At 72.6% G+C, this 230,686-nt stretch carries 189 protein-coding genes, 2 tRNA genes, 2 rRNA genes, 5 pseudogenes and 1 riboswitch (2 of these 199 cut by a window edge); of the genes and pseudogenes, 124 read left to right on the forward strand and 74 right to left on the reverse strand.

What is annotated here, in order from left to right:
• Positions 1-2,468: ribosomal RNA gene (locus tag GA0070610_RS04425) — 23S ribosomal RNA — on the forward strand; it begins 643 nt to the left of the window's first position.
• A gap of 83 nt (positions 2,469-2,551) precedes the next feature.
• A 5S ribosomal RNA gene (rrf, locus tag GA0070610_RS04430) occupies positions 2,552-2,668 on the forward strand.
• A 615-nt stretch (positions 2,669-3,283) separates the two neighbouring features.
• Here the strand turns inward: rrf and GA0070610_RS04435 are convergent.
• Entirely contained in the window at positions 3,284-3,967 is a 684-nt protein-coding gene (locus GA0070610_RS04435; RefSeq protein WP_088998846.1) for a hypothetical protein, read from the reverse strand.
• A 69-nt stretch (positions 3,968-4,036) separates the two neighbouring features.
• Here GA0070610_RS04435 and GA0070610_RS04440 point away from each other — a divergent pair, with 69 nt between their 5' ends.
• Genes GA0070610_RS04440 through GA0070610_RS04450 form a run of 3 tightly spaced genes read left to right on the forward strand, consistent with a single transcriptional unit; the run spans position 4,037 to position 8,438 of the window.
• Positions 4,037-6,655, forward strand: coding sequence for a valine--tRNA ligase (locus tag GA0070610_RS04440; protein WP_088998847.1), 2,619 nt, complete (start codon positions 4,037-4,039; stop codon positions 6,653-6,655).
• Positions 6,652-7,986 (forward strand): bifunctional folylpolyglutamate synthase/dihydrofolate synthase, encoded by a 1,335-nt coding sequence (locus GA0070610_RS04445; protein ID WP_088998848.1) that lies wholly within the window; start codon positions 6,652-6,654, stop codon positions 7,984-7,986. Before GA0070610_RS04440 ends, GA0070610_RS04445 begins: the two co-directional genes overlap by 4 nt.
• Complete coding sequence (locus tag GA0070610_RS04450) at positions 7,983-8,438, forward strand: DUF4233 domain-containing protein (RefSeq protein ID WP_088998849.1); 456 nt, start codon at positions 7,983-7,985, stop codon at positions 8,436-8,438. Before GA0070610_RS04445 ends, GA0070610_RS04450 begins: the two co-directional genes overlap by 4 nt.
• 3 nt (positions 8,439-8,441) lie before the next feature.
• Here GA0070610_RS04450 and GA0070610_RS04455 read toward each other — a convergent pair whose 3' ends face one another.
• Positions 8,442-9,824 carry a VOC family protein gene (locus GA0070610_RS04455; RefSeq protein ID WP_088998850.1) on the reverse strand — a complete coding sequence of 461 codons (1,383 nt, stop codon included), beginning with the start codon at positions 9,822-9,824 and terminating at the stop codon, positions 8,442-8,444.
• Between the two features lie 143 nt (positions 9,825-9,967).
• Between GA0070610_RS04455 and ndk the strand changes: the two genes are divergently transcribed.
• Positions 9,968-10,393 (forward strand): nucleoside-diphosphate kinase, encoded by a 426-nt coding sequence (gene ndk, locus GA0070610_RS04460; RefSeq protein WP_088998851.1) that lies wholly within the window; start codon positions 9,968-9,970, stop codon positions 10,391-10,393.
• Positions 10,394-10,463: 70 nt separating this feature from the next.
• On the opposite strand, the gene GA0070610_RS04465 is transcribed toward ndk, so the two are convergent.
• Both GA0070610_RS04465 and GA0070610_RS31305 read right to left on the reverse strand, forming a co-directional pair.
• On the reverse strand, positions 10,464-10,904 hold the full coding sequence (locus tag GA0070610_RS04465) for a carboxymuconolactone decarboxylase family protein (RefSeq protein ID WP_088998852.1): 441 nt from the start codon (positions 10,902-10,904) through the stop codon (positions 10,464-10,466).
• Positions 10,905-11,400: 496 nt separating this feature from the next.
• Complete coding sequence (locus GA0070610_RS31305) at positions 11,401-12,423, reverse strand: ArsR family transcriptional regulator (protein ID WP_088998853.1); 1,023 nt, start codon at positions 12,421-12,423, stop codon at positions 11,401-11,403.
• Between the two features lie 315 nt (positions 12,424-12,738).
• On the opposite strand from GA0070610_RS31305, the gene ileS reads away from it, so the two are divergent.
• Both ileS and GA0070610_RS04480 read left to right on the forward strand, forming a co-directional pair.
• Positions 12,739-15,885, forward strand: coding sequence for an isoleucine--tRNA ligase (gene ileS / locus GA0070610_RS04475; RefSeq protein WP_088998854.1), 3,147 nt, complete (start codon positions 12,739-12,741; stop codon positions 15,883-15,885).
• A 161-nt stretch (positions 15,886-16,046) separates the two neighbouring features.
• Positions 16,047-16,742, forward strand: a complete 696-nt coding sequence (locus tag GA0070610_RS04480; protein ID WP_088998855.1) for a lysophospholipid acyltransferase family protein — start codon at positions 16,047-16,049, stop codon at positions 16,740-16,742.
• A gap of 73 nt (positions 16,743-16,815) precedes the next feature.
• On the opposite strand, the gene GA0070610_RS31310 is transcribed toward GA0070610_RS04480, so the two are convergent.
• Positions 16,816-17,937 (reverse strand): hypothetical protein, encoded by a 1,122-nt coding sequence (locus GA0070610_RS31310; protein ID WP_231926156.1) that lies wholly within the window; start codon positions 17,935-17,937, stop codon positions 16,816-16,818.
• A gap of 589 nt (positions 17,938-18,526) precedes the next feature.
• On the opposite strand from GA0070610_RS31310, the gene GA0070610_RS04495 reads away from it, so the two are divergent.
• From GA0070610_RS04495 to GA0070610_RS04530, 8 genes are all read left to right on the forward strand, one after another.
• Positions 18,527-20,512 carry a TIGR03960 family B12-binding radical SAM protein gene (locus GA0070610_RS04495; protein ID WP_088998856.1) on the forward strand — a complete coding sequence of 662 codons (1,986 nt, stop codon included), beginning with the start codon at positions 18,527-18,529 and terminating at the stop codon, positions 20,510-20,512.
• A 170-nt stretch (positions 20,513-20,682) separates the two neighbouring features.
• Positions 20,683-21,417, forward strand: coding sequence for a TIGR03936 family radical SAM-associated protein (locus GA0070610_RS04500; RefSeq protein WP_172896394.1), 735 nt, complete (start codon positions 20,683-20,685; stop codon positions 21,415-21,417).
• Between the two features lie 131 nt (positions 21,418-21,548).
• Entirely contained in the window at positions 21,549-24,722 is a 3,174-nt protein-coding gene (locus GA0070610_RS04505; protein WP_088998857.1) for an Rne/Rng family ribonuclease, read from the forward strand.
• Between the two features lie 118 nt (positions 24,723-24,840).
• A complete protein-coding gene (locus GA0070610_RS04510) occupies positions 24,841-25,341 on the forward strand; it encodes a hypothetical protein (protein WP_088998858.1) in 501 nt (166 codons plus the stop codon).
• A 165-nt stretch (positions 25,342-25,506) separates the two neighbouring features.
• Entirely contained in the window at positions 25,507-25,821 is a 315-nt protein-coding gene (gene rplU, locus GA0070610_RS04515; RefSeq protein ID WP_088975625.1) for a 50S ribosomal protein L21, read from the forward strand.
• Between the two features lie 11 nt (positions 25,822-25,832).
• A complete protein-coding gene (gene rpmA, locus GA0070610_RS04520) occupies positions 25,833-26,087 on the forward strand; it encodes a 50S ribosomal protein L27 (protein WP_013288010.1) in 255 nt (84 codons plus the stop codon).
• Between the two features lie 91 nt (positions 26,088-26,178).
• Positions 26,179-27,747 (forward strand): GTPase ObgE, encoded by a 1,569-nt coding sequence (obgE, locus tag GA0070610_RS04525; RefSeq protein WP_231925905.1) that lies wholly within the window; start codon positions 26,179-26,181, stop codon positions 27,745-27,747.
• 97 nt (positions 27,748-27,844) lie between these two features.
• Positions 27,845-28,294 (forward strand): GNAT family N-acetyltransferase, encoded by a 450-nt coding sequence (locus tag GA0070610_RS04530; RefSeq protein ID WP_088998859.1) that lies wholly within the window; start codon positions 27,845-27,847, stop codon positions 28,292-28,294.
• Between the two features lie 12 nt (positions 28,295-28,306).
• Here the strand turns inward: GA0070610_RS04530 and GA0070610_RS04535 are convergent, their stop codons facing one another.
• Both GA0070610_RS04535 and GA0070610_RS04540 read right to left on the reverse strand, forming a co-directional pair.
• On the reverse strand, positions 28,307-28,966 hold the full coding sequence (locus tag GA0070610_RS04535) for a DUF6766 family protein (protein WP_088998860.1): 660 nt from the start codon (positions 28,964-28,966) through the stop codon (positions 28,307-28,309).
• Positions 28,967-29,043: 77 nt separating this feature from the next.
• Positions 29,044-29,523, reverse strand: coding sequence for a DUF4383 domain-containing protein (locus GA0070610_RS04540; RefSeq protein ID WP_088998861.1), 480 nt, complete (start codon positions 29,521-29,523; stop codon positions 29,044-29,046).
• A gap of 259 nt (positions 29,524-29,782) precedes the next feature.
• Between GA0070610_RS04540 and GA0070610_RS04545 the strand changes: the two genes are divergently transcribed.
• The 3 genes from GA0070610_RS04545 to GA0070610_RS04555 are packed head-to-tail and all read left to right on the forward strand — an operon-like array spanning position 29,783 to position 31,723.
• Positions 29,783-30,559 (forward strand): hypothetical protein, encoded by a 777-nt coding sequence (locus GA0070610_RS04545; protein WP_088998862.1) that lies wholly within the window; start codon positions 29,783-29,785, stop codon positions 30,557-30,559.
• A gap of 31 nt (positions 30,560-30,590) precedes the next feature.
• Positions 30,591-31,043 (forward strand): phage holin family protein, encoded by a 453-nt coding sequence (locus tag GA0070610_RS04550; protein WP_088998863.1) that lies wholly within the window; start codon positions 30,591-30,593, stop codon positions 31,041-31,043.
• Positions 31,040-31,723, forward strand: a complete 684-nt coding sequence (locus tag GA0070610_RS04555; RefSeq protein ID WP_088998864.1) for a DUF3618 domain-containing protein — start codon at positions 31,040-31,042, stop codon at positions 31,721-31,723. Before GA0070610_RS04550 ends, GA0070610_RS04555 begins: the two co-directional genes overlap by 4 nt.
• Positions 31,724-31,829: 106 nt before the next feature.
• Here the strand turns inward: GA0070610_RS04555 and GA0070610_RS04560 are convergent, their stop codons facing one another.
• From GA0070610_RS04560 to GA0070610_RS04570, 3 genes are all read right to left on the reverse strand, one after another.
• A complete protein-coding gene (locus GA0070610_RS04560; protein WP_231925906.1) occupies positions 31,830-32,930 on the reverse strand; it encodes a glycosyltransferase in 1,101 nt (366 codons plus the stop codon).
• Entirely contained in the window at positions 32,927-33,664 is a 738-nt protein-coding gene (locus tag GA0070610_RS04565) for a class I SAM-dependent DNA methyltransferase (protein WP_088998865.1), read from the reverse strand. Before GA0070610_RS04565 ends, GA0070610_RS04560 begins: the two co-directional genes overlap by 4 nt.
• A gap of 93 nt (positions 33,665-33,757) precedes the next feature.
• Positions 33,758-35,005 carry a cytochrome P450 gene (locus GA0070610_RS04570; protein WP_088998866.1) on the reverse strand — a complete coding sequence of 416 codons (1,248 nt, stop codon included), beginning with the start codon at positions 35,003-35,005 and terminating at the stop codon, positions 33,758-33,760.
• Positions 35,006-35,300: 295 nt separating this feature from the next.
• On the opposite strand from GA0070610_RS04570, the gene GA0070610_RS04575 reads away from it, so the two are divergent.
• Entirely contained in the window at positions 35,301-35,693 is a 393-nt protein-coding gene (locus tag GA0070610_RS04575; RefSeq protein WP_088998867.1) for a hypothetical protein, read from the forward strand.
• A gap of 513 nt (positions 35,694-36,206) precedes the next feature.
• Positions 36,207-37,958 (forward strand): hypothetical protein, encoded by a 1,752-nt coding sequence (locus GA0070610_RS04580; protein ID WP_231925907.1) that lies wholly within the window; start codon positions 36,207-36,209, stop codon positions 37,956-37,958.
• Positions 37,959-38,028: 70 nt separating this feature from the next.
• Here GA0070610_RS04580 and GA0070610_RS04585 read toward each other — a convergent pair whose 3' ends face one another.
• Entirely contained in the window at positions 38,029-38,247 is a 219-nt protein-coding gene (locus GA0070610_RS04585; RefSeq protein WP_088992395.1) for a DUF397 domain-containing protein, read from the reverse strand.
• Between the two features lie 69 nt (positions 38,248-38,316).
• Here GA0070610_RS04585 and pepN point away from each other — a divergent pair, with 69 nt between their 5' ends.
• The 11 genes and pseudogenes from pepN (at position 38,317) to GA0070610_RS04635 (ending at position 49,415) form a co-directional block, all read left to right on the forward strand.
• Positions 38,317-40,833: an aminopeptidase N gene (gene pepN, locus GA0070610_RS04590; RefSeq protein ID WP_088998868.1), complete on the forward strand. Its 2,517-nt coding sequence runs from the start codon at positions 38,317-38,319 to the stop codon at positions 40,831-40,833.
• 71 nt (positions 40,834-40,904) lie between these two features.
• On the forward strand, positions 40,905-41,501 hold the full coding sequence (nadD, locus tag GA0070610_RS04595) for a nicotinate-nucleotide adenylyltransferase (protein ID WP_088998869.1): 597 nt from the start codon (positions 40,905-40,907) through the stop codon (positions 41,499-41,501).
• A 110-nt stretch (positions 41,502-41,611) separates the two neighbouring features.
• A complete protein-coding gene (gene rsfS / locus GA0070610_RS04600; RefSeq protein WP_088998870.1) occupies positions 41,612-42,022 on the forward strand; it encodes a ribosome silencing factor in 411 nt (136 codons plus the stop codon).
• Positions 42,019-42,648, forward strand: coding sequence for a histidine phosphatase family protein (locus GA0070610_RS04605; protein WP_088998871.1), 630 nt, complete (start codon positions 42,019-42,021; stop codon positions 42,646-42,648). Before rsfS ends, GA0070610_RS04605 begins: the two co-directional genes overlap by 4 nt.
• Before the next feature lie 39 nt (positions 42,649-42,687).
• Positions 42,688-43,548 carry a DegV family protein gene (locus GA0070610_RS04610; RefSeq protein ID WP_088998872.1) on the forward strand — a complete coding sequence of 287 codons (861 nt, stop codon included), beginning with the start codon at positions 42,688-42,690 and terminating at the stop codon, positions 43,546-43,548.
• Positions 43,549-43,623: 75 nt separating this feature from the next.
• A pseudogene (locus GA0070610_RS31755) lies at positions 43,624-43,752 on the forward strand (mycothiol transferase); the annotation flags it as partial.
• 107 nt (positions 43,753-43,859) lie between these two features.
• On the forward strand, positions 43,860-44,201 hold the full coding sequence (locus GA0070610_RS31760) for a mycothiol transferase (protein ID WP_331716498.1): 342 nt from the start codon (positions 43,860-43,862) through the stop codon (positions 44,199-44,201).
• A gap of 444 nt (positions 44,202-44,645) precedes the next feature.
• Positions 44,646-45,452 carry a ComEA family DNA-binding protein gene (locus GA0070610_RS04620; protein WP_449288796.1) on the forward strand — a complete coding sequence of 269 codons (807 nt, stop codon included), beginning with the start codon at positions 44,646-44,648 and terminating at the stop codon, positions 45,450-45,452.
• Positions 45,453-45,463: 11 nt separating this feature from the next.
• Positions 45,464-47,793: pseudogene (locus GA0070610_RS04625) on the forward strand (ComEC/Rec2 family competence protein).
• Positions 47,794-47,916: 123 nt separating this feature from the next.
• On the forward strand, positions 47,917-48,897 hold the full coding sequence (gene holA, locus GA0070610_RS04630; RefSeq protein WP_088998873.1) for a DNA polymerase III subunit delta: 981 nt from the start codon (positions 47,917-47,919) through the stop codon (positions 48,895-48,897).
• A complete protein-coding gene (locus tag GA0070610_RS04635; RefSeq protein ID WP_231925909.1) occupies positions 48,894-49,415 on the forward strand; it encodes a hypothetical protein in 522 nt (173 codons plus the stop codon). The genes holA and GA0070610_RS04635 overlap by 4 nt, the downstream gene beginning before the upstream one ends.
• Positions 49,416-49,731: 316 nt before the next feature.
• On the opposite strand, the gene rpsT is transcribed toward GA0070610_RS04635, so the two are convergent.
• Complete coding sequence (gene rpsT, locus GA0070610_RS04640) at positions 49,732-49,998, reverse strand: 30S ribosomal protein S20 (RefSeq protein WP_088998874.1); 267 nt, start codon at positions 49,996-49,998, stop codon at positions 49,732-49,734.
• A 144-nt stretch (positions 49,999-50,142) separates the two neighbouring features.
• The gene (locus GA0070610_RS04645; protein ID WP_088998875.1) at positions 50,143-51,129 is read right to left on the reverse strand and encodes a phosphotransferase; all 987 of its coding nucleotides are present in this window, start codon (positions 51,127-51,129) and stop codon (positions 50,143-50,145) included.
• 196 nt (positions 51,130-51,325) lie between these two features.
• Here GA0070610_RS04645 and GA0070610_RS04650 point away from each other — a divergent pair, with 196 nt between their 5' ends.
• From GA0070610_RS04650 to GA0070610_RS04690, 8 genes are all read left to right on the forward strand, one after another.
• Positions 51,326-51,862 (forward strand): DUF4240 domain-containing protein, encoded by a 537-nt coding sequence (locus GA0070610_RS04650; RefSeq protein ID WP_088998876.1) that lies wholly within the window; start codon positions 51,326-51,328, stop codon positions 51,860-51,862.
• A gap of 167 nt (positions 51,863-52,029) precedes the next feature.
• Complete coding sequence (gene lepA, locus GA0070610_RS04655) at positions 52,030-53,907, forward strand: translation elongation factor 4 (protein WP_088998877.1); 1,878 nt, start codon at positions 52,030-52,032, stop codon at positions 53,905-53,907.
• Between the two features lie 335 nt (positions 53,908-54,242).
• Positions 54,243-54,530 carry a GlsB/YeaQ/YmgE family stress response membrane protein gene (locus GA0070610_RS04660; RefSeq protein WP_088998878.1) on the forward strand — a complete coding sequence of 96 codons (288 nt, stop codon included), beginning with the start codon at positions 54,243-54,245 and terminating at the stop codon, positions 54,528-54,530.
• A 270-nt stretch (positions 54,531-54,800) separates the two neighbouring features.
• Complete coding sequence (locus GA0070610_RS04665) at positions 54,801-55,088, forward strand: GlsB/YeaQ/YmgE family stress response membrane protein (protein ID WP_088998878.1); 288 nt, start codon at positions 54,801-54,803, stop codon at positions 55,086-55,088.
• Positions 55,089-55,316: 228 nt separating this feature from the next.
• Positions 55,317-56,606 carry a sugar ABC transporter substrate-binding protein gene (locus GA0070610_RS04670; RefSeq protein WP_088998879.1) on the forward strand — a complete coding sequence of 430 codons (1,290 nt, stop codon included), beginning with the start codon at positions 55,317-55,319 and terminating at the stop codon, positions 56,604-56,606.
• Entirely contained in the window at positions 56,603-57,589 is a 987-nt protein-coding gene (locus tag GA0070610_RS04675) for a carbohydrate ABC transporter permease (protein ID WP_088998880.1), read from the forward strand. Before GA0070610_RS04670 ends, GA0070610_RS04675 begins: the two co-directional genes overlap by 4 nt.
• Positions 57,586-58,443 carry a carbohydrate ABC transporter permease gene (locus GA0070610_RS04680; RefSeq protein ID WP_088998881.1) on the forward strand — a complete coding sequence of 286 codons (858 nt, stop codon included), beginning with the start codon at positions 57,586-57,588 and terminating at the stop codon, positions 58,441-58,443. Before GA0070610_RS04675 ends, GA0070610_RS04680 begins: the two co-directional genes overlap by 4 nt.
• 152 nt (positions 58,444-58,595) lie before the next feature.
• A complete protein-coding gene (locus GA0070610_RS04690; protein WP_088998883.1) occupies positions 58,596-59,237 on the forward strand; it encodes an MOSC domain-containing protein in 642 nt (213 codons plus the stop codon).
• Positions 59,238-59,322: 85 nt separating this feature from the next.
• Here the strand turns inward: GA0070610_RS04690 and GA0070610_RS04695 are convergent, their stop codons facing one another.
• From GA0070610_RS04695 to GA0070610_RS04705, 3 genes are all read right to left on the reverse strand, one after another.
• Positions 59,323-60,258, reverse strand: coding sequence for a phytanoyl-CoA dioxygenase family protein (locus tag GA0070610_RS04695; RefSeq protein WP_088998884.1), 936 nt, complete (start codon positions 60,256-60,258; stop codon positions 59,323-59,325).
• Positions 60,259-60,447: 189 nt separating this feature from the next.
• Positions 60,448-61,308, reverse strand: coding sequence for a hypothetical protein (locus tag GA0070610_RS04700; RefSeq protein ID WP_088998885.1), 861 nt, complete (start codon positions 61,306-61,308; stop codon positions 60,448-60,450).
• Between the two features lie 198 nt (positions 61,309-61,506).
• The gene (locus tag GA0070610_RS04705) at positions 61,507-62,316 is read right to left on the reverse strand and encodes an enoyl-CoA hydratase-related protein (protein ID WP_088998886.1); all 810 of its coding nucleotides are present in this window, start codon (positions 62,314-62,316) and stop codon (positions 61,507-61,509) included.
• Positions 62,317-62,336: 20 nt separating this feature from the next.
• On the opposite strand from GA0070610_RS04705, the gene hemW reads away from it, so the two are divergent.
• Positions 62,337-63,560, forward strand: a complete 1,224-nt coding sequence (hemW, locus tag GA0070610_RS04710) for a radical SAM family heme chaperone HemW (RefSeq protein WP_089003269.1) — start codon at positions 62,337-62,339, stop codon at positions 63,558-63,560.
• A 40-nt stretch (positions 63,561-63,600) separates the two neighbouring features.
• On the opposite strand, the gene GA0070610_RS31645 is transcribed toward hemW, so the two are convergent.
• Positions 63,601-64,302 (reverse strand): DUF4870 domain-containing protein, encoded by a 702-nt coding sequence (locus tag GA0070610_RS31645; RefSeq protein ID WP_088998887.1) that lies wholly within the window; start codon positions 64,300-64,302, stop codon positions 63,601-63,603.
• A 246-nt stretch (positions 64,303-64,548) separates the two neighbouring features.
• Between GA0070610_RS31645 and hrcA the strand changes: the two genes are divergently transcribed.
• The 3 genes from hrcA (at position 64,549) to GA0070610_RS04730 (ending at position 67,572) form a co-directional block, all read left to right on the forward strand.
• Complete coding sequence (hrcA, locus tag GA0070610_RS04720) at positions 64,549-65,571, forward strand: heat-inducible transcriptional repressor HrcA (protein WP_088998888.1); 1,023 nt, start codon at positions 64,549-64,551, stop codon at positions 65,569-65,571.
• 73 nt (positions 65,572-65,644) lie between these two features.
• A complete protein-coding gene (gene dnaJ, locus GA0070610_RS04725) occupies positions 65,645-66,790 on the forward strand; it encodes a molecular chaperone DnaJ (protein WP_172896642.1) in 1,146 nt (381 codons plus the stop codon).
• Between the two features lie 47 nt (positions 66,791-66,837).
• Positions 66,838-67,572 (forward strand): 16S rRNA (uracil(1498)-N(3))-methyltransferase, encoded by a 735-nt coding sequence (locus GA0070610_RS04730; RefSeq protein WP_088998890.1) that lies wholly within the window; start codon positions 66,838-66,840, stop codon positions 67,570-67,572.
• A gap of 27 nt (positions 67,573-67,599) precedes the next feature.
• Here the strand turns inward: GA0070610_RS04730 and ppk2 are convergent, their stop codons facing one another.
• Together ppk2 and GA0070610_RS04740 are read right to left on the reverse strand one after the other, a co-directional pair.
• Positions 67,600-68,508, reverse strand: coding sequence for a polyphosphate kinase 2 (gene ppk2 / locus GA0070610_RS04735; RefSeq protein WP_088998891.1), 909 nt, complete (start codon positions 68,506-68,508; stop codon positions 67,600-67,602).
• A gap of 74 nt (positions 68,509-68,582) precedes the next feature.
• Positions 68,583-69,344 carry an SDR family NAD(P)-dependent oxidoreductase gene (locus tag GA0070610_RS04740; protein WP_089003270.1) on the reverse strand — a complete coding sequence of 254 codons (762 nt, stop codon included), beginning with the start codon at positions 69,342-69,344 and terminating at the stop codon, positions 68,583-68,585.
• A 142-nt stretch (positions 69,345-69,486) separates the two neighbouring features.
• Here GA0070610_RS04740 and GA0070610_RS04745 point away from each other — a divergent pair, with 142 nt between their 5' ends.
• The 8 genes from GA0070610_RS04745 (at position 69,487) to GA0070610_RS04780 (ending at position 77,052) form a co-directional block, all read left to right on the forward strand.
• Positions 69,487-69,846 (forward strand): histidine triad nucleotide-binding protein, encoded by a 360-nt coding sequence (locus GA0070610_RS04745; RefSeq protein ID WP_088998892.1) that lies wholly within the window; start codon positions 69,487-69,489, stop codon positions 69,844-69,846.
• The gene (locus GA0070610_RS04750; RefSeq protein WP_088998893.1) at positions 69,843-71,219 is read left to right on the forward strand and encodes a serine hydrolase domain-containing protein; all 1,377 of its coding nucleotides are present in this window, start codon (positions 69,843-69,845) and stop codon (positions 71,217-71,219) included. The genes GA0070610_RS04745 and GA0070610_RS04750 overlap by 4 nt, the downstream gene beginning before the upstream one ends.
• 208 nt (positions 71,220-71,427) lie before the next feature.
• Entirely contained in the window at positions 71,428-72,486 is a 1,059-nt protein-coding gene (locus tag GA0070610_RS04755) for a PhoH family protein (protein WP_088998894.1), read from the forward strand.
• Positions 72,487-72,501: 15 nt separating this feature from the next.
• Positions 72,502-72,975: an rRNA maturation RNase YbeY gene (gene ybeY / locus GA0070610_RS04760; RefSeq protein WP_089003271.1), complete on the forward strand. Its 474-nt coding sequence runs from the start codon at positions 72,502-72,504 to the stop codon at positions 72,973-72,975.
• Positions 72,951-74,363 carry a hemolysin family protein gene (locus tag GA0070610_RS04765; protein ID WP_089003272.1) on the forward strand — a complete coding sequence of 471 codons (1,413 nt, stop codon included), beginning with the start codon at positions 72,951-72,953 and terminating at the stop codon, positions 74,361-74,363. Before ybeY ends, GA0070610_RS04765 begins: the two co-directional genes overlap by 25 nt.
• On the forward strand, positions 74,356-74,742 hold the full coding sequence (locus tag GA0070610_RS04770) for a cytidine deaminase (protein ID WP_088998895.1): 387 nt from the start codon (positions 74,356-74,358) through the stop codon (positions 74,740-74,742). Before GA0070610_RS04765 ends, GA0070610_RS04770 begins: the two co-directional genes overlap by 8 nt.
• Before the next feature lie 49 nt (positions 74,743-74,791).
• Complete coding sequence (era, locus tag GA0070610_RS04775) at positions 74,792-75,688, forward strand: GTPase Era (protein WP_088998896.1); 897 nt, start codon at positions 74,792-74,794, stop codon at positions 75,686-75,688.
• Positions 75,689-75,864: 176 nt separating this feature from the next.
• Positions 75,865-77,052: an acyltransferase family protein gene (locus GA0070610_RS04780; RefSeq protein WP_231925910.1), complete on the forward strand. Its 1,188-nt coding sequence runs from the start codon at positions 75,865-75,867 to the stop codon at positions 77,050-77,052.
• Here the strand turns inward: GA0070610_RS04780 and GA0070610_RS04785 are convergent.
• Positions 77,039-77,869 (reverse strand): DUF4097 family beta strand repeat-containing protein, encoded by an 831-nt coding sequence (locus tag GA0070610_RS04785; RefSeq protein WP_088998897.1) that lies wholly within the window; start codon positions 77,867-77,869, stop codon positions 77,039-77,041. The two genes, GA0070610_RS04780 and GA0070610_RS04785, sit on opposite strands and share 14 nt — an antisense overlap.
• Positions 77,870-77,969: 100 nt before the next feature.
• Here GA0070610_RS04785 and recO point away from each other — a divergent pair, with 100 nt between their 5' ends.
• From recO to GA0070610_RS04800, 3 genes are all read left to right on the forward strand, one after another.
• Entirely contained in the window at positions 77,970-78,812 is an 843-nt protein-coding gene (recO, locus tag GA0070610_RS04790) for a DNA repair protein RecO (protein ID WP_088998898.1), read from the forward strand.
• A 32-nt stretch (positions 78,813-78,844) separates the two neighbouring features.
• Positions 78,845-79,621, forward strand: coding sequence for an isoprenyl transferase (locus tag GA0070610_RS04795; protein ID WP_172896643.1), 777 nt, complete (start codon positions 78,845-78,847; stop codon positions 79,619-79,621).
• Between the two features lie 64 nt (positions 79,622-79,685).
• Positions 79,686-79,871 (forward strand): hypothetical protein, encoded by a 186-nt coding sequence (locus GA0070610_RS04800; RefSeq protein ID WP_088998900.1) that lies wholly within the window; start codon positions 79,686-79,688, stop codon positions 79,869-79,871.
• A gap of 116 nt (positions 79,872-79,987) precedes the next feature.
• On the opposite strand, the gene gndA is transcribed toward GA0070610_RS04800, so the two are convergent.
• Positions 79,988-81,430, reverse strand: coding sequence for an NADP-dependent phosphogluconate dehydrogenase (gene gndA, locus GA0070610_RS04805; protein ID WP_088998901.1), 1,443 nt, complete (start codon positions 81,428-81,430; stop codon positions 79,988-79,990).
• 303 nt (positions 81,431-81,733) lie between these two features.
• Here gndA and GA0070610_RS04810 point away from each other — a divergent pair, with 303 nt between their 5' ends.
• The gene (locus GA0070610_RS04810; RefSeq protein ID WP_088998902.1) at positions 81,734-81,970 is read left to right on the forward strand and encodes a hypothetical protein; all 237 of its coding nucleotides are present in this window, start codon (positions 81,734-81,736) and stop codon (positions 81,968-81,970) included.
• A gap of 246 nt (positions 81,971-82,216) precedes the next feature.
• Here GA0070610_RS04810 and GA0070610_RS04815 read toward each other — a convergent pair whose 3' ends face one another.
• From GA0070610_RS04815 to GA0070610_RS04825, 3 genes are all read right to left on the reverse strand, one after another.
• A complete protein-coding gene (locus GA0070610_RS04815; protein ID WP_088998903.1) occupies positions 82,217-83,017 on the reverse strand; it encodes an energy-coupling factor transporter transmembrane component T family protein in 801 nt (266 codons plus the stop codon).
• Positions 83,014-84,429, reverse strand: coding sequence for an ABC transporter ATP-binding protein (locus GA0070610_RS04820; RefSeq protein WP_088998904.1), 1,416 nt, complete (start codon positions 84,427-84,429; stop codon positions 83,014-83,016). The genes GA0070610_RS04815 and GA0070610_RS04820 overlap by 4 nt, the downstream gene beginning before the upstream one ends.
• A gap of 108 nt (positions 84,430-84,537) precedes the next feature.
• A complete protein-coding gene (locus GA0070610_RS04825; RefSeq protein ID WP_088998905.1) occupies positions 84,538-85,131 on the reverse strand; it encodes an ECF transporter S component in 594 nt (197 codons plus the stop codon).
• Between the two features lie 73 nt (positions 85,132-85,204).
• Positions 85,205-85,310: riboswitch (TPP riboswitch) on the reverse strand.
• Between the two features lie 202 nt (positions 85,311-85,512).
• Here GA0070610_RS04825 and GA0070610_RS04830 point away from each other — a divergent pair.
• The 6 genes from GA0070610_RS04830 (at position 85,513) to GA0070610_RS04855 (ending at position 91,788) form a co-directional block, all read left to right on the forward strand.
• The gene (locus GA0070610_RS04830) at positions 85,513-86,511 is read left to right on the forward strand and encodes a permease (RefSeq protein ID WP_197697862.1); all 999 of its coding nucleotides are present in this window, start codon (positions 85,513-85,515) and stop codon (positions 86,509-86,511) included.
• Positions 86,508-87,320 carry a TIGR03943 family putative permease subunit gene (locus GA0070610_RS04835; RefSeq protein WP_088998907.1) on the forward strand — a complete coding sequence of 271 codons (813 nt, stop codon included), beginning with the start codon at positions 86,508-86,510 and terminating at the stop codon, positions 87,318-87,320. Before GA0070610_RS04830 ends, GA0070610_RS04835 begins: the two co-directional genes overlap by 4 nt.
• Positions 87,321-87,375: 55 nt before the next feature.
• Positions 87,376-88,206, forward strand: coding sequence for an alpha/beta fold hydrolase (locus GA0070610_RS04840; protein WP_088998908.1), 831 nt, complete (start codon positions 87,376-87,378; stop codon positions 88,204-88,206).
• A gap of 70 nt (positions 88,207-88,276) precedes the next feature.
• Positions 88,277-89,026 carry a sugar isomerase domain-containing protein gene (locus GA0070610_RS04845; protein WP_088998909.1) on the forward strand — a complete coding sequence of 250 codons (750 nt, stop codon included), beginning with the start codon at positions 88,277-88,279 and terminating at the stop codon, positions 89,024-89,026.
• Between the two features lie 118 nt (positions 89,027-89,144).
• Positions 89,145-89,645 carry a DUF6328 family protein gene (locus tag GA0070610_RS04850; protein ID WP_088998910.1) on the forward strand — a complete coding sequence of 167 codons (501 nt, stop codon included), beginning with the start codon at positions 89,145-89,147 and terminating at the stop codon, positions 89,643-89,645.
• Positions 89,646-89,760: 115 nt separating this feature from the next.
• Complete coding sequence (locus GA0070610_RS04855) at positions 89,761-91,788, forward strand: acyl-CoA dehydrogenase family protein (protein WP_088998911.1); 2,028 nt, start codon at positions 89,761-89,763, stop codon at positions 91,786-91,788.
• A 101-nt stretch (positions 91,789-91,889) separates the two neighbouring features.
• Here the strand turns inward: GA0070610_RS04855 and GA0070610_RS04860 are convergent, their stop codons facing one another.
• The 7 genes from GA0070610_RS04860 to GA0070610_RS04890 form a co-directional block, all read right to left on the reverse strand.
• Positions 91,890-92,495, reverse strand: coding sequence for a hypothetical protein (locus GA0070610_RS04860; RefSeq protein WP_089003273.1), 606 nt, complete (start codon positions 92,493-92,495; stop codon positions 91,890-91,892).
• Between the two features lie 69 nt (positions 92,496-92,564).
• The gene (locus tag GA0070610_RS04865; RefSeq protein WP_172896644.1) at positions 92,565-92,957 is read right to left on the reverse strand and encodes a Fur family transcriptional regulator; all 393 of its coding nucleotides are present in this window, start codon (positions 92,955-92,957) and stop codon (positions 92,565-92,567) included.
• A gap of 2 nt (positions 92,958-92,959) precedes the next feature.
• Entirely contained in the window at positions 92,960-93,259 is a 300-nt protein-coding gene (locus GA0070610_RS04870) for an ArsR/SmtB family transcription factor (RefSeq protein WP_088998913.1), read from the reverse strand.
• A gap of 43 nt (positions 93,260-93,302) precedes the next feature.
• Positions 93,303-94,169: a metal ABC transporter permease gene (locus GA0070610_RS04875; RefSeq protein WP_088998914.1), complete on the reverse strand. Its 867-nt coding sequence runs from the start codon at positions 94,167-94,169 to the stop codon at positions 93,303-93,305.
• Between the two features lies 1 nt (position 94,170).
• On the reverse strand, positions 94,171-94,932 hold the full coding sequence (locus GA0070610_RS04880; RefSeq protein WP_088998915.1) for a metal ABC transporter ATP-binding protein: 762 nt from the start codon (positions 94,930-94,932) through the stop codon (positions 94,171-94,173).
• On the reverse strand, positions 94,929-95,915 hold the full coding sequence (locus GA0070610_RS04885; protein WP_088998916.1) for a metal ABC transporter substrate-binding protein: 987 nt from the start codon (positions 95,913-95,915) through the stop codon (positions 94,929-94,931). The genes GA0070610_RS04880 and GA0070610_RS04885 overlap by 4 nt, the downstream gene beginning before the upstream one ends.
• Before the next feature lie 54 nt (positions 95,916-95,969).
• On the reverse strand, positions 95,970-96,227 hold the full coding sequence (locus GA0070610_RS04890; RefSeq protein ID WP_088998917.1) for a hypothetical protein: 258 nt from the start codon (positions 96,225-96,227) through the stop codon (positions 95,970-95,972).
• 27 nt (positions 96,228-96,254) lie between these two features.
• Here GA0070610_RS04890 and GA0070610_RS04895 point away from each other — a divergent pair, with 27 nt between their 5' ends.
• The 4 genes from GA0070610_RS04895 to dusB all read left to right on the forward strand — a co-directional run bounded on the left by GA0070610_RS04895 (position 96,255) and on the right by dusB (position 99,926).
• Complete coding sequence (locus GA0070610_RS04895; RefSeq protein ID WP_088998918.1) at positions 96,255-96,596, forward strand: antibiotic biosynthesis monooxygenase family protein; 342 nt, start codon at positions 96,255-96,257, stop codon at positions 96,594-96,596.
• A gap of 24 nt (positions 96,597-96,620) precedes the next feature.
• Entirely contained in the window at positions 96,621-97,196 is a 576-nt protein-coding gene (locus tag GA0070610_RS04900; protein WP_231925911.1) for an Rv0361 family membrane protein, read from the forward strand.
• Positions 97,197-97,310: 114 nt separating this feature from the next.
• Positions 97,311-98,690, forward strand: a complete 1,380-nt coding sequence (locus GA0070610_RS04905; protein ID WP_088998919.1) for a glycine--tRNA ligase — start codon at positions 97,311-97,313, stop codon at positions 98,688-98,690.
• A 63-nt stretch (positions 98,691-98,753) separates the two neighbouring features.
• The gene (dusB, locus tag GA0070610_RS04910; protein WP_088998920.1) at positions 98,754-99,926 is read left to right on the forward strand and encodes a tRNA dihydrouridine synthase DusB; all 1,173 of its coding nucleotides are present in this window, start codon (positions 98,754-98,756) and stop codon (positions 99,924-99,926) included.
• Positions 99,927-100,027: 101 nt separating this feature from the next.
• Here dusB and GA0070610_RS04915 read toward each other — a convergent pair whose 3' ends face one another.
• A complete protein-coding gene (locus GA0070610_RS04915) occupies positions 100,028-100,681 on the reverse strand; it encodes a C39 family peptidase (protein WP_088998921.1) in 654 nt (217 codons plus the stop codon).
• A gap of 685 nt (positions 100,682-101,366) precedes the next feature.
• Positions 101,367-103,169: pseudogene (locus tag GA0070610_RS04920) on the reverse strand (beta-N-acetylhexosaminidase); the annotation flags it as partial.
• A gap of 317 nt (positions 103,170-103,486) precedes the next feature.
• Here GA0070610_RS04920 and ppdK point away from each other — a divergent pair.
• Positions 103,487-106,222: a pyruvate, phosphate dikinase gene (ppdK, locus tag GA0070610_RS04925; RefSeq protein WP_088998923.1), complete on the forward strand. Its 2,736-nt coding sequence runs from the start codon at positions 103,487-103,489 to the stop codon at positions 106,220-106,222.
• 131 nt (positions 106,223-106,353) lie between these two features.
• On the opposite strand, the gene GA0070610_RS04930 is transcribed toward ppdK, so the two are convergent.
• Entirely contained in the window at positions 106,354-106,839 is a 486-nt protein-coding gene (locus GA0070610_RS04930) for a roadblock/LC7 domain-containing protein (RefSeq protein WP_088998924.1), read from the reverse strand.
• Positions 106,840-107,033: 194 nt separating this feature from the next.
• Between GA0070610_RS04930 and GA0070610_RS04935 the strand changes: the two genes are divergently transcribed.
• The 8 genes from GA0070610_RS04935 to GA0070610_RS04970 all read left to right on the forward strand — a co-directional run bounded on the left by GA0070610_RS04935 (position 107,034) and on the right by GA0070610_RS04970 (position 115,095).
• A complete protein-coding gene (locus GA0070610_RS04935; RefSeq protein WP_089003275.1) occupies positions 107,034-107,387 on the forward strand; it encodes a VOC family protein in 354 nt (117 codons plus the stop codon).
• Positions 107,377-108,651 (forward strand): deoxyguanosinetriphosphate triphosphohydrolase, encoded by a 1,275-nt coding sequence (locus GA0070610_RS04940; RefSeq protein WP_088998925.1) that lies wholly within the window; start codon positions 107,377-107,379, stop codon positions 108,649-108,651. Before GA0070610_RS04935 ends, GA0070610_RS04940 begins: the two co-directional genes overlap by 11 nt.
• A gap of 42 nt (positions 108,652-108,693) precedes the next feature.
• The gene (locus tag GA0070610_RS04945) at positions 108,694-109,530 is read left to right on the forward strand and encodes a siderophore-interacting protein (RefSeq protein WP_088998926.1); all 837 of its coding nucleotides are present in this window, start codon (positions 108,694-108,696) and stop codon (positions 109,528-109,530) included.
• 172 nt (positions 109,531-109,702) lie between these two features.
• Positions 109,703-110,458 (forward strand): MerR family transcriptional regulator, encoded by a 756-nt coding sequence (locus GA0070610_RS31885; protein ID WP_088998927.1) that lies wholly within the window; start codon positions 109,703-109,705, stop codon positions 110,456-110,458.
• On the forward strand, positions 110,455-110,805 hold the full coding sequence (locus tag GA0070610_RS04955; protein WP_088998928.1) for a hypothetical protein: 351 nt from the start codon (positions 110,455-110,457) through the stop codon (positions 110,803-110,805). Before GA0070610_RS31885 ends, GA0070610_RS04955 begins: the two co-directional genes overlap by 4 nt.
• Before the next feature lie 112 nt (positions 110,806-110,917).
• Positions 110,918-112,552 (forward strand): BCCT family transporter, encoded by a 1,635-nt coding sequence (locus GA0070610_RS04960; RefSeq protein ID WP_088998929.1) that lies wholly within the window; start codon positions 110,918-110,920, stop codon positions 112,550-112,552.
• A gap of 113 nt (positions 112,553-112,665) precedes the next feature.
• Entirely contained in the window at positions 112,666-114,558 is a 1,893-nt protein-coding gene (dnaG, locus tag GA0070610_RS04965; RefSeq protein WP_088998930.1) for a DNA primase, read from the forward strand.
• Entirely contained in the window at positions 114,559-115,095 is a 537-nt protein-coding gene (locus GA0070610_RS04970) for a hypothetical protein (RefSeq protein WP_088998931.1), read from the forward strand.
• A 9-nt stretch (positions 115,096-115,104) separates the two neighbouring features.
• On the opposite strand, the gene GA0070610_RS04975 is transcribed toward GA0070610_RS04970, so the two are convergent.
• From GA0070610_RS04975 to GA0070610_RS04995, 5 genes are all read right to left on the reverse strand, one after another.
• On the reverse strand, positions 115,105-116,073 hold the full coding sequence (locus GA0070610_RS04975; RefSeq protein WP_088998932.1) for a TAXI family TRAP transporter solute-binding subunit: 969 nt from the start codon (positions 116,071-116,073) through the stop codon (positions 115,105-115,107).
• Positions 116,070-116,462, reverse strand: a complete 393-nt coding sequence (locus GA0070610_RS04980; protein WP_088998933.1) for a roadblock/LC7 domain-containing protein — start codon at positions 116,460-116,462, stop codon at positions 116,070-116,072. Before GA0070610_RS04980 ends, GA0070610_RS04975 begins: the two co-directional genes overlap by 4 nt.
• The gene (locus tag GA0070610_RS04985; RefSeq protein WP_088998934.1) at positions 116,459-118,876 is read right to left on the reverse strand and encodes a sensor histidine kinase; all 2,418 of its coding nucleotides are present in this window, start codon (positions 118,874-118,876) and stop codon (positions 116,459-116,461) included. The genes GA0070610_RS04980 and GA0070610_RS04985 overlap by 4 nt, the downstream gene beginning before the upstream one ends.
• 68 nt (positions 118,877-118,944) lie before the next feature.
• Positions 118,945-119,964, reverse strand: coding sequence for a TAXI family TRAP transporter solute-binding subunit (locus GA0070610_RS04990; protein ID WP_088998935.1), 1,020 nt, complete (start codon positions 119,962-119,964; stop codon positions 118,945-118,947).
• Positions 119,961-122,168 (reverse strand): TRAP transporter permease, encoded by a 2,208-nt coding sequence (locus GA0070610_RS04995; protein ID WP_392567313.1) that lies wholly within the window; start codon positions 122,166-122,168, stop codon positions 119,961-119,963. The genes GA0070610_RS04990 and GA0070610_RS04995 overlap by 4 nt, the downstream gene beginning before the upstream one ends.
• Positions 122,169-122,618: 450 nt before the next feature.
• On the opposite strand from GA0070610_RS04995, the gene GA0070610_RS05000 reads away from it, so the two are divergent.
• The 16 genes from GA0070610_RS05000 to GA0070610_RS05075 all read left to right on the forward strand — a co-directional run bounded on the left by GA0070610_RS05000 (position 122,619) and on the right by GA0070610_RS05075 (position 143,752).
• Positions 122,619-123,551 (forward strand): ABC transporter ATP-binding protein, encoded by a 933-nt coding sequence (locus tag GA0070610_RS05000; RefSeq protein ID WP_088998936.1) that lies wholly within the window; start codon positions 122,619-122,621, stop codon positions 123,549-123,551.
• Between the two features lie 80 nt (positions 123,552-123,631).
• Complete coding sequence (locus GA0070610_RS05005; protein WP_157747031.1) at positions 123,632-124,177, forward strand: hypothetical protein; 546 nt, start codon at positions 123,632-123,634, stop codon at positions 124,175-124,177.
• An 87-nt stretch (positions 124,178-124,264) separates the two neighbouring features.
• Positions 124,265-125,065: an ABC transporter permease gene (locus GA0070610_RS05010; protein WP_089003277.1), complete on the forward strand. Its 801-nt coding sequence runs from the start codon at positions 124,265-124,267 to the stop codon at positions 125,063-125,065.
• A gap of 10 nt (positions 125,066-125,075) precedes the next feature.
• Positions 125,076-125,885 carry an ABC transporter permease gene (locus tag GA0070610_RS05015; protein WP_088998938.1) on the forward strand — a complete coding sequence of 270 codons (810 nt, stop codon included), beginning with the start codon at positions 125,076-125,078 and terminating at the stop codon, positions 125,883-125,885.
• A gap of 135 nt (positions 125,886-126,020) precedes the next feature.
• A complete protein-coding gene (locus tag GA0070610_RS05020) occupies positions 126,021-127,064 on the forward strand; it encodes a YihY/virulence factor BrkB family protein (protein ID WP_089003278.1) in 1,044 nt (347 codons plus the stop codon).
• A gap of 531 nt (positions 127,065-127,595) precedes the next feature.
• Positions 127,596-128,774, forward strand: coding sequence for an ROK family protein (locus GA0070610_RS05025; protein ID WP_088998939.1), 1,179 nt, complete (start codon positions 127,596-127,598; stop codon positions 128,772-128,774).
• Between the two features lie 296 nt (positions 128,775-129,070).
• A complete protein-coding gene (locus GA0070610_RS05030; RefSeq protein ID WP_172896645.1) occupies positions 129,071-130,582 on the forward strand; it encodes a sugar ABC transporter ATP-binding protein in 1,512 nt (503 codons plus the stop codon).
• Complete coding sequence (locus GA0070610_RS05035) at positions 130,579-131,703, forward strand: ABC transporter permease (protein ID WP_088998940.1); 1,125 nt, start codon at positions 130,579-130,581, stop codon at positions 131,701-131,703. Before GA0070610_RS05030 ends, GA0070610_RS05035 begins: the two co-directional genes overlap by 4 nt.
• Positions 131,704-131,868: 165 nt before the next feature.
• The gene (locus GA0070610_RS05040; RefSeq protein WP_088998941.1) at positions 131,869-132,924 is read left to right on the forward strand and encodes a substrate-binding domain-containing protein; all 1,056 of its coding nucleotides are present in this window, start codon (positions 131,869-131,871) and stop codon (positions 132,922-132,924) included.
• A gap of 53 nt (positions 132,925-132,977) precedes the next feature.
• Positions 132,978-134,201, forward strand: coding sequence for a Gfo/Idh/MocA family protein (locus GA0070610_RS05045; RefSeq protein ID WP_172896646.1), 1,224 nt, complete (start codon positions 132,978-132,980; stop codon positions 134,199-134,201).
• 485 nt (positions 134,202-134,686) lie between these two features.
• A complete protein-coding gene (locus GA0070610_RS05050; protein WP_088998943.1) occupies positions 134,687-135,847 on the forward strand; it encodes an inositol-3-phosphate synthase in 1,161 nt (386 codons plus the stop codon).
• A complete protein-coding gene (locus tag GA0070610_RS05055; RefSeq protein ID WP_231925912.1) occupies positions 135,831-136,019 on the forward strand; it encodes a hypothetical protein in 189 nt (62 codons plus the stop codon). Before GA0070610_RS05050 ends, GA0070610_RS05055 begins: the two co-directional genes overlap by 17 nt.
• On the forward strand, positions 136,016-137,080 hold the full coding sequence (locus tag GA0070610_RS05060; RefSeq protein ID WP_172896401.1) for a polyprenyl synthetase family protein: 1,065 nt from the start codon (positions 136,016-136,018) through the stop codon (positions 137,078-137,080). Before GA0070610_RS05055 ends, GA0070610_RS05060 begins: the two co-directional genes overlap by 4 nt.
• A 307-nt stretch (positions 137,081-137,387) precedes the next feature.
• Entirely contained in the window at positions 137,388-140,255 is a 2,868-nt protein-coding gene (locus GA0070610_RS05065) for a PQQ-dependent sugar dehydrogenase (protein ID WP_088998945.1), read from the forward strand.
• Positions 140,256-140,330: 75 nt separating this feature from the next.
• A complete protein-coding gene (locus GA0070610_RS05070; RefSeq protein WP_088998946.1) occupies positions 140,331-142,439 on the forward strand; it encodes a ThuA domain-containing protein in 2,109 nt (702 codons plus the stop codon).
• A 305-nt stretch (positions 142,440-142,744) separates the two neighbouring features.
• Positions 142,745-143,752 (forward strand): sugar phosphate isomerase/epimerase family protein, encoded by a 1,008-nt coding sequence (locus GA0070610_RS05075; RefSeq protein ID WP_088998947.1) that lies wholly within the window; start codon positions 142,745-142,747, stop codon positions 143,750-143,752.
• Positions 143,753-143,933: 181 nt separating this feature from the next.
• Here the strand turns inward: GA0070610_RS05075 and GA0070610_RS05080 are convergent, their stop codons facing one another.
• On the reverse strand, positions 143,934-144,338 hold the full coding sequence (locus GA0070610_RS05080) for a hypothetical protein (protein WP_088998948.1): 405 nt from the start codon (positions 144,336-144,338) through the stop codon (positions 143,934-143,936).
• A gap of 272 nt (positions 144,339-144,610) precedes the next feature.
• Between GA0070610_RS05080 and GA0070610_RS05085 the strand changes: the two genes are divergently transcribed.
• The 6 genes and pseudogenes from GA0070610_RS05085 (at position 144,611) to GA0070610_RS05110 (ending at position 151,036) form a co-directional block, all read left to right on the forward strand.
• Positions 144,611-144,683, forward strand: a tRNA-Asn gene (locus tag GA0070610_RS05085).
• A 180-nt stretch (positions 144,684-144,863) separates the two neighbouring features.
• Positions 144,864-146,986, forward strand: a pseudogene (locus GA0070610_RS05090) (MMPL family transporter).
• Entirely contained in the window at positions 146,976-148,214 is a 1,239-nt protein-coding gene (locus GA0070610_RS05095; protein WP_088998949.1) for an NAD(P)/FAD-dependent oxidoreductase, read from the forward strand. The pseudogene GA0070610_RS05090 and the gene GA0070610_RS05095 overlap by 11 nt, the downstream one beginning before the upstream one ends.
• 43 nt (positions 148,215-148,257) lie before the next feature.
• Entirely contained in the window at positions 148,258-149,208 is a 951-nt protein-coding gene (locus GA0070610_RS05100; RefSeq protein WP_089003280.1) for a hypothetical protein, read from the forward strand.
• Entirely contained in the window at positions 149,205-150,896 is a 1,692-nt protein-coding gene (locus GA0070610_RS05105; protein ID WP_088998950.1) for a M16 family metallopeptidase, read from the forward strand. Before GA0070610_RS05100 ends, GA0070610_RS05105 begins: the two co-directional genes overlap by 4 nt.
• Positions 150,897-150,959: 63 nt before the next feature.
• Positions 150,960-151,036 (forward strand) — tRNA-Ile (locus GA0070610_RS05110).
• Positions 151,037-151,173: 137 nt separating this feature from the next.
• Here the strand turns inward: GA0070610_RS05110 and GA0070610_RS05115 are convergent.
• The gene (locus GA0070610_RS05115; protein WP_088998951.1) at positions 151,174-151,728 is read right to left on the reverse strand and encodes a hypothetical protein; all 555 of its coding nucleotides are present in this window, start codon (positions 151,726-151,728) and stop codon (positions 151,174-151,176) included.
• Between the two features lie 292 nt (positions 151,729-152,020).
• Here GA0070610_RS05115 and GA0070610_RS05120 point away from each other — a divergent pair, with 292 nt between their 5' ends.
• The 5 genes and pseudogenes from GA0070610_RS05120 (at position 152,021) to GA0070610_RS05135 (ending at position 155,854) form a co-directional block, all read left to right on the forward strand.
• Complete coding sequence (locus GA0070610_RS05120; RefSeq protein WP_157747032.1) at positions 152,021-153,310, forward strand: FAD-dependent oxidoreductase; 1,290 nt, start codon at positions 152,021-152,023, stop codon at positions 153,308-153,310.
• An 87-nt stretch (positions 153,311-153,397) separates the two neighbouring features.
• Positions 153,398-153,778 (forward strand): DUF7768 domain-containing protein, encoded by a 381-nt coding sequence (locus tag GA0070610_RS05125; RefSeq protein ID WP_088998953.1) that lies wholly within the window; start codon positions 153,398-153,400, stop codon positions 153,776-153,778.
• Complete coding sequence (locus GA0070610_RS05130; RefSeq protein ID WP_088998954.1) at positions 153,762-154,754, forward strand: hypothetical protein; 993 nt, start codon at positions 153,762-153,764, stop codon at positions 154,752-154,754. The genes GA0070610_RS05125 and GA0070610_RS05130 overlap by 17 nt, the downstream gene beginning before the upstream one ends.
• Before the next feature lie 42 nt (positions 154,755-154,796).
• Positions 154,797-155,275: pseudogene (locus tag GA0070610_RS31890) on the forward strand (IS5/IS1182 family transposase); the annotation flags it as partial.
• Positions 155,267-155,854 carry a 5'-methylthioadenosine/S-adenosylhomocysteine nucleosidase family protein gene (locus tag GA0070610_RS05135; protein WP_392567314.1) on the forward strand — a complete coding sequence of 196 codons (588 nt, stop codon included), beginning with the start codon at positions 155,267-155,269 and terminating at the stop codon, positions 155,852-155,854. The pseudogene GA0070610_RS31890 and the gene GA0070610_RS05135, both read left to right, overlap by 9 nt.
• A 1-nt stretch (position 155,855) precedes the next feature.
• On the opposite strand, the gene GA0070610_RS05140 is transcribed toward GA0070610_RS05135, so the two are convergent.
• The 8 genes from GA0070610_RS05140 to GA0070610_RS30320 all read right to left on the reverse strand — a co-directional run bounded on the left by GA0070610_RS05140 (position 155,856) and on the right by GA0070610_RS30320 (position 166,202).
• Positions 155,856-156,311 carry a nucleotide triphosphate diphosphatase NUDT15 gene (locus GA0070610_RS05140; protein ID WP_197697794.1) on the reverse strand — a complete coding sequence of 152 codons (456 nt, stop codon included), beginning with the start codon at positions 156,309-156,311 and terminating at the stop codon, positions 155,856-155,858.
• 211 nt (positions 156,312-156,522) lie between these two features.
• On the reverse strand, positions 156,523-158,112 hold the full coding sequence (locus tag GA0070610_RS05145) for a serine/threonine-protein kinase (protein ID WP_231925913.1): 1,590 nt from the start codon (positions 158,110-158,112) through the stop codon (positions 156,523-156,525).
• 37 nt (positions 158,113-158,149) lie between these two features.
• Positions 158,150-161,323, reverse strand: coding sequence for a type I restriction endonuclease subunit R (locus GA0070610_RS05150; RefSeq protein WP_088998956.1), 3,174 nt, complete (start codon positions 161,321-161,323; stop codon positions 158,150-158,152).
• Positions 161,320-163,488: an AIPR family protein gene (locus GA0070610_RS05155; RefSeq protein ID WP_088998957.1), complete on the reverse strand. Its 2,169-nt coding sequence runs from the start codon at positions 163,486-163,488 to the stop codon at positions 161,320-161,322. The genes GA0070610_RS05150 and GA0070610_RS05155 overlap by 4 nt, the downstream gene beginning before the upstream one ends.
• 459 nt (positions 163,489-163,947) lie before the next feature.
• A complete protein-coding gene (locus GA0070610_RS05160) occupies positions 163,948-164,301 on the reverse strand; it encodes a hypothetical protein (RefSeq protein WP_088998958.1) in 354 nt (117 codons plus the stop codon).
• The gene (locus tag GA0070610_RS05165) at positions 164,298-164,765 is read right to left on the reverse strand and encodes a hypothetical protein (protein WP_231925914.1); all 468 of its coding nucleotides are present in this window, start codon (positions 164,763-164,765) and stop codon (positions 164,298-164,300) included. Before GA0070610_RS05165 ends, GA0070610_RS05160 begins: the two co-directional genes overlap by 4 nt.
• A 64-nt stretch (positions 164,766-164,829) precedes the next feature.
• On the reverse strand, positions 164,830-166,059 hold the full coding sequence (locus tag GA0070610_RS05170; RefSeq protein WP_231925915.1) for a helix-turn-helix domain-containing protein: 1,230 nt from the start codon (positions 166,057-166,059) through the stop codon (positions 164,830-164,832).
• Positions 166,056-166,202: a hypothetical protein gene (locus GA0070610_RS30320; RefSeq protein ID WP_157747034.1), complete on the reverse strand. Its 147-nt coding sequence runs from the start codon at positions 166,200-166,202 to the stop codon at positions 166,056-166,058. The genes GA0070610_RS05170 and GA0070610_RS30320 overlap by 4 nt, the downstream gene beginning before the upstream one ends.
• Positions 166,203-166,394: 192 nt before the next feature.
• Here GA0070610_RS30320 and GA0070610_RS05175 point away from each other — a divergent pair, with 192 nt between their 5' ends.
• On the forward strand, positions 166,395-167,174 hold the full coding sequence (locus GA0070610_RS05175) for a GntR family transcriptional regulator (protein ID WP_088998959.1): 780 nt from the start codon (positions 166,395-166,397) through the stop codon (positions 167,172-167,174).
• Between the two features lie 136 nt (positions 167,175-167,310).
• Here GA0070610_RS05175 and GA0070610_RS05180 read toward each other — a convergent pair whose 3' ends face one another.
• From GA0070610_RS05180 to GA0070610_RS05195, 4 genes are all read right to left on the reverse strand, one after another.
• Positions 167,311-168,573 carry an IS701 family transposase gene (locus GA0070610_RS05180; protein ID WP_157747288.1) on the reverse strand — a complete coding sequence of 421 codons (1,263 nt, stop codon included), beginning with the start codon at positions 168,571-168,573 and terminating at the stop codon, positions 167,311-167,313.
• A 259-nt stretch (positions 168,574-168,832) separates the two neighbouring features.
• Entirely contained in the window at positions 168,833-170,170 is a 1,338-nt protein-coding gene (locus GA0070610_RS05185) for a restriction endonuclease subunit S (RefSeq protein ID WP_088998961.1), read from the reverse strand.
• Entirely contained in the window at positions 170,167-172,215 is a 2,049-nt protein-coding gene (locus tag GA0070610_RS05190) for a type I restriction-modification system subunit M (protein ID WP_088998962.1), read from the reverse strand. The genes GA0070610_RS05185 and GA0070610_RS05190 overlap by 4 nt, the downstream gene beginning before the upstream one ends.
• On the reverse strand, positions 172,212-174,329 hold the full coding sequence (locus GA0070610_RS05195; protein WP_172896403.1) for an N-6 DNA methylase: 2,118 nt from the start codon (positions 174,327-174,329) through the stop codon (positions 172,212-172,214). The genes GA0070610_RS05190 and GA0070610_RS05195 overlap by 4 nt, the downstream gene beginning before the upstream one ends.
• Positions 174,330-174,527: 198 nt before the next feature.
• Here GA0070610_RS05195 and GA0070610_RS05200 point away from each other — a divergent pair, with 198 nt between their 5' ends.
• The 5 genes from GA0070610_RS05200 (at position 174,528) to GA0070610_RS05220 (ending at position 185,021) form a co-directional block, all read left to right on the forward strand.
• Positions 174,528-175,754, forward strand: a complete 1,227-nt coding sequence (locus GA0070610_RS05200; protein WP_172896405.1) for a DNA sulfur modification protein DndB — start codon at positions 174,528-174,530, stop codon at positions 175,752-175,754.
• Positions 175,755-176,088: 334 nt separating this feature from the next.
• Positions 176,089-180,150: an AAA domain-containing protein gene (locus tag GA0070610_RS05205; protein WP_088998963.1), complete on the forward strand. Its 4,062-nt coding sequence runs from the start codon at positions 176,089-176,091 to the stop codon at positions 180,148-180,150.
• Positions 180,150-180,986: a hypothetical protein gene (locus tag GA0070610_RS05210; RefSeq protein ID WP_088998964.1), complete on the forward strand. Its 837-nt coding sequence runs from the start codon at positions 180,150-180,152 to the stop codon at positions 180,984-180,986. The genes GA0070610_RS05205 and GA0070610_RS05210 overlap by 1 nt, the downstream gene beginning before the upstream one ends.
• 218 nt (positions 180,987-181,204) lie before the next feature.
• A complete protein-coding gene (locus GA0070610_RS05215; RefSeq protein ID WP_231925916.1) occupies positions 181,205-183,031 on the forward strand; it encodes a hypothetical protein in 1,827 nt (608 codons plus the stop codon).
• A gap of 499 nt (positions 183,032-183,530) precedes the next feature.
• Positions 183,531-185,021 (forward strand): S1 family peptidase, encoded by a 1,491-nt coding sequence (locus GA0070610_RS05220; protein ID WP_331716500.1) that lies wholly within the window; start codon positions 183,531-183,533, stop codon positions 185,019-185,021.
• 102 nt (positions 185,022-185,123) lie between these two features.
• Here the strand turns inward: GA0070610_RS05220 and GA0070610_RS05225 are convergent, their stop codons facing one another.
• The 8 genes from GA0070610_RS05225 to GA0070610_RS05255 all read right to left on the reverse strand — a co-directional run bounded on the left by GA0070610_RS05225 (position 185,124) and on the right by GA0070610_RS05255 (position 193,208).
• Entirely contained in the window at positions 185,124-186,482 is a 1,359-nt protein-coding gene (locus GA0070610_RS05225) for a hypothetical protein (protein WP_157747035.1), read from the reverse strand.
• A gap of 66 nt (positions 186,483-186,548) precedes the next feature.
• Positions 186,549-187,736, reverse strand: a complete 1,188-nt coding sequence (locus tag GA0070610_RS05230; RefSeq protein WP_157747289.1) for an IS110 family RNA-guided transposase — start codon at positions 187,734-187,736, stop codon at positions 186,549-186,551.
• An 83-nt stretch (positions 187,737-187,819) separates the two neighbouring features.
• Positions 187,820-188,557 (reverse strand): hypothetical protein, encoded by a 738-nt coding sequence (locus GA0070610_RS30825; protein WP_172896323.1) that lies wholly within the window; start codon positions 188,555-188,557, stop codon positions 187,820-187,822.
• Complete coding sequence (locus GA0070610_RS05235) at positions 188,554-189,702, reverse strand: 5'-methylthioadenosine/S-adenosylhomocysteine nucleosidase family protein (RefSeq protein WP_088998967.1); 1,149 nt, start codon at positions 189,700-189,702, stop codon at positions 188,554-188,556. The genes GA0070610_RS30825 and GA0070610_RS05235 overlap by 4 nt, the downstream gene beginning before the upstream one ends.
• On the reverse strand, positions 189,699-190,433 hold the full coding sequence (locus tag GA0070610_RS05240) for an NUDIX hydrolase (RefSeq protein WP_088998968.1): 735 nt from the start codon (positions 190,431-190,433) through the stop codon (positions 189,699-189,701). The genes GA0070610_RS05235 and GA0070610_RS05240 overlap by 4 nt, the downstream gene beginning before the upstream one ends.
• Before the next feature lie 122 nt (positions 190,434-190,555).
• Positions 190,556-191,539, reverse strand: a complete 984-nt coding sequence (locus GA0070610_RS05245; protein WP_231925917.1) for a hypothetical protein — start codon at positions 191,537-191,539, stop codon at positions 190,556-190,558.
• Positions 191,536-192,921, reverse strand: a complete 1,386-nt coding sequence (locus GA0070610_RS05250; RefSeq protein WP_231925918.1) for a hypothetical protein — start codon at positions 192,919-192,921, stop codon at positions 191,536-191,538. The genes GA0070610_RS05245 and GA0070610_RS05250 overlap by 4 nt, the downstream gene beginning before the upstream one ends.
• The gene (locus tag GA0070610_RS05255; RefSeq protein WP_088998970.1) at positions 192,903-193,208 is read right to left on the reverse strand and encodes a DUF6403 family protein; all 306 of its coding nucleotides are present in this window, start codon (positions 193,206-193,208) and stop codon (positions 192,903-192,905) included. Before GA0070610_RS05255 ends, GA0070610_RS05250 begins: the two co-directional genes overlap by 19 nt.
• Positions 193,209-193,575: 367 nt before the next feature.
• Between GA0070610_RS05255 and GA0070610_RS05260 the strand changes: the two genes are divergently transcribed.
• On the forward strand, positions 193,576-194,352 hold the full coding sequence (locus GA0070610_RS05260; RefSeq protein ID WP_157747036.1) for a hypothetical protein: 777 nt from the start codon (positions 193,576-193,578) through the stop codon (positions 194,350-194,352).
• Positions 194,353-194,502: 150 nt separating this feature from the next.
• Here GA0070610_RS05260 and GA0070610_RS05265 read toward each other — a convergent pair whose 3' ends face one another.
• The gene (locus GA0070610_RS05265) at positions 194,503-196,650 is read right to left on the reverse strand and encodes a DUF4153 domain-containing protein (protein WP_231925919.1); all 2,148 of its coding nucleotides are present in this window, start codon (positions 196,648-196,650) and stop codon (positions 194,503-194,505) included.
• 368 nt (positions 196,651-197,018) lie between these two features.
• On the opposite strand from GA0070610_RS05265, the gene GA0070610_RS05270 reads away from it, so the two are divergent.
• The 6 genes from GA0070610_RS05270 to GA0070610_RS05295 all read left to right on the forward strand — a co-directional run bounded on the left by GA0070610_RS05270 (position 197,019) and on the right by GA0070610_RS05295 (position 204,628).
• Positions 197,019-198,104: an endonuclease domain-containing protein gene (locus tag GA0070610_RS05270; RefSeq protein ID WP_088998972.1), complete on the forward strand. Its 1,086-nt coding sequence runs from the start codon at positions 197,019-197,021 to the stop codon at positions 198,102-198,104.
• Positions 198,101-198,796 (forward strand): hypothetical protein, encoded by a 696-nt coding sequence (locus GA0070610_RS05275; RefSeq protein WP_088998973.1) that lies wholly within the window; start codon positions 198,101-198,103, stop codon positions 198,794-198,796. The genes GA0070610_RS05270 and GA0070610_RS05275 overlap by 4 nt, the downstream gene beginning before the upstream one ends.
• Entirely contained in the window at positions 198,793-202,026 is a 3,234-nt protein-coding gene (locus GA0070610_RS05280; RefSeq protein WP_088998974.1) for an ATP-binding protein, read from the forward strand. Before GA0070610_RS05275 ends, GA0070610_RS05280 begins: the two co-directional genes overlap by 4 nt.
• A 453-nt stretch (positions 202,027-202,479) precedes the next feature.
• Positions 202,480-202,749 carry a hypothetical protein gene (locus GA0070610_RS05285; protein WP_088998975.1) on the forward strand — a complete coding sequence of 90 codons (270 nt, stop codon included), beginning with the start codon at positions 202,480-202,482 and terminating at the stop codon, positions 202,747-202,749.
• On the forward strand, positions 202,749-203,786 hold the full coding sequence (locus GA0070610_RS05290; RefSeq protein WP_088998976.1) for a hypothetical protein: 1,038 nt from the start codon (positions 202,749-202,751) through the stop codon (positions 203,784-203,786). The genes GA0070610_RS05285 and GA0070610_RS05290 overlap by 1 nt, the downstream gene beginning before the upstream one ends.
• Before the next feature lie 164 nt (positions 203,787-203,950).
• Positions 203,951-204,628 (forward strand): hypothetical protein, encoded by a 678-nt coding sequence (locus tag GA0070610_RS05295; protein WP_088998977.1) that lies wholly within the window; start codon positions 203,951-203,953, stop codon positions 204,626-204,628.
• 200 nt (positions 204,629-204,828) lie between these two features.
• Here GA0070610_RS05295 and GA0070610_RS05300 read toward each other — a convergent pair whose 3' ends face one another.
• Positions 204,829-205,998 carry an acyl-CoA dehydrogenase family protein gene (locus GA0070610_RS05300; RefSeq protein ID WP_088998978.1) on the reverse strand — a complete coding sequence of 390 codons (1,170 nt, stop codon included), beginning with the start codon at positions 205,996-205,998 and terminating at the stop codon, positions 204,829-204,831.
• Positions 205,999-206,155: 157 nt separating this feature from the next.
• On the opposite strand from GA0070610_RS05300, the gene GA0070610_RS05305 reads away from it, so the two are divergent.
• Entirely contained in the window at positions 206,156-207,085 is a 930-nt protein-coding gene (locus GA0070610_RS05305) for an LLM class F420-dependent oxidoreductase (protein ID WP_088998979.1), read from the forward strand.
• 81 nt (positions 207,086-207,166) lie between these two features.
• On the opposite strand, the gene GA0070610_RS30325 is transcribed toward GA0070610_RS05305, so the two are convergent.
• Positions 207,167-207,397, reverse strand: a complete 231-nt coding sequence (locus GA0070610_RS30325) for a hypothetical protein (RefSeq protein WP_157747037.1) — start codon at positions 207,395-207,397, stop codon at positions 207,167-207,169.
• A 78-nt stretch (positions 207,398-207,475) separates the two neighbouring features.
• On the opposite strand from GA0070610_RS30325, the gene GA0070610_RS05310 reads away from it, so the two are divergent.
• Positions 207,476-208,039 carry a hypothetical protein gene (locus GA0070610_RS05310; RefSeq protein WP_157747038.1) on the forward strand — a complete coding sequence of 188 codons (564 nt, stop codon included), beginning with the start codon at positions 207,476-207,478 and terminating at the stop codon, positions 208,037-208,039.
• Positions 208,040-208,053: 14 nt separating this feature from the next.
• Positions 208,054-209,295: an FAD-binding protein gene (locus GA0070610_RS05315; protein WP_089003290.1), complete on the forward strand. Its 1,242-nt coding sequence runs from the start codon at positions 208,054-208,056 to the stop codon at positions 209,293-209,295.
• Here the strand turns inward: GA0070610_RS05315 and GA0070610_RS05320 are convergent.
• Together GA0070610_RS05320 and GA0070610_RS05325 are read right to left on the reverse strand one after the other, a co-directional pair.
• Positions 209,292-210,440 (reverse strand): site-2 protease family protein, encoded by a 1,149-nt coding sequence (locus GA0070610_RS05320; protein ID WP_088998981.1) that lies wholly within the window; start codon positions 210,438-210,440, stop codon positions 209,292-209,294. The genes GA0070610_RS05315 and GA0070610_RS05320 overlap by 4 nt on opposite strands.
• Positions 210,441-210,534: 94 nt before the next feature.
• Positions 210,535-211,551: a hypothetical protein gene (locus tag GA0070610_RS05325; RefSeq protein WP_088998982.1), complete on the reverse strand. Its 1,017-nt coding sequence runs from the start codon at positions 211,549-211,551 to the stop codon at positions 210,535-210,537.
• A 131-nt stretch (positions 211,552-211,682) separates the two neighbouring features.
• Here GA0070610_RS05325 and GA0070610_RS05330 point away from each other — a divergent pair, with 131 nt between their 5' ends.
• The 3 genes from GA0070610_RS05330 to GA0070610_RS05340 all read left to right on the forward strand — a co-directional run bounded on the left by GA0070610_RS05330 (position 211,683) and on the right by GA0070610_RS05340 (position 215,843).
• Positions 211,683-212,336 carry a TetR/AcrR family transcriptional regulator gene (locus GA0070610_RS05330; protein WP_088998983.1) on the forward strand — a complete coding sequence of 218 codons (654 nt, stop codon included), beginning with the start codon at positions 211,683-211,685 and terminating at the stop codon, positions 212,334-212,336.
• 114 nt (positions 212,337-212,450) lie between these two features.
• Positions 212,451-214,541, forward strand: a complete 2,091-nt coding sequence (locus GA0070610_RS05335; protein ID WP_197697796.1) for a prolyl oligopeptidase family serine peptidase — start codon at positions 212,451-212,453, stop codon at positions 214,539-214,541.
• Positions 214,542-214,715: 174 nt separating this feature from the next.
• A complete protein-coding gene (locus tag GA0070610_RS05340) occupies positions 214,716-215,843 on the forward strand; it encodes a DUF3103 family protein (protein WP_231925920.1) in 1,128 nt (375 codons plus the stop codon).
• An 80-nt stretch (positions 215,844-215,923) separates the two neighbouring features.
• Here the strand turns inward: GA0070610_RS05340 and GA0070610_RS05345 are convergent, their stop codons facing one another.
• From GA0070610_RS05345 to GA0070610_RS05355, 3 genes are all read right to left on the reverse strand, one after another.
• Positions 215,924-216,673 carry a hypothetical protein gene (locus GA0070610_RS05345; protein WP_157747039.1) on the reverse strand — a complete coding sequence of 250 codons (750 nt, stop codon included), beginning with the start codon at positions 216,671-216,673 and terminating at the stop codon, positions 215,924-215,926.
• Between the two features lie 154 nt (positions 216,674-216,827).
• Positions 216,828-217,739 carry a L,D-transpeptidase gene (locus GA0070610_RS05350; protein WP_231925921.1) on the reverse strand — a complete coding sequence of 304 codons (912 nt, stop codon included), beginning with the start codon at positions 217,737-217,739 and terminating at the stop codon, positions 216,828-216,830.
• Between the two features lie 84 nt (positions 217,740-217,823).
• Positions 217,824-219,272 carry an alpha-amylase gene (locus GA0070610_RS05355; RefSeq protein ID WP_088998987.1) on the reverse strand — a complete coding sequence of 483 codons (1,449 nt, stop codon included), beginning with the start codon at positions 219,270-219,272 and terminating at the stop codon, positions 217,824-217,826.
• Positions 219,273-219,552: 280 nt separating this feature from the next.
• Here GA0070610_RS05355 and GA0070610_RS05360 point away from each other — a divergent pair, with 280 nt between their 5' ends.
• A complete protein-coding gene (locus GA0070610_RS05360) occupies positions 219,553-221,010 on the forward strand; it encodes a ferric reductase-like transmembrane domain-containing protein (protein ID WP_231925922.1) in 1,458 nt (485 codons plus the stop codon).
• Entirely contained in the window at positions 221,007-222,473 is a 1,467-nt protein-coding gene (locus GA0070610_RS05365; protein ID WP_088998988.1) for an NADH-quinone oxidoreductase subunit NuoF family protein, read from the forward strand. Before GA0070610_RS05360 ends, GA0070610_RS05365 begins: the two co-directional genes overlap by 4 nt.
• A 25-nt stretch (positions 222,474-222,498) precedes the next feature.
• Here the strand turns inward: GA0070610_RS05365 and serS are convergent, their stop codons facing one another.
• The 5 genes from serS to GA0070610_RS05390 form a co-directional block, all read right to left on the reverse strand.
• Positions 222,499-223,782 (reverse strand): serine--tRNA ligase, encoded by a 1,284-nt coding sequence (gene serS / locus GA0070610_RS05370; RefSeq protein WP_088998989.1) that lies wholly within the window; start codon positions 223,780-223,782, stop codon positions 222,499-222,501.
• 106 nt (positions 223,783-223,888) lie between these two features.
• Complete coding sequence (locus GA0070610_RS05375) at positions 223,889-224,962, reverse strand: DNA polymerase III subunit beta family protein (RefSeq protein ID WP_089003293.1); 1,074 nt, start codon at positions 224,960-224,962, stop codon at positions 223,889-223,891.
• A gap of 139 nt (positions 224,963-225,101) precedes the next feature.
• Complete coding sequence (locus GA0070610_RS05380; RefSeq protein ID WP_088998990.1) at positions 225,102-226,283, reverse strand: saccharopine dehydrogenase family protein; 1,182 nt, start codon at positions 226,281-226,283, stop codon at positions 225,102-225,104.
• Between the two features lie 43 nt (positions 226,284-226,326).
• A complete protein-coding gene (locus tag GA0070610_RS05385; protein WP_088998991.1) occupies positions 226,327-227,505 on the reverse strand; it encodes an alcohol dehydrogenase catalytic domain-containing protein in 1,179 nt (392 codons plus the stop codon).
• Positions 227,502-227,939 (reverse strand): hypothetical protein, encoded by a 438-nt coding sequence (locus tag GA0070610_RS05390; protein ID WP_231925923.1) that lies wholly within the window; start codon positions 227,937-227,939, stop codon positions 227,502-227,504. The genes GA0070610_RS05385 and GA0070610_RS05390 overlap by 4 nt, the downstream gene beginning before the upstream one ends.
• Positions 227,940-228,071: 132 nt before the next feature.
• On the opposite strand from GA0070610_RS05390, the gene GA0070610_RS05395 reads away from it, so the two are divergent.
• On the forward strand, positions 228,072-230,686 hold the 5' portion of the coding sequence (locus GA0070610_RS05395; protein WP_392567290.1) for a LuxR C-terminal-related transcriptional regulator. The gene runs 463 nt beyond the window's last position; the window shows 2,615 of its 3,078 coding nt (coding positions 1-2,615); its start codon is at positions 228,072-228,074; its stop codon lies beyond the right edge, outside the window.

A 230,686-nucleotide genomic window follows, 5' to 3' on the forward strand; every position in this document is an offset into this window, starting at 1 on the left:
GTGCCTTTTGAAGAATGAGCCTGCGAGTTAGTGGCATGTGGCGAGGTTAACCCGTGTGGGGGAGCCGTAGCGAAAGCGAGTCTGAATAGGGCGATTCAGTCGCGTGTCCTAGACCCGAAGCGGAGTGATCTAGCCATGGGCAGGCTGAAGCGCGGGTAAGACCGCGTGGAGGGCCGAACCCACCAACGTTGAAAAGTTGGGGGATGACCTGTGGTTAGGGGTGAAAGGCCAATCAAACTCCGTGATAGCTGGTTCTCCCCGAAATGCATTTAGGTGCAGCGTCGCGTGTTTCTTGCCGGAGGTAGAGCACTGGATGGTCTAGGGGGCCCACAAGCTTACCGAAATCAGCCAAACTCCGAATGCCGGTAAGTGAGAGCGCGGCAGTGAGACTGCGGGGGATAAGCTTCGTAGTCGAGAGGGAAACAGCCCAGATCACCAGCTAAGGCCCCTAAGCGTGTGCTAAGTGGAAAAGGATGTGGGGTCGCATAGACAACCAGGAGGTTGGCTTAGAAGCAGCCACCCTTTAAAGAGTGCGTAATAGCTCACTGGTCAAGTGGTTCCGCGCCGACAATGTAGCGGGGCTCAAGCACACCGCCGAAGCTGTGGCATTCACATTTTAACCACGCAACGCCTTGATGTGTTGTGCAGGTGTGTGGATGGGTAGGGGAGCGTCGTGCCGGGGGTGAAGCAGCGGGGTGACCCAGTTGTGGACGCGGCACGAGTGAGAATGCAGGCATGAGTAGCGAAAGAAGGGTGAGAAACCCTTCCGCCGGATGACCAAGGGTTCCAGGGCCAGGCTAATCCGCCCTGGGTGAGTCGGGACCTAAGGCGAGGCCGAGAGGCGTAGTCGATGGACAACGGGTTGATATTCCCGTACCCGCGAAAGAGCGTCCCTGATGAACCTCGTTGTGCTAACCATCCAAACCAGCCAAGGCCTTCGGGTTGAGGTTGGGGAGCGTGGGAACCTGGCGGGTAGTAGTCAAGCGATGGGGTGACGCAGGAAGGTAGCTGAGCCCGGCCGGTGGTTGTGCCGGGGTAAGCGTGTAGGCCGTGTTGTAGGCAAATCCGCAACACATGAAGGCTGAGACGTGATGCCGAGCCGATTCAGGTGAAGTCAGTGATCCTATGCTGCCGAGAAAAGCCTCTAGCGAGTTCTTAGCGGCCCGTACCCCAAACCGACACAGGTGGTCAGGTAGAGAATACCGAGGCGATCGGGCGAACTGTGGTTAAGGAACTCGGCAAATTGCCCCCGTAACTTAGGGAGAAGGGGGGCCGGAGACGTGAAGCCCCGCGCGGGTGGAGCGTTGTATGGCCGCAGAGAGCAGGGGGAAGCGACTGTTTACTAAAAACACAGGTCCATGCGAAGAAGTAATTCGATGTATATGGACTGACGCCTGCCCGGTGCTGGAACGTTAAGGGGACCTGTTAGCTCTTCGGGGCGAAGCGGAGAACTTAAGCGCCAGTAAACGGCGGTGGTAACTATAACCATCCTAAGGTAGCGAAATTCCTTGTCGGGTAAGTTCCGACCTGCACGAATGGCGTAACGACTTCCCCACTGTCTCAACCACAGGCCCGGCGAAATTGCATTACGAGTAAAGATGCTCGTTACGCGCGGCAGGACGGAAAGACCCCGGGACCTTTACTATAGCTTGACATTGGTATCTGAGTTAGCTTGTGTAGGATAGGTGGGAGCCGGTGAAGTCCATACGCCAGTATGGGTGGAGGCAATCTTGAAATACCACTCTGGTTGATTTGGGTATCTAACTTCGGACCGTTATCCGGTTCAGGGACAGTGTCTGGTGGGTAGTTTAACTGGGGCGGTTGCCTCCTAAAGGGTAACGGAGGCGCCCAAAGGTTCCCTCAGCCTGGTTGGCAATCAGGTGTTGAGTGCAAGTACACAAGGGAGCTTGACTGTGAGACTGACAGGTCGAGCAGGGACGAAAGTCGGGACTAGTGATCCGGCACTTGCGAGTGGAAGCGGTGTCGCTCAACGGATAAAAGGTACCCCGGGGATAACAGGCTGATCTTCCCCAAGAGTCCATATCGACGGGATGGTTTGGCACCTCGATGTCGGCTCGTCGCATCCTGGGGCTGTAGCAGGTCCCAAGGGTTGGGCTGTTCGCCCATTAAAGCGGTACGCGAGCTGGGTTTAGAACGTCGTGAGACAGTTCGGTCCCTATCCGCCGTGCGCGTAGGATACTTGAGAAGGGCTGTCCCTAGTACGAGAGGACCGGGACGGACGAACCTCTGGTGTGCCAGTTGTCCCGCCAGGGGCACGGCTGGTTAGCTACGTTCGGAAGGGATAACCGCTGAAAGCATCTAAGCGGGAAGCTCGCTTCAAGATGAGGTATCCCACCCCACTTTGTGGGGGTAAGGCCCCCAGCTAGACGACTGGGTTGATAGGCCGGAAATGTAAGCCCGGTAACGGGTTCAGTTGACCGGTACTAATAGGCCGAGGACTTGACTACTAAGCTGCTACGCGTCCACTGTGCAACTCTCGATAAACGAACAACAGACCACGTGGTGGTGTTGTTTGATATGTCGATAGAGTTACGGCGGTCATGGCGGAGGGGAAACGCCCGGTTACATTCCGAACCCGGAAGCTAAGCCCTCCAGCGCCGATGGTACTGCACTCGGGAGGGTGTGGGAGAGTAGGACACCGCCGGACAATCTTTCAGTTCAGGGTCACCCTTTCGGGGTGGCCCTGAACTGCGTTACGCACCCTTTTCCGGGCGGGTAACCCGACCGGGCGGACGCAGCGCCGCGTGGTGCGGTGCCGCCTCTGCCCAGGGGACGCTCAACACCCGGAGGGCGGCCCGCTCAGATCAGGCCGTGGGACAGCCCACCGCCCGAGGAACCACGGGTCTGTTCCCATGAACCGCGACTGGGCTGCGCCGGACCTCGACGACGGCGGTGTAGTCCGCTCGCCCGATACCACAAAGGTATTTTTATGCCGCGTAGGTATCGGCGTTCGGAGTATTGGTTCACCATCGGCGGTAGCGGTTCACCAACGGTCATCCATAGCCGCCGTGTCGGTCAGGCTCGGGCCGGGTCGCGTGGCCTCGGTGGCCGACGCGGTGCGCGTACGACAGGAGAAGCCCCGCCGGCGACTGGCCGGCGGAGCTTCCCCGAGCGTGAGTCAGGCGGGCGTCAGGACGGTTCGGGACCGCAGATGAAGCGCGGCTCGGCGGAGTAGCGCCAGCTGAACTTCTCCCGCCCAGTGCTTTCGGCGATGGCGGCGACCGCTCGACTCCGAGCGGCGTGCAGCAGGCGCCGGGAGGCGTCAGCCGCGGGTCTGGATCTCCTCGCGGATCGAGCGGAACAGCCGGCCGGCGTCCTCGACGGCGCGCCCCGGCAGGATCGCCATCACCACGCTGCCATGGTCGGCCCACCCGCAGACCGCGAAGTCGCCGCCGTCGCCGCTGGTGGTGCCGCACTTCATCACGCCGCCGAAGCGGCCGGCCGGCACCTCGCGCAGCCCCGTCACCTTGCCGGTCTCGTCGGTGAGCAGCTTGAAGAGGCTGTCCAGGTCGCGTTCCGGCTGCCAGAGCAGGGTCGTACCGCCGAAGACGAGCACCGAGCGCTTCTCGTCGGCCGGATCGCGGTAGACGGTGCCGAAGCTGCTGTCCAGGTCGATGTCGGCGGCGAATCCGCTGCGCAGGTAGTCGGACGTGCTGCGGGCCCGGTCGCTGTCGTCCCGTACGAGGCCCGCCACCCGGTCGGGGGTGGCCAGATCGGCGTCCTTCTGCTGGGCGATCCGCATGCCGGCCGTGCCGAGCACGGCGGCTCCCGCGAGGCCGACCACCGCCGCCACGGCCCACGCCACCCGCCGGCGCCTCGACCACGTCCCCCGCCGCTCCGGGGCGCTCTCCGGGTCCCGGTTGCTGAGCTGGATGGGCTCGTCGGTCAGGTCGATCGGCTCGGGCCCGTCGGCGGCCGGGCGCTCGGTGAGATGTGCGTCGGACATAGCCGACACCGTACGCGAACAGCAGGTGGCGCACGTCGGGTCCCGCGAAGCGCTCCGTAGACTTTCAGGGTGACCGAGAGACTGGATGCCCGACGCCCCGACGCCCCCGCCCTTGCCGGCCAGTACCAGCCCGGCGAGGTAGAGCAGCGACGGTACGAGCAGTGGGTAGCCGCCGGACACTTCCGGGCGTCGGCGGACAGCGACAAGCCCCCCTTCACCATCGTCATCCCGCCCCCCAACGTCACCGGCTCCCTGCACATGGGCCACGCGTTCGAGCACACGCTGATGGACGCGCTGACCCGCCGCAAGCGGATGCAGGGCCACGAGGCGCTCTGGCTGCCCGGCATGGACCACGCCGGCATCGCCACCCAGAACCTGGTCGAGCGGCAGCTCGCCGGCGAGGGCCTGTCCCGCCACGACCTGGGCCGCGAGAAGTTCGTCGAGCGGGTGTGGCAGTGGAAGGCCGAGTCCGGCGGCGCGATCCTCGGCCAGATGCGCCGCCTCGGCGACTCCGTCGACTGGGACCGTGAGCGCTTCACCATGGACGAGGGCCTGTCCCGGGCCGTCCAGACCATGTTCAAGAAGCTCTTCGACGACGGGCTGATCTACCGGGCCAACCGGATCATCAACTGGTGCCCGCGCTGCCTGACCGCGCTCTCCGACATCGAGGTGGAGCACACCGACGACGACGGCGAGCTGATCTCGATCCGCTACAGCGACGACGTCGTGGTCGCCACCACCCGTGCCGAGACGATGCTCGGCGACACCGCGGTCGCCGTCCACCCCGACGACGAGCGCTACCGGCACCTGATCGGCACCGAGGTGGCCGTGCCGCTGACCGACCGGCGGATCCCGATCGTGGCCGACGAGCACGTCGACCCGAGCTTCGGCACCGGCATGGTCAAGGTGACCCCCGCGCACGACCCGAACGACTTCGAGATCGGCCAGCGGCACGACCTGCCGTCGCTGACGATCATGGACGAGCGCGGCGTCATCACCGCGCACGGCCCGTTCGAGGGCCTGGACCGCTACGAGGCCCGTCCCGCGATCGTCGCCGCGCTGCGCGAGCAGGGCCGGATCGTCGCCGAGAAGCGGCCGTACGTGCACGCGGTGGGGCACTGCTCCCGGTGCAAGACGACCGTCGAGCCGCGGTTGTCGCTCCAGTGGTTCGTCGACACCGCCCCGCTGGCCAAGGCGGCCGGCGACGCGGTGCGCGACGGTCGGGTGAAGATCGAGCCGGCGGAGCTGGCCAAGCGGTACTTCGCCTGGGTCGACAACATGCACGACTGGTGCATCTCCCGGCAGCTCTGGTGGGGCCACCGCATCCCCGTCTGGTACGGCCCGGACGGCGAGATCGTCTGCGTCGGCCCGGACGAGCAGCCGCCGACCGGCGCGGGCTGGCACCAGGACGAGGACGTGCTGGACACCTGGTTCTCCAGCGGCCTGTGGCCGTTCTCCACGCTCGGTTGGCCGGAGCAGACCCCCGACCTGGCGAAGTTCTACCCCACCAGCGTCCTGGTGACCGGCTACGACATCCTCTTCTTCTGGGTCGCCCGGATGATGATGTTCGGCCTGTACGCGATGGACGGCCGGCAGCCGTTCGACACGGTGGCCCTGCACGGCATGGTCCGCGACCAGTTCGGCAAGAAGATGTCGAAGTCGTTCGGCAACGTGGTCGACCCGCTGGACTGGATCGACCGCTACGGCGCCGACGCCACCCGGTTCACCCTCGCCCGGGGCGCCAACCCCGGCGGGGACGTGCCGGTCAGCGAGGAGTGGTGCCAGGGCTCGCGCAACTTCTGCAACAAGCTGTGGAACGCCACCCGGTTCGCGCTGCTCAACGGCGCGCACACCGAAGGGCCACTGCCGGCGGCCGACACGCTCTCGACGGTCGACCGGTGGATCCTGTCCCGGCTGGCGCACGTCACCGCCGAGGTCGACGAGCAGTTCGAGGCGTACGAGTTCGCGAAGGTCTGCGACCTGCTCTACCACTTCGCCTGGGACGACGTCTGCGACTGGTACGTGGAGCTGACCAAGCCGGTGCTCGCCGAGGGCGGCCCGGCCGCCGAGGCGACCCGCCGGGTGCTCGGGCACGTGCTGGACCAGCTGCTGCGGCTGCTGCACCCGGTCATCCCGTTCGTCACCGAGGAGCTGTGGACCGCGCTCACCGGCGGCGAGACGGTCATGACTGCCGCCTGGCCGGTGGCCGACCGTACCGGAGTCGACGACGCCGCGGAGGTCGAGGTCGGCACCCTCCAGCGGGTCGTGACCGAGATCCGGCGGTTCCGCTCGGACCAGGGGCTGCGCCCGACGCAGCGGGTCGCCGCGCGGCTCGACGGCCTGGCCGCCGCCGGCATCGCCGCGCACGAGCCGCTGATCCGGTCGCTGGTGCGCCTCGACGCGGCCGGCGACGACTTCCAGGCCAGCGCGACGCTCGCCATGCCCGGCGAGGTGAGCGTGGCCCTGGACACCCGGGGGACGATCGACGTGGCCGCCGAGCGGGCCCGGCTGACCAAGGACCGGGCGGCCGCCGAGAAGGAGGCCGCGCAGGCGCGGGCGAAGCTCGGCAACCCGGCGTTCGTCGACAAGGCGCCGGAGCCGGTGGTCGCCAAGATCCGTGACCGGCTCGCCGTCGCCGAGGCCGACCTCGTCCGCATCGACGCCGCTCTGGAGGCGCTGCCCTCGTGACCGACCGCACCGATTTCGCCGCCGTCGAGGCCGAGCTGGCCGGCCGCGGCTTCACCCGCATGGCCTTCGAGCTGGACAAGATCGAGTCGCTGCTGGACCTGCTCGGCAGCCCACAGCGGGCGTACCCGTCGATCCACCTGACCGGGACCAACGGCAAGACGTCGACGGCCCGGATGATCGACTCGCTGCTGCGGGCGTTCGGGCTGCACACCGGCCGCTACACCAGCCCGCACCTGGAGAGCGTCCGGGAGCGGATCAGCCTGGACGGCGAGCCGGTGGACGAGGGGCGGTTCGTCGCCACGTACCGGGAGATCGAGCCGCTGGCCCGACTGGTCGACGAGCGCTCGGCGGAGCCGCTGACGTACTTCGACATGACCACCGCGTTGGCCTTCGCCACCTTCGCCGACGCCCCGGTGGACGTGGCGGTGGTCGAGGTGGGCCTGGGCGGGGCCGAGGACGCGACCAACGTGATCCAGGCCGGGGTGTGCGTGCTCACCCCGGTCGGGCTGGACCACACCGAGTGGCTGGGCGACACCATCCAGGACATCGCGCTGGCCAAGGCGGGGATCATCCACAAGGGCGCGACGGTGATCTCGGCGGCGCAGGAGGAGGAGGCCGCCGGGCCGATCCTGGAGCGCTGCGCCGAGGTCGGCGCGACCATCGCCCGGGAGGGCGCCGAGTTCGGGGTGCTGCGGCGGGCGGTGGCCGTCGGCGGGCAGGTGCTCACCCTCCAGGGCCTCGGCGGCGTCTACGAGGAGGTCTTCATCCCGCTGCACGGCGCCCACCAGGCGCAGAACGCGGCGGTGGCGTTGGCGGCGGTCGAGGCGTTCCTCGGCGCCGGGGCGAAGCGGCAGCTCGACGTCGAGGCGGTCCGGGAGGGCTTCGCCACCGCCAGCTCGCCGGGGCGGCTGGAGCGCGTGCGCAGCGCGCCCACCATCCTGCTCGACGGGGCGCACAACCCGCACGGGATGGCCGCCACGGTGACGGCCCTCCAGGAGGAGTTCGCGTTCAGCAAGCTCGTCGCCGTGGTCGGCGTCCTCGCGGACAAGGACGCGGCCAGCCTGCTGGAACTGCTGGAGCCGGTGGTCGACCAGGTCGTGGTGACCCGCAACAGCTCGCCCCGGGCGCTCCCGGCCGATGAGCTGGCCGCGCTGGCGGCCGAGGTCTTCGGGCCCGACCGGGTGGAGGTGGCCGAGGAGATGCCGGACGCGATCGAGGCGGCGGTGGCGCTGGCCGAGGAGGACGTACCGGGGGAGCTGAGCGGGGTCGGGGTGCTGGTCACCGGATCGGTGGTGACCGTGGCCGACGCCCGCCGGCTGCTGAAGCGATGAGCGGGCCGCAGCGGGTCCCCGCGGGCGACGACCGCCCGGCCGGTACGACCGACGGCGCCCCGGGGCACCTGCCGGCCGGTACGACCGACGACACCCCCGGCGGGCGGCCGCCACGACGCTCCGGGCTGCGGAACCCGGAGCGGGCGGTCCGTGGCCTCGGCGCCGGCACGCTGAGCCTGGAAGCGCTGGTGCTGGTGCTGGCCATCCAGCCCATCCGGGTCGTCGGCGGCGACCTGGGCGGCGCGGCGATCGGGGTGGTCGTGGCGCTGGCCGTGGCGGCGGTGCTGCTGGCCGGCACGATGCGCCGGCCGTGGACCTGGCACGCCGGCACCGCCCTTCAGGGGCTGCTGATGCTGGCCGGCCTGCTGCACTGGTCGCTGTTCGTGCTGGGCGTCGTCTTCGCCCTGGTGTGGGCGTACGCCCTGCACGTGCGCCGGGTCATCCTGGGCTGACGGTCAGGCCTCGGCGCGTTCCCGCCACTGGGTCAGGGCGATGCCGTGGCCGTCCGGGTCGCGGAACGCCGCCGCCCACACCTCCAGCTTCGTGCCCCGGTTGACCACCCGGGGGGCGTACGTGAACCGCACGCCCGTCCCGCGCAGCCGCTCGTAGGCGGAGCCGATGTCGTCGACCTCGAGGTTGACGTGCACCAGGCGGCGGCTGATCGGCGCCGCCTCGGTCACCTCCCGCAGCACCAGGCGGGTCGTGCCCGAGGAGAGGACCGCGTTGCCCGAACCCCGGTCGACCTCGGCGAAGCCCAGGTCGCGGTAGAAGTCGAGCGAGCGGGGCAGGTCGGTGACCAGCAGGGTCAGGCCCACCCCGGCGATCGGCGACCCGAACTCGTCGCCGGCGGCGGTCTCCCCGTCGTCGTCCGTCGCCGGCCCGGGGCCGAAGATCGCCTCGTCCAGCTCCTCCGGGCTGATCCGCTGGTCGCGGACCCGGTCGCGTGGCGGGGCGGGATCGTCCAGGGGCAGGTCGATCGGGTCCGCCGGCGGGGGCGGGTCGAGGCGCTCCCCGGGGGCGTCGAACCGCTCCTCGGCGGGCGGGCGGGGCGTCGGGGTGGCCCGGCGCGGCAGGGTGCCGGCGGCGGGCTGCTCGACGAGCGTGCCCTCCAACACGACCGGCCCACCCGGGCGCTGGTGCACCACGACGGGCTCGCGCTCCTCGGACTGCCTGCCCCGGTCGTCGCCGAGCGGGTCGCCCAGCGGGTCCCCGGCGGGGTCGCCCAGCGGATCGCCGGCCGGGGGCCTGAAGTCGTCGCGGAAGTCGTCCCGCAAGTCGCCGCGGAAGTCGTCGTCCGGCGCCCGGTCCGCCCACGGCGGGGCCTCCTGCTGGATCAGCACGTCGTCCAGCGGCTCGGTGCCCGCGTACTCGGGCGGCAGGTCGGCCGCGACGGCGGCGGCGGCGGTCTCCGCGTGGGTGGGCACGTCGTCCCAGAGCACCCGGACATGCCGCTGGTCGTCCAGGGCCACCCGGATCGGCAGCGTCTGGCCCAGCGACGGCCACTTCGCCACCGGCACCCGCGGCTCGATGATCTTCTTGGACCGGGGCGGCAGCCCCGGGGCGTCGATCACCAGCTGGAGCTCGCAGCGGCCGAAGGCGTACTGGGTGGGCGGCTCGGAGGCGCTGTGCACGTGGCCCTCGCCGACCACCCAGGTGCGCCCGCCCCCGCGCACCGTGGCCAGCGCGATGGCCAGCACCAGCAGGGCGACCCCCAGCGCCACGATCGCCCAGCTGGTCATGCCGAGGCCGAAGAGGACGACGAAGGTGGCCACGGTGCCCAGCACCGCGGCGATCAGCTTGCGTACCGGCGCGATGGGTCGGTTCCCGCCATTCGCCACAGTGGACCTCCCGAGGGTCAAGGGCCAGGCTAGGCCGGATCGGCCGCCGGAGGAAGGACCGACCGCCGCGCCGGCGCCGGGACCGGGTCGCTAGGCTGACCGTACCCAGCCCGACCGTCTTGTGCGCACAGGAGGAACCCAGCGTGTCCAGCAGCAGCCCCGATGAGCGCACCCTCGTACTGATCAAGCCCGACGCGGTCCGCCGTGGGCTGGTCGGCGAGGTGATCTCCCGCTTCGAGCGCAAGGGGCTGCGGATCGACGCCATGCAGGCGCGCACGCTGGACGGCGACTTCGCCGACCAGCACTACGCCGAGCACGTGGACAAGCCGTTCTACCCGCCGCTGAAGGACTTCATGACCGGCGGCCCGCTGGTGGCGCTGGTGCTCTCCGGCGACCAGGTGATCGAGGTCGTACGCGGCATGATCGGCGCGACCGACGGCCGCAAGGCCGCCGCCGGCACGATCCGCGGCGACCTCTCCCTGTCCAACCGGGAGAACCTGGTGCACGCCTCCGACTCGCCCGACAGCGCCAAGCGCGAGATCGCGCTCTGGTTCCCCGAGCTGGGCTGACCCACCCGGGAGTGCGGCACCGGCCGGTGCGCGTCGCGCGCACCGGCCGCCGGCGTCGCGTCGGTGACCGTCACGCCTCCGCGGGCAGGTCGGTGCGGCAGGTCACGGCGATGCGGTTCCACACGTTGATGGTGGCGATCGCCATCAGCAGGTCCGCGAGTTCCTTCTCCGACCACACCTTCGCCGCCGCGTCCCAGACGTCGTCGGGCACGCCGTGCTCGCCGAGCCGGGTCACCGCGTCGGTGAGGGCCAGCGCGGTCCGCTCCCGCTCGTCGAAGAAGGGCGCCTCCCGCCACGCGGCGACGGCGAAGAGCCGCCGGTCCGACTCGCCCGCCGCCAGCGCGTCCCGGCTGTGCATGTCGACGCAGAACGCGCAGCCGTTCAGCATCGACGCCCGCAGCTTCACCAACTCCAGCGCGGTGTGCCCGACATTCGCCCGGACGTACTTCTCCAGCCCCAGCACGGCCTGGTACGCCTGCGGTGCCACCTCGGCCACGTTCATCCGTTGCATGACGGCCCTCCTCGGTCCGGTCTGTCTCGACACCCACACGACGGCGCGCCCAGGCACGGCGTGACACCGGCGGACGTGAGCCCGGTCACGCCGTTCGACGGCGGGTCGGCCCCCGCCGGACGGCCAGGAGAGCGCAGCGGCGGAACCGGTCGCGGCGGACCTGCCCCGAGCCGCCGGCGGACCTCGTGGGCCTGCCGGACGACGTCGGGGCAGGTCCCGACCCCGCCGGCGGTCGGGATGAGCGCCGCGCAGGTCCAGCGGTGTCAAGGTGATCTCGTCGGTGCCGGTCGGTCCGAGCGGGCCGAACAGCTCCCCGTTGCCGACCGTCGGGTCGGCGTCGCGGACCGCGTCCACCTACCGGCACCGTGGCCGCGACCACCCCGTGCGACAGCGGTACGTCCGTCGTCGCCCACCGCCTTCACCGCGTCGGTGCTCACGCCCGGCACGTTAGGGGGACACGACGCCGGTGGGAACGAATTCGGCTCCGGCCGAATGCTCAGGCCGAGGCGATGACAGGCTCGTCGCCCACCAGTTGGACGAGCGCCAGGCCGGCCGGTTCGAGGCCGTACAGCACCCGACGGCCCACCCGGCGGCGGTGCACCACACCGGCGGAGAGCAACGCGGAGAGGTGCTCCGAGACGGTGCTCGGTGCCAGCCCGAGGGTGGCGGCGAGCCCGGCCGTGGTGGACGGCCGGGTCAGCACCCTGAGCACCTGGGCCCGGGCGCGTCCGACCAGGACGGCCAGCCGGTCGGTGGCCGCTGCGGGGGACGCGGTCCGGCCCGGACCCTCCTCGGCGAGCAGTGCCGCGCCGCGCGCCTGGTAGGAGACGGCGACGATCTCCGGATGGTCGGTGGAGCAGGAGAGCGCGCCGCGGGAGAAGATCAGCGGGATCAGCAGCAGCCGCTGGTCGACCGCCTCGATCTGCCGTTCCAGCGACTTCATGAGGGTGAGGACCGGATTCTCCCAGCGCACCTGCTCGTGCAGGTCACCCAGGAGCGCGTCCGGACCGTCCGCGGCCAGTGCGCGGGCCCGGTGCAGCACCTCCTCGTCCAACGCCGCCCGCATCGCCGGCCACCAGGGGCCGATCGCGGCGTCCCAGTAGGCCTCGATGCCGCCCGCCAGCCGGTCCAGCGCGGCCGACCGGTCGGTGACGAACGGGCTCAGCCAGCCGGGCAGGTCGTCGGGGCGGTGGTAGCGGGGGATCTGCTCGGCGATCACCTCGGCGGGCGTCGCGCGCAGCGCGGCCAGTTCGTCGGCCAGGGTCGGGGTCGACGACGGCGGGATCGGGGTCAGGAAGTCGGGCGCGCTGCGGCCGGAGGCGAGCAGCAGCCGGACCGGCGCGGTCGCCGGCACCTCGGCGAGTACCCGCCGGGCGTGCCGAGCCCAGCCGGTGTACGGCCATGGCGCCTCTCGCGGGTTGCGGTGCAGCAGGTAGAGGCTGGTCCACACCTCCCAGAGCGGGCTGATCGCGATCCGGGTGCGCGCGAGCGTCGGCTCGTCCAACCTGATCCGGATCACCCCGTCACCCTAGGCACCGGTAGCCGGGCGGGTTTACTCGGCGGCGATCTTTCCGGGTGGTCGGGTAGCCTTGGCGGTCGTAAGGCGACGACCCGGCCATCACCGGTGAGCCTCCGGAAGAACAGCCGGCTGACGCCGGCCCAGTAGAACCGGACGGGTCCGGCCCGTCACAGCCGGCCAACGAGCGGGCGGTCGATCCTGACCGTCAAGCGGGGTGGTACCGCGGGCCTGCCCGGGGGCGCCGTCGAGGCGCGTCCGAGAAGGCTCGTCCTCGCAGACCACATGACCAGTGAGCTGCGAGGAGAACGACCCGCGATGGCCTATCCGTTGCACGACCCGACCGTCGCCGGCGTCCCGGCGAGCCCGGACCTGCCCGCGGTCGAGCGCCGGGTCCTGGAGCACTGGACGGCCGACAAGACCTTCGAGGCCTCGGTCGAGGCCAGGCCGGCCGGCGACCAAGGCAAGAACGAGTACGTCTTCTACGACGGCCCGCCGTTCGCCAACGGCCTGCCGCACTACGGGCACCTCTTCACCGGCTACGTCAAGGACGTGGTGCCCCGCTACCAGACGATGCGCGGTCGCCGGGTCGAGCGGCGCTTCGGCTGGGACTGCCACGGCCTGCCGGCCGAGGTGGTCGCCGAGAAGCAGCTCGGCATCACCAGCAAGGCCGAGATCCTCGACCTCGGCGTGGCCCGGTTCAACGAGGCGTGCCGCAGCTCCGTGCTGGAGTTCACCCACGACTGGGAGCGCTACGTCACGCGCCAGGCCCGCTGGGTCGACTTCGCCAACGACTACAAGACCCTCGACCTGGACTACATGGAAAGCGTCATGTGGGCCTTCAAGACCCTGCACGACAAGGGCCTGGTCTACGAGGGCTTCCGGGTGTTGGCGTACTGCTGGCGATGCGAGACGCCGCTGTCGAACACCGAGACCCGGATGGACGACGTCTACCGGGACCGGCACGACCCGACGCTGTCGGTGTGGTTCGCGCTCACCCCCGACGAGGACGCGCCGGAGCTGGTACGCGGGCCGGTACGCCTCGGCGTCTGGACCACCACGCCGTGGACCCTGCCGTCCAACCTCGCGCTCGCCGTCGGCCCCGACATCGAGTACGCGGTGCTGGAGCGCGACGGGCAGCGCCACGTCGTCGGGGCGGCGCGGCTGGCCGCGTACGCCAAGGAGCTGGAGGGCTACGAGCAGGTCGGCACCGTCTCCGGCCGGGACCTGGTCGGGCGCCGCTACACCCCGCTGTTCGACTTCCTCGTCGAGCAGGCGGGCCCGAACGCCTACCAGGTGCTCGGCGCGGAGTTCGTCACCACCGAGGACGGCACCGGGATCGTCCACCTGGCTCCGGCCTTCGGCGAGGACGACCAGAACGTCTGCAACGCGGCCGGCATCCCCACCATCGTCACGGTGGACGACCACACCCGGTTCACCGCGCTGGTGCCGCCGTACGAGGGTGAGCAGGTCTTCGACGTCAACAAGCCGGTGATCCGGGAGCTGAAGGAGCGGGGGGTGGTGCTCAAGCAGGACACCTACACCCACTCCTACCCGCACTGCTGGCGCTGCGACACCCCGCTGGTCTACAAGGCGGTGTCGTCGTGGTTCGTTGCGGTGACGCAGTTCAAGGACCGGATGGTCGAGCTCAACCAGCAGATCAACTGGACCCCGGGGCACATCAAGGACGGCTCGTTCGGCAAGTGGCTGGCCAACGCCCGCGACTGGTCGATCAGCCGGAACCGGTTCTGGGGCTCGCCGATCCCGGTGTGGAAGTCCGACGACCCGAACCACCCGCGGGTCGACGTCTACGGCTCTCTGGCGGAGATCGAGCGGGACTTCGGCGTACGCCTGAGCGACCTGCACCGGCCGGCGGTGGACGAGCTGGTCCGTCCCAACCCGGACGACCCGACGGGGAAGTCGACGATGCGCCGGGTGCCGGAGGTGCTGGACTGCTGGTTCGAGTCCGGCTCGATGCCGTTCGCCCAGGTGCACTACCCGTTCGAGAACCGCGAGTGGTTCGAGCACCACTACCCGGGCGACTTCATCGTGGAGTACATCGGCCAGACCCGCGGCTGGTTCTACACCATGCACGTGCTGGCCACCGCGCTGTTCGACCGGCCGGCGTTCCGCAACTGCCTCAGCCACGGCATCCTGCTCGGCTCCGACGGGCGCAAGATGTCCAAGAGCCTGCGCAACTACCCGGACGTCTACCACGTGTTCGACTCGTACGGCTCGGACGCGATGCGCTGGATGCTGATGTCCTCGCCGGTGCTGCGCGGCGGCGACATGGCGGTGACCGAGGGGAACATCCGCGACTCGGTGCGCCAGGTGCTGCTGCCGCTGTGGAACGTCTGGTACTTCTTCTCGCTCTACGCCAACGCCGACGGGCACCGGGCCAAGCGGAGGACGGACAGCACGCACCTGCTCGACCGGTACGTGCTGGCGAAGACCAACGAGCTGGTGTCGACGGTCCAGGAGCAGATGGACGCGTACGACATCTCGGGCGCCTGCGCCACCGTCCGGTCCTACCTGGACGCGCTGACCAACTGGTACGTCCGGCGGTCCCGGGACCGGTTCTGGTCCGGTGACGCGGAGGCGTTCGACACCCTGTGGACGGTGCTGGAGACGCTGTGCCGGGTGGTGGCGCCGCTGGCGCCGCTGACGGCGGAGGAGATCTGGCGCGGCCTGACCGGCGAGCGGTCGGTGCACCTGACCGACTGGCCGTCGGCGGAGGACTTCCCGGCCGACCACGACCTGGTCGCCGCGATGGACGCCACCCGCGAGGTCTGCTCGGCGGCGCTGTCGCTGCGCAAGGCCAAGGGGCTGCGGGTCCGGCTGCCGCTGTCGAGGCTCACCGTCGCCTCGCCGGCGGCGGCGCAGCTACGGCCCTTCGCCGACCTGGTCGCCGACGAGGTCAACGTGAAGGTGGTGGAGTTCACCGACGAGGTGTCCGCGTACTGCCAGCAGGTGCTGACCGTGGTGCCGCGCGCGCTCGGCCCCCGGGTCGGCAAGCAGGTGCAGCAGGTCATCAAGGCGGTCAAGGCGGGGCAGTGGGAGCTGGTCGACGGCGCCCCGGTCGCCGCCGGCGTCACCCTCGCCGAGGGCGAGTACGAGCTGCGCCTGGTCGCCGCCGACGCCGAGCACTCCGCGCCGCTGCCCGGCGGCGAGGGCGTGGTCGTGCTGGACACGGAGGTCACCCCCGAGCTGGCCGCCGAGGGCCTGGCCCGCGACGTCGTCCGGGTGGTGCAGCAGGCCCGCCGCGACGCCGACCTGGACGTCTCGGACCGGGTCGTGGTGGCGCTGTCGGCCGGCGAGGAGGTGCGCGCGGCGGTGGCGGCGTACACCGACTTCGTGGCCCGGGAGGTGCTGGCCGACTCCGTCGACTTCGCCGACGGGGTGGACGGCTTCACCGGTGAGGTCGGCGAGGGCGAACGGGTGACGGTGGCCGTCCGCAGGGTATGAGTCCGTGCGGTGGGGGCGGTCCCGCGGTGCGCCACCGGACCGCTCCCACCAGCCCCGACACGCCCGCTCACCTGGCGGTCGACCCGCCACCCCGACGACGCCGCGTGGACCCGTCGGTTACCGTGACACCGCCTGTTCGCACACACTCCGCCGGAGGACCAGTGCCCCTGCTCTACACCATCGGCAAGCTCACCGTGGCGCCCGCGCTCCGGCTGGCCTTCCGTCCGACCGTGGAGGGGTTGGAGCACATTCCGGACACGGGGGGTGCGATCTTCGCGGGCAACCACCTCTCGGTCGCCGACGAGCTGTTCCTCGGCACCGTGGTCCCCCGGCACCTGGCGTTCTGGGCGAAGTCGGAGTACTTCAAGGGCACCGGCCCGAAGGGCGCCCTCTCCAAGCACGTGCTCACCGGCCTGGGCGCCATCCCGGTCGAGCGGGCCGGCGGGCGCGCGGCGCTGTCCGCGTTCGACGCCGCCATCCCGGTGCTCAAGGCCGGCGACCTGGTCGCGGTCTATCCGGAGGGGACCCGGTCGCCGGACGGCCGGCTCTACCGGGGGCGCACCGGGGCGGCCCGGCTGGCGGTGGCGGCCGGCGTGCCGATCATCCCGGTCGGCATGACCGGCACCGACAAGGCCCAGCCCATCGGGACCCGGGTGCCCCGCCCCGGCCGCGCCAAGATCACCATCCGGTTCGGCAAGCCGCTCGACTTCACCGGCCGGCCGGACGACCGCACGTCGCTGCGCGAGATGACCGACGAGGTCATGGCCGAGATCCAGAAGCTCACCGGCCAGGAGTACGTGCCCCGCTACGCCCCGCCGCGCGCGCACTCCGCCACCCCCGGCGACACCCCGGCCTGAGCCGGTCACGGGGCGGCCGAGCCGCGCCGCTGCTCCGGTGTCGACGGCGTGGAGCCGGTCGAGCCGCGAAGACCTACTTCTGCTTGGTCGTGACCACCTGCTCGCGCAGGGTGCCGAGCAGGGTGGCGCTGTCGTCGAGCGAGAGCCGGGTGAAGACCGCGGTGGCGATGCTGCCGTGGTCGACCGAGGTGCACACCACCACGTCCTGGCCGTCGGCCCGGCCCACCGCGCAGCGCTGGTGGCGGCCGCGTACGCCGGTGTCGACGACCTGCGCCTCGCCGAGGGAGTACTGCCCGGTGAGGCGGGTCATCTCGTCCTCCGCGTCGGACTCGGGGGTGAACCGGAAGCCGGTGCCGCCGAAGACCGTCACCCGCTTGCCGGCGGCCGTGCTGTAGACGCCGGCGAAGGTGTCCTCGGCCAGCAAGTGCGCCTTGCGCACCTCCGCCTCCAACTGCTTGGCGGTCGCCTTGCTGGTGTTGTCGTCGCGCAGCCGCAGGTCGGCCACCTCGGCGGGCAGGGCGGCGTCGGCCGGGTACTGCGACGCCATCGGCACGCCGTAGTAGGCCGGGCAGCCGCAGCAGCAGGCCAGCATGAGCAGCAGGATCCACGGCCACCGGCGTCGCCTGCGGGTGGGCTTCGGGGCGTACCCCTGGGGGGCCTGCGGTCCGGCCGGCGGCGCGGACGCCCGACGCTGCCGGGGCGGCGCGGGCGGCGTCGGTGGGGGCGGCGCCGGACGGGTGGGCGCCGGACGGGCGGGCGCTGGCGGCCGGGAGGCCGGCGGCGGCGAGACGGGGTAGGCCACGGGCGGTGGCGAGACGGGGTACGCCGGCGGTGGGGCGGCCGGGTAGGCGACCCGGGGCGGCGCGGGCCGCGGTGGCTCCGGTGGGGCGGGGGAGTGCACGGGTGCGGCCGGCGGCCCGGAGTGGGGCCGGGGCGGCGGCGCCACGGGGTAGGGCAGCGTCGGTGTCGGCGGCGGGGGTGGCGGCAGGTCCCACCCACCGGTGTCCGCGCCCGCCCACGGGTCGACCGGGGTGAGGTGCTCGGGCTGCTCGGGCGGGGGCGCCGGCGCCGGCACCGGGGGCATCTCGGCCGACTCGCCCCAGGCCCGCTTGCGTGGCTTCGGCGGAGGGACCGCCGCCGAACCGCTCCACCGGGGCGCGGGCGGCTCGGCCGGCTGCTCGTCGGCGGGGAACATCCGGGTGCCCTGCGGGCCGACGGCCGGCGGACCGTCGCCGGGCAGGAGCCGGGTGCCCTCCGGGCCGACACCGGCCGGGCGCTCGGGCGCGGCGGCGCGCGTGTCGTCCGACCCGGCACCGTCGGCGTCCCTCGGCCCGCTGCCGTCCGTGTCCCGCCCGGCGACGGCGTCGCCGGAGCCCCGCGACCCGGCGCCCGCGTCGTGCGGGACGTCGGCGCGCGCGGTCGACCCGGGGTCGTCGGTGGGCAGCTCACGGGTGCCCTCCGGGCCCGTGCCGCCAGCGGGGGCGGGTGCTGCGGGGGAGGTCGGGGGCTCCTCGGTGACCGCCGGATCCTGAACCTGGTCCTGACCCGGGGGGCTCCCGTCGGCCGGCCGGTCCGGGCCCGGCTGCGGCTGCGGCATCGCGGCAATCTCCTCTCGCGCCGGTCCGAGGTTAGTACCGACGCGCCAGCGGGGCGATCCCGGCCACCGCCGTCGCCGGCGCCGCACGAGGCCGGGCGGACGCGTCGCGGGGCCGCCGCGCCGTCGCGGCGCGCGACGCCCGGCGTGCGCGCGGTCGCCGCCGCCGGGCCGCGTACCCTTGGGCATCATGAGCGTCCCGTCCACCACGCCGCGCCCCGCCGCGGCCAATTCGATCTGGCCCCGGCTGGAGCCGCTGCTGCCCCAGGTGACCAAGCCCATCCAGTACGTCGGTGGCGAGTTGGGCGCGGTGGTCAAGGACTGGGACGCGGCGGCCGTGCGCTGGGCGTTGATGTACCCCGACGCCTACGAGGTCGGCCTGCCAAACCAGGGCGTGCAGATCCTCTACGAGGTGCTCAACGAGCTGCCTGACGTGCTCGCCGAGCGGACGTACGCGGTCTGGCCGGACCTGGAGAAGCTGATGCGCGCGCACGGCGTGCCGCAGTTCACCGTCGACGCGCACCGCTCGGTACGCGACTTCGACGTCTTCGGCGTCTCCTTCTCCACCGAGCTGGGCTACACGAACCTGCTCACCGCGATCGACCTGGCCGGCATCCCGCTGCTCGCCGCCGGCCGCACCGACGCCGACCCGGTGATCGTGGCCGGCGGCCACGCCGCGTTCAACCCGGAGCCGATCGCCGACTTCGTCGACGCCGCCGTGCTCGGCGACGGCGAGGAGGCGGTCCTGGAGATCACCGGGATCGTGCGGGAGTGGAAGGCCGAGGGCTCCCCGGGCGGGCGCGACGAGCTGCTGCTGCGCCTGGCCCGCACCGAGAGCGTCTACGTGCCGCGCTTCTACGACGTGGACTACCTCCCCGACGGCCGCATCCAGCGGGTCGTGCCGAACCGGGCGGACGTGCCGTTCCGGGTGCACAAGCGCACGACGATGGACCTGGACGCCTGGCCGTACCCGAAGAAGCCCCTGGTACCGCTCGCCGAGACCGTGCACGAGCGGTACGCGGTGGAGATCTTCCGGGGCTGCACCCGGGGCTGCCGGTTCTGCCAGGCCGGCATGATCACCCGGCCGGTACGGGAGCGCTCGATCACCACCGTCGGGCAGATGGTGCGCGAAGGGCTGGAGTTCTCCGGCTTCCACGAGGTGGGCCTGCTGTCGCTGTCGTCGGCCGACCACTCCGAGATCGGCGACATGTGCTCCGGCCTGGCCCAGCAGTACGAGGGCACCAACGTCTCGCTCTCGCTGCCGTCGACCCGGGTGGACGCGTTCAACATCGACCTCGCGCAGGAGCTGTCCCGCAACGGTCGGCGTACCGGCCTGACCTTCGCCCCCGAGGGCGGGTCGGAGCGGATCCGCAAGGTCATCAACAAGATGGTGTCGAAGGAAGACCTGATCCGCACCGTCGTCACCGCGTACACGAACGGCTGGCGGCAGGTGAAGCTGTACTTCATGTGCGGCCTGCCCACCGAGACCGACGACGACGTCCTCGAGATCGCGGACATGGCCCACGAGGTCATCCGGGCCGGCCGGGCCGCCACCGGCTCGAAGGACATCCGCTGCACGGTCTCCATCGGCGGATTCGTTCCGAAGCCGCACACCCCGTTCCAGTGGGCGCCGATGGAGCGGCCGGAGGTCATCGACGGCCGGCTCCGGATGCTCAAGCAGGCGATCAACGCGGACCGCTCGCTCGGCCGGGCGATCGGCTTCCGCTACCACGACGGCGAGCCGTCGCTGATCGAGGGCCTGCTCAGCCGGGGTGACCGCCGCGTCGGCGCGGTGATCCGCCGGGTCTGGGAGAACGGCGGCCGGTTCGACGGCTGGAGCGAGCACTTCTCCTACCAGCGTTGGGTGCAGGCGGCGACCGAGGTACTGCCCGCCTTCGGGGTCGACCTCGACTGGTACACCACCCGCCGGCGCGACGAGCTGGAGGTCCTGCCCTGGGACCACCTGGACTCGGGCCTGGACAAGGACTGGCTCTGGCAGGACTGGCAGGACGCGCTCAGCGAGTACGAGCAGGACGACTGCCGATGGACCCCGTGCTTCGACTGCGGCGTCTGCCCGTCGATGGACACCGAGATCCAGATCGGCCCGACGGGGAAGAAGCTGCTCCCGCTGACCCCGGTCAACGGCCTGAAGCTGCCCACCCCCGCCCAGCCCTGACCCCACCCGGACCCCCACCCACCCCCGGGCCCCCATTGCGTCGATCATGAGGTTGTCGCCACCGCGACCGCGTGTCGCCGGCGACAACTTCATGATCAACGAGCACTGACCGGACGAGGAGCACGACGATCAGCAGGAAACCACAGCCAGAGGGCGGTCAGGCACCCGTCGTGCAGCGGGTCCGGATCCGGTACGCCAAGCGCGGCCCGCTGCGCTTCACCTCGCACCGGGACTTCGCCCGCGCGTTCGAGCGGGCGCTGCGCCGGGCGGGCGTGCCGATCGCCTTCTCCCAGGGCTTCACCCCGCACCCCAAGATCTCGTACGCCAGCGCCGCCCCGACGGGCGTGGCGAGCGAGGCCGAGTACCTGGAGATCGGCCTGCGTGAGCAGGTCGACCCGGCGGAGCTGCGCGCCGCGCTGGACGCCGCCCTCTCGCCGGGGCTCGACGTGCTCGACGCGGTAGTGGCCTCGGGGGGAAGTCTTGCCGACCGGATCGAGGCGTCGCACTGGCGCATCGAGTTGCCCGAGGTCGACCCGGCCGTCCTGCAACGGGCGGTTTCCGCCTTCACGGCCGCCGAAGAGGTGCTGGTCGAGCGGATGACCAAGCAGGGCCGGCGCACCTTCGACGCCCGCGCGGCGGTGATCCGCATCGATGTCGTGGGGTCGCCGGAGACGCCTTCCGGGGCCCCGGCCGTACCGTGTGCGATACTCGAACTGGTCGTGCGGCAGGTCACCCCCTCCGTGCGGCCCGATGACGTCCTTTCCGGCCTCCGCGTGGTGGCCGACCTGGAGCCGCCGGTCTCGCCGAGGGTGATCCGGCTGGCACAGGGCACGCTGACCGCGCAGGATGCGATCGCGGATCCGTTGGACGCGGACCGCGACGGGGCAACCATCGGTGAACACTGACCGTCGGTCAGCGTTCAGGTAGGCAGACTTCGGCGGTCGCGCACCGTGCGCGCCCGGCGGAAACACTTTTGCGGCGACCCTGCGTGGCAGCGCTCACCCGCGCCCGGGGCAGCCAGAACTGGAGAACGTCCATGCTCGAGAACGAGCCCGAGGGCGGCGAACGGACCGGTTCACAGCCGGCCGGCGAGACCGCTGACGCCAGCACCGTCGAGACCGCCGCCGGGGCGGGGAACGCCCCCGCGGTGGAGCACGCCGCCGGAGCGGCGAGCGCCGCTGACGGCGGGAACGCCCCCGCGGCGCAGAACGCCGGCGCCGACCAGGTTGGCACCGGCGAGGGCGAGCAGGCCCCGGCCGCCCCGGTACGACGGCGTACCACCCGGCGGCGGGCCGCGCCGCTGAACCAGCCGGAGCAGACCGAGGCGCCCGTCGAGGCGTCCACGGCGTCCGTGTCGGGCAGCGGCGAGGCGCCGCAGGCCGAGGTGTTCGCCCCCGTCTCCGGCGACCTCGACGCCGCCCCGAAGGCGACCCGCCGCCGCCGCAAGGCCACCACCGCGAAGGTCGCCGAGGACACCGCCGCGCCGGCCCCGGAGGCCGCCGCGCCGGCACCCGAGGCCGCCACCCGGCCCGCCGAGGCCACCGGGGAGGCGCCGGTCGCAGCCGACCAGGCGCCCACCGAGCCGGTCGCGCCGCCGGTCAAGGCGACGCGTACCCGTCGGAAGAAGGCCGCCCCCGCCGCGGCCGAGCCGGCCGCCGAGACCCCGCCCGACGTCGCCGGCGCCGCCCCCGCCGGGGCCGTGGAGCCGCCGCCTGCCGGGGTCGAGCCGGAGGCCGGCACCGGATTCGGCGCCGCCGCCCCGCCCGTCGCGGTCAGCGGCGCCGAGAGCCGTTCCGGTGAGGTGCCGCCGGGCGTCGCGGTCACCGCGCCCGCCGAGGAGGAGGAGCCGACCGAGGAGGTCGAGCCGGTCGTCGAGCCGGAGCCGGAGCCGGAGCCGCGCACCCGCCGCCGGCGGGCCGCGCTCTCCGCGCCCACCGTGCTCTTCATGGCCCCGCAGCCGGAGGACGTCCCGGTCGCCCGGGTCGTCGCGCCGGCACCGGAGCCGGAGCCGGAGGAGCAGCCCGCCGCCGAGGAGCCGGTCGAGCCGGCGCGCCGCCGCCGACGTGGCCGCCGCGACGCCGAGGTGGTCGAGGCCGTCGAGCTCGAGGAGCCGGTGGAGGAGGCCGAGGAGGCCGCCGAGGACGAGGACGAGGACGACGAGAGCGCCGCGGCCCGGCGCCGGCGTCGGCGTGGCCGTCGCGGCCGTGGCCGGGGCAAGGGCGGCGCGGACGACGTCGAGGACGAGGAGTCCGAGGAGGCCGCGCAGGCCGAGGCGGAGGAGACCGAGGGCGACGAGGACGAGGACGCCGAGGGCGGCGACGCGCTGACCCGCCGCCGTCGCCGTCGCCGCCGCCGGGGTGCCGGCGACGTCGAGGCGGGCGCCGACGACGGCGTGCCGACCGTCGTCAAGATCCGCGAGCCGCGCAAGACCGTCGACGAGGTGCAGGGCGTCTCCGGCTCCACCCGCCTGGAGGCCAAGCGCCAGCGCCGCCGCGACGGCCGCGAGCAGCGCCGTACCCGGCCGCCGATCCTCAGCGAGTCGGAGTTCCTGGCCCGGCGGGAGGCCGTCGACCGGGTGATGGCGGTACGCCAGCGCGGTGACCGTACCCAGATCGCCGTCCTGGAGGACGGGGTGCTCGTCGAGCACTACGTCACCCGCAACTCCTCCGGCACCATGGCCGGCAACGTCTACCTCGGCAAGGTGCAGAACGTCCTGCCCAGCATGGAGGCGGCCTTCGTCGACATCGGGCGCGGCCGCAACGCCGTCCTGTACGCCGGCGAGGTCAACTGGGACACCACCGGCCTGGAGGGGCGGGCCCGTTCGATCGAGCAGGCGCTGCGCTCCGGCGACTCGGTGCTGGTGCAGGTCACCAAGGATCCGATCGGTCACAAGGGCGCGCGGCTGACCAGCCACATCGCGCTCTCCGGCCGGCACCTGGTCTACGTGCCCCACGGCAACGCCTCCGGCATCAGCCGCAAGCTGCCCGACACCGAGCGCAAGCGCCTGCGCGACGTGCTGAAGAAGCTGGTGCCGGACGGCGCGGGCGTGATCGTCCGGACGGCCGCCGAGGGCGCCAGCGAGGACGAGCTGGCGCGCGACGTCAAGCGGCTCCAGGCGCAGTGGGAGGACATCCAGGCCAAGGCGACCGAGGGCGGCGCCCCGGTGCTGCTCTACGAGGAGCCGGACCTGGTCATCCGGGTCGTCCGGGACCTGTTCAACGAGGACTTCCGCGAGCTGGTGATCGAGGGCGAGCAGTCGTACGACATCGTCGAGTCGTACCTGTCGCACGTCTCGCCCGACCTGGTCGCCCGGCTGCGCCGGCACGTCGGCACCGCCGACGTCTTCGCCGAGTACCGCATCGACGAGCAGATCATCAAGGGACTGGACCGCAAGGTCTTCCTCCCCTCGGGCGGCTCGCTGGTGATCGACCGGACCGAGGCGATGACGGTCATCGACGTCAACACCGGCAAGTACACCGGCTCCGGGGGCAACCTGGAGGAGACCGTCACCCGCAACAACCTGGAGGCGGCCGAGGAGATCGTCCGCCAGCTCCGGCTGCGCGACCTCGGCGGCATCGTGGTGATCGACTTCATCGACATGGTGCTGGAGTCCAACCGTGAGCTGGTGCTGCGCCGGCTGACCGAGTGCCTGGGCCGGGACCGCACCAAGCACCAGGTCACCGAGATCACCTCGCTCGGGCTGGTGCAGATGACCCGCAAGCGGATCGGCGCGGGCCTGCTGGAGGCGTTCAGCGAGACCTGCGAGTGCTGCAAGGGCCGGGGCCTGATCATCCACACCGAGCCGGTGCCCGAGAAGCCGCGCTCCGGCGGTGGCGGCGCGGGGGAGAAGGTCAAGGCGGTCGCCTCCGCCGTGACCGCCCCGGCGGCGGAGCCGGCCGCCGGAACCTCCCGGCGCCGGGCGCGCAAGGGCGCGCCGGCCGAGCGCACCGTGGCGGAGGTCACCGAGACCGTCGCCGACGCGGCCCCGGACGCCGAGTACCACGACACCATGGGCTACGACCTGTCCCGCTACGAGGCGGACACCACCGCCGCCGGCGAGGCCGCCGACAGCCAGACGGGCGAGTCGGCCCGGCTCGCCGCCCCGGACGACCCGGACGCGCTCTCCGACGCCGACGGCGACGAGTCGGAGGGCGGTGCCGGCCGGCGCCGGTCCCGCCGCAGCGGCGCGCGGCGGCGTACCCGGCCGTGACCGGCTGATCGGTCCGACGTGTGACAGGGCCCCGTCCCCGGCGATGTCCGGCGGGCGGGGCCCTGTCGTATGGTCGATCCCCGGCCACGAACGGCCGCCTGCGGTCAGGAGAAGAACGATGCGCCGTCTGCTCGCCGTCACCGCGCTCACCGCTGTCCTGCTCGCCGGCTCCGGGTGCGCGGCCGAGCGGCCGGAGCGGGCAGCCCCGCCCGGCAGTGCCCCGACGGGCCCGGCGACGGGCGGACCCGCCAGCGGCGCGACGACGGGCGCCGGCAGCGGGGCGGCGGGCGGCAACGCGCCCGAGGTGTGTGCCGCGGCACAGCGGGCCGGCGAGACGGCCGTGCGGACGTACGTCGAGGAGCTCGGCAAGATGGTCGCGGCGGTCGGGGCGGACGACGCGGCGGCGGCCCGGACCGCCCGTGACCACATCTCCACCGCGCTGACCGACTGGCGCAGCACGCTGCGGCGCGAGTCGACCCGGGCCGAGGATGCGCAGCTCAAGACCCTTCTCGCGGACATGGCGGCGGAGGTCGGCACGCTGGGCACCGACGTCGACTCGATCGACGAGACCGAGCTCGACCGGCTCCGGCAGCGCCTCGACCAGCTCTGCGCCCGCTGACCGGCGGGCCCGGTTTGGGCGTCGGCCCTCCGATGGCGTACGCTGGCCTGCGGTGCACTTTGGTGTACCGAGTTCTCGCGTGCCCGCGCCGCCGTGCCTCTGCTACCCGGCGAGCCGCCGCGGGAACACCCGCCAGCAGCCTCAACGACAGGGAGTCCGCCTCCGATGTACGCGATCGTCAAGACCGGCGGCAAGCAGTACAAGGTCGCCGAGGGCGACGTGATCGAGGTCGAGAAGCTCGTCGGTGCCCCCGGCGACGCGGTGAAGCTCACCGCGGTGCTCCTCGTCGACGGTGACGACCTGGTGACCGACGCGGCGAAGCTTGCCAAGGTCGCGGTGTCCGGCGAGATCGCCGCGCACACCAAGGGCCCGAAGATCCGGATCCACAAGTTCAAGAACAAGACCGGCTACCACAAGCGCCAGGGTCACCGCCAGCCGTTGACCCAGGTCAAGGTGACCGGCATCTCCAGCGGGAAGTAGGTCGTCCTCACATGGCTCACAAAAAGGGTGCGTCCAGCTCGCGCAACGGCCGTGACTCCGCGGCCCAGCGGCTCGGCGTGAAGCGCTTCGGTGGTCAGGTCGTCAGCGCGGGTGAGATCCTCATCCGTCAGCGTGGCACCAAGTTCCACCCCGGTGACCTGGTCGGCCGCGGCGGAGACGACACGCTCTTCGCGCTGGCCGCCGGTTCGGTCCAGTTCGGCACCAAGCGCGGTCGCAAGACCGTCAGCATCGTGCCGCAGCAGTAGTTCGAAGGCGTTGCGGGCCGCGGACCTCGTGTCCCGGCCCGCTTTGCTTTTTTCGTGCGGGGCGTGACCCTCGCTGGAAGGATTGACGTCCGTGGCGACGTTCGTTGACCGGGTCGTCCTGCACCTGCAGGCCGGCGATGGCGGGCACGGTTGTGCCTCGATCCACCGGGAGAAGTTCAAGCCGTTCGGCGGCCCCGACGGCGGCAACGGCGGGCACGGCGGCAGCGTGTCCCTGGTGGTCGACCCGCAGGTGACGACGCTGCTGGACTTCCACTTCCGCCCGCACGTCAAGGCCGAGAACGGCAAGGGTGGCGCCGGGTCGAACCGGGACGGCGCGAACGGCCGCAACCTCGTGCTCAAGGTGCCGAACGGCACCGTGGTGCAGGCCCCCGACGGCACGGTCCTGGCCGACATGGTCGGCGCCGGCACGACGTTCGAGGTGGCCCGGGGCGGGCGCGGCGGTCGGGGCAACGCGTCGCTGGCCAACGCCCGGCGCAAGGCCCCCGGCTTCGCCGAGCTGGGCGAGCCCGGCGAGCAGCTCGACGTGGTGCTGGAGCTCAAGAGCGTCGCCGACGTCGGGTTGGTGGGCTTCCCCTCGGCCGGCAAGTCGTCGCTGATCTCGGTGATCTCCGCCGCCAAGCCGAAGATCGCCGACTACCCCTTCACCACCCTGGTGCCCAACCTGGGCGTGGTCCGGCTGGACAACCACACCTTCACCGTCGCCGACGTGCCCGGCCTGATCCCCGGCGCGGCCACCGGCAAGGGCCTCGGCCTGGAGTTCCTGCGGCACATCGAGCGCTGCGCGGTGCTGGTGCACGTCATCGACACCGCCACGCTGGAGCCCGGCCGGGACCCCGTCGCCGACATCGACACCATCGAGGCCGAGCTGACCGAGTACGGGGGCCTGGCCGACCGCCCCCGCCTCGTGGCGCTCAACAAGATCGACGTGCCGGACGGCCGGGACCTGGCCGAGATCGTCCGCCCCGACCTGGAGGCGCGCGGCTTCCAGGTGTTCGAGGTCTCCGCGGCGACGCGCGAGGGGCTCAAGGAACTCATGTACGCCATGGCGGAGCTGGTGGAGCAGGGCCGCCGGGCCGCGCCGCCGGCCGAGGCGACCCGGATCGTGATCCGGCCCCGGGCCGTCGACGACGCCGGCTTCACCATCGAGGCCGCGCCGGACGGCGCCTGGGTCGTGCGCGGTGTCCGTCCCGAGCGGTGGGTGCGGCAGACGAACTTCGACAACGACGAGGCCGTCGGCTACCTGGCCGACCGGCTGGCCCGGCTGGGCGTCGAGGAGAAGCTCGGCAAGGCCGGCGCGGAGCCGGGCGACCTGGTCCGCATCGGCGAGCGCGAGTTCGACTGGCAGCCCACCCTCTACGCGGGCGCCGACTTCATCCCCGGCAACCGGGGCACCGACGTCCGGCTGGAGGAGAAGTCCACCCGGGCCTCGGCCGCCGAGCGGCTGGCGGCCCGCAAGGCCCGCCGGCAGCGCCCGGAGGACGAGGTCGAGGGCACCGACGCCGACCTCTCGGACGACGTCGACCCGTCGGACGGCTTCGACGAGGCCGGGCCGGCCCGGGAGGCCCGCCCGTCCGACGGGCCCGGTCCTTCCCCCGAGCTCGACCCGTCCCGCAGCGCGGCGGCGGGCGACGCCAACTAGCCCGCCCCGGCGGGCGATGCCGAATGGCCCGTCGCGTTCCGTGAGCGGGTCGACTGCCGGAAACCTGCCGGAAATCCCCGCCACCTAGCGTGGCCTGATGCTGATCGAGTCACGTCCCGCCACCGACCCGGAGATCGACGCCCTGGTCACCGCCCAGCAGCGCGAGCTGCGGGTGGCCGACGGCGGGCTGGACGGCCAGGCGACCGTCACCCACGACGACATCCGCTACCTGGCGGTGGTCGCCGACGGGCGGGCGGTCGCCTGCGGCGGGATCCAGGGGATCGACGCCGGCACCGGCGAGGTCAAACGGATGTACGTCCGCCCGGCGTACCGGGGGCGGGGCATCGCCCGGCAGTTGCTGACCGCGCTGGAGGAACTGGCCTTCCAACAGGGGTACGGGGTGGTGCGCCTGGAGACTGGCACGTACCTGCCGGCCGCCATCGCGCTCTACACCTCCAGCGGGTACGAGCCGATCCCGGTCTACGGCGAGTACGTCGGCAACCCGTACAGCGTCTGCTTCGCCAAGCGGCTGCGCGTGCCGGCCTGACGGTGCCGGCCGTCAGTCGCCGGTGTGCGCGTGTTCGGCGGTGACCGGCTTCGACTCCGGCGACGCGTGCTGACGCAGGAAGATGCTCAGCACGATCAGCGTGCCGACCGCGAGGAACTCGCTCTGCCAGTTCTGCATCGACTGGAACCAGAACTCGCTCGTGCCGAGGAAGTCCCACACGCCGATGGGTGGCGCCCCGCTCTGCAACGCCTGCTGCTCGTTGTACTCGGCGGTGCCGCCGAACAGGTGGCCGCCGAACGAGCCGGCGAAGATCAGCAGCAGCGCGAGGGAGAGGCTGTTGCGGTAGACGACCAGCGGCAGCCCGCCGGCGCGTACGGGCCAGGGGGAGTCCGCGGTGGCCCGCCGCTCGTCGTCCTCGGGGCGGTCGGTCTGCCCCACCGGCTTCGACTCCGCCGAGCCGCGCTGCACCAGGTAGGCGGTGAGCAGGACGTAGCCGCCCATCTGGAGGAACTCCGACTCCCAGTTCTCGAAGACCGACTCCATGAAGTGCCCGCTGCCCAGGTACGCCGCCCAACTGGTCGGGGCGGCCCCGAACTCGGCCAGCTCCTCGTTGTGCGTCTGCCACCCGAACACGCTCTGCAGCACCAGGAAGACGAGGAACGCGCCGAACATCGCCACCGTCAGGGCGTTGTCACGCAGCCACTTCGGCATGAGGACCTCCTCGTCGACCTACCTCCGACGTCCGTGCCCGCAGGTCACGGCAGGTAAACACCGCGCCCGGCGGGTCGTCAGGGGCGGTCGAAGGGGGCGTCCGGCCGGGTGCCCGTGCCGACCTGGTTGGAGAGCAGCAACCCGAGGGCGAGCATGCCGAAGCCGAGGACCAGGTGCAGCCAGTTGTCGGCGTCGTTGACCGGGATGAAGTTCGCCGCGCTCTCCCGGTCGATCGCGAAGCCGTACAGCCACAGGCCGAGGTAGAGGGCGCCGCCGCCCGCGAGGAAGACCCGGGCCCCGGCGACGCTGCGCGCCATCAGGAGGCCGGCCAGCCCGAAGCCGAGGTGCAGGGCGTTGTGCAGGATCGACACCTGGAACAGGTCGAGCAGCCGGGCCTCGGAGTGGTGGCCGGCGAACGTCATGTCGCCGTAGCCGGTGGTGATGCCGGGGATGAACCCGAGCACCCCGATCAGGGCGAAGATCCCGGCCGCGGCCACGGCGGCGAACTGCACCCGCTGCTTCGGGGCCCGCGCTGCGCCGCGTGCGTGCCGTGCCATCGATTCACCTCCGTGGACCCGCGGAACGCCCTGCCCGCGGCGCCGGCTGGCGAGGGGTGGGCGTCACTGTGTGCGACGGATCCGCCACCCGATCCGGCGATCCTCCATTTTGTAGCGGCCCGGCGCGGGCGCGCAGGGAAAGTCACGAACGAGGTATGGAACCGGCGACGCAGGGTAGGTCAAGAGATGCGACGGCAGGAACGGCCGGCGCATCCCCCCAGCACAGACCCGCGAAGACTTTCCGAGCGGAAGGGAAATCATGACCTACGATCTGTCACCCACGACTTCCACGTACGGGCAGGAGTCGACCAACGGCAGCGGCGCCCGCGAGCAGGCCCGTCAGGTCGGCTCGGAGGCCAAGCAGGCCGGTGGCGCCGTCGCCGAGACCGCCAAGGAGCAGGGCCGGGAGGTCGTCGGCGAGGCGAAGCGCCAGGCGCGCAACCTCTACGGCGAGGCCCGCAGCCAGCTCGCCAGCCAGACCGGTGAGCAGCAGCGACGGGCCGCTGGCGGGCTCCGCTCGCTGGCCGACGAGATGCGCTCGATGGCCGACCAGGGCGGCCAGGCCGGCCCGGTGAGCGAGATCGCCCGCCAGGCCGCCGACCGGGTGCACGGCGTGGCCGGCTGGCTGGAGCAGCGTGAGCCCGGCGACATCATCGCCGAGGTGCGCTCCTACGCGCGCCGCAACCCGGGCACCTTCCTGGTCGGCGCCGCCGTGCTGGGTGTGCTCGCCGGCCGGCTGACCAAGAACATCTCCGCCGCCGGTGACGACCAGGGCAACGGCTACTCCGCGTACAACCCGGGTGCCGGCTACGACCCGGAGCGGACCGCGGTCATCCCGACCCCGCCGGCCCCGCGCGCGGTGCCGGACGCCGTGCCGCCGGGCGGCTACCTCGACCCGACCCCGGGCGCGTACGCCGACCCGCAGACCACCACCAGCTACGCCGACCCCGCCGGTGGCGTGGGCCAGCCGCTGCCGCCGGTGACCCAGACCGACCCGCTGCCGGGCGTGCCCTCGACCGGGACCCCGCGTCCGTGAGCCTACGAATCACCCGAAGGGAGGCGGCGGCATGAGCATGCCGACGCAGGGGGCGGGGCTGGACTCCGGCTACCACCCCCACGACGCGGACGAGGTCAGGGGCAGCTCGATCGGTGAGCTGATGCGCCAGGTCACCAGCGACCTGTCCACCCTGATGCGGCAGGAGGTCGAGCTGGCCAAGGCCGAGATCCGCCAGGAGGGCAAGAAGGCGGGCAAGACCGCCGGCTTCTTCGGCGGCGCCGGCTTCGGCGGCTACATGGTGGCCCTCTTCCTCTCGCTGGCCCTCTGGGCCGGGCTGTCCAACGTGATGGACGCCGGCTGGGCGGCGCTGATCGTGGCCGTCATCTGGGGTGCGATCGCCGCGGTCCTCTACTCCAAGGCCAAGAAGAGCGCGGAGCACATCCGCGGCCTCAAGCAGACCAACGACAGCGTGCAGCGCATCCCCGACGCGCTCAAGCCCCACCCGCAGGAGGTCACCCGATGAGCACCGACCCGGACCAGATCCGCCGGGAGATCGAAGCCACCCGGAACAACCTGAGCTCCGACGTGGACGCGCTGGCGTACAAGGTCAGCCCCGCCCGCATCGTGGACGACCGCAAGCAGCGGGCCCGCAACGCACTGCAGAATGTGAGGGACAAGGTGATGGGAAGCGCTTCCGACCTGGGTCACAGCACCAAGCACGGCGCCCACGCGGTGGGCGGCCACGCCTCCTCGGCCGCCTCGACGGTGAGCGACAAGGCCCACTCGGCCGCCTCGACGGTCGGCGACAAGGCCCACTCGGCGGCCTCGACGGTGAGCGACGCCGCGCAGCGCGCCCCGCACGTCATCCGGCAGAAGTCCGAGGGCAACCCGCTGGCCGCCGGCCTGATCGCCTTCGGCGTCGGCTGGCTCGCCTCCTCGCTGATCCCGGCCACCAGCCGCGAGCAGCAGATGGCGTCGCAGGTCAAGGAGAAGGCCGGCGAGCACGCCGGGGTCGTGAAGGAGAAGCTGGGCGAGGTCGCCACCGAACTGAAGGAGGAACTGCGCGAGCCGGCGCAGCACGCCACCGAGTCGGTCCGGTCCACCGCCCAGGACGCGGTGCACGCCGTCAAGGACGACACCCGTTCCGCCGCGCACGACGTGAAGGACCATGCGCAGCAGTCCCGCGAACAGGTGCGGTACTGACCAGCCCGGTCACCGTACGCCGCAGCTCGCGGCCACTCCCGGAGCACCGTCCGGAGAGTGGCCGCGAGCTGTCGTGTGCGTCCCGGGCGCGTACCGGCGCGGGGACTCAGCGCAGGTGGCGGCGGAGGGTGCGTTCGAAGTGGGCGGCGCGGCGCATCCGGCCGCCGGCGTAGCGGACCCCGCCGAAGAGCAGGCGCCGGCCGACGGCGAGCCAGGCGCACACGCCGCGCTCCAGCACCCAGAGCGGGGCCGCCAGGGCGGTCGCCGGCGGGAAGACGGTGGTGCCCCCGCCCCGGCGCCGGCCCGCCTCGGCGAGCGCCACCGTGGTCGCGGCCGCCCCGAGCAGCAGCCCCGGCCGCCGGTTCGCGACCGCCGCCGCCAGCGCCGGCAGGACCGCGAGCGAGGTGACCAGGCGGGCCGGCTGGGCCAGGTCGTCGTACGCCTGGCGGACCCGCTGGCCCAGGAAGTGGGCGGTGCCGGGCGGCAGCCGGCGTACGTGCAGCCAGGCGGGCGCCGCCTCGGTGCCCCCGTACGCGCGCACCGTACGGATCAGCTCCAGGTTCTCGAAGAGCACGTCCGGGTCGTACCCGCCCATGGCGAGGAAGGTGCTCCGGCGTACCGCCAGAGTGCCGGGGTAGTCGGCGCCGAGCGCCCGGTTGAGCAGGGTGCGCCCGGTGTCCCACCACGCGTGCCAGGGCAGCGGGTCGAAGTAGTTCTGCGGCCGGACCAGGTCCACCCGGTCGAGCAGCCCGTGCACGACGCGCAGCCCCGCCTCGTCGTACCGGACGTCGTCGTCGGCGATCACCACGTGCTCGTGGCGGGCCGCGCCGACGCCGGTGAGCACACCGGTCACCTTGCCGTTGACGCCGCGCAGGGCGGGATCCGGCCGCAGGTGCCGGACCAGCCCCCGCCAGGCCCGCGCGTGCCGGTCGAACACCTCCGGCGGCGACCCGTCGACCACGGTCACGTCGACCAGGGCGCTCAGCCGCCGCAGGTAGCCGGTCAGTTCGGCCAGCCCGGCGTCGCCGGTCCAGCGCAGCGGCAGCACGTACGCCAGGGGAAGCCGGCACCGCTCGGCGCCCGGCGGCGGGGCCGTGCCGCCGCCGAAGACGGTCGTGCCGCCGTGGTCGGGTGCGACGCCGCCGTCCTCGGCAGTGTCGCCACCGTCTCCCGGCGCGGCGCCGGGCGGTCGGGCCGGCGCGCTCACGCCGGTTCCGGCCGGCGGTACACGGAGACGTGCTCGCGGCTGTGGTCGGTGAACGGGCGGCCAGACCAGTCCTCCCAGCGGTGCTCGCGGCGCAGCCCGGCCAGTTCGGCCATCAGGTCCAGCTCCGCCGGCCAGGCGTAGCGGTGGTTGGCCGGCAGCAGGTGCACCCCGCCGTTGGTGAGCCGGACCTTCGTGGTGGTCATCCGCTGCTCGGCCGGGTGCAGCAGGGCCGCCTCCAGCAGCACCACGTCCTCCGCCACGCGCACCGGGCGCAGCGCCCCGCCGGCGCGGAAGGCACCCGGGTCGGGCACCCACGCCTCGACGACGAACCGGCCGCCGGGACGCAGGTGGGCGGCGGCGTTGCGGAAGCAGGCCACCTGGGCGGCCTGGTCCGGCAGCGCGAAGATCGTGTTGAACGCGAGCACCACCAGGGCGAACTCGCCGGGCACCCGGGTCCCGGTGAAGTCGCCGACGGCCACCTCGACCGCGTCCCCGCCTGGTTTGGCGCGCAGCCCGGCGGCCATCTCCGGGGAACCCTCGACACCGGCGACGCTCAGCCCCCGGGCGGCCAGCGGCAGGGCCAGTCGGCCGGTGCCGATGCCGAACTCGCACACCGGACCGCCGTCGGCCAGTTCGGCGAGCCGCTCCACCGCCGCGTCCGGCGTCAGGTGCGCGTACGTCTCGTCGTAGACCTCTGCGGCGTGCCGGCCGTACTCGCTGGCGTCGAAGGACACGGTGCCTCCCGGTGACGGTGGGTGCCCGCAGCACGTGCCCGGTTATCGGGCGGCCAAACCGGTGTGTCGTTTCGGCGGTTGCTCCCGTGTCGTTCAGGCCGTGCGACGGACGTTGGTGATCAGGAACCCGCTCGGCGGGAGCGCCGGCATCGCGCGCAGGCTCAGCGCCAGGTTCTGCGGTGGCACGTCGTACCGCATCGTCGTGGTCAGGTTGGTCACCGCCCGCTTCATCAGCTCGATCGTGATCCACTCTCCGGCGCAGCGGTGCCCGGTCAGGTGCCCGCCGCCGCCCTGCGGGACGAGGGCGAACGGGTCGCCCCGCCAACCGGTGAACCGCTCCGGACGGAACCGCTCCGGCTCCGGCCAGAGCGCCGGGTGGTGGTTGGTGCCGTACAGGTCGAGCAGCACCCGCCGGCCGCGCGGGAAGTGGTGGCCCTGCCAGTCGAACGGGCGGCGCACCCGGGCGGCGGCCACCGGGAAGAAGGGGTAGTAGCGGCGTACCTCCTGCACGAAGCTCTCGGTGGCCTCGTCGCTCTCGCGGACCCGCTGCCGCCAGGCCGGGTGGTCGTGCAGGGCCAGCGCGGCGAAGACGACGAAACGGTCGACGGCGACCGTGGGGCGCAGCACGTTGAGCAGTTCGACGGCCGCGATCCGGCGGGGCAGCAGCCGTCCCCGGTCGTCCCGGTGCTCGGCGATCACCCGTAGCGCGCTGCCCTCGGGGGCGGGGAGCGTGCCGGCGCGCTCGCGTTCGACGACCTGCCCGATCCAGCGCTCGCCCCGGCGGCGGCCCCACCGGCCGCGCCAGTGCTGGAGGCCGAGGGCCGCCGGCCCTTCGATCATCGCGTGCAGTTCGGCGGTACGCCGGTGCACCTCGGAGTCCGCGAGCGGTACGCCGGCCCAGGCGCAGACCGCGCGGGTCAGCATCCGGGCGATCTCGTCGTAGAGCACCACCGGCCCGCCCGCCTCCCAGGCCGGGACGCGGGCCCGCCACTCGTCGTCGAAGAGCTGCCCGAGCTGCCGGATTGCGGCCGGCGTCATGATCGACATGAACATGGCCTTGCGGTCGGCGTGTTCCGCACCGTCGAGGCCCTGCACACCACCGCGGCCGGTCAGGGTGCGCTGCGCCCGCTTCGGCATCGCGCCCGCCCGGACGAAGCGTTCGGGGTCGTAGAACAGCTCCGCCGCCGACCGGCCGCGCAGGCAGATGGTGGGTTCCAGCAGCAGTCGGGCCTGGAAGATGTCGGTTCCGTGGCGGTCGCAGCGCCGGCCGACGAAGCGGTAGCCGTCGCGCAGGAACGCCACCGAACTGTCCGGGCTGCGCTCCGTCGGGATGGTCGCCATCGGGCCTCCTGACCGGGGTGGCGGCCGTTTGCCGGCCGGGTCCTGTCCGTACCTCTGCGTCTACCCAGGCCGGCGTTCCTGAACCCCGTCGCCACCACGACGTGGCTCGCGGCCACCCGCGTGGGGAGGGGCCAGCGGATGCCACGTCTGCTGGCCCCTCCCAGGGACGCGGAGAGCTGGTTTCCTCGGGGGAGTGGTCCGGCCGGGCCGCCGGCGGCAGGTCGCCGGCGACCCGGACGGACCACCGGCGGCCCACCGGAGGCGGGGCCGCCCACGATCGTCACGGGGAGGACGCATGCGCGACAACAGGCCCGCGTACTGGGGTCAGCGGCAGGCGCGGGAGGCGCTCGGCACGGCCCGGGATGTCGCCGGCACGTCATTGATCACGGCCGCGCGCCGGCCGGCCCGGCCCGGGCGGTTCTTCACGGTGCACCTCGGCTTCACCGCCCCCGATCTGGCGTCGGCCCGGGAGTTGGCCGTCGGCTACGCGGAGGCGCTGAGCGTGCTCCGGCCGGAGGTGGCCCTGGGCGCGTCGGCGCTGTCCCCGGCCGAGGCGTGGCAGCAGGCCGAGCGGCTGTTCTGCGGCGCTTCCGGCCCGGACGGCGAGCGCTGCGCCGACGTCGCCAACCACCCCGGTTTCCACCACGCCCCGGGGCCGGGCGGGCTCGGCTGGGGCGACGGCGACTAACGCGTCGATCGAGCCCCGGCTCGGCCCGGCCGCGCCCCTGCGGTGCGATCCACGGGACGCGCGGTGCGATTCACGGGACGCACGGAATTAGCTTTCGTGGGAATCGCGCGGATGGCTCATCCGGACGTCGGAATCCGCTTCTTGAGGAACTGATCTCAAATCTCGTTTCGGAGCAACCTCTTTGGCTGCGCCGGTTTTGTGGCTTTTTATCGACCCAATCCGCACCGCTGTCGGTGCCGAAAGGTCGTCCCCAATCACCAATGCCGGAAGTACCTCGTTTGTTCACCGAGGCATCCGCGCCAGGTAACGGGGAGGTTAACTCCCCTCTGGACGGACACATCCGATCCGGCGAGTTCGGGGGAATCGCACATGCACGTGATGCTGGCCTGGTTCGCTGACGACAATCTGTCGGACAGCGCCCGGAGCACCGCCAGGCAACGCTTTGAAACGGCCGTCGCGGACCTGGTGCCCCACACTTTCGTACGACACGAATTCGGCGCCGACGACTGGGGCGTGACCGTCCTGCACCGCAGCGACCAGGGCCCCTACCGGTGGCCGACCGTCGACACCGTCGGGCCGGTCACCGCCGTCTCCGTCGGGCTGCCCGTGGGGGTGGACGTCACGGGCGGCCCGGCGGCGCTGGCCGGGCGCCTGCTGGCGGGCGAAGAGGTGCACCGCGAGGTGGTGCCGCCGTTCGGCCTGCTGGCCCTCGACGCGGCCGGGCGCTTCGCCCTGCAACAGGACTGGATCGGCATGTGCCGGGTCTTCACGGGCGGAGCGGGCGGCCTGACGGCCTTCTGCACCCGTCCCGGCCTGCTGGCCGCGTTCCTGCACGGCGACCCGCGGCCCGACCTGGACGGCTGGGCGTCGTACACCCTCTGCGGGCACTTCGGCGGCGACAGCTCCCCGGTGGCGGGGGCCCGGCTGCTGCGCCCCGGTGAGCGGGTGACCGGCCGCCGGCGCGACGGCGGCGGGTGGGAACTCGTCACCACCACGCGATACGCCACCGACGACGTCGTACGCGACGGGCTGGCGGCGCAGGACCGGCCGGTGGGCGAGCTGCTGGACCGGGCCGCCGAGGCCATCACGACCACCGCCGCCGGCATCCACGGCCTCTACGACGACGACATCACCCTGGGGCTGTCCGGCGGGAAGGACTCCCGGCTCATCGCCGCTGCGCTGATCGCGGCCGGCCGGACCCCCCGGTTCCTCACCAACGAGGACACCCGGGCCGAGGGCGAGGTCGCCCGCGAGCTGGTGCGGATCCTGCGCGACAAGCGGGGGCTGCACCCCGAGCACACGCTCCGGCTCGCCGGGGCGCGCGCCAACGTGCTCGGCACCGGCCTGCACGAGCGGGCCCGGCGCCTGCAACGGCTGACCGACCACCAGTTCCCCTCCAGCTACCTGGTGCGCCCCGCCGGCCCCGGACGCCTGGTCGACCAGGCCAGCCCCGCCACGTTCACCGGCGCCGCCGGCGAACTCGCCACCGAATACTGGTATCCCCCGACCGACGACGGCGAGCCGTCCCTGCGGGAGACCACATTGGCCCGGCTGCTGAACGCCGTGCCGGCGGGCGTCGCCGACCCGGCCGTGGTCACCGCCGAGCGGGAGCGCATCGGCGTCCTGCTCGACCACGGCAGCGGGCTCGGCCTGCACGACCTGCGCCTGGTCGACTACATCTACCTGGTGGAACGGGTCCGCCGCTGGTACACCTCGGCGTACGCGATCGGCATGGTCACCCCGTTCCTCTCGCCCGGCTTCGTCGCTGCCACGTTCGCGTTGACGCCCGGGCAGAAGCGCGAGCGGCTCATGCACACCGGGCTGATCGCGCGGCTGGTGCCCGAGTGGGCGCAGGTCCCGTTCGTCAGCGTCTCCACCGGCCCGTCCACCGCCACCCGGGTGTGGGAGGGCGACGGCCTCCAGGCCATGGCCGAGCTGCTGGACACCGCACACGGCCCGCTGACCCACCTCGTGCGCCGGCCCGCCGTGGAGAAGGCGCTCCGCACCGCCGCCCGGGGCGGCCGGCCCGATCAGCGGACGCTGCAACAGTTCACCTGGCTGGCGCTCGCCTCCGAGCGGCTCGAACCGGGCACCACCCGGCCCGCCACCGGTGCCGCGTACGTCCGGATCACCGCGCCTCCGCAGCAGCGTCAGCCGGCCGGCGGCGCGGTCGCCCGGCTGCGCTGGATCAAACGCACCCGGCTCGGTGGCCGGCTCTGGTCGGCCGTGGCCAGGCGGGTGCGGCCCCGGCCACCGGCCGAGTGAGCGGCCGCGCCCCGCCCGACCGGGCCCCGCGCCCCGCCCGGCCGGGCCGACCGGGCGGGGCGGTCGGCAGTCAGTCCAGGTCGAACTCGCCGTCCTGGGCGCCGGCGACGAAGGCGTCCCACTCCGCCTGGGTGAATACCAGGACCGGCCCGTCCGGCTCGGCGGAGTTGCGCATGCCGATCAGGTCGTCGACGAAGGCGACCTCCACCGCGCTCTCGGAGGTGTCGCCCTCGGCCCGCTGCCAGACCGCCCGCGAAAGGTCGAAGTCGCCCTTGGGGTGCGAAGCCATCGTTCAGTCCTCCAGTGCCACGGGTGATGGGGGAGACACGTACGGTTCCCCATCGGGCAGGATAAGCGGATGCCGAGCCTGACCCGTGTAGAGGCGACCGCGCGTGGCGCGGCGATCACCGTCGACTCCTATCAGGTGGACCTCGACCTGACCGGCGGTAACGAGCGCTTCCGTTCCGACGTCACCATCCGCTTCCGGGCGGTCCCCGGCGCGCAGACCTTCGTCGAGGTCCAGCCCGCGAAACTGCTGGCCGTACGCCTCGACGACCGCGACGTCGACCCGGCCACGCTGGACGACAACCGGCTGCCGCTGACCGGGCTCGCCGCGACCAACACGCTCACCGTCTCCGCCGAGATGGCGTACTCGAACACCGGCGAGGGGATGCACCGCTTCGTCGACCCGGCCGACGGCGAGACCTACCTCTACGCGATGTCCTTCCTGGACAACGCGCAGCGCATCTTCGCCGCCTTCGACCAGCCCGACCTCAAGGCCCCGGTCACCCTGTCGGTCACCGCCCCGCCGCACTGGGTCGTCGCGGCCAACGGCCAGCTCGCCGCCACCCCGCGCCCCGGGCGCTGGGAGTTCGCTCCGACGGCGCCGCTGGCCACGTACTTCGTCTCGCTGATCGCCGGCCCCTGGCACGTCCGGCGCGGCGAGCACGACGGCATCCCGCTCGGCGTCTACTGCCGGCGCTCGCTGGCGGAGCACCTGGACGCCGACGCCGAGGAGATCCTGACCATCACCGGGCAGTGCCTCGACCGGTTCCACCAGCTCTTCGCCGAGCGCTACCCGTTCGGCAAGTACGACCAGGCGTTCGTGCCGGAGTTCAACGCCGGTGCCATGGAGAACCCGGGGCTGGTCACCTTCCGCGACGACTACGTCTTCCGCTCGGCCGTCACCGACACCGAGCGGGAGCAGCGCGCCACGACCATCGCCCACGAGATGGCGCACATGTGGTTCGGCGACCTGGTCACCATGCGCTGGTGGGACGACCTGTGGCTGAACGAGTCCTTCGCGGAGTACCTCGGCACCCGGGTGACCGCCGAGGCGACCCGCTTCGGGCAGGCCTGGACGACCTTCGCCCTGCGGCGCAAGGCCTGGGGCTACGCGGCCGACCAGCGCCCCTCGACCCACCCGGTGGCCCCCGAGGAGGTCGCCGACGCCGCCGAGGGCCTGCTCAACTTCGACGGCATCTCGTACGCCAAGGGCGCCAGCGTCCTGCGCCAGCTCGTCGCCTGGCTCGGCGACGACGCATTCCTCGCCGGCCTCAACGCCCACTTCGCGAAGCACCGCTTCGGCAACGCCACCCTGACCGACCTGCTCGGCAGCCTCGCCGCAGCCGCCGGGCGCGACCTGTCCGGCTGGGCCGACCGCTGGCTGCGCTCGGCGCAGGTCAACACGCTGCGCGCCGAGGTCACCGTCGACGCCGAGGGCCGCTACACCGAGGTGGCGATCGGGCAGAGCGCCCCCGACTCGCACCCGGTGCTGCGCCCGCACCGCATCGGGGTCGGCCGGTATGCCGCCGACGGGTCCGTCGCCCGGGCCGAGGTCGACCTCGACCCGGACGCCGACGGCGGTCGGACGGTGCTGACCGGGCTGACCGGCGAGCCGGCGGCCCGGCTGCTGCTGCCCAACGACGGCGACCTGACGTTCGCCAAGATCCGGCTGGACCCCGCCTCGGCGGACGCCGTACCGCTGGTGCTGCCCGGCCTGGCCGACCCGCTGGCCCGGGCGCTGCTCTGGGGCGAGGCACTGGACGCCGCCATCGACGGGGAACGCCCGGTCGCCGGCCTGGCCGCCCTGGTCGCCGCCGCCCTCCCCGCCGAGACCGAGGTGATCATCGCCGAGGACGTGCTCGCGCTCAGCCGCTCGCTGGTCGACCGCTACCTCGACGCGCCCGCCCGCGAGGCCGCGCTGGCGCAGGTCGCCGCCGCCTGCCGGAGACTGCTCGACGGGGCCCCGGCCGGCGGCTCGCTCCAGCTCGCGGCGGCCCGGGGCTGGATCGCCGCCAGCACCGACGCGGCAGGCCTGGCCGGCTGGCTCGCCGGCCGGGACGTCCCGCCGGGGCTGGCGGTCGACGCCGAACTGCGCTGGGCGCTGCTGCTCCGGCTGGTGGTGCTCGGCGCGGCCGGCGCGGCGGAGATCGCCGCCGAGGCCACGGCCGACCCGAGCGCCGCCGGCGCCGAGCGGGCGGCCCGCTGCCGCGCGGCACTGCCCGACCCGGCAGCCAAGCGGGCCGCGTGGGAGATCGTCGTGTCGAACACCGAGCTGTCCAACCGGCTCGTCGAGGCGACCGCGGAGGGGTTCTGGCAGCCTGAGCAGGCCGAGCTGACCGCCGGTTACGTGGCGCGCTACTTCGCCGAGATGCCGGCCGCCGCGCGGTCGCGTACGCCCTGGGTGGCCGACCAGGTCGCGAAGCTGGCCTTTCCCCGCTACGCCGTGGCGCAGCCCACCCGGGAGGTGGCCGCGGCGCTGCTGGCCCGAGACGACGTCACCCCCGGCCTGCGCCGGGTCGTGACCGACGCCGACGACGACCTGCGCCGCGCCCTCGTCGCCCGGACGGCGGTCGCCGCGGCGGCGGCCTGACGCCGTCCGCCGGACGGGACGGTCCGGCGACCCCGGGCGGTCGCCGGTTCCGTCCGGCCTAGGATCGCGGGGTGGAGGAAGACATCCGGCGGGTCGGGATCATGGGCGGCACCTTCGACCCGATCCACCACGGGCACCTCGTCGCGGCCAGCGAGGTGGCGGACCGGTTCGGGCTGGACGAGGTGGTCTTCGTCCCCACCGGCCAGCCGTGGCAGAAGGCGGACGAGCCGGTCAGCCCGGCGGAGGACCGCTACCTGATGACGGTCATCGCCACCGCCTCCAACCCACGTTTCCAGGTCAGCCGTGTCGACATCGACCGGGGCGGGCCCACCTACACCGTCGACACCCTGCGCGACCTGCACGCCGAGTACGGCCCGAAGGTGCAGCTGTACTTCATCACCGGAGCGGACGCGCTGGAGCGGATCCTCTCCTGGAAGGACCTGGACGAGATCTTCGAGCTGGCCCACTTCATCGGGGTGACCCGGCCGGGCTTCGAGCTGACCGACGCGCACCTGCCGGCCGACACGGTGAGCCTGGTGCAGGTCCCGGCCATGGCCATCTCGTCCACGGACTGCCGGGCCCGGGTCGCCCGGGGCGAGCCGGTCTGGTATCTGGTGCCGGACGGTGTGGTGCAGTACATCGCCAAGCGGCGCCTCTATCAGTCGTGATTCGCCCCGGTTAGGGGCGTTCCGGGCGGGTAACGCGCCAGAACTGACGAGTCGGGATTCCACCGGGTATGAGACGCTTGGAGGATCGCACGGTTGATCGAAGGAGAACGGTGACAATTTCCGAACGCGCCCACGAGTTGGCTCTCGCCGCCGCCCAGGCCGCGGCCGACAAGAAGGCGCAGGACATCGTCATCATCGACGTGGGCGACCAGCTCGCCATCACCGACGCGTTCCTGCTCGCCGCGGCTCCCAACGAGCGTCAGGTGCTCGCCATCGTCGATGCCATCGAGGAGCGGCTGCTCGAGCTGCCGGAGAAGGCCAAGCCGGTCCGGCGCGAGGGCGAGCGGGGCGGCCGGTGGGTGCTGCTCGACTACGTCGACATCGTGGTGCACGTCCAGCACACCGAGGAGCGCGAGTTCTACGCCCTCGACCGGCTCTGGAAGGACTGCCCGACGATCCCGTTCGTCGACCGCGACCTCGTCGACGCGGAGTCCGGCACCGGCTCCACCAGCGCGGAATGACCCGCCTGATCATCTGGCGGCACGGCAACACCGACTGGAACGCCGCCAATCGCGTGCAGGGGCAGACCGACGTCCCGCTGAACGACCTGGGCCGCGAGCAGGCCCGCAACGCCGCGTCCCTGCTGGCCGGGCTGCGGCCGGACGCCATCGTGTCCAGCGACCTGAGCCGCGCGGCGGACACCGCCGCCGCACTGGCCGCGCTGACCGGGCTGCCGGTGCGCAACGACCCGCGACTGCGGGAACGGCACTTCGGGTTGTGGCAGGGGCTCGCCCGCGCCGAGGCCGCCGAGCGCCACCCCGCCGAGTTCGCCCGCTGGCGGGCCGGCGACCCGGACCCGGGCGCCGGCATCGAGACCCTCGACGACCTCGGCAAGCGGGTCGGCGCGGCCCTGTCCGACGCCGCCGACGCCGTGCCCGGCGGCACCGTGGTGGTGGCCACCCACGGCGGCGCGGCCCGCCAGGGCTGCGGTCACCTGCTCGGCTGGGAACACGCCGTCCTGCGCACCGTCGGTCCGCTGCAGAACTGCCACTGGACGGAACTGCGCCACGACGACACCCAGGGCTGGCACCTGCGCGCCCACAACGTCGGCCTGATCGGTGTGCCGGCCACCACCGAGCCGGTCTGACCCCGGCGTTCCCCGGCCACATCGGCTAGCGTGCCGGGCATGCCCGTCGCGGTCGTCACCGACTCCACCGCCTACCTTCCGCCCGAGTTGCCACGCGCCCACCGGCTGACGGTGGTGCCGCTGACCGTCGTGCTCAACGGCGCCGAAGGGCTGGAGGGGGTGGAGACCACCCCGGCCGACGCCACCCGGGCGCTCGGCGGCCGGCGCGTCTCCGTGAGCACCTCCCGCCCCGCGCCGGAGCAGTTCGCCCGGACGTACCGGGAGCTGTTCGACGCGGGCGCCGACGGGATCGTCTCGGTGCACCTGTCGGCTGAGCTCTCCGGCACCGTCGAGGCCGCCCGGCTGGCCGCCGCCGGCTTCGACGACCGGGTCGCCGTAGTCGACAGCCGCTCGACCGGCATGGGCCTCGGCTTCCCCGCCGTCGCCGCCGCCACGGCCGCCGAGCGGGGCGGGGACCTGTCGGGCGTACGCGACGCCGCGGTCGACGCCATCGCCCGTACCAGCATCTGGTTCTACGTCGACACGCTGGAGTTCCTCCGCCGGGGCGGCCGGATCGGCGCCGCCGAGGCGCTGCTCGGCACCGCCCTGTCGGTCAAGCCGATCATGCACATGCCGGACGGGGCGATCGTGCTCAAGGACAAGGTGCGTACCGCCAGCCGGGGCGTGGCGCGGCTGGTCGACCTGGCCGTGGAGGCCGCCGGCGACGCCGACGTCGACCTGGCCGTGCACCACCTCGCCGCGCCGCAGCGGGCCGAGGCGCTGTTGGAGGCGCTGCGGGCCCGGCTGGGCGACCGGCTGCACGACTCGTACGTCTCGGAGGCCGGCGCGGTCGTCGCCGCGCACGCCGGGCCCGGGCTGGCCTGCGTCGTCGTGCACCGCCGGCCGCCGGCCAGCGGCTAGGGCGTCCTGTCGTTCACGATCTCCGTGGATCACGCGGGGCAGCGCCGACACCCGAGCGGATGCCATCGTGACCCGATGAAGGACGACCTGCACAGTTACCTCAGGGGCGGCCGGGACGCGCTGCTGTGGAAGCTCGACGGGCTCAGCGAATACGATGCCCGCCGCCCGCTGACCCGGACCGCAACCAACCTGCTCGGTCTGGTGAAGCACGCGGCGGCGATGGAGATCCTCTACCTCGGCGTCGTGTTCGGCCGGCCGTTCGAGCGGGAGCTGCCGTACGTCGCGGCGACGCCGCCGAGGCCAACACCGACATGTGGGCGACCGCGGACGAGACCCGCGAAGAGATCGTCGCCCTGTACCGTCGCGCCAGCTCCCACGCCGACACCACCATCGAAGCCCTCGCGCTCGACGACGTCGGCCGGGTGCCGTGGTGGGGCGATGCGACGGTCACACTGCACCGCGTCCTGGTCCACGTCGTCGCCGAGACACAACGGCACGCCGGCCACGCCGACATCGTGCGCGAGCTGATCGACGGCGCGGCCGGGCTGCTGCCCAGGAACGACAATCTGCCACCCGCCGACGAGCCGTGGTGGCGGGACCACCGCCAGCGGGTGGAGCAGGCCGCCCTCGACGCCGGCAACCGCGGCACCTAGGTTCCTGTCGCTCCGGGCAGTCGCACGGCGGCGATGAGGACCGGGCCGGCGCGCAGCAGAAGGCGCGTCGACGGGGGCAGGCGAGCCGTCCCGGTCCCGATGCGCATCCTCTTCGCCGCGCCAGCGGTGGGCTTCGGGCGCTACACCCTGGCTGAGCTGTGGTTCTTCGCCGCCCTAGCACATCGCGTGCATGATCAGGCGGTTGTCCACAAGCGGCGCCGTCATCCACAGCCGGCCCCCGGCCGGCCGCGCGCCCCGGGCTCGCGGACCTAGCTTCGCGTCGTGCCAGAAGACGAGGAGACGGTGGTCCGGGAACGGCTGCGCCGGCTGGTGGCGGGCCGGCCGTCGAGCGCCGTACGGGCGCATCCCGGCGGGCCCGCCGATCCCCTGGAATGGCCCGGCGAACCCGCCGTACCGTCCGACGACCGTCAGGGGCCGGCCGGGCTGACCGGCGATCATCGGAGGCCCGTGGGGTTGTCCGTCGACCGGCCGGGCCCGGCCGCGGAGCCGGTCGTGGCGCTGCCGCCCCGCACACCGGCGTCGCCAGCCGGCGCGGCGGCGCTGCCGGCGCCCGACCCGCCGGCCCGCGCCCCGGGGACGGCGTCCCGGTTGCCGGGGCCGGGGGCGTTCGACCCGGGCCGGCGGGGGGTGCGGGCGCTGGCCGTCGTCGCGGTGCTGGTGGTGCTCGGGGCCGGCTTCTGGGCCTGGCGGTCCCGGCCGCAGACCGAGCCGGTCAGTCCGGTGGCCACGGCGGAGGCGTCCGGGGCTGCGGTGACCGGCCTCGCGGAGCCGGCCGCCACCGCCGCCGGAGAGCTGGTCGTCGCGGTCGCCGGGAAGGTACGCCGCCCCGGGCTGGTCCGGGTGCCGGCCGGCGCCCGGGTCGCCGACGCCCTGGCGGCGGCCGGCGGGGCGCTGCCCGGGGTGGACGTCGCCCTGCTCAATCCGGCCCGCAAGGTCACCGACGGGGAACTGATCCTGGTCGGCGTCACCGCGCCGCCGGGCGCGGCCTCCCCGCCCGGGGCGGCGCCCGGCGGTGCCCCCGGAGCCCTTGGCGCCGGGGGCCGGCTCAACCTCAACACCGCGACGCTGGCGCAGCTCGACGCGCTGCCGGGCGTCGGGCCGGTGCTCGCCCAGCGCATCCTCACCCACCGCGACCAGCAGGGCGGCTTCCGCTCGGTCGGCGACCTGCGCCAGGTCGACGGCATCGGCGACGCCCGCTACGAGCAGCTCAAGGACCTGGTGACGGTGTGACGGCGCGCGGCGTGCCCGGCCCGTCCGGCCCCGAGGCCGCCGGGGGTGAGCGGTCCGCGGCGGCCATCGACCTGCGGTTGGCCGGCCTGGCGGTGGCCACCTGGCTCGCGGCGTTGGCCGGGCTGCACCTGACCGTCGGCCGGACCCTGCTGCTGGCGGCGGTGGCTGCCGGCGCGGCAGGGCTGGGCGGGCTGCACCTGTCGGGCGTCCTCGGGCGGCCGGCCGGCCCCGTCCGGCGGTACGGCTGGATCGCCGTCGCCGTGCTGCTCGGCGTGGTCTGCGGCGCGGCGGCGACCGCCGCCCGGCTGTCCGTCCGCGACGCCGGACCGGTCCGCGCCCTGGTCGAGGAGCGCGCCACCGTCACCGCCGAGCTGGTCGTCCGCGACGACCCCCGTCCCGTACGCGGCGTCGCCGGGCGTCCGGCCACCCTGCTCGTGCCGGCCGAGCTGACCGGGTTCACCGGCCCGGACGGGCGGCGGGTCGCCACCCCCGCCCGCGTGCTGGTCCTCGCCACCGATCCCGGCTGGCGGCGGTGCTGAGCGCTGCCGGCCCGCCATCGCCGCACGGGGCCGCCCCGTCGCCGCAGCGGGCCGCCGGGTCGTTGCGCGCCGGTCTGCAACGCGCCTGCGTGCCGCTCCCCGACGAGCAGGGCGGGCTGCTGCCCGGCCTGGTGGTCGGCGACACGAGCCGGCTGCCGCCCACGGTGGAGGAGGACTTCCTCGCCACCGGCATGACCCACCTGAACGCGGTCTCCGGCTCCAACGTGGCCATCGTCGTCGGGGCGGTGCTGCTGCTGGCCCGCTGGGCACGGGCCGGGCCGTGGCTGGCCGCCGGGCTCTGCGGGCTGGCCCTGGTGGGCTTCGTCATCCTGGTCCGGCCCTCGCCGAGCGTGGTGCGGGCCGCCACCATGGGCGCCATCGGGCTGGCCGCGTTGGCGGCCGGGCGCCCCCGGGCGGCGCTGCCCGCCCTCTCCGCCGGGGTGGCCGTGCTGGTGCTGGTCGACCCGGAGCTGGCCGGCGACGCCGGTTTCGCGCTCTCCGTGCTCGCCACCGGCGGCCTGCTGCTGCTCGCCCCGAGGTGGCGCGACGGGCTGCGGCGTCGGGGGGTGCCGGCCGGGCTCGCCGAGGCGTTGGCCGTACCGGCCGCCGCGCAGCTCGCCTGCGCCCCGGTGGTGGCCGGGATCTCGGGCACGGTGAGCCTGGTCGCGGTGCCGGCGAACCTGCTCGCGGTGCCGGCCATCGCGCCCGCCACGGTGCTCGGTGTGCTGGCGGCGGCGGTGTCGCCCCTCTGGCCGGCCGGGGCGGAGTTCCTCGCGTGGCTGGCCAGCTGGCCGGCCTGGTGGCTGGTCACGGTGGCACGGCACGGGGCGCGGCTGCCGGCGGGCACGCTGCCGTGGCCGGGCGGAGCGACGGGCGCCCTGCTGCTCACCGGGCTGACCGTCGCGCTGCTCGTCGCCACCCGGCACCCGGTGGTCCGCCGGTTGGTGGCGGTGGTCGTCGTCGCCGTGGTGGCCGGCACGCTGCCCGTACGACTGGCCGCCCCCGGCTGGCCCCCGGCCGGGTGGGTGGTCGCCGCCTGCGCGGTCGGCCAGGGCGACACCGTGGTGCTGCCGGTGGCGGCCGGCCGGGCGGTGGTCGTCGACGCCGGGCCGGACCCGGGGGCGGCGGACGGCTGCCTGCGGCGGCTGGGCGTACGGGAGGTCGCGCTGCTGGTCATCAGCCACTTCCACGTCGACCACACCGGCGGCGTCGCGGGCGTGTTCCGGAACCGGCCCGTGGGCGCGGTACTCACACCGCAGTGGCCGGAGCCCGCCGCCGGGCGGGGACTGGTCCTGGCCGAGGCCGCGGCGCACTCCGTCGACGTTCTGGCGGGCGCGGCCGGCTGGCGGTACCGGGAGGGTGGCGTCGAGTTCACCGTCATCGGCCCGTCCCGTCCGTTGCGGGGCACCCGGTCGGATCCCAACAACAACTCGCTGATGCTGCTCGCCACCGTCTCCGGCGTACGGATCCTGCTCGCGGGGGACGCCGAGACCGAGGAGCAGCGGGCGCTGCTGGACGACACGGCGCCGGGCGGGCTGCGGGCCGAAGTGTTGAAGGTCGCGCACCACGGATCGGCCTACCAGGACCCGGCCTTCCTGGACGCGGTCCGGCCCCGGATCGCCCTCGTGCCGGTGGGGACGGGCAACACCTACGGGCACCCCAATCCGGCGGTGCTCGGGCGGCTGGCCCGGGGCGGGGCGCGGGTGCTGCGTACCGACACGGAGGGGGACGTGGCGGCGGTGCTCGGCGGGGCCGGCCTCGGGGTGGTGACGCGCGGCACGCCGCCCGGCAGGCAGCCGTAGAAATCGATGCCGATTATCGGCTTTAGCGGTGGATTGAGGTGAATGTCTGGATTTGCACTGAGTGCGGGCTCCGCCGCCGGAGTGCCGACGAGCAGACTGGATCAGGCCGCCGGCCGTGCGAATATGGGCGGCGTGACCGCCGCCAGCCTCGCTCCTATTCTGCTCGTCCTCGGCGACGAGGAGCTGCTCGCCACGCGCGCGGTCACCGAAGCCGTCGCCAAGGCGCGCGCCGTCGACCCCGACGTGGACGTCCGCGAATACCAGGCCGGCGCGCTCCTCGTCGGCGAGATCGCCGAGATGCTCAGCCCCTCCCTCTTCGGTGGGCGGCGGGTGCTGGTGCTGCGCGCCGGCCAGGACGCCCGCAAGGACCTGGTGGCGGCCCTGCTGGCGTACGCGAAGAACCCCGACCCGGACGTGCAGCTGGTCGTGCTGCACCTCGGCGCGGCCAAGGGCAAGGCGTTCGCCGACGGGCTGAAGGCGGCCGGCGCGACGGTGGTGCCGGCGGCCAAGCTGAAGGGGCACCGTGAGCGGGTGGCCTTCGTCCGCGACGAGATCCGCCGGGCCGGCGGTAAGTGCACCGACGACGCCGCCGAGGCGCTGATCGCAGCGGTCGGCAACGACCTGCGCGAGCTGGCCGCCGCCTGCTCCCAGCTGATGGCCGACACCGACGGCCGGATCGGCGCCGACACGGTCTCCCGCTACTACCGGGGCCGGGTCGAGGTGACCGGCTTCACCGTCGCCGACGCCGCCATGGTGGGCGACGTGCCCGCGGCGCTGGAGGCGCTGCGCTGGGCGCTGCACGTGGGGGTCGACCCGGTGCCGATCGCCGACGCCATCGCCGACGGCGTCCGCACCGTGGCCCGGGTCGCGTCCGCCGGGCGGGGCGACCCCTTCCAGTTGGCGAGCACCCTCGGCATGCCGGCGTGGAAGATCAGGTCCGCCCAGCAGCGGGCCCGTGGCTGGACGCCCGAGGGACTGGTCCAGGCGATGCGGGCCGCCGCCGAGTGCAACGCGGCCGTCAAGGGCGGCTCCGACGACCGCGCGTACGCGCTGGAGCGGGCCGTCTTCTCGGTCGCCGCCGCCCGGCAGGGTGGCGCCCGGTGAGTGGATCGCCCCGCGGCTCGTGGGCCACGATCCCCGCCGACGAGGAGCGTTACCGTCCGCTCTACGCGCGCGTACTCGGGCTGCGTTTCGTCAACCCGGGCGGGGTGCTCTGCTTCCTCTTCTTCGAGGGCGCCGTCGCGCTCGCCGCGCTGCTCGCCCTCGCCGAGTTGGTCACCTGGTGGGCGGTGCTCATCCTGCCCGCCACGGTGGCCGCGATGGTGAAGCTCAACGACATGGTGGCTGCGGCGGTGGTCCGGTCCGCCGCCCTCGTACCCGAGCAGGAACGGGACCGCTTCCGTCAGCAGATGGAGCCCGTGGTCGGGCGGGCCAGGGTCGACTGGGTCAGGCACAGCGTGCCGGGCGTCGTCGTCACCGTGTCGTCGGCGCCGCGCGGCGCCCGGGTCGTGGGCGACCGACAGGTGCAGCCGCACCCGCGGCACGGCACGGGGGAGCGGGACGGTGGCCGCGCGGACGCCGAGTTCGGCCCGCAGCGCGCCCACCCGGATCCGCTGGGCTGACGCCCGGCCGCCGGCCGAAGGTCGGGCACGGCACGCGACGACCGACCTGGCGACCGCTGGGTGCCCGCAGTCCGATGGCCCACCCGGCGACGCCCCGCCTGAGGCCTTGCAAGGAGCGCCCGGGGTCGCCCCGCTTGAGATCTTGGAAGGAAACGGCCCTGATGGGGGCCCGTTTCCGCCAAGATCTGGCGTGCGAAACGACGGCACATCCGCAGCGCAGCGCACCGTCAGGACCAGCGGGAGCGGCGTGGAACGCAGACAGCCGGAAGCCCCGGGTCGTGCCCGGGGCTTCCGGTCAGGTCTTCAGGTCGCCTCGTCAGGCGGAGAGCGACACCACGCGCTTGGCGATCGCGGACTTGCGGTTCGCGGCCTGGTTCGAGTGGATCACGCCCTTGCTGACCGCCTTGTCCAGCTTGCGCGAGGCGTCGCGCATGAGGATGGTGGCCTTCTCGACGTCACCGGCCTCAGCAGCCTCGTTGAACTTCCGGACGGCGGTCTTCAGCGACGACTTGACCGACTTGTTACGCAGCCGGCGCTTCTCGTTCTGCCGGTTGCGCTTGATCTGGGACTTGATGTTCGCCACGCGACAGCCTCGTCTTGATAGCTCGGGTTGGTCTGCTTCCGCGCGCGACGAGCATGCGTCATCGCTGCGCGAAGAGCCAGGTTACCAGGTCGCCCGGGACGAGCCAAAACGGCTCGGTCTCCGCCCTGGCCGGCGGGCTTCCGCTCAGGTCCAGCCCTGCCGCCGGGCGAGCCAGCCGAGTGACTGTTCGCCGCTCCACCGCTGGTGCGCCGGCAGGTGCGGCGACGCGGTCCGCGGCGTCGAGGCGGCGGTGGTGAGGAAGTAGCCGGACAGGGCGGCGAGGGTGGCGTCCAGCGCGTCGGGGGGCGCGCCCGCAGCCGCCGGGTGCCGGGCGAAGAGCGCGTCGGCGTCGAGGCCGTCGGCGTACGCGGTGAGCAGCAGGGTGACCAGGTCGAACCAGGCCGGCCCCCGGCAGAGCCACGTCCAGTCGCAGAACCAGGCCCGTCCCGCCCCGTCGATGAGCACGTTGTCCAGCCGCAGGTCGCCGTGGATCAGGCCGGTCGCGCCGGCGGCGTACGCCGGGAGGCGGGACTCCAGCGCGACCAGATCGGGCAGGCGGTCCCGGACGGGCGCGGGGAGCGGCGGGGCCGGCTCCCGGCCGGCGGCCACCTCGCCCCACCAGAGGATGTCGTCGCGGGCCAGGTCGGCGAGGTGGGGCGGCCCGAGCCCGAGCAGTTCGGCCGGGGCGCCGGCCAGCGCGGCGGCGACGTCGGCGTACCCGGTCAGGGTCGCGGCCAGCTCGGCCGCGTCCCAGGGCAGCCGGGGCGTGTGCCCGTCGACGGCGTCGAGGCAGAGCGCGAACCAGCCGGCCTCGTACAGCGTCCACCGGGGGCGGGGCGCCGGCAGCCCGGCCGGGAGCCGGTCGAGGATCGCGGCCTCCCGGGCGTACCAGTCGACCAGTCGCGGATGCTCGGCGGTGGCTGCGGCCTTCACGAAGGCCCGGTCGCCGGCGGCGGTGCGGAGCACGGCGGCGAAGCCGCGGGTGAAGCCGGCCCCGGCGACCCGCGCGGCGACCACGGGCGCGCCGAGCCGCTCGCCGATGGCGGTACGCAGCGCCGCCGGCAGCGTCGCCCACGGCGGCCGGTGGGCGGTCGCGTGGTACGGCACGGGAGGCGGGGACGGCGACGTCACGCCACCATGCTGCCGGGCCGCCCGCCGCGCCGCACCCACCGCACCGCCCCGGCGTCCGGTGCCCGCGCGTCAGGTCACGCCGCCGGGCCGCCCGCCGCCCGTCGCACCGCGCCGGCACGGCCCCGGAGCCCGCGACCCGCCGGGTGGTGCCGTGGCGGGACGGGGGCGGCGGCGCGGTCTGCCAGACTGCCAGGCCATGAGGACCGACGACTTCTGGCAGTTGATCGACCGGGCCCGGGCCGACGGCGGCGGAGAGCCGCACGCGGTCGCCGCGCGGGCCGTCGCCCTGCTCGCCGAGCGCGACCCGGAGGACATCGTCGGGTACGCCCGCCACCAGGCGCGGGTGCTGTCGGCCTCGCACCGGGTCGACCTCTGGGGCGCCGCCTACCTCATCAACGGTGGCGTGTCCGACGAGGGCTTCCACCACTTCCGGGGCTGGCTGATGACCCAGGGCCGGGAGGTCTTCGCGCGCGCCGTCGCCGACCCGGACTCGCTGGCCGCGTTGCCGCAGGTCAGGGCTGCCTCGCTCAGCGGTGAGGAGTTCTCGGCCGCACAGATGCTCGCGGTGCCGTGGGACGCGTACCGGCGGGCCACCGCCGCCGAGATGCCGGCGGACCCGGCGCCGGTGCCGGTGCCGGACCTGAACGACTTCTGGGACTTCGACGACGAGGAGGAGGCGAAACGGCGGCTGCCGAAGCTCGCCGCCCTCTTCGTCGAGCCGCCCGCCGAGTGACGGCCGGGCCCGCACCGGTCGGCGTGATCCGGGGCGGGGCGGCGTTGCCGGGGTGCTCCCGGCGGCGGGGATCGCCCGCACAGCGGACGCGCGGCGGCGACGTGGGAGCATAGAGGGGGCCGGTGTCGTGCCGGCCCGCTCACGTCAGCCGACCAGAACGGACCGCTGTGCCACCGACGCTCGATTCCGGCGCGAACGCTCCTGGTGCCACCGACCCGGCGCGCATCCGGAACTTCTGCATCATCGCCCACATCGACCACGGGAAGTCGACCCTGGCCGACCGGATGTTGCAGCTCACCGGCGTGGTCGACCCCCGGCAGATGCGTGCGCAGTACCTCGACCGGATGGACATCGAGCGCGAGCGCGGCATCACGATCAAGAGCCAGGCCGTCCGGATGCCCTGGACCATCCGCGAGGGCGACCGGGCCGGCGAGGCCGCCGTGCTCAACATGATCGACACTCCGGGCCACGTCGACTTCACCTACGAGGTGTCCCGGTCGCTGGCCGCCTGCGAGGGCGCGATCCTGCTGGTCGACGCCGCCCAGGGCATCGAGGCGCAGACCCTGGCGAACCTCTACCTGGCGCTCGAGAACGACCTGCACATCATCCCGGTGCTCAACAAGATCGACCTGCCGGCAGCCCAGCCGGAGAAGTACGCCGAGGAGCTGGCCCACCTCATCGGTGGCGACCCGGCGGACTGCATCCGGGTCTCCGGTAAGACCGGCGAGGGTGTGCCGTACCTGCTCGACGAGATCGTCCGGCAGTTCAAGCCCCCGGTCGGCGACGCGGCGGCGCCCGCCCGCGCCATGATCTTCGACTCGGTCTACGACGTCTACCGGGGCGTGGTCACCTACGTCCGGGTCATCGACGGGCGGATCAGCGCCCGCGACCGGATCAAGATGATGTCCACCGCCGCCGTGCACGAGCTGTTGGAGATCGGCGTCATCTCGCCGGAGATGGTGAAGGCCGACGCGCTCGGCGTCGGCGAGGTGGGCTACCTGATCACCGGCGTGAAGGACGTCCGCCAGTCCCGCGTCGGTGACACCATCACCATCAACTCCCGGCCGGCGAAGGAGGCGCTCGGGGGCTACAAGGACCCGAAGCCGATGGTCTACTCGGGCCTCTACCCGATCGACGGCTCCGACTACCCCAACCTGCGCGAGGCGCTCGACAAGCTCAAGCTCAACGACGCCGCGCTCGACTACGAGCCCGAGACGTCGGGCGCGCTCGGCTTCGGCTTCCGCTGCGGCTTCCTCGGCCTGCTGCACCTGGAGATCATCCGGGAGCGGCTGGAGCGGGAGTACAACCTCGACCTCATCTCCACCGCCCCGAACGTGGTCTACCGGGCCATCACCGAGGACGGCGAGGAGATCGTCGTGACCAACCCGAGCGAGTACCCCACGGGCAAGATCGCCGAGGTGTACGAGCCGGTCGTGCGCGCCACGGTGCTCACCCCGAACGACTACGTCGGCGCGGTGATGGAGCTCTGCCAGGGCCGCCGGGGCAGCCTGCTCGGCATGGACTACCTCTCCGCCGACCGGGTGGAACTGCGCTACACGCTGCCCCTCGCGGAGATCATCTTCGACTTCTTCGACCAGTTGAAGAGCCGCACCAAGGGCTACGCCTCGTTGGACTACGAGCCCTCCGGGGAGCAGGCGTCCGACCTGGTGAAGGTCGACATCCTGCTGCACGGCGAGCCGGTGGACGCGTTCAGCGCGATCGTGCACAAGGACAAGGCGTACAACTACGGCGTCACCATCGCCGCGAAGCTGCGCAACCTGATCCCGCGCCAGCAGTTCGAGGTGCCGATCCAGGCGGCGATCGGCAGCCGGGTGATCGCCCGGGAGACCATCCGGGCGATCCGCAAGGACGTGCTCGCCAAGTGCTACGGCGGTGACATCAGCCGTAAGCGCAAGCTGCTGGAGAAGCAGAAGGAGGGCAAGAAGCGGATGAAGATGGTGGGCCGGGTGGAGGTCCCGCAGGAGGCCTTCATCGCCGCGCTCTCCTCCGACTCCGGCGACGCCAAGGCGACCGGCAAGAAGTGACCCGCCGCCGGTGGCGGCCGGCGCAGGACGACGTACGACGGCCGGTGCCCCGGCCGGGCTGCGGACCCCTCGGTGGTCCCGCCCGGCCGGGGCACCGGCCGTTCGCGTCGAAGGTTTTTTCCGGCCCCGGCGGCCCCGCCGCAACCCACCGCAGGTAAGGGCGCGACCTGCGCGGATGATCGCCCGGGGCCATTCGACACGCGGTGCGCCATTGACGTACGACGTCGTCCTCCTCGATCGAACCGGTTTGGGTTTTTGGCGGGTCGGGAACTTAGCGGTCACGACAGGAACACCACGGACAGTGGAACTGATTCTTTTAGAAGGAGGAGGGCGACGTGGAGCTCACCGTTTGGGGCATCGTCACCGCGCTCATCGTTGGTCTTATCGTCGGCGCTCTGGGTCGCCTGCTCGTGCCGGGCCGCCAGAACATGCCGATGTGGCTGCACATGCTGATCGGTGTGGGCGCCGCGCTGCTGGGCACCGTGCTGGCTCGGGCGATGGGTATCGCCACTTCGACCGCCGGCATCGACTGGGGCGAGCTGCTGGTCCAGGTGGTGCTGGCCGCGATCGCGGTGGCCCTGGTGGCCGGTGTGGGTCGTCGTCGCAGCGTTACCCACCGGTAGTCCCCGTACCGCTCGACGGGCGTCCGACCGCACAGGTCGGGCGCCCGTTTCGCGTACGCCCGGGTCCCGTCGCGGGGGTTCCGGGGCGCGCGTGCGCCCGGTCTCCGGTCGGCCGGAGCGTCGTCGCGGCCGTGCCGGAAGTCCGGTCCGGGCGCCCGTCGGAACGGTGCCCCGGAAAGTCGGTTTGGATTTTCGAGCGGTCGGGAACTAAGCGGTCACGACAGGAACACCACGGACAGTGGAACTGATTCTTTCAAGGAGGAGGGCGACATGGAGCTCACCGTTTGGGGCATCGTCACCGCGCTCATCGTTGGTCTCATTGTCGGCGCTCTGGGTCGCCTGCTCGTGCCGGGCCGCCAGAACATGCCGATGTGGCTGCACATGCTGATCGGTGTGGGCGCCGCGCTGCTGGGCACCGTGCTGGCTCGGGCGATGGGTATCGCCACTTCGACCGCCGGCATCGACTGGGGCGAGCTGCTGGTCCAGGTGGTGCTGGCCGCGATCGCGGTGGCCCTGGTGGCCGGTGTGGGTCGTCGTCGCAGCGTTACCCACCGGTAGTCCCCGTACCGCTCGACGGGCGTCCGACCGCACAGGTCGGGCGCCCGTTTCGTGTGCGCCCGGATGGTCTCGGTGCGCCCGGTTTCACCCCCGCGCCGGGCCGCGCGTGATCGATCCGCTGCGGTACCGTCGCCTCTCTTCCGCCGACCGCCCACTGTCGTAAAGGAATTTTTCCTACTAAGGTGCGGCGGAGAAGGTTAGTGCCAAGCGGCGCGAGGGAGATGTGGCGTGAACAGGTGGAAGCGGCTGGCCCCGGTCACCGCCGTCGTGGCCTCGGCCGCGATGGTCCTGGCCGGTTGCGGTGGCTCCGATGACGACAAGGCTGCCGACAACAGCAAGCTCACGGTCTGGATGATGGGCGAGGGCAGCGAGGCGCAGACCAAGTTCCTCGACGGCGTCGAGACCGAGTTCCGGCAGAAGCACCCGGACACGGACGTGGTGGTCCAGTACATCCCCTGGCTCGAGGCGCCGAAGAAGTTCCAGGCCGCCCTCGCCGGCGGCGAGGGGCCGGACGTCACGGAGCTGGGCAACACCGAGACCCAGGGCTGGGCGGCGCAGGAGGCGTTGGCCGACGTGACCGACCGGATGAACGGTTGGACCGAGGGCAAGGACATCCTCCCCGACCTGGTCAAGAACGCCCAGCTCGACGGCAAGCAGTACGGCGTGCCGTGGTACGCCGGCGTGCGGGGGATGTACTACCGCACCGACTGGTTCGCCGAGGCGGGCGTGAAGCCGCCGACGAACTGGGAGGAGCTGGTCTCCGCCGCCAAGACCGTGCAGGCCAAGAAGCCCGGCACCTACGGCATCGCGCTGCCCGGCAACTCCGAGCTGCCCTTCTACTCGTTCCTCTGGGGCGCCGGCGCGGAGATCGCGACGCAGCAGGGCGACTCCTGGAAGTCCGGCTACAACACGCCGGAGGCGCAGAAGGCCGTCAAGTTCTGGACCGACCTGGTGACCGTGCACAAGGTGGCCCCGCCGGCCGCCGCGGGCTGGAACGAGATCGACGCCCGGACGCAGTTCGCCACCGGCAAGGCGGCGATGGCCTTCGGCGGTAGCTGGCAGCAGGGCGCCATCAAGAAGGACAACCCGGAGATCGAGAAGGTCTGGGGCACGTTCCCGATCCCCGGCCCCGACGGCAAGGCGGCGCCCGGCTTCGCCGGCGGCTCCGACGTCGCGATCTGGAAGGACAGCGAGCGGCAGGATCTCGCCTGGGACTACATGACCGTGCTGCTGAACAAGAAGAACGACCAGGCGTTCGCCGACAGCCTCGGCTTCTTCCCGGTCTACAAGGACCTCGTCGGCGGCGACAAGTACGCCAGCGACAAGATCATGGCGGCGTTCGCCACCACGATGCAGAACACCAAGCTCACGCCGCTCACCCCCAAGTGGGTCGAGGTCAGCCGGACCAAGACGGTGACCCAGGCGATGAACAGCTCGGTCATGAAGGGTCAGAAGACGGTCGAGAAGGCTACCGCCGACGCGGCCGCGGAGATGGAAAGCATCCTCAACGCCAAGTGACCACGCTGACCGAGGCGCCGGAGACGGCCGCCGCGCGGGAGACCCCCGCGCGGCGGCGTCGCCGGGTGGACCGCCTGCCCTACCTGCTGCTCCTGCCCTGCCTGGTGATCATCGGCGTGCTGCTGCTCTGGCCGCTCGGCCAGGTGGTGGTGATGTCCTTCCACCAGCTCAACAACGTCCGACAGTTGCGCGGCGACCGCGAGTGGCCGTGGGTGGGCCTCGGCAACTATGCCGAGATCCTCAGCGACCCGTTCTTCCTGACGGTGCTGCGCAACACGGTCCTCTTCGCCGTGGCCAACGTCGCGCTCACGATGGTGCTGGGCACCCTGGTCGGGCTGCTGCTCAACCGGCTCGGCAGGCGGATGGCCGCCTTCGTGGCCAGTTGCGTGATGCTCGCCTGGGCCACCCCGGCGCTGACCGGCACGATCGTCTGGAAGTGGATCTTCGACGACACGAGCGGCCTGGTCACCTGGTTGTTCAACGCGCTGCCCGACGGGCTGTCGCAGAGCCTCTTCGGGCGCAGCGACTGGACCGGCTACGGCTGGTTCAACTCGCCCCTGCTGTTCTTCTCGATCCTGACCCTGGTGGTGGTCTGGCACTCGTTCCCGTTCATCGCGGTCAGCGTGCTGGCCGGGCTCAAGAGCGTGCCGAGCGAACTGCACGAGGCGGCCCGGGTCGACGGGGCCGGGCCATGGAAGGTGTTCTGGAAGATCACCTTCCCGCTGCTGCGGCCGGTCTTCGGGATCCTGATCGTGCTCTCCACGATCTGGGACTTCAAGGTCTTCACCCAGCAGTTCGTGCTGGCCGGCGGTACGCAGGACCGGCCGACGTTCATGCTCTCCATCTACTCGTACGCGGAGGCGTTCTCGCCCCCGCCGAAGTACGGCCTCGGTGCCGCGATCGCGGTGATCCTCACCCTGATCCTGCTGGTGGTGACCGGCCTCTACGTCCGCATGGTGCTCAAGCAGGAGGAGGACGCGTGACGCGACGCGGAGGCGGCGGGGGCGCGAAGCGGCTCGCCCTCAACGGCGCGGGGCTGCTGGTGGCGCTCTTCGCCGCGTTCCCGGTCTACTGGATGATCGCGACCTCGCTGAAGCCGAGCTCGGAGATCTTCTCGTCGACCCCCCGGCCGGTGCCCAGCGAGCCGACCCTGGAGCACTACCGGCAGATCCTCACCGGCAACCTGATCCCGGGCGTCACGTTCGCCGACTTCTTTTTCAACAGCGCGCTGGTGGCGGTCTCCACGGTGGTGCTCAGCGGCCTCGTGGCGCTGCTGGCCGCCACCGCGGTGGCCCGGTTCCGGTTCAAGCTGCGGACCACGTTCCTGATCATGCTGCTGGTGGTGCAGATGATCCCGCTGGAGGCGCTGGTCATCCCGCTGTTCCTGATGATCCAGCGGCTCGGGCTCTACAACACCCTGCCCAGCCTGATCCTCACCTACCTCGGCTTCTCGCTGCCGTTCGCGGTCTGGATGCTGCGCGGCTTCGTCGCCGCCGTGCCCAAGGAACTGGAGGAGGCCGCCGCCATCGACGGGGCCAGCCGGGCGCAGACCTTCCGCAAGGTCCTCTTCCCGCTGGTGGCGCCCGGGCTGGTGGCCACCAGCATCTTCTCGTTCATCACCGCCTGGAACGAGCTGATCTTCGCGCTGACCTTCATCAACGACCAGGAGAGCTACACGCTGCCGGTCGCGATGACGTTCTTCTTCGGCCGCGACGACACGGCCTGGGGCCCGGTGATGGCCGCCTCCACGCTGTTCACCCTGCCGGTGATCGTCTTCTTCCTGCTGGTGCAGCGGCGGATGGTCTCCGGGCTGGTGGCCGGAGCGGTCAAGGGCTGAGCCGCGCCGGAGCCGTCAAGGGCCGAGGCTGGTCGGAGCGGTCAAGGGCTGAGCCCGCGCCGAGGAAGAGCCCCTCGCCGCCGCCGGGCGCGTCGACGAGGGGCTCTTCCTCGCCCCCGTCGCCGACGGCCGCGCGGGCTAGGCTGACCGCCATGACGGGCAGGCTGGCTTCGGTGAACATCGGCATCGTGACCGAGGCGCAATGGGCGGGCGACGCGAGCGGTCGCAGTGGCATCGACAAGCGGCCGGTCGACGGCCCGGTGCTGCTGCGCACCGACGGGGTGGCCGGCGACTTCATCGGCGAACGCGCCCACCACGGCGGCCCGGACCAGGCGGTCTACGCGTACGCCGGGGAGGACGCCGCCTGGTGGACGGGGGAGTTGGGCCGCGACATCGGCTCAGGCGCCTTCGGGGAGAACCTCACCACGCATGCGCTGGACGTGACGGGTGCCGTGATCGGGGAGCAGTGGGCGGTCGGCTCGGCGCTGCTCCAGGTGACCAAGCCGCGTACGCCCTGCCGGACGTTCGCCGGCTTCTGGGGCGTGCCCGACCTGATCAAGCGGTTCACGGCGCGGGCGGCGCCCGGGGCGTACCTGCGGGTGCTGCGCGAGGGGGAGGTCGGCGCGGGCGACCCGGTCGCGGTGGTGGACCGGCCCGCGCACGGGGTGACGATCGGCGAGGTGTTCCGGGCCCTGAGCCTGGAGCCGGAGCTGCTGCCCCGGTTGCTCGACGCTGCCGACCTGCCGGAAGGGCTCCGGGAGAAGGCACGCCGTCGGCTCGCCGGCCCGAGCTGACCGGCGCGACCCACGCGAAACGGACGGGCCCCGTCCCATGGGGGAGGGGCCCGTCTGGCGTCGGCGCGGGCGCGCCGGGTGCGGCTCAGCGCAGCCAGGGCACGCTGCGGTCGAGCAGACCGCGCTGCTTGAGCTCCTTGCGCAGCGGGATCTCGTCGTCGATGTAGCCGTCCCAGTTGATGCCCCAGTAGTTGGCGGTGTGGGTGCCCTCACCGCAGAGCTGGCGCTGCACCGGCGTGCGGTTGGCCCACCACTCGCCGTCCTTGTCGATGTGCAGCTCGTCCAGCGGCCGGATCCACCGGTAGGTGTAGCCGACGAAGAGCATCTTGCGGGTGATGGTCGACAGGTTCGTCGACCGCGAGTGCCACTGACGGCGGTCGAAGATGAAGGCGTCACCGGGGTTGGCGGTGATCTCCACCGTGCCCTCCGGGTCCGGGTTGTGCACGGAGGTGTCCTCCGGGCGGGGCAGCGAGTTCCACAGGTGGCTGCCCGGGATCACCTTCGTGGCGCCCCGGCCCTTCTCCGACAGGTCGGACAGGACGTAGGCCACCTTCAGCGAGAACATCGGCCGGGGCAGGTTCGGGTCCATCGTCTCCGGGTCGGAGTTCTGCCGGTACCCGTCCTGGTGCCACCCCCAGTAGGGCTTCTCCGGCTCCGCCGCCGGCGGGGTGACGTCCAGGTGGTTGTGGTGGGTGTAGATGTTCCAGCCGGCCAGGCCCCACATGTACGGGAAGGCGATCGGGTGGGTCAGCAGGTCGCCGAAGAGCTCGTCGCGCTCCAGGAAGCCCAGCAGGTGCAGGGTGCCGTCCTTGGTGGTGGTGCCCTTCGCCTGCTCCTCGGCGTAGACGCGGTCCACCGCCGCCTCCAGCGCCGCCCGGTGGTCCTCCGTCAGCACGTTGCGCAGCAGGAGGAAGCCCTGCTCGTGGAACTCCTTGCGGTCGGTGTCACTGATCGGTTCGTAACCGGTCCGGTCGCCGTAGTCGAACACCTCGACGTACCCCTCCCCATGAGGCGAAACCATTGCTGGCACAGGCCGCCGATCGTAACGCGCTAGCTCCGCGGCGAGGTACTGCCCGGCCCGATATGCGACCGTAGCGCGGACCCAGGGGAGCAGTGCGGTTACGCCACGCAGCGTGTCGGGGATTCGACGGGGCTTATCAGCCGTAATGCCGGTTTGCGCGGTGACTGCCGGTAAGGAGATCGAGGGCCACTACGCCTCGGCGAAGACCTCCGCGACCACCCGACCGTCGGCCGGGGCGTCGTCGGTCCGGTTCCAGGTGCCCGCGCGGGCCGTCCACTCCAGGTCGCCGAAACGCACCCGCTTCACGCCGTGGTCCTGCGCGTGGGAGACCAGCCAGTGCGCGTACCGCCAGCCCCGGCGCTCGTCGGCGGCGGGGACCGTCAGGCCCGTCAGGCTCGCCGCGGTGCTGGCGCCGGCCAGGCCCCAGTCCAGCGCCAGCCCGCGGGTCAGCGCGATCGCGGCGGCCTCGCCGCGCATCGCCGGGTCGCGGCCCACCGTGCAGGCGACGGCGCCGGTGGCGTGCCCGACCAGGGCCCGGGTCAGCACCTCGGACTCGTCCGCCCACTTCTGGTACGCCTCGGGGAAGGCCGAGCGCTGCACCTTCTGCGCCGCGTCGGTGACCCGCATCCGCTCCCAGCCGCGCACCTTCTTCAGCCCGGCGTAGAACTTGCCGGCCGCGTAACGGGGGTCGCGGATCTGCTCCGGGGTGCCCCAACCCTGGCTCGGGCGCTGCTGGAACAGCCCGACCGAGTCGCGGTCGCCGCCGGCGAGGTTGCGCAGGCCGGACTCCTGGTAGGCGGTGGCCAGCGCGACGACGACGGCCCGCTCGGGCATCTTGCGCTGGATGCCGATGGCCGCGATCGTCGCCGCGTTGGCCATCTGGTCGGCGTCCAGCGTCACCCGGCCGTCCGCCTGCACCGTGCACGTCCGGCTGGCCAGGGGAAGGCGCAACTGCCCGCCCATCTGCCGGACGACGACCCAGATCCCGACCACGGCGAGGACGACGAGGACGACGCCGCCCGCCACGACTGCGCGAGTACGCACCCACACCCCCTGATCGACAGTCCGACAAGCGTACGTCCCCCGTGGCGCCTTGCGGGTCGTCCGACCGGTTCCGCCCGACCGTCCGGCGTGGCAGCGGCCACCGGTCGGCCCGGGAGTCCGGACGTTCCCGTTTCCCGCGCGGCCTCACCCCGCGCGTCGCCGGCTGCTCCCCGCACCCCGCCAGCGCGGGGAGCGGCCCTCGCCCTACCGCCCCTCGCCCGGCGTGGTGTCGCCGTCGGTCGGCACCCAGCGCGCCGGCCGCTTCTCCCGGAACGCGAGGACGCCCTCGCGTCCCTCCTCCGACAGGAAGTACCCGGTCGACAGGGTGGACAGCCCGGCGATCTCCGTCCGCAGGTCCGTGGCGGGCGGCCGGCGCAGCAGCTGCTTCGCCCCGGCCAGCGCGCCCGGTGCCCCCCGCACCAGAGAGTCGCAGTACCCCGCAACCGCCGCGTCCAGCCCGTCCGCCGGCACGGCGGCGGTGACCAGGCCGATCTCGGCGGCCCGCCGGCCGTCGAAGGCGTCGCCGGTCAGGTAGAGCTCGGCCGCCGCGCGGGGGTGCAGCCGGGGCAGCACGGTCGCGGAGATCACCGCCGGGACCACCCCGATCCGCACCTCGGTGAAGGCGAACGTCGCCTCCCGCGCGCAGACCGCCAGGTCGGCCGCCGCGATCAGGCCCAGGCCCCCGGCCCGGGCCGGACCGGCCACCTTCGCCACCACCGGCTTCGGGCACTCCCAGACCGCCGCGAGCACGTCGCCGAGCATCCCGGCCGGCACGGTCCCGCTGGCGTACGCGGCGGCGGTCTCCTTCAGGTCAGCGCCGGAGCAGAAGACCGGGCCCGTGTGGTCCAGCACGATCACGCGTACGGCGTCGTCGGCGACCGCCTCGGCGAGGCCGGCCAGCAGCTGGGTCATCAGCGGCGTGGAGAGCGCGTTGCGGTTGTGCGGACTGTCCAGGGTGAGCGTGGTCACCCCACGGGCCGTGGCGGCCCGTACGAGCACGTCGGGAGAGGTCATGGAAGGGCACACTAGTGGCCATGCCCGGCGTCCTTCCAGAAGGCGAAACCGTCCCCGTCGACGGGTCGCTGCCCGCCACCGCCACCCGTGCCGTCGGCGCGCGCGGCTTCGGCGTGTACGTACACGTGCCGTTCTGCGCCAGCCGCTGCGGCTACTGCGACTTCAACACGTACACCTCCGCCGAGCTGGGCGGCGGGGCGAGCCGGGAGGAGTACGCCGACACCGTGCTGGCCGAGCTGGCGCTGGCCCGCCGGGTGCTGGGCGACGCCCCGCCGCCCCGGGTCGACACCGTGTTCGTCGGCGGCGGCACCCCGACCCTGCTCCCCGCCGACGACCTGGCCCGGATCCTCGACGGCATCGACCGCACGTGGGGGCTCGCGCCCGACGCCGAGGTGACCACCGAGGCCAACCCCGAGTCGGTCACGCCGGAGTCGCTCAAGGCGCTGCGGGCCGCCGGCTACACCCGGATCTCGCTGGGCATGCAGTCCGCCGCCCCCGGCGTGCTGGCGATCCTGGACCGTACGCACAGCGCCGGCCGGGCCGTCGCCGCCGCCCGCGAGGCGCGCGACGCCGGGTTCGACCACGTCAACCTGGACCTGATCTACGGCACGCCGGGGGAGAGCGAGGCCGACTTCGCCGCCTCCCTCGACCAGGTCGTCGCCGCCGGGGTGGACCACGTCAGCGCGTACGCCCTGATCGTGGAGGACGGCACCCGGCTGGCCACGCGGATGCGGCGCGGCGAGCTGCCGTACCCCTCCGACGACGTCGCCGCGGACCGCTACCTCGCCGCGGAGGCCGCCCTCGGCGCGGCCGGTCACTCCTGGTACGAGGTGTCGAACTGGGCCCGCGACGAGGCGGCCCGGTGTCGGCACAACCTGCTCTACTGGACCGGCGCCGACTGGTGGGGCCTCGGCCCGGGCGCGCACAGCCACGTCGGCGGCGTGCGCTGGTGGAACGTCAAGCACCCCACGACGTACGCGAAGCGGCTGGCCGGCGGCGGGTCGCCCGGCCTGGCCCGCGAGGTGCTCACCGCCGACGAGGCGCACATGGAGGACGTCATGCTCCGGCTGCGCCTCGCCTCCGGGCTGCCGCTGGACGCCCTCGACGAGACCGGCCGGGCCGGTGCCGCGCGGGCCCTCGGCGCCGGACTGCTGGCCGCCGACGCGCACGCGGCCGGGCGGGCCGTGCTGACCCTGCGCGGCCGGCTGCTCGCCGACGCCGTCGTGCGTGACCTGCTGCCCTGAGCCGCGTGCCGGGGCCGGCCGGGGGAGCGGCCGACCCGGGTCACCTGGTGAAGCTGTAGGTCATCGGGTAGCGGTAGAGCACGCCCTCGTTGGCCTTGACGCCGCCGATGATGCCGAAGATCAGCGGCACCAGCCAGACGAGCATCGGGACGAAGAACAGCACCCCACAGGTGATCAGCGTGACCACCCAGCTCAGCACGCCGACGATCGTCCAGGTGAGCTGGAAGTTCAGCGCCGCGACGGCGTGCGCCCGGGCGGTCGGGGACTGCTGCCCCCGGGCCATCAGCGCGATCAGCGGCGCCAACCAGCCGAGCAGACCCCCGCCGACGATCACGCCGACCGCGCCGCCGAAGTGGGCGATGAGGGCCCAGTTCTTGTCGTCGTTGCTGGCGTAGCCGCCCGTCGGCGCACCGTAGCCGCCCCCGCCGGGATACCCGGCCCCGGGCGGCGGGAAGCCACCGGGCGGCGGATAGCCGGCCCCGGGTGGCGACTGACCACCGGGTGGGGGAAGGTCTCCGGGCGGCGGGTACGCGCCGGGCGGGGGGTAGCCGCCCGACGGCGGCTGGTCACCGGTGGGCGGCGGATAGCCACCGGGCGGAGAATGGCTGCCCGGGCCGGGTGCCCCGGACAGTGGAGTGGTGGGTTCGTCGGAGCTGGCGGGGCCGGGGAACCCCGACGGGGCGGTCGGGTCCGGCGGGAAGCCGGGGTCCCCCGCTCCGGGAGGGCGAGGTGGTTCGGTCATGGAGGTCACGGTAGGGGCAGCCGGCAAGGCGGCACCAGCGTGACACCGGTCGGGATGTCCGAATGGCCGGTCCCGGGCGCCCGCGGGCGGGCCGGCACGGTCGGCGATCGGACCGATCGCCCCAGGTCGATCATCGCGTCGGGGGCCCTGCCGACGTAGACTGGCACTCGCTACAGTCGAGTGCCAGCAACCAGCCCGCCCGGCCCCCCGCGTGCCGGTGCCGACGTGCGACAGGAGGTGGGGAGGATGGGTCTCGACGACCGCAAGCTCGCCGTGCTGCGCGCGATCGTCGAGGACTACGTCGCCACGCAGGAGCCCGTGGGCAGCAAGGCGCTGGTCGAACGACACCAGCTGGGGGTCTCGCCGGCGACCGTCCGCAACGACATGGCCGTGCTGGAGGAGGAGGGCTACATCCGCCAGCCGCACACCAGCGCCGGCCGGGTGCCCACCGACCGGGGCTACCGGCTATTCGTGGACCGGCTGTCCCGGGTCAAGCCGCTCAGCCCGGCCGAGCGCCGGGCCATCGAGCGCTTCCTGGTCGGCGCCGTCGACCTCGACGACGTGGTGCACCGCACCGTCCGGCTGCTGGCGCAACTGACCCGGCAGGTCGCCGTCGTGCAGTACCCGAGCCTGGCCCGTTCCTCGGTGCGCCACCTGGAGCTGGTGCCGATCTCCACCACCCGGCTGATGCTCGTCATGATCGCCGACACCGGCCGGGTCGAGCAGCGGCTGGTCGAGCTGCCCGCCCCGATCCCCGCCGACGACGTCACCGACCTGCGCCGGCTGGTCAACGAGAAGCTGGTCGGCAGCCGGCTGTCGGAGACCCCGCCGCTGGTGCAGGCCCTGGTCGAGGAGTCGGTGCCGCACCTGCGCCCGGCCATGACCACCCTCTCCACCGTGCTGCTGGAGACGCTGATCGAGCGGCACGAGGAGCGGATCGCGCTGGCCGGCACGGCCAACCTCACCCGGGGTGGCCTGCTCGACTTCCAGGGTTCCCTGCGCCCCATCCTGGAGGCGCTGGAGGAGGAGGTCGTCATGCTCAAGCTCATCGGCGAGGCCGAGCCGAGCACGACGCGGGTGCTGATCGGCGACGAGAACGAGATCGACAACCTGCGCGCCGCCTCGGTGGTCAGCACCGGCTACGGGCCGGGCACGACCAGCGTCGGCGGCCTCGGTGTGCTCGGGCCGACGCGGATGGACTACCCCGGCACCATCGCCACGGTGCGGGCCGTGGCACGCTACGTGGGCGAGCTGCTGGCCCAGAACTGACCAGTCAGGGCCGACGGCCGGCTCCCGCCGCCGACCGGCGCAACGCGAGACGAACATGAGGACACGGAACGCAGTGGCCAGGGACTACTACGGCATTCTCGGGGTGAGCCGGGAAGCCTCCGACGACGAGATCAAGCGCGCCTACCGCAAGCTGGCGCGGCAGTTCCACCCGGACGTGAATCCGGATCCGGAGGCCCAGGAGAAGTTCAAGGACATCAACGCCGCGTACGAGGTCCTCTCGGACGACCGGAAACGGCAGATCGTCGACCTGGGCGGTGACCCGCTCGCCCCCGGCGGCGGGGGTGCGGGTGGCCCGGGCGGCCCCGGCGGCGCCGGGCCGTTCGTCGGCTTCCAGGACATCATGGACGCGTTCTTCGGCGGCGCGGCCGGCGGCTCGCGGGGTCCCCGACCCCGGACCCGGCCCGGCGCCGACGCGATCCTGCGCCTGGAGCTGGATCTGCACGAGACCGCGTTCGGCGTCGAGGCGCCGATCACCGTCGACACCGCCGTGCTCTGCACCACCTGCTCCGGCGCCGGCACGGCGGCCGGCACCCACCTGGCCACCTGCGAGGCGTGCGCCGGCCGGGGCGAGGTGCAGTCCGTGCAGCGCACCTTCCTCGGTCAGGTGGTCTCCGCCCGGCCGTGCACGGTCTGCCAGGGCTACGGCACCACCATTCCGCACCCGTGCCCGACCTGCGCAGGCGACGGCCGGGTCCGCACCCGTCGTTCGCTGACCGTCAAGATCCCGGCGGGTGTCGAGGACGGCATGCGCATCCGGCTCGCCCAGCAGGGCGAGGTCGGCCCCGGCGGCGGCACGGCCGGCGACCTCTACGTGGAGATCCACGAGCGGCCGCACGACGTCTACTCCCGCAAGGGCGACGACCTGCACTGCCGGGTCACGGTGCCGATGACGGCGGCGGCGCTCGGCACGCGGCTGACCATCAAGACGCTGGACAGCGAGGAGACGGTCGACGTCAAGGCCGGCACCCAGCCGGGCAGCACGATGCGGCTGCGCGCGCGGGGCGTGCCGCACCTGCGCGGCACCGGCCGGGGCGACCTCTACGTGCACCTCGACGTGCGCACCCCCACCAAGCTCGACGCCGACCAGGAGAAGATGCTGCGCGACTTCGCCAAGACCCGGGGCGAGGAGGTCGCCGAGCTCACCAAGCAGGGCGGCTTCTTCTCCCGGATGCGCGACGCCTTCAACGGCCACGCCTGACCGGCCTGACCGCCCCGGCGTCCGCCGGGGCGGCTAGCCTGATCGTCGTGTCCGCGCCGCTGTTCCTGGTCGAGTCGCTGCCCACCGCCGACCAGCTCACCCTGGGCGGCCCCGAGGGGCACCACGCCGCCACCGTGCAACGGCTGCGCGTCGGCGAGGAACTGCTGCTCGCCGACGGCCGGGGCGGCACCGCGTCCGCGGTGGTCACGGCCGTCGGCCGGGGCACCCTCGAACTCGACGTCCTCTCCCGGGGGTACGTCGACGCGTCCGTCCCCCGGCTCGTGGTGGTGCAGGGCATCGCCAAGGGCGACCGGGGCGAGCTGGCCGTGCAGGCGATGACCGAGGTCGGGGTGGACGAGATCGTGCCCTGGGCGGCGTCCCGCTCGGTGGCGCAGTGGCGCGGCGACCGGGGCGCTCGGGCCCGGGAGAAGTGGGTCGCGACGGCCCGGGAGGCGGCGAAGCAGGCCCGCCGGTCGTGGCTGCCGGTGGTGGCCGGCGCCCCCGACGAGTCCACCGCGACGGTGGCCCGCCGGATCGCCGGCGCCGCCGCGGCGTTCGTCCTGCACGAGGAGGCGGGTGAGCGGCTGACCACCGTCGAGCTGCCCGCCGCCGGTGAGATCGTGCTGGTCGTCGGCCCGGAGGGCGGCATCGCCCCGGCCGAGCTGACCGCCTTCACCGAGGCCGGCGCCCGGCCGGTGCGGCTGGGGCCCTCGGTGCTGCGTACGTCGACCGCCGGGGTGGCCGCCCTCAGCGTCCTGGCCACCCGCCTCGGCCACTGGTGACCGACGGCGGCACCCGACCCGGCGGGGTCAGAGCCTGGGAAAGACGTGCACCGGCTGTTCCTCCGGGGCCAGGTCCAGCCCGGCCGGGCCGATGATCCGCGGGTCCGGTACGCCGACCACCTCGTGGTCCTTGTCGTGGTAGTCGAAGCGGCTCAGCACGTGGCGCATCGCCTCGATCCGGGCCCGCTTCTTGTCGTTGCTCTTCACCACCGTCCACGGTGCGTCGGCGGTGTCGGTGTAGAAGAACATCGCCTCCTTGGCCTCGGTGTACTCGTCCCACTTGTCGAGTGAGGCGATGTCCATGTCGGAGAGCTTCCACTGCCGCACCGGGTCGACCTGGCGGACGGCGAACCGGGTGCGCTGTTCGTTCTGGGACACCGAGAACCAGAACTTGACCAGGCGGATGCCCGAGCGCACCAGCATCCTCTCCAGTTCGGGGGCCTGGCGGAGGAACTCGAGGTACTCCTTGCGGGTGCAGAAGCCCATCACCCGCTCCACCCCCGCGCGGTTGTACCAGGACCGGTCGAACAGCACGATCTCGCCGGCCGCCGGCAGGTGCCCGAGCCACCGCTGGAAGTACCACTGGGTGGACTCCCGCTCGTTCGGCTTGGCCAGGGCCACCACCGACGCGCCGCGCGGATTGAGGTGCTCCATGAAGCGCTTGATCGTCCCGCCCTTGCCGGCCGCGTCGCGCCCCTCGAAGAGGATCACGAGACGCTCGCCGGACTCCCGGATCCAGTCCTGGAGCTTCAGCAGCTCGATCTGGAGCAGCCGCTTGTGGTGGTCGTACTCCGTGCGTGCCATCCGCTCGTCGTACGGGTAGTCCTCCCGCCAGGTGTCCACCGGGCTGCCGTCCGGGCGCAGCAGTACGGGATCGTCGTCGTGACCGTCGACCACCCGGTAGTCGTCGGTGAGGTCCAGCACGCTGTCCGTCATGCCGGCAACCCTTACCCCGGCAGTGCCCACCGTCACCCCCGCCACGCTGGGAGTTCGTTGAGGGGCGAGGCCGGTCAGCTGCGCAGGTAGGACGCGCCGTTGAGGTCGACGATGGTGCCGGAGGCCCACTCCGCCTGCGGGGACGCGAGCCAGTGCACGGCGGCGGCGATCTCCTCGGGGCGGGCCACCCGGTTGAACGGGCTCTGCGCCCGGATGGCGGCGCCCCGCTCCCCGCTCAGGTGTCCGGTGGTCATGTCGGTCTCCACGAAGCCCGGGGCGACCGTGGCGACCGTGATGCCGTACGGGGCGAGGGCCACCGCCAGCGACTGCCCCAGCGCGTTCAGCCCCGCCTTGCTCGCCCCGTACGCGGGCTGCTCCGGCTCGCCCCGGAAGGCTCCCCGGGAGGAGACGTTGACGATCCGGCCGCCCCGGTCGCGCATGTGCTGCGCGGCGCACCAGATGACGTTGCCGGCGCCGGTGAGGTTGGTCTCCAGCACCTGCCGCCACTGCGCGCGCCACTGCTCGTAGGAGGCGCCGAAGACCGGGTGCGGGGCGTCCCGCCCGCCGTACACGCCGGCGTTGTTGACCAGCACGTCCAGTCCGCCCAGCAGGTCGGCGGCCTCGTCGACCATGGCCCGTACGGCGTCCGGGTCGGTCAGGTCGGCGCGGACGACGACGTGCCCCTCGCCGGGCAGTTCGGCGCGCAGCCCCTCGGCCAGCTCCGCGGAGTCCCGGTGGTGGATCGCCACCCGGTCGCCGCCTGCCGCGAACGCGGTCGCCACCGCCCGCCCGATGCCGCGCGAGGCCCCCGTCACCAGTACCGCCCGTGAAGTCACGCCGGCCATCATGCCCGACCGCCCCGCCCCGCCCGCGCCGAGGGAACCCGCCCCGCAGGCGGTGAGGCCATCCGCCGCCGGAGGGTGGCGGGGGAACCCGCCACGGGAGCGTCGGCGGCGTGCCCTTCCTTACACTGCCCCGATGGGAACCGACTGCCTGTTCTGCCGCATCGTCGCCGGGGAGATCCCGGCCACGATCGTCCGGGAAACCGCCACCACGCTCGCCTTCCGCGACATCGACCCGAAGGCGCCGGTGCACGTGCTGGTCATCCCGAAGGAGCACTACGCCGACGTGGCGACGCTCGCCCAGGGCGACCCGGCGCTCGCCGGGGAGGTGCTCGCCACGGCCGCCGCGGTGGCCGAGGACGAGGGGCTGCTCGGCGACGGCTTCCGGCTGATGTTCAACACCGGCGCGTACGGCGGCCAGGAGGTCTTCCACGTGCACGCACACGTGCTCGGTGGGGCGCCGCTGGGCCCCATGCTGGCCCGGAACCTCGCGTGACCGGGGCCGACGACCGCCTGTCGCGGATGGTGCGGACGGTCCAGGCGCAGGCCCGGGTGCCGGCGGTGTCGGCGGCCCTGCACCGGGCGGACCGCCCGCTCTGGACCTGTGCCGTCGGCGGGACCGGCAACGACACCGAGCTGGGGCCGGACACCCGCTTCCGGATCGGGTCGGTCACGAAGACGTTCACCGCCGTGCTGACCCTCCAGTGCCGCGACGACGGCCTGCTCGACCTCGACGACCCGCTGGGCCGGCACCTGGACCTGCCAGCCCACGGCGAGCTGACCGTACGCCGGCTGCTGTCGCACACCGCCGGCCTGCAACGGGAGCCGTACGGCGACGTCTGGGACACCCTGCGCGCGCCCGACGTCGACGGGCTGGTCGCCGACCTGGCCCGGGCCGAGCGGGTGCTGCCCCCGGGCCGCCGCTACCACTACTCGAACCTCGGCATGGCGCTGCTCGGCCGGCTCGTCGGCCACCTGCGGGGCGGCACCTGGGCGGAGGTGCTCGCCGAGCGGGTGCTGACCCCGCTGGGGCTGGCCGGGACCTCGGTGACGCCCGGGCCGTACGCCGCGACGGGGTTCCTGGTCGACGCCTACTCCGACGAGGCGCACCCCGAGCCGCCGACCGACTTCGGGGCGGTCGGCCCGGCGGCGCAGCTCTGGAGCACCGCCTCGGACATGGCCCGTTGGGCGGCCTTCCTCGCCGACCCGGCGGCGCTGGACCCGGCGGGCGCCGTGCTCGCCCCGGCGACGCTCGACGAGATGCGCTGGCCGGCGACGGTCACCGACGAGACGCACTGGGCCGGCGGTTTCGGGCTGGGGCTGATCCTGGTGCCGCAGGGCAAGCGGATCATGCACGTCGGCCACGACGGCGCGATGCCCGGGTTCCTGGCCGGCGTCTACGGCCGGCGGGGCGGGGAGGGCACCCCCGGCGCGATGGGGGTCGCCGTGCTCGGCTCCTCCGGCACCGCCGGCGAGGTCCTCGAACTGCCGCACCGGCTGCTGGCCGCCGCGGTCGAGCACGATCCCGCCGACATCACGCCGTGGCAGCCGGGCCCGCCCGCTCCCGAAGGCGTACGCGGGCTGCTCGGCCGCTGGTGGGGGGAGGGTTTCGAGTACGTCTTCTCCTGGCAGGGCGGCGAACTGCGGGCCCGGGGCGCCGACGACCCGGCGGGCAAGCCCCCCTCGGTCTTCGTCCCGCTGCCGGACCGGCCGGACGTGTTCCGTACGCTCTCGGGCCGGGAGGCGGGCGAACTGCTCCGGCTGACCAGGGACGAGCACGGCACGGTGGTCCGGATGCACTGGGCGACCTACCGGTTCACCCGCCACCAGGAGACCTTCGAGCGGTACGACTTCCGGGCCGGCTCCTGACGCACGTGCGAGCGGACGGGCCGGGGCCGGGCGGCCGCCCCGTCCGTCGCCCCTGGGCGCTGCCGGTCCGCTCCGGCGTACCCGGGGGAAATGGGCGGGGTGTCAGTGCCGTTGGAAAGATAAGATGGCAGGAACGTCAGCGCGCCGCGCCAGGCAGGCCCGGTGCCGAGATCGAGAGCAGGTGGCGCAGGGCCCCTCGGCCCGACCTATGACCGGCACCCCACCTCCCGGCCCGCCCCGGGTGCAGACCAGGATCACCGTCCCGGATTCCAAGATCATGGTCAACCTGCTCGGCGCGGGTGACGAGATCCTGCGACTGGTCGAGCGCTCCGTCAGCAGCGACGTGCACGTCCGGGGCAACGAGATCACCATCACCGGCGCTCCCGCCGACAACGCCCTCGCCGAGCGGATCTTCAGCGAGTTGCTCGAACTCATCGAGAAAGGCGAGACCCTGACCACTGACGCCGTCCGGCGTACCGTCGGCATGCTCGAGCAGGGCGGCGCCGAGCGGCCCGCCGAGGTCCTGACGCTCAACATCCTCTCCCGGCGCGGCCGCACCATCCGTCCCAAGACGCTGGGGCAGAAGCGCTACGTCGACGCGATCGACGCGCACACGATCGTCTTCGGCATCGGCCCGGCCGGCACCGGCAAGACCTACCTGGCGATGGCGAAGGCCGTCCAGGCGTTGCAGGCCAAGCAGGTCAACCGGATCATCCTGACCCGGCCGGCGGTCGAGGCGGGGGAGCGGCTCGGCTTCCTGCCCGGCACGCTCAACGAGAAGATCGACCCCTACCTGCGCCCGCTCTACGACGCGCTGCACGACATGCTCGACCCGGATTCGATCCCGAAGCTGATGGCGGCGGGCACGATCGAGGTCGCACCGCTGGCATACATGCGGGGCCGCACGTTGAACGACGCCTTCATCATCCTCGACGAGGCGCAGAACACGACGCCCGAGCAGATGAAGATGTTCCTCACCCGGCTCGGCTTCAACTCCAAGATCGTCGTCACCGGTGACGTCACCCAGGTGGACCTCCCCGGCGGCACGACCAGCGGCCTGCGGGTGGTCCGCGAGATCCTGGAGAACGTCGAGGACGTGCACTTCGCCGAGCTCTCCAGCTCCGACGTGGTCCGCCACCGGCTGGTCGGGGAGATCGTCGACGCGTACGCCCGCTGGGACGCCGAGCGGGAGAACCAGCAGGCGCAGAGCGTGCACGCCGTGCCGGGGCGTTCCGCCCAGGGCGGCCGGCCCGGCCGGCGCCGATAGACCGAGGGAAGACTGTTGTCCATCGAGATCGCCAACGAGTCGGGTGTCGACGTCGACACCGACGCCGTGCTCGCCGTGGCCCGGCACGCCCTCGACGAGATGGGGGTCAACCCCCTCGCCGAGCTCTCCGTGCTGCTGGTCGACATCGACTACATGACCGAGCTCAACCATCGGTGGATGGGCGGCGACGGCCCGACCGACGTGCTCGCCTTCCCCATGGACGAGGGCAGCGTCGACCACGGGCCGGGTGAGACGTCCGCCGCCGGTGGCGAGCCCGCGTTGCTCGGCGACATCGTGCTGTGTCCGGAGGTGGCGGCGAAGCAGGCGGTCGCCGCCAGCCACACCGCCGCCGACGAGCTGCACCTGCTGACCGTCCACGGCGTGCTGCACCTGCTCGGCTACGACCACGCCGAGCCGGAGGAGGAACGGGAGATGTTCGCTCTCCAGGCCCGACTGCTGGCGAGCTGGCGGTCGACCCGGTCCCGGTGATGACCTCCCCGACACTGGCGGCCGGCGCCACCGGCCTGCCCGATCTGCAACTGCTGGTCTTCGCGGCCGGCCTGGTGGTGCTGGCCGGCCTGATCGCCATGACCGAGGCGGCGCTGGCCGCGGTCTCGCCCGCCCGCGCCGCCGAACTGGCCCGTGACGGCGCGCGGGGCGCGCGGACGCTCCAGGCCGTCGCCGGGGACGTGGTGCGCCACCTCAACCTCCTGCTCCTGCTGCGGCTGCTCGCCGAGCTGACCGCCACCACCCTGGTGGCGCTGGTCGCGGTGGACACCTTCGGCGCGGGCTGGCGCGCGGCGCTGATCACCGCCGGCGCGATGACCGTGATCAGCTTCGTGGTGGTCGGCGTCGGCCCCCGGACCATCGGCCGGCAGCACGCGTACGTGGTCGGGCGCTCCGTGGCCCCGCTGGTGCGCTGGCTGGGCCGGGCGCTGAACCCGCTCGCCTCGCTGCTGATCCTCATCGGCAACGCGGTCACGCCGGGCCGGGGCTTCCGGGAGGGACCGTTCGCCACCCAGGTGGAGCTGCGCGAGCTGGTCGACCTGGCCGAGCAGCGCGGTGTCGTGGAGCACGGCGAGCGGCAGATGATCCACTCGGTCTTCGCGCTCGGCGACACCATCGCCCGTGAGGTGATGGTGCCGCGTACGGAGATGGTGTGGATCGAGGAGCGCAAGACGCTCTCCCAGGCGCTGGCGCTCTTCCTGCGCTCCGGCTTCTCCCGGATCCCGGTCATCGGCGAGAGCGTCGACGACGTGCTCGGCGTGCTCTACCTCAAGGACCTGATCCGGCACACCCAGGGCGGTGCCGCCGAGGACCGGCAGCTCCCCGTGGCCGAGCTGATGCGCCCCGCCACCTTCGTGCCCGAGTCCAAGCCGGTCGACGACCTGCTCTCGGAGATGCAGGCCGCCCGCAACCACCTGGTCATCGTCGTCGACGAGTACGGCGGCACCGGCGGGCTGGTCACCATCGAGGACATCCTGGAGGAGATCGTCGGAGAGATCACCGACGAGTACGATGTCGAGCGCCCGCCGGTCGAGCACCTCGACGACGGGGCGGTGCGGGTCACCGCACGGCTCCCGGTGGAGGACCTGGGCGAGCTGTTCGACACCGACCTCCCCACCGACGAGGTGGAGACCGTCGGCGGCCTGCTCGCCCAGTCCCTGGGCCGGGTCCCGATCCCCGGGGCGCAGGCCGAGGTGGCCGGGCTCCGGCTGATCGCCGAGGGCACCACCGGCCGACGCAACCGGATCGACACCGTGCTGGTCAGCCGGGCGGAGTCGACCGACACCCACAACGGCCCGGGCCGCGGCGAGCACGCGGAGCACCGGGACGACCCGAACCGATCCGAGGAGAGGCAACCCGCCGATGCCTGAGTCACCCGCCGTACCGGCCGCCCGGCCCACCCCGTCCGACCCGGTCGAGCTGAGCGCCGAGGACGGCAAGCTGGTCGTCCTGGCGCGGGGCGCACGTGGCCGGGTGGGCGCCGTGGAGGGCGCGGCGGTCCGCGACCAGGACGGTCGGACGTACGCCGCGGCCAGCGTCTCGTTGCCCTCGCTGACGATCACCGCGCTCCAGCTCGCGGTGGCCTCGGCGGCGGCGGCCGGCGCGACCCGGCTGGAGGCCGCGGTGGTGGTCACCGAGGCGTCGACGCTGGACGGTGCCGGGCACGCGGCGGTACGCGACCTCGCCGCGGACGCGCCGATCCACGTGGCCGCCCCGGACGGGTCCGTCCTCGGCACGGTGGTCGAGTGAGCGGGCGCGGCGGCGTGCCGCCTCGGAGCACCCGGAGCGGGGCGGCGGCGTGAGCGACCTCCAGCCGCGCCCCTACCGGGCCGGATTCGCCTGTTTCGTCGGCCGGCCGAACGCCGGCAAGTCGACGTTGACCAACGCGATCGTCGGGCAGAAGATCGCCATCACCTCGAACAAGCCGCAGACGACCCGGCACATCATCCGGGCCGTCCTGCACCGCCCGGAGTCCCAGCTCGTGCTGGTCGACACCCCGGGCCTGCACCGGCCCCGCACGCTGCTGGGCGAGCGCCTCAACGATTTGGTCCGGCAGACCTGGAGCGAGGTCGACGTGATCGGCCTCTGCATCCCGGCGGACGAGCCGATCGGGCGGGGCGACCGGTTCATCACCGGCGAGCTGGCCGAGCTGAAGGCCACGGTGCTCGCGGTGGTCACGAAGACCGACCTGGTGGACCGCAAGCGGCTGGCCGAGCAGCTGCTCGCGGTCAGCGAGCTGGGCGAGTTCGCCGAGGTGGTGCCGGTCAGCGCGGTCTCCGGGCACCAGGTGGACACCCTGGTCGACGTGATGACCGGCTACCTGCCCGAGTCGCCGCAGCTCTATCCGGACGACATGCTCACCGACGACCCGGAGCAGGTGCTGGTCGCCGAGCTGATCCGGGAGGCCGCCCTGGAGGGCGTCCGCGACGAGCTGCCGCACTCCATCGCGGTGGTCGTCGAGGAGATGATCCCCGAGGGTCAGCTCACGAAGATCTACGCGGACCTCTACGTCGAGCGGCCGAGCCAGAAGGCGATCGTGATCGGCCACCGGGCGAGCCGGCTCAAGCACGTCGGCACCACGGCCCGCCGGCAGATCGAGGAGCTGCTCGGCACCCGGGTCTACCTCGACCTGCACGTCCGGGTGGCGAAGGACTGGCAGCGGGATCCGAAGCAGCTGCGCAAGCTGGGCTTCTGACGCCGGGGGTCGGGGCGCGGCGCGTCCCGGCCCCCGAGCCCGTCCGGCGCATGATCGGTATCGGTCGGACGTATGGAAGATGTCACCTTCTGGTGGGTCCCCTTCTGTTTGTCGCGCTCGGCCCGGAGGGTAGGGGATAGGACAGCCCCCGTATTCCCGGACATAGATGCAGGCTGATGCGAAACCGATACCTGGACCTGCTCCGCTTCCTGGCCATCGTTCGAGTCGTCGTCTACCACGTCACCGGTTGGGCCACGCTGACCCTCGTCTTCCCGGCGATGTCGGTGATGTTCGCGCTCGCCGGCTCGCTGATGGCGGCCTCGCTGCACCGGTGGGGACCGGGGGCGGTCGTCCGCCGGTTGCGGCGACTGTTGCCGTCGCTCTGGGTGCTCGCCGCCGTCTTCGTACCGGCCATGCTGCTCACCGGGCTGCCCCTGAGCCCGAAGGTGCTGCTCTGGATCTTCCCCATCGCCGACCCGCCGGCCAACGGCTGGGGTGCGATCGCGCTCAGCGTGATCTGGTACCTGCGCGACTACCTCTGGTTCGTGCTCGCCTCGCCGGTGGCCCTGTGGCTGTTCCGGCGCGCACCGGTGCCCACCCTCGTCGCCCCGTACGCCCTGCTCGCGGCGGCCGAACTGGGCCTGCTCCCGGCGCTGCCCGTGGCGCTGCAGCATTTCGGGCTCTACTTCGGGGCCTGGCTGCTCGGCTTCGCCCACCAGGCCGGCATGCTGCGCCGCCTCGCCAACCGGGTGCTGGTGCCGGTCGCGCTGGCCCTCGCCGCCGCCGGTGCCGCCTGGATCGTCACCCACCCCGGTCCCCGCGGGTACGACCTGAACGACAACCCTTTGGGCAACGCGCTCTGGTCGGCGGCGTTCGTCCTCGTGCTGCTCGGCCGGGGGCCCGCGAGCGCGCCGTGGGTGGACCGCAGCGCCGCGTTCGGCCGGGTGGTGACCGTGTTCAACCGGCGGGCGCTGACCGTCTACCTGTGGCACATGCCGTTCGTGGTGGCGCTCACCCCGCTGGTCGACGTGGTGGGCTGGTCGCACCAGGACCCGGTCGGCCTGGCGATCCGGGTGGTGCTCGTCTTCGCGCTGGTCGCCGCGGTCACCGCCCTGGTCGGCTGGGTGGAGGACGTGGCGGCGCGCAGGCCGCCGGAGCTGGTCCCCGGCCGCGCCCGCCCCGCCCCGGCCACCGTCCGCGCGGCTGCCGGTCGCACCGGCGGTGGTCCGGGCGCCACCCGCGCGGCTGCCGGCCGGCCGGCCGACCGTCCCGACACCGCCCGCCCGGTCGGCGCCCCGGCCACGGGGCGGGCGGCGGTGCCGGCGCCCCGGGAGCCGGAGACCGTCGAGATCAGCGCTGGGTGACCGTCACGTTGCCGCTGCCCGTGGAGAGGTCGAGCACCAGCGTGGCGGACGGGTCGTCGGTGACGCCCAGCTCGGCGTCGCCGCTGTCGGTGCTGGAGCGGACCCGGTAGCGACCCGCCGGCACGACCAGCTCGACGTTGCCGCTGGAGGCGTGCACCCGCGCCGAGGCGGGCGTCGTGAGGTCGACGGTGACGTCACCGGAGCCTGTCTCCGCGTCCACCCCGCCGTCGAGGCGGTGCCCGGTGATGTCGCCCGACGAGGTACGCAGCGTGACCGCGCCCGCGGCCTCGTCGACCTCGACGTTGCCGGAGCCGGTCTGTGCGCGTACGGGCCCGGTGGCGCCGGCCACCTGGATGTTGCCGGAGCCGGTCTCCGCGCGTACGGGGCCGCTGGCGGCGGTCACCCGGATGTTGCCGGAGCCGAGCCGCATCTCCACCGGGCCCACCCTGCTCAGGTCGACGTCACCGGAGCCGGTCTCGCCCTTCACGCTCACCCCGTCCGGGGCGGTGACCTCGTAGGAGACGCTGCACCGGGAGCCGCAGTCGGTGTCCAGCACCAGTTCGCCGCCCTTGACCTCGTACGTCGCGGCGGGCTGGCCGCCCTGGTAACGCACCACCCGCTTGATCCGCACCTCGTCCTGCGCGCCGATGGCGCGTACGGTCACGTCGCCGGCCCCCGGGAGCACCCGGATGCTGCTGATCCGGACCGCCTCGGTGTTGTCGTAGTCGAGCCGGCGGAAGGACAGGTTGTCGCACCCGGCGGTGACGATCAGGGTGGTGGCCGCAGCGAGCGCGGCGGCGGTGCGGTGCAGAGCCATGCGAGCACGCTACGAGGCGTGACGGCCCCCGCGCATCGGGGTTCGGCACGTGGACACCCCGAGCTGACCCTGATTCCGCACCCCGAGAGAGAATGGTCCGATGGCCGGGTACCGCCGACAGCTCTACCGCGACGACGCGGTGGTCCTGCGCGTGCAGAAGCTCGGCGAATCCGACCGGATCATCACCCTGCTCACCCGCCGGCACGGCCGGCTGCGCGCGGTGGCCCGGGGGATCCGCCGCACCAGCAGCAAGTTCGGCGCCCGGCTGGAGCCCTTCGGCCACGTGGACGTCCAGCTCGCCGGTGACCCGAAGGGCAACCACGGCAGTTCGCTGCACACGGTCAGCCAGGTCGAGGGCATCGACCTCTACGGCAAGCGGTTCCTCGGCGACTACTCCCGCTACACGGCCGCCAGCGCGATCGCCGAGACCGCCGAGCGGCTCACCCCCGTCGAGCGGGAACCGTCGCTGCGGCTGTTCCAGCTCACCCTGGGCGCGCTGCGGGCGCTCGCCGAGGGCAGCCACGCCACCACCCTGGTGCTCGACGCGTACCTGCTGCGGGGCATGGCGCTGGCCGGCTGGGCGCCGGCGCTGACCGCCTGCGCCGTGTGTGGCACGCCGGGGCGGCACCGGGCGTTCTCCGTACCGGCCGGGGGCGCGGTCTGCCCGGACTGCCGGCCGCCGGGCGCGGCCCACCCCGCCCCGGCCACCGTCGACCTGATGTCCGCGCTGACCACCGGCGACTGGCGGGTCGCCGACGCCACCGAGGCAGGCGTACGCCGGGAGTGCAGCGGCCTGGTCGCGGCGCACCTGCAATGGCACCTGGAGCGCGCGCTACGCTCGCTGCCGCTGGTCGACCGGGGCGCCCCGACGGCCGGCCCGGTCCCGTCGCCGCCCGGCGCCGGCTCCGGTGCGGACAGCGTGAGCAGGGGGAGGACGGAGTGATCCGATCGTTGAGGGCCGGGCGTCGTGAGCCGGTGCCGCCGACACCACACCCGTCGGGCGCCCGACCGCCGGCCCTGCCCGCCGACGCGGTGCCGAAGCACGTCGCCGTCGTGATGGACGGCAACGGCCGGTGGGCCAAGGAGCGTGGACTGCCCCGCACCAAGGGCCACGAGGCGGGCGAGTTCTCCCTCTTCGACACGGTCGAGGGCGCCATCGAGCTGGGCATCCCCTACCTGTCGGCGTACGCCTTCTCCACGGAGAACTGGCGGCGCTCGCCGGACGAGGTCCGGTTCCTGATGGGCTTCAACCGCGACGTCATCCGCCGCCGCCGCGACCAGTTGGTCGACCTGGGGGTGCGGGTGGTCTGGTCCGGCCGGGCCGGCCGGCTGTGGAAGAGCGTCATCTCCGAGTTGCAGACGGCCGAGGAGATGTCGCGGGGCAACTCGACGCTGACCCTCCAGTTCTGCGTCAACTACGGCGGGCAGGCCGAGATCGCCGACGCCGCCGCCGCCATCGCCCGCGACGTCGCGGCGGGCCGGCTGGACCCGGAGAAGGTCAACGAGAAGACCGTCGCGAAGTACCTCTACCACCCGGAGATCCCCGAGGTGGACCTGTTCCTGCGGCCCTCGGGCGAGGAACGGATCTCCAACTTCCTGCTCTGGCAGACCGCGTACGCCGAGCTGATCTTCCTCGACACGCTCTGGCCCGACTTCGACCGCCGTCACCTCTGGTACGCCTGCGAGCTGTACGCCCAGCGGGACCGGCGCTTCGGTGGGGCGCTGCCCAACCCGGTCGCCCCGCCGAGCTGAGGCTTACCGCCCGGTCGTACGGGGTACCACGGTGGTCAGCAGCCACCGACGGAGGTGAACCCACATGATCCAGAAGCGTATTGCCCAGTGGGCGATGATGGCCGTCGCCGTGCCGTTGGCGGCGGCCGGCGCGCGCCGGCTCAGCCACACCCTGGAGGCCCGACGCGGCCCATCCGGAATGAGCCGCCTGCTCACCAAGGGCGCCGACATGCTCCGCCCGCAGAAGGCCAAGCGCCGCCGTTTCTTCTGACCCCCACCCGCCCCACCCATCCCGCGTGGCGATCATGCAGTTGTGGTGCCCCGCGAAAGCCCTGTGACCGGTCTTTCGCCCACCACGAGTGCATGATCGACCGCTGGGTGGGTGGGTCAGGTGCTGGTTTCGGTCCTGTCGGTGGGCCAGTTGGTGTGGAAGGTGCCTTCGCGGTCGACGCGCTGGTAGGTGTGCGCCCCGAAGTTGTCGCGCAGCCCCTGGATCAGGGCGGCGGGGAGCCGCCGCGCGCGTAGCGCGTCGAAGTACGCCAGCGACGAGGCGAACGCCGGGGCCGGCACGCCCGCCCGCGCCGCGTCGGACACCACCCGCCGCCAGCTCGGCACCCCGTCGTCGACGGTGTCCGCGAACCACGGCGCCACCAGCAGCGTCGGCAGGTCGGGCCGCTCGTCGTACGCCTGGCGGATGCGGTCGAGGAAGCGGGCCCGGATGATGCAGCCGCCCCGCCAGATCGTCGCCGTGCCGCCCAGGTCGATACCCCAGTCGTACTCCCGGGAGCCGGCCCGGATGTGGTCGAAGCCCTGCGCGTACGCGACGATCTTCGAGGCGAGCAGGGCGCGCCGGACGTCCTCGACGAAGGCGTCGCGGTCCTCGACCCGCCAGGTGGCGCCCGCGTCCGGGAACGCCCGGCGGGCCGCCTCGCGCTGGTCGGCGTGCCCGGACAGCGACCGGGCGAAGGTCGCCTCGGCGATGCCGGTGATGGGGATGCCGAGGTCCAGCGCGCTCTGCACCGTCCAGCGGCCGGTGCCCTTCTGCTCGGCGCGGTCGAGCACGACGTCCACGAACGGCCGTCCGGTGGCCGCGTCGGTGTGCGCCAGGACGTCCGCGGTGATCTCGATCAGGAAGGACTCCAGCTCGCCGGAGTTCCAGCCGCGGAAGACCTCCGCGATCTCCGCCGGCTCCGCGCCCAGACCGGCCCGCAGCAGGTCGTACGCCTCGGCGATGAGCTGCATGTCGGCGTACTCGATGCCGTTGTGGACCATCTTGACGAAGTGCCCGGCGCCGTCCGGCCCGATGTGCCGGCAGCACGGCACCCCGTTCACCTGGGCGGCGATCCGCTCGAAGATCGGCCCGAGCGTGCGGTACGACTCGGCCGACCCGCCCGGCATGATGCTCGGGCCGCGCAGCGCGCCCTCTTCGCCGCCGGAGACACCGGTGCCGACGAAGTGCAGCCCGTACGCGCGCAGCGCCTCCTCCCGCCGGCGGGTGTCGGCGAAGTGCGCGTTGCCGCAGTCCACGACGATGTCGCCGGCGTCGAGCAGCGCGACCAGCTCGTCGAGCACCGCGTCGGTGGGGCCGCCCGCCTTGACCATCACGATCACCGCCCGGGGCCGCTCCAGCGAGGCGACGAAGTCGGCCATCGACTCGGCGGGCACGAACGTCCCCTCGTCCCCGTGCTCCGCCACGAGGCTGCGGGTGCGCTCCGGCGAGCGGTTGTGCACCGCCACGGCGAAGCCGTTGCGGGCCAGGTTGCGGGCCAGGTTCCGGCCCATCACCGCCAGCCCCGTCACGCCGATCCGCGCCGTCGCCCGCCCGGCCATCCGCCCGCCCTCCGCCGTCGACACCCGCCGCTGTGACCGTATCGCCGGGCGTGACGGCCCGGAGGCGGGTCGGCCGTTCCGCCGCCGATCGTGCCGGTAATTCGGCTGCGCGCGACCGGCCGGGCGGCTAGCGTGTGGGCATGCGCAACTGACGCCCCACCTCCGAGCCGACCCGCCGCTGCTTGCCGTGGGTCCGCGTGCTCCCGGGCGTCCGCATTCCGCACCTGCCGCCGAGGCGGTGGTGTTCCTCGTGGTCGATCCCGGGGCAGCAGTCCCGATCCCGCCCGACCGAGGAGGCACCGGATGCCCGCCAGGCGCAACCCGAAGAAGTCCCGTACCACCGTTCCCACGCCGTCCGCCGCGGACCTGACGCCCGTCAACCTCGACGAGGTGGCGGTCGCGCCGGTCGTGCCGGCGCTGCCGGGCGCCCGGCCGGCCGCGCCGAAGGCCGGTCCGCCGGTCTCCGGCGCCGGCCGAGCCGGCACGCTGCGCGGCCAGAAGGCCGGACAGGCCCGCCGGTACGCCTTCCGGCGCAGCTGACGGTGCCGGCCGGGTGGAGTCGCCGGTCACGGCGGCTCCACCCGGCCCGTCCGCCCGTGGGACGTGTCGCGGAAGTGGTGGCGTCTGACGAACCACTGCCGCCGGAACGCTGATACCTGTACGGCATAAAAATACCTGTGTGGTATCGGGCGGGCGGGCTGCACCGCCGTCGTCGAGGTCCGGCGCAGCCAGTCCCGGTTCCTGAAACAGACCGTGGTCGCCCGGCCGTCACTCAGGCGGGGCGGCTCAGCCGATCAACGGGCGGAAGGTGCCGACCAGCACGCTGACGGTCAGCGCGGCCCCGGCGAGCACCGCAGCGCCGACGATCAGCAGGCCGTCGGCGGCGACGAAGCGCTGTCGCCGGGCGACGGTGCGCGGGATCCCGGCGTCGAAGCCCCGGGCGTCCATCGCCACGGCCAGCCGGGTGCCCCGGCGGATCGCCCCGACCAGCAGCGCGAACGCCGTCGAGGCGAACAGCCGCAGCTTCGCCGACGGGTTGCGGCCGGCCTCCACGCCCCGCGCGCGACGGGCCATCGAGATCATCTGCCACTCCTGCCCGAGCAGCGGCACGAGCCGGAACGCGGCCAGCGCCCCGATGGCGAAGCGGGCGGGCGCCCTCGCGTTCTGGATCAGCGCGTCCGCCAGGTCGGTCGGGTCGGTGGTGGCGAAGACGATCACACCGGGCAGCGCCACCGCGAACATGCGCAGCACCAGGCCGAGCGCGGTGAGCAGCACCCCGGAGGTGACCACCACCGGGCCGGCCTCGACCAGCACCCGGCCGGAACGCTCGGCCGCGAACAGTACCAGCGTCACCACCACGCCCACGGCGCCGACGAGCAGCGGCCAGGCCCGCCGTGCCAACACCCGCAGGCGGACCCCGAACAGGGGCAGCAGGGCCAGTTCGACGGCGATTGCGATGGCCGGCGCCACCGGGTCGAGGGTGGCGATCAGGATGAACGAGAAGACCAGCGCCGCGGCGAGCTTGGCCACCGGGTTGCGCCGGGCCAGCGGCGCATCCGGCGCGGCGACCGGCTCGAAGCTGATCACACCCACTCCAGGGTGAGGCGGCGATCTGCCAGGGCGGCCACGAACTCCGGGTCGTGGGTGACCGCGACCAGGCCGTGCCCGGCGTCGCGCAGTTCGGCGAAGAGGTCCACCAGCTCCAGCCAGGTGCGCCGGTCCTGGCCGAAGGTCGGTTCGTCGCAGACGAGCAGGCGGGGTGCGGTGGCCAGGGCGGTCGCCACGCTCAGCCGCCGCGCCTCCCCGCCCGAGAGGGTGTACGGGTTGGCAGCCGCGAGCTTCGTCAACCGCAGCCGGTCCAGCAGGGTGTCGACCGTGGACCGTACCGCCGCCTCGGGCTGGCCGGTGCGGCGCGGGCCGAGCGCCAGCTCGTCGAAGACGGTGTTGGTGACGAACTGGTGCTCCGGGTCCTGGAAGACCGAGCCGATCCGGCGGGCGAGCGCCGGGGCGCGCCAGCGGTGCGGGGGAGTGCGGGCGTCGTCGCCGGCCAGTGCGGGCGTCGCCGCGACCCGGCCGGTCCCGGGCCTGAGCAGGCCGCCGAGCAGCAGGGCGAGGGTCGACTTGCCGGCCCCGTTGGGACCGACGACGGCGAGTGCCTCGCCGGCGCGTACCGCCAGGTCGACGGCGGCCAGCCGGGGCGGCAGGCCGAGCCGGTCGGCGGTGACCAGCACGTCGCCGGGCGGCGCGGTCGCGTGTCGGGGCGGCACCGGGCGGCCGGGCACCCAGACGCCCTCGTCGGCGAGCGCGTCGCCGTGCGTACCGAAGACGGCCTCGGGCGTGCCGTCGGCGCGGACGCCGCCGCCCGGTTCGAGCACGACGACCCGGTCGACCAGGGACAGCGTCTCGGCGACGCGGTGCTCGACCAGGATCAGCGTGGTGTCGGCGTCCAGGGCGCCGGCCACGGCCGCCCGGATCAGCGCGGCGCCGGTCGGGTCGAGATTGGCGGTGGGCTCGTCGAGCAGCAGCAACCCGGGGCGCAGGGCCAGTACGCCGGCCAGGGCGAGCCGCTGCTGCTCGCCGCCGGAGAGGGCGGCGGTGGGGCGGTCCCGGGGGTACGGGAAGCCGACCCGCGTCAACGCCTCGTCGACGCGGGGCCAGATCTCCCCGGCGGGGGTGCCCCGGTTCTCCAGCCCGAACGCCACGTCGTCGCCGCTGCGGGCCATCACGAGCTGGGTTTCCGGGTCCTGGAAGACGATGCCCACCCGTTCGCGGCCCTTGCGGGGGTCGAGCCCGTCGATCTCGACGGTGCCCTCCTGCTCGCCCGAGTCCTCGGGCAGCAGCCCGGCCAGCGCGGCGAGCAGGGTGCTCTTGCCGGCCCCGGAGGGGCCGAGCAGCAGCACCCGCTCGCCGGCCTCGACGCGCAGGTCGACCCCGCGTACGGCCCACGCCCGTCGCCCGGCGTGCCGCCACCCGAACCCGCGCACGACTACGGCCCCCACGCCGTCCCCCTCCCGTCCCGCCCCGTGGCGTCGATCATGAGGTTGGCGGCGCTCACGGAGATCCACATCGCCGTCAACCTCATGATCAACGCGCTTCCGTCGGGCCTGTCAGATCAGGGTGCGGTCGCGGGCGGCGGGGAAGCGGTCCAGGGCGCCCGTGGTGGCCAGGGCGCGGGTCAGGGCCCAGCCGCCGGCACCCGCGACGATCGTGGCGCTGGCGATGGTGAGCAGGGCGTACGGGATGCGGTAGCTGCCCAGCGCGTACTCGCTGTTCCAGACGAAGAAGTCGAACAGCGCCGCGCCGAGGCCGGTCAGCGCACCCGCGATCAGCGCGGTGGGCAGCCGGAACGAGCGGTACCGGAACGCGGCGAAGGCCAGTTCGGCGCCGAGCCCCTGGATCAGGCCCTGGACGATGGTGATGCCGCCCCACTCCGAGCCGAGCAGCGCCGAGACCGTCGCCGCCACCGCCTCGCAGAAGAGCGCCGCGCCGGGCTTGCGGATCACCAGGCCGCCGAGGACGGCCGGGATCAGCCAGACGCCGTACATGATCGCCTGGCCGGCGGGGAAGAACGCGAACGCCGGGTCGACGGCCCGCCACAGCAGGCCCCAGGCCCAGAAGATGACGCCGAAGGCCACCGCGATCACCGCGGCGACGACGACGTCGACCGTACGCCACCGGGTGGCGGTGTTGTTGTCTCGCATGATTGCTCCCAGTCCCGAACGAGAACCAGGAGAAGACGCACGCCGCGTCCGGAACGTGCCGGACGTCGACGCGGCTGGAGGTCGACCGAACTCCCTGCGCTGGCATTACCCAGATCAGGTTCGAGGGTCTGCGGGCGGTGCCCGCACTCTCAGCGCTGTGCGCTCCCCTGTCGGATGTGAAGTTGTCGCGCCGACGCTAACACCTTTGAAGATCAACCAGCAAAGTGATCTTTCCCCAGCTCACCAGCGCGTTCGATCGACGCCGTCGATTCCGGCCCGGTACTCTCGGGCGGCCACTGGGAAACCCGGCAGAGGGACACGTACGTGACATCCGAGGCTGAGCGCCGCGCGCCGGAGGGGCCGCACCCGGGCGCGGTGGGCGTGGCCGCCCCGGGCGTACGCGAGCAGAAGCCGGCGCCGCGCGGCCCGGAGCGGCGGATCGGGTCGGTGGAGGTGCTCGCCGGCCTGCTGATCCTGCTGGTCGTCTTCCGCGACCCGTTCGCCCGGGCCCTGTCGGCGCCCCGGTTGCAGACCTGGACGACCGTCTTCGTCTCGGTCATGGTGCAGGCCGTGCCGTTCCTCGTCTTCGGGGTGCTGCTCTCCGCGGTGATCGCGGTCTTCGTGCCCCGGTCGTTCTGGGCCCGGGCACTGCCGCGTCGTCCCGCGCTCGCGGTGCCGGTGGCCAGCGCGGCCGGCGTGGTGCTGCCCGGCTGCGAGTGCGGGGCGGTGCCGATCGCCGGGTCGCTGATCCGGCGCGGGGTCACCCCGGCCGCCGCCCTGGCGTTCCTGCTCGCCGCCCCGGCGATCAACCCGATCGTGCTGACCGCCACCGCCGTGGCCTTCCCCGACGACCCGGCGATGGTCCTCGGCCGGGCGGTCGCGAGCCTGCTCGTCGCGATGGCCATGGGCTGGCTGTGGCTGCGCCTCGGCCGGGCCGACTGGATCCGGCTGCCGCGCCGGCCGGAGCTGGCGGACGGCTCGCGCGGGCGGGCGTTCTGGGGAGCGGTCCGGCACGACGTGACGCACGCCGGCGGCTTCCTGGTCATCGGCGCGGCCGCCGCCGCCACGATCAACGTCGTGGTGCCGGAGCGCTGGCTGCAGACCCTCGCCGACGAGCCGGTGCTGTCGGTGCTCGCGCTGGCCGCGCTCGCCGTGCTGCTCTCCCTCTGCTCCGAGGCCGACGCCTTCGTCGCCGCCTCGCTGTCGCAGTTCTCGCTCACCTCCCGACTGGTCTTCCTGGTGGTGGGGCCGATGGTCGACCTCAAGCTCATCTCGATGCAGGCCGGGGTCTTCGGCCGGCGGTTCGCGCTGCGGTTCGCCCCGGCCACCTTCGCGGTGGCCGTCGCGGTGGCCGCCGCGACCGGGGCGGTGCTGCTGTGAACCGGCAGGCGCAGGCGGTCGTCCTGCTGCTGCTCGGGGGCGCGGTGATCCGGGCCAGCCTCACCGACCTGCACCTGCGCTACGTCAAGGAGGGGCTGCGTCCCTTCCTGGTCGCCGCCGGCCTGCTGCTGGTGGCCGCCGCGGTCATGACCCTCTTCTACGAGCTGCGCCCACTGCTGCGGCGTACGCCCGCCGGCCACGACGACGACCACGACGCCCAGGGCGACCACGACGGACACGACGGCGACGGCTCGTACGACGGCCACGGGCACGACCGCGACGGCGGACCCGACGACGGGCACGGACACCACGAGCCGCGGGTCGGCTGGCTGCTGATCCTGCCCGTGCTGGGCCTGCTGCTGGTCGCCCCGCCGGCCCTGGGCTCGTACGCGGCCGGGCAGGCCGGCACCGCCGTCGCCACCCGTCAGCAGCCGTCCGACTATCCGCCGCTGCCCGACGGCGACCCGGTGCGCGTCGCCGTGCTCGACTACGCCTCCCGGGCCCTGTTCGACCGGGGCACCTCGATCGGCGACCGCCGGGTCCAACTGACCGGCTTCGTCACCACCGGCCCCGACGGCCGGCCGCTGCTGGCCCGGATGGTGCTCTCCTGCTGCGCCGCCGACGGCCGGCCGGTCAAGCTGGGCCTGACCGGCGAAGCCCCCGACGGGCTGGCCGACGACACCTGGATCGAGGTGACCGGCCGCTACAGCGACCGCATCGCCCGCGACCCGGTCAACGACGCCGAGATCCCCTACCTGGACGTGGAGTCCTGGCGACAGGTGCCCGTGCCCCGGAAACAGTACGAGTGAGCTGCGGCCCGCAGGTCCCCGGCGGGCGGCTGCGACCCTGGGTAGGCTCACGATCATGCGGATCGAGGCCCGGGGTTTCACGTTCGACGTCCGCGTCGGCGGACCGGAGGGCGGCGTGCCCGTCCTGCTGCTGCACGGCTTCCCGCAGCACGGCGGGGAGTTCGACGACGTGGTGCCCGCGCTGCACGCCGTCGGCCTGCGTACGTACGCGCCGGACCAGCGCGGCTACTCGCCCGGTGCGCGCCCCGAGGCCGTCGAGGCCTACCGGCTGCCGGAGCTGGTCGCCGACGCGGTGGCCCTGCTCGACGCGTTGGGCGTCGACGCGGCGCACCTGGTGGGGCACGACTGGGGCGCCATCGTCGCCTGGGCCGTCGCGGCGCACCACCCCGACCGGGTCCGTACGCTGACCGCCGTCTCGGTGCCGCACCCCGCCGCGATGACCTGGGCGCTGTCCGAGGACACGGGGCAGAAGGCGCGCTCGGCGTACATGGCGCTGTTCCGTAAGCCGGGCAAGGCGGAGAAGGCGCTGCTGGTGCTGGGCGCGACCGGGCTGCGCCGGATGCTGCACGGGGTCGGCGACGACGCGCGGGTGGCCGCGTACGCGGACCCGATGCGCGAGCCGGGCGCGCTGACCGCCGCGCTGAACTGGTACCGCGCCATGTCCCGCCGGGACCTGGCCGCCACCGGCCCGGTGACGGTGCCGACCACGTACGTGTGGAGCGGTCGCGACATCGCGATCGGCCGGACGGCCGCCGAGGCGTGCGCCCAGCACGTGCGGGCCGACTACCGCTTCGTCGAGCTGCCCCGGGTGAGCCACTGGATCCCCGACGAGGCGCCCGCCCCGCTGGCCGAGGCGATCGTGGCCCGGGTGCACGACCCGGTCTGACCCTCCCCGCGACGTCGCCCGGCGGACGCCGGACCCCACCCCACGGAGGTACGACATGGACGCAAGAGACATGCCGCTGAGCGCCGACGAGTTCCTGACCGTGGTGACCGCCACGATGAACCGGGTGGCCGAGAGCCAGCGCGAGGCGGTGGGGCGGGCCGCCGACCTGATCGCCGAGGCGGTACGCGCCGACGGCGTGGTCCACGCGTTCGGCACGGGCCACTCCGAGGCGCTGGCCATGGAGATCGCCGGGCGGGCCGGCGGGCTGGTCCCGACGAATCGGATCGCCCTGCGGGACCTGGTGCTCGTCGGTGGCGCCCCGGCGGACGTGCTCGGGCCGCTGCTGGAGCGCGACCCGGCGGTGGCGCACCGCCTCTACGAGCTGGCGCCGGTCGGCCCCCGCGACGTCTTCGTGCTCGCCTCCAACTCCGGCGTGAACGGCGCGATGGTGGAGTTCGCCTCGCTGGTCAGGGAGAAGGGCCACGGGCTGGTCGCGATCACGTCGGCGCAGCACTCCGGGCAGATGACCTCGCGCCACCCGTCGGGACGCAAGCTCGCCGACTTCGCCGACGTGGTGCTCGACAACGGCGCCCCGTACGGCGACGCGACCTTGCCGCTGCCCGGCGGCGGCGCGGTCGGCGCGGTCTCGTCGATCACCGCCGCGCTGCTGGCGCAGCAGATCACGGTCGAGGTGGTGGCCCGCCTGCTGGCGGCGGGGGAGCGGCCCCCGGTCTACCTGTCGGCGAACATCGCCGGGGGCGACGAGCACAACAACGCCCTGGAGGCCCGGTACGCGGGCCGGATCCGGCGCGGCTCCTGACGATCCGGGACGGTCCCGAACAGTGACGTGAGTCGGTTTCGGCCGTGAGCCGGTGGGGCATCAGCGATGCTGCCGCCGGCCGCCCCCGCCGGCAGTACCGTCTGACCGGAGGTAGCGCGTGTCCAAGGAAACCGAGAAGCAGCGCTGGCAGCGCAACTTCGCCGACCTGCTCCAGGAGCTTCGGGTCGCCCAGACCGGCGTGCAGATCCTCTTCGCCTTCCTGCTCACGCTGCCGTTCAGCAACGGCTTCACCCGTACCAGCCCGTTCCAGAAGGACGTCTACATCGTCGCGTTGCTGGCGGCGGCCGCCGCCACCGCGATGATCATTTCTCCGGTGGCCTTCCACCGCGCGCTGTTCCGGCAGGGCCGCAAGCCGGAGCTGGTCCGGTTCGCCCACCGGATGGCAAGCGGCGGCCTCGCCTTCATGTTGATCTCGATGGTCAGCGCGGTGCTGCTGATCACCGACTTCGTGCTGGACCGGAGCGTCGCCATGGTGCTCAGCGGCCTCACCGGCCTCTGGTTCCTCACCTTCTGGGTGTTCCTGCCGTTCTCCCGGCGCAACTGGGGTGAGGACGACGACGATGACGATGACGGCGACCCCCGGTCCCTGAGCGACTGACCGAAGTCGACACGACTCGATATTTACCGAACGCTACCCCTGGGTAACACCCGGGGGTAGCGTGCTTTTTGTCGCGCACGTTGACGCGTCCGGACCGAGGTTCGAGGGGGCCGCCGTGACCACGACACACAACAGCCGACCCGCACCCGACGGATCAGGCGACGACCGGTCGACGGCCGCCGCCGACCGACCGCCGCCGGCCGGTGCCGCCGGGCCGCTGCCGACGGAGGCCGGTCAGGTCTCCGAGAAGGAGGCCCGCCAGGTCGCCGAGGCGGCCCGGGAGTCCTCCTGGGACCGTCCCAGCTTCGGCAAGGAACTCTTCCTCGGCCGCTTCCGGCTCGACCTGATCAACCCCTGGCCGCGCTCCGACCCGGCGGACGTCGCCCGCGCCGACGAGTTCCTCGGCCGGCTCCGCGAGTTCCTCATCTCCGAGGTGGACGGTGCCGCCATCGAACGGGACGCGTCCATCCCGGACGAGGTGTTCCAGGGGCTGGCCCGGCTCGGCGCCTTCGGCATGAAGATCGACCGCTCGTACGGCGGGCTCGGGCTGAGCAACCTGCACTACTGCCGGGCGCTCATGCTGGCCGGCTCGGTCAGCCCGGCGATCGGCGCGCTGCTCTCGGCGCACCAGTCCATCGGGGTGCCGCAGCCGCTGAAGATGTTCGGCACCGCCGAGCAGAAGCAGCGCTTCCTGCCCCGGCTCGCCGCCGGCGAGATCTCCGCGTTCCTGCTCACCGAACCGGACGTCGGCTCCGACCCGGCCCGGCTGGCCACCACCGCCGAGCCCACGCCCGACGGCACCGGCTACCGGCTCAACGGCGTGAAGCTGTGGGCCACCAACGGCACCGTCGCCACCCTGCTCGTGGTGATGGCCCGGGTGCCCGCCGCCGAGGGACGGCGCGGCGGGATCACCGCCTTCGTCGTCGAGGGCGACACCGAGGGCATCACGGTCGAACGGCGCAACGCCTTCATCGGCCTGCGTGGGCTGGAGAACAGCCTGACCCGCTTCCACGACGTCTTCGTACCGAAGGAGAACGTCATCGGCGGCGAGGGCAAGGGCCTGAAGATCGCGCTCACCACCCTGAACACCGGGCGGCTGTCGCTGCCGGCCATGTGCGTCGGCGCCGGCAAGTGGGCGCTGAACGTGGCCCGGGGGTGGGCCGCCGACCGGGTGCAGTGGGGGCGGCCCGTGGGCGAGCACGAGGCGGTGGCCCAGAAGCTCTCCTTCATCGCCGCGACGACGTACGGCATGGAGACCATGCTCGACCTCTGCTGCCTGCTCGCCGACGACGACCGCAACGACATCCGGATCGAGGCGGCGCTGGTCAAGCTCCACGCCAGCGAGATGGCCTGGAAGATCGCCGACGAGCTGGTGCAGATCCGGGGCGGTCGCGGCTACGAGACGGCCGACTCGCTGGCCGCGCGGGGCGAACGACCGGTCGCCGTCGAGCAGATGCTGCGCGACCTGCGGATCAACCGCATCTTCGAGGGCTCCACCGAGATCATGCACCTGCTCATCGCCCGGGAGGCGGTCGACGCGCACCTGTCGGTCGCCGGCGACATCATCGACCCGGACGCCGGGCTGGGCCGCAAGGCGAAGGCCGGGGCGCGGGCGGGCGCGTTCTACGCGAGGTGGCTGCCCACCCTCGCCGTCGGCCGGGGGCAGCGCCCCTCGGCGTACGCCGAGTTCGGGCCCCTCGCCGGCCACCTGCGGCAGGTGGAGCGCGCCTCGCGCAAGCTGGCCCGGTCGACGTTCTACGCGATGTCCCGCTGGCAGGGAAAGATGGAGCGCAAGCAGGCGTTCCTCGGCCGGGTGGTGGACATCGGCGCGGAGCTGTTCGCGATGTCCGCGGTCTGCGTACGCGCCTACGCCGAGCGGGACGCCCGCCCCGAGAACGTCGAACTGGCCGACCTGTTCTGCCGGCAGGCCCGGGTACGCGTCGACGCGCTCTTCACCGCCCTGTGGGACAACACCGACTCCGTCGACACGGCGGCCGCGAAGCGGATCCTCGCCGGACGCTACGCCGCCCTGGAGGACGGCGTGCTGACCCCCGCCGACGACCTGCCGTGGGTGGCCCCGTGGTCCCCGGGCCCTTCCACCGCCACCGACGCCCGCCGCCGCATCCCGCCCCCCTCCTCCTGACCCTGCCCCCCACCCAGAGTCGATCATGCAGTTGTGGTGCTCCGCGAAAGGGGCGAGCGCGGGTGCTCCGGCACCACAACTGCATGATCGCCGGGGTGGGGCTAGCGAGCGGAGCGGAGGCCTAGGTGGCGTAGTTCCAGGGCGGCCAGGGCGTCGATGGTGGCGTCGTCGCCGGCCCGCCACGCCTCTGCCACGTCGGGCGCGATGCTGGTCAGCCGGCCCAGCGGCTGGGTGGCCAGCGCGCGCAGGGCGAGCAGGTCCCGGCCGGCGGGGGCGGCGGCCAGCTTCGCGGCGGAGCCGGCCCGGCGCATCCAGCGCACCCGCAGCGGCAACCAGCCGAAGAGCACCAGGCCGAGCGGGAAGACCAGCACGGCGACGGCCAGCGCGAGGGCGAGCTGGTCGACCAGCTCCTGCTGGTCCCGGCCCGCCTCGGCCAGCCCCCGGGCGGCGGTGGCGGCCCGCTCGAACGGCGCGGTCAGCTCGTCGCCGACCAGCGGCACCCGGCCGACCTTGCCGCCGGCGTCGGCCAGGTTGTCGGCGAGGCCGCCGCCGGCCCCCTCCAGCTTCTGCCCGGGTACGGCGAGCTTCTGCACCAGGTCGTGCAGCCACAGCGCGCCACGGATCGCGCCGTACACCCAGACGACGACGAGCAGGTCGGTGATCAACTGTCGGACGGCGGTCGGGAAACGATCGGCGTAGATCTTCACGCCGGACAGCGTGCCACGCCCGGCGCCGCCCGGCACGCGCCGCGAACGCCGCCGGGCCCTCGGGGCGGCTCAGCCCGCGCAGGCCGGGCAGGTGCCGAAGATCTCCAGGGTGTGGCTGACGTCGGCGTAGCCGTGCTTCGCCGCCACCCGCTCGGCCCAGTTCTCCACCGTCGGGCCCGCCACCTCCACGGTGCGGCCGCAGGACCGGCAGACCAGGTGGTGGTGGTGGCCCTCGCTGCACCGGCGGTAGAGGTGCTCGCCGCCCGGCGGGCGCATGACGTCGATCTCGCCCGTGTCGGCGAGCCCCTGGAGCGTGCGGTAGACGGTCGTCAGCCCGACCCGCTCGCCGCGCTCGCGCAGCATCGCGTGCAGCTCCTGCGCGCTGTGGAAGCCCTCCAGCTCGCCGAGCAGCGCGCTGACCGCCGAGCGCTGTCGGGTGTTGCGGACCGTGGCACCCGTCATGATCATGATCCCTCCCCGGCGTGGCTCACCGCGTCGGCCACGATGTGTGCGACGTGCTCGTCGACGAGCGCGTACGCGATCTCGCGACCCCGCCGGGAGCCGCGCACCACGCCGGCGCCCCGCAGCACCCGCAGGTGCTGGGACACCAGGGGCTGCGCGGCGCCGAGCTTGTCGACCAGCTCGTGCACGCACCGCTCGCCCTCGGCGAGCTCGCTGACGATGGCCAGCCGGATCGGCGCCGAGAGGGCACGCAACAGCTCGCTGGCGCCCTCGAAGGCGTCGTAGCCTGATCCGTCGGTCACCCCGTAACGGTAACCAATCCCACCGACGCGGCGCTGACCAGGATCAGTGGAGCACGACCTCGTGCGGTTCGGGTACGGGCGCGGCGTCCGGGGTGCGCCGCCGGCGCAGCACCCGCCAACCGGCCCCGAGGACCGCGACCACCGCGAACGAGGCGATCGCCATCAGCACCACCGAGGCGCCGGGGGCGGTGTTGGCGTTCGCCGCCACCCAGACCCCGGAACCGGCCGCGAAGAGCCCGAGCGCCATCGCCGCCGTCATCGTGCTGCGGAAACCCCGGGTCACCTGCTGCGCGGTCGCCACCGGCACCACCATCAGGGCGCTGATGAGCAGCACCCCGACGGCTCGCATGGCGATCGTCACGGTGACCGCGGTGGCCACGGCGAGCAGCAGGTTGAGCGTGCGTACCGGCAGCCCGGAGACGCGGGCGTACTCCTCGTCGTGGCAGACCGCGAACAGGGCCGGGCGCAGCGCCAGCATGGTCACCGCGATCGCCGCGCCGAGCACCGCGATGGTGGTCAGGTCCGCCGGCGTGATGGTGCTCAGCGACCCGAACAGGTAGGAGTTCAGGCTGGCGCTGGTGCTGTCGGAGAGCCCGACCAGCGTCACGCCGCCGGCGATGCCGCCGTAGAAGAGCAGGGCCAGCGCCAGGTCGCCGGAGGTGCGCCCCCGCGCGCGGACCAGCTCGATGGTGACCGCGCCGAGGGTCGCCACGAGCACCGCGACGAGCACCGGTGAGCGGTTGAGCAGCAGGCCCGCGCCGACGCCGGTGAGCGCCACGTGCCCCACCCCGTCGCCGATCAGGGCGAGTCGCCGCTGCACCAGGTAGATGCCGAGCGCCGGGGCGGCCAGGCCGATGATCAGCGCCCCGATCAGGGCCCGCTGCATGTAGGGGTACTGGAAGAGTTCCATCTCAGCTGCTCCACAGCCCGGCGGGCTCGTCGGGACCGTGCGGGTGCACGTGGTCGTGGTCGGGCTCCGCGTGGTGGCCGGCGGGCTCGGGCACCGCGCCGTCGTGGCAGATCCCACCCTGGTGTACGACGACCGCCCGGGTGATCAGCGGTCGCAGCGGCCCCAGCTCGTGGGCCACCAGCAGCACCGTGCCGCCGCCGGCGACGAAGCCGTGCAGCGCCCCCGCGAACGCCTCCTGGCTGGCGGCGTCGACCCCGGCCGTGGGCTCGTCGAGGACCAGCAGCTCCGGCTGGCCGGCCAGCGCCCGGGCGATCAGGGTGCGCTGCTGCTGCCCGCCGGAAAGGGTGGCCACGGGATCGCGGGCCCGGTCGGCGAGCCCGACCGCCTCCAGCGCGGCGGCCACCGCCGCCCGGTCCGCCGCGCCGGGCGGGCGCAGCACCCCACGCCGGGCGAGCCGGCCGGAGGCCACCACCTCGCGGACGGTGGCCGGTACGCCGCTGCCGGCGCCGAGGCGCTGCGGGACGTACCCGATGCGGTGCCACTGCCGGAAGCGGCGCAACGGGCGGTCGAAGAGGGTGACCGATCCGGAGCTGAGCGGCACCAGGCCGAGCGCGGCGCGGATCAGGGTGGACTTGCCGGAGCCGTTGGCGCCGAGCACCGCGACCACCTCGCCGGCGGTCACGGTCAACGAGACGTCGCGCAGCACGGGGCGGCCGTCGTAGCCGACCACCCCGTGCGCGACGGTGATGACTGGGGATGTCACGAGCAGCTCAACGCCGTCCTCAGGGTCGCAAGGTTGGTACGCATCACCGAAAGGTAGTCGCCGCCGCCGGGCGTCAGCCCCTCCAGGGGGTCCAGCACGGCGGTCTTCGCGCCGACCTCCTTGGCGATGGTCTCGGCCACCTTCGGGCTGACGAGGGTCTCGAAGAAGATCGTGGTGGCCTTGTGCTCCCGGGCCTCCTCGATCACCTCGGCGAGGCGCTGCGGGGCGGGCTCGTTGTCCGGGCTGAGCCCGGTGATGCCGATCTGCTCCAGCTTGTAGCGCTCGGTCAGGTAGCCGAAGGCGGTGTGGCTGACCACGATCTCCCGCCGCTGGCAGGTCTTCAGCCCGGTCGTGAACTCGGCGTCCAGCTTCTCCAGCTCGGTACGCAGCGCCCCGGCGCGGGCGGTGTAGTCGGCGGCGCGGTCCGGGTCGGCCTTGCCGAGCCGCTCGGCGAGCTTGTCGCCGACCGTGGCCAGGCGGGTCGGGTCCAGCCAGAGGTGCGGGTCCTTGGTGCCGTTCTCCTCGTGGCCGGGCTCCTCGGCCTTGGTCGACTCCTCGGGGTGGGCGTGCTCCTCGCCCTCGTGGTCGTGGTCGTGGCCGCCCGCGGCGGCGTCCATCAGCGGCTGCACGGTCGACACGTCGAACGCGCGGTCCTTGGCGTTCTGCTCGACGGCCTCGTCCAGCGCCGGCTGGAAGCCTTTGAGCAGGACGACCAGCTCCGCCTCGGCGACCTGGCCCACCTGGCCCGGGTTCAGCTCCAGGTCGTGCGGCTCCGCCCCGGGCTTGACCAGGTTGGTCACCTTCACCGCGTCGCCGCCGATGCGCTCGGCGAGGAACTGCAACGGGTAGAAGGCCGCCACCACGTCGACCCGCTGCGGGTCGGCGCCGGCGGTGCCGTCGTCGGAGCAGGCCGTGACACCGCCCAGGGCGAGCAGGGCGGTGGTGGCGACGGCCAGGGTGCGCGGGGCGGAGCGGATGTTCATGCCATGAACTGTCCGCGACAACGATAATGATTGTCAAAAACGCATGCTTGCATGTCAGAACAGCTTCACCAGGCCCGCGGTGACCAGCAGGGTGAGCGCCACCAGCCGGATCACCCGCGTCGGCGCCGTCTGCACCGACCAGGTGGTGACCAGCAGCGCGGCCACGGCAGCGGCCAGCAGCAGGGTGAACAGCCCGCCGACCACGCCGGGGGTGAAGAACGCGACAAGCACCAGCACAAGGGTGACCAGGAACACCGTCGTCGGGTTCGCCCGGGCCAACCGGGCCGGCATCCGGCTCTGCGTACGCTGCATCCCACAGACTCTACGAGGAGGAACCCCGTGCTGGTGACGAACCGGTTCGTGGTGGACGTCGATGTCGCCGACGAGTTCACCGAGCGGGCGCACGCCGCCCTCGCCGCCCTCGCGGCCCGCCCCGGTTACCTGCGCGGCCAGCTCGTCCGGGCGCTGGACGACCCGCGACACTGGTGCCTGGTCACCGAGTGGGAGTCGGTCGGCACCTACCGCCGGGCCCTGGGCGGCTTCGACGTCAAGATCACCGCAGTGCCGCTGCTCGCCGAGTCGCTCGACGAACCGTCGGCGTACGAGGCGCTCGCCAGCGCCGCCCCCGGCGGGGAGGTCGTCCGGACCGCCAGCGATCGGGCCGCTGCTCCTTACCGCTGAGCCCGTGGGCACTACATTGCTTGCATGACCGCTCCCGGACCGGCGATCCCGCCGCCGTACCCTCCGCCGCCCGGCCAGCAGGGGGCGCAGCCGCCCGCCGTGCCCGGCCCGCCGGGGGACCCGGGCGCGCCCGCCCCGCCCGCCGGGCCGGGGGTCACCCCGCCGTTCGCGGCGCCGCCCACCGAGGGCCGCAACACCCGCCTCTGGCTCGGGCTGGGCGCCGGGGCGCTCGCCGTGCTGCTCTGCTGCGGCGGGGGTGGCGCGGCCGTGGTGGGGCTGGCCGTGACGGGGGTGCAGGCCGTACGCGAGCAGGGGCGCACCGTCTCCACCGACTACTACCAGGCGCTCGTCGAGCGCAAGTACGGCGCGGCGTACGACCAGCTCTGCGACGACGCGCAGCGGCGCGAGTCACGCCGGGAGTTCGAACGCCGGGTGGCCGCCGAGCCGCAGATCGCGACCTTCCGGGTGGGCGACGTGGACGCGGTCGCCCTCACCGTGCCCGTCGACGTGACCTACACCGGCGGTCAGCAGGACCGCCAGGAGGTCACCCTCGGGCAGGACCAGCAGACCGGTGGCATGGAGGTGTGCGGGGTGAGCTGACCCGCCACCGGTATTCTGCTGGGCCCGGGACGGCACGGGTCGTACCGTTGTCCCGAACTGTTCCTTCCGTCCTTACCGCGTCCCCGCCGACCGCCAGTCGGCGTAGGAGGAAACATGCCAGCCGACCGTATCGACGCCGTCGTCAGCCTCGCCAAGCGCCGAGGCTTCGTCTTCCCCTCCAGCGAGATCTACGGAGGCACCCGGTCGGCGTGGGACTACGGTCCGCTCGGCGTGGAGCTGAAGGAGAACGTCCGCCGGCAGTGGTGGAAGACCATGGTCCAGCAGCGCGACGACGTGGTCGGCCTCGACTCCGCCGTGATCCTGGCCCGCGACGTCTGGGCCGCCTCCGGTCACCTGGACGCCTTCGTCGACCCGCTGACCGAGTGCCAGTCGTGCCACAAGCGGTTCCGGGCCGACCACCTCGAGGAGGCGTACGAGGCCAAGCACGGCAAGCCGCCGGCCTCGCTGACCGAGCTGAACTGCCCGAACTGCGGCAACAAGGGCACCTTCACCGAGCCGAAGATGTTCAACGGCCTGATGAAGACCTTCCTCGGCCCGGTCGAGAGCGAGGAGGGCATGCACTACCTGCGGCCCGAGACCGCCCAGGGCATCTTCGTCAACTACAAGAACGTCGAGACGGTCGCCCGCAAGAAGCCGCCGTTCGGCATCGCCCAGACCGGCAAGTCGTTCCGCAACGAGATCACGCCGGGCAACTTCATCTTCCGCACCCGCGAGTTCGAGCAGATGGAGATGGAGTTCTTCGTCGAGCCGGGCTCGGACGAGCAGTGGCACGAGTACTGGCTCTCCGAGCGCTGGAACTGGTACCTCGACCTGGGCCTGTCGGAGGGCAACCTGCGCTTCTACGAGCACCCGAAGGAGAAGCTCTCCCACTACTCGAAGCGCACGGTCGACATCGAGTACCGCTTCCAGTTCGGCGGCACCGAGTTCGCGGAGTTGGAGGGCATCGCCAACCGCACCGACTTCGACCTGACCACGCACAGCAAGCACTCCGGCGTCGACCTGTCCTACTTCGACCAGGCCAAGGGCGAGCGCTGGATGCCGTACGTCATCGAGCCGGCCGCCGGCCTGACCCGCGCGGTGCTCGCGTTCCTGCTGGAGGCGTACGACGAGGACGAGGCGCCGAACACCAAGGGCGGCGTGGACAAGCGCACGGTGATGCGTTTCGACCCGCGACTGGCCCCGGTCAAGGTGGCGGTGCTGCCGCTGTCGCGCAACGAGGCGCTCTCGCCCAAGGCGAAGGGGCTCGCCGCGGACCTGCGCAAGCGCTGGGTGGTGGAGTTCGACGACTCGCAGGCCATCGGCCGCCGCTACCGCCGCCAGGACGAGATCGGCACCCCGTTCTGCGTGACGGTCGACTTCGACACCCTCGACGACAACGCGGTGACCGTGCGGAACCGGGACACCATGGCCCAGGAGCGCATCGCGCTGGACCAGGTCGAGCGCTACCTGATCGAGCGCCTTCCCGGCTGCTGAGCGGTGACTACGGGGGCCTGGCCGGCGGGGAACGCGCCGGCCAGGCCCCCGTACACTTGTCCGGTGACCGCGCCGACCGTTCCCGCACTGCGCCCGCTGACCATCGGGCGGCACGAGGTGTGGCCCCCGGTGGTGCTCGCGCCGATGGCCGGCATCACCAACGTCGGCTTCCGGCAGCTCTGCCGGGAGCAGGGCGGCGGCATCTACGTCTGCGAGATGATCACCACCGTCGCGCTGGTCGAACGGAACCCGAAGACGCTGCGCATGATCGCGTTCGGCGACGACGAGCGGCCCCGCAGCCTCCAGCTCTACGGCACCGACCCCGAGATCACCGCCGCCGCCGTGCGGATCGTGGTGGAGAAGGACCTCGCCGACCACATCGACCTCAACTTCGGCTGCCCGGTGCCCAAGGTCACCCGCCGGGGCGGCGGCTCGGCGCTGCCGTGGCGGCGCCGGCTCTTCGCCCGGCTGGTCAGGGCCGCGGTGGACGCCGCGTCACCCGCCGGGGTGCCGGTCACGGTCAAGATGCGCAAGGGCATCGACGACGACCACCTGACGTACGTCGAGGCGGGGCTCGCCGCACAGGACGCGGGCGTGGCGGCGGTCGCCCTGCACGGGCGTACGGCCGCGCAGCGCTACTCCGGCACGGCGGACTGGGACGCCATCGCCGCCCTCAAGCAGGCCCTCGACGTGCCGGTGCTCGGCAACGGCGACATCTGGGAGGCCGACGACGCGCTGCGGATGGTGGCGCACACCGGCGTCGACGGGGTGGTCGTCGGTCGGGGCTGCCTGGGCCGCCCGTGGCTCTTCGCCGACCTCGAGGCCGCCTTCGACGGCCGGCCGGAGCGCCGGCTACCCACCCTCGGCGAGGTGGCGCGCACCATGCGCCGCCACGCGGAGCTGCTGGTCGACCAGTTCACCGCCGGCTCGCGTACGCCCGCCCGGGGCGAGCGGGACGGCTGCACGGACTTCCGCAAGCACGTCGCCTGGTACCTCAAGGGTTTCCCCGTCGGCAGCGAGCTGCGCCGCGAGCTGGCCATGATCGAGAGCCTGGCCCAGCTCGACGACCTGCTCGGCAAGCTGGACCCGACCGAACCCTTCCCGGTGGCCACGCTGGGCCAGCCGCGCGGTCGTACCAACTCGCCCGGCAAGGTCTTCCTTCCCGAGGGCTGGCTGGCCAGCCGCGACGACGACACCGTCCCCGAGGGCGCGGAACTGGCCGACTCGGGCGGCTGAGTCGCCCCTGCGTCTGACGCCGGCTCGGTGGCATGACGAAGGGCCGGCCCCCTGGGTGGGGGCCGGCCCTTGTCGTCGTTGCGTGGTGTCGTCGCCGTCGGTCAGGCGGTGTAGCCGCGGGTGGCGATCCAGTCGGCGAGGTTGTCGACGCTCATGCGGTAGGAGGCCTGGTTGGGGTCGGCGGAGTCGGCGATGGTGACGGTGTTGCCGTTGTCGCGGTAGCCGACGACGCTGATGTAGTGCCCGCCTTCGAAGGAGTGGGTGGTGCCGTCGGTGTCGGTGGCGGTGCCGGCGATGTTGGCGACGACGGCGTGGCCTTCGTCGATGGCGGTGACGATGTCGGTGCGTAGCTTGTCGGTCTGCTTGTCGTCGGCCTTGGGGTCGCGGATCTCGACGGACTGGTAGGCGTCGCGGCCGGTTTCCTTGTTGAGTACGGGGGTGATGTCGTTGATGGAGTTGGTGCCGGCTTCGGTGGTGCCCATGCGCTGGGCCATGCCGTCGACGTCGATGTTCTTGCCCTGCACGCTCAGGGCGTTGCGGGCGGCGGCGGGGCCGCAGTAGTAGAAGTTGGGCTGGGCTTCGTAGCGCACGCCGAGTTCGCGCTCGCCGTGCTGCTTGCGGTCCTGGCTCACCGGGGTGGGCTTGCCCTCGGCAGGCGCGGCGACGGCGGTGGTGACGGGGCCGGCGATGGCGCCGCCGGTGAAGGCGAGCCCGGCCACGGTCAGGGCGGTCTTACGCAGGATGTCGGTACGCATGATGTCGGCACCTTCCGTCGGGGGTACGCGGACACGCGCGGGGGAGCGGCGTGCCGCGAAAGGGGAAAGTTCAGAACGGATCGCTCCGGCGGCGGGGCCTGCTCGGGCGTCCGGGGTGTCTCAACGACCCGACGCGACCATGCATTCCGCCGGCCGATCGGGCACCGCGGCGCGGGGGAGCGCCGTGGGTATGCCATGTCCGACGACCCGGCCCCGCCCACGATTCCGCCGCCCGGGTGGCGCCGACCACGGGACGCGACCGGACGTCAGGGACATTCGGCGGTCAACCGGACAGCGCGAACCGGACAATCGGTTCATGTCTCGCGGTGTGCCGCAGTCGGTCGTCGGGTGAGCATGGTGCGGCGAGCGCCCTGTCGAGCTGATGTCGTAAACGACTCACGAGCCCCGGCGGCCCGAGCCGAGGCGCGCCGGGGCCCGCCACTCCGCCTCCGCTGGCCGCCCGATTCGGGACGGACAGGGGATGTCTGAATCGTCTACGACATCAGCTCGACAGGGCGCGACGAGGTGCGGGCGTCAGGCGGGCGGTGCGGTGGGGCGGGGTCAGAGGCCGCTGGCGACGCGTAGGACGTCAGGCGGGCGGGGCGGGCGCGGAAGCCTCCTCGGGGCCGGGCTGGCGGGGGACTGCTGCGGGCGCCGGTGGTTCCGGCCGGGTGGGGATCGCCGGGTGTGGCCTGGCGGGTGCCCCTGGTTCCGGCTCGGTGGGGATCGCCGCCTGCGGCGCGGCGGGAGCCGGTGGCTCCGTGGGCCACGGGATCTCCGGCGAGCGGTGGAAGGCCACGCCGGCAGCGGCCCAGCGCGGGCCGTGCCCGGCCAGCCGGTCGCGGAACCCGGCCCAGTCGTGCGTCGCGCGGGGCGACCAGCCCAGCTCGGCGATCGCGGGCAGGCGCGGGAAGAGCATGAACTCGACCTCCGCCCGCGAGGCGACCGACTCGGTCCACAGGGGCGCCTCCACGCCGAGCACCGCGTCGGCCGGTACGCCGGCCACGTGGGTGCCGGGATCCCAGTCGTACGCCCGCCGCACGTCGATCAGGCCCGCCCAGTCGTGCCCGATCGGGGTGTCCGGGGCGTACTTCATGTCGAGGTAGGCGTGGTTGGCGGGGGAGAGCACGAGCCGGGCACCCCGGCGGACCGCGTCCGCGGTGACCGGGTCCTCGCCCCCGGTGCCCCACCACTGGAGCACCCGCCCCTCGCTGTGCGCGGCGGGCGCGATCTGGTGCCAGCCCACCACCGTCCTGCCGGTTGCGGCGACGATGCGCTGGGCCCGCTCGACGAAGGCCGCGTACGCCTCGGGGCGCACCTTGAACGCCTCGTCGCCCCCGATGTGCAGCCACGGCCCGGGGGTGAGCGCGGCGAGTTCGCCGAGCACGTCGGCGACGAACTCGTACGTCCGCTCGCTCGTGGGGTCGACGTAGCTGAAACCGACCTCGGTGCCGGTGTAGGGCGGTGGTGCGACGCGGTCCGGGGCCAGCTCGCCGTACGCGGTCAGCGCCGCGTGGGTGTGCCCCGGCAGGTCGATCTCCGGCACCACGGTGACGTGCCGCTCGGCGGCGTAGGCCACGATCCGCCGGTAGTCGTCGCGGCTGTAGTGCCCGCCCGGGCCGCCGCCCACCTCGCCCGCCCCGCCGACCTCGGCCAGCCGGGGCCAGGAGTCGACGGCGATCCGCCAGCCCTGGTCGTCGGTGAGGTGCAGGTGCAGGTGGTTGAGCTTGTAGCGGGCCAGGTGGTCGATCACCCTCAGCACGTCCGGTACGCCGAAGAAGTGCCGGGCCACGTCGAGCATCGCCCCCCGGTACGGGAACCGGGGCCGGTCCGAGACCGAACCCCCGGGCAGCACCCAGTGCCCGGCGGCCGGCGTCGGGCTCTCGACGGCGGCGGGCAGGAGTTGCCGCAGGGTCTGTACGCCGAAGAAGAGCCCCGCCCCGGTGGCGGCCTCGACGCGTACCCCGTCGGACGTCACGTCGAGCCGGTAACCCTCCGGGCCGAGGTCGGCGGAGTCGACCAGCGCCAGCGCGATGTCGCCGCCCGTCCCCGCCCGGGTGCCGTCGGCCACCGGGAGCGGATAGCCGGTGGCCGGCCGGAGCAGGTCGGCGAGCTGCCCGGCGACGGCGCGGGCGGCGTCGTCGGGGCTCACCCGGATCACCGTGTCGGGGGTGAGCACGAAGTCGGCGCCCGCGACCGGCGCGACCCGCTCCGGGGCGGGCACGACGTCGCCCAGCCGTACGCGGGCGACCGGAGCGGCCCGGCCGGCGGTCGGGGCCGGCGGGACGAGCAGGTCGCCGGTCGGCGGGACGAGCGCGTCGCCGGCCGGTGGGGTGAGCGCGTCCTCGGCGGATCGGGTGGCCGCCCGGGCCAGTTCCGCCGCGGCCGGTTGGCGGACCGGCAGGTCGGGGTGCCCGGCCGGCCGCTCGGCCCCCACAACGCTGGACGGGTCGAGCGGTCCCGGGGCGGGGGTGGGAACGGGTGGCACGGCGGCGGCTCCCAGGGGTGTATTTGCGGTGGTTATGGCAAAGGTGAGGTTCACCGAAAGGGCTGCGGCCAAGACTACGAGGCGAAGCGGGAAATGCGTGATCGTGCGCGTGGAAGCGTTCCCAAAAACCGGTACGAACGCGGAAAGTCGTGATGGCTGTGCCGATTGTCACCGAACGGTCCCGGGCCACCCGAAGTTCGCCTAGCCTTCGCCCCACCGGCCGGCTTGGCACCGGGATTGCCGGTGGTCCATCCCGGGGTAATGGGAGCAACTGAACCTTCGTTAAGTGTCGGACCGGCGTGCGTGGGAGGGCTCTGGTGGCAACGCAGGAGACGGTGGAACACAAGTACGTCTACGCCTTCGCCGAGGGCAACAAGGACCTCAAGGAACTGCTCGGCGGCAAGGGGGCCAACCTGGCCGAGATGACCAATCTCGGGCTGCCGGTCCCGCCGGGCTTCACGATCACCACGGAGGCCTGCAAGGCGTACCTCGCCACCGGGGAGGAGCCCGACGGCCTGGCCGACCAGATCGCCGCGCACCTCGCGTCGCTGGAGCGGGCGATGGGCAAGCGCCTCGGTGACCCGGAGGACCCGCTGCTGGTCTCCGTACGCTCCGGCGCCAAGTTCTCCATGCCCGGCATGATGGAGACCGTCCTCAACGTCGGGCTCAACGACCGCAGCGTCCAGGGGCTCGCCCGGCAGGCCGGCGGCTCGGGCGGGCAGTCCACCCCCGGCGGCGCGGACAGGTTCGCCTGGGACTCCTACCGTCGCCTGATCCAGATGTTCGGCAAGACGGTGTGCGAGGTGCCGGGCGAGGAGTTCGAGCACGCGCTCGACGACGCCAAGCGGGTCAAGGGCACCCACAACGACCTCGACCTCGACGCCGACGACCTGCGGGGGCTGGTCGACGCATACAAGAAGATCTTCTTCAAGCACACCGGCCGGGAGTTCCCGCAGGAGCCGCGCGAGCAGCTCGACCTGGCCATCCGCGCGGTCTTCGAGTCGTGGAACGCCGAGCGCGCGGTGCTCTACCGGCGCCAGGAGCGCATCCCGGCAGACCTGGGCACGGCGGTCAACGTGGTGGCGATGGTCTTCGGCAACCTCGGCCCGGACTCCGGCACCGGCGTCGCGTTCACCCGCGACCCCGCCAGCGGCGCCCAGGGCATCTACGGCGACTACCTGGCCAACGCCCAGGGCGAGGACGTCGTCGCGGGCATCCGCAACACGGTGCCGTTGCAGGAGCTGGAGCGACTGGACAAGAAGTCCTACGACGAACTGCTCGGCATCATGGCCCGGCTGGAGGGCCACTACCGCGACCTCTGCGACATCGAGTTCACCATCGAGCGCGGCAAGCTCTGGATGCTCCAGACGCGCGTCGGCAAGCGCACCGCCGCCGCGGCGTTCGTTATCGCCGGGCAGCTCGTCGACGAGGGCCTGATCGACCTCGACGAGGCGTTGCACCGCGTCAACGGTGCGCAGCTCGCCCAGCTGATGTTCCCGCGGTTCCGCCTCGACCACGAGTTCCAGCCGGTGGCGAAGGGGATCGGGGCGTCGCCGGGCGCGGCCTCGGGCAAGGTGGTCTTCACCTCCGCCCGCGCGGTCGAACTGGCCGCCGAGGGGGAGTCGGTGATCCTGGTCCGGCGCGAGACCAATCCGGACGACCTGAACGGCATGATCGCGGCCCAGGGCATCCTCACCTCGCGCGGCGGCAAGACCAGCCACGCCGCCGTGGTGGCGCGGGGCATGGGGAAGACCTGCGTCTCCGGCGCCGACGAGATCGAAGTGGACGTGCCGCAGCGCCGGTTCGTCGTCGGCGGGCAGACGGTCGTCGAGGGCGAGGTCGTCTCCATCGACGGCACCACCGGCAAGGTCTACCTCGGCGAGGTGCCGGTCATGCCGTCGGAGGTGGTGCAGTACTTCGAGGGCAGCCTCGACCCGGAGCACGTCGACAACGCGCTGGTCCGGGCCGTACACCGGATCATGGCGCACGCCGACGCCAGGCGGCGGCTGGCCGTCCGCACGAACGCCGACACCGGCGCGGACGCCGCCCGGGCCCGGCGCTTCGGCGCGGAGGGCATCGGGCTGTGCCGCACCGAGCACATGTTCCTCGGCGACCGGCGCGAGCTGGTCGAGCGGCTGATCCTGGCCCGCGACAACGCCGAGCGGGAGGCCTCGCTGGCCGCGCTGCTGCCGTTGCAGCGCGCCGACTTCGAGGAGATCTTCCGGGAGATGGACGGGATGCCCGTCACCGTCCGGCTGATCGATCCGCCGCTGCACGAGTTCCTGCCCCCGCTGGAGCAGCTCGCGGTCAACGTGGCGGTCGCCCAGGAACGCGGCGAGGACGTCGCCAAGGAGGAGGCGCTGCTCGCCGCCGTGCGGCGGATGCACGAGGAGAACCCGATGCTGGGTCTGCGCGGCGTCCGCCTCGGGCTGGTCATCCCCGGCCTGTTCGCCATGCAGGTCCGCGCCATCGCGGAGGCCGCGGTCACCGTCACCCGTGCCGGCGCGGTGGCCCGGCCGGAGATCATGGTCCCCCTGGTCGGGGCGGTGCAGGAGCTGGAGACGGTACGCGCCGAGGCCGAGAAGATCATCTCCGAGGTGGTCGGGGACAGCGGCGTCGAGGTGCTGATCGGCACGATGATCGAGGTGCCCCGCGCGGCGCTGACCGCCGGCCAGATCGCCGAGGCGGCACAGTTCTTCTCCTTCGGCACCAACGACCTCACCCAGATGGGCTGGGGCTTCTCCCGCGACGACGTCGAGGGCGCCTTCTTCTGGCGCTACCTGGAGCTGGGCATCTTCGGTATCTCGCCGTTCGAGTCGATCGACCGCGACGGCGTGGGCCGGCTGGTGCGCATCGCCGCGGAGGAGGGCCGGGCCGCCCGGCCGGAGCTGAAGCTCGGCGTCTGCGGCGAGCACGGCGGTGACCCGGAGTCGGTGCACTTCTTCCACGAGGTCGGCCTGGACTACGTGTCCTGCTCGCCCTTCCGGGTGCCCGTCGCCCGGTTGGAGGCCGGCCGCGCGGCCGTGGAGACGGACGGCTCCGACAGCCGCTGACGCGGCGGAGGCGACAGGCCGGCGGCGGACCCGGGGGAGCGGGTCCGCCGCCGCTGCCGTGCGGGCGGCCCGTGCCGGCGCGACCGCACCGTGGGTCGGGGGCCGGTGGCGACCGACCCCCGGAGGGTTGCTCAGACCGGCGGGCGGCGCCAGGTGTGGGGCGTGACGCGCCGGGGCAGCCTGCCGCCCGAGGTGCGGGCCGTGAGCCGGGCGTGCGCCTCGGGCACCGTCGCCGCCCCGATCAGGCGGCTGGTGTCCAGCACCGAGCCGGTGCGCCGGGCCACCGCCCGCGCGTCGGCGTGCAGCTCCTCCAGGTCGGCGCTGGCGTCGGCCACCAGCGTCAGCAGGGCGTTACGCCCGGCGGGGTAGGTGACGACGGCGCCGGTGGAGGTGCGTAGCACCGATTCCCGGAACTCGCCGTGCCGCACCGTGTCGGCCACCCGGTGGCCGAGGCCGAAGCTGGCCGCCGCGAGCGCCGCCAGGTGGGTGGCGTCCGTCGCCGGCAGGTCGCTGGAGATCAGCAGGCCGTCGGTGCCGGCCAGCACCGTGCCCGCCACCTCGGGGCGGCGCAGGCGCAGCCTCGACAGTTCCGTTCCCATCATCGTGTCCGCGTCCACGGGTTTCTCCCCCACCGTCGGGCCCTCAGTCTGGTCACGTTCCGCGCTGGGAACGCTACCGGCGGCCATGCCGGATCGCGATCCCGTAACCGTCGGCGATCGGTCGACAACTCTCGACTGTTCGGAGGTTGCGCAGCCGTCGCCCGCGCGCCGGCGGCGAGCCGTCCGCGGCGCGCGGGCGTAACCTGATCGGCATGAGCAGCGCCTGGGAGAGCCTGACCGTCGACGCCCGGGACCCCGCCCGGCTCGCCCGCTGGTGGGCCGAGGCGCTGGGCTACCAGGTGGTCACCGAGCAGCCGGACGAGGTGGAGATCCGCCGATCCGCCGACCGGTTGCCGGGCATCGTCTTCGTGCCGGTCGCCGACGACAAGACCACCAAGAACCGGCTGCACATCGACCTGCGCCCCGACGACCTGGAGGCCGAGGTCGAGCGGCTGGTCGACATGGGTGCCCGGCACGTCGACGTGGGCCAGGGCGAGGTGGAGTGGACCGTGCTGGCCGATCCGGAGGGCAACGAGTTCTGCGTGCTGCGGCAGCGTGCGCGCTGAGCGTGGCCGGCCGGACGATCCGGACGTCGCCCGCCGGGTCGACGAGCCGCCGAAGGACACCGGGTACGGGCGGTCGGCGTACGAGCGGGACCGTGCCCGGGTGCTGCACTCGGCGGCCTTCCGGCGGCTCGCCGCGAAGACCCAGGTGCACACGGCCGGCACCGACGACTTCCTGCGTACCCGGCTGACCCACTCGCTGGAGGTCGCGCAGATCGCCCGCGAGATGGGGGCGCGGCTGGGCTGCGACCCGGACGTGGTGGACACCGCCGGGCTCGCCCACGACCTCGGCCACCCGCCGTTCGGGCACAACGGCGAGGACGCGCTCGACGAGCTGGCGGCCGGGTGCGGTGGCTTCGAGGGCAACGCGCAGACGCTGCGGGTGCTGACCCGGCTGGAGGCCAAGGTCCTCGCCCCGGACGGCAGCTCCGCCGGCCTCAACCTGACCCGCGCCTCGCTCGACGCGGTCAGCAAGTACCCGTGGCCGCGCCGGCCCGGCGTACGCAAGTTCGGCGTGTACGACGACGACCTACCGCTCTTCGCCTGGCTGCGGACCGGCGGGCCGGGTGACGACCGGCGCTGCGTGGAGGCGCAGGTGATGGACTGGGCCGACGACGTCGCGTACTCGGTGCACGACGTCGAGGACGGCATCCACGGCGGGTACGTGGCGCTGCGCCCGCTGCTGCACGACCCGCAGGAGCGGGCCGCGCTCTGCGCCGACGTCGCCGCCACCTACTCCGGCGAGTCCCCGGCCGACCTCGGCGACGTGCTGCTGGAGCTGCTCGACGACCCGGTGCTCGCCCCGCTCGCCGGCTACGACGGCAGCCACCGGGCGCAGGCGGCGCTGAAGGCGACCACCAGCGTGCTGACCGGCCGCTTCGTCTCGGCCGTGGTGGCGGCCACGCAGGAGCGCTACGGTCCCGGCCCGCACCGCCGCTACGCCGCCGACCTGGTGGTGCCCCGGCGCGTCCGGGCACGGTGCGCCCTGCTCAAGGGCATCGCCCTGCGGTACGTGATGCGCCGCCCCGGCTCGGGCGACCGCTACCGGCGGCAGCGGGAGGTCCTGGCGGAGCTGGTGCACGCCCTGGTCGCCCGGGCGCCGGACGGGCTGGATCCGGTCTTCGCCCTGCTCTGGTCGGCGGCGCCGGACGACGCGGCCCGGCAGCGGGTGGTGATCGATCAGGTCGCCTCGTTGACCGACCCGGCGGCCGTGGCCTGGCACGCGCGGTTGGTGCGCGGCGCGGGGGCCGATCGCCCGAGGGGATGACGGGGATGGGCGGGGGAGCGAACTTAGGCTAACCTAACCGGCATGACGGAGCGCCCCATCAAGGTCACGACCGCCCGGGTGCTGCGCACCGGGCGGCCCACCCCCCATCTGGTCCGGCTGGTGCTCGGGGGTGAGGAGCTGGCCGGCCTGCCGGTGGGCGAGTTCACCGACCACTACATCAAGATCGTCTTCCCGGTGCCGGGCGCCGAGTACCCGAGCCCGATGGAGCTGAACGCGATCCGTCGTGACCTGCCCCGGGAGCAGTGGCCCCGGCTGCGGGCGTACACGGTGCGGGCCTGGGACGCGGCGAGCGGCGAGATGACCGTCGACATCGTGCACCACGGCGACGTCGGGGTGGGCGGGCCCTGGGCCGCCGCGCTGCGCCCCGGCGACCCGGTGCACTTCGTCGGCCCCGGTGGGGCGTACGCCCCCAGCCCCGACGCCGACTGGCACCTGCTGGTGGGCGACGAGAGCGCCCTGCCGGCGATCGCCGCCGCCCTGGAGCGGCTGCCCGCCGGTGCCCCGGCCGCCGTCTTCGTCGAGGTCGCCGACCGGGCCGACGAGCAGCCGCTGGCCAGCCCCGGCGCCGTACGCCTGACATGGCTGCACCGGGGCGACCGCCCGGTCGGGGAGGCCCTGGTCGCAGCCGTGCGCGCCCTGGAGTTCCCGCCCGGCGACGTGCACGCCTTCGTGCACGGCGAGGCCACCTTCGTCAAGGAGCTGCGCCGCCTGCTGCGCGTCGAGCGCGGTGTCTCCCGCGAGCGGCTCTCCATCTCCGGCTACTGGCGTCGGGGCCTGGACGACGAGGGCTGGCGCGCCAGCAAGCCCGCCTGGAACCGCCAGGTGGAGGCCGAGGAGTCCGCCGCCGTACCGGCCTGAGCGACGCCGGGGACTCCGTGCCCGGCATCCCGCCCGGCTCGAAGGTGCCCGCAACCCCCGCGCGACGGGTCCGCCGACGCCAGCCGGTCGGACTTGAACCTGACGCGGCGTCAGGTCCTACCGTCGTGGACGCCGGCGCATCCGTCGTCGGTGGAAGTCGGAGGAGACGGACGTGGAGCAGTCGCGGACGTGGCGGGTCGGGGAGCTCGCCCGGGCGACCGGCCTCACGGTGCGCACCCTGCACCACTGGGACCACCTCGGCCTCGTGACGCCCTCCGGGCGCACTGCGGCGGGGCACCGCCGCTACGAGGCCCGCGACGTCGAGCGCCTGTACGAGGTGCTCGCCCTGCGTCGCCTCGAGGTTCCGCTGGCCACCGTCGGGAAGCTGCTGGGCGGGACGGTCTCGGTCGACGACGTCCTGCGCCAGCACCTCCGCCTCGTCGACGAGCAGCTCGTCGCCCTGCGCCGACTCCGCGCCGGCCTCGGCGCGATGGTGGGCGCGCGACCGCGTTCGACCGCCGACTTCCTCAGCCTGATCCGGGAGGTCGTCGTCGTGGACGAGATCGTCGAGAAGTACTTCACCGCCGAGCAGTTGGCCGGGCTGGCCGAGCGCCGCGAGCGCGAGGCCGGACAGGTGGCGGCCGTCGAGGCGGCGTGGCCGGACCTCATCGCGCGGGTCCAGGCCGCCATCGACGCGGGCACCGACCCCGCCGGCGAGCACGGCAGGGCCCTCGCCACGGAATGGGCGGCACTGCTGGAGCGGTTCCATCGCGGCGACGACGGGCTACGCCGCTCGCTCTACGCCATGCAGGCGGAGAACGCGGACACCATCCGGCGGGAGCACGGCGGGCCGAGCGCCGAGCAGATCGCGTTCATCGCCGCGGCATCCGCGGGGCCGGACGCTCCCGCCACGGGTGGGGCGTCGTGATCCCGCAGGAGTGGCTGCCCCACCACCGGCAGGACGATGGCGAACTCCTCGGGTACCTCGTGCCCGCGGCGGCGGGCCGGTGCGTCCCGGTGACGCCCTTCGGCCACCCCCTCGGGCCGGCCCAGCCGGCCGACGACGCCGCCCGGCTGCTCGACGAGAGCGGGCTGAGCTACCTGGCGGACCGCTGGTACCTGCGCGTCGACGGCCGGGACGACCCGATCGCCGTACGCATCGCAGAGGTCGCCCCCGACCGGATGACGGTGCGCAACGCCGACTACGGGTACGAGGGGAACATCGGCGATCCCTTCGTCCTGGCGGTTCCGACGGACCGGCTCATCCGCGTCTGAACGCCGCCGCGAGCGCCCGCCCGGCTGCGTCCCGGTCGCCCGGCAGTGGGGTGCTTCGCCCGATGTCGCCCGGTGCCTCCCCCTGCCCCGCACGATGGGCAGGGGGTGGCGCATGAGCGGGCAGGTACGGAACCGGCTGCCGGCCGGTGGCCGGATCGACCGGTCGGTGCTGGCGCTCAGCGTCGGCGGCGTACTGGCGGTGGTGGCGTGGGGCGTGCTGGCCCGCGACTCCCTGGCCGCTTTCGGCGAGTCCGGGCTGGCCTGGGTGATCGACACCTTCGGCTGGTTCTTCGTGGTCGCCGCCGACGCCTTCCTGGTGCTCGCGGTGGTCATCGCGGCGACGAGGTTCGGCCGGATCCGGCTCGGCGCCGACGACGACGAGCCGGAGTTCAGCACGCTGGCCTGGGTGGCCATGATGTTCAGCGCCGGGATGGGGATCGGCCTGGTCTTCTTCGCCGTCGCCGAACCCATCCAGCACTACGCGGCGCCCCCGCCGGCGACCGGCGTCGCACCGCAGACCGGCGCGGCCGGCGCCACGGCGATGCAGTACACCCTCTTCCACTGGACGCTGCACCCCTGGGGGATCTACGCGGTCGTGGCGCTCGCGCTGGCGTACTCGACCTTCCGTAAGGGCCGGGAGAACCGCATCTCGGCGGCCTTCCAACCCCTGCTCGGGCAGCGCGCCGACGGCGCGGCCGGCCGGGCGATCGACCTGCTGGCCGTCTTCGCCACCGTGTTCGGCTCGGCGACCAGCCTCGGCCTCGGCGCGCTCCAGGTCGCCGCCGGGCTCGACCTGGTGGCGGGGATTCCGGACACGACCACGGTGGAGCTGGTGGTGATCGGCGCGCTCACCCTGGCCTTCGTGATCTCCGCCTTCTCGGGACTGCACCGGGGCATCAAGTGGCTCTCCACCACCAACGTGCTGCTGGCGGTGCTGCTGATGCTCTTCGTCTTCGTGGTCGGGCCGACCATCTACACGCTGGAGGTCCTGCCGGCCTCGGTGGGCGACTACCTGAGCAACCTGGTCTTCATGTCCACCCGTACCGGCGCCTTCTCCGACCCGTCGTGGCTCGGCTCCTGGACGATCTTCTACTGGGCGTGGTGGATCTCCTGGGCGCCCTTCGTGGGCACCTTCATCGCCCGGATCTCCCGGGGCCGCACCGTCCGCCAGTTCCTCGTCGGCGTGCTGCTGGTGCCGAGCGGGGCCAGCGCGCTCTGGTTCGCGGTGCTGGGCGGCAGCGCGCTGCGCGCGCAGGCCACCGGCGCCCGGGACCTGGTGGCCGACGTCGGGGCGGGCACCGAGCAGGCGCTGTTCGGCCTGCTGGACGCGCTGCCGCTGGCGACGCTGACCAGCGTGCTGGCCATGGTGCTGATCGCGCTCTACTTCGTCACCAGCGCCGATTCGGCGTCGCTGGTGCTCGGCTCGCTGACGTCCCGGGGCGCCCTGCGCCCGCACCGCGTGCTGGTGGTGCTCTGGGGGGTGCTGATCGGCGCGGTCGCCGCCGTACTGCTGCTGGTGGGCGGGCTGGACGCGCTGCAACAGGCGACCATCCTCGTGGCCCTGCCGTTCGTCGTGGTGATGCTCGGCCTGGCCGTCGCGCTGGTCCGGGACATGGCCCGGGATCCGGCGGTGCACCCGCCGCCGCGGGTCCGCCGCTCCGGCCTGGCCGCGGCCGTGCGGGCCGCTCGGTCGTACGACGAGGAGGACCCGCCGCCGGTGCGCCGCTACCTGCGGCGCCCCCGCTGATCCGGCCCGGGCGGGCGGGACCGGTCCGGACGCCGGCGCGACCGCCGAGGTGGCGGCGGTCGCCGCCACACGCGGCGTCCCCCGACGGCGCGGCGTCGGTGCGGCAGGGCAGGATGTACGCCGAGGGGGTGGCGGACATGGCTGGGCGGATCCGGGACGAGGACATCGCGCTGGTCCGGGAGCGCAGCTCGATCGCCGACGTCATCTCCGAGACGGTGACGCTGAAGTCGGCCGGCGCCGGCAACCTCAAGGGGTTGTGCCCGTTCCACGACGAGAAGAGCCCGTCGTTCAACGTCTCGCCCGCCCGCAACGTCTGGTACTGCTTCGGCTGCGGCGCCGGCGGCGATGCGATCAAGTTCCTGATGGACGCCGAGCACCTCAGCTTCGTCGAGTCGGTCGAGCGGCTCGCCGACCGGGCCGGCATCCAGCTGCGTTACGTCGAGAACGACTCCGCCGCGCCGCGTCCGCGCCCGCAGCAGGGGCAGCGGCAGCGCCTCGTCGCCGCGCACGCCGCCGCCGTCGAGTTCTACCGCGCGCAGCTCACCACCGCCGGCGCGCGCCCGGCCCGCGAGTTCCTGGCGCGGCGCGGCTTCGACCGGGCCGCCGCCGAGCGCTACGGCTGCGGCTTCGCGCCCGACGCCTGGGACCTGCTCACCAAGCACCTGCGTCAGCAGGGCTTCACCCACGACGAGCTGGTCACCGGCGGGCTGTCCCGGCCGTCGCGCTCCGGCACGCTGATCGACCGGTTCCGCCGCCGCCTGATGTGGCCGATCCGCGACCTGGCCGGCGACGTCATCGGCTTCGGGGCGCGCAAGCTCTTCGACGACGACGACGGCCCGAAGTACCTGAACACCCCCGAGACCCCGATCTACAAGAAGTCGCACGTCCTCTACGGCATCGACCAGGCCAAGCGGGAGATCGCCAAGCAGGGCAAGGTGGTCGTGGTCGAGGGCTACACCGACGTGATGGCCTGCCACCTGGCCGGGGTCCCGACGGCCGTGGCGACCTGCGGCACGGCGTTCGGTGGGGACCACATCGGGGTGCTGCGCCGGCTGCTGATGGACACCGACGACGTGGCCGGCGAGATCATCTTCACGTTCGACGGGGACGCCGCCGGCCAGAAGGCCGCCCTGCGCGCGTTCGAGGACGACCAGCGCTTCGTCGGGCGTACGTTCATCGCGGTCAGCCCCGACAACATGGACCCGTGCGACCTGCGCCTGGCCAAGGGCGACCTGGCCGTCCGCGACCTGGTCGCCCGCCGCGAGCCGCTGGTCGACTTCGCGCTGCGGCACGTGATCAACCGCTTCGACCTCGACACCGTCGACGGCCGGGTGGAGGCGATGCGCCGGGCCGCCCCGCTGGTCGCCAAGCTCAAGGACCGGGAGAAGCGTCCGGAGTACGTGCGCAAGCTCGCCGGCGACCTCGGCATGGAGATCGAGCCGGTGCAGCGGGCCGTGCTCGCCGCCGCCTCGGCCGCGTCCGGCAGGGACGCCCCGCCCGCGCCCCGGCCCGCCCCGGCGGAGCCGGTCGTCGACAACCCGCAGTCGATGGTCGAGCGGGAGGCGCTGAAGCTCGCCCTCCAGGAGCCGGTGCTGGCCGGGCCGATGTTCGACGCGGTCGAGGCGTCGGAGTACCGGCACCCCGTGCACGTGGCGGTGCGGGCCGCCGTCGCGGCCGTCGGCGGCGCCGCCGCGGCGACCGGCGGCGCGGTCTGGATCGAGTCGGTCCGCGACGCGTGCGAGGACCTGGCCGCCCGCGCGCTCGTCGGCGAGCTGGCCGTGGAGCCGCTGCGCATCGACGGCGAGCCCGACCCGCGCTACGTCTCGATCACCATGGCCCGGGTGCAGTGGGGCTCCGTCACGAGCCGGATCAGGGACCTCAAGTCCCGGATCCAGCGGATCAACCCGGTCAACAACAAGGACGAGTACTTCGCCGCCTTCGGCGAGCTGCTGTCGCTGGAGCAGCACGCCCGGGCGTTGCGCGAGCAGGCCGCGGGAGGACTGTAGATGGGACTGTTCCGCCGCAAGCCGAAGCTGCCCCCGGCCGACCGTCCGCCGCTGGCCGCCGACGAGCGGGTGCTCGCCTGGGCCGCCGCCGGCAACGGCGAGGGCGACGGGGTGGTGGTCGCCAGCAACCAGGGGCTCTGGCTGCCCGGCCGGGCGCACCGGCTGGGCTGGCACGACGTCCTCAAGGCGGTCTGGTCCGGCCGGCAACTCACGGTGACGCCGGCCGAGCGGCTCGCCGAGCACGACGGCTACCTGGTGGTGGCCGACTGCCCGGCCGAGAGCCACCTGCTGCTCGACCCGGGCGAGCTGCCGCACCAGGTACGCCAGCGGGTCACCCGGTCGGTGGCGTACACGCGGCACCACCCGGTGCCCGGCGGCGCCGCCCGGGTCGCGGCGCGCCGGGTGCCGGGGGTGGACGGCCTCACCTGGACGGTCCGCCTCGACCCCGGCACCCCGACGGACGCGCCCGAGGTGCTCGCCGAGCTCGACCGCCTCGTGGCCGACGCCCGCGCCGCCACCGCGCCGGCGGACGTCTGAGCGGCGCGGTCACCCCCGCTGGTAGAACCGGGCCGCCCCGGGGTGCAGTGGGATCGGGTCGGTGCCCGAGGCGCTCTGCTGGGTGAAGTTGCCGGCCTCCGGGTGCACCTTGACCAGGTCGGCCTGGTAGGCGAAGAGCAGTCGGGTCAGGTCGTACGCCAGTTGGTCGGGCATGTCGGCGCTGACCAGGATGACGTTCGCCACCGTGACCGTCGGCGTGGCGCTCCTCGTCCGGTAGACCTCCTTCGGCAGCTCCGCCGTCGTGTACACCGACCCGTGGCGCGCGGTGAGCGGCTCCATCAGGTCGGCGATCGGCAGCAGCGCGTACTTGCCGGGCGCGCTGGCCAGCAGGTCGGCGATGCCCGGCGTGGGCAGGCCGCCGGAGAAGAACATCGCGTCGAGCGTGCCGGCCCGCATCCGCTTCACGGTCTCCGGCAGGGAGAGCGTGGCCCGGACGACGTCGCGGTCCGGATCGAGACCGGCGGCCGTCAGCAGCCGCCCGGCGATGATGTCCGTGCCGGACTTCGGCGAGCCGGTGGAGACCCGCTTGCCACGCAGCCCCGACAGCTTGGTGATCTTCGCGTTGGCGCGCACGATCACGTGGGTGTAGTTGCTGTAGACCCGGGCCAACGCCCGGACCTGCTGCGGCTGGCCCTCGAAGGCCCCGCGTCCGACCACGGCGTCCGCCGCCGTGTCGGCGAGGCTGAAGGCGAGTTCCATGTCGCCGCTGGCGAGCCGGTTGATGTTCTCCACCGACGCGCCCGTCGGCTCGGCCCGCGCCTCGTAGCCGGGCAGGTGGCGGCTGATCACGTCCGCGTAGCCGCCGCCGAGCTGGTAGTAGACGCCGGTGGTGTTGCCGGTGGCGAGGAAGATCCGGCCGCCGTGCCAGGGTTGCGGCCCCGCCTCGGCCGCGCCGCAACCGGCGGCGAGTACGGCCGTCAGCAGGGCCGCCAGCAGCCGGAACGAGCGTCCGATCACGCCCGGACCGCCGGCTCCAGGGCCTCCGCCACCCGCTGGACCAGCATGGCGGTCTCGTAGCCGATCTGACCGAGGTCGCAGCCGGGCGCGGCGAGCACCCCGACGAGCGCGCGCTCGCCGACCGCCATCACCAGCATCACCCCGCCGTCCATGTCGACGATCTGCTGGCGTACCCGGCCGGCCGACATCAGCCGGGCGGCGCCGACGGTCAGGCTGGCCAGGCCGCTGATCACGGCGGAGAGCTGGTCCACCTGGTCGGGCGCGAGGTGGGGCGAGGCCGCCAGCCGCAGCCCGTCGCCGGAGACCGCGAGGGCGTGCGACACGTCCGGCACCTGTTCGGCGAAGTTGGCCAGGAGCCAGTCCAGGCCGGCGCTCTCGGAAGGGGTCATGGGTTTCTCCTGGGGGGTGTCGTCTGGGTACGTCGGGTCGCGGCGGCGACTCCCTCCGCGAGCGAGGACAGCCGGGACCGTACGACCTCGGGGTCGAGCAGGTCACCCGCCGGCCGCACCGGCGGGGCCTCGTGCAGCGTGGCCGGAAGCTGCCCGCCCCGGGTACGGCGCGGCAGCCCGGCCCCGGTGAGCGGGGGCGACGCGGGCGGGGCCGACGCGGGACGGGGCGTGGTCGTCGCGCCACCCGGCCCGCCCGGGCGCGCACCCAGCACCGGGAGCGTGATCGTCGGCGCGTGGTGGACGCTGGCCAGGTCGGGCACGACCGCCGGACCGCCCGTACCGGTCCGGGGCCGGAACCAGGCGGTCTGTGCGGGCACGACCGGCGCGGGCGCGGGCGTACGCACCTCCCGGACGGGCGGCACCTGCGCGCGCACCTGCTGGGCGACCGGCGTACGCGCCTCCGGGGCGGAACGCGGGGCGACGTCCTCGATCCGGGTCAGCGCCGACTCCGGGATGTCCACCTGCGCGACGGTGCCCGCGCCGCTGTTGTGCAACTGCACCCGTACCCCGTGCCGGGCCGCCAGGTGGGCCACCACGTGCAGGCCCATGCTGCCGGCGGAGGCGCTGGAGAGCATCGCGGGGGAGAGCAGGCGCTCGTTGATCGCGGCGAGCCGGCTGTCGCTGATGCCGATGCCCTGGTCGTGTACGCGCAGCGTGAGGCCGTCGATCGTGCGCCGGCCGTCGACGTGCACCGGGGAGTTCGGCGGGGAGTAGACGGTGGCGTTCTCCAGCAGCTCGGCGAGGAGGTGGACCAGGTTGCCCACGGCGGCGCCGTGCACCGCGGCGGTCGGCACGTCGACCTCCACCCGGGGGTAGTCCTCGATCTCGGAGGCCGCTGCCCGGACCACGTCGGCGAGCAGGTGCGCGCCGTCGTGCGTACGGCCGGGCTCCCCGCCCGCGAGGACCAGGAGGTTCTCCCCGTTGCGCCGCATGCGGGCGGCGAGGTGGTCCAGCGCGAAGAGCCGGGCCAGCGCGTCCGGGTCGGTCTCCTCGCGTTCGAACTCGTCGAGCAGCCGCAGCTGCCGGGTGATCAGGGTACGGATGCGCCGGGCCAGGGCCTCGGCCATCCGGGTCACGTCCATCCGTACCTCGGCCTGTTCGCCGGCCAGGCGCAGGGCGGCCCGGTTCACCGTGTCGAAGGCCTGCGCGACCTGGGCGATCTCGTCGCGGCCCTGCCCGATGCCGGCGGTCAGCCGGGTGGCCGCGCCGTCGGTCGGCGCGCCGTCGCCGGCCGCGATGGCGGTGATCCGCTCGGGCAGTTCCCGGTTCGCCATGGTGAGCGCCGCGACCCGCAGCCGGCGCAGCCGGCGGCTGGTGCGGACGGCCAGCAGCACGGCCGCGGTCAACGACGCCAGCGCGACGGCGGTGGTCGCGCCGCCGGTGATCAGGGCCCGTAGCTGGGCTTCCCGGGCCAGCCCGGCGGCGTTGCGGTCGAGTTCCTCGGAGAGTTCCCGGCCGAGCAGGTTGTAGCGCCGGATGGCGCCGCTCTGGGCCACGTACCAGGCGTCGCCGTCGGTCTTCAGCCCGGCGGGCTCGGTCTCCACGTTGAGCGCGCTGTCGCGCATCCGGCGGGCGGTGGAGACGTCGGTGCCGGCGACCAGCCGGGTGTACGCGTCCGCCGCCGGCCGGCTGGCGATCCGGGAGAACTCGGCCTGCCGCTGCTCCTGCGCGCCCCGCAGCTGGCCGAGGCGGACCAGTTCGCCGTCCACCAGCGTGCCCCACACGAAGACGGTACGCAGCAGGTCGCGTTCCACGGCGGCGAGGTGCTCCTGGGCGGCGACCGCGGCGACCTCGCGCGCCCCGTTGGCCAACTCCCGGTCGCGCAGCTGGGCCGGCAGCGCGTCGGCGACGGCGAGCAGCGACTCGACCAGCGAGAGGTAGGTCGGGTCGACGGTGGTGCCGCCCAGCGCGGACCCGCGGGCTGTTTCGAGCCGGCCGAGCTGCGCGTCGGCGCCGTCGAGCACCTGGCGCAGGTCGGGGGCGGCACGGCGGGCGTCCCGGCTGGAGCCCCGGTACCGCTCGACGGATGCGTCGACCCGCCGGCGCTGCGCGTCGACGAGGGGCCGTCCGCTGCTGCCGCCCCGCTGGCGCAGGGCCGCCGTCTCGCCGAGTTCCCGTTCCAGCTCGTGCACCAGGCGAACGGTGGCCGTCGCGGTGCCGGCGAGCACCCGGGCGCGGTCCGCGTCGTCGGTGGCGGCCATGGCGATGGCGGTCTGGGTGGACCCCAGCACGACCAGACCGATCGTGGCCACCAGGATGGGCGCGAGCAGCTGGGTGCGTACCGACCACAGGCGGTCGGTGTGGTCGGCGGGCCGGTGGTGCCGGCGCACCCGGCCGGGGGTGGGGAGCGACACTCGTGCCCTCCGGGGTGGGGGTCGGGGGTGCCGGGCCCGGGCGCGAGGCCCGGACCCGGCACCGGGGATCAGCGTGTGCCGAGGTCCTGCAACGCCTTGTCCGCGCCGCGGTGCAGCGGTACGGGGTCGGTCTTGCGGGCGTTGTCCAGGCTGATGCCCTTGGCGGCCGGGTTCGCCTGCGCCAGGGCGTCCTTCTTGTCGAACACCGTCCGGGTGATCGCGCAGGCCACGTTCGCGTTGAGGTCCTTGCGGACCAGCAGCACGTTCGGCACCACGATGGTCGGGGTGTCCGCGGCGGTCTTGTAGATGTCCGCGCCGATGGTGCCGGCCTGGTACGCCGGGTTGAGCTCGGTCATCTTGGGCAGCAGCGGGGTGATGTCGATGAACTTCACCTTGTCCCCGGCGGTGGTGAACAGGTCGGTCAGGCCGCCCGTGGGCACCCCGCCCGACCAGAAGAGCCCGTCGACGCTGCCGTCCTTGACCCCCTCGACGCTCTTGGTGAGGTCGAGCCGCTGCGCCTGGACGTCCTTGGCGGGGTCGAGGCCGGCGGCCTCCATCAGCCGGTTGGCGATGACCTCGGTGCCGGACTTGGGGGAGCCGGTGGAGATCTTCTTGCCCTTCATGTCGGCGACCGAGTTGATCCCCGAGTCGGCCCGGACGACGACCTGCGTGTAGTTGTCGTAGATCCGGGCGAGCGCCTCGACCGGCTGCGGGGACGTGAAGCTGCCCTTGCCCTGCACCGCGTTGACCGCCGTGTCGAACAGCGAGAAGGCGACGTCGTACTGGCCGGCGACGAGCTGCTCGACGTTCTGCACCGAGGCGCCGGTCTCGGCGGCGGTGCCGGTCAGCTTGCCCTCGGTCGCCCCGGAGAGCTGACTGGCCAGCGCGTTGCCGACCACGTAGTAGACGCCGGTGGCGTTGCCGGTGGCGATGCCGACGCGGGTGCTGTCGGTGACCTTGCAGGTGACCTCACTGGCGGCGTCGTCCTTGGTCGCGCCGTCCTGACGGCCACCGCAACCGGCGGTGCCCGCCGCGACGAGGGCCAGGGCGCCAACCCCCGCGGCGAGCCGCACGTTGATCCGTCTCACTGTCTTTCCTCCCCATGGTTCACCGTTGGTACTGCTGACGGCCCGCCGTTCCGGCCGGCGGATCCGCGTCTGACGAGCACACCCGCCACCATGACGGCCGCCAGTACGGCGCCGATCGCGACGGGCACGGGTTCGAGCCAGAGCAGCGTCAGCCCGGCGAGCGCGCCGAGGATCCGCTCCGGCGTACCGGCGGGGCCGACGCCGGGCAGCCAGCCACCCGCCGCCACCGCCAGCACCGCGACGCTGAGGGCGGCGACCGTCGCGGCGACGGCGATCCGCTGCGCGCCCCCGATGCCGAGCAGCCCGAGGCCGGTCGGGGTGACCACGAAGGCGAGCGGGATGAGGTAGGCCGGCAGGGCGTACCGCAGGGTCTGCCACATGGTGGGCACCAGCCGGCCGCCGGTCACCGCGGCGGCGGCGACCGCGGCGAGCGCGGTCGGCGGGGACGCCTCGGACAGGACCGCGAAGTAGAAGACGAACATGGCGGCGGCGGGAGCGGTGACGCCCAGGTCCAGCAGGGCCGGGCCGATGATCACCCAGCCGATCACGAACGACGCGGTGACCGGCACGGCCAGCCCGAGCAGGGTGAGGGCGACGGCGGCGAACAGTGCGGTGAGCGCCAGCACCACGGCCGGCTCGGAGCTGACGGCCCGGGCGTTGTCGATGAGCAGCGCCGCAGCCTGGGGGCCGAGGCCGGTCTTGGTGGTGGTGGCGGTGATGATGCCCGCGGCGGCGCAGACCGCGCTGACCGCGAGCACCCCGCGCACCCCGGCGCTCAGCGCGGCGAGCAGGCGGGCCGGGGTGAGCCGGTGCCGACGGTCGAGGAAGGACAGCACGGCGGCCAGGATGGTGGCCAGCACCACGGCCTTCGTGGCGGAGAAGCCGACGGCGAGCAGCCCGACGATCGCGAAGAGCGAGAGGAAGTGGTAGCCGAAGCGGGCCAGCAGCCGGCCGGCGGAGGTCGTCTCGATCACCACCGGTCGCACGCCCGAACGCCGGGCGTCGATCTCGACCGAGAGGAGGATGCCGAGGTAGTAGAGCACGGTGGGGACGGTCGCCCAGCCGAGCACCTGGAGGTAGGACACGCCCAGGTACTCGGCGATGATGAAGGCCGCCGCGCCGAGGGTGGGCGGGGAGAGGATCGCCCCGACGCCGGCCGCGGCGAGCATGCCGCCCGCCCGCTCCGGCGGGTAGCCGGCCCGCCGCAGGACGGGCCAGGTGACCGCGCCGATGCTGACGGTGGTCGCCGCGCCGGAGCCCGAGACGGTGCCGAGCAGGAAGCCGGAGGCGACGGCGGTGCGCCCGGCCGCCGTCCGCGAGCGCCGGAAGGCGGCGGCGGAGAGCTCCACGAAGAACCGGCCGGCCCCCGAGAGGTCCAGCACCGCGCCGTAGATGGTGAACAGCACGATGTACGTCGCCGCGACGTCGAGCGGGGTGCCGTAGAAGCCGCTGTCGGAGTTGTAGAGGCCGTCGACGATCTGCCCGAAGTCGAGGCCCGCGTGGGCCACCTGCCAGGACTGGGGCAGCAGCCCGCCGTAGTAGCCGTAGGCGAGGAAGACCACGCAGACGGCCGGCAGGATCCAGCCGGTGGTGCGCCGGCACGCCTCCAGCAGCAGGAGCAGCACGACGGTGCCCATCGCCACGTCCAGGCCGACCAGCAGGCCCTGCCGGTCGAGGAAGGCGTCGTACCCGCCGCCGCCGGAGCCCAGGCCGACGGGCAGCACCGGGTAGAGGCAGGCGACCAGCGCCGCGCCGGCCAGGACCCAGTCCGGCAGGGTGGGGCCCCGGCGCCCGGGGCGCTCCGCCGGGACCGCGTCGCCCGGGGCGGTCGCGCCGGTGCGGCGCAGCCGCCGGGGCAGCCGCAGATCCGCGGGGTACGCCAGGAAGACCATCGGCAGGACGCCGGCCAGGAAGATGATCAGATAGAACTTGCTCCCCTGCGGCAGCGGATTGAACACCTGCCAGAGGGCGAGCAGCGCGATCGCCAATGTCGTTCCGGTGACCAGTACGCCGATCGGTCCGGAGAGTTCCCGCCCGGGCTTCTCGTCCTCGAACTGCGCGGCGAGTTCCCGCGGATCGGGTGCCGGGCCGTCGGGATCGACCCGATCGCCCGCCTCGGGCGGCAACGGGACCGGACCGCCGTCCGGGGTGGACCCGGTGCCCACGGTGGACGGCTGCGGGGCGGACTCGCCGGATGAACGCACTGGTGGCACGAGGGGGCACGATACGCGAATTACATACCCGGCGGAACATTGCTGATCGTGATTGCGGTCAGTAATAAATTCGGACCGCGATCACGCAGAGAGACCGCATTCGAGTGCGGAAATGCGGCAGGCCGTACGCCATATTTAGTAACAATGCGGCAAGCCGGCGGCGGTTTTGTATCCGATCCGTCCACTCTGGTCCGGTAGCCGCACGTGCCGGTCCCCACTTCGCCCCGCCGTCGCACGAGGATTGGTGCCGTACGGATCGATGACGCAGGGTAGTTTTCGTCGCTCTCCGTTGCCGGATGGGCCCTGACCAGGGCGCCTGTACCCCTATCGCCACGGCCCCACCCTTACCCCTACCGCCCGGCGACGGACCCGCCCGGAACCCGGTGGGGATGCCGCAGCCGTTTGGTGGGAGGTGTCGGAGCCGGAGGTTATGGTCGGGCGATGACGACGGCTCCACCACTCATCCAGGCGCGGGCGCTGGTGAAGCGGTTCGGCGACTTCACCGCCGTCGACGGCATCGACGTCGAGGTGCGGGCCGGCGAGGCGTTCGGCTTCCTCGGGCCCAATGGCGCCGGCAAGTCCTCGACCATGCGGATGATCGGGTGCACGTCCCCACCCAGCGGCGGCGAGCTGCGCATCCTCGGCAAGGATCCGGTGCGCGACGGGCCGGCGATCCGGGCCCGCCTCGGCGTCTGCCCCCAGCTCGACAACCTCGATCCCGAGCTGACCGTCCAGGAGAACCTCACCACCTACGCGCGCTACTTCGGCATCTCCCGCCGGGTGGTCCGGGCGCGGGCCGCCGAGCTGCTCGACTTCGTCCAGCTCACCGAGCGGGCCGACAGCAAGGTCGAGCCCCTCTCCGGCGGCATGAAGCGGCGCCTGACCATCGCCCGCGCGCTCGTCAACGAGCCCGAGATCGTCCTGCTCGACGAGCCGACGACGGGCCTCGACCCGCAGGCCCGGCACCTGGTCTGGGAGCGGCTGTTCCGGCTCAAGCAGCAGGGCGTCACGCTTGTCCTCACCACGCACTACATGGACGAGGCGGAGCAGCTCTGCGACCGCCTGGTCGTCATGGACGGCGGGCGGATCGTCGCCGAGGGCTCCCCCCGGGCGCTCATCGACAGGCACTCCACCCGGGAGGTGGTCGAGCTGCGGTTCGCCGCCGAGTCCCAGGAGGCGTTCGCCGGCAAGCTCGACGGCCTGGGCGAGCGCGTCGAGGTGCTGCCCGACCGGATCCTGCTCTACGTGCCCGACGGAGACGCGGCCGTCGCCGAGGTCGGCGAGCGGGGGCTGCACCCGGCCAACGTACTGGTCCGGCGCAGCAGCCTGGAGGACGTCTTCCTCCACCTCACCGGCCGCACCCTGGTCGACTGACGGTGCGGTGGCACCGGCCGTTACGTAGCATCGGCGGGCCGGCGGCACGTCGCCCGCCCGGCGACGCACACGGGGGTGTCATGTCGAGGTTGGAGTTCCAGTCGCGCCGCCAGGCCGGGCTCGCCGCGCTCTATCTGGGCGTGTTCGCGACCATCTGGTTCAGCGTGCCGGCCGCCGAACAGCCGCTTCGCGCCGTGCTGGTGGTCGCGAGCGGGGCGGCGCTGGTCACGGCGGTGGTCGGGGCCGTCGTCGTGGCCCGCAGCCGGGCAACCGCCGCGGACGTCGCCCGGGACCGTGCCGCCGACCGTCGTTACCTGCTGATCGTCCTCGCCGAGTTCGCCGCCGCCGGGCTGGGTGCCGTCCTGCTCGCCCTCGTCGGGTGGTCGGAGTTCATCCCGGTGCTGATCTGCGCCGTGGTGGGGCTGCACTTCTTCCCCCTCGTGCCGGTGCTGCGCGACCCGGTGCTGTGGCTGCTCGGCGCGGCGATGTGCGTCGTCGCGCTGGCCGGGCTGGTCAGCGCGCTCGCCACGGCGGTGTCGGCGGGGCTCGTGGTGGGCACGGGCGCCGGCCTGCTGCTGCTCGCCTACGCGGTGCTGGTGCTGCTGCGCGCGGCCCGGCAGCCCTGACGGGGCGACGGAGTCGCCGGCCTGTCGTACCCGCGAGGTAGGAAGGCCGTGGTGGACGCGGAGCGAGACGGGGGTGGTCGCGTGAGCGTGGCGCAGTCGGCGCGGGAACGGGCGCGCCCGAGGTTGCCGCGGGTGCCGGCGCTGGCGGTGCTGGCGCACCATCTCGTCGGCTACCGGCGCACCTGGCGGGCCGGGCTGTTCTCGTCGTTCCTGCTACCGGTGCTGACCGTCCTCGGCTTCGGCGTCGGCGTCGGCGCCTACGTCGACCAGGGCATCGACAGGGTGAGCTACCTCGACTGGATCGTGCCCGGCCTGATCGCGTCGACGGCGTTGCAGACGGCCGTCAACGAGTCGACGTGGCCCGTGTTCGGCAACTTCCAGTGGGTCAAGACCTACTTCGCGCAGAGCGCGGCGCCGCTGCGGGTGGGCGACATCCTCGGCGGGCACCTGGCCTTCGTGGTGTTCCGGGTGGTCACCACCGTCGCGGCGTTCCTGCTGGTGACGGCCCTGCTCGGGGCGCTGCGCTCGCCGTGGGCGCTCGTCGCGCTGCCGGTGACGGCGCTGCTCGGGCTGGCGGTCGCCGCGCCGACCTTCGCGTACGCGTCGGTGATCTCCGTCGACAGTTGGCTCGCGATGCTGCTCCGCTTCGCGGTGATCCCGATGACGCTCTTCGCCGGCGTGTTCTTCCCCGTCGAGTCGCTGCCCCTGGCGCTGCGCTGGTTGGCGTACGCGACTCCGCTCTGGCACGGCGTCGACCTGTGCCGGGCGGCGGCGCTCGGCGTCGCCCCGCAGTGGTCGGTCGTCGGCCACCTGCTCTACCTCGCGGCCTGGGCGGTCGGCGGCTGGCTGCTGGCCCGGCACGCGTTCCGTCGCAGGCTGGTCGTCTAGGAGGGTGGCAGTGGTCGGTCTCGTCCTGCCCAGGCTGGTCGCCGTCTCCGCCGCGTCCCGCCGCTCGGTCTCCGTGGCCGAGCGCAACGTCGCGGCCCTGAAGGCCGTCTACTGGCTGCTGCTCGTCTCCGGGTTCGTGGAGCCGCTGCTCTACCTGCTCTCCATCGGTGTCGGGGTCGGCAGGCTGGTCGGCGACCTCACCCTGCCGGGCGGCGAGGTCGTCACCTACGCGGCGTTCGTCGCGCCGGCCATGCTCGCGTCGTCGGCCATGTCCGGCGCGCTGTCGGAGACGACCTTCAACTTCTTCGGCAAGATGAAGCAGATGAAGCTGTACGACGGGGTGATCGCCACCCCGGTGCAGCCGTTCGAGATCGCGCTGGGGGAGCTGCTCTGGGCGATGCTGCGCGGCAGCGCATACTCGGCCGCCTTCCTGGTGGTGATGGTGGTGATGGACCTGACCACCGCCGCTCGGGCGCTGGTCGCCTTCCCGGCGGCCGTGCTGGTCGGCTTCGCGTTCGGCGCGCTGGGCATGGCGATCACCACCTTCATGCGCAGCTGGCACGACTTCGACCTGATGTCGGCGGCCCAGTTCACCCTCTTCCTCTTCTCCGGCACGTTCGTCCCCGCCGAGTCCTACCCGGCCGCGCTGCGCTGGGCGGTCGAGGTGACGCCGCTCTACCGCGCGGTGCACCTGATCCGCGGCGTCTCGGTGGGCGCGGCCGGCTGGGAGTGGGTGCTCGACGTACTCTACCTGCTCGTGGCGGTGGCCCTCGGGCTGCTGATCGCCTCGCGGCGGATGGGCAGGTTGCTCTACGGCTAGGGGTTAACGGCGGCGGCTGCCTGGGCATGTCGAGGGGACTGACGCCGAGCACGAGGAGGGGCGATGGCCTCCGACGAGTCTTCCGCCCGCAGCGGGCGCGACCGCGACGATTCCGGGGCGGTGGCCGCCGGCCGGATGGCCGACCGCCGGACGGGCCACCCCGACCGGGGGTCCGACGCGCGTACCGAGCGAGACCGCCCGGGGCGCGGCCCGGTCGGGCCCGACGAGGGTCCCGACAGCCCGGCCGAGCTGCCGGGCGCCGGGTGGAAGGCCGCGCTGCGTCGCACCGCACGGGAGTTCCAGGACGACAGTCTGACCGACTGGGCGGCGGCCCTGACGTACTACGGCGTACTCTCCATCTTCCCCGGCCTGTTGGTGCTGGTGTCGATCCTCGGCCTGCTCGGTCCGCGGGCGACGCAGGGCGTCAAGGACACCGTCAACCAGGCGGTCCCGCAGGGCGAGATCCGGCAGATCGTCGAGGGGGCGATCGACCAGGCGCAGCAGAGCGGCGGTTTCGCCGGTTTCGCCGCGATCCTGGGTCTGCTGGCCGCCTTCTGGTCGGCGTCGGGTTACGTCGCCGCGTTCATGCGCGCCTCCAACACCATCTACGACGTGCCGGAGGGGCGCCCGATCTGGAAGACCCTGCCGATCCGCGTCGGGGTGACCGCGGTGATCGGTGTGATGCTGCTGGCCAGCGCCGTGATCGTGGTCTTCACCGGCGGCCTCGCCGAGCAGGTGGGGGAGGCGATCGGGCTGGGCTCGACGGCGGTGACCGTGTGGAACATCGCCAAGTGGCCGGTGCTGCTGCTCCTGGTGAGCCTGATGTTCGCGATCCTCTACTGGGCGTCGCCGAACGCGCGACACGGTGGCTTCCGCTGGGTCAGCCCCGGTGGCGTACTGGCCGTGGTGATCTGGCTGGTGATCTCGGGCCTGTTCGCGCTCTACGTCAGCAACTTCGGCTCGTACAACAAGACGTACGGGGCGCTCGCCGGTGTGATCATCTTCCTGATCTGGCTGTGGCTGAGCAACATCGCGATCCTGCTCGGCGCGGAGTTCGACGCCGAGTTGGAGCGCAGCCGCGCCATCGAGGCGGGCCACTCGCCGGAGAAGGAGCCGTACGTCGAGCTGCGCGACGACCGCAAGCTCAAGAAGAAGCGCAACGCCGCCAACCGCAGCTGACCCTCCGCCCGCAACCGCAACTGCACCCGTCTTCCCGCCGCCCCGCCACCAGTCCGGTGCCGGGGCGGTGGCACGTCCCGCGCCGGCGCGCACGTGTCCGCCCGCCCGCCTCTTGGGCGCACGTGTCCGCCCGCCCGCCTCTTGGACGCGCCCGCCTCTTGGACGCGCCCGCCTCTTGGCGCGTGCCGCCTGCCTCCGCAGGGGTGAGCGCCCCGGTGATCAGGACGTGGTGGACGTCATCCGCCGGCTTTGAGGTACATGGCGTCCTGATCACCGGCGGCTGGGAACGCGGTAGCGCAGCGGCTGGGCTGCGGCAGCACCCTCGGCCGGGTCTCGGCGTTCGTGGATCGCCTCGTGGTGCGCGGTGGGGGCCGCTTTTCTTGATCCACCCGAAGCTTTTGCTCGTAGGGACAAAAGTTCGCGCCAAATCGGCCGAAGCTCTGGACACGTGACACGGAACACTCCTACTGTGTCGGGCACGACACCTCGGCAGTACGTCGATGTGCACGAGCCCGCGAAGAGGTGAGTCCGGTGCGGACGGTCGACCCCCTGCACGTACGGCTGCTGCGCCTGCTCCGTGACGAGGGTGCGGTGTCCCGGGCCGAGCTGGGCGACCGGCTTCAGATGCCCCGTCCCCGGTTGCTGGCGGAGCTGGAACGGCTCGTCGGCCTCGGCTACGTGGCCGAGGCGGGGCTGGCTGCCTCCCGGGGCGGCCGCCGCTCCACCCTCGTCGAGCTGAGCCCGCGCCTGCGCTTCGCCGCCGTCGACCTCGGCGCCAGCTCCATCGACGTCGAGGTGGTCAACGGTCGGCTGGAGCCGGTCGCCGCGTACGCCGAGGCGGCCGACATCCGCACCGGCCCGAAGGTGATCCTCCAGCGGGTCAACGAGCTGCTGCACAAGGCCCGGGTGGACGGCGCCTACGAGCGGCTCGACGCCGTCGGCATCGGCGTGCCCGGCCCGGTCAGCTTCCGCGACGGCGTGCCGGTCTCCCCGCCGATCATGCCGGGGTGGGACCGGTTCCCGGTGCGCGAGCTGCTCACCCGTGAGCACGGCTGCCCGGCGGTCGTCGACAACGACGTCAACATCATGGCGATCGGGGAGCGGCACGGCGGGGTCGCGCACTCCGTGGACGACTTCCTCTTCGTGAAGATCGGCACCGGAATAGGGTGCGGGATCTACCTCAGCGGCGAGGTCTACCGGGGCACCGACGGCTGTGCCGGCGACATCGGCCACATCCAGGTCGACGCGCACGGCCCGATGTGCTCCTGCGGCAACGTCGGCTGCCTCGAAGCGCTGTTCAGCGGGGCCGCGCTGGCCAAGGACGCGACCGCCGCCGCGCGCAGCGGCGCCTCGCCCGCGCTGGCCGAACGGCTGGCCGCGCGCGGCGCGGTGACCGCCCTGGACGTCGCCGGGGGTGCGATCGAGGGGGACGTGACCTGCATCCGGCTGATCCGCGACGGGGGTCGGCGGGTCGGTGGGGTCCTGGCCGGGCTGGTCAGCTTCACCAACCCGTCGATGATCGTGATCGGTGGCGGGCTCGCCCAGCTCGGGCACATCCTCCTCGCCGAGATCCGCAGCGTGGTCTACCGCCGGTCGCTGCCGCTGGCCACCGGCAACCTGCCCGTCGTGCTGTCCGAACTCGGCCCACGCGCCGGCGTGGCCGGCGCGGCCGTGCTCGCCAGCGACGTCGCCTTCGGGGAGGCATCGTGAGCGCGAGGAGTGAGCCGGGTCTGCGAGCCCCGCAGTCGCGAACGAAGGTGGCGCTGTGAGCGCGAGGAGTGAGCCGGGTCTGCGAGCCCCGCAGTCGCGAACGAAGGTGGCGCTGTGAGCGCGAGGAGTGAGCCGGGTCTGCGAGCCCCGCAGTCGCGACCGGAGAAGGTGTCGTGACCGAGCGCGAGGAGGAGACCGTGGCCCGAACCGAGGAGACGCCCGCCGCCGGGCCGGCGCCGCTCGCCCCCGCCGACGCCCCGCTGGTCGAGGCGCCCGCCGACGCCGTCGCGGGCGAGGTGGTGCTGCGCCTCACCGACGTGGTCAAGACCTTCCCGGGCGTACGCGCCCTGGACGGGGTGCAGCTGGAGGTGCGCGCCGGCGAGGTGCACTGCCTGCTCGGTCAGAACGGCGCCGGCAAGTCCACCCTGATCAAGGTGCTGGCCGGGGTGCACCGGCCCGACTCGGGGCTCGTCGAATGGCGGGGCAGCCCGGTCACCTTCGCCAACCCGCAGGCCGCCATGCGCGCCGGCATCGCCACGATCTACCAGGAACTCGACCTGGTCGAGGACCTCTCGGTGGCGGAGAACGCCTTCCTCGGCCACGAGCCGCGCCGGCTCGGCTTCGTCCGGCGGGGCACCATGGCCCGGCGTACCCGGCAGATCCTCGGTCGGCTCGGCCACGCCGAGATCCCGCCCGGGCGGATGGTGCGCGCGCTGCCCGCCGCCGGCAAGCAGATCGTCAGCATGGCCCGCGCGCTCTCCCACGAGGCCCGGCTGATCATCATGGACGAGCCGAGCGCCGTGCTGGCCCACGACGAGGTGGGCAACCTGTTCCGGATCATCCGGGAGCTGACCGCGCAGGGCATCGCCGTCATCTACATCTCGCACCGGCTGGAGGAGATCCGCGAGATCGGCGACCGGGTCACCGTACTCAAGGACGGCCGGACCACCGCGGCGAACCTGCCGGCCCGCGACACCCCGACCCGCGACCTGGTCAGCCGGATGACGGGCCGCACCATCGAGTACGTCTTCCCGGACCGCCCGGCCGGCGCGGCCGACGGCGCGCAGCTGCTCACGGTCGAAGGGCTGACCCGGGCCGGCGAGTTCGCCGACGTCTCGCTCGACGTCCGGGCCGGCGAGATCGTCGGCATCGCCGGGCTGGTCGGCTCGGGCCGTTCCGAGCTGCTGGAGACCATCTACGGCGCGCGCCGCGCCGAGGCCGGCTCGGTGCGGATGGCCGGCCGGGCGCTGCGCCCCGGCAGCGTCGGCGCGGCGGTGCGCTCCGGCATGGGGATGGCCCCCGAGGAACGCAAGAGCCAGGCGCTGCTGCTGGGCGAGCCGATCTACCGCAACGTGACCCTGGCGACCTTCGCCCGCTACGCCCGCGCCGGGTTCACCGACGCGGGGCGGGAACGGGCGGAGGCGGACCGGATCGCCGAGAGCCTGGAGCTGCGCCCCCGCGACGTACGCCGGCCGGTGCGCACCCTCTCGGGCGGCAACCAGCAGAAGGTGGTGGTCGGCCGCTGGCTGCTCGGCGACACCCGGCTGCTGCTGCTCGACGAGCCGACCCGGGGCGTCGACGTCGGCGCGCGGGCGGAGCTCTACCAGGTGATCCGGGGGCTGGCCGCGCGCGGCGTCGGGGTGCTGCTGGTCTCCAGCGAGGTCCCCGAGGTGCTCGGCCTGGCCGACCGGGTGCTGGTGATGCGGGAGGGGCGGGTCGTCCACGAGGCCCCGGCCCGCGAACTCGATGAGAACACCGTGCTCGACCTCGTCATGGCGGGGTCCCTGATGGAAGGCGCGCCGGCATGACCGAGGGTCCTACTCCCACCGTGGCGCCGCAGCCGGCGGCACACCTGCCGGCGCAGTCGCCGCCGGTGCATCCCGCACAGACCGGGGCGGCCGGCGACAAGGTGGCGGCACCGGGCCGGATCTCCTGGTGGCGGGGCGACGGCGGCGAGGGCGCCCGCCGCAACCTCGGCCTGATCGGGGTGCTGGTCGTGCTCGTCGTGATCGGCGCCCTCACCCGCTCCGACCTGTACTCGAACCCGGACTGGGTGTGGGACAACGTCCTGAGCATCCTCAAGCTGGCGGCCGTGGTCGGCGTGGTCACCGTGGGCATGACCTTCGTGATCATCGGCGGGGGCATCGACCTCTCCGTCGGCGCGATCGTCGCGCTGGCCGGCGTCTGGTGCACCACGGTGGCCACCCAGAGCTACGGCGCCGGCGGCATGGTCTTCAGCGCGCTCACCGTCGGGCTGGCGGTCGGCCTGGTCAACGGGCTGCTCATCTCGTACGGCCGGCTGGTGCCGTTCATCGCCACGCTCGCCATGCTGGTGGCCGCCCGGGGCCTGGCCGCCGAGATCTCCGACAAGCAGACCCAGGTGTCGGAGAACGGCTTCATCAACGGGCTCGCCAGCAACAGCCTGCTCGGCATCCCGCTGCTGGTCTACATCCTCGCCGCCGTGGTGGCCGCCGGCTGGGTGCTGCTCAACCGCACCACCTTCGGCCGGCGTACGGTCGCCGTCGGCGGCAACCCGGAGGCCGCCCGGCTCGCCGGCATCAACGTCCGGCGGCACACCGTGCTGCTCTACGCGCTCTCCGGCCTCTGCTGCGGGATCGCCGCCATCATGCTCACCGCCCAGGCCAACTCGGCGCAGGCGGCGATGGCGAACCTCTACGAGCTGGACGCGATCGCCGCCGCGATCATCGGCGGCACGCTGCTCAGCGGCGGGCGGGGCACCATCATCGGCTCCCTGCTCGGGGTGGTCATCTTCGCCACCATCACCAACCTCTTCGCCATCAACGGCCTCTCCACCGAGGCCCAGAACATGGTCAAGGGCGGCATCATCGTCGCCGCCGTCCTGGTCCAGCAGGTCCAGTTCCGCAGCCTCACCCAGTTCCTGGGCCGCAACCGGCTCACCACCACCTGACCCGCACCACAGCACACCGGGCCGCGTCGCACCGACCCGTACCCGAACCGCATCCGCACTCCGCGCGACATCCGGGCCACCCGAACGACGGTGGCCGGGCCCCGTACGCCCTCTTCCGTCCCGCACCGCGAGTTTCCTCCACCACCGTCAACCCAGGAGGTCGTCATGACCCAGCACAGTCGCGACATGTCACGCCGCCGACTGCTCTTCGGCGGGGCCGCCGTCGGCGCCGGCGTGCTGCTCGCCGGCTGCACCAGCAACGAGACCAAGCCGACCGAGGCGCAGACCAAGGCGGCGGCCGCGCCGGGCGGCAACAACGAGCCCGGCAAGCGGGTCGTCATCGGCTTCTCCGCGCCGGCTGCGGACCACGGCTGGATCGCCGCCATCACCAACAACGCCAAGGCCCAGGCCGGGACGTACTCCGACGTGGAGTTCAAGTCGGTCGAGGCCGGCGCGGACGCGGCGGCCCAGCGGGCGGCGCTGTCCACGCTGATCTCGCAGAAGCCGGACGTGATCGTGCTGCTGCCGCACGACGGCAAGGAGCTCAACGCGTTCGGCCTGGAGGCGATGAAGGCCGGCGTGCCGGTGGTCAACCTGGACCGGGCGTTCCCCGACGCGCGGGCCTACCGGCTCCAGATCAAGGGCGACAACTACGGCATGGGGGTGGCCGCCGCCACCTACATGATCGAGCAGTTCAAGGCCAAGGGCGTCAGCAACCCCGTGATCGCCGAGATCGCCGGCATGGACGAGCTGGAGCTGACCCAGGAGCGGTCGAAGGGCTTCCTCGACACCCTGACGGCGAGCGGCTTCAAGGTCGCCAACCGGCGGGCCGCCCGGTTCACGGCCGACTCGGGGCAGCAGGAGGCGGCGCAGCTGCTCCAGGCCCTGCCGAAGATCGACGCACTCTGGAACCACGACGACGACCAGGGCATCGGCGTGCTGGCGGCGGTCAACCAGAGCGGCCGCAAGGAGTTCTTCATGGTCGGTGGCGCCGGCTCGAAGAAGGCGATGGAGGACATCCAGGCGGACAACACGGTGCTCAAGGCGACCGTGACCTACAGCCCCTCGATGGCCTCCTCGGCCATCTCCCTGGCCCGCCTGATCGGCCAGGGCAGGGGCATGTCCGACCTGGTGGAACTCCAGGTGCCCAAGGAGATCATCCTCGCCTCGGAGACGATCACCAAGGAGAACGCGGGCGACTACCTCAAGCTCGGGTTCTGACACACGGGGGGAGACCCACCTTGTCCACGACAGACAGAGAACTGCGGGTCGGCATGGTCGGCTACGCGTTCATGGGCGCCGCGCACTCGCAGGCGTGGCGCACCGTGAACCGGGTGTTCGACCTGCCGGCGCGGGCCCGGATGGCGTTGATCTGCGGCCGGGACACCGCGAAGGTGGCCGACGCCGCCGGCCGGCTCGGCTGGGACGCGCACACGACCGACTGGCGCGAGCTGGTCGCCTCCGACGACATCGACGTGGTCGACGTCTGCACGCCGGGGGACAGCCACGCCGAGATCGCCCTCGCCGCGCTGGCCGCCGGCAAGCACGTGCTGTGCGAGAAGCCGCTGGCCAACACGATCTCGGAGGCCCGGGCGATGGCCGCCGCGGCGGTCACCGCGCAGGCCGCCGGGGTGCGGTCGATGTGCGGGTTCAACTACCGGCGGGTGCCGGCGGTCGCGATGATGCGCCAGCTCGTCGCCGACGGTCGGCTCGGGGTGATCCGGCACGTCCGGGCGACGTACCTGCAGGACTGGATCGTGGACCCGCAGTTCCCCCTGGTCTGGCGGTTGCAGCGGGACCGGGCCGGCTCCGGTGCGCTCGGCGACATCGGCGCGCACATCATCGACCTGACCCAGTACGTCACCGGCCGGCGGATCACCGGGGTCAGCGCGGTCACCGAGACGTTCGTCAAGGAGCGGCCGCTGCCGGCCGGGTCGAGCGGGCTGGCGGCGACGGTGGACGGGGCAGCGGTGGACGGGCTGACGGCGGCCGACGCGAACGGCGCCGACGGTCACCGCCCGGCCACCGGGATGGTGACCGTCGACGACGCGGCGGTCTTCGTGGCCCGGCTCGACGGCGGCGTGCTGGCCACGTACGAGGCGAGCCGCTTCGCCACGGGACGCAAGAACGCCCTCCGGGTGGAGATCAACGGCTCGCTGGGCACGGTGGCCTTCGACCTGGAACGCCTCAACGAGCTGGAGTTCTACGACGCGACGCGCCCGGCCGCCGAGCAGGGCTTCAGCCGCATCCTGGTGACCGAGGGGGAGCACCCGTACATGTCCGCGTGGTGGCCGCCCGGGCACATCATCGGCTACGAGCACTCCTTCACCCACCAGGCGCGGGACTTCATCGAGGCGGTCGCCACCGGCGTCGACCCGGCCCCCTCCTTCGTGGACGGGTTGCAGGTCCAGCTCGTGCTGGACGCGGTGACCCGGTCGGCGGAGCTGGGCTCCTCGTGGACGGAGGTGGAGCCGGCCCTGACCACGGTGGCCGCCTGAGCCGACTCCGGTGCCGACCGGCGAGGGTCCGGCCGCGGTTGCGCCCCGCGGCCGGGACGAGGTCGGAACCGGAGGGCGTGCGGCCGGGCCGGCGTGGCCCGGTGCCGCACGAGCAGAACGGTCGTCCGGTGCGGCCGGACCGGGATTCCCCGGCCGCACCGGAGGACCGTCACCACCCGGCGACGCCGCCGGGCCGTGTCACCCCACGACGTCCGGTCGGCGCGCGCCGTCGTCCCGGCCGGCGGACGCGGGGGAGGCAGGGACGGGACGCCGACCGGCCCTGCCTGCCAGCCCCGTCCGTCCGCGCCCGCACCGGGAGCCGGGCCGGGGTCGTCGCCGCCGACGTCGACACCGGACCGGCGGGCTCCACCCGGGGCAGCCGGCGGACGGGGCCCATCCGCATAGATCCGTATCTTTCTGAACAAACTTCTGATATCTATGTAACTCAATGCACGGCTGGTTCCTCCTGATCGGGAAGGAGCACCATGCGTACGGGTGTCTGGCTGGTGGGAGCGCGCGGCTCGGTCGCGACCACCAGCATCGTGGGGGCGCTCGCCCTGCGGTCCGGGCTCACCGGCCCGACCGGCTGCGTCACCGAGCTGCCCGACCTGCGTGGGCCCGCCCTGCCGGCCTTCACCGACCTGGTCTTCGGCGGGCACGACGTTGCCACCACCCCGCTGGCGAAGCGGGCCGAGGCCCTGGCCGCCGCCGGCGTGCTGCCCGGCCGGCTGGTCGCCGCCCTCCCCGACGAACTGGCCGCGGTCGAACGCGCGCTGCGCCCGGCCCCCGCCGGCGGCACCCAGACGGACCGGGCCGCCGCGACCGTACGCGACCTGACCGACTTCCGCCGCCGGCACCGGCTCGACCGGGTCGTGGTGGTCAACGTCTCGGCCACCGAACCGGCCGCCCGACCGCACCCGGGCCACGCCGACCCGGGCGCGCTGGCCGCCGCGCTCGCCGATGGCGACGAGGTGCTGCCGCCCAGCTCCCTCTACGCGTACGCGGCGGTGCGCGCCGGCTGCCCGTACGTCGACTTCACCCCGTCCACCGGGCTGCGGCTGCCGGCCCTGACGGCGCTGGCCGCCGAGTACGGCGTCCCGTACGCCGGGCACGACGGCAAGACGGGGGAGACCCTGGTCAAGTCCGTGCTCGCGCCGATGTTCGCGATGCGGCACCTCGCGGTGCGTTCCTGGTCCGGGGTCAACCTGCTCGGCGGTGGCGACGGCGCCACCCTCGCCGACCCGGCGGCCAACGCGGCCAAGGTGGAGAGCAAGCAGCGGGTGCTCGGCGAGACCCTCGGCCACCTGCCGCAGGGCGGCACCCGGATCGAGTACGTCGAGGCGCTGGGCGACTTCAAGACCGCGTGGGACCTGGTCACCTTCGCCGGCTTCCTCGGCACCGGGATGCGGATGGAGTTCACCTGGCACGGCTGCGACTCCGCGCTGGCCGCGCCCCTCGTGCTCGACCTGGCCCGGCTCACCGCCGCCGCGCACGCCGCCGGCCACGCCGGCCCGCTGGTGGACCTCGCCTTCTTCTTCAAGGACCCGCTCGGCGCGCCCACCCACTCGCTGGCCGAGCAGTGGACCCGGCTGTGCGACCTCGCCCGCCGGCTGCACGCGGGGGACACCGATGCCACGCCTCGCTGACCTCGCCGAACTCGTCCGGGCACCGGCCGCGCTGTCGGTACCCGGGGACGTCGTGGCCGGCGCGGCGGCCGCCGGCACGCTCGGCCGGCGTACGCCCGCGCTGGCCGCCGCGTCCGTCCTGCTCTACTGGGCGGGGATGGCGTCCCCGCCTGCCCCCGGGGAGGGACCGTGACCGCCGACGCCGCGACCGACACGAGCGGCCTGCGGGCGCGCTTCGACGCCGCGCTCGCCGCGTTCCTCGACCGGCAGGGCCGGGACTGGCCGGACGGCGCACCCCGGGGCGTCTTCACCGCGCTGCACCGGTTCGTGCTGGCCGGCGGCAAGCGGCTGCGCCCGCTCTTCTGCTACTGGGGCTGGCGGGGCGCGGACGGCGTCGACGGCGCCCCGATCGTGACGGCCGCCGCCGCGCTGGAGCTGTTCCACGCGTTCGCGCTGATCCACGACGACATCCTGGACGGCAGCGACCGCCGTCGGGGCGGGCCGTCGGTGCACAGGCTCTTCGCCGACCTGCACGCCCGCTCGTCCTGGCGCGGCGACCCCGAGGCGTACGGGCGCAACACCGCCCTGCTCTGCGGCGACCTCTGCGCCGCCTGGTCCGACCAGATGTTCCACGAGTGCGGCCTGGACCCCGGGCGGGTGCACCGGGGGTACGCGGTCTACGCGCTGATGCGTACCGAGGTGATCGCGGGGGAGTACCTGGACCTGGTCTCCGGGGTGGGCGACGGGTCGGTGGCGAGCGCGCTGACCGTGGTGCGGATGAAGGCGGCCCGCTACACGGTCACCCGGCCGTTGCAGATCGGCGCGACGCTGGCCGGGGCCGGGCCGGAGCGGGTCGCCGCGCTGGCCGGGTTCGGCGACCCGTTGGGCGACGCGTTCCAGTTGCGCGACGACGTGCTGGGGGTCTTCGGCGACCCGGCGGTCACCGGCAAGTCGGTCCTGGACGACCTGCGGGAGGGCAAGCCGACGGTGATGATGGCGCTGGCCCGTGGCGCCGCGGACCGGGTGCAGGCCGCGCGGCTGCGGGAGCTGTTCGGCAACCCGGCGCTGGACGGGGACGGCGCCGCCGAGCTGCGGAAGATCATCGAAGCCACCGGGGCCCGTGAGCGGATCGAGGGGATGATCCGGGTACGCGCCGAGGCCGCGCTCGCGGCCCTGGCGTCCGCCCCGGTGACCGCCGAGGCCCGCGCCGCCCTGGCCGGGCTCGCCGCCCAGGCCGTCGACCGGCCCTGCTGAGCCGCCGCACACCGGCGACTTTCCGCGATATCGACGAAAGTTAGTGCCGGATCGGCGGAAGGTATGGACACATCGATGTGCGCCGCTTAATGTCGGGCCATCACGAATGTGTTTCGTCGAGGTGAACCGGCGGCGCGGGAACCCATCGACTGGTGACCTCCGATCGATGGGGTCCGCCCCATCCCTCGCAGGTCACGGCCGGCCGGGCACGGCACCCGGCGGGCCGAGCGCATCCCCCGCTACGGCATCCGGCGCGACGGCGCGCGCCCGCCCTGGCAGTCACTCGTCAGGAAGGGACGGCACACCCATGTCCACCCAGGACGCCCCCATCCACCGGCTCCGCCGGCGGCTCAGCGCCGCCTCGGCGCTGCTGCTGGCCGCCACCGCGGGCACGGTCGCCCTCGGCGCCGGCCCGGCCACGCTGGGCGGCCCCACCCCGGCCGAGGCCCACCCCGTCGTCGGCACCGACTTCCAGCAGGTCACGCTCGCCAAGGGCGTCGCCGAGGTCGGCGAGCCCATGACGATAGCGGTGCTGCCGGACCGGTCGGTCCTGCACACCGCCCGCAACGGCACGGTCCGGCGTACGGACTCCGCCGGCACCACCTCCGTGATCGGCACGGTGCCCGTCTACACCCACGACGAGGAGGGGTTGCAGGGCATCGGGGCCGACCCCAACTTCGCCACCAACCGGCACATCTACCTCTACTACGCCCCGCCGCTGGCCACCCCCGCCGGGGACGCGCCCGCGACCGGCAGTGACTTCTCGGCCTGGCAGGGCGTCAACCGGCTCTCCCGGTTCACCCTCAACGCCGACTTCACGATGAACACCGGCAGCAAGGTCGACATCCTCGACGTACCCGCCGACCGGGGCATGTGCTGCCACGTCGGCGGCGACATCGACTTCGACGCCGCCGGCAACCTCTACCTGTCCACCGGCGACGACACCAACCCGTTCGACTCGGCCGGGTACGCGCCCATCGACGAGCGCACCAACCGCAACCCCGCGTACGACGCGCAGCGCAGCGCGGCCAACACCAACGACCTGCGCGGCAAGATCCTGCGGATCAAGGTGAACGCCAACGGCACGTACTCGATCCCGGCCGGCAACATGTTCGTCGACTCGGACGCGCGGACCCGCCCCGAGATCTACGCGATGGGCTTCCGCAACCCGTTCCGGATGAGCGTCGACCGGGCCACCGGCATCGTCTACGTCGGCGACTACGGCCCGGACGCCGGCACCACCAGCGCCCGGGGCCCCAGCGGCCAGGTCGAGTTCAACCGGATCACCGGGCCCGGCAACTACGGCTGGCCGTACTGCACGGGCACCAACACCGCCACCGAGACGTACGCCGAGTGGGACTTCGCCGCCGGGACCGCCGGGGCGAAGTACAACTGCTCCGGCGGGCCGACCAACAACTCGTTCCGCAACACGGGCCTGCCCACCCTGCCCGGCGCGAAGCCGGCCTGGATCCGGTACGCCGGCGACGCCGGCACCCCGCCGGAGTTCGGCGGCGGCTCCGAGTCGCCCATGGGCGGCCCCGTCTACCGCTACGACGCCGCGCTCAACTCCACCACCAAGTTCCCGCAGTCCTTCGACGGGCAGTTCTTCGCCGGCGAACTCGGCCGGGGCTGGGTGAAGCCGATCCACCTCAACGCCGACGGCAGCCCGGGAACCATCGACACGTTCCCCTGGAACGGCAAGCAGATCATGGACATGGCGTTCGGGCCCGAGGGCGCGCTCTACATCCTCGACTACGGCACCGGCTACTTCAACGGCGACGCCAACTCGGCGCTCTACCGCTACGACTACATCGCCGGCGGCAACCGGGCGCCGACCGCCGTCGCCGCGGCCGACAAGACCTCCGGCGCGGCCCCGCTGACCGTCAACTTCTCCTCAGCCGGGTCCAGCGACCCGGAGGGCGGGACGCTCACGTACTCCTGGGCGTTCGGCGACGGCACCAGCTCGACGGCGGCCAACCCCAGCAAGACGTACACCGCCAACGGCACCTACCAGGTCACGCTGACCGTACGCGACCCCCAGGGCGCCACCGGCACGGCGAACGTGCAGATCGGCGTCGGCAACACCGCGCCCACGGTCACCATCGACAGCCCGGCCAACGGCAAGCTGTTCAGCTACGGCGACACCGTGCCGTTCAGCATCACCGTGACCGACCCCGAGGACGCCGCCATCGACTGCACCAAGGTCAAGATGACGTACGTGCTGGGCCACGACAACCACGGCCACCAGATCACCTCGAAGAACGGCTGCTCGGGCTCGATCACCATCCCCGTCGACGGTGAACACGACGACGCGGCGAACATCTTCGCCGTCTTCGACGCCGAGTACACCGACGCCGGTGGGCTGACCACGCACAAGCAGCACACCCTCCAGCCGCGCAAGCGCCAGGCGGAGCACTTCAAGACCTCCTCCGGCGTCGGGACCTTCGACAAGGCCACGGCCGAGGGCGGTAAGACCGTCGGCGACATCCACAACGGCGACTGGATCGCGTTCGAGCCGTACCGGATCGACAACGCGACCTCGTTCAGCGCCCGGGTCTCCTCGGCCGGCGCCGGCGGCACCCTCCAGGTGCGGGTCGGCTCGCCCACCGGCACCGTGCTCGGCTCCGCCACCGTCCCGGTCACCGGCGCCTGGGACACGTTCACCACCGTCAGCGGCAGCATCTCCGGTGCGCCGGCCAGCACCGGGACCCTCTACCTCACGTTCGCCGGCGCGGGCACCGGCGCGCTCTACGACGTGGACACGTTCGCCTTCACCACCGGCGCGGCGGGGGTCCGCACCGGCCCGGTCGTCGGGCTCGGCGGCAAGTGCCTGGACGTGCGCAACGCGGCCACGGCCGACGGCACCCAGATCCAGATCTACGGCTGCAACGGCACGGCCGCGCAGACGTGGACGGTGACGCCGAACTCGACGGTGAAGGCGCTGGGCAAGTGCCTGGACATCTCCGGCGGCGGGTCCGCCGACGGCACGAAGATCCAGCTGTACGGCTGCAACGGCACCGGCGCGCAGAACTGGTCGGCCCAGGCGGACGGGACGCTGAAGAACCCGCAGTCCGGCAAGTGCCTGGACGTCTCGGGCAACAACCCGGCCGACGGGCAGGCCGTGCACCTGTGGACCTGCCACACCGGCGCCAACCAGAAGTGGACCCTGCCCTGACCTGAGGCGGGGAGGGGCCGCCGTGCCCCTCCCCGCCCCGGCGGGCCCTCGACAGCCCCGGCATTGGAGAGCGACATGCGCAGACTCCTCCGACCCCTCCTCGGCGCGGCCACCGCCGTCCTCGCCGTCCTCGCCTGCACCACCCCGGCCACCCCCGCCAGCGCCGCCGACGCCCCGTACGACGTGCTGGTCTTCTCGAAGACGGCCGGCTTCCGGCACGACTCCATCGCGGTCGGCACGCAGGCGATCCGCGACCTCGGCGCGGCCAACAACTTCACCGTCACCGCCACCGAGGACGCCGCCCAGTTCACGACCGCCAACCTGTCCCGCTTCGAGGCGGTGGTCTTCCTCAACACCACGGGCGACGTGCTCGACGCCACGCAGCAGAGCGCCTTCGAGTCGTACATCGGCGCCGGCGGCGGGTACGTCGGCGTGCACGCCGCCGCCGACACCGAGTACGGCTGGTCCTTCTACGGCAACCTGGTCGGGGCGTACTTCGCCTCGCACCCGCACATCCAGCAGGCGAACGTCAAGGCGGAGAACCGGGCGCACGCGGCGACCGCGCACCTGCCGCAGACCTGGACCCGCACCGACGAGTGGTACAACTACCAGACCAACGCCCGCTCCACGGCCCGGGTGCTGGCCACCCTCGACGAGTCCTCCTACTCGGGCGGCTCGATGGGCGCCGACCACCCGCACTCCTGGTGCAAGACCCACAGCGGGGGCCGGTCCTTCTACACCGGCGGCGGGCACACCCAGGCGTCGTACGCCGAGCCGGCCTTCCGCGCCCACCTGCTCGGCGGCATCCGGTACGCGGCCGGCCGGGCCAAGGCCGACTGCCGGCCCGAGAGCGGGTACACGCCGCTCTACAACGGCTCCACCACCGGCTGGTCGCAGGCCGGGCCGGGCAGCTTCAGCAACGCCGACGCCACCCTCACCTCGGTCGGCGGGATGGGTCTGTACTGGTACAGCGCGAAGCAGTTCACCAACTACTCGCTGAAGCTGGACTGGCGGCTCGCCGGCGACGACAACTCCGGCGTCTTCATCGGCTTCCCGGCCTCCAGCGACCCCTGGTCGGCGGTGAACAACGGCTACGAGGTGCAGATCGACGCCACCGACGCGGCCGACCGCACGACCGGCGCCGTCTACACCTTCAAGTCCGCCGACATCGCCGCCCGGGACGCGGCGCTCAACCCGCCGGGGGAGTGGAACACCTACGAACTGCTCGTCGAGGGCGAGCGCCTCCAGGTCTTCCTCAACGGGGTGAAGATCAACGACTTCACCAACACCGACCCGGTCCGCTCGCTCGCCGGCCACATCGGGCTCCAGAACCACGGCACCGGCGACGACGCGTCGTTCCGCAACATCCGGATCAGGGAACTCGGCGTCGACCCGCCGGGCGGGAACACCACCGTCCAGGCGGAGGCGTTCAGCTCGGCCGGCGGGGTCGCCCCGTTCGCCAAGGCCGGCGCCAACGGCGGGCAGACCCTCGGCCACATCGACCCGGGCGACTGGGCCGCGTACGCCGGGGTCGACCTGACCGGGGTGACGTCGCTGCGGGCGCGGGTCGTCTCCGGCGGGCCGGGTGGCACCCTCCAGGTGCGTACGGGATCCACGACCGGCACCGTGCTCGGCTCGGTCGCCGTGCCGAACACGGGGAGCTGGACCACCTTCGCCGACGTCACGACCGCCCTGTCCGGGGTGCCGTCCGGCACCCGGGACCTCTACCTGACCTTCACCGGCTCGGGCACGGGGCTCTTCGACGTGGACGACTTCACCCTGGTCAGGTCCGGTGGCAGCGGCGGCGTCGGTCCGATCCGCGGCCTGGGCGGCAAGTGCCTGGACGTGCGCAACGCGGCCACGGCCGACGGCACCCAGATCCAGATCCACGGCTGCAACGGCACGGCCGCGCAGACGTGGACGGTGACGCCGAACTCGACGGTGAAGGCGCTGGGCAAGTGCCTGGACGTCTCCGGCGGCGCCTCGGCGGACGGGACGAAGATCCAGTTGTGGACGTGCAACGGTACGGGCGCGCAGAACTGGTCGGCCCAGGCGGACGGGACGCTGAAGAACCCGCAGACCGGCAAGTGCCTGGACGTCTCGGGCAACAACCCGGCCGACGGGCAGGCCGTGCACCTGTGGACCTGCCACACCGGCGCCAACCAGAAGTGGACCCTGCCCTGATCCGCTGACCCTCCCGTTCCGCCCCGCGATCCGGCGGTCCGGCCCGGCACGGTGTGCGCACCGGGGGCGGACAGCCGCAGGATCGCGGGGCGGGGCGGGGCTTTCGTGGGGGGCCCGGTGGTCCTAGAGTGGGGGCGGCGACCGTCGCGGTTGCCGGTGACCGGCGGGAGGCGCAACCCGCCCGGTCCAGGTGCGCAGGCACCCACCGGCGCTCCGCAGCGGCCCGCCGTGTGCCGGCCCGGCCGGTCACCCTCGCCCCGGTCACGCACCCACGGAATCCCCCATCACCACAGGGGAGAAGCACCATGGCGCGACCCATCACGCTCTTCACCGGCCAGTGGGCCGACCTTCCGTTCGACGAGGTCTGCCGGCTCGCCGCCGAGTGGGGCTACGACGGGCTGGAGATCGCCTGCTGGGGCGACCACTTCGAGGTCGACAAGGCGCTCGCGGACGACTCGTACGTCGAGCGGAAGCGGGAGACCCTCGCGAAGCACAACCTGAAGGTCTTCGCGATCTCCAACCACCTGGTCGGCCAGGCCGTCTGCGACCACCCGATCGACGAGCGGCACCAGGGCATCCTGCCCGCCCGGATCTGGGGCGACGGCGAACCCGAGGGCGTACGCCGCCGCGCCGCCGAGGAGGTCAAGGACACCGCGCGGGCGGCGGCGAAGCTGGGGGTCGACACCGTCGTCGGCTTCACCGGCTCGTCGATCTGGCACACGCTGGCGATGTTCCCGCCGGTGCCGCCGTCGATGATCGAGCGCGGCTACCAGGACTTCGCCGACCGGTGGAACCCGATCCTGGACGTCTTCGACGAGACGGGGGTGCGCTTCGCCCACGAGGTGCACCCGAGCGAGATCGCGTACGACTACTGGACGACGAAGCGGACGCTGGAGGCGGTCGGGCACCGGCCCGCGTTCGGGCTGAACTGGGACCCGTCGCACTTCGTCTGGCAGGAGCTGGACCCGGTGAACTTCATCTTCGACTTCGCCGACCGGATCTACCACGTCGACTGCAAGGACGCGAAGGTGCGTACGGGCGACGGGCGGCGGGGCCGACTCGCCTCGCACCTGCCGTGGGCGGACATGCGGCGCGGCTGGGACTTCGTCTCCACCGGCCACGGCGACGTGCCCTGGGAGGACTGCTTCCGGGCGCTGAACGCGATCGGCTACGCCGGCCCGATCTCGATCGAGTGGGAGGACGCGGGGATGGACCGCCTCGTCGGCGCCCCGGAGGCGTTGCAGTTCGTCCGCCGGCTCGCCTTCGACGCCCCGGCCGCGGCGTTCGACGCCGCGTTCAGCAGCAAGGACTGACCGCTCCGGGCCTACCCGGGCGGGCCGGGACCGAGGGTCAGGCAGCCGGGCGGGCCGGCGTCGAGGGTCCCGCACCCGGGCGGGCCTGCGTCAGCGGGCGCACACGGGGGCGGCCGGCGGCAGCGGGCAACACCCGAGCGGGCCGGGCGCCCGAAGGCGTCCGGCCCGCTCGGAGGTGCGATCAGAGGGTGCTGCCGTTGGTGCCCGAGCTGGACGGCTTGCTACGGGGCGTGGTGGTGGCCGACGTCGACCCGGGGGTCGCGCTCGTGCTCGACGACCCGGAGGCGCTCTTCGCGCCGACCGTGGCCGGCGTGCCGGCGAACGCGTCGTCGGCGGCGGTCAGCTCCTGCTTCTGGCCGTTGGTGCTCAGCTTCTCGCCCAGCTTCGACTGGCCGAGCTTGTCCTTGCCCTCGCTGTAGAGGCGGGTCGCCTGGGCCTGCGCGACACCGGCCGCCTCCTGGACGGTCGGGTGGTCGAGCACCTTGCGGCCCCGGATCACCAGCTCCTCGTACTTCTCCCGACCGGCACGGGCGCCCAGGACGAATCCCGCAGCCAGCCCGCCAAGGAACATCATCTTTCCGCGCATGGCGGCTCCTTCCGTACCTGACGCGCCGTCGTCCGGCGGGCTACCCCACCGGAGGCGACCAAATCGCGCCTGTCTTCTCTGTCCGCAGCTAACTACCCATCCTGCTCTCCGCTCATACCTCCTTGTGCCGGGATGACGATTTGTCTCGGTTTATTATCGTCTGGCCCAGGGAACGGTTCCGGGGGTAACCCCCTGGACCGACACCCCCCGGAATCCTGTACTCTTGTCCCCGTCGCACGGCGCAGCGAAATCGGCGCCGGACGACGCAACGGTCCCCCGTAGCTCAATTGGCAGAGCAGCCGGCTGTTAACCGGCAGGTTTTTGGTTCGAGTCCAAACGGGGGAGCTTCCACACCTGACGCCCGTCGGCCACGCCGGCGGGCGTTCGCCGTTCCCGCCTCCGTGACCCGTTCCCGCCCCGTGACCCGTTTCCGTCACCCCGGGCCCGCTCGCCCGGCAGGATGGTCGATGTCGACTTGGACTCCCGCTGCGTCGATTGATACGTCGATTCATGGGGTGGGTACGGATGCCCGGAAGAGGTGGCCACGGCAGGATCACGCTCGTCGCCGTGGCGGTCGTGCTGGCGTGGCTGGTCGTCGGGGCGGTCGCCGGTCCGTACGCCGGCAGGCTCAGCGAGGTCGCCACCAACGACAACGCCTCCTTCCTGCCCGCCGAGGCCGAGGCCACCCGGGCGCAGGAGCTGTCCGCCCGGTTCGTCGAGCGACCGACCACCCCCGCCCTCGTGGTCTACGAACGTGCCGGCGGCCTCACCGACGCCGACGCGCAGCGGGTGGCCGCCGACGCCGCCCGGTTCGCCCGGGTGCCCGGCGTCGTCGGCCCGCTGCCGCCGCCGATCCCCAGCGAGGACGGGCAGGCGCTACAGGTGGTCGTACCCATCGACGACGCCGACGGCGAACGGATCGGCACGGTCGTCGAGGAACTGCGCGCGATCGCCGGCGACGACCGCGACGGGCTCGGCGTGGACGTGGCCGGCCCCGCCGGCCTGCTCGCCGACCTGATCGAGGTCTTCTCCGCCATCGACGGCACCCTGCTGATCGTCACCCTCTGCGTGGTGCTGGTCATCCTGCTCGTCGTCTACCGCAGCCCCGTCCTGTGGATCTTCCCGCTGCTCTCCGCCGGGATGTCCTTCGCGCTGGCCGCGGTCTTCGTCCACCTGCTCGCCGACGCCGACGTGATCAAGCTCAACGGGCAGGCGCAGGGCATCCTCACCGTGCTCGTCTTCGGCGCCGGCACCGACTACGCGCTGCTGCTGGTCGCCCGCTACCGGGAGGAACTGCACCGGCACGAGCGCCCCTGGGACGCCATGCGGGCGGCCTGGCGAGGCGCCGCGCCGGCCATCGTCGCCTCCGGCGGCACGGTCATCGTGAGCCTGCTCTGCCTGCTGCTGTCCAGCCTGAACTCGAACCGGGCGCTCGGCCCCGTCGCCGCCATCGGCATCGGCGCCACCCTGCTGGTCATGCTGACGTTCCTGCCCGCCCTGCTGGTGCTGGGCGGGCGGTGGGCGTTCTGGCCGCGCCGCCCCCCCCGTACGACCGGGCCGACCCCCGGGCCGAGCACGGCATCTGGAGCCGGATCGCCGGCTTCGTCGCCCGGCGGGCGCGACCCGTCTGGCTGCTCACCACCCTCGCCATGGCCGCGCTCGCACTCGGCCTGACGCAGCTCGGCGCGACCACGCTCGGCCAGTCCGACCTCTTCACCGGGCGCACCGACTCGGTCGCCGGGCAGGAGGTGATCGCCCGGCACTACCCGGCCGGCACCGGCAGCCCCGCCACCATCTTCACCACCCGCGACACCGCCCAGGAGGTCGCCCGGGTGGCCCGGGGCGTGCCGGGGATCGCCACCGTACGACCCGTCACCGCCCACCGGACCGGCCCGCCCGACCCGAACGCGCCCCCCGCCGTCGTCGACGACACCGTGCAGTTGGAGGCGACGCTCGCCGACCCGCCCGACAGCGACGGCGCCGAGCGGGCCGTCCGCGCGCTGCGGGCGGCGGTGCACGGCGTACCCGGCTCCGACGCCGTCGTCGGCGGCTTCACCGCGATCAACGTGGACACCTCCGCCGCCTCGACGCGGGACCGCAACGTGATCATTCCCGTCGTGCTGGTGGTGATCGCGATCATCCTGGCCCTGCTGCTGCGGGCGCTCCTGGCGCCGCTCCTGCTGATCGCCACCGTCCTGCTGAGCTTCGCCGCCACGCTCGGCCTCTGCGCGCTGGTCTTCCGGTACCTCCTCGACTTCCCCGGCGTGGACGCCTCGTTTCCCCTCTTCGCCTTCGTCTTCCTGGTCGCCCTCGGCATCGACTACAACATCTTCCTGATGAGCCGCGTCCGCGAGGAGTCCGTCCGGCGGGGCACCCGGGCCGGCGTGCTCGCCGGGCTCGCCGTCACCGGCGGCGTGATCACCTCCGCCGGCATCGTGCTCGCCGCGACCTTCTCCGCGCTGGCCGTACTGCCGCTGGTGGTGCTGGTCGAGCTGGGCGTCGCGGTCGCGGTCGGGGTGCTGCTCGACACCATCGTCGTCCGCTCGCTGCTGGTGCCCGCGCTGGCGTACGACATCGGGCCGAAGATCTGGTGGCCGGGCCGGCTGTCCCGGACGAACGGAGAGCGGGAGGCGCGAGATGCTCGCTGAGACCGACGTGATCGTGGTCGGCGGCGGCCTGGCCGGGCTCGCCGCGGCCCGGCGGTTGCACCGCGCCGGCGTGCCGTGGCGGCTGCTGGAGGCCGGCGACCGGCTTGGCGGCCGGGTCGCCACCGACGCGGTCGACGGCTACCTGCTCGACCGCGGCTTCCAGGTGCTCAACACGGCCTACCCCCGGCTCGGCGCCCTGCTCGACGTCGACCGGCTGCGCCTGGGCCACTTCACCTCCGGCGTGCTGGTGCGCAAGGGCGACCGGCTGACCCGCCTCGTGAACCCGCTGCGCGAACCGACCGGCGTCCCCGGCACCGCGCTGGCCGGCGTGGGCTCGCTGCTCGACCGGCTGCGCTTCGCCGCGCTCGCCACGGGCTGCGCCACCCTGCCGAAGGGGCGGCTGCTCGCCGCCCCGGAGACCACCACCGAGACGGCGCTGCGCCGCGCCGGCCTCTCCGACGCGATCGTCGAGGAACTGCTGCGGCCGTTCCTCTCCGGCGTCCTCGTCGACCGGGAACTGGAGACGTCCAGCCACGTGCTGGCGATGGTGCTGCGCTCCTTCGCCCGGGGCCGCATCGGCCTGCCCGCCGAGGGGATGGCCGCGCTGCCCCGCGCCGTCGCCGACCCGCTCCCGGCGGAACTGATCGACCTGGACACCCCGGTCGCCGAGGTGGCGCCCGGGCGGGTCCGCACCCAGGCCGGCGACATCCGCTGCCGCGCCGTCGTGGTCGCCGTGGACCCGCCCGCGGCGGCCACGCTCCTGCCGGGCCTGCCGGCCGTACGGATGCACAGCTACACGACCTACTACCACGGCACCCAGGAGCCGCCGCTGGACGAGCCGATCCTGCTCGTCGACGGCGACCGGCGGGAGATCGTCGCCAACACGGTGGTCGTCAGCCGGGCCGCGCCCACGTACGCGCCCGCCGGGTGGCACCTGGTCGCCACCTCGGTCGTCGGTCCGACGGCCCCGCCCGAGGCGACCGTACGGGCGGAACTCACCCGCCTCTACGGCCGCTCCACGACGGACTGGACCCACCTCGGCACGGTGTCCATTCCCGACGCGCTGCCCGCCGCGCCGCCGCCGCAGGGCCGGCTGCGTAAGGCGGTGGCGCTGGGGGAGGGCCTGTTCGTGGCCGGGGACCACCGCGACAGCCCCTCCATCCAGGGCGCCCTGACCAGCGGCTGGCGCGCCGCCGGGGCCGTCCTGTCGGAGCTGCGTACCGGCTGAACGGTGGGTCACGGCCCGTTGAAGATCACTTATGCTCCTCGCCATGCCCGCACCCCTTCCGCCGCCCGACCTCGACGCCGCAGCGGCGTACCCCCAGGTCGGTCAGGTGCGCGCGGCCCTCGCAGCGCGCGACTGGCCGGCCCTGCGCGCGCTCGTCGACGGGCAGGACCCGCACGGCCGGACCTTCCTCGTCGGCGAGGCCGGCGAGGCCGAGGACATCGAGGAATTCCTCCGGGACGTGCTGGCGCAGCGGCCCGACGACGCGCTCGCCGGCGCCCTGCTCGGGTCGCACCTGATCCGCGCCGGCTGGCGGATCCGCTCGTCCTACCGGGCCCAGCACGTCAGCCGGGAGCAGTTCGCCCAGTTCCACGACCACCTGCGGCGCGCCGAGCAGGTGCTGATCGACGTCACCGCCCGGCACCCGGACGACGCGGCGGCGTGGACGCAGCGGATCACCAACGCGCGCGGACTGGAGCTCGGCCAGGCCGAGGCCCGCCGCCGCTACGACCAGCTCGCCAAGCACCACCCCCACCACCTGCCGGCCCAGGCGTCGCTGCTGCAACAGTTCTGTCCCAAGTGGAGCGGCACCTGGGAGCGGGCACACGGCTTCGCCCGGGAGTGCGCCGACGCGGCCCCGCCCGGCGCCCCGAACGCGGTGCTGGTGGTCGAGGCCCACCTGGAGGAGGCGCTCGACCACGACAACCTCGGCAAGGCGAGCGCCCACCTGCGCGGCGCGCACGTGCGGCACGAGATCCACCAGGCGGCGCAGCAGTCGGTCTGGCACCCCGGGTTCCGCAACGGCTGGGGCTGGGTCTGGGTACGCAGCGTCTTCGCGATGGCCTTCTGCCTCCTGGAGGAGTACCCGGCGGCGGCGCAGCAGTTCGCGGCCATGGGACCGCTCGGCGACGAGGCGATGTTCGGCTACATCGGCGACCCGGCCAAGCAGTTCCAGAAGTTCCGCGACAAGGCGTACGCGAAGGGCGGGCAGTCATGATCCAGGAACTGGACGTGGACGGGGTGCCCACGCTGCTCGCCCCCACCGGCGGGCCGATGCGCGCCGGGCTGACCTTCCGGGTCGGCACCGCCGACGAGACGCTCGCCCGCAGCGGCATCACCCACCTGCTGGAACACCTCGCCCTGGCCCCCCTCGGGCTGGCCGACTACCACGTCAACGGCGCCACCGCGCCCGTGTTCACCACGTTCCACATGCAGGGCTCCGCGCAGGACATCGCCACCTTCCTCACCTCGGTCTGCGCCAACCTGACCGACCTGCCGACCGGCCGGCTGGACGTGGAGAAGGAGATCCTGCGCACCGAGCACAGCAGCCGGGGCACGGCCGCCGTCGACGACATCCCGCTGTGGCGCCACGGCGCCCGCGACTTCGGCATCACCAGCTACCCCGAATGGGGGCTGGGCGCGCTCACCGCCGACGACCTGCGACAGTGGGCGGCCCGCTGGTTCACCCGGGAGAACGCGGTGCTCTGGATCGCCGGGAAGTCCGTGCCCGCCGGGCTGCGGCTGGCACTGCCGTCGGGCGTACGGCAGCCGGTGCCGGCGGCGTCGTCCGCGTTGCCGCAGACCCCCGCGTACTTCGTCAGCGGCTCGCGGGCCGTGGTGCTGGACGCCGTCGTGCGGCGCCGGACCGCCGCGAGCGTCTTCGCCGGGGTGCTGGAGCGCGAGCTGTACCGGGCGCTGCGCCAGGACGGCGGCCTGTCCTACCAGACCACGGCGGGCTACGAGCCGCGCGGCGACGGCCACGCGACGCTGCGGGCGCTGGCCGACTCGCTGCCGGAGAAGCAGGACGCCGTGCTCGGCGGCTTCGTCGACACGCTCGCCAAGCTGCGCGTCGGCCGGATCGAACAGGCCGACCTCGACGCCGTCGTGGCGAAGCGGGAGGACTTCCTCGGCACCGCCGAGGTGGACGCGGCACGGCTGCCGTCGTACGCCTTCAACGTGCTCACCGGCGAGCGCAACCTCACGGTCGACGAGCACCGCGCCGAGCTGAAGGCCGTCGACGTCGACGACGTGCACGAGGTGGCCCGCGAGGCGCTGGCCGGCGCACTGCTGATGGTGCCCGAGGGGTACCGCGCCGACTGGGCCGGCTTCGCCGCGGCGCCCACCCGCTCGGCCGGCACGGTGGCCGGCACCGCCTACCGCGAGAAGGAGGGCGACGGCGAACTGCACGTCGGCGTCGACGGGGTGAGCTGGCTCGGCCACGGCGGCCCGCTCACCGTCCGGTACGCCGAATGCGCCCTGATGCTCGCCTGGCCCGACGGCGCCCGGCAGCTCATCGGCGACGACGCCATCTCGATGCGGATCGAACCGACCATGTTCGACCTGCACCCCGGCGCGATCCGGGTGATCGACTCCCAGGTGCCGGCCGGTCGGCAGGTGGTCATGCCGGCCCGCGACCCGGACCGCATCCCGCAGCCACGGGCCGCTGGCGGCGCCGAGCGGCGGGAGCCGGCGAAGCGCTCCTGGTGGGAGATCCCGCTGATGGTCGTCAGCGGCCTCGCCGCGCTGGCGATCGGCGGCGCGAACGCTCTGCTGACCCTCGGCATGTTCATCACCGAGACCGCCGAGAGCGACAAGGGCTGGCTGTGGGGCGTCATCACCGTGGGATGGCTGCTCACTGTTATCCTCGCGTTGCCCATCGTGCTGCTGCGCCGGCGACGCCGATGAGCGACGGCGCCGTTTCGTACTGGCCGGTGATCCACCCGGCGGGATAGGATCCGGCGCGGTAACGGGGCGGTAGCTCAGCCGGTTAGAGCAGGGGACTCATAATCCCTCGGTCGCGGGTTCGAGTCCCGCCCGCCCCACCAGCACAAACATCAGCGCCCCGCCAGGTGTCCCGAACGGAAGAGTTCGACTCACGTCGGTGGGGCGGTGGTCGGCGAGCCGGTTGGCGCAGCACGGCGCATGAAGTTCAGCCGTCCTGCGTGGAACGGGCACTCTTCGTCTACTTGACGACAGCCGGACCGCGAAGGTCGGCGTAAGAAATGATCTGAGCGGCGAGGACGCCTACGGCGACGATCTCGATGATGGACGCGGCGACGAGTACGGTCTCTCGTGAACCGTAGGTCAACGAAATTGCAACCGCGGCCAGCGGCGGGCCGCAAAAAGTGGACACGTCGACAATCAGTTGCAGCAATTTCCGCGTGCGTCGTCGTTGGTCGGACCGGTGAGTCAGTTCCCATCGAAAAACAGGTTCTTCCTCGCCGGTTAGGTGCCCCAGGCGAGGTGCCAGATCCTCGCGAATGTACGTACCGATCGCCGAGATCTTCTCGTCGTTCACCAGGTAGGTCCAGCCCAGCAGCACCGACACCGGCGGAAGGAGCAACAGAAGGTCGGTGTGATTCTTAGAACTTAGCGTGGCGGCAACCACTGCCGCCATCGAGGCGAGCGTTGCGTAGACAAGATTGTCGCGAAAAGTGACCCGATTCTTCTGCTCGTCCTTCAGATGTTGGTACTCAACCAACAGTAGTTCGGCGTTGGTGACTTCGCGTCGGGGCACTCGTTCCTCCCTGGAGGTTCATTGGGGCGGCCCGTCCATGACGATAAATCATCGAGGCAAGTCGATTGGAATAATTCGCATCGACCGTGACCGTCGAGGCCCGAATCGTCCCGAAGCGCATATCCCCAAATGTGCCGGTATGCGCAAAGGCGCGCTACAGCGTGAATCTGCCTGGTTGTGAGCTGGAGTCCGGGCGTGTCAATATCGCGTGTACCGACGCTAATCCCGAGATTCCTACCGCTATTGCTCACACCTTTCGTGCTGATGCCGTCGAACTGGATGAGGGGGGAAGGTGGAACGACGCAAGACATCTCCGATTCGTTGCGATGTCGTCGTTGTCGGTGCCGGTCCGGCGGGGCTGGGCGCCTTGGCTGCCTTGGAGGAAACCGGTCTCACAGTGCTGGTTGTCGAGTCGGGTCCTGATCTCGACGAGCGGGACGCCGCAGTGCCCGAACACCGGGCAAGGGGCGTGGGTGGGGCGGGGCTGTTCTCCGACGGCAAGTTCTCGTTCTATCCGTCGGCGAGTGCGCTGTGGCGCCTACACCCTGCGCCCGCGCTCAGGCAGTCATACGCCGCGATCTGCGCGATCCTGGCGGAGAGAGGGCTGGACTCGCCGGCCTTCCCGCAGGAGACATCTACTTCCGTCGAGGACGAAGCGTCCCACTTTCGGGCCAAGCGCTACGAGTCTGGCTATCTGTCGCTTGAGGCTCGGTACGCCCTGACGCGCGAACTCGCTACTCGTCTTTCAGGTCGTACGATCCGTGGCGCTGCGACCGGCATCACCGCCAACGGGCTGGGCGGCCTGGATGTCACCGTGCGGACCGGGATCGGTGAAGCGGTCATCCAGTCCAAGGCTGTCATCTACGCTGCCGGTCGTTTCGGTCCGTTGTCGTGCCGGATGCAGGTCGAAGGGCTGAGCACAGTCTACCGACGGGTTGAAATCGGCATCCGGATCGAGCAACCATCCGAAACGTTCTTCCTGCGTTCGGACCCCGCTGTGGATTCGAAGTATCTGTGCTCGAGTGAGTTTGCCGGTATCGGGTGGCGTACGTTCTGCTGCTGTCGAGACGGGAAGGTCGTCGTCACCGACTTCGATGAGTGGCGGACGCTGTCGGGTCGGGCAGACTGCCCGCCGACGGGACTTTCGAACGTCGGTTTCAACCTCCGTATCACGTCTCCAGATCTGGGAAGCGACGTGTGGCGGGCAGTGACCGCGAATGTTCGAGGTACCCGGCGAGTGGTGCAGATTCCATTGGTCGACGTCGTGAATCCGGGAGCCGCCGCTGCCAATGGCGGCCTAGCCGCAATGTACGGGGACAAGGGTGCGGACGCTCTGGTTTCCGGACTGCGGCAGCTGGTCCATGACTTCGGACCACGCCAATTGCGGGACGCGGTCGTCCATGGTCCCTGCATTGAGGGAGTGGGTTCGTACATTCACGTTGACGATGATCTTCGGGCCGCTGGCGGTGCTCCGATCTGGTTCGCCGGCGACTCCAGCGGGATCTTCCGAGGCTTGACGGCTGCCCTTGTCAGCGGATATTATGTCGGGCTTCGGGCATTGACGCACCTTCGGGCGCGCTGAGAGGTCTGGAGATGCAGGGTGGATATCGCAGAGCGGGTCCTGGCAGTTTATACGGCACATTCAAAGCTGACCTTCTATTGTCGGGACGTGGTCTCCGAGTTCGTGCTTCGGAACAATGCTGTCCCGCTCAATCCTTTTCGCATTTTCGACTACTTTCTCGGTGACCGGGTGGACCGTGACCTGGTCCGGCGCGGTAACAACAACCTTGTCGCTATCACCGATGAGACGTGGGTGTTTGGCGACGTCGCGAACGGCGTCTACGCCGAGATTGAGCTGGCGCACAAGCTCGGCAAACCGGTCAGATATTTCTCTATTTCCACGTGGGTCGCCGACATCAAGGAGATCCAGCCGGACGAGGTGCGTTTCGAGGACGAGGTGCTGAAGGAGACGGGCATGCCAGTATCGCAGCTCGCAGCGGTCCTCGCGCGCGCGTCGGGGGGGCGAAATTCTGGTGCTGTCGCCGTCTGACCCGGTGCCGTTCGCCGGAGGTTTCAGGCCGATCTACCTTCATTTTCTCGACCGGGAGCTGTCGCAGTCCGCCAACTTCCAGATGACGGGGGCCCTGCTCGAGGGCATACTCAAGAGACTGGTTCTGGGCTCCGCTGCGTCGCTTTACTGCGGTATCTCGCTGATCTGGGAGAACACAGCCCTGGGCGAGGGATCACGAATCCTGCTGTCACAGCTGGTTCATGCGGGCACGTTGCAGCCGGTGTCCTACAACGCGACCGTGGACGAGTTCATCAGGTCTCGGCAACGTCTCTACCAGCACGATGCCGCCAGGTATCCCCTCTACTTCACCGACGACGTCGACAAACTGCGGCTCATCAGGCCGATCGTCTACAAGCCTGACGACACGACCGACTATCTCGAGGGTTACCTGGGCGCCTGGTCGGCGACCGGCGGGCGATCTGGAGTGGAGCCGGATGAAACCCTGGCGCGAAAGCTGATGTTCCGCGCCCTCGGGACTCGTGACGTCCAGGCGTTGACCTACAGCTACTTCTCGCCGTTCGTGCGGGCCAGGGAGGAGAACCAGCCAGCCGAGTGGGCCATCCGCAGGCAGATATCCCTCGGCTACGCGGGCCACTACCTCCAGTTCGGAGACGGAGACATCGCTACCGGTGTTCCCGGGCTCGCATTCTATGACGCCATGCTGTCGCGGGACTTTCCGATGGGGGATGTCGCTCTGTTGGGCAGTTGGCTGAACATGGTTGGCCTCGGCCACCTGTTGTCTGCGCCCTGGCAGACCAACGAAGATGAGTGGAACGGCCTGCTGCAGATCCGGGGTGAGGGCTCCCACGGTCGTCTGGTGCGACTCTTCCGTGTCCTCATCCATGCGGTCACCTCGGTTTCCACGAGGGACTCCGGAAAGGTGACGCAGTTCGGCGTAAGAAACAATGCGCAGGCGATGATCGGTCAACTGGTCCTTGCTAAGGATGTCTCGTAACCCGGTGTCTGTCCGTTGAGGATGGTCGGTCAAGATGCCTGGGTGCAGGTGATCTCGGCAGCCCGCCCGGAGTGGATCTTCCCGTTCACCGGCTGCAGCCGCCAGTTCCGTCGCTGGTCCGATGGTCGCCGAGCGCGGTGACGGCATCGCCGACGGCCGGCCGGGCCGCAGTGGCCTCGACTGCCGGACGGGTGTTGTTCGGTATGCGTCAACTGACGATGCGGCAGATCGGCCGCTGTTCGGGTGTCGCCTCCGACCGGGCATCGACCCTCGCGGCTGCTGGCCTGCGCCGGTGCGTAAGCGGCCGGTCGAGCAGATCGCGATCGTCGACGGACGCTGGTCCACCGCGATCACCGCTGGCCGGGAGCAAGAATACCGCTACTACCACCTGCGGTCGCATCGACGCCAGCACCCGCCTGGTCATCGCCGTCGGCGACCCGCAGCCCGGCAACCGCAACGACCATCGTCTACCGCACCTCAGGCATCGCGAGAAGCTCGACGGGCGGCCGGTGATGGCCGACCGGCGTGCAGCGGCGCCGGCCCGTCGGGTTCCGATACTCACCGTGACCGACGCCATCGCAGCCCTTAACCCCGGAGCGGTGGTGATGGTCGGCATCGCCTTCGGTGTCGACCCTGAACGCCAGGAGATCGGCGACGTGCTCGTGGCGCGCCAGCTCCTGGCCTACGACCTGCAGCGAGTGGGCTCGAACGGCACCCGCACGAGTGTCGTGCCCCGGGGCGATCGGGTGAGCCCTTCGCCCCGGCTCCTCGACCGGTGCCGGGCTGCCGCCGTGACGTGGCGCGAGTGCACGGTGCACTTCGGTCTGGTGGTGTCCGGCGTGAAGCTCGTCGACAACCGAACGTTCCGTGATGGTCTGCTGCAACTGGCCGGGGGAGAGGTGGAGGGGGGTGAGATGGAAGGAGCGGGACTCTACGCGGCCGCGCATCGGCGCAAGATCGACTGGATCCTGGTGAAGGCGATTTGCGACTGGGCGGACGGAGCCAAGGGGTTCCGCAAGGCGGAGAGACAGGGGATTGCGGCTCGGAACGCCGCGCAGTTCCTGTCCCACACGCTCCGCCAGGGTGGCCTGACGGGCTAGGTTACCTGGCTGAAAGGGTTGCCCCCTGAGGGGTCGGCAGATAATCGCGCAGCAGGGAGTCCAGGTCGGTCTGACCCAGTAGCTGTCGCCAGGGATGAAACAGCGGGTCAGGAAGGTCGTCGGTGCCGACCCAGCGCAGATCGGTGAACTTGTCGGGCTCGCGTACCTCCGCTACTCCGTGGTGGAAGTCGCTGACCATCCAAATGGTCACGTAATGCAGCCTCTCCTCGAACAAGTCGTTGGTGATCGCCCCGAAGCGGGTGTTGCGGATTTCAACGCCTGTTTCTTCCCACACCTCTCTTTGTGCGGCTTCGTCGAAGCTCTCCCCGTGTTCGAGATGGCCTCCCGGCAGCGACCAGGTGCCCTGACCGTGCGCTCCTTTTCGAAGGCCCATCAGAAAGCGGCCGTTCCGTAGCACGAAGACCCCTATTCCAATTCTGGGCGGTTGTACGTCCACTGACCCGAGAATCCTTCCCGATCATTGCCGGCAAAAGTAAGCGGTACGTAATGTACCTGACCTCTCCCCGGCCCTCGCGGCGCGAAACCCTTCAACGCTCTTGTGAGGACCGGATCCTCGCCGGTGCCGTCATACGCGTTGACACCGGGCCTCGTGGAGGTTGCCCCAGGAGGAGAACACGAGCAGGGTCGGCAGCAGCTGCTGGAGGTGGCTAACTCGTTGCACCACCGGCACGGCGTAGCCGGGTCAGGACGTCGGCGATCTCTCGGGCCTCTTCGTGGTCCGGCCCGTAGAGCAGCGAGAGATCTTCGTGCAGCGGCATCAGTTCGGCCACCGCCCGTCCGACGTTGCCTTCGGCGAGCAGCAGCATGCCGATGTTGCGGCGCAGCTCCAAGGCGTCGGAGGACACGTCACCTTCGGCAGCGCGGACGTGCGTCAGCACCTGGCGGAACTGGCGCAGTGCGACGGTGCCCTGACCCAGCTCCGCCCGGCAGTGCGCGATCTGCCGCAGGCAGGCCAGAGCATCGTCACCGGTCGGCCCGCCGGTGCGCCTGAAGGCCGAGTACAGGGCTTCGAACTCCGGCAACGCCTGACGGAAGTCGCCGCCGATGATCAGGATGGCGGCTCGCCGTTGCCGTAGGGCAAGGACGCGGGGATTCTCGACGCCGAGCGCTGCCGCCGCGGGTTTGATGGCTTGTTGCAGCGCCTCTGCCGCCTGGGTGTACCGCTCCTCAGCCAGCAGGTCATCGGAGTGTGACAGCGCCTTGTTGAGCACTGCCCGCAGGTCCGCCCGAGAGGCGTGAGCTGGCGATTGCGAGGGGACATGGCGGTTACGCGGTTCCGGCACGAACGGGCTCTCCGGCCGTGACCGTGGCGCGTTGGGGCGACGGTACAGCAGCGTCGGGTCAGGCACACCGGTCGGAAGGTGCTGGGGCGCTGGCGGCGGTGATCCCACCACGGGGAGGAACGGCAACAACCGTTCGTAGACGTCGTACGCGTCCGGGGGGCGCTGCTCGGGCACCTTGGCGGTGAGTTCGAGAACCAGCTCCTCCAGGGCTTCCGGTACGTCCGGCCGCAGCTTGCGCAGTGGCAGGGGCGGCTCGGAGACGTGCTGTCGCATCAGCTCGAAGTCGTTGCCGCCGTCGAAGACGGTCCTGCCGACAAGCAGTTCGTGCAGCACGCAGCCGAGGGCGTACAGGTCGCTCTGCGGGGTGATCCGTAGACCCTGAATTTGCTCCGGCGACATGTAGTGATGTGTGCCGACGACACCGCCGGTGACGGTGAGGCGGGTGACGTCTGTGCGGAGGATCGCGGCAATTCCGAAGTCGAGCACCTTGACCGCGCCAGCGTCGGAGACCAGGACGTTGTCGGGCTTCAGGTCCCGGTGCACGACGGGGATGGCGTGGGCGTGGGAGAGAACCGTGCAGATCTGCGCGGCGACGGCCGTCGCCCACCCGACGGGCAGCGGTCGGAGGGGATCGATGTAGGTGCGTAGGGAGGTGCCACAAACGTACTCCATGACGAGGTAGAGACGGTCGTAGGAGCTGTCGAGCACCGCGTCGTACACCTGTGGGACGCCGTGGTGTTGGATTCGGGCGGTCACGCGGGCCTCGCGGCGGAAGCGCTTGGCGAACTCCTCGGCCTGCTCGGCGGAGGCGATGACGTCGGCGCGGATCAGCTTGACGGCGACCTCGCGGTCGAGGACAACGTCGTAGCCCCGCCAGACCTGCCCCATCCCGCCGGATTTGATCTCGTCGACCAGTTCGTACCGGCCGGCGATCGGCTCTGCCCGCGCTGTCACCCCGCTCCTTCCTGTGCCCCTGGACGGTGGCGGCTCGTCAGGCCGCGTCGTCCGCCACGCCTTCCTGCCGTCGGATCATCTGCCAGGCGGCGCTGCGGGCGCTGCGGTTGAGGGAGCTGCGGAAGTTCTGCTGAGGGTCGAAGTACTTGCGCCCCAGATCGGCTGTGGTGTCGAAGTGGTCCATCATCTTGTCCTCGAAGACCGGGTCGAAGACGTGGCCGAAGTTCTCCTCGTCGTTGGCGACGGCGGCCAGCCGCACCTTCGGGTCGGCGAGCGCCTCGTTAAAGGGTTTGATGACGTCCTGCTCGGTGAACTCGGTGCCGTGCTTCGCGTTGAACCGGTCGATTAGTTCCGACAGCAGCGACTTCTCCGACTCCTTGGCGCCGCCGGAACCGTCGCCGAAGCCCTTCATGTCGGCCGGCCCCTCGGGGAGGAGGCTGACGTCGTGCTCGCCGGTCTTCTCCACCCGCAGGTGGCTGAGATCGACCTCGCCGATGTCCACGCCACCGTCGTCGCGGCGGGGCAGCCGGTTGAGCAGGTGCCTCCCGTAGAGGTAGAGGCGTTCCAACTCGGCGTCGGCGTAGGGGACGATCCCGGAGAGGAAGCTGTACTTGCGGACGTAGTCGTTCAGGTCGGCCCGGAAGGTCTCGGCCGTCTCCTGGTCTTCTTCGTCGTCGCTGTCCAGCAGCTCAGTGAAGCGGGTGACCGCCGGGTCGAGGTGCCGGTACAGCTCGGCGTGCAACTTCTCCCACTTCGCCGTGTTGCCGGCGGCCTGTTCGTCTGCGGCCAGCCAGGCCGCCGCGAAGGTGGCCATCTCGTCGTCGATGAGGAGCGCCGCGGACATCACCCTGCTCTGGGCGGTGTAGAGCAGGTTGGGGTCCGAGGGCAGGGTGGCGGCTTCCTCGAAGTACGGGCGGAAGGACTCCTTGATGTCCTCCGCGTCGTTGACGAAGTCCAGCACCGCCAGGTCGGACTGGCTTTTACGGTCTGCGGTGCGGTTGAGTCGGGACAGGGTCTGCACGGCGGCGATGCCGGTCAGCGTCTTGTTGACGTACATCGTGGTGAGCAGCGGCTGGTCGAAGCCGGTCTGATACTTCTCCGCCACCACCAGGATCCGGTATTCGCGCTGCCCGGCGCCGCCGGCCCGGGCGGCCTTGTCGTCGGCGCGCGTGTACGCGAAGGCCTTCGGCAGCGCACTTTCCGCCAGCCCGTTCTCCTTCGCCTCGGTGATTTCCTCCCCGTCGTAGGTGAGTGTGCCGGAGAAGGCCACCAGGACCCCCGGGTCGGGGTAGCCGAGGTCGCCGAGGTACTTCTTGATCGACCGGGCCATCTGCACGGCCTGCTGCCTGCCTGCGGTGACCACCATCGCCTTCGCCCGTCCGCCGAGCCTTCCGGCGGTGTGCGTCCGGAAGTGCTCGACGATCACCTGCGCGTGCTGGGCGACGGTCGAGTCGTGAGTGAGCGCGAACCGGGCCAGCAGCGGGTTTGCTTTGGCCCGGTCGACCTTCCGCTCGTCGGGGTTGCCGTTGACGAGCTTCCAGTAGGTGTCGTAGGTGACGTAGTTGCGCAGCGGATCGAGGATGAACTCTTCCTCGATGGCCTGCCGCATCGAGTAGGTGTGGAAGGGATGGTATTTCCCGTCCTCGCCCAGCGTGCCGAAGTCCAGGAGGGTCTTGTGCTTGGGGGTGGCGGTGAACGCGAAGTAGGAGAGGTTGGCGGCGCGATGCCGCCTGCGCGCCTTGGCCTTCAGCTTGGTCTCGGTGCCGGCCGGCGCGGGAGCACTGGTTGCTCCCGGGTCGTCGGAGTCGGCGTCGAGGCCCAGGTCACGCAGCACTTCCCGGACGGAGCCGGCGGCTTCGCCGGACTGGGAGGAGTGCGCCTCGTCGATGACGATCGCGAAGCGCCGGCCCTGGATCTCGGTGGGGTTGCGCTTGAGGTAGTCCACCAGGGCCGGAAACGTGTGCAGCGTGACGGTGACGATCTTGCCCATCTCGCGGGACAGCACCTTGGCGAGCTGCTCGGACTTCGAGCCCTGGTTCTCGTCGATCGGCACCACCAGGCCGGCGGTCTGCTCGAAGCTGCCGACCGTCGCGCGCAGCTGGGCGTCGAGGTTCCGGCGGTCGGTGATGATGATGACCTTGTCGAAGACGGGGGAGCCCGGCTTGAGGCCGGCCTCGACCGCCGCCGGGTCCAACCCGGCCAGGTCGCTGTGGGCGTGCAGGGACGACAGGCGGTGGCTGAGCCAGGCGATGGTGTTCGACTTGCCCGACCCCGCCGAGGCCATGATCAGGTAGTTGTGCCCCGCACCGTGCCGCGCCGCGTGCGCCGTCAGCTTCTGCACGGCATGCCATTGGTGGTAGCGGGGGAAAATCAGGGACCTTCGGGTACGCCCGTCCGCGCCCTTCTCCTTGTGCAGGTGGACGAAGCGCTCCAGCAGGTCGAGCCAGTTGTCCCGCTGCCAGATCTCCTCCCACAGGTAGGAGGTGGCGTACTTCCCGTACTCGGTGGCCGGCGGGTTGCCCCTGCCGCCCGGCTGGCCCGGACCCGCCGAGCCGGTGTTGAACGGTAGGAACCGGGTCGGCTTGCCGCGCAGTTGGGTGGTGGCGAAGACCAGGTCGGGGTCGACGGCGAAGTTGGCGATCACCCGCCGCGAGAAGATCAGCTCGGTCGGGTCCCGGTCGGTGCGGTACTGCTCCTTGGCATGCTCGACGCCGGAGCCGGTCAACGGGTTCTTCAGCTCCGCCGTGGCCACCGGGATGCCGTTGAGAAACAGCACGAGGTCCAGCCGGTTGCCCCGGTCGGCCTGCTTGGTGGCATACGCCAGCTCACGCACGACGGTGAGCCGGTTGCGCCGGTAGTCGGCGAGAATGGCGTCGGACTCCACGAACGACGGCTTGAAGTACGCGACCCGGATTCGCACCCCTTGGTCCTTCACGCCTCTGCGGAGCACGTCGAGCAGCCCGTCGTCGGCGATGGCCCTGTCGAGGCGCTTGACGAAGCCGCGCTGCGCGGCGTCCTGGTCGTCGCCGTAGAAGGCGACCAGCTCCTTCCACTCGGCGGCCTGGGTGGCGCCGATGAAGGTGAACAGCTGGGCGGTGTCCAGGGCGAGGTCGGGGCGGTAGTCAGCGGTGTCGCCGCGCTCCCAGCCGTTGGCGAGGAGGGCGGCGACGATCGCGTCCCCGAAGACCGACTCGTGATGGACGGGGCTCATGCGTCCTCGTCAAGGTCGCCGAGGTCGTGCTCGTTCCGGGTGTCCAGTGCCAGCCTCCACAGGGATTTCCCCTCCGCGTCGCACCATCGGGCAGGTCCCTGGGCCGCGACGGGCGCCTTGCTCCACTCCGCCAACTGCCACATCTTCTGCACCAGCCCGGACGGGGAGTAGCGCTTCCCGTCGGCCGCCCAGAGTAGCGGTCGCACCCGTTGGTTGACCCAGGTCGCGGCCCCCCGACTCGGGTCGGCCGCGAGCCAGGCGGCCAATGCGTCCCGCTCGGACTGCCCGATTGCCCGAAACGTCAGTGGTGTGCCCTCAGCAAGTCGGTTGGCATCGACCAGGGTGGGGACGGCATTGCGCCGGCGCTGTCTGGGGGCGCTCTTCACCGGGCGGTATTCCTGCGGCAGGTCAGGAACCGGGGCGCCGCTCTGCAGATCTCTCAGCACCAGGCCGGCGAGGGTGCGACAGGGCTCGGGTTCGGCAAGCGTGCTGGACACCAACTGCTTCTTGAACTCGGCGTCGACATGATGAACGAGCCAGTCTGTGGCGCGCTCGACCACCTTCGGCACCTGAGCCAGGATCGCGTCCCAGTCGGTGTCGGGTTCGTCGATGCCGTCGAGGTCCAGGTGTTGGAAGGCGATGTGGGCGATCAGCCGGTTTCCGCGCTCTACGATCGCCTCGGCTCGTGCCTGACGGTCCTTCGCGGTGCGGCGGAGCGTGGCATCGACCTCCCGCAGGACGAGGACGCTGCGCCAGATCTGGTAGGCGGATGGTTGGTCCTGGACGTTGAACAACAGGTGGTAAGCGCCCTGGGAGCCATCCTCCCACAGCAGGTCCGCGCCGAGTTTGGCCCGGACGGCGAGATCAGAGTTGCGGTGCGCGCAGGCCAGCGCGATGGCTGCGACCTCCACCGAGCACCCGTTCTCCGCTGAGGGCTCCGGCTCACCGCGCTGCACCGTATAGGTCTTCTGAAGCGAGAGGAGGAAGTCCTGTTTGATGCGCCTCTGCACGGGATCGAGAGCGACGAAGTCGCGCCGCTCCACCCGGTTCTGGGTGTTCGTGGCCGTGGTCACCGCGTCGGCGAAGCCCGCCGGGCAGTTCCTCAGCGAGATGACCCGGACGGTCACGTAGCCTTCAGCGACCGCCTCAGGGTCCTTGCGAAACGCCCGGTGGATCGCGTGGACGGTCTGCGCGCCGTTCACCACGCTGGCCCCGTCCAGCGTGAGCGTGACCGGCGATCGCCTTGCCCCGCGCTGGAAGTATTCGGGATCCACCGTGTCGCAGAGCACCGTGATTCCGTTGTTGAAGAACCAGAAGTTGTGCGGGTCGGCGGTGAGCGTGTCAATCAGACCTTGGTTGACCTGCGTGATGCCGAGCGACTTCCGGATGTTGCGGTCGAAGAGGCGGTCCTCGTGGTTGTCGTACCACTCGGCTATGTCGGCGACCGAGACGATCCCCTGGAACGCCTCGTAGGGCTCGGTGATCCTGATCCAGTCCTGCATCCTGGCGGTCAATCGGATGGAGGGCTCGGCGAAGTCGTTGCGGACCACCTCCCAGATGTCACGGGCCAGGTAGATGCGCTGGTCGAGGATGTTGCCGAACTGGTTGAACTCCTCCTGCGCGTCGGAGAGTCGCTGCACGACGTCGGCCGCGAGTGGATCGGTCCGCATCACGGTGGGTACCAGGGTAATCTTCGACCCCCGGTGGCTGAGTACGGCGGTCACCTGGTCCGCGAGGTTCTGGAACCGCACGTTGAAGCGGTCGAACCTGCGCGCATCAATGCAACGAAGGCCCTCGATAAACTTGAGCGCGTCGGCAACGGCGAACTTCCCCTTGCCGCTGTCACTCCACTTTGACTGGATCAGCCAGAGGTGCGACGCATTCTTGTCGATCGCCACCGCATCAATGCCGATGTCGTCCCGGCCATCGATGACCGCCTCGGCGGCGGCGGCCGAGTCGCAGCCGGTCAGGTCGCGGACCGTCAGCGCGGCCAGGGCCCTCGACAGGAAGGCCTGCTCGCGATCGGCGGCTGACTTGTTGGCGAGATCCTCGACGTCGATCAGCCCGTCGAATTCCCGCAGTAGCGCATCCCGTACCTGTCGGACCTGTGTCCTGGGAGTCGCATCGTATGGGGACGCACCGGACGTCGCGGGGTTTGCGCTCACTCGACTACCTCACTGCAGACCGTCACCGTCGCCGTCACACGCTGTGCTGGACGGCCCGAATGCGCGCCGGGGGTGTAGAAGGGCGGAAGGGCCTTCCCTCTCTGCCGGGCCGGACCGTCCCCGCGCGGCGTGACGCGCCTCGATCGCCGAGAAACTGATCTTGAGGCGCGTGCGCCACCTATCGTAGCGCCAGGCGCGGACCTGCGTTACGGCTCAGGACGGCCTGTCGGAAATCAAGCTGATGGCTTGCGCCGTGGTCATTCCAGGTCGGCCGATGGCTGCGGCCGGGGGAAGCCGCGACGGGCTGTTTCATGAACCATGATGGGCTGCGCCGGAGTTCGGTGGCGGTATAGTCCACTCGCCTGATACCGCAGAGGTATCTTTATGCCTCGAAGGTATCAGCGTTCCGGCCGCAATGGTTCTCAGCTCCGCGCCTTCCACGTCGCCCGTCAGCCAGAGTTAGTCGGTGGCCTTGGGGTGCCCGGTGCCGGCATGCTTGATCCAGCAGGTGCGGGTGTCGTGGTCGGGCAGATACCAGATGCGCCCGCCGGCCGTGACCTCGTACTGCCACTGCGGCAGCGTCTTCCCGTTGTGTCCAGCGCTGCTGAGGGAGCCTTTGAGGGGGTGCTGGCGGCTGCTCGGTGGGGAGGGGCAAGGGTCGGACTCGATGGCGTCGAAGGCGGCGCGAGTGTTGGCTGGGGCCAGGCGGCACAGCTCCTCCCAGCCTTTGGCCGCGTCATTGGTGGCGAATCGCAGGGTGTAGCCGCCGGGTCGTGGTGGCGGTGCGGCCCGGTCGCCTCGCTTCGCGCTCACTCGCCGGCCGGGCGCGTTACTGGCCCGAAGTCACCGGTGCTCGATGTGCCCAGGATCCGGTGTAGATCAGGGTCCGCGTGGATTTCGGCGGTGTGCCGCCATTCAGCGAGCAGCTGCGACACCGCTGCGGTATTACCCATCGCGGCGGCTGCCTCCGCCGTGGCGACGAATTCGTCAGCCATCTGCTCGACGTCCCCCGGCGGCAGGAACCGCACCCAGGGAAGCACGGTGGGCAGCGCCTCACGCACCAGGGCCGGGTCCCGGCGCGCCACACTGGCCAGCAGTCGGGCCGTCAGGTCTACCACTTCGCCTTCGGCCGCCGCCCGGTCGGCGGACATTAGCACCAGGTCAGCGGCGTCACGGCGCCGCAGCCGCACCGCGCGAGCGCGGGACAGCCGTTCGGCCGTCTCTGCCGGCTGACGCAGCAGCTCTGAGAACGGCACCGACTCCAAGGGCATCGACATGACATCAACACTACTTCAGAAGTAGCGGAATGTCGCCATAAGTGAAGCCGGTGAGTCGAGGGGGTCAGGGCTGGCGGGTCAGGCCGACGGTGGCGGCCAGGCGGGTCACGTCGGCGGCGGGGGAGTTGGCGCGGAGCACGGCGGTCAGCGCGGTGCGCGCCGCGGGGCGGAGGCGGATCTCGGCGGGGGCGATGGTGTCGGCGGTGACCAGGGCGCGGCCGGCGGCGCAGGGGTCGCCGAGGTCCAGGTGGGCGCGGGTGATGTCGATCAGGTGGGCGGCCCGGTGCTCGGCGGGGAGCAGGTGCCAGGCATCGCCGCCGGTGGCCCGGCGGTGGACGGTGACGGCCTCACGATGGTCGCCGAGGCGCATGGCGGTCAGGGTGCGGGCGAGTTCGACGATGGTGGGGCCGAACCCGACGCCGTCGTGGTCGCGATGGTGCCGCTCGTCGTGGACGGCGGCGAGGCGAGCCGTACGCTCGATGAGGTCGCCTACGGCGACGGCGTCTCCGCACGCGGCGGCGGCGAGAGCGGCTTCGATCAGCAGAGTCCCCGTCAGGGCGGGTTCGTCCGCCGGGCCGTTACCGGACCGTGCCAGGTCGAGATGGTGTACGGCGGTGAGGGCGGCGGTCATCGCCAGCCGACCCCGCCGCAGGGCCCGGAGCGCCTGCGCGAGGGAGACCGCCGCGAGGCCGGCCTGCCGGGGATCGCCCCCGGCAGCGCTCATCGCCCGGTCGGCCGCCAGCCAGGCGAGGTCGGCCTCGCCGAGCTTGACCAGGACCTGGGCGGCGAGGCGGTACACCCGCACCAGCACCTCGGCGGCGGACGCGTGCCCCACCTGCGGGTGGCACGTGTGGCGGCTGTCGCTGAGCAGGTCGGGCAGCATCCGCAACACCTGGGGGAGGTGTCCGTTGCGGTACGCCGTCCACGCGTACCCCGCCTGGTGGTCAAGCTCCTGCACCGACGGCGACTGGCCGTCGCTGCCGGAGCCGGGCAGGTCGTAGCGGGCCAGCGCCGTCCGTATTCCCTCCACGGCGCCGCCGGTGTCGGCGGCCGGGGCCCGCTGGGCCTTGCCGGCGAGCAGCACGGTCGGCGCGACGCCGAGGGCCCCGGCGACCGTCTCGATCACCGAAAGGCGGTCGAGGGTACGCACCCCACGCTCCACCTTGTCCACCCAGCTCTTCGACTTGCGAATCCGGTCGGCGAAGACCTGCTGGCTCATGCCCCGACGCGCCCGCAACTGCGCCACCCGCCGCCCGATCGGCAGCTCGTTGCCAGCCCGGTCCGGCCCGGTCACCGCTCCCGCTCCGCCGGCCGCATGGCGTCGGTGGACTCGCCACAGCGAGGACACCACCGGGACTTGACCTTGAACGCGAGCAGCCCGAGCAGAAAGCCCGGCACCAGGCCACCGAACACGATCGACAGGACTTCGGGAATCACGAGAACCCTTCTCCTTCCTGGATCGATGGCGACCTGGCCTGTGGCACTAGGGAGAAGTTAGCGCACTTACTCGGAAGATCGGAAGCGCAAACATGCACTAACATTGGTTCCGATGAAGACACCCCGTTTGCTGCGCCCACAGCTGCATGGTCGACTTGGCGTCAGCAAGTGCGTCGGTTGAAGGGGCTACCCATGACCAGCAAGGAACCGCCGAACTACCAGCGCGTCGTGGACGACCTGCGCTCGCGGATCCTCTCCGGTGAACTGGGTCCCGGCGACAAACTCCCCACGGAGAAGGAGCTCCAGAAGCGGTGGGGCTTCTCAACCACAATCATCAAGCATGCCCTCACGCTGCTTCGCAGCGAAGGGCTCATCGAGGGTCGACGCGGGTCCGGGAACTTTGTCCGCGACCGGACGCGGCTTGTGCGCCGCGCCCACTCCCGGGACATGCGCAAGCGCATTGGCAGCACGTCACCGTTCGCCCGCGACAGTGAAGCCGCAGGCAAGCGACCGAGTTGGGAGGCCGACAGCCGTAAGGTTCGGGCGTCGGCCCCTATTGCCGAACGACTCGGCATCCAGCCCGGCGACATGGTCATGCATACCAAATACCGGTACCTCGCCGACGACACCCCAATCCAGCTCGCCGACTCGTACGAACCGTTGACCATCACGGGCGGCACCCCCGTTGAGTACCCGGAGCAAGGGCCGATCATCGGCGTGGTGGCCCGCATGGACTCCATCGGCGTGGCCATCGATCGCTTTGTCGAGGAGGTCATCACCCGACCGGCGATGCCCGACGAGGTCGAAGCCCTCGAACTCGACAGACGCGGCGGCATGTGGGTGATCTCTGTCGAGCGCACCTACTACGCTGGCCAAGCCGCCGTCGAGACGGCCGATATCGTGTTCCCTGGCGGCAGGTACCGGCTCGTCTACGAGATGCCCATCGACCCGTGGACGCCATCCGGCGGGTAGGAATCCCTCGTTTCACCGGACGGAGGGCTGGGCGGGCCGGACGTTGCTGCGGCGAAGCAACTGGACCGGATGGTCACGCTGAGCCGACTGCCCAACGTTACGATCTAGGTCCTAATACGGCAGCCGCCGTTCGGGATCATGGCTGGAGTTCGAGGCTGAGTCGGCGTGTGTAGTGCGATCGTCGGGCTCGGGCTTGATGCTGGCGGCGCCAGCCTGACCAGTGCAGACGGTGGGTGAGGTCGCTGATCGGGCGGATGATGCAGGTGTTGATCAGGCGGCGGATCTCGTTGACGGTGAGTTTGATCAGTCCGGTGTCGGTTGGGCCGTCGGTGGCGTCGGCGGCGCAGATCGTCAGGACGGCGAGGGCGGCCAGGGCGAGGGTGGTGAAGCGGTGCCAGGAGTTCCAGCGGCGGACCTGGTGCTGGTCCAGGCCGACCTGGCTCTTGGCGGCCTGAAAGGCTTCTTCGACGGTCCAGCGGATGCCCGCGACCCGGACGAGTTGGGCGAGGGTGGCCGGTCTGGGGGTCCAGCAGCGGTAGAAGGCCAGCTCACCGGTGGTGGTGTTGCGGCGGATCAGGAGGCTGTGTCGGCCGTCGTCGTCGGGGTCGGCGTCGGTGCAGACATCGTCGAGCCAGGCCCAGTCGTAGAAGCGCGGTCCCTTGGATCCGGCGCCGGCCGATCGGCGTTGCCAGGCCGTGGCGGGTAGGTCGCCGGCCACCCGGTCGGCGCGGACGCGGGTCTTACCGCCGTCGAGCGGGACCAGGTGGCTGCGGGACACGGCCAAGACATAGCCGATCTCGTGTTCGCGCAGGCCAGCGCGGAAGGCGGCGCTGTTGCCGTAAGCCTCGTCCGCGGCGGCCCAGCCCGCCGGCACTCCGGCGTCCAGAGCGTCGGTGATCATCTCGGCGGCCAGCTCGGGCTTGGTGGCGAACCCGACCTCGTCGGGCACGCCAGCTGCTTGGCAGCGGTCCCGGTCGGCGGTCCACGACGCCGGCAGATACACCCGTCGGTCGATCAGGGTGTGCCCGTCGGCGCCGGCGTAGCCCAGGAACACCCCGACCTGGCTGTTCTCGATCCGCCCAGCGGTGCCGGTGTACTGCCGCTGCACCCCGACCGTGTGAACGCCCTTCTTCAGGTCACCGGTGTCGTCGATGACCAGGACCGCATCCGGACCACCGAACCGGGCGGTGATCAACTGCCGCAGGTCGTCCCGGACGGCGTCGGCGTCCCACACCGCCCGGTACAACAACCTTTGCATCGCATCCGGCCGGGCGTGTCCGGCCTGCTCGGCCAACTGCCAGCACGTCTTGACCTCAAGATCGGAGAGCAGTCCAGTCACGAACTGCCCCGCCGCCCGACGCGGTTCCACCCGCCCGAACCGGCCCGCGAAGCAGCCCAGCACCTCGGCCAGCACCCGCTCCCACCGACCAACGGCTACGCTGTGACACGCGGCCACCGCCAGATCTGATGTTGTGTCCACAACGCACAGACGATCACGCGGTGGCCGCCTCGCGTCCACCCCGCTTCACCAGCAAGATCTCAAACGGCGGCTGCCGTACTAAGTTCGAGGCGGGCGCTCTTCTGGCAAGCCCAAATGAACCCCCTTCTGCAACCCCGTCGCGCGGCGGGAACGCGTAGACGCAGTCCCGGCGGCAGGCTCAGCCCTCGATTCCTCGTCCGCTGGCGGTGGACATGTCGATCTGGCCAGTGACAGCGGCAGTGATCAGTGCTTGGCGACGCTCGGTGAGTAGCGCAAGCTGATGATCCAGCTCCCGCCGCAAACGGGCGATGGCGTCGAGCCGGTTGCGGACACTTCGCACTAGTTCGCGTTGGCGTATAACAGGCGGCAGCGGCATGGGGAAACTTAAGATCTTGCTGCTGTTTGTCGAGGCCAGGTTGGTTGTTCTTGAACCCGTGCTCTCGAAATAGCACCGTCCATGCAGGGTCTGAGTCATGAGCGCCAGGTAGTCGCCATCGAGCCGGTCCAACTCAGGGCGAAGTGCGAAGACATGATTTTGATGCAGACAGTTGGGTAGTTCGCCATTCCATACGGTGCCTCGGCCGAGCTTATCTAGATCTCCGCCCTCCGTCATTAGAACATCGCCAGTGCGCAGCATGCACCGCTTTGCAATTTCGCGCGACACGGTCACTTCAGTGACGTTCGCAAGGTCCACGTAACCGGCTTGCACGTTCGCCACCCGTAGGTAAGGGCGAGTCACGGCGTCGCCACCCACGTCGCGGTTGCCGTCAACGGTCAACCCATTCTGCAATCGACACACGTAACCGAGTCGTACCAGGGGGTGGTCTTCGGGCATGTTGGGCAGCCAAGGCCATGGCGCCCTCCCCCTCGCTGCGGTGAGTACGCCAGGTAGCAGTGCCTCGGAGACCTCTGCATACGAGCGCTCTTCCAAAAGGGCGCGCTGTTGCGTCCGATCCGCTACAAGTCTGTCGATATATGCGGTTTCGGCGTCCAGGAAGTCGGTGATGCGGTGTTGCTCCTTTATCGGGGGCGTCGGGATCCTCAACTGTTCGATATCGGGCATGTAGATTGTTTTGTGTGTAGAGCCGGCCGCGACTCGTTTGAGGTCGTTGGCCATCGCTCGCAGGGCGTGTAACAGGTAGCGGGGATCTAAGTCCGGGCCGCAAGTCCATGTCGCGAAGTCCTGGCTGGTGGCCATATCAGCGCCCATGATCGCCGAAAAGCCAACCGAGGCTGTCCTGGACAGAATGACGGTGCCCGCTGGGTGCTTGACCGCAGCAGAGTTCGCAAGACCAACCTCGCTGATCTTTTCCTTGGTGTCCATGATGACGTCCGTACTGCCGTTGCGAAGCTGCCAGACGTCAGCCAACGTGATCCAGGGGATGGAGCAGTTCTCCCAATAGCCAGGGACGCTCCGGCTCGGGGTGTGCCCGGTCCCCAACCGGGCGAGGAACCTGATCGGTACCGTGGGCCATCGCGAGTTGGCAAGCCAGGGCGCGATTTGAGTCTGGGTCACTTGGTTACCTCGCCCAGGAGCGCCTGGATCTCGGCCTCCAGCGCCTTCAACTCCGCGTCGATCTCCGCGAGCGGCCTCGGGGGCTTGTAGACGTAGAAGTGGCGGGTGAAGGGGATCTCGTACCCGATCTTGGTCTTCTCGTGGTCGATCCAGGCGTCTGGAACGTGGGGGAGCACCTCGCGGCGCAGGTATTCCTCGACATCCTCGTCCAGCGGCACGTTCTCGTAGTCGCGCAGCTCCGCGTCCGGCTCGGGCTCGCCCTTGACGAGCTGCACTTCGCCCTCGGGGTCGCGCACCCCGACGATGTCCCGCATCGCCTTCTGGAAGGGGGTGCCGGTGGGCCAGGGCGCGCCGGCCTCGGCCATCGTCTTGCGCAGCGCGTCCCACGCCGCCCGCTTCGTCGGCCACACCTGCCCGACCAGCGGCTTCAACGTGGTTGCCAGCGCGTCGGCGTCCGACACCTTTTGGATCGGCTTCGAGGCGGCCAGCGCGGTCAGCGTCTCCTCGGTGACCTCGAAGCGGAGCTTCAGCGGGCGTTCGACGGTGATCCGGCGGTAGCCGAAGTCCTCGTTGGCGAAGACCTTCACCTTGCCGTGCTGCGGGTGCTCGGGGTTGCGGGCGGCGTCGAGCGCCTCCCCGTACAGCCGGGTTATGTCCTTGATCTGGTCTGGTGTGACGAACTTGCGCTTGTCGCCGAGCGACTTGCGCATCTTGGCGAACTGGTCGCGGGCATCCAGCAGGACGACCTTGCCCCGGTGGTCCCTGGCCTTGCGGTTGGTGAGGATCCAGAAGTACGTGGAGATGCCGGTGTTGTAGAAGAGCTGGTCGGGCAGGGCGACGATGCCTTCGAGCCAGTCGTTCTCCAGGATCCACCGCCGGATGCGGGACTCGCCCGACTCGGCCGCCCCGGTGAAAAGGGGGGAGCCGTTGAAGACGATCGCGATGCGGCTGCCGCCCCTGCCGTCGGCGGTGACCGGCTTCATCTTTGAAATCATGTGCTGAAGGAAGAGCAGCGAGCCGTCGTTGATCCGGGGCAGGCCGGCGCCGAACCGGCCGCTCTCGCCGAGCGTCTCGTATTCGTCTTCGACCTCGGGCTTGACCTTCTTCCATTCCACGCCGAACGGCGGGTTGGCCAGCAGGTAGTCGAAGTGCTTGCCGCGGTGGCCGTCGTCGCTGAACGAGTTGCCGAACTTGATGTTGTCCGGGTCCTGACCCTTGATCATCATGTCGGAGCGGCAGATCGCCCAGGACTCCGGATTCAGCTCCTGGCCGAAGACGGTGACCGTCGCGGACGGGTTGAGCCTGGTGATGTGCTCCTCGGCCGCCGACAGCATGCCGCCGGTGCCGCAGGCCGGGTCCAGCACCGTCCGGGAGGTGCCCGGGACGCTCAGCGCGTCGTCGTCGGGGGCGACGAGCAGGTTCACCATCAGCTCGATGACCTCGCGCGGGGTGAAGTGCTCACCGGCGGTCTCGTTGGACTGCTCGGCGAAGCGCCGGATCAGCTCCTCGAAGACGTACCCCATCTGGTGGTTCGTGACGTTCGGGACAGGCTTGCCATCCTTGCCGAGGATCACCTCGCCGGTCTTGTTGTCGCGCCGGTGAGGGTGCAGGTCGAGGTCGGCGAAGCGGCCGACCACCCGGTAGAGCAGGCCGGCGCTGTCGAGCCGCCGCACCTGCTGAGCGAACTCGTAGCGTTCCATCACCTCCTGCGCGTTGCCGGAGAACGCGCCGACGTAGGCGAGTAGGTGCTTCGCGGCCTGGTTGGAGTCGTTGGCGATCGACTTCAACGTGTAGCCGCTCACGTTGTAGAAGCTGTGCCCGGACGCGCGGCGCAGGAACCGCGAGACGTCCACATCCTGGCCCTTGAAACGGTCGTACTCCGTCAGCACCTTGGCCCGCGTGGGTTCCAGGACGCACTCCAGCCGGCGCAGCACCGTGAACGGCAGGATCACCTTGCCGTAGTCGGACTGCTTGTAGTCGCCGCGCAGAAGGTCGGCGACCGACCAGGCGTGGTTCGCCAGCTCGGCGTGCTTACTGCTGTTCAACGTGATCCTTCCGGTGGGAGCAGTGCACCGCCGGTCAGGCCGGCGGAAAGAGTGCGGGCGGTCTCGTCGGCGAGGCGGTTGGCGATGTCGGCCGCGACGCGAAGCGCATGGAGCTGGCGGAACGCCTTGCCGTACCGCTGCTGCTCGGCAAGCGACAGCAGCGGAATCCGCAGGCGTCGGGGGTCGACCCGGACCACGGTGGTGCCGGTTGATGCTGCGCTGAGATTGTCCTCCGCCGCCAGGAAGCCGGCCAGGAACCACGGATCCAGGCGGGTCGGGTCGGGACGCAGCAGGTGGAGGTGCCGTCCGAGGAGGTGGCCGGCGTCGCGGGCATCGGCGACGCGGGCGGTGCTCACACCCTCGTGCAGCATCTCGGGAAGGATGACATCACCCGCCTCGATTGCGACGTCCTCGTCCGAGCGGGACTCCTCGGCGGCACCCGAGGCTGGCCTGCGGGACACCACGTCCCGGGCGGTGAGTGTCCGGGGCGAATCCGAATCTTGCAGAACAGGGCCCGAACTGCGGACCGTCGCCGGCGCGCGGAGCAGTGTGAGAGCGGCGCCCCTTAGCAGGTCGGCGACGCTCGCGGTGCGCCAGGACCGTGCATCGGCGCCAGCGGGAGGCCAGGACTGTCCGCCGCTGAGGGCCACCAGCCCGGTGGCTGCCAGTCGCAACCGGCTCTTCAACTCGTACGCCATCTCGGCGAGCTCGTCGGGGTTCGCGGGGACCGGCGCGGCGAGAACGTGGCGGGCAGGGCTCAGGTCGACCGACTCGTCGAGCAGGTCGACGACCGGGACGGCCCGCGCGACGCCCGGCACCGGATCGTAGCCGTCGGGATGGCGGCCGAAGTCGTGCCAGGCACCGAGCGCCGCGCCGCGGATCGCGGGCCAGTCCGACATGGACCGCCTACCTTGCACGTCGTCGACGCCAGCGGTTCCGCCGCCGGCTGTGTCGACCATCAGGACGGTCGACGGCAGCTTCGCCTGTGGGTGTGGTCTTTCGAGCAGCCACAGCTGGAGAGAGATGTGCAGCGGTGGAGCCGCGCCGGGGGGGAGCGCGATGACGGCTCGCAGCGCTCCGCTGCGGAGCATTTCCGCCCTGATCCGCCGGCCCGCCGGCCGGAAGGCGGCCCCGGGCGGCATGAGTAGGACAGCCTGGCCACCCGGGGACAGATGGGTGAGGCAGTGCTGCAACCACGCCAGCTCCGGCTCACCCTTCGGCGGCAGACCGAACATCCACCGCGGGTCGTAGGCCAGATCCTCGTGACCCCAGTCCCTGTGGCCGTAGGGCGGAGCGCAGAGCACCGCATCGGCGGCCAGCGCCGCAAACGCGTCCTCGCGCATGCTGTCACCGGCCACGACCTGCGCAACCGTCCCGTCGGCCTGGACGGCGAGGCGAGCGGCGGCCTGCGCAGCCACCGCGGGCACCACGTCCTGGCCGTACAGCTCGCGCGCCCCGTGCGAGGCCGCAGCCAGGAGCAGGCCGCCGACACCACAAGCAGGGTCGAGGATCCGGACCGGGTAGGGCTCGCCGGGGGCGGCGAGAAGCTTCGCCATGAGATCGGCAACGGGCGGGGGCGTCCGGTAGGCGCCACTGGTCTTGCCGTCACTGACCTCGCCCTCGGCCAGCACCTCCAACGTCTGCGCCGCGCCCTCCTCGACGCAGCAACGCAGCAGCGCGGCGAGCAGCTCCGCCTCCCGGGGGCGGAAGGCAAGTCCACCGGCACCGGGGACGTCATCGGCGTACGACCGGCTCGACTTCTGCGCCCATGCGGACAGCTGATCATCGGGAAGCTCGACAGCTTGCCGCACCTCGGTGTCGGCAATGCGACTCGCCGCGACGACGAGCGGCAACAGTCTGCTTCGGTGGGCCACGTCGGTCGCGTTCGTTCTCAGAGCCGCGCGGAGGTCGTCGGCAGGAGAGCTGGCAGGCAGTTGCCCACGGGCGGATAGCCACGTCCGGACGGCGTCCAGGTCGTACGCCGGACTCGACTCCGTGCCGCCCGAAGGGGCGGGGAAGTCGGGATGACGCCTGCGCCAGTTGCTCACGGTCGCCCGGGTGACGCCAGCCAGCCGGGAGATCTCGGCGGCTGTCACCTGGGTGGGCTGCGGCATGGGCGTCCTGTCGGTTGTGCTGCTGTTCGTCGATCACCCTACACGAAGCCGAATGCGGTTAGAGTGTTTGACAGTGCTTTCAGTGAAACTTGTGCTAGGGTTGCTTTCATCGGCGCGAGTCGTCTTGATCGTTCCGCCGTAGATCCCATGCCCGTGTGTTCAACCCGGGCCTGCCACCCCCTCCAGGAGGACTCTCCGTTGTCCATCACCATGCCGACCGCTGCCGTCGAGGGCATCCAGCTGACCGTCACTCCTTTCCGCACTGACGCAGTGATCGGCACGGTCGGGCTGCCTGCGCTGTTGCAGCTCGTCCCCTCTCCGAAGGCGGAGGAGGACAAGCGGGCGATGAAGTTCTCATCCGGGGCGTTGCGCCGTCACGCGGAAATCCGCTCCCTCGTCCAGCGCACCCTGAAGTCGACCCAGAAGGGCCGGAACGTCGCCGGATACGCCCGCTACATCGCCTCCGGCATCAACGGCGACTTCGGCTCCGGCTGGTCCACTCCGCCGATCACCCTCTGGCTGGCCGGTGAGCCCGGCGCAGTCAGTGAAGAACTGGTCCCGGGTAGTGGCATCCGGAGGATCACCCTCGTTGCCGGGGCTCCGGTCGTTGCGATTGACGGCGAGACCCAGGTGACGGCCCTGCACGAGCTCAACGACGACCCGGAGCAGTACGGCATCACCTACCAGCAGCTGAATGCGGTGCGGCTGCCGTTCGAGCTCTACTGGGGGCTCGGTGTCGAGGACGCCCGGCAGATCTTCTACGACCGCAACGTCGAAGGCGTCCCGGTGGCGAAGAACCTCGCCATGTCCATGGACCAGCGTGACCTCGGCACCCAGCTCGCCCACCGCATCGCCGAGGCCGTCAAGGTCGAACACGACGGCAGGATGATTCCCTTCACCAAGCTCGTCCAGTCCCGCAAGCGGCAGCTCACCAAGGCAGACCCCGAACTGATCACTCTCTCCGCGTTGCGGGTCCTCGTCATCACCGCGATCTACGGCCGTTCCGGGCTCGGCCTCTCCTCGTCCACCGTCCGTACGGCCGATCTGCCCGCCGGAGTGCGCGTCGAGCAGGTCGAGCGCCGGGTCGTACCGTTGCTGTGCACCCTGCTTGCCCACCTCTACCCGCACCTCGCAGCCCGGTCCGCTGCCTCGGCCCCCGCCGTTCTGGCCGGCATCGGCATCGCCGCGCATCAGGCGACCGAATGGGCCACCTCCGGCGCCGCGCTCACGGAGACCGACCTGCTGAACCTGCTGGCCGGCGTCCGCTGGGAGCGGGAGGCCCGCTACTGGGACGGTGTCGCCGCCAGCGCCAACTCGGCCGGCACCCTGAACTTCGGCGGTGGTGCCAAGGACTCCGGTGGTCGGGTCGCCGACGCCATCCTCTACCCCGACACCGAGAGCGGCCGCAAGATCCGCGGCTGGTAATCCACAGGTCGGCGTAACTGCCATCCGTAGCCCGAGGCGCAGTGCGTTGCGCCGCCGGCCCTCGCTGGCGGCGCGGCCACTCGTCACTTCTTTCCCTCCAAGGGCACTGAACGCTCCGAGTACCGATGACGGCCCTGCTCGATGAGCTGAAGCGACAGAGCGGTAGCCATTAATAAAAAGCTGAAGGTTGCTGACGGGTGTCCGTTCATCGAAGCCGCTGTCCGAAATCCGACCCATGGATCGACAGGCCCAACGCCCTATCCTGGAGGGCTTTGCCTCGGGCCGACGGCCCGGCGGACCAGCACTGGCGTACGTCGACTGACCTGGAGACGAGATGCTGTTGACCCAACCGGATGTGCTCAACCTCGTCCAGCAGGCCGCTGGCCGGTGGGCAGACCAACTGATCGACTTCGGCCCGCGCAACACTCTGCTCTACTTCAAGGAGCGGCAGAGCACCGCTCTCGATCTCGCCGAGGCGGCTGCCGACGGGGTCGCCGACCTGCTCAGGGGGCAGAAGGTCCGCCTGCGGACACTCTTCCCGGATCAGGACCGCCACACCTCCGCCTGCAACACCGCCCGCGGTCTTCGCCGCAAGCTGGTCGAGCTGGAAGAGGAACAGGGCATCCAGGCCGGCTGGGTGACCCGCGGCCTGCTCTGCATGGTCGGCACGTACACGCGTGGATCTGTACCGATGCAACCGCTACGGGCGCCGCTGATCCTGCAGCAGTTGGCGCTCGACAGCCGGACGGCGACCGAGAACGACTTCACGCTGGAGCTCTCCGAATCACCCGAGATCAATCCCGTTCTTCTGTACGCACTCGAGCGGCAGTACGGCGTGGAGGCAAACGTCAGCGCCCTCGGCGACCAGTTGAGCGCGATGCTGACCGAACTCACCGACCCGGACCAGCAGTTGAACGCAGCCTACGAGCTGATTGCCAAGGCGGTCGCACCCAGCGGCCTGAGTCTCCGGCTGGAGCCGGCGGTGATCGCAGGCGTCTTCAGCTTCGACAAGCTGGCCATGGTCGAGGACCTGCGCAACTCCGCAGAGCTGCTGGCAGCGCACCCGGTGATCGGCGCGATGGCGGGCGACCGGGACGCTCGGCAGAAGTTGCGCACCGAGCCTGCTCGTGGGCCCAGCTCCAGCGCCGACCGGATCGACCCGGCCAAGGAGTTCCTGGTCCACGATGCGGACTCGTCCCAACAGTCCGCGATCGACGCGGTGTTGTCCGGCCGGCACGTGGTCATCGAGGGCCCGCCCGGTACGGGCAAGAGCCAGACGATCGCGAACATCATCGCGTACATGGCTGCGATGGGTCGCAGCGTACTGTTCGTCTCCGAGAAGCGGGCGGCGATCGAAGCGGTGATGAACCGTCTCGGCGACGTCGGGCTCGACAACCTGGTGTTCGATCTACACGACCGTAAGATCAGCAAGCGGCAGGTGGCCCAGCGTATCGCTGCGGTCCTCGCTCAAGCTGGCAGCGAACCGCCGGTGGACACAACCGACCTGCACCGACGCCTGCACGGCCGGCGGGCCGCGGCACAGCGGCATCCGGCCGAGCTGCACGAAGAACGGCAGCCCTGGGGCGTGAGCGCGTTCCAGGTGATCGAGCAGCTACTCGCCCTGCCCGCATACGACGTGGGCAGGTACAACCTGCGTGCATCCGAGCTGCGGAACCTTGGCCGGTCCATGGTCGACGATGCGCGGGAGGACCTCCGGACGTTCGTGGACCGAGGGGGCCTGCGGATCTGGCGCGGCGAATCACCGTGGGCAAAGGCCGCGATCCACACCTCGGACGACGTCGACAAGGTGCTGGTCCATCTCGACGGGCTCGCAGCCGGAGCACTGCACGGCGCACAACGGCAGATCCGGGAGATGGTGGACCGGGCCGGGTTGGACGTACCCGACGACCTCGCCGCCTGGAAAGAACTGTTCGACCTGATCAGCGAGGTCGAGCGCACCATCGCCGGCTACGGCGAACAGGTCTTCGGCCCGGACCTGGACGACTTCGCCTACGCGGTGGCACCAGGGCGCTCCCGGCCACACCGACCGGAACCGCTGGGATTCTTCCGTCGCTTCCAGCTCAGACGTGAGCTGCGGCGGGCCTGTCCGGCCGCCCCCCGAAGGCGATCCGAGCTGCACCAGGGCCTGATCGCCGCAATCGATCAACGCGAGCGGTGGCGGAAGCTCAGCCGCACGGACAGCACGCCCACCGCCCTGGCCGGTGCCGATCTCTGCATGTCGTCCTTCGTCCAGCTGCGTAACCATCTCGCCGCGGTGGCCGCATGTGCCCGCATCGATGGCCTCGACCGCGGACCGGCCACCAGGGCCGCCGATACCGTTGCCGACCTCAACGCCGACCGCGAAACGCTGTTCCGGATGCCCGAGCTCAACAAGCAGCAGCAGCGCTTCCGCTCCTTGGGACTGGGATACATGCTCGACGACCTGGCCGCGCGGCAGGTCTCGAGCGACGAGGCCGCCGACACCCTGCTGCGCGCCTGGCTGCAGGTGGTCCTCGACGAGATGCGCATGCGGGTCCCGTACCTCGGTCAGTTCGTGGGACAGCAGCATGCCGCGGTGGTCCAGGACTTCCGTGCCGTCGACGCCCGACACATCGAGATGGCCGCTCGACACGTGCGCCGCAACGTGGCGGTCAACCTGCGCAAGGCCCGGGACGCCCGCCCCGACCAGAACGGCCTCGTCCGGCGGGAGGCCGCCAAGAAGAGCCGGCACCTGCCTCTGCGGAAGCTGCTCAGCAGTGCCCCGGACGTGCTCCTCGCCGCGTTTCCGTGCTGGGCCATGTCACCGCTCGTCGTCAGCCGCATCCTGCCGGCTGAGCGATCGTTCGACGTGGTCATCTTCGACGAGGCGAGCCAGATCGAACCACACGACGCCGTCGCCTCGATCATGCGTGGCACTCAACTCGTAGTAGCCGGCGATCCGAAGCAGCTCCCACCAACGCCGTTCTTCCGGCGGCTCGTCCAGCAGACCCCAGCCAGCGAAGATGATGACCTCGGCGACGAGAGCCTGGAGGACTACGAGTCCGTTCTCGACGTCCTGGGCGGCCTGATCTCGGACCGGTACCGCTTGACCTGGCACTACCGCAGCCGCGACGAGCGTTTGATTGCGTTTTCGAACGTCGAGATATACAACCGCTCTCTTGTGACGTTCCCCGGCGTACAGGTTGACAGCCCGCTGCGCTTGGAGACGGTGGACGGCCGCGTTGCCCCTGGGCAGAGTGGCTCATCGACCGAGGAGGTCAACCGGGCGGTCGAGCTCATTCTCGAGCATGCCGAGCAGCGGCCGAACGAGAGCCTGGGCGTCATCACCATGGGGCAGAAGCACGCCTTGCGGATCGAGGCGACGCTGCGGAGCCGGCGCCGTGAGCACGAGCACCTGGACGATTTCTTCTCGCAGGACCGGGCGGCGAGCCAGCGCTTCTTCGTCAAGAGCTTGGAGAACGTTCAGGGCGACGAGCGGGATGCCATCATCCTGAGCATCGGCTACGCCAAGACCCGGGACGGTCGGCTTCCGCTGCGCTTCGGACCGCTCAACCAGGAGGGCGGGGAGCGGCGTCTCAACGTCGCGGTCACCCGCGCGCGGAGTCGGATGACCGTGGTGAGCGCGTTCTCGCATCACGACATGGACCCGAACCAGACCGCAGCGACGAGGAACCGCGGGCCCGAGCTGCTACGCCGTTACCTGGAGTTCGTCGAGCTTGGCGGCGACATCGGTGGGCGACAGCACACCGGGGTCGAGCTCAACGGCCTCGAGCGCAGTGTGCTGAGCGCCATCCAGCAGCAGGGCATCAACGTCGTGCCGCAGTGGGGCGTGTCCGGCTACCGGATCGACTTGGCACTCGCGCATCCGGACCAGCCCGGCCGCATGGTGCTCGCCGTGGAGACCGACGGTCACTCGTACCACCAGGCGCACAGCGCCCGGGACCGGGACCGACTTCGCCAGCAGCACCTGGAGCGACTTGGCTGGGAGTTTCACCGGATCTGGTCGACTGACTGGTACGTGGACCCGGCAGGCCAGACGGCCCGGCTCGTCGCGCGTTGGAAGCAGGCGGTCGATCGCGCCGACCACGCTGCGAAGACCCGGCCCGCGCCAGCGGCGCCTCGGCACGGTCAGTCGCCGCGGCCGTCGCCGTCGGCGGCTAGCCGTGGCCCGCGCCCCGATGTGCCGATCGGCCTCAAGATCACCGAATACACCCGAGAGCAACTGGTGCAGATCTGCACCTGGCTGGTGAGCGACCAACTTCAGCGTGATCGGGATGAGCGCTTGCAGGAGGCCATGGCCGAGCTCGGGTTCCGAAAGCGGGGGTCGGTCATCATCCAGCGTCTGACCGAAGCACTCGACCTCGCGCAGCAGCGCGCCGACCGGGAGGTGTCCTGATGGCTGTCCTCGATCTGCTCACCCTGGAACGTGTCGCTCGTCTGATCTGCGACGCTGACGGCCCGTACGAGCGGACGGGGTCGCAGGTCGAGCGGTTCCTGCACCGCGTCCGGTGGCCCGGCAGTCCGCAGTACGACGGGTCGCCGCGGGTGCCCTGGCTCACCGAGGTGCTGACCTCCCACGCTGACGACGCCGCCGCACTCGACCGACTGCTCTGCCGCATCTGTGACCCGCTGGAGTACGACGGCGGCATCGAGGCAGCCGAGCCGATAGCGCAGGAACTGAACCGGATCCTGGCTCCTGAAGGGCTCACCGTCACATACGTCGGCGGGCGTCCGGTGCTCGGCCAGCTCAGCCGGACCGGCGACACCCCCCTGTACGGGCCACCGCCGGACCTCCACGAACGGGTGCGACGGCTATCCGGGGACAGCAAGGCGGTAGACATCCTCATGGCACGCGCCGATGAAGCGTCGATCTGTCAGAACAATGGGGCCTACGCGCTGGCAATCATCGGCATCGGTAGCTTCGTAGAAGGGCTCTTGCACGTCGTGGTGACTGATCGCGACGAAACAGTGCGAAGAAGCGGACTGGTCGGCCGGGGTGGCCGGCGGGTTCCGGCCGAACGCGCGGGCCTTCACCTCCTGCTGGAGTACGCGCATCGGCAGAAGTGGGTCCAGACCGACGCCAAGGACTTCATGGAGAAGGTGCGGGACTACCGCAACTTCGTCCATCCCCGCCATCAGATCGAGTACGGGCTCGTACCCGACCTGGACACGGTGCGGATGTGCTGGGCGCCTGTCCACGCTCTGCTCAATGATCTGGAATCCGCGCCCTGATCGCAGACCCAGCTCCTGATCACCCGGCAGCGGCTCAACCTTCCCTTGTCCAGATGCCGGCCTCGGGCCCTCCCGCTCCTCCAGCTTCGAAGTCAGAAGCAGATGTTAGAGGAGCGGGTGAAGGGCTGTTGGGCCGCATCGAGCGAGTTCGGTGACGCATTCTGCTGAGCCCCTCGCCCGAAACCAATTGGGACGTCACGATGCTCGGATTCAGGTCGGTGTTCACGACCCATGACAACCGGAACCATCTGCTGCCGCTGGTACGGGAACAACTTGACCGGTGGATCGCGGATCCCAAGGGCTGGGATCCGCACGCGCTGCGCGAGAACCGGTGGACGACCATCGGCGAGGACGTCCGGGCCCTGCTGCTGCAGCATGAAGGGCAGGATGGGTCAGCGTCCACTCGCGTGCGGATCGTCGAGACCAAGTCGGACGGCCGGTGGATCACCCAGCTGACCGTACATTCGCCCAACGCAAGAGAGCGTGCGGCGTGGGCCTGGGTCGACATCGAATCCCCCGACCCCGACGGCGAGGACCCACGCAGCCGACCTCGCCGCGCAGGCACCCCTCGCTTTCTTGCTCCAACGCTCGAGATCGTCGACGCTTGGGACGGTGCCGCCCGCCTCACGACGCGGCCAATCGTCATCCGCGGCGACGAAGTCGACGAGGTCTACCGAGCGCTCATCGACACCGAACGACGAGGTGTCGTCTTCGTCGCCGGCAACGACGGCTCGCTGCCATCAGTCCCGTGGACGAACCGGATCGCCAATCTGACCCGGTTCACCATCGGTGTGGCCTCGTGCTTTGTGCTGGACGGGGATGCCACACAGCTGCTCAACGACCGGCTCGGCCAGGCCCATGCCGTGCTGCCTGGCCGGCTGCGTACCTATCGCTCCCAGGTTCAACCGGACTCGGTCGTCGACGGACTGCGGCACCGGGTCCTGAGCGCCGAACGGATCGCCGACGACAGCGAACAGCCCCGGCTCGCGCGGGTCCTCGCCTCCAGCGCCCAACTTCAGGCTCTCGAGCAGCCGTTACCCGCATCGGTGGCGCGGGTTCATCGGATGCTGGAACGCATCGCCGACGACATGTTGGTGAACCGGCTTGGGGACGTCGGTTCGAAGCGGGTGTCGCTCGTTCCGTCGCAGCCCCGGGCGGCAGCCGTCGAGACGCGGGAGAGTGATCGTCGCCAAGACGATGTCAACACGCAACAGGACATGTTGCTCGACTACCTGAAGATCAAGGTAGGGATCGATGAGCTGACAGTCGACCGGATCGACGAAGTAGTGCGTTTGATCGAGGTTGGTCGGTCATCGCAGGAGGCACAGGAAGACATCGCATCCCGACTCGCGCAGCTCCAAGCTGAACTCGACGAGACGCAGAAGGCATATCGTGACGTCAAATGGCAGCTGGAGGATGAGCAGCTTGAGAACCGAGACGCCGTCGACCTTCTGACCCGGTCAGAGGAGACCGTACGGACGCTGCGCCGCCGGCTGGCGTCGATGGGGCAAGCAGAGGTGGCCTGGACGGCGCAGCCATCGGAAAAGGACGTCACCCGGCCGGACAGCTTCGGCGAGTTACTCCGTTGGCTGCCGAAGCTCACGCACGTCGTGTTTTCGGGTGATCCTGACCCTGCTGAGGATCTCGACAGCAACGACCCCCTGGGCGCATGGGCTTCGAAGACATGGGACGCGCTGTTGGTGCTCCAGGACTACGCAGCGGCAAAGGCGGACGGGCGCTGGGACCGGGACGTGCACGGATTCCTTGAGAACACTCCGGATGGCTGCCACGAGTGGCCGACGCGACGGCACGCCCGCGATGAGAGTGAGGAGGTCCGGACCAACCCGGCGTACTGGAGGAGGCGTGTTCTCCCCGTGCCAACCTCCGTCGTGCAGGCGGGCACAACCTTCATGGGAGCCCACTTCAAAATAGCTCAGTTCGCGATGATCAGCCCTCGGATGCACTACTACGACGACACGGCGCAGAGTGGCCGAATCTATGTCGGTTACATCGGTCGGCACCTACCGACCGGACAGACGAACTGACGACATTCGAAGGGTGATTGCTGCGCTGCGAGATTGAAAGCTGGAAGCATCTGCGGCTGCTCGTGCGTGGTCAGTTGGTGGCGCGGTAGAGCCTCACCCCGCCGCTGGCATCCGGTTGGCTGGCCACTGCGGCGTGTTCGTCGACGAGCCATGGGGTGAGGCGGGAGCGTCGATGCGACGGCGAACCTCCCGTCGACCAGCAGCATGTAGGCGATCTCGACAGCCCGTCGAGCCTCAATGCCGCGACGGTCGTGTGACTCCACGACAAACCCCGTAGATTGCCCCGCGCGCCGAGCGGCGCCAGCGGGTTCGTCCGGCGCCGCCAGCCCACGTGTCGATGGCGGAGCGTGGCCGTAAGGGTGCGCATAGTGCCAGGTGCGGCGGTATGAGCCGAAGGTTATCTATCGGCATCGGTGAATCGTGTTCTAGGTTACGGCCACCTGTCGGTGCCGTAACCCTCCGATCGCACCCGCAGCTCCGCAACCCGAAGGAGACCTGGATGAAACGAATCCTTGCCGGCGCGGCGACAGCCGTGCTGTTGCCAGCCGGGCTGGCCGCCATCGCCATCGCCGGGCCCGCCAGCGCGAAGCCCACCGGTCCGACCCCGGTCGCGCCGTCCGGGGAGGCCGCCTCGCCCGAGATGCTCGCCGCCATGCAACGCGATCTGGGCCTGACTCCCGCCGCCGCCCGCGCCAGGATCGCCTCCGACGACGCCGCCAGCCGTACGGAACTGGCGTTGCGTAAGCGCCTGGGCTCCACCTTCGCCGGTGCCTGGTTGGCGCCGGACGCGAAGTCGCTGGTCGTTGCCGTCACCGACAGCGCCAAGGCGGCCGAGGTGACCGCCGCCGGTGCCACCCCCAGGCTGGTGGACCGCAGCGGCCGGAAGCTCGACGCGATCAAGGGCGGGCTGGACGCGGCTGCCGCCAAGGCGCCCCCGGCCTCGGTGCCCGGCTGGTACGTCGACGTCAAGTCCAACACCGTCGTGGTGCAGGCACGCGGTGGCAGCGCTGCCGCCAGGGCCTTCATCAAGGCCAGCGGCGTCGATGCCTCGGCGGTACGGGTGGTCAGCACCACCGAACAGCCCCGGCTGCTCTACGACGTACGCGGCGGCGACGCCTACTACATCGGCGGCGGCCGCTGCTCGGTCGGCTTCTCCGTCAACGGCGGCTTCGTCACCGCCGGGCACTGCGGCAACACCGGCGCCGCCACGACCGGCTTCAACCGCGCCGCCCAGGGCACCTTCCAGGGCTCCTCGTTCCCCGGCAACGACTACGCCTGGGTGGCGGTCAACTCCAACTGGACCCCGCAGCCGTGGGTCAACAACTACGCCGGCGGCAACGTGACCGTCGCCGGCTCCACCGTGGCCGCGATCGGCGCGGCCATCTGCCGCTCCGGCTCGACCACCGGCTGGCGCTGCGGCACCGTGCAGGCCTACAACCAGACCGTCAACTACGCGGAGGGCTCCGTCTCCGGCCTGACCCGCACCAACGCCTGCGCCGAGCCGGGCGACTCCGGCGGGTCCTGGCTCAGCGGCCAGCAGGCGCAGGGCGTGACCTCCGGCGGTTCCGGCAACTGCACCTCCGGCGGCACCACCTACTTCCAGCCGGTCAACGAGATCCTCTCCGCGTACGGCCGGACGCTGGTGACCAGCGGCGGCGGCAACCCGCCGCCGCCGACCGGCTGCAGCGGTTACGAGTTCTCCGCGACCGGGTCGCTGTCCAGCGGCGGGAACGCCTACCAGCCGAACGGCAGCTACTACTACTCGTCGACCTCCGGCACCCACAGCGGCTGCCTCGACGGCCCGACCGGCACCGATTTCGACCTCTACCTGCAGAAGTGGAACGGTAGCGGCTGGAGCGCGGTGGCGCAGGGCACCACGGCCGCCGCCGACGAGACCGTCACCTACAACGGCACGGCCGGCTACTACCGCTGGCGGGTGCACGCCTACAGCGGTTCGGGCAGCTACGCCCTCGGCTACAGCAACCCCTGACCGGCTCGACGGGACGCCCGCATCGCACCGGCGATGCGGGCGTCGCCGCGTCCGGCCGCGCCGGTGGCGATTCGGCGTACCGCCGAGCGAGTGGCGCCGGCGTCACCCGATCAAGCCGGCGACGGTCGCCGTCACCTCGGAGAGCCGCTCGTCGGCCCGTCGGCGCTGCTGCCTGATCCACTGCTTCCCCTCGGCCGCGATCCCCTCGAGGACGTGGAGGGTGTGCGGCAGGCCCGACGCGTCCAGCGCGACCCGGGACAGCGCCCCCGGATCCTCGCCCGGCTGGATCCCGTCGGTGCTCGACTCGGTCACCCGGACGCGGATCGGATCGCCGTTGACCAGTCTCAGCTCGAACGTCTGCTGTTGGGTCGCCACCCCGTCGATGCGTACGGCGGCGACGGTGTCGAAGCGGTAGTTGAGTCGTTGCGTCCCACGGGAAACCCCCTCCTCGAAGTCGAGGTCGATGTCCACCTGGCGTACCCCGTCGTCGGTCAGCAGGAAGAGCAGCAGCCGGTACCTGGAGTAGCGCCACGGTCCCCGCGGCACCCGGGCCCGCTTGTACGACCCGGCGGGCGCCTCGATGAAGGCGTGCGCGATCACCTGACTGGGCCGGAGCCGGTAGTGCCGCATCGCCTCGTCGACGAGGATCCTGCGGTCGCACTCCAGCCAGGAGGCCATCTCCGCGTCCGACGGCTTGCGGGACAGCTTCTTCTGCCAGTGTTCGTAGGCCGCCTGCCGCTCCGCCAACTGCTGCGCCCGCTCCGCCTCGTCGGCCGGTACGCGTCGCCGCTCGGCGACGATGCGGAAGCACGCCCGCGCGCCGATCACGGCGGACGCCACGGCGAGCAGCACCGACGCCGTGCCGCCCACCGGCGCGGTCAGCGCGGCGGCGGGCGCCACCCAGGCAGCTCCGGCGGCGGCAGCGACCAACCCGGTCACGCACAGGGCCGTGGTCGACAACGGGGTGCGGAGCCGGGTCCGGTAGGCCGTCAGGGTGTCGTTCTCCCACCGCTGCCGTACGTCGCCGACGAGGTGACGAACCAGCCAGGCGATCTCGCCCGCGTCGACCCGCTGCTCGCGGTAGATCTCGACGAGTTCGTCGCGCAGGTGCCTGCGGATGCCCGCAGTCTGGGCGAGCCAGTGGGACCGGGCCGTGTCCCGGGGCACGTACCGCCCGAAGTAGGTGTCGAAGAGCCGGTCCACCTTCCGGGCGAAGCCGCCGGCCAGCGACCCTTTCTTGCGCTGCGTCGGCGGAGCGTACTCCGCCTCCTTCAGCCGCAACCGCTCCCGCCGGAAGTGCCGGTCCGCCCCGCCGACCACGAAGGCGACGACTCCCGCCGCGGACACGAGGTAGGCGAGCACCGGGGACAACTCGCCGCGTTGCAGCACCAGTCGCGCGATGTTGCCCGCGGCGAGGACGAAGGCCGCTGCGGCGGTGAGGGCACGCAGCCATTCGCCCACCGGGATCGAGGCCGGCTGGACGGGACGCACCCTCGGCGGCGCGGGGGAGTGTCCCTATGGGTTTCGTCAAGCGGGGACCGGACTGATGGGGCGTGGCTGGTAGGGGATCTTGTCGCGGAGCATGGCGAACAGGACGTCGCAGCGGCGTCGGGCCAAGCAGATGAGGGCGGCGTTGTGGCGTTTGCCTTCGGCGCGTTTCCGGTCGTAGTAGGCGCGGCTGACGGGGTCGGCCAAGGCGGCGAACGCGGCGAGGAAGAAGGCTCGTTTGAGGTTCTTGTTGCCGCCGCGGGGTGGGTGTTCGCCGCGGATGCTGCTGCCGGATCGTCGGGTCACCGGGGCGAGGCCGGCGTAGGCGGCGAGGTGGCCGGGGGTGGGGAAGGCGGTGCCGTCGCCGACTTCGAGCAGGATCCGGGCGGCGGTCCTGACGCCGATGCCGGGCATCGAGGCGAGAGGGTGCGCATCGAGGATCCTTTCGACCTCGGCGGCGGCCTGGTCGCGTTGGCGTAGGACGTCGCGGAGGCTGTCAGCCAGGCGGGGCAGGATCGTCTCCGCCGCGTTCGTGCCGGGGACGGTGACGGTCTGCTCGTCGAGCGCGTTCATGATCTGCTCGACGAGGCGTTCACCCATGCGTGGGGCGTGAGGCCCGGCGACGGACAGCAGTTTGCGACGTCCGGCCTTGCGTAGCCCGACCGGTCCCCCGCAGCGCGACAGCAGTTCCAGCACGGCCTTGTGCTGCACTTTCGGGCCGAGAACTCGTTCCAGGGCGGGGTGGATCTGAGTGAGCAGGCCACGGATCCGGTTGGACACCCGGGTGGCTTCGCCAGCGAGGTCGTCGTCGAAGCCGACCAGGACCTCCAGCTCTGCGAGGGCTTCGTCGCCGACATCGACCCGGCGCAGCGTGTGCGGAAGGGTGCGGGCGGCGTCAGCGATGACGTAGGCGTCGCGGGCGTCGGTTTTCGCCGCACCGGGGTGCAGGTCAGCGATGCGGCGCATCGCCAGGCCGGGCAGGTAGGCCACCTGATGACCGCAAGCCCGAGCCACCGCGACCGGCAAGGCGCCGATCGAGGCCGGCTGGTCGACCACCACCAGAATCCGGCCGTGGCGGGCGAGCTTGTCGAACAACTGCCGCAGTCGGGCCTCGGTGTTCGGCAACGGCGCGTCGTGCAGCCGCTTGCCGTCCGGTGCCAACCCGACCGCGTGGTGGCCCTCTTTGCCGACGTCCAAGCCGAGGTAGACGCCGTATCCGTCGTTCACCAGACCCGCCTCCACGCATCGATCCCGTAGCCTCGGTCGCTGGTCCAGGCGTCGGACTGCCGGCAGCCACGTTACGAAGAGACCTACCCCAACACGGGTGGCCGTGTCCCTATCAGCGGTCCGCCGACGCCACCCGACCCGGCGACAACACCCCCCGGATCATGCAAACGACAGGGGCAGGAAGTCATACCGGGCCGGGCGACCGAGGGTCCCCGGCTGGGGACGATCAAAAAGGTAACGGGGTGGAAGAACAGCCGGACCCGGTTCCTCCTGTCCCCGGCCTTCTGCCCGGCCCTGGCCCGCTCGACCGAGCGGTGCCACAGTTGGTCCTCGACCGGGCCTTCGAGCAGCACCCCGAGGTGATCGAGGATCTTGTCGCGCTGGCGCGGCCTGAGCTCGTCAAGTTCCTTGACGGTCAACTCGGTGTCGGCGGTGTCCAGGGAGCTGAGCAGCCGCAGGACCGACCGCAGGCCGACCGTCCACTCGCCCCGGCCGTGCACCCGGGTGATGCGGCCGCAGATGGTGGAGAGCGTGATGAGGTCCTCGTTGCCCAGTTGTCGCAGGGTGCGTCCGCTCAGCAGGGCGAGCAGCCAGTGGAAGCGCACCTCGTCGGTCTCGTGCCCGCGCGCCACGGCCTCCTCGATGAGTTCGCGTGCCCTGCCCGGCATCCGGGCGTCGAGGTACTTCACGCCGGTGCGGAACCTCTCCTTCGGCGAGGCGTCCGGTGGCAGTTGGTAGTAGACGTCGCCGTGGATCGCCTGGGCCTGCACCCCGACGTGGGCATCGCCCTGCGCGACGTTGGTCGTGGTCGGCGTGGTCACGACAGCCCCTTCGCCACGGCCATGATCGCGGCCAGCCTGGCCGCCAGCTCCGTCACGTCGGCCACCAGGCCGCGCAGCCTCCGCAGCGACACCATCAGGACGCTCCGGCTCTGCGGTGTCTCTTCCTGGAGGCAGTCGCCGGCCGTGTCCAGCTCCGTCTCCGCCGCCGCGTAGGTGTCCTCGTCCAGTTGGCCGTCGCGGTGGGCCTGCTTGAGCAGGTCACGCAGCTCGCTGATCGCCGTCGCGAGATCGGCCGGCTGCTCCGGCTCCCAACCCACGGTGACGTTGCCGTGGATCTGTCCCGCCTGGACGCCCACCCGGGCGTTGCCGCTGGCGATGTTCCTGTTGGTGATGCCCATCTGCGCCTGCCTGTTCCTCTTCGCCGTTTCCCGTTGGTCGGCCGCGGCGTCGGCGACCAGTTCCTGCGCCAGCGCCGTGGCGAACGCGGCCGCGTGGGCCACCGCCCGTGGCTGCCAGTTCTCCCCGTCGGTGGCCGTCTTGGTGCCGTCGGCCCGGTCGCTGATGCCCCGCACCACGACCACGGGCAGTGCCCGGTTGAGGTGACCCGCCTGGGCGACGCCGGCGGCCTCCATCTCGATGGCCACGGCGTCGTTGTAGTGCTGCCGAACCCACCGGGCCTGCTCGGAGACCGCCGAATCCTGTACGATCTCGCCCGCCGCGATCGGCGCGAAGTGCACCCGGGGCGCGGCGTCGCCGGGCTGGCCCCGGAACCACTCGCCGCTGCGCGCCAGGTGTTGCGCGATCTGGCCCGCGCCGTGCGGAATCTCCCACGCCTTCGGCCGGGCCTTGAGGCCGTCGTCCTCGCTCGTGCCGCCGTGGTAGGCGTAGACCTGGGACGCCACCACCACGTCGCCCAGCCGGATGCTCGGCCAGAGGGCGCCGGCGACGCCGACGAAGATCACCGCGGCGGGGGAGAACTCGGCCATGGCGCGCTCGGCCAGTACCGCCGCCGGGTGGTTGCCCTTGCCCACCAGGCCCAGCGCCACCCGGCAGCCGCCGAGCCGGCCGACCTCGAAGCGCGTGCCGGCGGGATGGCGGTGCACCCGCAGGTCGGTCAGCCTGCTGCGGACCGCGTCGTACTCCAGGTTCAGGGCCGTGAGAATCACGACGGGACTGCTGTTCATGCCTCTGCCGTCTCCTTGTCCGTCGGCTGCGTCGGCCGGGTCATGGGGGGATGCAGCGCCTCGCGCGGGCCCGGCCGGAACAACCGTGCGGGGCGTCCGGTGTCGGTCTTCCTCGTCGTACCGGCGGGCACGATGAAGCCGTCGACGCTCTGGACCTTGCGGTAGAAGTTCCGGGGGTCGAGGCTGACGCCCCACACCGCCTCGTAGACGTCCCGCAACTCCGAGATGGTGAACGTCGGGCCGCAGAACGCGGTCGCCAGCGCCGAGTACTCCAGCTTTGCGCGGGCGCGCTCGACGCCGTCCGCGACGATCCGGCGGTGGTCGAAGGCGAGCCGGGCGTCGGGCGAGAGAGCGCGATCGGTGGGGGTCCAGCACGCGTCGGAGGCGTCGGTGCCGGCGGTCGGCTCGGGCAGCCGGGGAGCGACGGCGAGGTAGGCCACGGAGACGACGCGGCCCCGGGGGTCGCGTCCCGGCGTGCCGTAGACGCCCAACTGTTCGAGGTGCAGTTGGTCCGCCGACAGGCCGGCCTCCTCGGCCAACTCCCGGTGGGCCGCCGCCGGCAGGTCCTCCTCCGCGTGGTTCAGGAAGCCGCCGGGAAGGGCCAGGGCGCCCCGGTACGGCTCCACGCCGCGCTGCACGAGCAGCACCTGGAGCCGGGAATCGCGCAGGGTGAGGATGACGAGGTCCACCGCGAGGAGAACGGTGGGCGCAACCCAACGATCGTCCGACATGGATCTCACCCTAGACTTACTGTCACTATGACAGGAAGTGCGGACGGGTGTCGGCTTTCAGCAGCAGCCGATGCCCGACGGCAGGGGCGCGCCCCGCCCGATCACTCCCGGCGACGGGCCGGTCAGCCGCCGGAGGGCGGGGTGTTACGGCTGCGGGCGCCCTTCGGGCGGGCCCTCGGCGGTTCCGCCAGCGTCGACGCCCGCCGGCTCAACGCGTCGACCCGCTCGACGAGTTCGCGTACGGCCTCCTCGTCGTCGGCGTCCACCGCCGCGACGCGGTCGAGCAGCGCGGCGTAGTCCGACGTCAGCGCCAGGTACCTCCTGCCGAACGCCTCCTCGGCGCCGCTGACGTAGGCCTGGCGCTGCGCCCGGGCGTACCGCTGGTCGAGGTCGATGATCTGCTGCGCCAGTACGGCCGCGGCGGCGCCGAGCGCGCCACGGGCGTCGGCGCTCCCGTCGCGGCGGCGGCGACGGGCGTCCGCGAGCCGGCCCGCGCGGCGGCCACCCACGTAGAGCACCGTCGCCCCGGCGACGACGGCCAGGATCGCGGCGCCGGCGAGCAGGAAGCGGGGCAGCGACGGGCTGATCGTCCGCGCGCCGTCGGGGACGGTGCCGGCCTTCACCAGCAGGTCGTAGTTGACGGTGACGACCTTCAGCGCCTCCAGGGGGCGGTCGGCGAAGGTGTCGACGCCCCGGCTGATGGTCATCTCCGCCACGAAGGCCCGGCCGAAGTTCCCGTCGTCGCGCCCGGGCAGCAGCGCGCAGCCGTAGGTGTCGTACTCGTCGGAGTCGCGGCTTATGACCAGCACGACGGTCCCGTCGGCGGCGCGCTCGACCTGGCGGCAGCCCTGCCTGAGGTCCGCGCCCGGCTCGAGCATCAGCACGACCAGCCGGCGGTTGCCGATGATCCGTTCGGCCGCCGCGCGGTCCAGGTCGACGCCCGGTGCGACGTACACGGACGAGGCGCGCACGTGCCGGGCGACCGGACCGTCCAGCGCCCCGCCGGTCCACAACGCCCAGCCGGCCAGCACCAGGCAGGCCAGGACGGCGATGCCGAAGGGCGTGCCGAACAGGTCACCGAGCCGACGTCGTACGGACGGGTTCACGACAGCCTGCCCCGGAGGTAGAGGTCCGGGCGGTAACTGGCGATCCCCAGCGTCCGGGCGGCGTCGTCCAGCTCCCCGGACGCCTCGTCGAGCAACGTACGCGCGTGGCGGTCCGGTAGCTCCTCGTCCAGCGCGGCGCGGGCGGCCTGGAGCTTGACGACGCCCCGGGTCAGCGCCGGGTCGCTGCGCGCGTCGGTGAGCAGGGACATCTCGACGGCGAGCGCGGTGAGACCCGCCAACCGCGCGGGAGTGCCGCCCCGCCCCGGGTCGCCCCGCCGGAGCACGGCCCCGTCCGGCCGGCGCAGCGACCGGACCGAGAGGATCAGGAACGTCGCCACGCAGCCTGCGAAGATCCACGGCAGGGCCGGCAGCGCCACCCGCAGCGGATCGATCGGCCGGTACGGCAGCGGACGGTCGAACAGCCCCGAGTAGCGCAGGTCGGTGACCCGGTTCAGCCAGGCCGTCAGCACGTTGCCCTGCGGGTAGTCGTAGCGGCTCAGCCGACCGGCGAACTGGCCGTAGAAACTCGCCCCGGCCAGCTCCGCGAAGTCGTCGGCCGCCGGCCCGTGGTACTCGATCCAGAGCCCGTACATCACGACGATCGGCGTGCCCGGGAACAGCTCGGCCAGCGCCGGCCCGTACCGGGGCACCGGCTCGCCGAACGGCTGCGCGGGCAGCGCCACGTACCGGGCGCCGTCCGGAAAGGCGTTGCGCGCGGCCTTGTCTGGGACACCGGTCAGCGTGGCCCCGGCCCCGAGGTGCAGGCCGGTGGCCCGCAGGTCGGCGGCGACGGCGGCCAGCTCCCGGTCGGTCGGCGCGCGCCACCGCAGTTCGTCGTGCTCGGGCGGGTCGGGCGCGTCCCGCAGCGCGGCGATCAGCCCCACCAGCAGGTTCGTCACGTCGGCGGTGGCGAACTGCGCCCGCCAGTCGGGCAGCGTGTCGGCCACGGCCTGGTAGATGCCGCCGCTGACCTCAGTGCCGATCACCCGGATGGTCGCGTTCTCCACGTCCCGCACCCGGTCACGCTCGTCCTTGTCGAGCCCGGGCGGCGCGACCAGGATCCGGACGGGGCGGTCGCCGGCGGCCTCGCGGACCCGCTGCTCGTTCCAGCGCGCCGTCGAGCCGGGCAGCCGCACCACCGGCTCGGCGGCCACCAGCGCGGTCATCTCGTCCACCGATGGCACGCTCGCGTCGCTCAGCTCACCCGCCGAGCCCTCGTCGATCTTCGCCGTGGCGGCCGGCGACCGGCCGTAGCTGACGTCGACGCTCTGCCGCTGGGCGAGTAGGAAGACCACCAGGACGACCACGGCGACGCCGAGCAGCGACCACCGCAGCAGCTCGTAGCGGTAGTGCCTGCGGGGTGTCACTGGTGTGTGCGCCACAGCCGGTCGGCCTCCCTCGCGTGTTGCGCCGCCGCGCGGGCGGCGGAAGCCCCGCCGCGCCCGGCCGCCATCGACTCGGCGCGGGTCAGCAGCCGCTCGGCCTGCGGCACCCGGGTCGCCGCCGCGTCCCGGCTGACGGCCGCGCTGTCGATGGCCGCGCGCGCGGTGGACCAGGCCGTCCGGCGCTCCCGCTCCCGCGCGCGCCACCTCGGCAGCAGGGCCGTCGCGAAGCCCGCGCCCACCAGCAGGAGGCCGCCGACCAACCAGACGAGGAGGGTGTGGGACATGCGCTCCAACCATCGGACGAGGGGTACGGGGTGCGCTCGCAGGCTGTCGGGCGGGCAGGGGTACGACCGAGTCTGGCTGACCGAGTCGGACCGGCGCGAACCGGCCCCGGCGGTCGAGGCCCGGCAGGCGACCTGCGTCGTACGGTTTGCGCATGACGCACCCCGTCTGGGCGGATGGCAGGGCCTACCAGGCGTACGTGGGCCGGTGGAGCCGCCCCGTCGCGGGGGAGTTCCTGTGTCCGCTTCGAGACCCAGCGGTACGCGCCGCCGACGTCGTCGGTCAACCTGATCCGTGACGCCGGGTGTCGTGCCCGTCGTGGAGATCGGAGGACCGATGAAGGCCCGTTTCCGATGGCGGTCGACCCGCGTGACGCTGTTCGCGGCCCTGGTCGGCGCGCTGGTCGCCGCACTGCTGCCCGCCTCGCCGGCGCTCGCGCTGCCCTCCGGTAGCGGCTGGTCGGCCTCGTGGAGCTACTACCATCCCACCGCCTACCAGTACGCCGGCACGCTGCCCGGCGTCCGGCTGACCGGTTACGCCACCGACAACTCAGGCACCAGCACCACGGTCGGTACGATCGAGGACACCGCCGACGACGGCCGCTGCGCCAGGGTGATGCTCTACGCCAACGGCGTCGGCTACGTCGCCGACCGGACCACCTGCGGCAGCGGCAGCTACCTGACCTACTCCACCGGCAGCTACAGCCAGGGGCTGCTGGTGATCGTCTACCGGATGGTCGCGGGCACCACCACCCACGACAAGGGCTTCGCCATGTTCGTTCCCGGTTCGTCCGCCGATCCGGAGCTGCGCACCGTGGGCACCGGCGCCAGTTGGTCGTACTACACGTCGACCGCGTTCCAGTACACGGTCACCCGCCCTGGCGTGCGGCTGATCGGCTACGGCGTCCACCAGTACACGGACCAGCGCTCCTCGCTGAACACTGTGGAGAAGACGGCCGCCACGGTCGGCTGCGCCACGGCCAAGGTCACCGGCGGTGTGTCCACCAGCGGCGGCACCTGCGTCAACGGCGGCAGCACGTCCTTCTCCCGCGCCGACCTGACCAACAACCTGGAGGCTTCCGCCTGCTACCAGCCGGTCCCCGGCACCCGGCGCTGCCTGGCGGTGAGCATCCCCGAGCCCTGGTGACCCGACCGGCACCCGGCCCACCGACCGCAGTCCAGCGTCCTCGGACCGACCCGGCAGCCCAGCCGTCCCCGGAGCGACCCGGGGACGGCTGCTGCGGTGACCCTGGCGCGACGACGACGCCCTGATCGCCGCGTACCGCGACGCGGTCCGTCAGCGGCGGCGCTTCGGCAGGTCGAACTGGTCGGCGGCCCGGCAGTCGCGTGGACCGCCGACCGCGCCCGGCCCGGCCCGGTCGAGCGCCGCGCGTGCCCGGACCCGGCCCAGGTTCCAGGCGTACCAGGGGTCCGGCTCGTCGAGGTCCTTGGCGATCCAGCTCAGCGTGCAGCGGCGCACCGGATCGGGCAGGCCCGCCAGAGCCGGCGTCGCGTCCGCCGAGAGCGCCCGCAGGTACCAGGCGTCGATCTTCCCCGTCTGCTCGTACCGGGCGATGTTGCGGCGGGCGGCGTAGTCCTCCGGGTTGAGCACGGCCAGGCCCAGCAGCATCACCACGGCGAGCGCCACGGTGGTGCCGGGGATCCAGGCCCCGCGCCACCGCAGACCGGCCACCAGGATCATGAGGAACACGGTGCCGAGCAGTAGCTCGAACGCCATCACGAAGAGCCGCTCGCCGGTGAAGCTGTAGACCTTCTGGTACGTGTACATCCGCGACAGCGCCGACACCACGATGACGAAGCTGAGGGCGCTGAGCAGGCCCAGCAGGACCCGCAACAGGTGGCGCTCGACCGCCCGGTCCCGTCGCGCCCAGCGGGCCACCCCGCCGAGCACCGCCAGCGTCAGCAGGGTGACGACGACGAGCTGCCAGAACCCGCTGCGCGCGTACTCGGCGTAGCTGAGGCCGGCGGTGCGCAGGACGTGCCGCTGCCCGCCGAACAGGACGGTGAACTGCACCGCCACGAAGCCGCCGAAGAGCAGCGTCAGGGCGCTGATGACGGGAGCCCACTCCACGAGGCCGAAGCGGCGCGTGCCGGGCCGGTCCACGGTCGACAGGTCGGGCGGCGCGGCCAACGTGTAGACGGCGGCGACGGCGCAGAGCCCGCCCACGGCGGCGAGGAAGGCCCAGCGGAACGCCGTGCCGACGTTGACCTTCGGGATCACCTCGTCGAGCATCACGGAGAAGGCGCCGTCGGCCGAGGACAGCAGAGCGCCGAAGACGATCAGCGCGACGATGGTGGCCGCGGCCGATCCGACGACCCGGCGGACCAGGCCGGGATTCGCCGGGGCGCGCAGGTGACCACGCACCCACGGCAGCCCCCGGAACGCCGCGAACGGCGCCGCCACCAGGCTGAACAGGATCGAGCGGACGAGCCGGCCGCCGACGATCGCGAGGGTCGCGCAGGCGAGCGCGCCGAGCACGCAGAACGTCACCAGCCACCAGGCGTTGCGGAAGGCCAGGACCGACAGCAGCGCCAGGGACGCCGCCGCCCAGCCGGCGCGGATCCGCCGGTCGGCGCGGGGGAGTTCCGCGCCCGTCCGGCGTACCGCGAGGACCACCGCGACGGTCAGCGCGAGCCAGCCGAGGAACCAGCCGATGCCCGTGCGGGTGAGCGGCACGAAGAACGCCACCCCCAGCGCTCCGGCCAGGATCGCGGCCGGTACCGCCCGGTCCCGGGCCGGCGCCGGCCCCGGCCAGCGCGTGTCGAGGAACGACGGCGGGCGCGGGACCGGCTGGTAGCCGCGGTACGGCGCGGGCGCGCCGGACGGCACCCCGATCCGGTACGGCGCCGGCAGCGGCGCGGCGACGGGCTCCTGGGTGATGGTCACGGGCGTACCGGCGGCGGATGCGCCGCTGCCCGCCCACGCGCCTGCCGGTACCCCGGCGGCGGGGGCGTTCCCGGGCTGGCCGGCGGGAGCGGCGGCCGGTGCCGCGTCGGTGGTGGCCGGCGGCGGGCTGACGGCGTCGGATGGCGGCTCGGTAGCGGGTGCCACGGCGTCCGCCGCCCTCACCGAGGCGGTCTGCGTCGGGATGCTCGTTCCCGGCTGGGCGGGGACTGTGGGGGCCGGCGCGGCCGACGCCTCGGCCGACCTGGCGGCGGGGGCGGACGGTGCCGGGGCCGGCGGGCCCGCGGCGGCCGGCACCAGCGGGATGAACACGGCGTACCCGCGCGTCCCGGGCGGGATGCTGACGGGGATCGCCCAGGCGGGCGCGCCCTCCGCCCCGGGCCACACCATCGGAGGCGGTGCGCCCTCGGTGGGCGGCATGACGAGCAGGTACGGCGTCTGGTGCCGGGGATCGTCGCCGGTGTCGCCGTGCGTGTCGCCGGTTCCCGGGGGGCCCGGCACCGGTGGTGGCTGGGTCAAGGAACCCCTCCTCGATCGAACGGTCGGCACACTGTACGGCCGCCCCCGGCCCGCCGCCGCCCCGTACGCGCCATGACGCGAGCAACTCGCGTCCGTGCCCGAGCGCGGCTGAGGACCCTCCCCACAGACCATCGCCCGCCTGAAGCCCAGCGGCCGGACCAGTGGTGATCAGGACGCCCTGGACCCTGAAACCGCCGGGTGACGTCCATAGCGTCCTGATCACGAGCGGGGAAGCGGGGGAGGGGTGCGGGGTGGGGGCGGTGAAGCTCCGCCGCCGGTGTGGCCGTACACGAGCACAGCGGCGCAGGCGTGGGCGACCGGATCGGGCGGGCGGCACGCCCGATCGATCCTCGGTAACGTGCTCGGCCATGGCCAGTGGCGTACCTCCCGGCAACTGGTGGGAGGCCCTTCCGCCGCGGCGGGTCAGCCACCTGCCCGGCATCGACGCCGAGTTGCTCCACGTGGGACTCGATCCGGCACCGGTCGCCGCTCCGGTCGTCGTTCGGTACCGCGTACCGGCCCGCAGCGACTTCACCGACCTGCTCGCCGCCGTCCTGGACGAACTGGACCGGGCAGCGCTCACGCTGTTTCCCCGTTGGCTGCCCGGCGCCGAACGGCTCGACGGTTCCGGCACGCTGGGCGCCGCCGCGGTGCGGTCCCTGGCCTCGCGGGCCGCCGCACGCTCCGAGCACTTCGGCCCGTTCCTGGCCGACCTCGCCGAGCGCGCGCTGCGCGGGCGGCACCGGCAGCACCGGCCGCGTTTCCCGGCAGAGGTACGGGCTGCCGGCCTGGCCCGCGTCATCGCCTCCGCGTACGACCGCGACGGGTGGGTCCTGCTGGTCGGCCTGACCGACGAACTGACCACGGACACCGAACGCGCGTTGGTCGCCGCCGCCGAATGGCTGGTGCGGCACGGCCGCTTCACCGTCTGGCTGGCCGGGCGAGAACTACGGACGGTCGACCGGATCCGGTCGGTCCGGGTTTCGCTGCCGTCGAGCCTGGCCGAGTTGGCGGTGCAGACGGGTCGGGTTCCCGACACCGTCCGCGAGCCGCCGCCGGCGCTGACGTTTCCGCCGCTGTCCGGGGTGCCGCGCGGCGACAGCGCCGCCGAGCAGGCCCTGGAGCTGGCACTGACGCCGCACGAGTGGGCCCGGGGGAGGCGCTGGAACCACACGTACGACTGGCACCTGCTCGGCGAGACCTACCGCCTGGATCTCCTCTGGCCGGCCGAGGGACTTGCGGTCGAGGTGGACGGCCCGGAACATCGGGAACGAATCAGATTCGCCAACGACCGGCGACGTGACGTGCGGCTGCAACTCCTCGGGCTGGACGTGCTCCGGTTCACCAACGAGCAGGTGCTGTCCGACGTCCAGGCCGTGGTCGGCATGATCCGGCAACTGCTGACCCGTCGTCGCCAGACCGGCACGCACCCCCACACAGAAGAGGCACCATGACGAGCACGGCGGACCTTCCCCACCTGACGCCCAACCAGATCAACGCGCTCCTGGTGCTCATGGTCGAGGCCCGCGAACTGACCAACACCGAGCTGAAGGAGCTGGCCGGGTTCAGCCTCACCGGTGCCGACAACGCCAAGCTCGTCACGCTCGGCCTGGTCCAGACCGACCGGTCGCACCGACCCTTCTCCCACGAGCTGACCGACGAGGGGTGGCGGGTGGTGCGGCAGCTACACGCCGGCGCCCCGCCCGCGCGCAGCGGCTCGACTACCCGTTCGCTGTTCACCCTGCTGGCCGGCCTGCACCGCTCGCTGAGCCGGTTGGGGCTGAGCCATGCCGACTTCTTCACGCAGCAGTCGGTCGCCCACGGCCCGGCGGCCGGCTCGACGCCCCCCGGCGCCGCGCCGGCACCGGTGGCCGCGCAGCCGGAGGCCGTGGAGGCCCTGATCCGCGCCGCCTACCGCGAACTCGCCCGGGAGCCGGGAGCCTGGGTGGGGCTCGCCGACCTGCGCGAGCGCCTCGGTGGGCAGGACCGCGCGACCGTCGACGCGACGTTGCGGGCCATGGTCCACCGGGACGGCGTCCGGATCATCCCGGTCGCCAACACCAAGTCGTTGACCCCCCGGGACCGGGCCGCCGCGGTGCGCATCGGGGACGAGGAGAACCACACCCTGGCGATCGGCGCGGCATGATCGCTGAGGACGTACGGGCCGCGCTCGAGGCGGTCAGTCTCAACCCGGCGGTCACCCCCGACGACGTGTGGCGGCCCAGCCCGCACGACGTGCCGGAGCTGCACGAGAAGGTGGTGGCGGAGATCCTGCGCGGCGTCGGCAGGGCCCGCACCGACGACACCACCGTGCCCCTCGGGGTGGCCATGCAGGGGCGCGCCGGCGCCGGCAAGACCCACCTGCTCGGAGCGGTGCGGGATCGGATCCAGCGCGAGGGCGGCTACTTCTTCCTGGTCGACATGGTCAGCGGGAAGACGTTCTGGGAGAGCGTGGCGCTGGCCCTGGTCGAAGGCATGGGGCGGGACGCGTTCGGCTGGGGCACCCAGCTGCGTACGTTCCTGCGTCGGCTCACCGCCCAGCTCGGCATCCCGGCGGAGGTCCGCGACGCGGTCGCCGGCACGCAGCCGGTCACCCGGGAGCACCTGGACACCTTCGTGCGAGCCCTGCGGACGCGCCACCGCGAGATCGGCCGGGACTGCCAGGACACCGCCCGGGCGCTGGTCCTGCACGGCGCGCTCGACTTCGAGGCGCAGGACGTCGGCTACGCCCACCTGATCTCCGAGCCGGGTGATCCGGCCGGCCGTACGGCGTGGGGGCTGACCCCGGCGATGCGTACGCCGCAGCAGATCGTCCAGGACGTCTCGCGGCTGATGGCGCTGACGCTGGACCCCACGGTGATAGCCGTCGACCAGCTCGACACGCTCTTCGCCCAGACCAGCACCGCGATGTTCGACCAGTACGCCGGGCTGGAGGACGCCCAGGCGAAGGTCGTCGGGCCCATCGCCGACGGTCTGCTGAAGCTGCGTGACGTCACCCGCCGGACGCTGATCGTGGTGTCGTGCCTGCCGGACACCTGGGAGCTGTTGACCAGGAGCGCGCCCACCCCGGTCGGCGACCGGTTCCGGCAGGCCACCCTTCCCGACCGGATTCCCACCCCCGAGATCGGCCGGGCCATCGTGGCGAAGCGGTTCACCGCCGCCTTCGCCGGGCCGCGTTTCGCACCGCCGCATCCGACCTGGCCGATCAGCCCCGAGGCGTTCGCCGACGCCCCGGCGTTGACGCCCCGGGCGCTGCTGCGCCGCGTGGACCGGCACGTCGCCTGGTGCAGGGACCGGGACGAGGTGACCGAACTCGACCGCCTCATCGAGGTCGGCGACCATGTCGCGGACGGGCCCGAACCGTCGGGCGCAGGCACCACGGTCGGCCCGAGGGCGGCAGGCGAGACAGCCACAGGCGACGATGCGTGCCTGCGGCGGCTCGACGACCGGTTCGCCGAGCTGGTGGCGGCGGCCGATGTGACGGCCGCGCTCGATCCGCGGACCGAGGACACACACATGCCGACGCTCCTCGCTGCTGGCCTGGCGGCCTGGATCGCCGAGCAGGCACCCACCGGTGCCAGTTACAAGTACGACCCGCCGCCCGGCCGTAAGCCGGCGCTGCACGGGCGGCTGATCGAGGTGCTGGACGAGGCCACCGAGAACGAGGCGCACTGGTGTCTTCGCGCGATCTCCCATCCGAACGCGATCGCGGTGACCGCCAGGGTGAAGGCGGCCTGCACGATGGCGGGCCTGGACCGTGCGTTGCCGCAACGGCGGCTGGTGCTGCTGCGCAACGGCCCGTGGCCGACCGGCAAGCGTACGGCCGAGGTGTTGGCGGCCTTCGACGCGGCCGGCGGCATCCGCTGCGGCGTCGAAGAGGGGGACCTACGGGTCTTCGCCGCGCTTCGTGAACTGAGCGGCGAACCGGCCTCCGTCCTGCGGGAGTGGCTGGTGATGCGCCGCCCGGCCAGCTCGACGCAGCTGTTCGCGACGATCCTTGGCGAATCCGCCGGAGCGACCCGCGCGGGGGCCGGGCCGGCCGCCGGGGTGGGCGGCGAGGACGACGTGCGGGTCGACGGCGGAAGGGCCTCGGCCGACGGAACCTCGATCCTGTTGGGGCGGACCACCGACGGGGCGCGGCCCTTCGCGGTGGACCTGGAGTCGCTACGCCGGCACACAGTGATCTTCGCCGGCTCCGGCTCCGGCAAGACCGTGCTGATCCGGCGACTGGTCGAGGAATGCGCGCGGGAGGGCGTGTCCGCGATCGTGCTCGATCCCAACAACGACCTCGCCCGCCTGGGCGATCCCTGGCCGCAACCGCCAGCCGGATGGGGCCCCGGCGACGCCGAGCGGGCCCGCGACCACCTCGACCACACCGAGGTGGTGATCTGGACGCCCCGGGTCAACGCCGGTCGACCGCTCACCTTCCAGCCGTTGCCGGACTTCACTCCTGTCCGCGACTCGCCGGACGAGTTCGACCAGGCGATCCGCTCGGCGGTGGAGGCACTCGCCCCGCGCGCCGGGGTGGACCGGCCGACGAGGGTGGCCCAGCAGGGCAAGGCCGTGCTGACCGAGGCCCTCCAGGCGTACGCGAGGAGCGGAATGGTGGGCCTGCCCGGCTTCACCGAGTTCCTCGCCGAACTGCCCGACGGGGTGAGCCGGTTGAGCCGGTCGGAGAAGCTGGCCCAGGACCTGGCCGAGACCCTGAAGGCCGCCATGGTCACCGACCCGTTGTTCGGCGGCGTCGGCGCCCCGGCCGATCCGGGCCTGCTGCTGACCCCCTCGCCGGGCCGTCGGGCCCGCATCTCCGTGATCAGCTTCGTCGGGCTCACGTCGGACCAGGAACGGCAGGGCTTCGTCAACCAGCTCCAGATGGCCCTGTTCGCCTGGATCAAGCGGCACCCGGCGGGCGACCGGCCCCTGGGCGGGCTCTTCGTGATGGACGAGGCGCAGACCCTCGCCCCGTCGACCGGGCAGACGGCCTGCACCGCCAGCACGATCGCCCTCGCCTCCCAGGCCCGCAAGTACGGGCTCGGGCTGGTCTTCGCCACCCAGGCGCCGAAGGGACTGCACAACCAGATCTCCGGCAACGCCACCACGCAGTTCTTCGGGCTGCTCAATGCTCCCGCGCAGATCGACGCGGCCCGTCAGTTGGCGGAGGCCAAGGGCGGCCGGCTGCCCGACATCGGCCTCATGCAGAGCGGCCAGTTCTACGTGGCCGGAGAGGGCTTCGCGTTCGTCAAGGTGGACACGCCGATGTGCCTGTCCCACCACCCCAAGGCGCCGCTCAGCCCGGAGGAGGTCGTCGCCAGGGCCGCCTCGGCACACTTACGCCCGGAACGCAGTCATGTGCCGGACGCGACGGCCGTCCGATGACGGACAGGACGTAAGCCTCCTGTCCGACGCACTGTTGTAGCAGGTGAGAGGCGTGAGGATGGCGGGCCACATCCCATCCCTCGGGCCCGGCGGGGACAGCATCGTCCCCGCCGACACCGCCATCACCGAGCCCGGCCCCGCGACGGCCCCGGCGTAGTGCAGCGTCGGTCGCCCACGCACCGCGAGGCCGCGCTCCCGGCAGTCACCGTCCCGGGCGCGCCGGGCGGATGCCGCCTCACCGACACCGACACCGACGTCCCCGTTCCGGCAGCCACCTCAGCCGCGCGGCGATCCCGAGACGAGCGCGGCCGGCGAGCCGTACCCAGGTGCCGCCCGGGCCCACGCCGTCGCGTGCCCGGCGGCTGAAGCGTCGCCCGACGCCATCCTCCCCAGCCGGAGCCGGCCGTGGTCACGAGCGGTCAGGCCCGGCGGCCTAGCACGAGAGGAGCCGGCATGGCCGCTCCCACCGCCACCGCATCCCTGAACGCCACCACCTATTCGCCCGGCGACCAGATGATCCTGACGGTCACCTACGGCGACGCCGACACCAAGCCGGTGACCGTCACGATCGTGGTCACCGACGCGCAGGGCAACAGCAGCGCGCCGGTCAAGGTCACCGCCGTCATCGATCCGCTCACCCTCGCCGTCGCCGACGACTCGGGCCGCACCTGGACCAGGGCGTCGGACAACGGTTCGGTCGCCGTCTACCGGGCGGTGGCGTGATGCCCCGGGTCACGGTCACGGTGCGCGACAACGGCGGCCGTACCGCCACCGCCACCGCCGACTACACGATCGCCCCGCCGGTGCTCGGCGGCTACTACCTCTCCGGCGGCGCCGACCCGACGGCCGACATGGCCGGTGGGAACTTCCGCTCCCTGACCCAGTACCGCAGCTTCGCCGACGGCTACACCTTCCCCGGCTACCAACGGCCGTGGCTGATCACCCTCGGCAGGGCCGGGGTGCGGATGAACATGGTGCTGGAGCTGAAGCACTACGGCGCGCCCAACGCCGGGCCGCAGACCTTCACCGTGGACGGCGTGACCTACACCGTCCCGGCGCCCGCGATGACCATCCAGCAGCGCCCCGGCACGACCTGGCCCCGGGCGTACGGCTACAGCCAGGTCCTGGCCGGGCACTGCGACGGCCTGTTCGCCCGCGCCCTGTCCCAGTACCGGACCCTGGGCTTCGGGGTGAACATCCAACTCGCCTCCGAGTTGGACACCGACCACGAGTTCGGCACCACCGAGTCCGGCGTCACCTACCCGTGGGCGCAGTCGGACGCCCGCGCGGTGCAGGCGATGACGTACATCGTGAACTGGTTCAAGGCCCGTCAACTGCCCGCCGGCACGACGTTCTCGGTCGGGGTGGGCGGCTTCGACCGGGCGTGCTTCCAGCGCACCCACCCGGAGGCGCTGATGGCCCGGCTCGACTTCCTCCAGTGGAACGCGTACGCCACCAGCCCCGCCCACACGGCGCTGGCCCGGTTCCGCCGGGCGAAGGACTGGGCGGTGGCCGATCTCGGCCCCGTCGCCCTCTCCCGACCGGTGATCATCGCCGAGTGGGGCGTACGCGTGGCGGAGGTGCCGGACCAGGCGGCCTGGATCGCCACCGTGCCGGCCGCCGTCGCCCAGCTCAACGCGGAGCGGGGCCCCCGGATCGCGCGGACCAACTACTTCAACTCGGGCTGGGGCACCCTGTCGCCGAAGTCGACGGGGCTGGCCGCGCTGCGGGCGGCGTACGCCACCCGCCCGTACGTCTGAACGGTCGGCCGGAGACCCGGGGGCCGCGGCGGGCGGATAGACGTCGATCATGAGATCCATCGATGGTGGTATAAGATCCGCCGGATCGCGCGCAGGCACGCTCGTGCGCCACCCGGTGCGATGTCCGCCGAGTCCCGCTGCGCCAGGACAGCCATGGAGATCATGTGAAGTTCAGTCGTCTCGGCCCTGCGTTGGCCGCTCTCGCGCTCGTGGTCGGCGCCGTGGTCGCCCCGGTCGGCGCCGCGCAGGCGCATCCGTCAGCGGACACGGTCAACGTCTATCCGCCGATCCAGGGCGCGTCCACCTGGGACCGCTTCGGCCTCTCCGGCCCGACCTCACACCACATCGTCTTCGGCCACTGGGGCTACCCCAACGACTGGGCCGTCGACATCTACCGCAGCCCGGGTGCCACGATCGTCTCGCCGTTCGGCACCAAGACCGCTTCGGGGCACCCGGTCGCCGTCAAGGTGGTCACCGTCCAGGCGGGCTGCGCGACCCGCAATCTCGCCGACGGCGGCTACCGCATCGGGCTCGAGGCCCGGGACACCACGACCGGGCAGATCCTCGGCCGGGCGGACGTGATGCACGTGAACAACAAGCCCGGTGGCATCGTCGTCGGCGCCTCGGTCGGTCCGTGGACCAAGCTCGGCGAGACGGGCCGCTTCCGCTGGTCCAGCTGCTACCAGGTCAACGGTGACAGCGGGGTGCACATCCACCTCGAAGTGATCAACCAGCACCGCTACTCGTGCTACGTGCACCGCGGTGCGAACACCGCCCTGACCGACCTGACCGTGGTGGGCAAGGTCGGCGTGCACTACACGGGGCAGCGGCAGCGCTGCTGACCCGTCGATCGACGGCGGACGGGTGCCCCGGCTCCGGCTGGAAACCGGGGACACCCGCCCGCGCCGAGGCGCCCGCGCGCCGCTTGACCCCCGGCGCCCCGCGCGCCGCCGCTTGACCGCGGCGCCCCACGCGCCGCTTGCCCCAACGTCCGCGCGCCGCCGCCCGCGCCCCAACGTCCGCGCGCCGCTTCGTGCCGGTGTCAGTAGGCCAGCTCCACCGGCCGGCCGAGCACCCGCGCGCCGTTGTTGGCGAGCCAGCCCTCCGCCGCCGCCGCGTGCTGACTGAACGTGTGGATGTCGCGGAACCGGCGCTGCAACGGCGACGAGTCCCGGGCCGCCCCGCCGCCGGCTGCCCGGTAGCAGGTGTCGGCCGCGGCGGCGGCCCGTTCCGTCACCCAGGGCAGCGCGGCGGAGATCCTCGGGTGCAGCGCGGGGACCGCCGCCGGGTCGGTGGCGCAGGCCGCCCACAGGTCGTCGGCCAGGTCGCGCAGCAGGGCCCGGGCCGCCCGTACGTCGAGGTCGGCGCGGCCGAGTTGGAGGCGGAAGGCGGGCGAGTCGGCGAGCGACTGCCGAGCGTAGAGCCGCTGCCGGCCGCCTTCGAGCAGCGCGACCATGTCGTCCAGCGCGCCCTGCGCGATGCCGACGGCGACCGCGCCGAGGTGCAGTACGAAGTGGACCAGCGGCGCCACGAAGCCCGGCCCCGGTACGCAGGGCACCCCGGTGAACAGGTCGAAGCTCTCCTCCACGGGGCAGAACGCGTCCGCCACCTCGACGTCGTGGCTGCCGGTGCCGCGCAGGCCCAGCACGTGCCAGGTGTCGTGGACGGTGACCCGGGAGGCCGGGAAGAGCATGGAGCGCACCGGCGGCGGTGCCCCCGCCGGCCCGGGCAGCGGCGCGCCGCCCTCGGTGAGCACGCAGTTGCCGAAGATCCAGTCGGCGTGCCGGGCGCCGCTGGCGAACGCCCACCGGCCGGTGACCCGGAAGCCGCCGTCGACCTGCTCGGCGTGGCCCTGCGGGGCGAACCCGCCCCCGACCACCACGTCCGGCCCGTCGGCGTAGGCCTTGTCGAACCGGTCGCGGGACAGCATCGCCAGCAGGTGCGGCGTCTCGGCGCCGATCATCACGGTCCACCCGGTGGAGCCGTCGGCCCGGGCCAGCGCCTCCAGCACCCGCAACCCGGTGCGCAGGTCCGCGTCGTACCCGCCGTGGCCGAGGGGGACGAACATCCGGAAGCAGCCGGCGGCCCGCAGCGAGTCGAGCAGGTCGGCCGGGAGCCCACGGGCGGCCTCGATCTCGCCGGCCCGGCGCGACACCTCCGGCAGCAGCGCCTCCACCGCCCCGATCAGCCGGTCCCGGTGCTGGTCCTCCATGCGTCCTCCTCGACTCGTCGCCCGGCCTCCACTCTGGACCTGCCGGCGACCCGGGGGCCAGGACCGCCGCTATCGGATCCCCGCCACTTCGCGCGGCGGCACCGCCGGAAGGGGGCGGAACGGCGCGCGGGCCCGGCCGGCTCCCTATGCTCGAAGCATGGAACTGCGGATCTTCACCGAACCCCAGCAGGGCGCGACGTACGACGACCTGCTCGCCGTGGCCCGGTGCGCGGAGGAGACCGGCTACGGCGCCTTCTTCCGTTCCGACCACTACCTGAAGATGGGCGCGGTGAGCGGAGACCCCGGCCCGACGGACGCGTGGACGACCCTCGCCGGTCTGGCCCGGGACACCCGGCGGATCCGGCTGGGCACGCTGATGACGGCCGCCACGTTCCGGCTGCCGGGCCCGCTGGCCATCACCGTCGCCCAGGTCGACCAGATGAGCGGCGGCCGGGTGGAGCTGGGCATCGGCACCGGCTGGTACGCCGAGGAGCACACCGCGTACGGGATCCCGTTCCCGTCGCTGGGGGAGCGCTTCGACCGGTTGGCCGAGCAGCTCGCGGTCGTCACGGGGCTCTGGGCGACGCCGCCCGGCGAGAGGTTCGACTTCGCCGGGAAGTACTACCCGGTCAGCGACTCGCCGGCGCTGCCGAAGCCGGTGCAGGATCCGCGCCCGCCGATCCTGCTCGGCGGTATGGGCCCGAAGCGTACGCCGCGCCTGGCCGCCCGGTACGCCGACGAGTTCAACCTGCCGTTCGCGTCGGTGGCGGACTCCGTCGCCCAGTTCGACCGGGTCCGGGCCGCCTGCGCGGAGGTCGGCCGGGACGCGGGCGAGCTGTGCTGGTCAAACGCCCTCGTGCTCTGCTGCGGGCGCGACGACGCCGAGGTGGCCCGGCGGGCCGCCGCGATCGGCCGGGAACCGGACGAACTGCGCGAGAACGGCCTCGCGGGGACCCCCGCCGAGGTCGTCGACAAGATCGGCCGGTACGCCGAGATCGGCAGCGAGCGGCTCTACCTCCAGGTGCTCGACCTGGCCGACCTCGACCACCTGGAGCTGGTCGCGGCCGAGGTGAAGCCCCAGCTCTGAGCCGGTGGGAACGGTCCGTGCAGCTCCGAGCCGGCGGAAGGACCCGGCTGCGCTCACCCGCTCAGGGGCGGCCTCCGGGCGTCAGGCGCCGCCCGGCCGGGGCGCCGGCCCCGGGTGCGGCACCGGGCGCGGCGTGGGCGGGGGCGCCGGGACCGGCCGGGGACCGGGCGTGGTGCCCGCCGCGTACGCCCCGCCCGGAGACACCGGGCCGATGGGGCCGCTCTGCGCCAGGCTCCCCGGGCCGTCGGGGCCGGTCTGCGCGCGGCGGCGGGCGACGTCTTCTCGGGCGGCGGGATCGCGGTACGTGCTCATCGTCGCGGCGTTCCCCGAATCCCGGCGGGGTAACCGTGCCCGATCGACCGGTTCCGCCCCGCCGGTGCCCGTCGGATGATGCGTGCCGACGACCGTGGTGTCGAACGGGGGTACGACGTGGAACTGCACCGCACCCGGGGGGCGCTGGTGCTGCCCCTGGTCTGTGTGCTCAGCGGCGGGGTGCTGCTGACGCTGCCGGGGGAACACGCGCTGCTGCGCCGGCTGGTCGCCGGTGGCGCCGTACTGCTGGGCGGGAGCGTGCTGGCGGGCCTGCTGCGTCCGTTCCGGTTCGTCATCGGCGTCGACGGCCTGACCGTCCGCCGCCCGGGGCTGCGCCGCACGATCGCGTGGACGGAGGTCGAGGCGCTGGCGCTGGCCCGCCCGTCGGTCCGGGAGGGGCTGCCGGCCACGCCGCGACTGCTGCTGGTGCCCGTACCGGGCACGCTGGCCGGGCTCCCGGCCGACGCGCGCCATCCGGTCGACGGCCGGGCCGCGGTGGAGCTGCTGGACCTGGCCCGGGTCCGGGAGGAGCCCGCCGAGGTGGCGGCGGCGCTCACCCGGCACGCCGGGGAACGCTTCGTCGACGCGCTCGGCGGCGCGCCAAACGACGAGCGGCCCGCCGACCGCCGCCGCGTCCCGTGACCGCCGCCGGGTCCGTGCCGCGGCGCAACTGGGCGGGCAACGTCCGCTACGCCGCCCGCCGCCACCACGCGCCCTCCTCGCTCGACGAGCTGCGCCGGCTGGTGGCGGGCAGCGAACGCCTCCGCGTCGTGGGCACGGGGCACTCGTTCAACCGCCTCGGCGACACCACCGGCGACCTCGTCTCGCTGGCCGGGCTGCCCGGAACCGTCGCGCTCGACCCGGACCGCCGGGCCGTCACGGTGCCGGCCGCCATGCGGTACGGGGACCTCGCGTCCTGGCTGCACGCGCGCGGGTACGCGCTGGCCAACCTGGCCTCGCTGCCGCACATCTCGGTCGCCGGCGCGATCGCCACCGGCACCCACGGCTCGGGCGAGACGATCGGCAACCTGGCCAGCGCGGTCGCCGGGCTGGAGCTGGTCACCGCCGGCGGCGAGCTGCTGACCGTGGACCGGGCGGCCGACGGGGACGCCTTCGCCGGGATGGTCGTCTCGTTGGGCGCGCTGGGCGTCGTCACCCGGGTGACCCTGGACGTGGTGCCGACCTTCGACATCCGCCAGTACGTCCGCCTCGGCCTGTCCCGCTCGGCGTTGGACGCGGCGCTCGCCTCGGCGTACAGCGTCAGCGTCTTCACCGACTGGCGCTCGTCGCGGCTGCGGGAGGTGTGGGTCAAGCAGCGCGCGGACGCGGCGCCGCTGCCGGCGGACTGGCTCGACACGACGCCGGCCGACGGGCAACGGCACCCGGTGCCCGGCATGCCGGCGCGCAACTGCACCCCGCAGCTCGGCGAGCCGGGCCCGTGGCACGAACGGCTGCCGCACTTCCGGCTCGGGTTCACCCCCAGCAGCGGGGACGAGTTGCAGTCGGAGTACCACGTGCCGCGCGCCTCGGCGGCGGCGGCGTTGGCCGCGCTTGACCCGGTGGCGCGCCTGATCGCGCCGGTGCTCCAGGTCTGCGAACTGCGGACGGTGGCCGGCGACGGGCTGTGGCTCAGCCCGAACCACGGGCGGGACAGCCTCGCCATCCACTTCACCTGGACCGCCGACGCGGCGGCGGTGCTGCCGGTGGTGGCGGCGGTGGAGGAGCGGCTCGCGCCGTTCGCGCCGCGCCCGCACTGGGGGAAGGTCTTCGACCTCGCCCCGGCGGCGGTCGCCGCGGCCTGGCCCCGGTACGCCGACTTCCTCGACCTGGCGCGCCGGCTGGACCCGGCCGGCACGTTCCGCACGGACCTGCTCGACCGCTACCTGCCCCGCGACTAGCGGCCGGGCCGGCTGCCCTGCATCTGCTCCCGGAGGCTGCCGCGCTGCACCGCCCGGCTGATGTCGCTCGGTGAGACGATCCCGACGAGCCGGCCGTCGGAGACCACCAGCGCCCGCCCGTCGGCGCACTCGCTGAGCCGGGGGAGCAGCTCGTTGAGCGGCTCGTCCGGCCGGGCGAGCACCAGCTCGTCGGCGCGGCAGGCGACCTCGGCCAGCGTGGTGGCGGCGCGGCGCTCCGCCGGGATGCCGCGTACCCGGTCGAGGGTGACCAGGCCGACGGGGCGGTCGTCCTCGGTCAGCGGCAGCGCCGTGTGCCGGTACGCGAAGAGGTAGTGGTCGACGAAGTCGCCCACCGTCATCTGCCCCGACGCGGTCTGCGGCTGCGGCGTCATCACGTCGGTCACCCGGACGCCCTCCAGCGCGCTGCCCATCCGGGCCTGCCGCTCCTCCAGGCCGGCGGCGCCGATGAGGAACCAGCCGATCAGGGCGAGCCAGAGCCCGCCGAAGCCGACGCCGGCCAGGAACTGCCACAGCCCCAGGCCGATCAGCACCGCGCCGAGCACCCAGCCGGCCCGGGCGGCGACCACCGACGCCTTCGTCCGGTCGCCGGTCGCCTTCCAGACCGCCGCCCGCAGCAGCCGCCCACCGTCCAGCGGGGCGGCCGGCAGCGCGTTGAAGACCGCCAGCAGCACGTTGATGCCGGCCAGCCAGGCCAGCGAGCCCAGCAGCAGCCCCTCCACGCCGGCCATGGCGAGCACCACCGCGATCGCGCCGAAGAAGAGCCCGATCAGCAGGCTCACCAGTGGGCCGACGCCGGCGATGCGCAGCTCCGCGCCCGGGTCGCGCGCCTCGCCGCGCAGCTCGGCCACCCCGCCGAAGAGCCAGAGGGTGATCCCGCCGACCTCCAGCCCGTTGCGCTTCGCGACGATCGCGTGCGAGATCTCGTGGGCGAGCAGGCCGAGGAAGAAGACCACCGCCGCCGCGAGCCCCGCCAGGACGTACGCGGCGACGGGCCGGTCCGGGTAGGCCCGGGGGAACTGGTTGGCCGACAGCCCCCAGGCGATCAGCGCGAAGATGACCAGGACGCTCCAGTTGACCCCGACCGGTACGCCCGCTATCCGGCCGAGCCGGAAACTCGCCCTCATGTACGCGTACTACCCGCAACGGTCACGTGCATGCCAGGTCGCCCACTTCGCTGGAGGGATCGCTACGTCACCCGCCGCGGGCAGCGCCTGGCCGCTATCGTCCCCTCCGGTACCGCTGCGCCACTGCGGTGAAGGCGGCCTTGGGTTCCCATTCCATGTCGGGGTAGGTCTGTCCCCGGCGCCCTTCGAGGAGTCTGACGATGCCCAGGCTGGCCCGGTCCAGGTCGTACCTGGGGTCGCCGTTTGGGCGGTGCGGGTAGCCAGGCAGGGCGAACAGGAACACGAACGCGCTGTCCACGCCCTCGGTCTCGAAGATCTCCAGCAGTTCGCTCAGGTAGGCGGCCTGGCCGGCCTCGTCACGCTCGTACGTGCCGTCGAGCCGCACGGGAGACCTGGTCTCCGGGTCGTACTCGACCACTTCCAGCACCCGCCCGCCACGGTCTCCCGCGCCGCGGTAAGCCGCGGTGCCGAACCCGGTGATGGCGAGCGGCTTCGGGCCTTGGGCCAGGGTGCGCACCGCGTCCCGGAACCGGTCGGCGACCTCGGCGGAGCGGATCAGCTCGAACGTCACGATGTCGAAGGGAGCCCAGTCGACCTGCTCGAACTGGATGGATGCGTAGGTGAGTCTGCCCTGGAAGCGCTCGCGGACCGTGGCCGCGGCCTCGCGGAGGAATGCGTTGATGCGCACGCCGAGCTCGCGTATCGCTCCGGCCCGCCGCTCGGGTCGGCTCATCAGCTGCTCGACCCGCTCCTCGGGGCTCTCTCCGGACAGGAACCCGCGGTTCATCACGCTCAGCTCGACCCCTGCGACGAACACGACCGTGGCCCCCCGCCGCCGGAGCCGTTCCGCCCGCTCGGCGCAGTCGCGGAAGAGCGCGAAGATCTGCTCCGGGTCCAGCTCCAGCGGATAGGGCGAGAACCAGACCTCCAGGCCGAGCTCGGCGGCGGCACCGGCGGCCAGCTCCAGTCGATCCGGGTCGCCGCCGATGATCTGGACCGCGTTGCAGTGCAGGTCGTCGCGGATGATGGCGAGCTCGCGCCGGACCACCGCAAGGTCGAGGTGCTCGCGGGACATCTGGCCGTGCACGACGAACCCGGTGTCGTAGGTCATCCCTCTTGCTCGCATGGTGGCGCCCTTCCTGTCGGTCCCGGTCGGGTCGAGACTGGCAGGAAAAGTGCGTGCACGCAAGTTTGCGTACGCGCAGCTTTGAAGCGTGCGGTCCTGCGTGGGACGCTGACACCGTGACGACACCACCAGGGCTGCGGGAGCGGAAGAAGCAGGCCACGCGCCAGGCGCTACGCGAGGCGGCCCTGCGCCTGGCCGAGGAGCGCGGGCCGGACCAGGTGCGGGTCGAGGACATCGCCGAGGCGGCCGGGGTCTCGCCGCGCACCTACAACAACTACTTCGCCAGCCGCGAGCAGGCGATCGTCTCTGCCGTCACCGCTGACCGGGAGGCGCGCATCGCGGCGGCGGTCGCGGCCCGGCCCGCACGAGTGCGCCTGGCTGACGCCGTCACCGAAGCAGTGGTCGAGCAGTACACGGACACCGGCGAGCGCGAACACAAGGCGCTGCTGCTGATCACCACCCAGCCCGCGCTGCGCGACGCGTTCCTCGACACCACCGCCGGCATCGAGCGCCCTCTCACGGCGGTGATCGCCGAACGCCTGGACCACGCCGAAGCGCACACGGCCCGCGTCCTCGCGGCAAGCGTGGCCGCGGCGGTTCGCATCGCGCTGGAAGGCTGGCTCCGGCCGGCCGGGAACACAGACGCCGCCGAGAGTCTCGCCGCCGGAGGACTGGTCGTGCCCTCCGGCTCACTGGCCGACCAGCTCCGCACGGCGCTGGCCCCGCTCGCGCCCGCGTTCGACGCCGCCGAGCGGGACACCCGGCCGTGAAGCCGGCCCGACCGGTGCGCACGGCGGCCAGGGAGTCGGTGGGCCGGGTGGTCGTCGCCATGCCGACAGGTGCCCAGACTCGGGCGTAGGTCTCCCGTCGGGGATAGTGGCGGGGTGGCGAGGCTGACCGTGGAGACCGACGACCCGTACCTCTGGCTGGAAGACCTCGACGGCGCGGATGCCGCGCGGTGGGTGCGGGACCGCAACGCGGAGACCGTGGCGGCCCTGACCAACGGAGAGGGGTTCGCGGCCCTGCGGGCCGAGCTCCGGCGGGTGCTCGACGCGGACGACCGCATCCCCTACCCCGGGTGGCGCGGGGACCATCTCTACTACAACCTCTGGACCGACGCGGCGCACCCGCGCGGCATCTGGCGGCGGACGACGCTCGGCCAGTACCGCCGGGCTGAGCCGGAGTGGGACGTGCTGCTCGACCTGGACGCGCTGGCGGCCGAGGAGGGCGAGAACTGGGTCTGGAGCGGGGCGACGGTGCTGCGGCCCGGCTACGGGCGCTGCCTGGTCAGACTCTCCCGGGGCGGGGGCGACGCGGTCGTGGTGCGCGAGTTCGACCTCGACCGCCGCGTCTTCGTCGAGGACGGCTTCACGCTGCCCGAGGCGAAGAGCGACGTGGGCTGGATCGACGCCGACCACGTCTACGTCGCCACCGACTTCGGGCCCGGCTCGCTGACCTCCTCGGGCTATCCGCGGGTGGTCAAGCGGTGGCGGCGGGGCACGCCGCTGGCCGAGGCCGAGATCGTCCACGAGGGGCACGCCGACGACGTCGCCGTCTGGGCGTCGCACGACCCGACGCCCGGCTTCGAGCGTGACTTCGTGGGCCGCCGGCTGGACTTCTTCCGCTCCGAGCGACACCTGCTGACCGCGACGGGCGAGCGGATCCCGATCGCCGTGCCGGAGGACGCCGAGTGGGACGTGCACCGGGAGTGGCTGCTGGTCCGGCCGCGCTCGCCATGGGCGGTCGGTGGGGCGACCCACCCCGCGGGCGCCCTGTTGGCGACCCGGTTCGACGCGTTCCTCGCCGGCGGGCGGGAGATGACGGTGCTCTTCCGCCCCGACGACCGGACGGCGCTCAGCGGCCACTTCTGGACCCGAAACCGGCTGATCCTGGCCACCCTCGTCGACGTGCGGAGCCGGCTGGAGGTGCTGACGCCCGACGGGGAGGGCTGGCGGCGGGAGCCCCTGCCCGGGGTGCCGGAGTTCGACCACAGCGAGGTCGTGGACACCGACCCGGACAACGACGACGCCTACCTGCTCGCCTCGGAGGGGTTCCTCCAGCCGGCGACGCTGCGCCTCGGGCAGGTCGGCGGCGCGGTCGAGACGCTCAGGCGGGCCCCGGCGTCCTTCGACGCGGACGGCCTGGCGGTACGGCAGTTCTTCGCCGCCTCGGCCGACGGCACGCGGGTGCCGTACTTCGTGGTGGGGGACCCGGACGCGCCCGCCGCTCCGACGCTGCTCACCGGCTACGGCGGGTTCGAGATTCCCCTGACCCCGCACTACAGCGGGGTCATCGGGCGGGGCTGGCTGGCCCGGGGCGGCACCTACGTGGTGGCGAACATCCGGGGCGGCGGGGAGTACGGCCCCGGGTGGCACCGGGCCGTGCTGCGGGAGAACCGGCCCCGGGCGTACGAGGACTTCGCGGCGGTGGCGGCCGACCTGGTGACGCGGGGCATCACCACGCCGGAACTGCTCGGCGTCGAGGGCGGCAGCAACGGCGGGCTCCTGACGGGGGTGATGCTGACCCGACACCCGACGCTCTTCGGGGCGGTCGTCGCGCACGTGCCGGTGCTGGACATGCGGCGCTACCACCGGATGCTGGCCGGTGCCTCGTGGATGGCCGAGTACGGCGACCCGGACGTGCCGGCCGACTGGGAGTTCCTGCGCGGATACTCGCCGTACCACAACGTCGACGGCGACCGGGCGTACCCGCCGGTCCTGCTCGTCACCTCGACCCGCGACGACCGGGTGCACCCGGGGCACGCCCGCAAGATGGCGGCCCGGCTGCGCGAGCACGGGCACGACGTGTCCTACTACGAGAATGTCGAGGGCGGGCACGGCGCGGCGGCGAACAACGAGCAGCGCGCCTTCGTCTGGGCGCTGACGCTGGAGTTCCTGTGGCGAAAGCTGGCCGGACGGCCACACCAGCCCTTGCCGCGCCAGGTTTCCCCGGTCGACGCGTTGTCCGGTCCGTGACGCTGAGGGCTTCCGGTCGGCTCTCCACCCCTGCGCCCACGCCGCCAACCCCTCGGCCTCCGTGTCCGCACCGACGTTGACGACTCCCCGATGGACGTATACCTATGTAGTTATCGTCGTCAATCTCTTGGTCGCCGCCACGAGCCGATGGCCGGGAGACGCAGAGGAGTCCATGTGAACCGACGTACCTTCCGCCGTGCCGTCCTGTCCCTCGGCATCGCGACCACCACCCTGGTCGCGGCGGTCGCCACCCCGGCATACGCCCGGCCCGACCACCTCGCACCGACACCGGCGGTCGCCAGCCCGGTGTTCGCCATCACCGACGGCGTGGCCCGTCAGGTGGCGGTCACCGACCGGTCCGAGCTGAGCCGGTTGGGCGTCGCCGCCGCGAGTGGCCCGGTCGACCTGCTCGCCGCCGGCGTAGACGCCCGCCTCGCCGGCGACCTGCGCGCCGCCAACCAGCGGCTGCTGGTCGCCAAGGGCCTGCCGGGCGGCACCGGCTCGCTGCTGCGGTTGCGGCTGGCCCACCCGGACATGCGCGCGGCGCTGGCCCGAGGCGAGGCGCCGCTGGTGGCCGCCACGCCGCCGGACGACTCGGCGGCGAGCGTGCACGCGTACGACCGCTCCGGTGCCACGGTGGTGCTGGACGCCGCGCGGGTGCCGCAGCGGCCGGTGCTCGTGGTCGACGTGGACACCGAGCGGGCCCTCACGGCGGGACTGGCGCTGATGCGCCAGGAGCTGGGCGCGCGGGGCATCGACCGGGCGGCTCCGGCGCGACCCACTACCCGCGCCTCCGGGGTGAGCGCCTCGGCCGGCTACTGGGCCACCAAGGTCAACGCCGTGCGGCTGAGCGACGACGAGGAGCCCTGGATCAAGGGGGACGCCGAGATCTACAACCTGGTGGCCGGGTTCGGGCTGGACGGCAAGGTCAAGGTCGACCTCGTGCAGATGCCGTACCTGGACCACGACGGCACCACCTACTACCCGAACCAGCTGCTGGTGCACTTCTCGTCGTACAAGTACAACCTGGCCGACGTGGTCATGATGGAGGACGACGGGGACACCAACTACTCGTCCCTGGTCAAGGCGATCGCGGGCGCCCTGCTGGTGATCGTGGACGGTGGCGCGTACACCCCGCTGGTCAACGCGATCCTGGACGCCATCCCCACCTCCTGGTACACCGACGACCCGGACTTCGTGGACGCCTGGTACACCCTGAGCACCGCCAGCAGCGGCCGGAAGCACGGCGCGGGCGCCAACGGCTGGATGGACGTCGCCCCGTACTGGGTCGAGCAGTTCTGATCGGCCAGCCCGCGCGACGGGCAGCGGAAACCCTGTGCGGGTGCGCCGATGGGGACACCCGCACAGGGGCCGCCAACCGGTCAGACGCCCGGGGGCGTCGGACCGGGGAAGTTGCGCTGCGGGCAGGTGTAGGGGCGGGCGGGGTCGTAACGGTGCAGGGCGACCGCCGTTCCGCCCGGCGGGGTGGTGGTCACCGGTGCGGCGTCCGCGACCATCAGCAGGCCGTGGACGCCGCTGTGGTTCGCGCGGTAGAGCGTGCAGCCCTGGGCGGTGCGCACCACCCCGGCCGTGGCGTGCTGATGCCGGGTGCGCAGCCGGGTCGTGCTGTCGTACGGGTTGCTCTCCAGCAGGAAGAACAGCGTGTCGGGGGCGGTGTCGACCCAGAACGCCTCGCCGGCCTTGAGGTGGATGTCCGAGACGCTGACCACCTGGGTGCTGCCCAGCGCGGCGAAGGCCAGATCCGGGTCGGACGGGCCGGTCACCCCGTCGTTGGCCGGGTACGGCAGCGTCGTCGTGGTGTGGGACTGCCGCCACTGGGTGTGCGCGACGGCGGGTCCGTAGCTCGTGCTGGTGCGGGCCTCGTACGACGCCAGGGGCGACAGGTGCGAGTTGACGGCGACGAACTCCGACCGGTTGAAGCCGTAGCCGTAACTGGAGGTGAGCCATCCACCCCACTGGTCGAAGAGGCTGATGTTGTAGTTCGAGGTCGAGTGGACGGCCGCTGCCGCCCAGGCGGGCCGGTCGGCGGTGACGAGATGGTCGGTGCCGGTGGTGGACTGGAGCACGACGCCGTCGTCGAGGACGACTGCGGCGACGGCCGCCTGTGGCATGAGCGTGATCATGGCCGTGGCGGCGGCTGCGGTCACGCCGAGGCATCGGAGAAAGCGGGACGGGTGACGCACGGTGCCTCCTGGGTGACGGGGCGTCCCAGTCTGGCCCGTCGGCGCAAGGCCGGCCCGTGTCCGTCGTCCGGTTCGCGGTCGGTCAGGCGGTCGGGGGCGGGGCGGGCAGCTCGTCGACCACGACCACCTCGGTGCCGGGGCGTACCTCGGCCAGCAACTCCCGCTGCCCGCTCTTCGTGAGCCGGATGCAGCCGTTGGTGGTCTTCTTGCCCAACTCGCCGTCGTGGTACCAGCTGTGGATGCCGATGTGCGCCCCGCGCAGGCCCGCCGGCACGGAGTCCGGGTCGTCGGGCACGGAGCCGAGGGCGAAGATGTCGACGCCCCCGTACACGCTCTGCGGCGGCGGCGTGCGGCCCAGGACGAAGGTCCGGCCCAGCGGCGTCTCCTGGCCGCGCTGGCCGAGGCTGACCTCCCAGCTGCGTACGGCCCGGCCGGCGCGGTACCAGGTGAGGCGGTACGCCTTGCGTTCGATCACGATCTGGTCGCGCAGCGCCACGGTGGTGTGGCCGCCGGGCGGCAGCCAGGCGAGCGTGCGGTTGGCCGAGGGGAGCAGCACCGCCACCCAGCCGGCCCGCCGCTGGGCGATCGGCATGGTCAGTTCGACGCCGCTGATGGTGGGGTCGAGGAAGGCCAGCGGCCGGCCGCCGGGGGCGGTGTAGGCGGCGATGCGGCGGGTCGGATGCAGGCCCGCGGTCAGCGGCGTGGTGTCCAGGGTGTCCGGGTCGGCCGGGAAGCCGGTGGGCGCGGGGCCGTAGTCGACCACCGGCAGGTCGTCCGGCGCGGGCGCGGCGACGGGCACCCGCTCGGGCGTCGGCGCCGCGCTGGTCGGGGCCGCGCGGGTCGGGGACGCGGGTGGCCCGGCGACCGGCGGCGCGGTGGGCGCGGCCCCGGGGGTCAGCGCCCAGCCCGTTGCCCCGGCCGCCAGCAGGAGCAGGGGTACGCCGACTGCGGCCAGCGCCCGGACATGTCGCCGGTTCATTCGGTCAAAACGCACAAACTAACTGTAACGGGTGTAGAACGGCGAAACCCCGTCCCGGCCGGAATGTCGGCCGGGACGGGGTCGTGACGGTCGGGACGCTCAGCTCAGCCGGGCGCCCACGTGGATGGCGATCGCGTCGTGGGCCGGCACGTTCGCGGCGAACCAGCCGCCGCCGTCCACGGTGATCACCGGCCCGCTGCACGTGCCGTTGCTGAAGGTGCCGTGGATGACGTCGCAGTAACGGCCGGCCGGCAGCCCGCTCTGGTACGACCGACCGTTCACCGCGGCGTCCTCGTCGTTGATCGTGACGAAGCCCTTGCCGGCCCGGCCGAAGGCGATGTGGTTGTTGCCGTTGTCGTACCAGTTGACGACGCCGGCGCCCTCGGTGGCGTTGCGGAAGCCGACCATGTTGGCGATGACCGGCCAGCGGTGCTCGCACTCCCAGCCGGAGTAGCAGGTGGCGTTGAGGGTCCGCCCGGAGCTGTCCGAGGGCGGGCCCTGGTCGCGCTGGCTGTAGGTGTAGCTCGACATGACCGTCGGGGAGCCGTACGGCCAGGCGAGCATGAACGCGTTGGCCAGCGCGTAGTTGCCCCGGTCGCGGTAGGTCAGCACCCCGCCGACGTCGCGCTGGGTGTCGTGGTTGTCCACGAAGACGGCCGCCGAGGCGCTGGGCAGGTGCCCCCAGCCCTCGCCGAAGTTGCGCAGGTAGGCGAGCTTCTCGGAGCGGAAGACCCGGGCCAGGTCCTTGCCGTAGCGGAACTCGTGCACGTCGCCGTTGCCGGTGTACTCGCCCGGCTGGATCGGCTCACCGGCGCCGTGGATCACCTCCTGCACCATGTACGCCGAGCGCGACAGCTTGCCCTTGATGGCGGCGATGTCGGCGGCCGGCATGTGCTTGCTGGCGTCCATCCGGAAGCCGTCGACGCCGAGCGAGAGCAGGTCGTTGAGGTAGCCGGCGATCCTCGTGCGGACGTAGTCCGACTCGGTCTTCAGGTCGGCGAGGTTGACCAGCTCGCAGTTCTGCACCTCCCACCGGTCGTTGTAGTTGGCGATGTCGTCGCCGCCGTTGCGGCCGCAGTGGTGGAAGTCCTGCGTCTGGTAGATCCCGGGGTAGTCGTAGTGCCCGTACGACGAGCCGGCCCAGCCGGTGCCGCCGTTGTCCTGCCCCGACATGTGGTTGACGACCGCGTCGACGACCACCTTCACGCCGGCCGCGTGACACGTGTCGACCATGGACTTGAACTGGGCGCGGGTGCCCTTGCGGGATTCGATGCGGTAGCTGACGGGCTGGTAGGCCAGCCACCACTGCGAGCCCCGGACGTGTTCCTGGGGCGGCGAGACCTGCACCCACCCGTAGCCCTTCGGGCCGAGGGTGGTGCGGCACTCGTTCGCCACCGAGGACCAGTTCCACTCGAAGAGGTTGGCGATGACCTTCTTGCCGCCTGCCGGGGCCGCTGCGACCGGGGGCGCCGTCGCGGCGGTGGGGACGATCAGGCCGGCGATCACGCCGAGGGCGACGATCGCCGACAACCGTCGACGTCTCTGCATGGGAGGACTCCTGAAGGGGGTGTGGGGGGCGGGGTGTGGCGAGGCCGGGGGAGGGCCCGACCATGCCGGGGTCTTGCAGTATGGATTGAAAATTTCCGAAAGGTTACAAGCGCATTGCAAGATCTGTCAATGCATGGGCATGTGTGGATGTCTCGGCGGGGTGGCCGAGGGCGTCCGGGCCGCCCACGTCCGGCGGTTCGGCGCCGGTGCGAGGAATTTCCGCGCGGCGGTGATCCGCCCGCCCCGCCGGTCCGTACTCGATGGCGAACAGGGTCGGCCGGTGGTGCGCCGCCGCGAGACGATCGAGGAGCAGATGGCCCGGGGACAACGGAACCAGAAGCCGCCCACAGTCCGGACCACCAGCACCAGCCGGGGGGCCCGCAGCCGGTCCCGGTCCGCGGTGGCCCTGCTGACCGCGTCCGCGCTCGCCGCGCTGTGGGCCGCCACCATGCTGACCGGCGCCGGCTCGACGGCGTACGCGTACGGCTTCTTCTTCACGGAGTTCTTCGCGGGCGTCGTCGCCCTGGTGGCGCTGAGCCTCACCGTGATGATGGGGCTGCTCGCCACCGACCGGCTGGTGCTGCTGATCCGCCACCGGGTGCTGCTCCAGTCCGCGCACCGGGCCACCGGCATCCTCGGCGTCGCCGGGCTGGTCTTCCACGTGCTCACGAAGATCGCCACCGGCCGCGCGGCGAGCACCGACGCGGTGGTTCCCTTCGTCGGCGGGCGGGGTCTCTACGTCGGCCTCGGCACGGTGGCCGCGCTGCTGATGGTGAGCGTGCTCTGGACCGGGATCGTCCGGGCCCGCTTCGCCGGGGTCGGTCCGAAGTGGCTCTGGCGCACGCTGCACTCCGCCGCGTACCTCTCCTGGCCGTTCGCCATCGTGCACGGCCTCAACGCCGGGCGGCCCGCGAAGCCCTGGGTGCTGCTGAGCTACCTCGCCTGCGTGCTGCTGGTCGGACTGGCGCTGCTGGTGCGCCTCTCCGTCAGCCTCGGCCGGCGCCGCCGCGAGCAGCACCAGGCCGCCGCGATGAACCAGGCCCTGGCCGGCCGGCCGGCGGAGGACGCCCCAGGCCGGTCGCTGCTGCGGGGCCTGACCCGACGCGCCGACCGGGCGGCGAAGCCGGACGGGCGCGCGGTCGCCTGGGCCGGCGCCACGGTCACCGGCTCCTGGCCCGCCCCCGTCGCGCGGCGCCGCGACCCCGATCGGTTCACGGTGCCGGTCGTGCCCGAGCCCGGCACGCTCCGCGACCCGGCCCGCCCCCGCCGTCGCGAGGAGACCGTCCCGGTCGGACGGCGCCGGGAGGAGACCCCCGCCCCGGCCGGTCGCCGGTACGCCGAGGAACCCGCGCCCACCGGACGTCGCCGACGCGGGCAGGAGCCCGAGGAGCCCTGGGACAGCCCCCGGCGCTGGCAGTCCGGCGACCCGGTCCCGGCGGAGCCGGTCTCGGCCGGGCCGGTCTCCTCCGCCTCGGTCTCGACGGCGCCGCGCAGCGGCGGCGGGCGGCACAGCGCCGAGGACGACCTGGACCTCGAACCGGACTACTGGCGGCCCCCGGTCCGGTACGTCCCCGAGGAGGTCCCGCTGCCGGCCGACGACACCCCCACCCTGGTCGACCTCGCCTCCCGGCGGGCGCGCCGGGCAGCCGGCGAGAGCCGGTCGGCGCGCCGCCGCCGGGTCAACGCCGACGCGGTCGACGGGGCGTACTGGGCGGGGCTGCGGGGCGAGGCGAAGTGACGCGGACGACCGTGCCCCCGGTGGCCTGCGTCGGCGAGCCCCGGCTCACCGCCGGCTTCGCCGAGTACGGCCGGCTCGACCTGCCCGCCCACGAGGAGGTGCACGGGCCGGTCGGGCCGATGGAACCGGCCACCCTGCTCCGGCTCGCCGAGGGCGTCCAGCTCAAGGGCAAGGGGGGCGCGGGCTTTCCGTTCGCGAGGAAGCTCCGCGCGGTGCTGGAGTCCTGCGAACGGCGGGACCTTCCGGCGGTGGTGGTGGTCAACGCCACCGAGGGCGAGCCGGCGAGCTGGAAGGACAAGGTGCTGCTCACCCGGGCCCCGCACCTGATCCTCGACGGCGCCGCGCTGGCCGCGTACGCGCTGGACGCCGACGAGATCGTCGTGGGGGTGGCCGACGACGGGGTGGGCCGCGCCTCCCTGACCGAGGCGCTGGAGGAACGCCGGATGCCGGTGCCCACCAGCATCGTCACCGTGCCGCACCGGTTCATCTCCGGCGAGGGCGGCGCCCTGGTCAACGGCATCAACGGCCTGCCGCATATCCCGCCGGGCACCAAGCGGCGCTCCAGCGACTCCGGCGTCGGCGGCCTGCCCACCCTGCTCTCCAACGCCGAGACGTACGCCCAGCTCGCGGTCGCCGCCCGCCTCGGCCCGTACGAGTACGCGGCGCTCGGCACCGACGACGAGCCCGGCACCGTGCTGCTCACCGTCACCGGCGCGGCGGGCCGCCCGGCGGTGGTGGAGTGCGCGGCCGGCACCGCGCTGCGGGAGATCCTCGACCTGTGCGAGGTGCCGGACGGCCCGGGCGTCCTGACGGGCGGCTACCACGGCAGGTGGATCACCCGGGAGGCCGCCGACCGGGCGGAGATCTCCCGCAAGGGGCTGGCCGCCGTGGGCGGCACCCTCGGCGCGGGCATCGTCGTCCCGCTCGGCGCGGACACCTGCCCGCTCGGCGAGGCCGCCCAGGTGGTGCGCTACCTGGCCGGCGAGTCCGCGGGGCAGTGCGGCCCGTGCCGGATGGGCCTGCCCGACCTGGCCCGCGCCGTCGACCTGGCGGTCGCCGGCAGCGCCCCGGTGGAGGTGGTCCGCGCCGCCGCCGGAGACGTGAAGGGTCGCGGGGCGTGCAGCCACCCCGACGGTACGGCCCGCTTCGCGCTCTCCGCGATGGAGGTGTTCGCCGAGGACCTGCGGCTGCACACGACCGGCGAGGGCTGCGGCCGGCGGGTCCGGGCGGTGATGGGGCTGCCCGGTGCGCCCGACGCGGATCCGCAGCGGCTCACCCTCGACTGGTCCCGCTGCGACGGGCACGGGCTGTGCGCGCACGTCGTGCCGGACTTCATCCGGCTCGACGGCAACGGCTACCCCGCCTTCCCGCCCACTCCCGTGCCGACGTGGCTGCGCGACGGCGCGCGCAAGGCGGTCAAGGTCTGCCCCGAACTCGCGCTGCGCCTCACCCCCGCCCCCTGAGCGGGGGCGGGGGTGAGGCGGCGGGTCAGCGGGGGGTCAGGCGGTCGGTGCCCAGGCGGGCCTGGAGGACCTCGGGCACCAGCACCGAGCCGTCGGGCTGCTGGAACTGCTCCAGGATGGCGGGGAAGAGGCGGCTGGTGGCCAGCGCCGACCCGTTGAGGGTGTGCACGAACCGGGTCTGCTTGCCGCCCGGCTCGCGGTAGCGGATGGCCGCCCGGCGCGCCTGGTAGTCGCCGGCCCAGGAGACCGACGACACCTCCTTGTACTTGCCGGTGCTCGGCATCCACACCTCGATGTCGAGGGTCTTCTTCATCGAGGCGCTGGCGTCGCCGGCCGACAGCAGGGTGCGCTGGTAGTGCAGCCCCAGCTTCTCGACCAGGCTCTCCGCGTGCAGCAGCATCTTCTCCAGCGCGGCGTCGGCCTGCTCCGGCAGGCAGAACTGGAAGATCTCCACCTTGTTGAACTGGTGGCCCCGGACGGTGCCCCGCTCGTCGGAGTGCGAGCCGGCCGCCTCACGCCGGTAGCACGGGGTGTACGCGAACGCCTTCAGCGGCAGCTTCGCCGTCTCCAGGATCTCGTCCTGGTAGGCCCCGAGGATCGCCGTCTCCGAGGTGGGCAGCAGGAACTGCCCGCGCGGGGCGGACTCCCGGTCCAGGTGGTAGACGTCGTCGTAGAACTTGGGGAACTGCCCGGCGGCGAACCCGGCGGTGTCCAGCAGCAGGTGCGGCGGGAGCAGGAACTCGTAGCCGGCCCGGATGTGCTCGTCGACGAAGAAGTTCAGCAGCGCCCACTCCAGCCGGGCGCCCATGCCGGTGTACATCCAGAAGCCGGAGCCGCCGAGCTTGACCCCGCGCTCGTGGTCGACCAGGCCCAGCATCCGGCTCAGCTCGACGTGGTCGCGGATCTTCTCGATCGCCGGCGGCTCGCCGAAGGTCCGGACGACCCGGTTGGCCTCCTTGCCGCCGGGCACCACGTCGTCAGCCGGCAGGTTGGGCAGCTCGCTCATCACGGTGCGCAGCCGCGCCTGCACCTCGTCCAGCTCGGACTCCAGTTCGGCGAGCTGCTTGCGGCCCGCCTCCGGCGCGGAGACCTCCGGCTCGGTGCCGGCGCGCTTCGCCGCCGCGTAGGCGCGCGCCTCGGCCTTGCGGCGCTGCCGCTCGCCGTCGATCCCACTGATCAGGGCGCGGCGTTCCTGGTCGAGCCGCTGGATCTCGTCCAGGGCGCGGTTGACCTCGGCGGGATCCAGTCGCTTCGCCAGCGCGGTCGCCACCGCCTCGCGATCCTTCCGGATCAACTCCATGTCGAGCATGCTGCTCCGTACGCTCCGTCCGGACGTCGGGTGGACCCACCGATGCTACCGTCGCGGCCCGGCCGCGCCCCGGCCCGGTCTCCACGACCCGCGCCGGACGCGGCGGTCAGAGCCGGATGGGCATCAGGATGGAGAACACGTCGACGTCGTCGGGCCGGCGTACGGCCAGCGGGGCGATCGGGCCGTCCAGTTCCAGCAGCAGTTGGCCCCGGCCGGCCGCGTCGAGCGCCTGGAGCAGGTAGCCGCCGTTGACCCCGACCCGCAACGCGTCCCCGGTCAGCTCGTCCGCGCCGAGCAGCCGCACCCCGCCCCGGCCGTCCGGGCCGAGCACGGTCACCGCGAGCGGGACGCCGTCGTGCCGGCGGGTGACGACGGGGGCGTCGGCGCTGGTCAGGGCCGCCCGCAGGGCGTCGGCGTCGATCGTCAGCCGGTGCGCCGGCCCGCCGTCGGCCGCCGGGCGGAGCAGGCGGCGGTGGTCCGGGAAGTCGTACGGCAGGGCGGCGGCGTCCACGGCGCGGCCGGCGACGGTGACCGAGACCGTGTCGCCGGCCACCGTCAGCACCGCCTCGGCGGCGACATCTTCGGCGGCGGCGTCGAGCAGGGCCCGCGCCTCGTCGACGAAGGCGACCGGGGCGAGCACCCGCACCGCCGGCCCGTCGACCCGGGCGCCCGCCCGCGTTACCGCCAGCCGGTGCCGGTCGGTCGCCACCAGCCGTAGGCCGTCGGCGTCGGACTCGATCAGCACGCCGCAGAGCATCGGCAGCTCGGGATCGGCGCCGACGGCGAAGCGGACCGCGTCCACGGCGGCGGCCAGGTCGACGCGGGACAGCACGAGGCTGGTGGCCGTCGGGCGCTCCCCGGCGTCGATCAGCGTACGGATCCGGGACAGCTCGCGGCGGGCGTCGGCGAGGCCGTCCTCCAGCCGGCGCAGGTGCGCGTCGAGCAGGCGGTGGACCTGCGCCGGTTCGACCCGCAGCGCAGCGGCGATCTCGGCCACCGGCATGCCGACCCGGCGCAGCCCGGCCACCAGGCGGGCCGGCGCCACCTGGTCGCCCGTGTACCAGCGGTAGCCGGTCACCGGGTCGACCAGGGCCGGGGCCAGCACCCCGGCCGAGTCGTAGAACCGCAGGGCGCTCACGGTCAGCCCGCTGGCGCGGGCCAGCTCACCGATGCTGCGCAGGTCGCTCTCCACGCCGCTGATCCTGCCGCCTCGACCTGGTCGAGGGTCAACCCGCCGCCCCCGGCTCCCGCCCGCCCCGAGGGTCCGGCTCCCGTCCGGTCCGGCTCCCGGACCCGTCCGGTCCGGGGTTCCGCACCTGTCAGCCCGGGGTGTCCAGCACCCGGAAGGTCATGCCCGCGCGTACCAGGCGGTCCAGCAGCGCGTCGCCCATCGCGGTCACCGGGGTGACCTGGCCCGCCGTGGCGGGCAGGTCGTCGCCGGCCAGGCAGAGCGCCGACTCGGCGAGCATCTTCGCCGTCTCGTCGTAGCCGGGGTCGCCGCCGGCCACCTCGGTCAGCACCCGCCGCCCGCCGCCCGTGCCGGCGAACCGGACCCGGAACCAGGACTTCGCCCGCTGCTGCGGCGTCGGCCCCTGCCCGGAGGCGAGCCGGCCGAGCAGCCAGCGCCGGGTCGGCGGCAGCTTCACCAGGGCCACCAGGCCGCCCAGCCCGACCCCGCCGGCCAGCACCGTGGGCAGCCGCTTCACCGCCGCGAAGTGCCGGTAGCGGAAGTCGGGCCCGTACTCCGGGCGGGCGGCGGCGGAGCGGCGGACCACCTGCGGGTCGATGGTCGGCAGCGGCACCGTCCACATGCCCAGCTCCTTCGAACGGGCGAGGCGGCCGGGCACCGCGCGTACCCGCCGGCCGGTCGGTCGCGGCTCGACCTGCCGCCGCTCGCGGGCCGCCCGGGACGCCTCGGCGGTACGGGAGAAGGCGGTGAGCGCCGAGTGGTAGGTGCCGGCGGAGAACCGCCCGCCCGCCCGGACGAAGCCGTCGATGGTGATCGGCACGTCGTCCGGCAGGTGCTTGAGCGTGAACCAGACGCCCAGGTCGTGCGGGATCGAGTCGAACCCGCAGGCGTGCACCAGCCGCGCCCCGGTGCGCTCGGCCTCGGCGTGGTGGCGCACGTACATCAGGTCGACGAACTCGGGCTCGCCGGTGATGTCGAGGTAGTCGGTGCCGGCGCGGGCACAGGCGGCGACCAGCGGCTCCCCGTGGTGCACGTACGGGCCGACGGTGGTGGCCACCACCCGGGCGCTCTCGGCCACCGCCCGCAGCGACTCCGCGTCGGTGACGTCGGCGGTGAGCAGGGGCAGCCCGGACAGCTCCGGGTCGATCGCGACCAGCCGGTCCCGTACGGCGGCCAGCCTGTCCGGGTTGCGTCCCGCGAGCGCCCAGCGCAGCCCCGGCGGGGCGTTGCGGGCCAGGTACTCGGCGGTCAATCCGCCGGTGAAGCCGGTCGCCCCGAACAGGACGACGTCGTACGTCCGCTGCTCACCCATCCGCCGAGTCTGTCACCCGGCGCGGCCGGTCGCAGCGGTCCGCTCAGCCGGCCGACGGCGGGAGGTCGGGGTCGAACACGGCGCGCACGCAGCCGTCGGTCCGGTCCCGGAACAGCGCGTACCCCTGCGCGCCCCGCTCCAGGGGCAGCCGGTGGGTGGCCAGATGCTCGGTACGCAGCTCGTCGCGGGCCATCCGCTCCAGCAGCATCGGGATGTAGCGCTGCCCGTGCTGCCGCGCGCCCCGCACCGTCAGCCCCTTGCTCGTCACGGCCCCGAGCGGAAAGGCGTCGACGAAGCCGGTGAACTCGCCCAGCAGGAAGACCGAGCCGCCCTTGCGGCAGGCGTGCACCGCCTCGCGGACCGCGGCCGGTCGCTCGGCGCCGCCGGCGAACCGGTCGGCCAGCGACCGGAGGCCGTGCCCGTTCCACGTCGCCCCGACCGCCTCGACGCACACGTCCGGGCCCCGCCCGCCGGTGCGCTCGCGCAGCTCGGCGGTGACGTCGGCGCGACGGGGGTCGATCGTCTCCGCGCCCGCGTGCCGCTCGGCCATGCGCAGCCGCCCCTCCTCGGAATCGACGACGACGACCCGTTCCGCGCCGAGCAGCCGCGCGGCCCGCGCCGCGAGCTGCCCGACGGCGCCCGCACCCCAGACCGCCACCACGTCGCCGGGGCGCACCTGACCCAGCTCCGCGCCCATCCAGCCGGCCGGCGCGGCGTCGGAGGCGAACAGGGCGCGGTCGTCGGCGACCGCCTCCGGCACGGTGAACGCGCCGACGTCCGCGTACGGCACCCGGACGTACTCGGCGTGGCTGCCGGCGAAGCCGCCCATCGCCCGGGGCTGACCGAACGCGCCCCCGGTGGGGTGACCCCAGGCCGCCTCGGCGACGGCCGGGTCGGCGCTGCCGTTGTCGCAGCAGGACGGCAGGTCGCGCCGGCAGTACCAGCAGCCGCCGCAGGCCACCGACGAGCAGACCACCACCCGGTCGCCGACCCGGTGCCGGCGTACCTGCGGCCCGACCTCGACCACCTCGCCGAGGAACTCGTGGCCGAGCACGTCGCCGACGGCGAGGAAGGGCACCCGCCCGGCCAGCAGTGGCAGGTCACCGCCGCAGGTGGCGCTCCGCCGGACCCGCACGATGACGTCGTGGCCGTTGCGCAGCTCCGGGTCGGGCACCTGCCGTACCGCCAGCTCGCCCGCGCCCACCCAGCACAGCGCCCTCATCGCGGCGGCCCCGCCGGGCGGTCGGCCGGCCGACGGTCCGCGCGCAGCACCTCGCCGGTCTCCGCGAGCTGCTTGACCTCCCACAACGCCCGGCGCACCAGCAGGCCGGGGTCGTCGCCGACCAGGTGGGCGGCGAGGCCGGCGGGGGCCGCACCCGGCACCGGCCGGGCGGCCAGCTCCGTGCCCCGGCAGCCGGGCGCCGGCCGCAGCTCGACCTGAACCGCGGCGCCGAGCCGGCGCAGCGGCTCCGGCCAGCGACCACCGGGCAGCACGTCGCCGGGCGCGCGGTCGACCGTCACCACCTGCCAGCGCCCGGGCCGCGGATCCGCGCCGGCGGCGCCGGGCCACGCCGACCCCCGTCGTCGTACGGCCAGCGCCCGGCCCGCCGCCGCGAGGGCGAGCGCCGCCCCGGCCCCTCCCGCGAGGCGTCCCATCCGTCCCCGCCCGTCCACCCTGCCCGCCTCCCCGTCGCTCCCCGCGCCGGACGCGCACCCGTGCGCGCGGCCGGTCGCCCGCGTACGCCCAGCATCGTCCGGGGCGGGGTGAAGCCGGGTCCCCCCGAAGGGGTGAACGGGCCCGCGCCGGGTAACCGCCGCCCGCGGGACCTGGGGGAGTGGACGCATCGGTGGAGGGCGGGCCGGATGCCGGAGCACGTACGGGACACAGGGGTCGTCGCGGTCGCGGACGGGTCGGCCGGCGCGCCGCTGCTGGCGTCGCGGCTGTGCCCCGCCCCGCCGCCGGAACCGCTGGTGCTGCGGCCCCGGCTGCTGCGGGCGCTGGACGAGGGGACCGCCGGGCCGGTCACCCTGGTCCGCGCCCCGGCGGGGTGGGGCAAGACGACGCTGCTCGCCTCCTGGTTCCGGGCGGCCGACGAGGCCGGTGCGCACCGGGGCCGGGTGGGGGAGGGGCCGGTGACCGCCGCCGCCGAGGGGACCCGGGACGACGGGCCGGCCGGCGCCGCGCCCGGCGACTTCGGGGCGGCGGCGGGCGCACCGGCGCGACCCGACCGGCCCCGGGCGGCCTGGGTCTCCGTGGAGGTCGGCGACGACGGGAACCGGCTCTGGGCCTACCTCGCGGCGGCACTGCGCGCGGCCACCGCGCCCGCCGACGACGCGCCGTACCCGCCCGTGCCCGACCGGCCGCCCCGCCCCGACCAGCTGGAGGTGCTGGCCGCGGCCCTCGCCGCCCGGGAACGCCCGGTGCTGCTGGTCCTGGACGACCTGCACCGGATCACCGACCCGGCGGCGCTGACGGGCCTGGAGTTCCTGCTCCGCCACGCCGAGCAGCGGCTGCGGCTGGTGGTCGGCGCCCGCGCCGGGATGCCCCTGGCCGTGCACCGGCTGCGGCTGGCCGGGGAGCTGACCGAGATCGGCCCCGACGAGCTGGCCTTCACCGGCGACGAGGTCGCCGACCTGCTGACCGCGCACGCCGTGGCGCTGCCGGCGGCCGGGGTGCGCCGGCTGCGGGAGCGCACCGGCGGCTGGCCGGCCGCGCTCCGCTTCGCCGCGCTGGCGTTGCGCGACCAGCCGGACCCGGCCCGCTGGGCCGAGCAGTTCGGCGGCGACCAGCCGGACGTGGCCGGCTACCTGCGCGAGGAGGTGCTCGCCGGGCTCGACCCGGACGCACGGGACGTGCTGCGCCGCTCCGCCGTCGCCGACGCCGTCTGCGCCGGCCTGGCCGACGCGCTGACCGGGCGCACCGACGCCGGGCAGACGCTGGCCGGCCTGGCCGGCGACGGCGGGCTGCTGCGCCGCGACGACAGCCGCCCACCCTGGTACCGCTGCCCGGAGCTCCTGACCGACCTGCTACACGCCGAGCTGGGCCGGCTGCCCGCCGACGAGCTGCGCGACCTGCACCTGCGCGCCGCCGACTGGTACGCCGACAACGGGCGGCCCGCCGACGGGCTGCGCCACGCGCTCGCCGGCGGCGACCACGGGCGGGCCGCCGCGCTCTTCGTGTCCCGCTGGCCGGAGCTGATCCCGTACGACCGGGACACGCCCGCCGGCCGGGCGCCCGCGCCCCCGCCGCCGGAGGCCGTACGCCGCGATCCGGAACTCGGGCTGGCCTGCGCCGCCGAGCGGGCCCGGGCCGGCGACGTCACCGCCGCGACCGGGCACCTGCGCGGCGCGGTCGAGGCCGCCCGGACGCTGCCCGCGCCGCGCCGGGACCGGTTCCGGCGGCTGGTCACCGCACTGGAACTCACCCTGGCCCGGCTGTCCGGCGACCCCGGAGCGGTACGCGCCGCCGCCGCCCGGCTGCTCGCCACCCGTCCCGCCCCACCGGCGCCGTCGCCCTCGTCGGCGGTGTCGGCCGCAGCGGTGCCGTCCCCGGTGGCCGGTGGGGTAGCGCGGCAACCGGCGCAGCCGGAGAGCACCGCCGACGGGCTGCTCATCGCGCCGGTGTCGGGCGAGCCGCGCGGAGCCGCCGCAGAGGACGCCGACGTGCGGGCGGTGGCCGGCACCGCGCTGGGCCTCACCGACCTCGCGGACGGGGACCTGCCCGGGGCCGCCATCGCCTTCGCCCGGTCGCTGTCGGCGGCCCGGGAGGCCGGCCGGCCGCGTACGGAGCTGGTCTGCGCCAGCCGGGCGGCCGTGCTGCACGCAGTCCGGGGCGAGCTGCGGGCCGCCGAGACCCTCGCCCGGGACGCCCTCGCCATGCCGCCCTGCCACGGCTGGTCCTGCCGGGAGGACTGCGCCCACGCGTACCTGGCCCTGGCCCTGGTCGCGCTGCACCGGGACCAGCCCGAGGAGGCGGAGGCGAACCTGGCGCTGGCCGGGCCGGCCACCGGCGAGCCCGTGGTGGGGGCGGTGGCTGCGCTGTGCCGGGCGTACCTGCTGCGCGACGCCGGTGACCTGCCCGAGGGGCACCGGGTGCTGGCCGAGGCGCGGGAGCGGCTGACCGACCGGCCCCGGGCCGGCGAGCTGGCGCACTGGCTGCTGGCCGTGGAGGCGGACCTGCGCGCGGCACGGGGCGACCTGACCGCCGCCCGCGACCTGCTCACCGACCCGGTACGCGACACCGCCGCCCCACCGTCGCCGGCTGTCGCCCCGTCGCCGACAGCCGCCCCGTGTCTGGCCGTCGCGCTCGCCCGGGTGGAGTTGCGTGCCGGCGACCCGCGCGCCGCCGGGTACGCGCTGCCCGACTGGGAGTCGCCGGAGGCGGCCGGCTGGCCGCTGCCCGT

It is taken from the genome of Micromonospora echinofusca (assembly GCF_900091445.1).
Classification (GTDB): domain Bacteria; phylum Actinomycetota; class Actinomycetes; order Mycobacteriales; family Micromonosporaceae; genus Micromonospora; species Micromonospora echinofusca.

Coding starts and splice junctions, on each gene's coding strand:
- GA0070610_RS04435 (WP_088998846.1), bottom strand. CDS start 3,967: ATGTCCGACGCACATCTCACCGAGCGCCCGGCCGCCGACGGGCCCGAG.
- GA0070610_RS04450 (WP_088998849.1), top strand. CDS start 7,983: ATGAGCGGGCCGCAGCGGGTCCCCGCGGGCGACGACCGCCCGGCCGGT.
- GA0070610_RS04465 (WP_088998852.1), bottom strand. CDS start 10,904: ATGCAACGGATGAACGTGGCCGAGGTGGCACCGCAGGCGTACCAGGCC.
- ileS (WP_088998854.1), top strand. CDS start 12,739: ATGGCCTATCCGTTGCACGACCCGACCGTCGCCGGCGTCCCGGCGAGC.
- GA0070610_RS31310 (WP_231926156.1), bottom strand. CDS start 17,937: ATGTTCCCCGCCGACGAGCAGCCGGCCGAGCCGCCCGCGCCCCGGTGG.
- GA0070610_RS04495 (WP_088998856.1), top strand. CDS start 18,527: ATGAGCGTCCCGTCCACCACGCCGCGCCCCGCCGCGGCCAATTCGATC.
- GA0070610_RS04505 (WP_088998857.1), top strand. CDS start 21,549: ATGCTCGAGAACGAGCCCGAGGGCGGCGAACGGACCGGTTCACAGCCG.
- GA0070610_RS04510 (WP_088998858.1), top strand. CDS start 24,841: ATGCGCCGTCTGCTCGCCGTCACCGCGCTCACCGCTGTCCTGCTCGCC.
- rplU (WP_088975625.1), top strand. CDS start 25,507: ATGTACGCGATCGTCAAGACCGGCGGCAAGCAGTACAAGGTCGCCGAG.
- rpmA (WP_013288010.1), top strand. CDS start 25,833: ATGGCTCACAAAAAGGGTGCGTCCAGCTCGCGCAACGGCCGTGACTCC.
- GA0070610_RS04530 (WP_088998859.1), top strand. CDS start 27,845: ATGCTGATCGAGTCACGTCCCGCCACCGACCCGGAGATCGACGCCCTG.
- GA0070610_RS04535 (WP_088998860.1), bottom strand. CDS start 28,966: ATGCCGAAGTGGCTGCGTGACAACGCCCTGACGGTGGCGATGTTCGGC.
- GA0070610_RS04540 (WP_088998861.1), bottom strand. CDS start 29,523: ATGGCACGGCACGCACGCGGCGCAGCGCGGGCCCCGAAGCAGCGGGTG.
- GA0070610_RS04545 (WP_088998862.1), top strand. CDS start 29,783: ATGACCTACGATCTGTCACCCACGACTTCCACGTACGGGCAGGAGTCG.
- GA0070610_RS04550 (WP_088998863.1), top strand. CDS start 30,591: ATGAGCATGCCGACGCAGGGGGCGGGGCTGGACTCCGGCTACCACCCC.
- GA0070610_RS04555 (WP_088998864.1), top strand. CDS start 31,040: ATGAGCACCGACCCGGACCAGATCCGCCGGGAGATCGAAGCCACCCGG.
- GA0070610_RS04570 (WP_088998866.1), bottom strand. CDS start 35,005: ATGGCGACCATCCCGACGGAGCGCAGCCCGGACAGTTCGGTGGCGTTC.
- GA0070610_RS04575 (WP_088998867.1), top strand. CDS start 35,301: ATGCGCGACAACAGGCCCGCGTACTGGGGTCAGCGGCAGGCGCGGGAG.
- GA0070610_RS04585 (WP_088992395.1), bottom strand. CDS start 38,247: ATGGCTTCGCACCCCAAGGGCGACTTCGACCTTTCGCGGGCGGTCTGG.
- pepN (WP_088998868.1), top strand. CDS start 38,317: ATGCCGAGCCTGACCCGTGTAGAGGCGACCGCGCGTGGCGCGGCGATC.
- GA0070610_RS04605 (WP_088998871.1), top strand. CDS start 42,019: ATGACCCGCCTGATCATCTGGCGGCACGGCAACACCGACTGGAACGCC.
- GA0070610_RS04610 (WP_088998872.1), top strand. CDS start 42,688: ATGCCCGTCGCGGTCGTCACCGACTCCACCGCCTACCTTCCGCCCGAG.
- GA0070610_RS31760 (WP_331716498.1), top strand. CDS start 43,860: ATGTGGGCGACCGCGGACGAGACCCGCGAAGAGATCGTCGCCCTGTAC.
- holA (WP_088998873.1), top strand. CDS start 47,917: ATGGGCGGCGTGACCGCCGCCAGCCTCGCTCCTATTCTGCTCGTCCTC.
- GA0070610_RS04650 (WP_088998876.1), top strand. CDS start 51,326: ATGAGGACCGACGACTTCTGGCAGTTGATCGACCGGGCCCGGGCCGAC.
- GA0070610_RS04665 (WP_088998878.1), top strand. CDS start 54,801: ATGGAGCTCACCGTTTGGGGCATCGTCACCGCGCTCATCGTTGGTCTC.
- GA0070610_RS04690 (WP_088998883.1), top strand. CDS start 58,596: ATGACGGGCAGGCTGGCTTCGGTGAACATCGGCATCGTGACCGAGGCG.
- GA0070610_RS04695 (WP_088998884.1), bottom strand. CDS start 60,258: ATGGTTTCGCCTCATGGGGAGGGGTACGTCGAGGTGTTCGACTACGGC.
- GA0070610_RS04705 (WP_088998886.1), bottom strand. CDS start 62,316: ATGACCTCTCCCGACGTGCTCGTACGGGCCGCCACGGCCCGTGGGGTG.
- hemW (WP_089003269.1), top strand. CDS start 62,337: ATGCCCGGCGTCCTTCCAGAAGGCGAAACCGTCCCCGTCGACGGGTCG.
- GA0070610_RS31645 (WP_088998887.1), bottom strand. CDS start 64,302: ATGACCGAACCACCTCGCCCTCCCGGAGCGGGGGACCCCGGCTTCCCG.
- hrcA (WP_088998888.1), top strand. CDS start 64,549: ATGGGTCTCGACGACCGCAAGCTCGCCGTGCTGCGCGCGATCGTCGAG.
- ppk2 (WP_088998891.1), bottom strand. CDS start 68,508: ATGACGGACAGCGTGCTGGACCTCACCGACGACTACCGGGTGGTCGAC.
- GA0070610_RS04745 (WP_088998892.1), top strand. CDS start 69,487: ATGGGAACCGACTGCCTGTTCTGCCGCATCGTCGCCGGGGAGATCCCG.
- GA0070610_RS04755 (WP_088998894.1), top strand. CDS start 71,428: ATGACCGGCACCCCACCTCCCGGCCCGCCCCGGGTGCAGACCAGGATC.
- GA0070610_RS04770 (WP_088998895.1), top strand. CDS start 74,356: ATGCCTGAGTCACCCGCCGTACCGGCCGCCCGGCCCACCCCGTCCGAC.
- GA0070610_RS04780 (WP_231925910.1), top strand. CDS start 75,865: ATGCGAAACCGATACCTGGACCTGCTCCGCTTCCTGGCCATCGTTCGA.
- GA0070610_RS04785 (WP_088998897.1), bottom strand. CDS start 77,869: ATGGCTCTGCACCGCACCGCCGCCGCGCTCGCTGCGGCCACCACCCTG.
- recO (WP_088998898.1), top strand. CDS start 77,970: ATGGCCGGGTACCGCCGACAGCTCTACCGCGACGACGCGGTGGTCCTG.
- GA0070610_RS04800 (WP_088998900.1), top strand. CDS start 79,686: ATGATCCAGAAGCGTATTGCCCAGTGGGCGATGATGGCCGTCGCCGTG.
- gndA (WP_088998901.1), bottom strand. CDS start 81,430: ATGGCCGGGCGGGCGACGGCGCGGATCGGCGTGACGGGGCTGGCGGTG.
- GA0070610_RS04810 (WP_088998902.1), top strand. CDS start 81,734: ATGCCCGCCAGGCGCAACCCGAAGAAGTCCCGTACCACCGTTCCCACG.
- GA0070610_RS04825 (WP_088998905.1), bottom strand. CDS start 85,131: ATGCGAGACAACAACACCGCCACCCGGTGGCGTACGGTCGACGTCGTC.
- GA0070610_RS04840 (WP_088998908.1), top strand. CDS start 87,376: ATGCGGATCGAGGCCCGGGGTTTCACGTTCGACGTCCGCGTCGGCGGA.
- GA0070610_RS04845 (WP_088998909.1), top strand. CDS start 88,277: ATGCCGCTGAGCGCCGACGAGTTCCTGACCGTGGTGACCGCCACGATG.
- GA0070610_RS04865 (WP_172896644.1), bottom strand. CDS start 92,957: ATGACGGGTGCCACGGTCCGCAACACCCGACAGCGCTCGGCGGTCAGC.
- GA0070610_RS04875 (WP_088998914.1), bottom strand. CDS start 94,169: ATGGAACTCTTCCAGTACCCCTACATGCAGCGGGCCCTGATCGGGGCG.
- GA0070610_RS04885 (WP_088998916.1), bottom strand. CDS start 95,915: ATGAACATCCGCTCCGCCCCGCGCACCCTGGCCGTCGCCACCACCGCC.
- GA0070610_RS04890 (WP_088998917.1), bottom strand. CDS start 96,227: ATGCAGCGTACGCAGAGCCGGATGCCGGCCCGGTTGGCCCGGGCGAAC.
- GA0070610_RS04900 (WP_231925911.1), top strand. CDS start 96,621: ATGACCGCTCCCGGACCGGCGATCCCGCCGCCGTACCCTCCGCCGCCC.
- GA0070610_RS04905 (WP_088998919.1), top strand. CDS start 97,311: ATGCCAGCCGACCGTATCGACGCCGTCGTCAGCCTCGCCAAGCGCCGA.
- GA0070610_RS04915 (WP_088998921.1), bottom strand. CDS start 100,681: ATGCGTACCGACATCCTGCGTAAGACCGCCCTGACCGTGGCCGGGCTC.
- GA0070610_RS04935 (WP_089003275.1), top strand. CDS start 107,034: ATGAGCAGCGCCTGGGAGAGCCTGACCGTCGACGCCCGGGACCCCGCC.
- GA0070610_RS04945 (WP_088998926.1), top strand. CDS start 108,694: ATGACGGAGCGCCCCATCAAGGTCACGACCGCCCGGGTGCTGCGCACC.
- GA0070610_RS04960 (WP_088998929.1), top strand. CDS start 110,918: ATGAGCGGGCAGGTACGGAACCGGCTGCCGGCCGGTGGCCGGATCGAC.
- dnaG (WP_088998930.1), top strand. CDS start 112,666: ATGTACGCCGAGGGGGTGGCGGACATGGCTGGGCGGATCCGGGACGAG.
- GA0070610_RS04970 (WP_088998931.1), top strand. CDS start 114,559: ATGGGACTGTTCCGCCGCAAGCCGAAGCTGCCCCCGGCCGACCGTCCG.
- GA0070610_RS04980 (WP_088998933.1), bottom strand. CDS start 116,462: ATGACCCCTTCCGAGAGCGCCGGCCTGGACTGGCTCCTGGCCAACTTC.
- GA0070610_RS05000 (WP_088998936.1), top strand. CDS start 122,619: ATGACGACGGCTCCACCACTCATCCAGGCGCGGGCGCTGGTGAAGCGG.
- GA0070610_RS05005 (WP_157747031.1), top strand. CDS start 123,632: ATGTCGAGGTTGGAGTTCCAGTCGCGCCGCCAGGCCGGGCTCGCCGCG.
- GA0070610_RS05020 (WP_089003278.1), top strand. CDS start 126,021: ATGGCCGACCGCCGGACGGGCCACCCCGACCGGGGGTCCGACGCGCGT.
- GA0070610_RS05035 (WP_088998940.1), top strand. CDS start 130,579: ATGACCGAGGGTCCTACTCCCACCGTGGCGCCGCAGCCGGCGGCACAC.
- GA0070610_RS05040 (WP_088998941.1), top strand. CDS start 131,869: ATGACCCAGCACAGTCGCGACATGTCACGCCGCCGACTGCTCTTCGGC.
- GA0070610_RS05045 (WP_172896646.1), top strand. CDS start 132,978: ATGGTCGGCTACGCGTTCATGGGCGCCGCGCACTCGCAGGCGTGGCGC.
- GA0070610_RS05050 (WP_088998943.1), top strand. CDS start 134,687: ATGCGTACGGGTGTCTGGCTGGTGGGAGCGCGCGGCTCGGTCGCGACC.
- GA0070610_RS05055 (WP_231925912.1), top strand. CDS start 135,831: ATGCCACGCCTCGCTGACCTCGCCGAACTCGTCCGGGCACCGGCCGCG.
- GA0070610_RS05065 (WP_088998945.1), top strand. CDS start 137,388: ATGTCCACCCAGGACGCCCCCATCCACCGGCTCCGCCGGCGGCTCAGC.
- GA0070610_RS05070 (WP_088998946.1), top strand. CDS start 140,331: ATGCGCAGACTCCTCCGACCCCTCCTCGGCGCGGCCACCGCCGTCCTC.
- GA0070610_RS05075 (WP_088998947.1), top strand. CDS start 142,745: ATGGCGCGACCCATCACGCTCTTCACCGGCCAGTGGGCCGACCTTCCG.
- GA0070610_RS05080 (WP_088998948.1), bottom strand. CDS start 144,338: ATGCGCGGAAAGATGATGTTCCTTGGCGGGCTGGCTGCGGGATTCGTC.
- GA0070610_RS05095 (WP_088998949.1), top strand. CDS start 146,976: ATGCTCGCTGAGACCGACGTGATCGTGGTCGGCGGCGGCCTGGCCGGG.
- GA0070610_RS05100 (WP_089003280.1), top strand. CDS start 148,258: ATGCCCGCACCCCTTCCGCCGCCCGACCTCGACGCCGCAGCGGCGTAC.
- GA0070610_RS05105 (WP_088998950.1), top strand. CDS start 149,205: ATGATCCAGGAACTGGACGTGGACGGGGTGCCCACGCTGCTCGCCCCC.
- GA0070610_RS05135 (WP_392567314.1), top strand. CDS start 155,267: ATGGCCGACCGGCGTGCAGCGGCGCCGGCCCGTCGGGTTCCGATACTC.
- GA0070610_RS05150 (WP_088998956.1), bottom strand. CDS start 161,323: ATGAGCCCCGTCCATCACGAGTCGGTCTTCGGGGACGCGATCGTCGCC.
- GA0070610_RS05165 (WP_231925914.1), bottom strand. CDS start 164,765: ATGTCGATGCCCTTGGAGTCGGTGCCGTTCTCAGAGCTGCTGCGTCAG.
- GA0070610_RS05175 (WP_088998959.1), top strand. CDS start 166,395: ATGACCAGCAAGGAACCGCCGAACTACCAGCGCGTCGTGGACGACCTG.
- GA0070610_RS05195 (WP_172896403.1), bottom strand. CDS start 174,329: ATGCCGCAGCCCACCCAGGTGACAGCCGCCGAGATCTCCCGGCTGGCT.
- GA0070610_RS05205 (WP_088998963.1), top strand. CDS start 176,089: ATGCTGTTGACCCAACCGGATGTGCTCAACCTCGTCCAGCAGGCCGCT.
- GA0070610_RS05210 (WP_088998964.1), top strand. CDS start 180,150: ATGGCTGTCCTCGATCTGCTCACCCTGGAACGTGTCGCTCGTCTGATC.
- GA0070610_RS05220 (WP_331716500.1), top strand. CDS start 183,531: ATGAAACGAATCCTTGCCGGCGCGGCGACAGCCGTGCTGTTGCCAGCC.
- GA0070610_RS05235 (WP_088998967.1), bottom strand. CDS start 189,702: ATGAACAGCAGTCCCGTCGTGATTCTCACGGCCCTGAACCTGGAGTAC.
- GA0070610_RS05240 (WP_088998968.1), bottom strand. CDS start 190,433: ATGTCGGACGATCGTTGGGTTGCGCCCACCGTTCTCCTCGCGGTGGAC.
- GA0070610_RS05255 (WP_088998970.1), bottom strand. CDS start 193,208: ATGTCCCACACCCTCCTCGTCTGGTTGGTCGGCGGCCTCCTGCTGGTG.
- GA0070610_RS05270 (WP_088998972.1), top strand. CDS start 197,019: ATGGCCAGTGGCGTACCTCCCGGCAACTGGTGGGAGGCCCTTCCGCCG.
- GA0070610_RS05275 (WP_088998973.1), top strand. CDS start 198,101: ATGACGAGCACGGCGGACCTTCCCCACCTGACGCCCAACCAGATCAAC.
- GA0070610_RS05280 (WP_088998974.1), top strand. CDS start 198,793: ATGATCGCTGAGGACGTACGGGCCGCGCTCGAGGCGGTCAGTCTCAAC.
- GA0070610_RS05285 (WP_088998975.1), top strand. CDS start 202,480: ATGGCCGCTCCCACCGCCACCGCATCCCTGAACGCCACCACCTATTCG.
- GA0070610_RS05290 (WP_088998976.1), top strand. CDS start 202,749: ATGCCCCGGGTCACGGTCACGGTGCGCGACAACGGCGGCCGTACCGCC.
- GA0070610_RS05300 (WP_088998978.1), bottom strand. CDS start 205,998: ATGGAGGACCAGCACCGGGACCGGCTGATCGGGGCGGTGGAGGCGCTG.
- GA0070610_RS05305 (WP_088998979.1), top strand. CDS start 206,156: ATGGAACTGCGGATCTTCACCGAACCCCAGCAGGGCGCGACGTACGAC.
- GA0070610_RS30325 (WP_157747037.1), bottom strand. CDS start 207,397: ATGAGCACGTACCGCGATCCCGCCGCCCGAGAAGACGTCGCCCGCCGC.
- GA0070610_RS05310 (WP_157747038.1), top strand. CDS start 207,476: ATGCGTGCCGACGACCGTGGTGTCGAACGGGGGTACGACGTGGAACTG.
- GA0070610_RS05320 (WP_088998981.1), bottom strand. CDS start 210,440: ATGAGGGCGAGTTTCCGGCTCGGCCGGATAGCGGGCGTACCGGTCGGG.
- GA0070610_RS05325 (WP_088998982.1), bottom strand. CDS start 211,551: ATGACCTACGACACCGGGTTCGTCGTGCACGGCCAGATGTCCCGCGAG.
- GA0070610_RS05345 (WP_157747039.1), bottom strand. CDS start 216,673: ATGCCACAGGCGGCCGTCGCCGCAGTCGTCCTCGACGACGGCGTCGTG.
- GA0070610_RS05355 (WP_088998987.1), bottom strand. CDS start 219,272: ATGCAGAGACGTCGACGGTTGTCGGCGATCGTCGCCCTCGGCGTGATC.
- serS (WP_088998989.1), bottom strand. CDS start 223,782: ATGCTCGACATGGAGTTGATCCGGAAGGATCGCGAGGCGGTGGCGACC.
- GA0070610_RS05380 (WP_088998990.1), bottom strand. CDS start 226,283: ATGGGTGAGCAGCGGACGTACGACGTCGTCCTGTTCGGGGCGACCGGC.
- GA0070610_RS05385 (WP_088998991.1), bottom strand. CDS start 227,505: ATGAGGGCGCTGTGCTGGGTGGGCGCGGGCGAGCTGGCGGTACGGCAG.
- GA0070610_RS05390 (WP_231925923.1), bottom strand. CDS start 227,939: ATGGGACGCCTCGCGGGAGGGGCCGGGGCGGCGCTCGCCCTCGCGGCG.